This window comes from Amycolatopsis sp. NPDC049691, assembly GCF_040675005.1.
Taxonomy (GTDB): domain Bacteria; phylum Actinomycetota; class Actinomycetes; order Mycobacteriales; family Pseudonocardiaceae; genus Amycolatopsis.
In genome coordinates this window covers 1-222,984 of the sequence record NZ_JBFANX010000006.1, presented here as the reverse complement: position 1 = coordinate 222,984, position 222,984 = coordinate 1, and the positions used below count along the sequence as shown (strand labels likewise).

Sequence of the window (222,984 nt, the reverse complement as noted above, 5' to 3'; positions counted from 1 at the left end):
GCGTGCACCTGGACGAGCGCGATCCCGCTGGCCTTCGCGGCGCGCTTGACCGCCGGTTTCGCGGCGAGCGGCGGCTTGAGCAGCACCGCGGCGGCGCCCTGCTCGGCACTCTGCTTCACCAGCCGCGCGGCGTCTTCGGGCCCGGTGGTGGCGACGCCGAGCACGAGGTCGCCGGCGGCCACGGCGCCGCCCGGCTCGGCGATGACGACGTCGGCGACGGCGGGCGGGTCGTCGGGCACCTGGAGCGCGTGGAGCAGCGTCGGCCCCACCCGGTCGACCACGCTGCGCACCGAGACCACGAGGTCATTCTGGCCGAGAAACCGCTGGACGGCTCGGTAGGGTCGATCCGGTGAGCGACGCACGGCGGATCGTCGAATCCGGTTACGACAGCTCGGCGGAGCGGTACCTCGAGTGGAGCGCGCGGATCGCGGACGATCCCCGGTTGCGTTTCCTGGCCGAGCTGACCGGCCGCCTCGCCGACGGCGCGCAAGTGCTCGACCTCGGCTGCGGCGCGGGCGTGCCGTGCACGAAGCTGCTCGCCGAACGCCACGACGTCCTCGGCGTCGACCTCTCCGCCGCGCAGCTCGACCTCGCGCGGCGCAACGTCCCCGGGGCGCGGTTCCGGAAGGGCGACATGACCGAGGTGTCGTTCCCGGACGCGTGCTTCGACGCGGTGACGGCGTTCTACTCCGTGCTGCACGTCCCTCGCGAAGAGCAGGGTGCGCTCTTCACGAGCATCGCCGGTTGGCTGCGGCCCGGCGGCTGGTTCCTGGCCGCGCTGGGGTGCAGCGAAGCGAACGGCGTCGAGGACGACTGGCTCGGCACACCGATGTTCTTCAGCAGCCACGCCCCGACGGTGAACCGGCGCCTGCTCGAGGCGGCCGGGTTCACCCTCGTCGTCGACGAACCGGTGACGATGCACGAGCCGGAGGGCGCGGCCACCTTCCACTGGGTGCTCGGCCGGCGCTAACGCGACAGGACCGCGTCCAGGACCCGTCGCAGCTCGCCCGCCGGGTCGGCGACCGGCTCCTTCGCGCGCCACGCGACGATGCCGTCCGGACGCACCAGCGACGCGCCACCCGCCGAAAGGCCGTAGCGCTCGGCGATGTCGTCGAGCGCGTGGCAGTCGATGCCCGCTTCGGAAGCAGCCGGGGCCCAGGCCGACGCGTCGCCCGCGCAGAGCAGCACCCACGACCGCCCCAGCAGGTCCACAGTGGACGCCTGGCCGGGTGCCCGGAAGCCGGGGCGCCCGGTCGGCGCGTGGACGTCCTCGACGCGCGACCCGTCGTCCGGCTCCTCGGTCAGCACCGCCGTCGAGCGGTAGCGGAACCCGAGGACGGCGTTCAGCATGTCCTCCGGCTCGCCGATCCCGGAGACGTCGAGGTCCGGGTGCATGCGCTGCTTCATGTTGTGCAGCGACGTGTCGATGATCATCCGCGCGATCGGCTTCCGCTCGGCTTCGTAGGTGTCCAGCAGTGCGGGACCCGCTTCGCCGCGCAGCACCGCGGCGAGCTTCCACGCGATGTCCGCGCCGTCGCCGACCGCCGTGTTGCCGCCCTGGCCGCCGGTCGGCGGGGTCACCTTCGCCGCGTCGCCGACCAGGAACACCCGCCCGTCGCGGAACCGGTCGGCCAGCCGCGCGGCGATCTCCCACGAGCCGGTCCAGACGATCTCCGGCTCCAGGTCCGGCAGGTCGGTGGCCGCGCGGATCATCGAGACCAGCCGGTCGTGGGTGAAGTCCTCCGGGCTTTCCCCGCGCGAAGGGAAGTAGTCCGGCGCGAACACGTACCGGTTCGGGGTGTCGGTGTTGACCAGCCCGGCCGTGAAATCGCCGTGCTGCAGGTAGAACAGGTCCGTGACGCCGGCCTGGACGCGGTCGCCGAGGTCGGCGTCGAACACGACGCCGAGGCAGTGGCTCAGCGCGTCCAGGCCGGTGGTCCCGATGCCCAGCCGCGCCCGGATGCCGCTGCGGCCGCCGTCGGCGGCGACGACGTAGTCCGCGCGCACGACCGTCTCCTCGCCGGAGTCGCGGTGCCGCAGGGTCGCGGTGACGCCGTCGCCGTCCTGCACCAGGTCGGCGAGCTCGGTGCGGAACCGCACCCGCGCGCCCGCCTTCTCCGCGTGCGCCAGCAGGATCGGCTCGACGACGTCCTGCCCGGCCATCCCGGCCGGCATCGTCGTCGACGCCGAGACGTCGAATTCGCTCCCGTCCTCCATGAGCCGGTGCAGGACGCGGCCCGCCAGGCTGGTCGCGACGGTGATCCGCAGCCCCTGCGACGCCCGCGGGCTCACTTCGAGCACCTCACGGTCGATTCCTGCCCAGTGGAACAGCTCCATCGTCCGCCAGTTCTGCCCGGCGGCCCGCGAGTGGACCGACGTTCCGGCGTGTCGCTCGACGGTCAGCACGTCCACTCCCTCCCGCGCCAGGAACAGCGACGCCGACAGCCCGCCCAGCCCGGCCCCCACGACCAGCACCTGTACCCGCTCCATGATGACTTCCTCCCAGTCCGTGAATCTCCCTGTGTAAATATCTTAGACACAAAGAGATCTACTTGGCAAGAAGACCGCACTCCCAAGACGTGGGAACGGTTGGGTACTCCGTTCGGCCCAAGTAGCTTCGGACCACCAGACCCCTTGAGCCGCAAGGAGAACCGATGAGCGCGGACGACACCTCGGCGTGGTCCTTCGAGACCAGGCAGATCCACGCGGGCGCCGCGCCGGATCCGGCCACGGGCGCGCGGGCGACGCCGATCTACCAGACGACGTCGTACGTCTTCCGCGACAGCCAGCACGGCGCCGACCTGTTCAGCCTCGCCGAGCCCGGCAACATCTACACGCGGATCATGAACCCGACGCAGGACGTGCTGGAGCAGCGGGTCGCTTCGCTCGAAGGCGGCGTCGCGGCGCTCGCCTTCGCGTCCGGCTCGGCGGCGACCACGGCGGCGATCCTCAACCTCGCGGGCGCGGGCGACCACTTCGTCTCGAGCCAGTCGCTCTACGGCGGGACCTACAACCTCTTCCACTACACGCTGCCGAAGCTCGGCATCGAGGTGACGTTCATCGACGACCAGGACGACCTCGAGCAGTGGCGCGCCGCCGTCCGGCCGAACACGAAGTTCTTCTTCGCCGAGACGCTCGCCAACCCGGGCAGCAACGTCCTCGACATCCGCGGCGTCGCCGACACCGCGCACGAGGCCGGTGTCCCGCTGCTGGTGGACAACACGATCCCGACGCCGTACCTGGTGCGCCCGATCGAGCACGGCGCCGACGTCGTGATCCACTCGGCCACCAAGTACCTCGGCGGCCACGGCACGACGATCGCCGGCGTCCTGGTCGACGGCGGCACGTTCGACTTCGGCAAGGACCCGGGTCGCTTCCCGGGCTTCACCGAGCCGGACCCGAGCTACCACGGCCTCAAGTACTGGGAGGCCCTCGGCCCGGGCGCGTACGCGGCGAAGGCGCGCGTTCAGCTCCTGCGCGACACCGGCGCGGCGATCGCCCCGCTCAACAGCTTCCTGATCCTGCAGGGCATCGAGACGCTGTCGCTGCGCATCGAGCGGCACGTCCAGAACGCGCAGGCGCTCGCCGAGTGGCTGGAGCAGCGCGACGAGGTCGAAACGGTGTACTACGCCGGCCTGCCGTCGAGCCCGTTCCACGCGGCGGCGCAGAAGTACCTGCCGCGCGGCGCGGGCGCGGTCCTGTCGTTCGACCTGCGCGGCGGCGTCGAGGCGGGGCGGAAGTTCGTCGACGGCACCGAGCTGCACAGCCAGCTGGTGAACCTCGGCGACGTGCGCAGCCTGATCGTGCACCCGGCGTCGACCACCCACAGCCAGCTCGCGCCGCAGGAGCAGCTCGCCAGCGGCGTCACGCCGGGCCTGGTCCGGATCGCCGTCGGGTTGGAGGGGATCGAGGACCTCAAGGCCGACCTGGAAGCCGGATTCCGGGCGGCCAAGGCGGAACTGTGACCGTTACCGGCGCCTGGCGGGTCGGCGACCCGCCGGGCCGCCGGCGGTTCGTCACCGGCCCCGGCGCGCTCGCGCTGGAGGCCGGTGGCGTGCTGCCGTCCTTCACCTTGGCGTACGAGACGTGGGGGACGCTGAACTCCGACGCGTCCAACGCGGTCCTCGTCGAACACGCGCTGACCGGCGACAGCCACGCGGCCGGCCCGGTCCAGCCCGGGCATCCCAACGCGGGCTGGTGGGACGGGCTGATCGGGCCCGGGAAGGCGTTGGACACCGGCGAATTCTTCGTCGTGGTCCCGAACGTGCTCGGCGGGTGCCAGGGATCCACCGGGCCCTCGTCGGAGTTCGACGGCAAGCCGTGGGGCAGCCGGTTCCCGGTCGTGACGGTCCGGGACCAGGTGGCTTCGGAAGCCGTGCTGGCGGACGCGCTGGGCATCGACCGCTGGGCGGCCGTCGTCGGCGGGTCCATGGGCGGGATGCGCGCGCTCGAATGGGCGGTCTCGCTGCCTTCGCGAGTCGCGTCGGTCCTCGTGCTGGCGTCGACGGCGCGGGCGTCGGCCGAGCAGATCGCGTGGGCGGCCCCGCAGCTGCACGCGATCCGGTCGGATCCGCACTTCCACGGCGGCGACTACTACTCCGCGGCCGCCGGGCCGTCGCAAGGGCTCGGTATCGCGCGGCGGATCGCGCACGTCACCTACCGCAGCGAACCGGAGCTGGCCCAGCGGTTCGGCCGGACCTACCAGGGCGGCGAAGATCCGTTGCGGGGCGGGCGGTTCGCCGTCGAGTCCTATTTGGACCACCACGCGGACAAGCTGGCGCGGCGGTTCGACGCGAACAGCTACCTGGTGCTGACGGAGTCGATGAACACCCACGACGTGGGCCGCGACCGCGGCGGCGTGGCGGCGGCGCTGGGCCGGGTGACGGCCCGGACGGTGATCGGGGGCGTCGACAGCGACCGGCTCTACCCGCTCTACCAGTCGGCGGAGATCGCCGCGGGCATCCCCGGGGCGCCGGAGCCGTCGGTGGTTTCCTCGCCGTACGGCCACGATTCGTTCCTCATCGAGACCGGCCAGATCTCGGCGCTGGTGAAGGCTTTGCTGGGCTAGTACGTCCCCGGGCGTACGACCACAAGCCGTTCCCGGGCGGACGACCGCGCCCGCCCCGCCGCGGGATCGTGGCGCCATGCGGAAAACCTGGCTGGTGTTCGCCGTCGCGATCGGGTTCGGCGCGGTGCTCGGCTACCCGTACCTGGGTCTCGACATCGCCGACAGCCGGCTCGGCGTGCGCGACGGCGTCCAGTACTCGGTCCTGGTCGCGCACATCTTCACGGCCACCGTGGCGCTCGTGCTCGGCCCGCTGCAGTTCGTGCCGAAGGTGCGAGCGCGCAAGCGGCTCCACCGGACGCTCGGCCGGGTCTACCTCCTGGCCGGGGTGGTGCCGTCGGCGGTGGCCGCGATCCCGGTCGCGGTGTGGTCCGGCCGGCCGCTCACGCAGGTCAGCCTGACGCTCGCGGCGGTCCTGTGGCTGGTCACCGGCGGCCTCGCGTACCGGGCGGCCCGGCGGCGCGACTTCGCCGCCCACCGGGCGTGGATGCTGCGGAACTACGCGCTGACCTTCCTCGCCGTCACCTCGCGCGTGCTCGTTCCCGTGCTCCTGCTGGCCCAGGCCCCGTTCGGCGGCGTCGGCCCGGCGGGCGCGACCACGCTGATCCCCGTCGGCCAGACGCTCGGCTGGGTCGTCAACCTGGTCGTCGCCGAAGTCCTGATCCGTCAGCGGCCGGCGACACGTTCGCCCAGGCGCACCAAGCGGTTCGCGACCCGCCGCGACGCGCCCGCCGCGTAGTCGGCGAGGCGCTCGGCCGCGCGGTCGGACAGCTTCGCGACCCGCCACGCGACGTCGTCCGCGCGGTCGCCCGCTTCCTCGCCGGCGGTGGTGATCCGGTCGGCGAGCCTGCCGGTGCCCGCGGCGAGCAGATCCTTGAGTGCCATGGCTTCCCCTCCGCTAGAGCATTCCGGCGCGGCGCCACAGCACCGCGCTCGGACCGCCGATCAGGTCGTTCTCCCGCAGGAACCGGACGAGCTTCCGGGCCCCGAAGGCCAATGTCTCCCGCCGGTGCGGGCTGGTCCGCGCGGCGGCCACCGCGACGCCGGGGTCGATCCCCGCGCGCAGGTACTGCCGCGGCCGGGAAAGCAGGCGGGACATCAGCAACGCGCCGACGGCGACGACGATCCGCGCGAACTCCTTGCGCCACCAGGGCGCGTCCGCGAGCGAACGGACCAGGTCGTCGCGCGCGTACCGGACGTGCCGCGCCTCTTCGGTGACGTGGATGCGCATCACCGCGCGGACCACCGGCTGCACTGACTCGTCGTCGAGGTGTTCGCGCTGCAGCGCGTCGAAGATCTCTTCGCCGATCAGCGTCGCCACCCACATCGCCGGGCCGTGCAGGATCGCCGGGAGTGCCCGCGCGGACAGCTGCAGCCACCGGTTGTTGCGGTACGGCCGGCCGCCGACGCGCTCGATCAGCGTCGCGAACATCGTGGAGTGCCGGCACTCGTCGGCGACCTCGGTGAGCGCGTAGTGCACGTGCCGGGTCGTCGGGTCCTGGCGGTAGGACGCGCGCAGCAGCATCTGCATGAGGATCAGCTCGAACCAGATCCCGACGCTGACGGTGTTCACCAGCTCCTGGCGGGAAAGCTCGATCCGCTGCGCGCGGCTCAGCGTGTCCCACACCGGCGTGCCGTACAGGGAAACGAGCTTCTCCGGGATGAAGAACTGGTCGTCGTTCAGCGGCGCGGCCCAGTGGACGTCGACGTCGGGGTCGTAGGAGAGCCGGGCGCTCGAGCGGAGCAGCCGTTCGGCGGTGGCTTCGCGATCACCCATCCTGCCTCCCTGTGTCGTTTAACACTAGAACGCATGAAACAATCTCCGTCAAGATGTAAAGTCAGCCCATGCGCGATCTCCTGAAGCACGCGCTCGAAGCCGAACTGCCCGGCGACGAGACCGCGGAACGGATCATGGGCGCGGCGCTCACCCAGGCCGAGGACTTCGGGCTGCGCCGGTTCACCGTGGACGACGTCGCGCGCCGCGTCGGCCTCTCGCGGGTGACGATCTACCGGTACTTCCCGAAGAAGGACCAGCTGCTCGGCGCGCTGATCCAGCGGGAGATGAAGCGGTTCCTGACGAAGGTCGACGCCGTCGTCGAAGCGCAGGCGAGCCCGGAGGAGAAGCTCATCGAGGGGTTGAGCTTCTCCCTCGGGTACCTGCGGGGCCACCGGCTGCTCAACCGGCTGCTGCGCACCGAGCCGGAGCTGATCCTCCCGCACCTGACGGTCCAGGCGGGCGGCCTGTTCGCGGCGGCCCGGTCGCGGATCGCGGCGCACTTCCACGCGGAGATCGCGGCGGGCAGGCTCAGCCTGCCCGCCGAGGACGTCGACGGCATGGCCGAGCTGCTCATCCGGATCGTCGTGTCCCTCGTGCTGACCCAGGAAACCGTCCTGCCGGTGGACGACGAGGCCCAGCGCCGCCGGCTGGCCGAGCTGTACCTGGCGCCGATCGTCCGCTCGCTGCGCCCGTGACTCACCCCTGCCGGGTCGGCCGGATGGTGAGGTCGCCGATCTCGACGTCGTCGGGTTGCTCGATGGCGAACGCGATCGCGCGCGCCACGGCGTCGGGGCTGATGCCGAGGGCCGCCATCGCCTGCTGGGCCTGCTCGCGCTGCACGGGATCCTGGACGTAGTCGACCAGTTCGGTGCGCACGTACCCCGGCGAGATCGACGTCGTGCGCAGGACGCCGTCGGTGGACTCCTGCCGCAGCGCTTCCAGCAGTGTCCGCACCGCGTTCTTGGTCCCCGCGTAGACGGCCTGCGTCGGGACGATCTTCAGCCCCGACGTCGAGACCGTCGTGACGAAGTGGCCGCGGCCCTGCGCGCGGAACACCGGGAGCGCGGCGGCGATGCCGTGCAGGACGCCCCGGAGGTTGACGTCGATCATCGCGTCCCAGTCGTCGACGTCGAGCGCGCTCATCGGCGCGATCCGGGCGACGCCGGCGTTGGCCACCAGGACGTCGAGGCGGCCGAAGCGGTCGACGGCTCGCGTGACGAGCCGTTCGAGATCGGCCCGCCGGGTCACGTCGACGTCCAGCACTTCCGCGCGGCCGCCGTCGTCGCGGATCTTCCGCGCGAGCGCTTCCAGCCGGTCGGTGCGCCGGGCGCCCAGCACGACGGCCGCGCCCCGCGACGCCAGCTCCACGGCGGTCGCCTCGCCGATCCCGCTGCTCGCGCCCGTGATCGCGACGACCTTGTCCAGTCCGTTTGCCATGAGGTCCTCCGTTAAGCTGACAACTGTCCGGTTAAGCCTACCGGACAGTTGTCCACTTATTCAGGGAGAGTGCCGTGGCCGGTCGTGAGCGCCGTTCGGACGCCGTCGCCAACCGCGACCGGATCGTCGAGGCCGCGCGCGCGGAGCTGAGCGAGTCCAACGGTTCGACCGACGACCTGAAGCTGCACCGGGTCGCCAAGGCCGCGGGAGTCGGGCAGGGCACGCTCTACCGGCACTTCCCGACGCGCGAGCACCTGCTGGCGGAGGTGTACCGGGCCGAGCTGACCCAGCTCGTCGACACCGTGGCACCCCTGCTGGCCGAGCATTCCCCGCTCGATGCGCTGACCCGCTGGCTGGAGCGGCTGGTCGAGTACGCGCGCGTCAAACGCGGCGTGATGGCGGCGATCGAGGTGCCGGCGTGGCAGGACCTCTACTCCGGCCAGCACCACCGGCTCGACGAAGCGCTCGAAACGCTGCTGGACCGGGGAAAGGCCACCGGCGAGATCCGCGCCGGCATCGACGCGGCCGACGTCATCCTGCTCCTCGGAGCGCTTTCGCGGATCCCGGAAGCCGAATGGGACGAGCGGGCGCCGCGGATCGTGGCCGTGATCGTCGACGGCCTGCGCGCCTAGTCGGAGACGGCTTCCGAGATCCAGGGGGCCACCGGCAGGTCGCGGTCGAGGCATTCGACCGACAGCCGGATCGTCCAGCGCAGGGCCTGCAGCACCAGGCTGTCGACCTCGTCGGGCGCCGCGTTGGCGAGGGCGATCTCGACCTGCTCCTGCGCGGCCTCGGTGTTGCCGTGGACCTCCGCGAGCAGCGTGCGGACCGCGGTCCGCACCGGCGGGTCGGCCTGGTCGATCGAGACCTCTTCGCCGTCCTCGTCGAAGACCTGGACCTTCACCGGGGCGCTGCCGCCGTCGCCGAGGGTGGAGACCATCGCGCTGCACTCGCCGAACAGCAGCAGCATCAACGCCTTCGTCTCGTCCGCGCGGGCCTGCGGTTCGACGGCCGTCGGCGCGACCTCGACGAGGGCTTCGGCGTCGTCTCCGAGGCTCAACGCCGTCAGCGCGCGCTGAGCCTTCTCGACGAGCTCCTGCTCGTTCCAGTCCGCATCCACGTGCCCCATCAAACACCAGCGACGGCGGTCGTGGGGATACCTTGATCCGGGTCGGTCATCCGACCGCGCGGAGCGCACCCAGCGCGAGCCGGGCGAGCAGTTCGGCGAGTTCCGAGTCACCGAGATGGCGGTTGTACGGCGTCGAGTTGATCAGTCCGAACACAGCGTGCGCCGCCGATCGCGCCTGCCGTTCTCCCAGCCCCGGCATGGCTTCCCGGATCGCGCTGACCCACACCTCGACGTACTGGCGCTGCAACGCGCGGACCTGCTTGCGGTCGGCGTCGGTGAGGTTCGCGAGGTTGCGCTCCTGAACGGTGATCAACGCCGGGTGGTTGAGCGCGAAGCCGACGTGGAACGCCACGAGCCCGGTCAGCGTGTCGTCCGCCGAGCCGGGCCGGTTCGCCCACTGCGTGCCGCCGTCGAGCAGGTAGCGGCTGATCGAGTTCAGCATCTCGCCGAGGATCGCGTCCTTGCTGCGGAAGTGCCGGTAGAGCGCGGGCCCGGAGATCCCGACGGCGGCGCCGATGTCGTCGATGCCCACGCCGTGGAACCCGTGGTGGGCGAACAGCTCGGCGGCCGCGGCCAGGATCTGCTCGCGCCTGCTCGCCTTCTCGCCGTTCACGAGCGGAGTGGGGTTGGCCGCCATCCGGTCATAGTAGAGCGACAGGTTAGCGAGCGCTAACACCCCGGGGTGTCCGCTTCGCTCCGGGACCTCCGGGAGTGCGCGTCACCGTCCTGGGTGAACCTCTTGGCGTGTCGCGGATGTCCGGCCTGTCCGCCCCGTCGTCCCGGTGAAACTTCCCGTTAGCGAGCGCTAACCGTGTTCCCGTCTTCCGACGTGGGCCGAGTGGGTTACTTACAGGTAACTAGGGGTTCCTTGTGGGGCTTCCACCTGCTGTGATTTTCAGGTCGGTTCTGTCACAAAGGAGTGGCCCATGGGGGTTCCGATCCGTCTTTCGCGACGGTTTTTGCAGAGGTTGAGCACGGCTCTCGGGGCCGTCGTCCTGTCCACTCTCGGCGTCACGGGCCTCGCCCACGCCGCCGGGACCGTCTACGCCGCGCTCGGCGACTCCTACTCCTCGGGAGTCGGGGCCGGCAGCTACGGCAGTTCCGGGAGCTGTTACCGCAGCTCCAACGCCTACGGTCAGCTGTGGGCCAACGCCCACAGCGGCACGTCGTTCACCTTCCTCGCCTGCTCGGGCGCGAAGACCGGCGACGTCATCAACCAGGCCAATTCCATCCCCTCCAACGCGACCCTGGTCACGGTCACCGTGGGCGGCAACGACGCCGGCTTCAGCGACGTGATCCAGACCTGCACCCTCGGCAGCGACTCGGACTGCACCAACCGCGTCAACACCGCGAAGACCTACGTCAACAACACCCTGCCGCCGTTGCTGACCAACACCTACAACGCGATCAAGGCCAAGGCGCCCGGTGCGCGCCTCGTCGTCCTGTCCTACCCGCGCTTCTACACCGTGCCCGGCTCCTGCTGGGTCGGGCTCAGCGACACCAAGCGGACCGCGATCAACTCCGGGGCGGACACGCTCGCCTCGGTGATCCAGTCCCGCGCGGCGTCCGCGGGTGCGACGTTCGTCGACGTCCGGCCGTCGTTCGTCGGGCACAACATCTGCTCTTCGGTCGACGATTACCTGCACAGCCTGACCTGGCCGGTGATCGAGTCCTACCACCCGACGGTGGCCGGGCAGTCGGGCGGCTACTACGCCCCGCTGCGGGGCGCCATCGGCTAGCCGTTCCTCCCGCGGAGCGGAGGCCACCCCGGTTCGCCGGGGTGGCCTTTCCGTATTCCGACGCTGCCGCGTTCCGGCGACTGGACACCCACGTTAGCGGTCGCTAACATCGGGGCGGAGGTTAACGCCTGCTAACTTCGAGGGAGCCCATGGACACGCCGGTACTGGGGACTTCTGCTGCCCCGGACAGCGAGGCCTACGCCCGCAACGCCACATCCCACGCGGAGCTGGTCGAGGACCTCCGCAAACGCTTGTCCGCCGCCCGCCTCGGCGGGCCGGAGAAGTCGCGCGCGCGGCATGTCGAACGCGGCAAGCTGCTGCCGCGCGACCGCGTCGACACGCTGCTGGACCCCGGTTCGCCGTTCCTCGAGCTCTCGCCGCTGGCCGCGAACGGGCTGTACGACGACGAGGCGCCGTCCGCGGGCATCATCACCGGGATCGGCCGCGTCTCCGGCCGCGAGTGCGTGGTCGTCGCCAACGACGCCACCGTCAAGGGCGGCACGTACTACCCGATGACGGTGAAGAAGCACCTGCGCGCCCAGGAGGTCGCGCTGCACAACAACCTGCCGTGCGTCTACCTGGTGGACTCCGGCGGCGCATTCCTGCCCAGGCAGGACGAGGTCTTCCCGGATCGTGAGCACTTCGGCCGGATCTTCTACAACCAGGCGACGATGTCCGCGCGCGGCATCCCGCAGATCGCCGCGGTGCTCGGGTCGTGCACCGCCGGCGGCGCGTATGTCCCGGCGATGAGCGACGAAGCCGTGATCGTCCGGAACCAGGGCACGATCTTCCTCGGCGGCCCGCCGCTGGTGAAGGCCGCGACCGGCGAGGTCGTCACGGCCGAGGAGCTCGGCGGCGGCGACGTCCACTCGCGCCAGTCCGGCGTCACCGACCACCTGGCCGACGACGACGCCCACGCGCTGCGGATCGTCCGGCAGATCGTCTCGACGCTCGGGCCGCGCACCCCGCGGCCGTGGGACGTCCTGCCGACCGAGGAGCCCGCGGTCGACCCGGCCGAGCTGTATGGGGTCGTGCCGACCGACCCGCGCGTGCCGTACGACGTGCGCGAGGTGATCGCGCGGATCGTCGACGGCAGCCGGTTCGGCGAGTTCAAGAAGGAGTACGGCTCCACTCTCGTCACCGGCTTCGCCCGGATCCACGGCCACCCGGTGGGGATCGTCGCGAACAACGGCGTGCTGTTCGCCGAGTCCGCGATGAAGGGCGCGCACTTCATCGAGCTGTGCGACAAGCGCTCGATCCCGCTGCTGTTCCTGCAGAACATCACCGGGTTCATGGTCGGGCGCGCGTACGAGGCCGGCGGCATCGCCAAGCACGGCGCGAAGATGGTCACCGCGGTGGCCTGCGCGCGCGTACCGAAGTTAACGGTCGTTATCGGCGGCTCGTTCGGCGCCGGCAACTACTCGATGTGCGGCCGGGCGTACTCGCCGCGGTTCCTGTGGATGTGGCCGAACGCGCGGATCTCGGTGATGGGCGGTGAGCAGGCGGCGTCGGTGCTGTCGACGGTCCGCCGCGACTCCATCGAGGCCCGCGGCGGCGAGTGGTCCGCCGAGGACGAAGAGGCGTTCAAGGACCCGATCCGCGAGCAGTACGAGGCGCAGGGCAGCCCGTACTACTCGACGGCGCGGCTGTGGGACGACGGCGTGATCGACCCGGCGGACACCCGCACGGTGCTCGGCCTCGCGCTCTCGACCGCGGCCAACGCGCCCTTGGCCGATGTCAACTACGGCGTCTTCCGGATGTGAGGCAGATGTTCGACTCAGTGCTGGTCGCGAACCGCGGCGAGATCGCCGTCCGGGTCATCCGCACGCTGCGGGCGCTCGGCATCCGCGCGGTCGCGGTGTACAGCGACGCGGACGCCGACGCCCGGCACGTCCGGGAAGCGGACACGGCGATGCGCATCGGCCCGGCCGAAGCCGCTCGCAGCTACCTGTCCATTCCGGCCATCGTGGACGCCGCGGTGTCCTCGGGCGCGCAGGCCGTGCACCCGGGCTACGGCTTCCTGGCGGAGAACGCGGAGTTCGCCCGCGCCTGCGAGGCCGCCGGGCTGGTGTTCATCGGCCCGCCGGTCGCCGCGATCGACGCGATGGGCGACAAGATCCGCGCGAAGGCGACGGTGTCGAAGGCCGGCGTCCCGGTCGTGCCCGGGGCGTCCGATGTGGACATCCCGGACGGTGACTTCGCTTCGGCTGCTGCGAAAGTGGGGTACCCGCTGCTGCTCAAGCCGTCCGCCGGCGGTGGCGGCAAGGGCATGCGGCTGGTGCACGCCCCCGAGGAGCTGGACGCCGCGATCGAGTCGGCGCGGCGCGAGGCCAAGGGGTCGTTCGGGGACGACACGCTGCTGATGGAGCGGTTCGTCACGACGCCGCGGCACATCGAGATCCAGGTCATGGCCGACAAGCACGGCAACGTGATCCACCTCGGCGAGCGCGAGTGCAGCCTGCAGCGCCGGCACCAGAAGATCATCGAAGAGGCGCCGTCGGTGCTGCTCGACGACGTCACCCGCGAGAAGATGGGCTCGGCGGCCGCCGAAGCCGCGCGCTCGGTCGGGTACGTCGGCGCCGGCACCGTCGAGTTCATCATGTCCGCGAAGAACCCCGGCGAGTTCTTCTTCATGGAGATGAACACCCGGCTGCAGGTCGAGCACCCGGTCACCGAGCTGGTCACCGGTCTCGACCTCGTCGAGTGGCAGGTCCGCGTCGCAGCCGGGGAACACCTCTCCGTCAAACAGGAAGACGTCGTCCTCAACGGACACGCCGTCGAAGCGCGCGTGTACGCCGAGGACCCGGCGCGCGGGTTCATCCCGACCGGCGGGACGGTGCTGGCGGTGCACGAGCCGTCCGGCGACGGCGTCCGCGTCGACTCGTGGATGACGCGCGGCGCGGTGATCGGCTCGAACTACGACCCGATGCTGGCCAAGGTCATCGCCTGGGGCCCGGACCGCGCGGCCGCGCTGCACCGGCTCGACCGCGCGCTGGCCGACACGGCGCTGCTGGGCGTCGGCACCAACACGGCGTTCCTGCGGGGGCTGCTGGCCGACGACGACGTGCGCGCCGGGCGGCTCGACACCGAGCTGGTCGACCGTCGGCTGGCCGACCTGGTGTCGTCGGACGTGCCCGCGGAGTTCTTCGTCGCGGCCGCGCTGGACCGGTTCCTGGAGCTGCAGCCGTCCGGGTCCATTGTGGATCCGTGGGACGTGCCGGACGGCTGGCGGATGGGCGGCTCCGGCGGGGTCGTGTTCCGGCTGAAGTCCGGCGCCGCGCGGGCCGTGGTCCGGGTGCAGGGCACGCCGTCCGCGGCGACGGTGTTCGTCGACGACGCCGCGCCGGTCGAGGTCTCGGCCCGCCGCGACGGCGACGTCCTGGAGATCCGTCACGCCGGCGGGTTCCACCGCTACCGCCAGGCCTGCGGCCCCGACCGGACGGTCTGGCTCGCGCGTGACGGACTGAGCTTTCCCTTCGGGGAACAGGAGTTCGTGCTCTCCTCCCGCGGCGAGGCCGCCGGGGCCGGGCCGGTCACCAGCCCGATGCCGGGCACGGTGCTCGTCGTGAAGGTCGCCGCCGGCGACGTCGTGAAGGCCGGGACGCCGCTGCTGGTCGTCGAAGCGATGAAGATGGAGCACACGGTCACCGCGCCGATCGACGGCGTCGTCAGCGAACTCCCCGTCCGGGCCGGCCAACAGGTCGCCTTGGACGAAACCCTTGCCGTAGTCACGCCCCAAGAGGAGCAGCAGTGATCGACTTCCGCCTGGACGAGGAGTACGAGTCCCTTCGCAAGACCGTCGAGGACTTCGCGCACGCCGAGGTCGCACCGGTGATCGGCGAGCTGTACGAGAAGGAGGAGTTCCCGTACGCCATCGTCGCCAAGATGGGGGAGATGGGCCTGTTCGGCCTGCCGTTCCCCGAGGAGTTCGGCGGCATGGGCGGCGACTACTTCGCGCTGTGCCTGGCACTGGAGGAGCTCGCGCGGGTCGACTCGTCGGTCGCGATCACGCTGGAGGCCGGCGTTTCGCTCGGCGCGATGCCGATCTTCCGCTTCGGTTCCCAGGAGCAGAAGGAGAAGTGGCTGCCGTCGCTGTGCGAGGGCACGGCGCTGGGCGGCTTCGGCCTGACCGAGCCGGGTGGCGGCTCGGACGCGGGCGCGACCCGCACCCGGGCCACTTTGGACGGTGACGAGTGGGTCATCAACGGCAGCAAGGCGTTCATCACCAACTCGGGCACGGACATCACGCGGCTGGTCACGGTCACGGCGGTGACGGACGTGATGGAGAACGGCCGCAAGGAGATCTCGGCGATCATCGTCCCGTCGGGCACGCCGGGCTTCGAGGTGTCGCCGAAGTACTCGAAGGTCGGCTGGAACTGCTCCGACACGCACGAACTGTCCTTTTCGGACGTCCGCGTCCCGGCGGAGAACCTGGTCGGCACCCGGGGCCGCGGGTACGCCCAGTTCCTGTCCATCCTGGACGAAGGCCGCGTCGCGATCGCTGCGCTGTCGGTGGGCCTGGCGCAGGGCTGCGTCGACGAATGCCTGAAGTACGTGAAGGACCGCGTCGCGTTCGGCAAGCGGATCGGGGAGTACCAGGCGATCCAGTTCAAGATCGCCGACATGGAGGTCCGCACGCACACCGCGCGCCTGGCGTACTACCAGGCGGCGTCGAAGATGCTGCGCGGCGAGCCGTTCAAGAAGGAGGCGTCGATCGCGAAGCTGGTGGCGTCCAACGCGGCGATGGACAACGCCCGCGACGCGACCCAGATCTTCGGCGGGTACGGGTTCATGAACGAGTTCCCGGTGAGCCGCTTCTACCGCGACGCCAAGATCCTCGAGATCGGTGAGGGGACGAGCGAGGTACAGAAGATGCTGATTTCCCGGCACCTCGGCGTCGCCTGACGTCGCAAGAGGGGCACCTCCCGCGGGAGGTGCCCCTCTTCGCTACTGCGGCTGTTGCTGTTGCTCCTTCTTGTCTTCCTCGGCCCAGGCCGCTTCCGCCTGCATCTGGATGTCGGTCAGGCCGCGGTCGACCTGCACGATGTCCTTGCCCGCCCAGCCGACGAAGTTCTTCGAGCTCTTGGCGTCGGAGAGGGCTTTCAGCATCGGGTAGTAGTCCGGGTGCTTGGCCTTCAGCCAGTCGTCGACGAACTTCATCTTCTTGTAGCTGTCACCGAACTTGGTCTTCAGCCAGTCCTCGTGCTTCTTGATCGTCGAGATGTCGTGGTCGCTCAGGTGCGACTTCGGCGGCGTCGGTTTCGGCGGCTCCGGGGGCTTCGGCAGCGGCCGCGAGAAGTTGGGCGTGGTGCCGTCGCCGGGAGGCCGCGTGCTCGGGGTGGCGCCGCCACCGGGGCCGTCGTGGGTGATCGCCGTGCCCGGCGGGGGCAGCGGCCGCGAGAAGTTCGGGGTGGTGCCGTCGCCCGGCGGTCGCGTGCTGGGTGTGGCGCCACCACCAGGACGGTCGTGGGTGATCGCGGTGCCCGGCGGCGGCATCGGCGTCATCTCGTGCCCGGCGCTCGACGAGGAGCCCGGCTTGCCCTTGACCAGCTTCGACAGCCCGGTGAGCCGGGCCAGCGTGCGGCCGGCGTAGGCGACGACCTTGGCCAGCTTCGCCATCATCGCGGCGACCTGCACCGAGACGGTCGCGACGCACTTGGTCACCCCGACGGCGATCGACGCGCCGAAGGTGGGGATGGCGAGCGCGAGCGCGATCAGCATCGTGGAGATGATGTCGCCGAGGATCGTCGTGATGATGTCGCGCAGCAGCGAGCGGACCGCGCCGATCAGCGCCCCGGTGGTCTCGACCATGTAGCCGGCGACGTCGGCCGCCTTGGCGTTGGCGTCGATCCAGCCCTTCCGGTCGTCGATCGACTTCTTGAAGCTGTCGTAGCCCTTGCCCTGCCACTGGGTGATCGTCGACTTGAGGGTCTCGTCGAGCTCGGTGCCGGTGTTGCGCAGCGACTCGCCGATCTTGTGCAGCTCGTTGGCGACCTTCGTGACTTCCGAGGGGTTGCCCGCGACCTGGTCCAGCGGCCACTTCAGGAACGAGACGTGCTCGATCAGCCAGCCCAGGCCCGCCGCGATCAGCTTGGCCAGGGGGTCCATGACGAACGCGACGGTGTCGAGCGCCGCGCTGACGACGTTGATGCCCAGTTCCACGCTGACGGCCGCGAGGTCGCCGCCGTGCTCGGTCTGGACCTTGCCGATCGAGTCGCCGACCTGCTTCCAGCTGTCGAAGACGCCGGCGCCGGTCGTGGAGTTCGACGCCGTGATGGGAACGGTCACTTGCCCAGCTCCGTTTCGAAGGTGCTCAAACCCTGCGCCGTGTTCGAGTCGTGGGTCGCGTACGTTTCGGCGGCCTTCTTGACGTCGGTGGCGGACTTGCCGATGTCCCCGGCGAGCTTGCCGATCTCCCCGGTGATCGCGGCCATCGTGACCCGCGACGGCACCGCGAGCACCTGGGCGAGCAGGATGCCGAACGCGGCGTTGTCGAACCCGTTGGCGGCCTGCATCCGGTTCGCGGCGTCCTGCACCGCCGGTTGCGTGGTGCCCGACAGGAACTGGCTGAACTTCTGCAGCTCGGCCGGGTCGACCGAGAAACCTTCTCCGGAAACCACCGGTTCTCCTCCGTACTACCAGGGGTTGCTCTCGCCGTCGTCCTCCTCCGGCGCGGGCCGGGGACGACGGCGCGGCGGGCCGTGCTGCGGCGGGGGCGGCGGCTGCCGGCGCGGGGGCGCGGGCGGCCGGTCTTCGGCCTCCTGCTCCGGCATGAACACGTCGCTCTTGCCCGGGGGTGGTCCCGTGTCCGGTTCGGGGGCCGGCAGGAACTCGTCCAGGAGCTCGCGGGCGGCGGAACTCTCGCCGACCATGCCTTCGAACGCACTGGCGACCTGGGCCGAAACCTTCTGCTGCGCCTTGCCGATCAGCTGCAGCACCATGCCCGAGAGGGCGTGGGGTGGGCGCTCGTACGCGCGGGGGCCGAACCGCAGGTCCTGCAGCACGCCGCTCGGACCGACGGTCACCGAGACGGCCCCGTCCGGCGACTGCGCACTGGCGGTCGCGGAGCGGAGCGTTTCCTGTGCTGCCGCGGCTTTCGCCCGGATTTCTTCGAGTTCGACGGTGAACGCGGCCAACGGATCGCCCGGGGGCACTGACGGAGTCAATTCGTCCTCGTCGCGAGAGAGGTGGGGAACGGCGAAAGTCAATCAGCGCTCCTTGAAGCTCGGATGACGCGAAGCGAGCCGACGGCTGAACGCGGCGTGGATCGCCGAAGTCGGCCCGCGCGTACGCGCGGTGCGGTAAACAAGGGCATGGACAACACCGTCATCCGATCGGGTGACTCTGGGGACGTCGAAACGCTGCTGCGCTTCTTCGACGAGGCCGTCGAATGGCTCGTCGCGCGCGGCAGCTCGAAGCAGTGGGGGACCGAGCCGTGGAGCCGGGTCCCGAAGCGCGTCGAACGCGTCAAGGGGATGGCCGCGGACCCGGGGCTGCGCATCGCGGTGGTCGACGGCGAGCCGGTCGGCGCGCTGATCGTCTCCGAGGAGCACGACCCGCACGTCCCGCCGGTTGACGAGCGTGAACTGTACGTCCGGCTGCTCATCACGTCGCGGCGCTTCACCGGGCGGCACGTCGGCGGGCGGCTCATCGAGTACGCGCTCGACGAGGCACGCCGGCGCGGCATCGACCTCGTGCGCGTCGACTGCTGGGCCGGCGGCGACGGCGCCTTGCAGCGCTATTACGAGAGCCAGGGCTTCAGGCCGACCGTCCGGTTCCACGTCGACGAGTGGGTCGGGCAGGTCCTCGAGCAACGCGTGGGGTAGCGCGATCGCGAGCCACGGGTGACACTGTTGACACGTTGCCAACAGACGAAGGGGTCGCCATGGCGGAGCAGCTCGCGGGCAAGGTCGTCGTCATCACCGGCGGCGGGCAGGGGATCGGCGCGGCGACCGCGTCGGCGCTGTCCCGGCTGGGCGCGAAGGTGGTGATCGGCGATCTGGACCAGGTCCGGGCCGAGAAGACCGCGGGCGAGCTGGCCGCCGAGGCCCTCCCGCTGGACGTCACCGACATCCGCGGCTTCACGGAGTTCCTCGACGAGGTCGAACGCCGCCACGGCCGCATCGACGTGCTGATCAACAACGCCGGCATCATGCCGCTCGCGCGCCTGGAGGAAGAGAGCGACGCGACGACCCGGCGTCAGCTGGAGATCAACCTGCACGCCGTCATCCACGGGACGCGCGAAGCGATGAAGCGGATGCGGCCGCGGCGGTCCGGGCACATCGTCAACGTCGCTTCCTTCGCGGGCAAGGCGGGGTTTCCGGGCGCGGCGACGTACTGCGCGACGAAGCACGCCGTCGTCGGGCTGTCCGAGGCGGTGCACCTGGAGCTGCACGGGTCCGGTGTGCACGTTTCGTGCGTGCTGCCGGCGATCGTGCGGACGGAGCTGGCGAGCGGCCTCGGCGAGGCGAAGCTGTTCAAGTCCTCACGGCCGGAAGATGTGGCCCACGCCATCGTATCCACGCTGCGCAAGCCTCGTTTCGAGGTCTTCGTGCCCCGCTCGGTGGGCACTATGGGCAAGCTCACCCGGCTGCTCCCGCGCCGGGCCGGCGAGGCACTGGCGCGTGCTCTCAAGGCGGACCAGCTTTTGGCTTCAGCGGCCCATTCCCCGGCCCGCGCGGAGTACGAAGCGCGCGCGGCGGAGAGTGCGCCCGGGGCGTCCCAGGAGTAACTCGGACGGCCTAGCGACTGTCCGATTTGGACGTGGGCGGTGTTGAGTCCACCGGCCTGACCGGGCAAGATTGACCGGAAGTGCCCGGGGACGTCGCAGGAGGCTTTCGAAATGGTTTCACCGCCCGCACGATTGGCCGCGGCGGCGTCGAACGTGGTCGGCAAGGTGCTGCACGGCGGCGTCGCCGACCTGCGGCCGATGCCGCGGGTGCTGATCGACCAGGGCCCCAACCGCTCGGTGTACCGGATGACGCACAGCAGCCGTCCGGTGTCGGGGCCGCCGGTCCTGCTGGTGCCGCCGCTGGCCGCGCCGGCGATCTGCTTCGACCTGCGTCGCGGCTGCAGCCTGATCGAGCACCTGGTCGAGCGCGGCCGCAACGCCTACCTCGTCGACTACGGCATGGTGGCGTTCTCCGACCGCCGCCTGGGCATCGAGCACTGGATCGACGAGGTGCTGCCGCGGGCGATCCGGCGCGTGAGCGCGGACGCCGGCGGCCAGGACGTGCACCTGGTGTCGTGGTCACTGGGCGGGATCTTCTCGTTGCTGGTGAACGCCGACCAGCCGGACCTGCCGATCGCGTCGATCACGGCGATCGGTTCGCCGGTGGACTTCACGGCGATCCCGATCGTGGCGCCGTTCCGCCCGCTGGTCGATCTGACGAACGGCCACCTGCTGACCCCGATCTACCGCGCGTTCGGCGGCGCACCGTCCTATTTGGTCAGCCGCGTGTTCCGCGCGACGGGCATCAGCAAGGAGATCACGAAACCGATCGCGATCCTGTCGCACCTCGACGACCGCGACTACCTGGCCCAGATCGAGGCCGTCGACCACTTCATGAGCAACATGTACGCCTACCCCGGGCGGACGTTCGGCCAGCTGTACCACCGGTTGTTCCGCACGAACGACCTGGCGGAGGGCAAGGTGGACCTGAACGGCCGGATCATTTCGCTGTCGTCGGTGCGGGTCCCGACGCTGGTGGTGGCGGGCGAGAACGACACGATCGCGCCGCGGCCGTCGGTGGAGCGGGTGGTGGAGCTGCTGGACAAGGCCCCGGAGGTCCGGTTCAAGACGGCGCCGGGCGGTCACCTCGGTGTGCTGACCGGCCGCAAGGCCCGCGGGACGACGTGGCGCTACCTCGACGAGTTCCTCGACGACCAGCTCTCAGCCGACTAGGTCGATCTCGAACGGCTCGGCCGCGCTGTAGCGGACGTCGGCCCACACCGCGCCGGGCACGTCGTACCGCCGGTGCGACGTCAGTTTCGGGTCGTAGCCGGGGAGCTGCGCGGGGTTGTGGCCGACGCCCGCGTGGTCGGACCCCCACGCGAGGATGCCGCCCACCCACATCGGTTTCGCGGAGCCGTCCCCGCCCAGCCGCGGCCGGACGACGATCGCCGAGCCGGCGCTGCCGGACAGGTAGACGCGCACGGTGTGCTCACCGGCGTCCGGCGGGGTGACGGTGATGCGTTCGAGGATTTCGACGGTCTGTGGAGCGGTCACGGTCGGATTGGCGGCGCGCTCGCGCAGCCAGGCGGTGTCGATCCCGACGGGGTCGATCTTCCGGCCGGCGGGCAGGCACACGTCCTTGTGGCCGGCATAGCGTTCGAGGCCGCGCGACATGTAGCGCAGCAACGCGGCGACGAGCTTGGGGTAGGCGTCCAGCTGGGCTTCCGTCCAGCCGCCGGCGCCCGCGGATTCGGCTTCGATACCGAGGAATTCGTCGTTGACGTCCAGGAACCCGAGCCACCGCGAGGCCCCGGCGTGGTAGGCACACCCGGCGGCGACGACGTAGACGGTGCCGCTGCGCCCGAGCCCGAGGTTGCACAGCGGACCGGCGAGATCGGCCCGCCCGTTGGTGACGAGATCGAGCGAGGGGTAGTCCCCGGGCGCGGAGTCCGAGGTGGCGGTGTGGTGCCCGACAACGCCTTCGACAACGCGCATGCCACCGTGCCCCCGGGTCTGCCACCCGGGGACTTCGACAACGGGATAGCCGCTGCTCCGCGCGGCGTCGACGAGCCAGGGAACGTACAAGAGTCAGCCCTCCAGCCCGTCATAGGCCCCGGACTCGGCTTCGGAGTCGGGAGCATGCGGATCCGCGATGCGGGCATCGAGAGCGGCCCGGGCTTCGTCGAGGTCTTTCGGACCTCGCCGATCGGCGTCCCAGCCTTCGGAGTCCCACTGTTCGGGCGTTTTGATCGGGGCGGAGTCTTCGGGCTGGTGAACGATGAAGTCGGTCACGATCGGCCTCCCTGCACCCGAGGGTACCGGAGGCCGACCGTGAGTGAGTCACTTCAATTCGGCGCTGGTCTTTCCGAGAATCCGCCGAGCGACGATCAACTGCTGAATCTGCTGCGTCCCCTCGAAGATGTCGAGGATTTTGGCGTCCCGAGCCCACTTTTCGAGCAAAGACTCTTCGCTGTAAGCCCCGGTGAGCTCCACGCACTTCAGCGCGATCTCCACCACCGACCGCCCCGCCTTGGCCTTCGCCATTGACGCCTGCAGCGAATTCGGCTTGCGGTTGTCCGCCATCCACGCGGATTCCAGCGTCAGCAAGTACGCCGACTCGTAATCCGCTTCCAGGCGCAGGAACTCCGCCGCCGCCGCGTGTTGGTTGTTCGCCGGGCGGTCGTAGTCGATCTTGATTCCCGCGGAAGTGAGGATCTCGCGCGTCTCGTCCAAAGCCGCGCGGGCCACGCCGATCGCCATGGCCGCCACCAACGGGCGCGTGTTGTCGAACGTCTGCATGACGCCCGCGAAACCCTTGGCCGTGTCGATTTCCGGGCTGCCCAACAGGTTTTCGCGCGGCACCCGGCAGTTTTCGAAGCGCAGCACCGCCGTGTCCGAAGCGCGGATGCCGAGCTTGTGCTCGACGCGCACCACCTCGAAGCCCGGGGTGCCCTTCTCCACCACGAACGACTTGATCGCCGCGCGGCCCTTGGACTTGTCCAGCGTCGCCCACACGACCACCGCGTCCGCGCGCTCGCCCGACGTCACGAAGATCTTCTCGCCGTTCAACACGTAGTGGTCGCCGTCGAGACGAGCCGTCGTGCTGACCGCCGCCGAGTCCGAGCCGAACGACGGCTCGGTGATCGCCATCGCCGCCCACATGCCGGAGAAGCGCTCGAGCTGCTCGTCCGTCGCCACCGAACCGATCGCCGCGTTGCCGAGGCCCTGGCGCGGCATCGACAGCAGCAGGCCGACGTCGCCCCAGCACATCTCGATCGTGCCGAGGACCACGTTCAGGTTGGCGCCGTTGCGGTTTCCCTTGGCCGAATCGTCCTTGCCGGACCGGCGCACGCCCGCCGCGCCCGCGCCGCCCTCGCCGGAGGAGTTGAGCCCGTCCAGCAGCGCCGCGAACATGTCCAGCTCGCTGGGGTAGGTGTGCTCCGCGCGGTCGTACTTGCGCGAGATCGGCCGGAACACCTCGGCCGCGGCCTGGTACGCCTGGTTGATCAGCGCGCCGGCCTTCTTGGGAGCTTCCAAATTGATCATGAGTCAAAGCCCTTTCTAAAGAAGGACGGCGCCTTCCATGACGCCGATGGCACGCAGGTCGCGGTACCAGCGCTCGACCGGGTGCTCCTTGACGAACCCGTGCCCGCCGAGCAGCTGCACGCCCGCGCTGCCGATCTGCATGCCCTTGTCCGTGGCCAGTTTCCGGGCCAGCGCGACCTCCCGCGCGAAGGACTTGCCCTGCTCGGCCCGCGCCGCCGCGCGCAGCGTCACCAGGCGCAGGCCCTCCAGCTCGATCGCGATGTCCGCGACGGAGAACGCCACCGCCTGCCGGTGGCTGATCGGCTCGCCGAACGCCACCCGCTCGTTGACGTAGGGGACGACGTAGTCGAGGACGGCCTTCGCGGTGCCGGCGGCCAGCGCCGCCCAGCCCAGCCGCGAAAGCCGGACGAGGTCGGTGAAGACGTCGAGCTTGCCCCCGCCGAGCAGCGCGCCCGCGGGCAGGTTCACGTGCTCCAGGTGCAGCTTGCCGGTCGCGGCGCCGCGCAGGCCCATGGCCGGCTCGGCCTCGATGGTCACGCCCGCGGTCGACGACTCGACGAGGAACAGCGCCGGGCCGCGGCCTTCGAGGTCGGCCGACACGATGAACAGCTCCGCCTGCGCCGCGCGCGGGACCAGCGACTTCACGCCGTCGAGCTGGTAGCCCTTCGGGGTGCGGCGCGCCTTCGTCGCGGGCTTGAACGGGTCGTAGAGCGCTTTCTGCTCCTGCAGCGCCAGCGCCGCGGCCGGCACGTTCTCGCCGACGAAGGCGGGCAGGTAGTCGGCCTGCTGCTGCTCGTCGCCCCAGCTGACCAGTGCGGTGCTGACCGCGGACGGCGCGAGCACGGCCACGGCCAGGCCGAGGTCGCCGTGCGCGAGCGTTTCCGCGACGAGCGCGTTGGTGACGACCGAGCGTTCGGTGCCGACGCCGCCGAGCTCCTCGGGGATGCCGACCAGGCTGATGCCCAGCTCGGCGGCCCTGGTCAGCAGCCCTTCGGGCGCCTCCAGCTTGGCGTCGGCGTCCGCGGCGGCCGGGCGCAGCTGCTCGGCGGCGAACTCGGTGACCGTCTCGACGATGAGCTGCTGGTCCTCGGTCGGCGTGAGGTCGAACAGCCCGGTGTCGGCGGACGGCGCGAGCCGGGCGGGCTTGCCCAGCTTCTGCACCGACTTGAACGACCGGGTCGCCGCGCCGGCGACGCGGAAGCCGTTGCGCGTCCCCGCCGTGACCAGGCCTTCGATGGGCTTGCGCAGCCCGGCCCGATCGACGACCTTGCTCCCGGCCAGCCGGGTCAGCGCGGAAAGGCCCCAGCCCATCGCGTCCCGTTTCCTTGGCGCAGCCATGTGGCCCTCCATCCGTCACCTACTCGCCAGTAGGTTAACCGGTGGGCCGGGATCGCGCCAGTGTGGGCTCACTTACGGGCGTGCCGTGTGTACCTTTCTGCGCCACTCGGCGAACCGGAGTCGTTCGAAAGTGATGAGCCCGAGCACCACCGAGGCGGCGACCAGCAGCAACGCCGCGGCGGGCACGTGTTCCAGCAGCGGTGTCGCCGCGACCAGCAGCACGCCGACGACCAGCCGCTGGACGTTCCAGCTGCCGAGGTTGCGCTTGCGCAGCGCGCTCAGCGCGATCAGGTACACCGCGAGCCCGCCGGTCAGCGCCCAGATCGGGACGCCGTGCAGCGCTTCGCCCGGCGAGTGGTGTTCGGTGTCGGCGAGGTAGACGAACGCCTTCTTCAGGCCGAGCGCGACGAGCACGATGCCCGCGATCAGCGGCAGGTGCAGGAAGGTGTAGGTGTCGGTGGCGAGCTTCGTGCGTTCGGTACCGGTGGCCTGGGTCAGCCGGTGCTCGGAGACGCGCGCGACGACGTCGAAGTACGTCCACCACATCCCGGCGGCCAGCGCGAGCCCGCAGACGGCCGCCCCGGTGACCAGCCACGACATCGGCAGCGGCCCGATTCCGATGCCGATCGCGACGATCGACTCCCCGAGCGCGATGATCACGATGAGCCCGAACCGCTCGGCGAAGTGCGCGGGGGAGTTCAGCCGCCACCCTTCGGGGCCGGCGAGGTAGACGTTCAGGTAGTCGGCCAGCAGCGCGACGACCCACAGCCCCAGCTGCCACGGCCCGCTCAGCGCGGTGCTCACCCCGAGCAGCACGACGGACGGCAGCAGCCCGACGAACATCTTCAGCAGCACGCGCCGCAGGCCCGGGTCGTGCTTCGCCGCGCCCAGGTAGGCGACGAGGTGCAGCAGCCGCACGAGCGCGTAGCAAACGACGAAGAGAACGGGCGCGAACAACCCGCCGGGCCGGTCGACGAAGGCCTCGGGGATGGTCAGCGACACGAGGAACATCACGGCCATGGCCCCGAACATCGCGAGCCGGGCCACCCCGTGGTCGACGTGGATCGTGGTGCCGAGCCAGGCGTAGGAGCACCAGCACCACCACAGGACGGCGAGCATGACCAGGCCCTGCCCGACGCCCATCGGGCTCAGGTGGTCGGCCATCAGCTGGGTGGTCTGGGTGATGGCGTAGACGAAGACCAGGTCGAAGAAGAGCTCGATGGTGGAGACGCGGTGGTCCTCGTCCGCGGTCACCAGGTGCAGTCGTCTCGTGGGCACGCCGAATTATGGACGAAACAAGGACAAGGAGGACCGGTTTCGCGGTAACGCCGTGCGCGAACATGGCCGGGCGTGCATGGGTCTGGGACAATGAGCGACGGGACGGGGAGGTGTCGCGTGGATTCGCTTTCGGCTGCGCACCACAGGACGATCATGGCCGTCGACATCGCCGGTTACAACAACCCGGACCGGACTCTGGCCCACCTGCGCGAGGTGCACGAGGGGCTGTGGTCCGTGCTCAAGGGCAGCTTCGCCGAGACGGGCGTCCCGTGGGACGTCTGCTTCGTGGAGAACACCGGCGACGGCGCGATGATCCTGCTGCCACCGGAAATCGCGAAGGCGGACCTCGTCGCGCAGCTGCCCGAGCGCCTGCACGCCGAACTTCGCCGCTACAACGCGGTGCATTCCGAGCCGGCGCAGATCCGGCTGCGGGTGGCCCTGAACGCCGGCGAAGTGCAATGGGGTGGCCAGGGCGCGGTCGGCAAGGCCATCAGCGCCACGTTCCGCATCCTCGACGCCCCGGCGGCGAAAGCCGCGCAGAAGGCCACCGGCGCGGACCTGGCGCTGCTGGCGTCCGCGATGTTCTACGACGACGTCGTGGCGCAGGACCCGGCCGCCGCGCCCGGCGAGTACGCGCGGATCCCGGTGTCCGTCAAGGAAACCAGCACGATCGCGTGGCTGCGCCTCATGGGTGCTTCGGAAGCCCGCGCGGTGACCCCCGAACCGGCGCCCGACTTCACCGCGCTCATCGAAGCGCTGATGGACGTGCCGTGGGTGCGCAACAGCGACAGCCGGAGGCTGCTGCTGGAAATGTTCCCCCGCAGGGAAATCGCTTCGCAGGTCGCGTACCACCCGCAGGACCGGCTGCACGTGATCGCGCTGGCGAAGACGTGCCTTCGCTTCGAAGGCGGCCTCCAATGCCTGCTCGACGTGGTGCTGACGATCGACCCGCATTCTCCGGAGGTCACGCGGCTGGCCCAGCTGATCGCGCGGTGGCCGGACGACCACTGACGGGGATTCAGGCGATGCCGAGCACGGTGTGCAGCAACGTCGTCAGCTCCGCCTCGAAGTGCGGCCGCGCTGCCACTCGCCGGGTGCGGGCCAAGTCGTTAGCGATCGTCAACGCCGCGTGGACCGTGATCTTCGCTTCCCGTGGTGGCACCGACGGACGCACCGCCGACAGCAGCGTCACCCACTGGGCCACGTAGTCCCGCTGCACCCGCAGCAGGTCCGCCTTGTCGCGGTCCGGCATCGTCACGCGGTCCGCCGAGAACGACACCAGCAGCTCCGGTGTGTGCAGGATCGTGTGCACGTACGACGCCGCCAGGCGGCGCAGCGCGGACAGCTCGTCCGGGGCCTGCAGCGCCCGCTCGGCCGCCAAGGCCAGCCGGTCCGCCGCGCGGTGGCCGATCGCCACCATCAGCGCCGCCTTGCTCGGGAAGTGGCGGTACACGCTCGGGCCGGCGATGCCCGCCGCCGCTCCGATGTCCTCCATGCTCACATCGTGGAAGCCCCGCTGGGCGAACAGCGCCGTCGCCTCCGCCAGGACCTGCTCGCGGCGGGACGGCGTGCCGAGGCTCAGCACCGGCGACGGCGGCTCGGCCGACGGCTCCGGCAGTGTGGCGTTCAGCACAGCCAGCGCCAGCTCGACCAGCAGTCCGGCGAACCGGCGGCGCGCCACCGACGTGTGGTGCACGGACACGCTCCCGAACACCGACAAGGCCGCCCAGCAGAGCAGTTCGGCGTCCTCGGCCGGCAGGTCCGGGCGTCGGCTCAGCAGCGCCTTCGACCACGTCGTCAGCGCCAGCGTCGAGCGGCGGGCGATCTCGCGCTGGTCCTCCTTCGGGAGGTGACGTCCTTCCCAGCGCCACAACGCCGCGATCTCGCGCCGCTCGACCGCCTGCGTCGCGAGGCGGCCGAGGAGGGATTCGAGCTGGTCGGACGCGGGAACGGAGTCCGACAGCGCCTCCGCCGTCGCCGCCTCCAGGTCCTCGAAGCCGCTCAGGACGACGTACGCCAGGATCGCCTGCTTGTCCGCGAAGTGGCGGTAGAGCGCCGGCCCCGTGACGCCCGCCGCGTCCGCGATGTCCTTGATGCCGACCCCGGGGAAGCCGCGGGCGCGGAACAGCTCCGCCGCCACCGCGGCCAGCTGGGCCTTGCGGTCGCGGGGTCGCGCAGCGCGTACGGAGTCGGTCATCGTGAAAGAACGATAGCGGCTAACGGCACACCTGCAACCCATTGACACCATGGGGTTATCCGGAGATATGTTAATGGCCATTAGCCCTACTGGCCGGTACTATCGGCCACGGTACGAAGACGTCCCACACGCTCGCGAGGAGTTGTTCTGTGAGTAGCGAGGCCTACATCTACGAGGCGATCCGCACGCCTCGCGGCAAGAACAAGGGCGGTGCCCTGCACGGCACCAAGCCGGTCGACCTGGTGGTCGGCCTGATCGAAGAGCTCAAGGTCCGCCACCCGAACCTCGACCCGAAGGCGATCGACGACATCGTGCTCGGTGTCGTCTCGCCGGTCGGCGAGCAGGGCGCCGTGATCGCGCGCACCGCCGCGCTGAACGCGGGCCTGCCCGAGACCGTCGCGGGCGTGCAGCTCAACCGCTTCTGCGCCTCCGGCCTGGAAGCCACCAACACCGCCGCGCAGAAGGTCCGCTCCGGCTGGGACAACCTGATCATCGCCGGCGGCGTCGAGTCGATGTCGCGCGTGCCGATGGGCTCCGACGGCGGCGCGCTGTTCATGGACCCGGCCACGGCGTACGACAACTACATCGTCCCGCAGGGCACCGGCGCCGACCTGATCGCGACCATCGAGGGCTTCTCCCGCGAGGACGTCGACCGCTGGGCCGTCCGCTCGCAGGACCGCGCCGAGGCGGCCTGGTCCGGCGGTTACTTCGCCAAGTCCGTCGTCCCGGTCAAGGACATCAACGGCGTCACGGTCCTCGACCACGACGAGCACCGCCGTCCCGGCTCCACCGTCGAGGGCCTCGGCAAGCTCAAGCCCGCCTTCGCCGGCATCGGCGAGCTGGGCGGCTTCGACGCCGTCGCGCTGCAGAAGTACCACTCGGTCGAGAAGATCAACCACGTCCACACCGGCGGCAACTCCTCCGGCATCGTCGACGGCGCCGCGCTGGTGCTGGTCGGTTCCGAGCAGGTCGGCAAGACCTTCGGGCTGACCCCGCGCGCCCGGATCGTGGCGACCGCGTCGATCGGCTCCGAGCCGACGATCATGCTCACCGGTCCCACGCCGGCCACCGAGAAGGTCCTGAAGACCGCGGGCCTCAAGCCCGAGGACATCGACCTGTGGGAGCTCAACGAGGCGTTCGCCTCCGTCGTGCTCAAGTGGATCAAGGACCTGCACCTCGACGAGGAGAAGGTCAACGTCAACGGCGGCGCGATCGCCATGGGCCACCCGCTCGGCGCCACCGGCGCGATGCTGGTCGGCACCGTGGTCGACGAGCTGGAACGCCGCCAGGCGCGCCGCGCCCTGGTGACCCTGTGCATCGGCGGCGGCATGGGCGTCGCGACCATCATCGAGCGGGTGTGAGGACTCCAATGCCTGAAAGCAAGACCATCCGCTGGGAACAGGACGAAGACGGCATCGTCACCCTGACCCTGGACGACCCGAACCAGTCGGCGAACACGATGAACGCCGACTTCCGCGAGTCGCTCGGCGTCACCGTCGACCGCCTCGAAGCGGAGAAGGACAACATCACCGGCGTGGTGATCACGTCCGCGAAGAAGACGTTCTTCGCCGGCGGCGACCTGAACGACCTCATCCAGGCCAAGCCGGAGAACGCGGTCGAGCTGACCGAGGGCAGCACCCTGATGAAGGGGCAGATGCGCCGCATCGAGCAGCTCGGCAAGCCGGTCGTCGCGGCGATCAACGGCGCCGCGCTCGGCGGCGGCCTCGAGATCGCGCTGGCGACGCACCACCGCATCGCCGCCGACGTCAAGGGCAGCCAGATCGGCCTGCCCGAGGTGACGCTGGGCCTGCTGCCCGGCGGCGGTGGCGTCGTGCGCACCGTGCGGCTGCTCGGCATCCAGAGCGCGCTGCTGAACGTCCTGCTGCAGGGCCAGCGGCACCGCCCCGCCAAGGCGCTGGAGCTCGGTCTCGTGCACGAGCTCGTCGGCACGGTCGAGGAGCTCGTCCCCGCCGCGAAGGCGTGGATCAAGGCGAACCCCGAGGGCGGCGTGCAGCCGTGGGACGTCAAGGGCTACAAGATCCCGGGCGGCACCCCGTCGAACCCGAGCTTCGCGGCCAACCTGCCGGCGTTCCCGGCGAACCTGCGCAAGCAGATCAAGGGCGCGAACATGCCGGCGCCGCGGGCGATCCTGGCCGCCGCGATCGAGGGCGCGCAGGTCGACTTCGACACCGCGCAGCTGATCGAGACGCGCTACTTCATCCACCTCGCCACCGGCCAGGTCTCGAAGAACATGACGAAGGCGTTCTTCTTCGACCTGCAGACCATCAACTCGGGTGGCTCGCGGCCGGACGGCTTCGAGAAGTACACCGCCAAGAAGGTCGGCGTCATCGGCGCGGGCATGATGGGCGCCGCGATCGCGTACGTGTCGGCGAAGGCCGGCATCGACGTCGTCCTCAAGGACGTCTCGCAGGAGGCGGCCGAGAAGGGCAAGGGCTACGCGGTCAAGCTGGAGCAGAAGGCCCTCTCGCGCGGCAAGACCACGCAGGAGAAGTCGGACGCGCTGCTGGCGAAGATCAAGCCGACCGCCGACCCGGCCGACTTCGCGGGCGTCGACTTCGTCATCGAGGCCGTCTTCGAAAGCGTCGAGCTGAAGCACAAGGTGTTCGGCGAGATCGAGAGCATCGTCAACGCCGACGCGGTCCTGGGCTCCAACACCTCGACGCTGCCGATCACCACCCTCGCCGAGGGCGTGCAGCGCACCGAGGACTTCATCGGGATCCACTTCTTCTCGCCGGTCGACAAGATGCCGCTGGTCGAGATCATCTGCGGCGAGAAGACGTCGCCGGCGACGCTGGCCAAGGTCTTCGACTACACGCTGCAGATCAAGAAGACCCCGATCGTCGTCAACGACAGCCGCGGCTTCTTCACTTCGCGCGTGATCGGCACGTTCATCAACGAGGCCGTCGCCGCGCTGGGCGAGGGCGTCGAGCCGGCGTCGATCGAGCAGGCGGGTTCGCAGGCCGGCTACCCGGCGCCGCCGCTGCAGCTGATGGACGAGCTGACCCTGACGCTGCCGCGCAAGATCCGCCAGGAATCCCGCGAGGCGATCGAAGCCGCGGGCGGCACGTGGAAGGCGCACGCGTCGGAGGCCGTGATCGACCGGATGGTCGAGGAGTTCGACCGCAAGGGCCGCTCGACGGGCGCGGGCTTCTACGAGTACGACGCCGAGGGCAAGCGGGTCGGGCTGTGGCCGGGCCTGCGCGACGCGTTCAAGTCCGGCACGGCGCAGGTGCCGTTCGAGGACCTCAAGGAGCGGATGCTCTTCGCCGAGGCCCTCGAGACGGTGAAGTGCTTCGACGAAGGCGTGCTGACGTCGGTCGCGGACGCCAACATCGGCTCGATCTTCGGCATCGGCTTCCCGGCGTGGACCGGCGGTGTCATCCAGTACATCAACCAGTACGAGGGTGGCCTGCAGGGCTTCGTCGACCGGGCGCGTGAGCTCGCGGCCCGGTACGGCGACCACTTCGAGCCGCCTGCTTCGCTCGTGGAGAAGGCCGCCAAGGGCGAGATCTACGAATAGGCAGTAGCTCCGTGAAGGCCACCTCGAGTTCTTCGAGGTGGCCTTCACGGCTTTCAGAGCGTGACCGCCACCTCGGCGTGGCTGACGTGCTCGTCCCAGCGGCTCAACGCCCGCCGCGCGTCCTCCTCGAGGACGGCGTCTTCGTAGCTGTCGCCCGCGAAGCCGCGTACGGCGTCGAGGTCGCTGAAGAACGTGATCGAGGTGAACTCGACTTCGTCGCGCTCCGGGCGGCGCAGCAACCGGGCGCCGTGGAAGCCGGGCACGTGACGCAGGTGTTCCGCGACTTCGGTTTCGTAGTGCCGCTGGTAGTCGTCGGCCGTCGCGGCGGGCGCCCAGCCCCGCCAGGTACGCGCGATCATCCTCGGTTCCCCAATCCGTCGAGGGCCTCGACGGTACCCGCGGTCTCCGAGCGGAAGCTGTGCCCGAGCTCCGGGCCCAGGCCGAAGTAGTGGCGGAAGTTGTAGATCAGCGGGCTCCACGCCGCCGGGTCGACGTGCTCGGTGTCCGGGACCACCAGCTCCGGAGCCGCGTGCACGGTCAGGACCCGCGCCTCGACGATGTGAAACTCTCCGGCGGTGTCCGATTGCACCGCCGCCGCCCGCGCCTCCAGCTGCAGCGGGCATTCCGCGACGCGCGGCGGGCGCACGAGCCGCGACGGTTCCGGCGTCAGTCCCGCCGCCTCGAACTTCGCCTGCTCGTAGCGGAACCTCGGCTTGTTCGCCGGGACCGGCGTGCGGCCGGTCAGCGGGGCCAGGCGCTCCACCGCTTTCCACTGGCCAGGTCCGGGCAGGTTGATCACGACGTCCGGGCGGACGCGGAGGTTGTACGCGGTCTGGCCGTCGGCGGCGATGCCGAGCACGACCGTCCACCCGAGCGCCCACGCCGAGGACATCGGGGCCAGGTTCGGGCTGCCGTCGTCGTTCTCGGTGCTGAGCAGGACTACCGGCGTGCCGAAGTACAGGATGCGGGGCTTGATCTCCATGTCCCGAAACGTAGGTTCCGGAGCGTTCGCCGCGAGCCGAAGTGTCCGGCAGGTTGTCCGCTCGCGTTCGCCCAAAAGCCACCGACCGCGGGTTAATCTCCGCCCATGCGCCGTTCCCTCACGGTGGCGCTCGCCGCCGCCCTGGTCGCCTCGACGTTGACAACGATGTCAGCCGCTGCCGGCCTGAGTCCTGCCGACTTCGTCGATCCCCTTATCGGCTCCGCGGGGGACGGCAACACCTACCCCGGCGCCACCGCGCCCTTCGGCATGCTCGCCTGGAGCCCGACCAGCACCCACGGCGACCAGACGTCCACCGGCGCCGCCAACGGCTACCAGTACGACACCACCCGCGTCCGCGGCTTCGCGTTAACGCACGTTAACGGCGCCGGCTGCAACCCCGGCGCCGCCGGCGACGTGCCGATCCTGCCCTTCGCCGGCGACGTGACCTCGTCGCCGACCGCCGACACCACCGACGCCGTCTACGCGAGCAACTTCAGCCACGCCGACGAAGCCGCGACGCCCGGCCGCTACCGGCTCGGCCTGCAGAACGGCGTCACGACAGACGTCGCCGCCACCGAACGGACCGCGATCGGCACGCTGTCGTACCCGCAGGACAAGCCGGCCAGCCTGCTCTTCCGGACGTCGAACTCCCTCAACGGCAGCGAAGACGCCGAGACGCACATCGACGCGGCGAACCGGCGCGTGACCGGGTCCGTGCTCACCGGCGCCTTCTGCGGCCGCCGCGCGAACGGCGGCGTCAACAACCGAAAGTCCTACTACCGCCTGTACTTCACCGCGCGGTTCGACCAGCCCGTCACCGGCACCGGGACGTGGAAGGACGCGACGCTCCAGCCCGGCGGCACCGACCAGACCGGCGGCGAGGGCTACGCGACCGGCAAGGACCGGGCCGGACGCGGTTCCGGCGGTTACGTCACCTTCGCGCCCGGCAGCAAGGTGACCATGCGGATCGCCATTTCCTACGTCTCGCTCGAAGGCGCGGAACGCAACCTCCAGGCCGAGCAGCCGAAGAAGTCCACTGTGGACAGCGTGGCCGCCAGGACGAAGCAGGCCTGGAACACCGAACTCGACCGGGTGAACGTCAGCGGCGGCACCGCCACCCAGCGGATCACCTTCACGACCGCGCTCTACCACAGCCTGCAGCAGCCCAACCTCGTCAGCGACGTCGACGGCCAGTACCTCGGTATGGACCGGCAGCCGCACCGCGTCGAACGCGGGCAGGACGCGCAGTACTCCAACTTCTCCGGCTGGGACCAGTACCGCGCGCAGGTGCAGCTGCTGGCACTGGTCGAGCCGCGCGTCGCGGGGAACTTCGCGCAATCGCTGTACAACTACGCGAAGCAGAACGACGGGGTCTGGGACCGCTGGGTGCACGTCAACGGCGCGACGCACGTGATGACCGGCGACCCGTCGGCGGCGACGATCGCGACGTTCTACGCGATGGGCGTGCGCAACTTCGACTACAGCGGCGCGTTCGATTCACTGTATCGGCAGGCTACGGTGTCTCGGCCCGAAGGCCTGCAGGACGGCGGCTGTCCCGGACAGTGCGTCGGCCAGCGGCCCAACCTCGCGCAGTACCTGACGTCGCACTACGCGCCGAACGACGTCTGCCACTGCTGGGGTGGCGCCGCGGAGACGCTGGAAGACGCCGTCGCCGACTCCGCAATCGGACATTTCGCAGAGCTGCTGGGCCGCACGCGCGAAGCTGCGGAGCTGCGCGCACGCGGCGCGTACTGGCGGAATGTCTTCAACCCGGATACCGGCTACGCGCAGGCCCGCAATGTCGACGGCAGCTGGGTGACGCCGTTCGACCCGGCGAGCGACCGCGGCTTCGCGCAGGGCAGCGCGGCGGCCTACACCTGGATGGTCCCGCAGGATGTCTCCGGGCTCGCCGACGCGATGGGCGGCAAGGCCACCGCGGTCAGCCGGCTCGACGGCTTCTTCCACGACGCGAGCGGCAACTGGCAGCTGAAGGGCGGCGGCCCGCTCAAGTACGACCCGACGAACGAACCCGACATCCACGCCCCCTGGCTGTACGACGAGCTCGGGCAGCCGTGGAAGACGCAGGAGACCGTCCGGCAGCTGGTGTCGTCGGTGTACGGCACCGGCCCGTCCGGGCTGCCCGGCAACGACGACCTCGGCACGATGTCCGCCTGGTACGTCTTCGCCGCGCTCGGCATCTACCCGCGCACGCCGGGCTCGGGCGAGCTGCTGCTGTCGAGCCCGCTGTTCCCGGGCGCCGTGATCCGGCCGGCGGCGGGCGCGCCGATCCGGATCACGGCGTCGGGCAGCGGGAAGTACGTCCAGGACGTCCGCCGGGACGGCAGGCCGCAGCGCGACTGGAAGGTCGACGCGTCCTTCCTGCGCGGCGGGAGCCTGGACTTCCGCCTGTCCGAGACGCCGACGACCTGGGGGAGTTAGGGCTCCAGCGCGAGGTGCGGCAGGCGGCGGTCCAGCCACCGGGGCAGCCACCACGCCCGCGCGCCGAGCAGGCGCATGATCGCCGGCACGACCAGGCAGCGGATCACCAGCGCGTCCAACAGGACCGCGGTCGCCAGGCCGAGCCCGAACTGCGCCAGCATCCGTGACGGGTCGAGCAGGAACGCGCCGAACACCAGCACCATGATCGCGCCCGCCGCGGTGATCACCGCGCCGGTCGACGCGAGGCCTTCGCGCACCGCGAGGCGCGCGTCGCCGGTGCGGCGCCACTCCTCGTGCATGCGCGACACGAGGAACACCTCGTAGTCCATCGACAGCCCGAACACGATCGCGAAGATCATCACCGGCACGAACGCCTCGATCGGGCCGGGCTGCGCGCCGAACCAGCCGTCGCCGAACACGAGCGTCATGACGCCGAGCGAGGCGCCGATGCTCAGCAGGTTCAGCAACGCGGCCTTGAGCGGGATGAGGATCGACCGGAACACGACCATCAGCAGCAGCGCCGAAAGCCCGACGACGACCAGCACGAACAACGGCAGCCGGTCGGCGACGGCGTCGGCGAAGTCCGTCGCGGCCGCCACCGAGCCGCCGACCAGGTAGTGGCCGGGCAACGTCGGAAGGACGTCGGTCCGCAGGCGCGTCACCAGTTCCGCGGTCGCCGCGTCCTGCGGTGACGTCGTGGGGAATACGAGGACAGTCTGGTTAACTGGCGTTAACACGCGGGCGATCCCGGGCGTCGAAGCCAGTTTCTGCTGCAGCGCGCCGGTGTCGCCATCCTGGCTGACGATCGCGAGCGGACCGCTGAAGCCCGGTCCGAAGCCCTCGGCCAGCAGGTCGTACGCCCGCCGCGTCGTCGAACCGGCGGGGTCGGTGCCGGCGTCGGCGAACCCGAGCCGCATGCCCGCGGCCGGGATCGACAGCCCGACGAGGACGATCAGGCCGATCGCGAGCGGGGCCACCGGGCGCTTCTGGACGCCGTCGGCGAGCCGCCGCCACGTCCTGCCGTGCTCTCGCCGGGCGGCGTGCTTGCGGATGCCGCGTTCGAGCCGCTTGCCGAACAGCGACAGCAGCGCGGGCAGCAGCGTCACCGACGCGAGCATGGTCATCAGGACGGTGAGCGCGACGGCCAGCGCTACCCCGCGCAGCCCGCCGAGCCCGAGCGCGAGCAGGCCGAGCAGCGCGATGATCACCGTCGTCCCGGCGAAGAGCACCGAGCGCCCGGCGGTGTCGAGCGCACGCCGCGCGGCGGTGTCCCGGTCGTGGCCGGCGAGGAGCTCACCGCGGTAGCGGGAAAAGATGAGCAGCGCGTAGTCGACGCCGACGCCGAACCCGACCAGCATCATCAACGGCGAGGTGTAGCTCGCGATGTCGACGAAGTGCGAGACGACCGTGATCACACCGAGCGTGCTGCCGACGGCGAACACCGCGGTGAGCACCGGCAGCCCGGCGGCGAGCAGTGAGCGGAACAGGAACACGAGGATGACCAGCGCGGCCAGCAGCCCGACGCCTTCCGCGGGTCCGCCGCCGCCCGAGATCCGCTCGATCGGGTCGCCGGCCAGGGCTACTTCGAGCGGTCCGGACTGCTTCGCGACGTCGGCGAACTTCACGATGTCGTCGTACGGGAGGTCGGTCGAAGCCGCGTCGAAGGTGACGGTGGCGTAGCCGATCCGCCCGTCCGGCGAGAGCGTGTCGAACGGCCCGGTCACCGCGCGCACGTGCGGCTGCAATCGGACATTTCCCAGAGTGTTTTCGATCGCGGCGCGCTGCGCGGCGAGCCCGTCGTCCGCCTTGAACACGATCTGCGCGGACGCGCCGGACTGCGCGCTGCCCTTCAGCATGTCGACGACCTGCTGCGATTCGGTGCCGGGCAGCGAGTTGTCGTCGTGGAACGCGCTGCCGGTGAGGCGGGAGGTGAACGTGACGCCGATGAGGACCAGCGCCCAGAGTGCGACGGCGAGCCACCGGTGGCGCTGCGCCCAGCCGGCCAGTTTCGCCAGGGTTCCCCCGCCTGCGCGAGTGATGGTGTCCATGGTGGACAAGGATTCGCCGCGAAGGCACTACTCCGCGTCGCGCAGCGGAAGACACTTGCTGTGCTCCCGGCGGTGTCCCTTAAGGCGTTTCCCGTACCCCCGCGGGAGTACGGCTAGGGGGTGAGCCACCTCGGCGTCACCGCGCCGGACTCGTAGGCGAGGACGACGAGCTGCGCGCGGTCGCGCATGCCGGTCTTCGTCATGATGCGGCTGACGTGCGTCTTCGCCGTCGCGGGGCTGAGAGTCAGTTCGCGCGCGATCTCGTCGTTCGACAGTCCGGCCGCGACGAGGGAAAGCACTTCGCGTTCGCGGTCGGTGAGCCGGTCGAGCGCGGGGGCCGGCGCCGGCCGCGTGACGCGCGCGGCGAACTCCGAGATCAGCCGCCGGGTGATCGACGGCGCCAGCAGCGCGTCGCCGCGCGCGACCACGCGCACGGCGTGGATCAGCTCTTCGGGTTCGGTGTCCTTGACCAGGAACCCGCTCGCGCCCGCGCGCAGGGCGCCGTAGACGTCCTCGTCCAGGTCGAACGTGGTGAGGATGACGACCTTGGCGGTCACTTTCGGGTCTTCGAGGAGGTGCCTGGTCGCGGCCAGGCCGTCGAGCACCGGCATCCGGATGTCCATCAGCACGACGTCCGGGCGGTGGTCGTGCGCGGCCTGCAGGGCTTCGCGGCCGTCCGCGGCCTCGGCGACGACCTCGATGTCGTCCTCACCGTCCAAAATGGACCGGAAGCCGGCGCGGACCAGCCGCTGGTCGTCGACGAGCAGGACCCGGATCATCGGCCCATCATCGCACCGGCAACCGGGCGCGCACCCGGTAACCGCCGCCTTCGCGCGGCGCCGCGGTCAGCTCCCCGCCGAGCGCCCGCGCGCGTTCGGCCATGCCGCGGATCCCGGTGCCGGGCGGGGCGTCGCCGCCGCGGCCGTCGTCGTCGACCTGCACGGACAGCGCGTCGGCGCCGTACCCGAGCCGGACGACGACGGTCTTCGCGCCGGCGTGCTTCGCGACGTTCGTCAGCGCTTCCTGCACCACGCGGAACGCGGCGTGCTCGACGTCCGGCGGCAGGTCGCGGGCGACGCCGTCGATCTCGGTGCGCACGGTCAGCCCGGACGCGCCGACCGACTCGGCCAGTTCCGCCACCCGCGACAGGCTCGGCTCGGCCTGGCGGAGCATGCCGAGCGTCGCGCGCAACTCCTGAAGTGCGGTCTTGCTGGCGTCCTTGATGGTGCCGAGGGCCGCTTCGGCCTGCGCGGGATCACGCCGGTGCAGCGCGGCGCCGGCCTGGACGTTGATCAGGGACAGGTGGTGGCCGAGGATGTCGTGCACTTCGCGGGCGATGCGCAGGCGCTCGTCCGTGGCGCGGGCCCGGGCTTCGGCCTCCTTGGTGCGCTCGGCCTCGGCGCGGTAGTGCGCGACGGCACCACCGGCGACGAGCGCGACGAACCAGCCGGTCATCAGGAAGAACGCGAAGTTGTCGACGTGCCGGCCCGTCCGCGAACTGACCTCGCCGACGGCGACGCCGGCCATCGCGGCGACGACGAGCAGCGCGGCCCCGCGGATCCGCCCCGCGGCGGCGGCGTTGTAGAGCGCGTAGGCGAAGGCAAGCAGGACGAGACCGTCCGGATCGGTGAGCGGGTAGTAGAGGGCGCAGCAAACGAGCGTTAACCCGGCGACACTCAGCGGGAACTTGCGCCGTGCGAAGACGGCGGCGCAGCCGAGGACGGTGAGGACCCAGCCGATGACGGCGTGGTGCGCGGGTTTGGCGCCGTCGTTCAGGACGGCGAACAGCGAGCCGACGAGCACCGCGACGGTGACCGCGAGTTCGGGAGCCCAACGCCGCAACCAGGCCATGCGGCGAGTCTAGGCGCCGTAACAAACGCTTCCGGACGAGCGACTACGGCGGCATTGGTTCGGGTAGCTAAGGAGTCTCCGTGGGAAAGAAACTGGGGTGGATCCTGGCCGCAGGCCTGCTGGTCGCGGGCTGCGGCGTCGGTTCGGTGCCGGCGAAGGATCCGGGTGGCGTCGGCGTTCTGGAAGCACCGGCGACTTCGTACACAGCGCCGACGTACTCCGTGCCGAGTACGACCGCCACCTCCGAGGCGCCGGCACCCACGAGCGTGCCGGCGGCCACGACCGCGCCGACGCAGGCGCAGGCCGTCGTGCCGAAGGCGACCGCGGCCAAGCCCAAGACGGCGCCGAAGACCACCGCGCAGGCCGCGCCGAAGCCGGCCGAGTGCGGCGCCGACTACTACCGGAACTCGGACGGCAACTGCGTCCACCGGCCCAGCGACAACCCGTCCGGTGCCACGGCCCTCTGCAAGGACGGCACCTACAGCTACAGCCAGCACCGCTCCGGCACCTGCTCCGGCCACGGAGGTGTCCGCACCTGGCTGTGACGAGAGCACCAATCGAGCGGTAAACGCCCGGAGCGTAGGTACAGTGCATGAAGTTGCATGATGCGTACTAACTACACACCGGGGGTGTGCTGGTGTCCCGTCCCGGACGGTCCGGCCGCGCGATCGTCGTGGTGCTCGCCTCGTGCGGGCTGGTCGCGTCGTTCATGCAGACGCTGGTCGTGCCGCTCATCCCGGTGTTCCCGCGGCTGCTGAACGCCTCGGCGGCCGACGCGTCGTGGGTCGTCACCGTGACGCTGCTGGCCGCGTCCGTCAGCACACCGGTCAGCGGACGGCTCGGCGACCTCTACGGCAAGCGCCGGATGATCCTCGTCAGCCTCGGGCTGCTCATCGCCGGCTCGGTGGTGTCCGCGACGACGAGCGCGCTCGCGCTCCACATCCTCGGGCGCGGGCTGCAGGGCTGCGCGATGGGCGTAATCCCGCTCGGCATCAGCATCATGCGCGACGAGCTCCCGGCCGAACGTGTCGGCGGCGCGATCTCGCTGATGAGCGCCACGCTCGGCGTGGGCGGCGCGATCGGGCTGCCGGTCGCGGCGGTCGTCGCCGAGAACGCCGACTGGCACGTGCTGTTCTGGATGGCCGCCGGGCTCGGGCTCTTCTTCGCGCTGCTGATCGTCAAGTTCGTGCCGGAGTCGCCGCTGCGGACGCCCGCGCCGTTCGACTACTTCGGCGCGTTCGGGCTCGCCGCCGGCCTGGTCTGCCTGCTGCTGCCGGTGGTCAAGGGAGCCACGTGGGGCTGGACCAGCACGCCGACGCTGGGGTTCGCCGCGGCGGCCCTCGTCATCCTGCTCGCCTGGGGCGCCTACCAGCTGCGCCGGCGCGACCCGCTCGTCGACCTGCGCGTGTCCGCGCGCCGGCCGGTGCTGTTCACGAACCTGGCGTCGATCATGGTCGGGTTCTCGATGTACGCCATGGCGCTGTCCTTCCCGCAGCTGCTGCAGGCGCCCGCGTCGACCGGCTACGGCCTGGGCCAGACGATGGTCGAGTCGGGCCTCATCCTCGCCCCGAACGGCTTGGTGATGATGCTGCTTTCACCGGTGTCGGCTCGGCTCATCACGCGCTTCGGTCCGCGTCCGACGCTGATGAGCGGCGCGCTGGTGATCGCCGCCGGGTACGTGTTCGCGATCGTGCTGATGGACAACGCGGCCGAGCTGATCACGGCGTCGGTGATCATCGGCGCCGGCGTCGGGATCGCCTACGCGGCGATGCCGGCGCTGATCATGGGCTCGGTGCCGGTCACCGAAACGGCGTCCGCGAACGGCCTGAACTCCCTGATGCGCTCGGTCGGCACGGCCGTGTCGAGCGCGGTGATGGCGGCCATGCTGGCCCAGCTGACGATCACCGTCGGCGGGCTGACGGTGCCGTCGCTGCTCGGCTTCCGGGCGACGTTCGCCGTGGCGGCGTGCGCCGCGTTGGCCGGCGTGCTGCTGGCGGGTCTGGTGCCGAAGAAGCGGGTGGCGCCCGAACTCGTCGGTGTCTAGTTCTTGCGCGCCACCAGCGCGAGCCCGCCGCACTCGGCCGGGTTCTCCGGCACGTCCGCGGGGTCGTCCGGCCGCCACTGCGGGATGAAGACGACGCCCGGGTCGAGGATCTCGAAGCCGTCCACGAGCGCGCGCAGCTCGTCGGCCGTGCGCGGCGTCACCGGGTTGGCGCTCTTCTGGTACATCGCGACCGCGCGGGCGGTGCCGTCGCTCTGCTGCTCGGGAGTGGCCGACGAGATGGCCAGGTAGCTGCCGGGCGCGAGCGCGTCGCGGTAGGCGGCGATCAGCCGGCCCGGGTCGCGCTCGTCCGGGATGAAGTGCACGAACAGCGCCATCACGACCATCACCGGCTGGTCCAGGTCCAGCATCATCTCGGTGGTCTCGTGCTCGAGGACGTCGTCCGGGAACTCGGCGTCGGCGTGCACCATGGCCGCGTTCTCGTTGCCCTCCAGCACGATCTCGCTGTGCGCGACGGCGACCGGCTCGTTGTCGACGTAGACCACTCGCGCGGTCGGGTCGACCGCGTGGGCGATCTCGTGGACGTGCCCGACGGTCGGCATGCCGGAGCCGATGTCGAGGAACTGCCGGATCCCGTTGTCGAGCCCGAACCGGATGGCCCGGCGCAGCCACTGCCGGTTCAGCCGGGCGCGCTCCCGCGCGTTCGGCTGCGCGGCGAGCACCTGGTCGGCGAACATCCGGTCGACGGCGTAGTTGAGCTGACCGCCGAGGATGTAGTCGTACACGCGTGCGGGGTTCGGCTTGTCGAGGTCGATGCCACGCCGTGCGTACTCGTCTTCACTCATTCGCCGCTCCACGGTCCGGTGTGACGGCGAGGATAGCCGACGTGAGGAGTTCTCAGTTCTTGCGCGCCACCAGGGCGAGCTGGCTCGCCCGCTCCGGGTGCTCGCCGACCTCCGCGGGATCGTCCGGGCGCCACTCCGGCGTGAACACGATCCCCGGCGGCACCAGTTCGAACCCGTCCAGCAGGGCCCGCAGCTCCGCGCGCGAGCGCGCGACGACGTCGGTGCCGCTCTTCCGGTACAGCTCCGCCGCGCGGCGGACCTCCTCGCCCTGCCCCTCGAACGTGCCCGACGACAGCGCCAAGTAGCTGCCGGGCGCGAGCGCGTCCCGGTAGGTCGCGATCAGCCCGGCCGGGTCGCGCGAGTCCGGGATGAAGTGCACGAACGCGGCCATGATCAGCATGACCGGCTCGTCGAAGTCCAGCAGCCGCTCGGTCGTGGGGTGTTCGAGGACGTCCGCCGGGTACTCGGCGTCGGCCTGGACCATCGCCGCGTTGTCGTTGTTCTTCAGCACGATCTCGCTGTGCGCGACGGCGACCGGTTCGTTGTCGACGTAGACCACCCGCGCGGCCGGGTCGATCGCCTGGACGACCTCGTGCACGTGCCCGACGGTCGGCATGCCCGAGCCGATGTCCAGGAACTGGCGGATGCCCTGCTCGGCGCCGAACCGCACCGCCCGGCGCAGCCAGCGCCGGTTCAGCAGGGCCAGCTCCCTCGCCTCCGGGCGCACCTCGAGGATCTGCTCGGCGAACACCCGGTCGATGGCGTAGTTGAGCTTGCCGCCGATGAGGTAGTCGTACACGCGCGCCGCGTTCGGCTTGTCGAAGTCGATCCCGCGCTTCGCGTGGTCGTCGGTCATCGCCGTCCCCTCCGTCGGTGCGACAGAGAGGATAGCGCCGGCTACTCCTTGCGAGCGACCAGCGCCAGCCCGCCCGACTGCTCCGGCGGGTCTTCGAGCGGCCCGTCCGGGCGCCACTCCGGCGTGAACACGATCCCCGGCGGCAGGATCTCGAAGCCCTTCACCAGTGCGCGCAGCTCGTCGGGCGACCGCAGCGTCAGCGGCGTGCCGCTCTTCTCGTACAGCGCCACCGAACGCTGGGCCGCGATCAGCCCCGCCGGGTCCCGGGAGTCCGGGATGAAGTGCACGAACGCCGCCATGATCACCATCACCGGCTCGCTGAAGTCCAGCAGCGCCTCGGTGGTCGGGTGCTCCAGCACCTCGTCCGGGTACTCGGCGTCGGCTTGGACCATCGCCGCGTTGTCGTTGCCCTCCAGCACGATCTCGCTGTGCGCGACCGCGATCGGCTCGTTGTCGACGTAGACCACCCGCGACGCCGGGTCGATCGCCTGGACGACCTCGTGCACGTGCCCGACCGTCGGCATCCCCGAGCCGATGTCCAGGAACTGCCGGACCCCCTGCTCCGCCGCGAACCGCGCCGCGCGGCGCAGCCACGCCCGGTTGGTCAGCGCCATGTGCCGCGCGTTCGGCAGCACCTGCTGGATCTGCTCGGCGAACATCCGGTCGACGGCGTAGTTCAGCCGGCCGCCGATCATGTAGTCGTACACGCGCGCCGCGTTCGGCCGTTCGAGGTCGATGCCGCGCTTCGCGTGTTCGTCTTCGCTCATCCGCCGCTCCCGGGCTCGAGGTGTGCCCGGGAGAATAGTCCGGTTCAGAGCAGGGGCGGCACCGCGGCGTCGATGAGGTGCGGACCGGGTTCGGCGAAGGCCCGCTGCAGCTGCTCGGCCAGTTCTTCGGCCGTGGTCGCCCGCGTCGCCGGGACGCCCATACCCTCCGCGATCTTGACGAAGTCCATGTCCGGCCGCGAGAGGTCGAGCAGGTCGTTCGCCTTCGGGCCGCCCGACGCCGCGCCGACGCGCTGCAGCTCCATCCGCAGGATCGCGTACGCGCGGTTGTTGAGCAGCACCGTCGTGACGTTCAGGTTCTCCCGCGCCTGCGTCCACAGCGCCGAGATCGTGTACAGCGCGCTGCCGTCGGACTGCAGGTTCAGCACCGGCCGGTCCGGCGCGGCGACGGCCGCCCCGGTCGCCACCGGCATGCCGTAGCCGATCGCGCCGCCGGTCAGCGTGAGGACGTCGTGGCGCGGGGCGCCGGCCGTCGCGGCCGGCAGCAGCAGACCTGACGTGTTGGCCTCGTCGGCGATGATCGCGTTCTCCGGCAGCAGCGCGCCGATGACGTCGACCCAGTTCTGCGGGGTCAGCGGGCCACTCGGCAGCGCGGGCCGGGACGCCGGCGACAGCACCGGTTCGGTGTCCGCGGCGACGAGGTCGGCGACCTCGTTCAGCGCGCGCGTGACGTCCTGTCCGACGGACGCAAGCGTGTGCACCTGTGCGCCTTCGGGCACCAGGTCGCTGGGCTTGCCCGGGTAGGCGAAGAACGACACCGGCGCCTTCGTGCCCGCGACGACGACGTGCTTGATGCCGTCGAGCTGGTAGGTGACCTGTTCGGCGAGGTAGCCGAGCCGCTCGATCGCCGGCAGGCCCGCGCCGCGTTCCAGCCGGGCGGGGAACGTCTCGACGAACACCTTCGCACCGGTAGCGGTGGCGATCCGGCTGGCCGCGCGCAGCCCTTCCTCGCGGCACGCACCGCCGCCGATGAGCAGCGCCACCGGCTCGCCGGCGCCGAACACCGCGGCGACGTCCTTGACGGTGGTGGCGTCGATGGCCTGCGGCACGCGCGGCGGGACGGGCGCGCACGTCTCGCCGCCGTCGCCCCACGAAGCGTCCGCGGGCAGGATCAGCGTGGCGACGCGGCCGGGCGCGTCCTGCGACGCGGCGACCGCGGCGGCGGCGTCCGCACCGACGTCCTTCGTGTGCTCGGAGCGGCGCACCCAGCCTTCCAGCGAGCCCGCGACTGCCTCGATGTCCGACTCCAGCGGCGCGTCGTACTGCTTGTGGTAGGTCGCGTGGTCGCCGATGACGTTGACGATCGGCGTGTGCGCGCGGCGCGCGTTGTGCAGGTTCGCCAGGCCGTTGCCCAGGCCGGGGCCGAGGTGCAGCAGTGTCGCGGCGGGCTTGTCCGCGATGCGCGCGTACCCGTCGGCGGCACCGGTGACGACACCTTCGAACAGCGCGAGCACGCCCCGCATCTCCGGGACGGTGTCGAGCGCGGCGACGAAGTGCATCTCCGACGTGCCGGGGTTCGCGAAGCACACTTCGACGCCGGCGTCGACCAGCGTGCGGATCAGGGACTGGGCGCCGTTCATCTCGCTCATGCGCACGCCTCGCTGACGCTCGGCGCGGCCTGAGCGGCAAGCGCTGTGTTGAATGATTCGTTCGCAAGCTCACTCATGCGTTTCCTTCGGGGAAGAGAACGCCGGGGTTGAGGATCCCGGCGGGGTCGAAGCTCTGCTTGATCCGGCGCATCAGCTCGATCTTCGCCGGGTCTTCGAGTTCCTGGTGGTACTTCGCCTTGCTGCGGCCGAGGCCGTGCTCACCGGAGATCGCGCCGCCGAGTTCCATGGCGAACGCGAAGATGTCGGTTAACAGTCGTTCACGCCTGTCCGCGTCCTTGCAGAAGATCGCGAGGTGGACGTTGCCGTCGCCGGCGTGGCCGCAGCCGAGCGCGCCGCCGCCCGCGGCCATCGCGAGCTCCCGCGCCTTCGAGATGAACTGCGGCATGGCGGTCCGCGGCACGACGACGTCGATCACGTCGTCGGCGCCGGCCGCCTTCGCGGTCCAGAAGGCCTTCTCGCGGGCTTCGATCAGTTTGCGCGCCGCGCCGCCTTCGAGGACGTAGACGTCGGTCGCGCCGAGTTCGCCGAGCAGTTCGCCGACCGTCTCGATGTCTTCCTGCAGCCGTCCGCTCTCGCGGTTTTCCAGCGCGACGACCAGGTAGGCCTCGCTGGTCTCGCGGATCTTGTCCGGGACGCCGAGCTCGAGCTTCTCGTTGTAGACGATGGCCGCCATCGTCATGTTGTCGACGTACTCGAGGATGTGCGGCCGGAGCCCGCTGGAGACGATCGCCGGCACCGCCGCCATCACCTGGCCGAAGTCGCCGAACGGCGCGAGCACGGTGGCGCCGTGGGCGAGCCGCGGGTGCAGCTTGACGGTGATCTCGGTGGCCAGCGCGAGCGTGCCTTCGGAGCCGATGATCAGCTGCGTGAGGTCGTAGCCGGTGGAGATCTTCGACGTCTTGCCGCCGGTGCGGAGGATCTCGCCGGTCGGCAGCACGGCCTGCAGGCCGAGCACGTTGTTGCGGGTGACGCCGTACTTGACCGCGCGCATGCCGCCGGCGTTGGTGCCGACGTTCCCGCCGACGCTCGCGCTCAGCTCGCCGGGGTAGACGGTGTAGCTCAGCCCGGCTTCGGCGGTCTTGGCGTCGAGTTCGGCGAGTGTGACGCCGGGCTGCACGACGGCGACGTGGTTCCCGGTGTCGACTTCGAGGACGGCGTTCATCCGCTCGAAGGAGATGAGCAGCCCGTCTTCACGCGGTCGGGCGGCGCCGGACAGGCCGCTGCCGGAGCCTCGCGCGGTGACAGGCACGTTGTGTTCCGAAGCGGCCCTAAGCAGCTCCGCGACTTCTTCCGCGGTTGCCGGCTTCGCGACGTACGCCGGCTTCTGCGGCTCCGCGTTCAACGCTTCGTCGTGCGCGTAGTCCTCGGAGATCGCCTCGCCGGTCAGCAGGTTCTTGTCCCCGACGATCTCGGCCAGCCGTGCCGCCACGTCGCCCATCGACAGACTCTCCTCCGCGCCGTTGCTGTGGTTACCGCAGCGTAGTACGTACCGCCGGTACGCCGCCATGAAGGTTTTTCACATTCGGCTCAGACGGTCTCGAAGTTGGCCATCATGCCCATGTCCTCGTGCTCCGCGTTGTGGCAGTGGAACATGTACCGCCCGCGGTAGCCGTCGAACCGCGCGATCACCTCCACGGCCTCGCCCGGCCGCAGGTCGACCGTGTCCTTGAGGCCGCTGTCGAACGGCCCGGGCTCACGGCCGCCGCGGGAGAGCACCCGGAAGTGCACCAGGTGCAGGTGGATCGGGTGGTGCACGTCCGCGACGAACCGCCAGATCTCGACGTCGCCGAGCCGCGGCCGCGCGTCGATCCGGGACGGCGAGTACGGCTTCCCGCCGATCAGCCAGCCGTGTCGCCCGCCCGACGGCGCACCGCGGAAGGAGAACTCCCTGATCACTCCGGCCGATGTCCGATCGAGGGGTTCGATCGTGCTCAACCGCTCCGGGACGTGGCTGTCCTCGATGCCGCGGCGAGTTACGCGGAACCGCAGCACGTACGCGGTGCTGCCGGTGCCCGCCCGGTTAACGAGCGTTACCTCGGTGCCCACCGGGTAGTGACCGAAGTCGACGACGACGTCGTACCGCTCGGCCGGCGCGATCGGCAGGTGGTCGTGCCCGCGCGGCGCGTCGAGCAGGCCCTGGTCCGAACCGATCTGCGTGAAGGCCGGGCCGTCCGGCGGAGGCGGGTCGAGGGCGAGGTCGTAGCGGCGGGCATTGGACGCGTTGAGCAGGCGCAGCCGGTACCGGGTCGCGGACACCTCCGCCACCGGCCACGGCGCGCCGTTGACCAGGATGACGTCGCCGAACACGCCCGCGGCGTAGGGCTCCTCGACGCCGGGCACGGTGCTGAGCGTCGAGTCGAGGGACGGGTAGCGCATGGAGCCGTCCGCGGCGAACGCTCGGTCGGCGATCATCAGCGGCAGCTCGCGCTCGCCGCGCGGCAATGGCAACGCGTCCTCTTCGGCGTCCCGGACGAAGTGGAACCCGGCGAGCCCGCGGTGCACGGCCGGGCCGGTGAAGTCCATCCGGTGGTCGTGGTACCAGAGTGTCGACGCTCGCTGCTGCAACGGATACACGTAGTCGCGTACCCCCTGGGCGATCTTCGCGTCCGGGTCGAGCATTCCCGCGTGCGGCCGGTGTCCGCCGGCGGGGAGGACGAGATCGGTGGCGTAGCCGTCGGACTCCGGGGGCGTGCGGCCGCCGTGCAGGTGGACGACGGTCGGGACCGGGAGTTCGTTGCGGTGCCGGACGATCGCCGTCCGGCCGCTGCGGGACTCGATGGTCGGCCCGGGGAAAGTGCCCTGGTAGCCCCAGATCGGCGTCCGCAACCCGGGCAGGATCTCCGCGGTGGCGGCGCGCTGGACGATCTCGTACCGGTCCGCGTCCACGTCGCGGGAGAGCGGTGACAACACGGCCGGGATCGGCAGGGGGACCTGGAACGGCGGCGGCAGCGGCACCTCGCTGGTGAGCAGTTCCCCGGTGACCGCGGCCCGCCCGAGCAGCCTCGGCCCGGCGAGCCCGGCCGCCACGACGAAACCCGCGCCGCCGGCCAGGCCGAGGAACCGGCGCCGCGACAGCCCGCTCATCGCCAGATCGCGATCAGCACGACCACGGCCAGCGTCACCAGCGCGACGCCGAGCGGGACGTGCAGGTCGAGCGCCCCGGCCAGGCCGGCGAAGTACTGCGCGGTCTCGCCGGCGACCAGCAGCAGGCTCGCCCAGAACGGCCATCGCGGGCCACCGCGCCACCAGAGCAGCGCCGTCGCAACCAGCTGTGCCAGCCCGATCGAGAAGACGAGGTTCGCCCCGAACCGGTGCAGTGCCAGCATGGCGTAGTCGCCGGTCAGATAGGCGCCCGCGAAGACCGGCTGCCCGAAGATCGCGACGGCGTGCGCGGTGGCGATCCCGCGCGCGACACTCCTTGCTTTGCTCACCCGGTCGACGCTAGGGAGGTCGATCTATGCTGTCCAAGACCGAGTTTGCCATGGAATCATGACTCTGAGGCTATGAGATGGACCTGCTCCAGCTGCGCTACTTCCAAGCGGTGGCCCGCCGCGAGCACCTCAGCCAAGCCGCCGCCGAACTCCGGGTCGCGCAGCCGTCGTTGAGCCGCGCGATCGCCCGGCTCGAAGCCGATCTCGGCGTGCCGCTGTTCGACCGCGTGGGCCGCGGGCTGCGGCTCAACCGGTTCGGCGCCGGGTTCCTCCGCCGCGTCGACCGGGCGATGGCCGAGCTGGACGACGCCCGCCGCGAGCTGGCCGACTCCGCGGGGCTCGACCACGGCAGCGTCGCCGTCGCCGCGGAAACCCTGCTCACGCTCACCGGCGTGGTCACCGAGTTCCGCGCCGCGCACGCCGGCGTCGACATCCGGCTGTACCAGTCTTCGGCCACCGAGATGGCGAACCAGCTGCGCACCGGGGAGGTCGACCTCTGCTTCGCCTCCCAGCCGCTGCCCGGCGCGGACCTGCGGACGCGGGAGCTGCTGCGCGAGGAGGTGCTGCTCGCCGTGCCGGTCGGGCACCGGCTCGCCGGGCGGGAACGCGTGCGGATCGCCGACCTCGCGGGCGAACCGTTCGTCACCACCCGCCCCGGCTACTGGCCGCGCGAGCTGGCCGACCGGCTGTTCGCGGCGGCCGGCCTGCGTCCCGAGTACACCTGCGAGAGCGACGAGCCCGGCGCCACCGGCGACCTCATCGGCGCGGGCCTCGGGATCGGGCTGGTGCCCGCGTACTCCCGCGGCGCCACGCACATCCCGGGCGTCTGGCTGAACGTGGACGCGCCGGATTGTCACCGCACGCTGAACCTCGTCTGGCGCGCCGACGCGTACTTCTCCGTCGCGGCGCGGCGGCTGGCCGACTTCGCGGCCGAGTACTTCGCGTGACGACCCGGTTACCGATCAGGATTTAGCTCAGGCTAAATCTCTGGTGGGTGACCCCACGGCGGGTGAGGCTTCGCGGTATGACATCGACGTACACCTTCGAAGACGGCGTTTCCGTGCGACGGCTGGGTTTCGGCGCCATGCGGCTCACCGAGTGGGACCACGTCCGGGAGGGCGCCGCCGCGGTGGCCCGCCGCGCGGCCGAGCTCGGCGTGACGTTCTTCGACACCGCCGACGCCTACGACCTGGGCCTGAACGAGGAACTGCTGGCCGACGCGCTGCACCCGTACGAGGGGCTGTTCATCGCGACGAAATGCGGCCACGCGCGCCCGAGCCGGGGCGAGTGGGTGCCGCTCGGCCGGCCCGAATACCTGCGGCAGCAGGCGGAACTCTCGCTGCGGCGCCTGCGCGTCGAACGCCTCGACCTGCTGCAGCTGCACCGGATCGACCCGCAGGTCCCGCTCGCCGACCAGGTCGGCGCGCTCGCGCGGCTGCGGGACGAAGGCAAGGTCGCGCGGATCGGGTTGTCGGAAGTCGGCGTCGCGCAGCTGGCCGAAGCGCGGGCGATCGCGCCGATCGCGAGCGTCCAGAACCGGTACAACCTGACCGATCGCGCGTCCGAAGACGTCCTCGGCTATTGCGAGCGCGAAGGAATCGCGTTCGTGCCGTGGCTGCCGATCGCGCGCGGTGACCACGCGGCGGCGGGTGGGGTGCTCGGAAAGGTCGCGGCCGGCCTCGGTGCGACCCCCGCTCAGGTGTCCCTCGCCTGGTTGCTGCGGCGCTCGCCGGTCGTGGTTCCCATTCCCGGCACGTCGTCGCTCGCGCACCTCGAAGAAAACTGCGGAGCGGCCGGCGTGACGCTTTCCGACGACGATTTCGAGCGGTTGTCCGAGCTGGCGTGAAAACGGCCCGGCCGCGGTTTCCCGCGGCCGGGCGTCGAGGTCCGGCGGGCTCAGACGAGCCAGCCGAGAACGTGCGCCAGGTGCGCCAGCGCGCCGGTGATGATGTCGTGGCAGTAGTGGGCGTGCTGGGCGAACGTCTGCATGGAATGGCTCCTTGATGGTTCGAAAATGGTTTCCCTGGAGATGCTCTCGCGAGAGCGGAGTCAGGTTTTCACCGTGCTGGCGAACTGTCAAAGAGCCATTTCCGGATGACGGTGGCGCCGCGGAATCTTCCCATGCTAAACACGTAATCCCTTCGTGTTTGAGGCCGGGGTGCCCTCTTCGGCGGTCAGCCACTCTGGGTAGTAGGCGAGTCGATCATCACTGTCGGTAATTCCGAACTTGATCCGGCATCCCGGGTACGCGGGTAGCTCGATCCGGTGATCACCGGCCACGAAAGGTGATTCCCCGATTCTCACCCTTTCGGGTGGCCGCAGGCAGCGAAAAGGGGACGCCGGGTGCAGTGACCGCACCCGGCGTCCCCTTGGCAGGAAAGGGAATCAGGCCCGCGCGAACGAGAGCGTCTCGCCCTCGACACCCCGCAGCCAGAGGTCCTGCGCGGCCGCCGCCATCTCGGCCAGGCCCTCCTCGATCGTGGCGAACACGTTGCCGGGCACCCAGCCCGCGTCGCCGTTGATCAGCAGGTTGTTGCGCCCGTAGAAGATGGCGAGGTCGGTCGCGCCCTGGTCGCTGTGGGCCTCGCTCTCCTCGTCGTAGCCGTACGCGGGGTTGCCGATCTCCCACGCCTCGAACCCGAAGTACACGACGTCGCCGGGGATCGGCGTGATCGTCGGGTTCTCGCGGCCGGGCTTCGGCTCCGCGAAGGGCGGCACGAGCGTGTAGACCTCGTTGCGCGCGTACTTCGCGTGGTAGGCCGAGCCGCTCTGCGGCAGCGCGTCCCACACCGCCTTGCACGTCCGCGGAGCTTCGTCGTCGAGCAGCCGCGCGCGGCAGGAGACCCCGCGCTTGTCCAGGGTGATCGTGATGTAGCGGGCCATGCTCAGCTCCCCGTGACCGAAGCGACGACGTCTCCCCAGATGCGCAGCGCGTCGTCGACCTGCTCGGCGGTGACGACCAGCGGCGGCACCATCCGCACGACGTTCATGTACGGCCCGCAGGTGAGCAGCAGCAGGCCGTTCTTGGCCGCCGTCTGCTGCGCGGCCGCGGCCGTCGCGGCGTCAGGCTCGCCGTCGGCGGTGGTGAACTCCGAACCGACGAGCAGCCCGAGCCCGCGCACCTCGCCGATCGCCGGCGTCTTGTCCGCGATCACCCGCGCGCCTTCGAGCAGCTGGCGCCCGCGCTCGGCGGCGTTCTCGACCAGGTTCTCCTGCTGGATCACCTCGAGCGTCGCGATCGCCGCCGCGCACGAGACGGCGTTGCCGCCGTATGTGCCGCCCTGCGAGCCCGGGTACGCCTTCGCCATCAGCTCCTGCGAAGCGGCGATGCCGGACAGCGGGAGGCCGCTCGCCAGTCCCTTCGCGATGAGCACGATGTCGGGGGAGACGCCGAAGTGGTCGTGGCCCCAGAACTTGCCGGTGCGGCCGAAGCCGGTCTGGATCTCGTCGACGACGAGCAGGATGCCGTGCCGGTCCGCGCGTTCGCGCAGGCCCGCCATGAACTCGGTGTTCGCCGGGACGTATCCGCCTTCGCCGAGCACCGGCTCGACGAAGATCGCGGCGGTCTCGTTCGGCGCGCTGACGGTCTGGAACAGGAAGTCCAGCTCGCGCAGCGCGAACTTCGTCGCGGTCTGCTCGTCCCACCCGTAGTGGTAGGCATAGGGGAACGGCGCGACGTGCACGCCCGCCATCAGCGGGCCGATGCCGGCGCTGAACCGCGTCCCCGACGTCGTCATCGACGCCGCCGCGACGGTCCGGCCGTGGAAGCCGCCCTGCATGACGATGACGTTCGGGCGCTTCGTCGCCTGCCGCGAAAGCCGCAACGCCGCTTCGACGGCTTCGCTGCCCGAGTTCGCGTAGAAGAGCGAGTCGAGCCCGCTCGGCAGGACGTCGCCGAGCCGCTTCGTCAGCTCCAGCAGCGGCTTGTGCATCACCGTCGTGTACTGCCCGTGGACGAGCTTGCCGATCTGCTCCTGCGCCGCGCGCACGACGTGCGGGTGGCAGTGCCCGGTGCTCGTGACGCCGATGCCGGCGGTGAAGTCGAGGTGGCGTTTGCCGTCGACGTCGTAGAGGTAAACCCCTTCACCGTGGTCGACCACGACGGGCGTTGCCTGCTTGAGCAGCGGAGATAGCTGGGCCATGGCAGCGTGCTCCTAGGTCGGTTGAGCGGGTTGTCGATTGTTGACAATATCCATAGCATGGCCCTCGGGACAACACGTGAGGAGCAGTCGGGATGAGCGCGAGCACCGAGTCCGGCGTCGTCGACGCGGTCGGCAAGGAACTGTTCATCGGCGGCAAGTGGGTCGCCGCCCAGGACGGGAAGACGTTCCCGGTGGTCGACCCGGCCACGGGCAAGGAGCTGTGCCAGGTCGCCGACGCGTCGCCGGCGGACGGCGTCGCCGCGCTGGACGCCGCCGTCGCCGCGCAGGCGGACTTCGCGAAGATGGCGCCCCGCGAACGCGGCGAGATCCTGCGCCGGGCCTTCGAGCTGCTGATGAAGCGCCAGGAAGAGCTGGCCCTGCTGATGACGCTCGAAATGGGCAAGCCGCTCGCCGAGTCGAAGGGCGAGATCGCCTACGCCGCCGAGTTCTTCCGCTGGTTCGCCGAGGAGGCCGTCCGCATCGACGGCGGCTACGCGACCGCCCCGAACGGCGTGGGCCGGTTCCTCATCACCAAGCAACCGGTCGGCCCGACGTTGCTGATCACGCCGTGGAACTTCCCCATGGCGATGGGCACCCGCAAGATCGGCCCGGCGATCGCCGCGGGCTGCACGTCGGTGATCAAGCCCGCTGCGCAGACGCCGCTGTCGATGCTCGCGCTGGCCGGCATCCTCGCCGAGGCCGGGCTGCCCGAAGGCGTGCTCAACGTGATCACGACCAGCGACTCCGGCGGCGTGATGGAACCGCTGATCCGCGACGGCCGCGCCCGCAAGCTGTCGTTCACCGGCTCCACGGGCGTCGGCCGCAAGCTGCTCGAACAGTGCGCGGACAAGATCCTGCGGACGTCGATGGAGCTGGGTGGCAACGCGCCGTTCCTGGTCTTCGACGACGCCGACATGGACGCGGCGATCGACGGCGCGATGCAGGCCAAGATGCGCAACATCGGCGAGGCGTGCACCGCGGCGAACCGGTTCTACGTGCAGCGCGGCGTCATCGACGAGTTCGCGCGGCGGCTCACCGAGCGCATGCAAGCGCTGCCGATGGGCCGCGGCACGGAGAAGGACGTCGTCGTCGGCCCGCTGATCGACGACAAGGCCGTCGACAAGGTGACGGAGCTGGTCAAGGACGCCACCGACCGCGGCGCGAAGGTGCTCACCGGCGGCTCCGGCGTCGACGGTCCGGGGCACTTCTACCAGGCCACCGTGCTCACCGACGTCCCGCAGGAGGCTCGGCTGACGCACGAGGAGATCTTCGGGCCGGTCGCCCCGATCACGCCGTTCGACACCGAGGAAGAAGCGGTCGCGAAGGCCAACGACACGGAGTTCGGCTTGGTGTCCTACGTCTTCACCAGCGACCTCAAGCGCGCGTTGCGGGTTTCCGAAGCCTTGGAGGCCGGCATGATCGGGCTCAACCAGGGCATCGTGTCGAACCCGGCGGCGCCGTTCGGCGGGATCAAGGCGTCCGGCCTCGGCCGCGAAGGCGGGTCGGTCGGCATCGACGAGTTCCTCGAGACCAAGTACATCGCGGTGGCCCTGTGACGGCCTATCGCATCGCGAGCATCCCCGGCGACGGCATCGGCGTGGACGTCACGGTCGAGGCCCGCAAGGTCCTCGACCGGGCTGCCGCGCTCTTCGATTTCTCGCTGGAGTGGACGGAGTTCGACTGGAGCTGCGAAAGGTACGCGACGGCCGGCGCGATGATGCCGGACGACGGCGTCGCGCAGCTCTCGGCGTTCGACGGGATCCTGCTCGGCGCGGTCGGCTTCCCCGGCGTCCCGGACCACGTTTCCCTGTGGGGCCTGCTGATCCCGCTGCGGCGCGCGTTCCAGCAGTACGTCAACCTGCGCCCGGTGCGGCTGCTGCCGGGCACGACGTCCGTGCTGGCCGGGCGGAAGGCCGAGGAGCTGGAACTGGTCATCGTCCGTGAGAACTCCGAAGGCGAGTATTCCGCGATCGGTGGGCGGCACAACGCCGGCCGGCCGGACGAGTTCGTGCTGCAGGAGTCGGTTTTCACGCGCGTCGGCGTCGAACGGATCATCCGGTACGCCTTCGAACTGGCGCGGACGCGGACTTCGCGCGTCTGCTCCGCGACGAAGTCCAACGGGCTCATCCACTCCATGCCCTTCTGGGACGAGATCTTCGCCGAGGTCGCGGCCGAATACCCGGACGTCCACAGTGAACAGATGCACGTGGATGCCTTGGCGGCGCGGATGGTCCAGGCGCCGGACCGGCTCGACGTCGTCGTGGCGTCGAACCTCTTCGGCGACATCCTGAGCGACCTCGCGGCCGCGATCACCGGCGGGCTCGGCATGGCACCGTCCGGCAACATCAACCCATCGGGTGAACATCCGTCGATGTTCGAGGCGGTCCACGGGAGCGCTCCGGACATCGCGGGGCAGGGGATCGCGAACCCCGTGGCGCAGGTGCTGGCGGCCGCGATGCTGGTCGAGCACCTGGGGGAAACCGTTGCGGCGCAAGCGATCCGTACCGCGGTGGACCGGGTGCTCGACGAGGGCCGGGTGCGCACCCCCGACCTCGGCGGCACGGATACCACAGAACGCCTCGGCACGGCAGTGGCCGAAATGCTGGGCTGAGTTTTTGTCGGTGCCCTCCGGCACGGTGGTCGCGAACCCACCGAGGGGGAGGAGCCACCGATGTGCAATGCCTGCCAGAACCCGGACAGACCCGGTTACCTGCAACGGCTTCGCGACGGCGTCGCGGAGCGCGGCTGGATGGTGCAAGGAATCGAGAGCGACGGGTCGTACCCGCCATGGGCCTACACGATCGGCCTGAGCGGGTACGACCTGCCCGAGCTGGTCGTGACGGGCCTGCCGGTCGAGGCGGCCGCCAGGCTGCTCAACGACTCCGCTGCGCGGATTCTGGACAGCTCGCCACCCGCCGCGGGCGAACGCGTTTCGCTGCCGGGTGGCACGCTGATCGAGGTGGTCGCCCTGGCGGAGCCGTCGGTGCACCTGGTGTTCGCGGCCGACCTGTACGGCCCGGAAATCCGCGCGCTGCAACTGGTCTACACGGACGCCTGCGGCCGTTGGCCGTGGGCACCGGACTACCGCGACGGCCTTGGCGGCCAGCCGGTCCTGGGGGTGCGCCATGGCGCTTAGCTGCGGGTGCTCGCCGCCGTCCAACTGCTTCCCGCCGCCGCCCGGGCGGGCCGTCCACGTGCGCCTGCCGCCCGACTACTGGGACCGGGAACGAGAGCCTGAGCCTGAGCTGCCGCCCGATCCGGAGCCCGAACCCGAACCCGAGCCTGAGCCCGAGCCGACCGTCCAGGCGCCCGTGCCGCCCCGGCGGCGGCGGTGGCACGCGCCCGTTTACCGAGCACGTGCGTGGGCCGTCGAGTCGGGGCTGCCGGCGCTTCGCTCACGCGTTGCCCGGCACCGGCGGGGCGTGCCCGTCCCGGAGGCTCGTCCCCGGCGCGAGCCGCTGGACGGCGTCTTCCATGTGTGCCTCGAGAAGGCTCAGCGCCGTTTCCTCGTCCCCGTCGCGAAGCGCCTGGATGAGCTTTGTGTGTTCCTCCACGCGTTCCTCGACCCGTTGGTAGGTGCTCTGCAGCGCGGTGAGGCACATCCGGGTCTCGATGAGGAGCGTCCGGGCCATCCGGACGAGCCGCTTGCTGCCGGAAGCGTTGATGAGGGCCTCGTGGAACCTGAGGTCCGCGGTGGAAAGCGCCGTCGGGTCGTCTTCGCTGGCGGCCGTCGCCATTTCCGCGACGGTGTGCTCGAGGACGTCGGCGATCCGGTCGCGTTCCCCGCCGCGCAGCGCGCGGAGCATGGCGGCGCGTTCGATCGCCGAGCGAGCCGCGTAAATGTCGTACACGTCGCCGGGCTCGAGATCGATCACGAACAGCCCGCGGTGCCGCTCACTGCGGAGGAGGCCCTCCGAAACCAGGTGTTGCATCGCTTCCCGCAGCGGCCCCCGTGACACCTGGAACCGGGACGCCAGCTCGGTCTCGCCGAGCTGGGTCCCGGGCGGGAGGGCGCCGGTCATGATCGCGTCGCGCAGCTGACGCGCGATGACCGCGGCCGTCGACTCGCGGCTGACCGGCTCGATCTCGGGCAGCCTGCCCGGTGGCAGGGCCATGTCAGGCACTCCCGTCCGGCAGGTGCCGGAAGAGCGCGCCCAGCGAGCGGACGAGCCGGTGCTGCCCGGTCAGACGCAGGCCCTCCCACACCGTGACCTGGTTGGCGGTCAGCACGGGCTTCTTCAGCGCGGCTTCGATGGCGTTGATCTCGCCGAGGGTGCGCATGGCGGTGTCCGGCACCAGGACGGCGTCGGCGTCCGGGTGGTCGTGGCGCACGGCGAGGTCGACGACGGCCTCCGACGTCATGGCGCCGACTTCGGCGGCGGTGATGATGTCGGCGCTGGCCATCGCGACGACCTCGATGCCGCCGGCCTTGAGGAAGTCCACGAACAGCCGGGCGATGTCGTCCGGGTAGCTGGCCGCGACGGCGACCCGCTTGACGTCCAGGGCGCGCGCGGCGTGCACGAACGCGAAGGAGGTGCTGGAGGCCGGGACCCCGGCGACGGCGGCGAGGCGGTCGGCCTGGTCGCGCGCGCCGTCCCAGCCGTAGACGAAGCTGCCGCTGGTGCAGGCCCAGACGACCGCGCCCGGCTCGTGCTTCTTGAGCAGGGCGGCACCGTCGGCGAGCCTGCTTTCGCTGCCGAGGTCGAGCAGCTCGGCGACCGCGTGCTTGTCGGTGCCGTAGATGTGCTCGACCGCGAGCCGGATGTCGCCCTCGTCGGCGGCCGCGCCGCCGAGCAGCTGCTCGGCCAGCGGGTAGTCGTCTTCGGCCGCGTGGTCGGGGTAGATGAAACCGATGGTGGTCACAGATCCTCCGGAGGGACGCAAATTGTCGACAATCCTAGAGGGCTGGTCAAGGAATACCTTCACGACACGTCACGAAGCCACTTCCCGGGTCCGACGATGGGCAGGTTCATCCGGCGCAGGCACGCCCACATGGTCAGCTGGTTGGCCGTCAGCACCGGCTTGCCGAGTGCGGCTTCGAGCGGCTCGATCAGGTCGTACGTGGGCAGGTTGGTGCAGCTGACGAAGATCGCTTCGGCGTCGCCGTGGTCGGCGGCGAGGATGCGCTCGGCGATGGTGCGGTAGCTGACCTTCCAGATGCCGCCGCCCAGCCCGAGGTGGTCGCTGGCGACGGTCTCGACGTTCAGCTCGGCGAGGAAGTCGTGCAGCGCGCGGGTCAGGTCGGCGTCGTAGGGCGTCAGCACCGAGACGCGGCGGAGGTCGAGCTGGTGCAGCACCTCGGCCAGCGCGCCCGAGGTCGTGACGGCGTCTGGTGCGCCGGCGTCGCAGATCGCCTTGGTCAGCGAGCGCTCGTAGTCGACGCCGTTGACGAAGCTGCCCGACGTGCAGAGGTACGCGACGACCTCGGGCTCGACGTGCAGCACGTCGCGGGTCGCGCTGGCCAGGTGGTGGCTGTCGCTGACGAGGCGCGCCATCTCCATGCTGACCGGCACGGGCTCGTACGGCGTGCGCGCGAGATGAAGGGACACCTCCATCGGCACCCAGCGCCAGAGCTCACGCTCCAGCGCGAGGTCGAAGGGCGCGATCACCCCGATGCCGCGTTGCGCCAGCGGGCCGTCGAACGCCAGGAAGTCGAAATCCAAGGCTCAGCCTCCGGAATACGTCTGCACTTGATGACACGTCCGGTGCTCCGGGGGTCGTTCCTCGGATTGTTGACAATCATACGAGCCGCTTTTACCGTGTCAACGTGATCGCCTCGGAAAACCAGGAAGCTCCGGTCCTGGCGGTGCTCTGTGGCGAGCGCCGCCCACCGGACATGCGTGCTGTCGAATCCGGGGCGGTCGTGCGTTACACGGACGCGGCAGGCTTGGCCGACGCGTTGTCCGGAGCCGACGCGCTCTTCGTCTACGACTTCCTCTCCACGGCCGTCCCGGGTGCGTGGCACGCGGCCGATCGCCTGCGCTGGCTGCATATCGCGAGCGCGGGCGTCGACCCGGTGCTGTTCCCCGGGTTGGTGGAGAGCGACGTCGTCCTGACCAACTCGCGGGGTGTGTTCGACGACGCCATCGCGGAGTACGTGCTGGGCGTCGTGCTGGCCTTCGCGAAGGACTTCGCGCGGTCGCACGACCTGCAGCGCGAGGGTCGCTGGCTGCACCGCGAGAGCGAGCGGATCGCCGGGCGCGAGGTGGTGGTCGTCGGCACCGGGCCGATCGGCCGGGCCATCGCGCGGCTGCTGCGCGCGGCCGGCATGCGGGTGCGCGGCGCCGGGCGCCGCGAGCGCACGGGCGACCCGGACTTCGGCGTCGTGCACGAGTCCTCGCGGCTCGCGGAGTTCCTGCCGCACGCTGACTACGTCGTCGCCGTCGCGCCGCTGACCGAGCACACCAAGGGCATGTTCGACGCGCGCGCGTTCGCCGCGATGAAGCCGTCCGCGCGGTTCGTGAACGTGGGCCGCGGCGAGCTGGTCGTCACGTCCGACCTGGTCGCGGCGCTCGAAAGCAAGGCCATCGCCGGCGCCGCGCTCGACGTGTTCGACACCGAGCCGCTGCCGCCGGACAGCCCGCTGTGGACCATGCCGGACGTGCTGGTCTCGCCGCACATGTCCGGGGACTTCGTCGGCTGGCGGAACACGCTCGTCGAGGTGTTCACCGAGAACTTCCGCCGCTGGCAGGCTGGGGAGCCGCTGCGCAATGTCGTCGACAAGACGCTCGGCTACGTACCGTCGGGGAACCAGGGAGCCGGATGAACGACAGGATGCTGACCGCCAGCGAGCTCGTCGCCGCCTACGCGACCGGTGAGCTCTCACCGGTCGAGGCGACGCAGAACGCACTGCAGGCCATCGAAGCCCGCGACGGCGACTGCAACGCGTACTGCCTCGTCGACGCCGACCGCGCGCTGGAGCAGGCCAAGGCGTCGGAGGTCCGCTGGCGGGACGGCAACCCGATCGGCTGGCTCGACGGCGTGCCGTCCTCGATCAAGGACATGTTCCTGACGCAGGGGTGGCCGACCGTCCGGGGCTCGAAGAGCATCAGCCCGGACCAGCCGTGGGACGTCGACAGCCCCGTCGCCGCGCGGATGCGCGAGGCCGGCCTGGTGGTGCTGGGCAAGACGACCACGCCCGAGATCGCGTGGAAGGGCGTCACCGACAGTCCGTTGTGCGGCATCACGCGCAACCCCGCCGACCCGTCGAAGACGGCCGGCGGGTCGAGCGGCGGCAGCGCCGCGGCCGTCGCGGCGGGGATGGGCGAGCTGTCCGTCGGCACCGACGGCGGAGGTTCGGTGCGGATCCCGGCGTCGTTCTGCGGGATCGTCGGGATGAAGCCGACGCACGGCCGCATCCCGCTCTACCCGGCGAGCCCGTTCGGCCCGCTCTCGCACGCCGGCCCGATGGCGCGGTCGGTGGACGACACCGCGCTGCTGCTGGACGTCCTGTCGCTGCCCGACCACCGCGACCCGGCCGCGCTGGCGCCGCCGGTGGCGTCGTTCCGCGAGGCGGTCCGGCGGGACGTGCGCGGCCTGATCGCGGCGTACTCGCCGACGCTCGGATACGTCGACGTCGACCCGGAGGTGGCCGAGATCGTCGCGGCGGCGGTGCGCGCGCTGGGCGACGCGGGCCTGCACATCGAGGAGACCGACCCGGGCTTCGCCGACCCGAAGCCGGCCTTCGACATCCTGTGGTCGTCGGGCGCGGCGAAGCTGCTCGACACGTTCCCGCCGGGTTCCGAGGAACGGACGGACCCGGGCCTGCGCAGGGTCTGGGAGCTCGGCCGGAAGTGGAGCGCGAGCGACTACCTCGACGCGACCGCCGAGCGCGCCGCGCTGGGCATCCTCATGGGCGAGTTCCACACGCGCTACGACGTGCTGATCACGCCGACCGTCCCGATCCCCGCGTTCGAGGCGGGGTACGACGTGCCGCCGGGCAGCGGGCTGAGCGAGTGGCCGGAGTGGACGCCGTTCACGTACCCGTTCAACATGACGCAGCAGCCGGCGATCAGCGTCCCGGCCGGCCGCACGTCGGCGGGCTTGCCGGTGGGGCTGCAGATCATCGGGCCGCGGCATTCGGACGACCTCGTGCTCGCGGTGGCGAAGCTGCTGGAGGAAGTACGGCCCTGGGCGCCGGCCTGATCGCGCGTGAGGGGGAAGCCGGTGGCGAGAGAGAAGCCCGCGTGGGTCGCTGAACCCGGGCGTGCGTCAGCCGATGTCGTACTCGGCGAGTCCTCGGCGTCCGGCTTCCGTCAAGCGCAGCGCGCGTCCGCCCGGACGGCGGCGTAGCCACCCTTCGTCGAGCAACGCCGTCAGCAACGCGGTCCCCAAGGCGCCCGCGAGGTGCACGGTCCCGTGCGACCAGTCGAGACACGCGCGCACCGGCGGTCCGATGCCGCGCAGCTCCGTGATCCCGAGCGCCGTCAGCAGCGGGTGGTCGACGGTGCACACCGGGCCGGTCTCGCCGGGGGCGAGTTCGCCGACCACGCCGTCCTTGCGCAGCAGCGCCGCCAGCTCGATCCCGAGCCGGCCGGCCAGGTGCCCGTAGCACGCCCGGGCCCGCAGCAACGGTCCCGACGGCGGCTCGGGCTGGAGCCGGGACGGCAGCCGGGGCGGGGCGAGCGCCGCCAGCGCTTCCACGAGCTCGGCCACCTCCGGTCCCGCGAGGCGGTGCAACCGACGGCGGCCCGCGTCGGTCGCGACGACCAGGCCCGCGTCGCACAGGCGGCGCAAGTGCGTGCTAGCCGTGGAGGGTGCGACTCCGGCGACCGTGGCCAGCGCGCCGGCGGAATGCGCGTCGCCGTCCATCAGTCGCAGGAGCATCGCCGCCCGGGCCGGTTCGCCGATCGCCTGGGCGACCGCGGTGATGTCGGGCTCGGCGGCCATGCCGGCAGCCTAACCGTTCGCTCCGGATCGAAGGTTTTCTGTGGCACCCTGCGCCCATGACCAGCGACCGCTACTTCGAGGACTACGTCCCCGGCGTCACCCACGACTGCGGCAGCGTCGCGGTGACCGAGGCCGAAGTCCTCGACTTCGCCCGCCGCTACGACCCGCAGAGCTTCCACGTCGACGCCGCCGCCGCGGCGGCGGGACCCTTCGGCGGGCTGATCGCCAGCGGCTGGCACACCGCGAGCCTGATGATGCGGCTCTTCGCCGACCACTACCTGTCCGCCGCGTCCAGCTTGGGCAGCCCGGGCGTCGACGAGCTGCGCTGGCCGCGGCCGGTGCGCCCCGGGTCGGTGCTGCGGTTGCGGGCGACCGTCACCGAGGCCCGGCTCTCGCGGTCGAAGCCGGACCGGGGGCTGGTGCGCACGCGCGTCGAGCTTCTCGACGACGGCGACGACGTCGTCTTCAGCGCGAGCCTGCTGAACCTCATCCTGGTGCGCCCGGGCTGACCGGTGCGCGGCGGACGAGCCCGCGGATCTGCGGGTTGACCAGGACGACCGCCGTCGCGGCGACGACCAGGGCCGCCGCGCCGAGCAGCGTCGCCGACCGGCCCGCGTGCTCGGCCAGCGGGCCCGCGGCGATCTGCCCGAGCGGCATCGCGATGAACGAGCCCAGCATGTCGTAGGAGTAGACGCGGGCGAGCTTCTCCGGCGGCACGTTCTCCTGCAGCGAGACGTCCCACGCGACCGCGAACTGTTCGATCGCGACGCCCGACAGGAACATCGCGAACAGCAGCGGCAGCAGGTACGGCGTCTGGCCGAGGGCGAGCATCGGCAGGGCGTCGACCATCACCAGCGCGACGCCGACGAGCAGCATCCGCCGGGGCTGCCAGTGTGCGGCGACGACGCCGCCGAGCAGCGAGCCGGCGGTCTGGACCGCCAGCGCGAGGCCCCAGCCGGTGCGGCCGAACGTGTCGTCGGCGACCAGCGGGCCGATCACCAGCAGCGCGCCCGCGGTGACCGCGTTGACGATCATGAACTGCAGCACCACCAGCCACACCCAGGACCGGGCGCGGAACTCCCGCCAGCCCTCCGCGAGTTCGGAAAGCGGGCGGCTGCCGGGGATCCGCTCGCCGCGCGGCAGGTGGATGCGGCGGTAGGAGACGGCGGCCGCGAGGAACAGCACGGCGTTCCCGGCGAGCGCCCACCCGGAGCCGGCGAAGGCGACGAGGACCCCGGCGAGGCCGGCGCCGGCGATGCGGCCGGCGTTGGAGAGCAGCCGGACCAGCGCGTTCGCCTGGGCGAGCAGCGGCGCGGGCACGGTCAACGGCGTGAGCGACGCGGCGGCGGGCAGCGAGATGGCCGAGACGGCGCCGTTGACCAGGCTGAGCCCGATCAGCAGCGGGATCGAGGCGAATCCACAAAGGACACTGACGGCGATGGTGGCCTGTGTGAGCGCGGCCGCGGTCTCGGTGCCCTGCAGGATGACCGACCGCGGCAACCGGTCGGCGAGCATCCCGCCGAAGAGCACGAGCAGCACGTTGGCGATCGACCGCGCCCCGACGACGATCCCGAGGTCGACGGCCGACCCGGTCAGGTCGACGACGGCGAAGGCCAGCGCGAAGGGAGCGACGGCGTTGGCGAAGTCGGCGAACGTCCGCCCGGTGACGAGCGCGCGGAACCGGGGTTCGCGAAGCGGGGCGAGCAGCGACGTTCTCACCGGACGTCCGCCAGTTCGAACAGCGCCAGGCTCGCGCTGACCCGGACCGTTCCGGGGGTACGCGGTGGCTGCGCCGCCGCGTGGAGTTCGTGGCCCAGCTCCGAAGCCCTCTCCAGCACCCGCGCCCACACCTCCGGGTCCACCCACAGCTCCGCGTCCGTCAACGACGCTCGCCGGCCCGGAGCCCTCGACTCGGCGCGCCGCATCAGCTCGCTCGCGATCGCCTTGGTCAGCAGCTGCTCCTCGGCCGGGGAACGCGTGGTCAGCCGGCGGCCCGAGTCCGGGTCGTGGCGGTAGCGCTTCGCGCGGCCGCCGCGGATCGTCACCTCCTCCGCCACCTCCAGCAGGCCCGCTTCGTGCAGGCGGCGCACGTGGTAGCTGATGTTCGCCTGCGTGTCGTCCAGCTCGCGCGCCGCTTCGGCCGCGCTCAGGGCCGTTCCCGTCAGCAGCGACAGGATCCGCATCCGAAGCGGGTGCGCCAGGACGCGCAGGTTGTCGTGGGGCATGACCTCAGTCTGGCACGACCGTCAAAGAGTTATTTGGGGGTCTCGTTGGCCGGGAAGATCGCCCCAGTCGTCCGACGTCTGTGCTGTGCTGGAGGCATGCGTATGACGATCTTGGGCCGCAGCGGCCTGGAAGTGTCGAAGATCGCCTTCGGCACCTGGCAGCTCGGCGGCGACTGGGGCACGTTCGACGAGGACACCGCGATCGCGGCCATCCACCACGCCCGCGACCTCGGCGTGAACTTCTTCGACACCGCGCAGGCCTACGGCCGCGGCCGGTCGGAGGTGCTGCTGGGGCGTGCCCTCCGCAAGGCGGAAGACGTCGTCATCGCGACCAAGGGCGGCATCAACCCGCGCGCCGAACGGCCGCGCGACTCCCGCCGCGCCTGGCTCACCCAGGGGCTCGACCAGAGCCTGCGCAACCTGGCCGTCGACCACATCGACCTCTACCAGGTGCACTGGCCCGACCCGGACACACCGGCGGCGGAGGTCGCCGGCCTGCTGCGGGAGTTCGTCGACGCCGGGAAGGTCCGGCACGTCGGCGTCTCCAACTACACCGCGCGGCAGCTCGAAGACCTCGGCGTCGCCGAGACGCTCCAGCCGCCGTACCACCTGTTCCGCCGTGGCCTCGAGACCGACCCGCTGCCCTATGCCCGCGCGAACAACATCGGTGTCTTCGTGTACAGCCCGCTCGGCAGCGGCCTGCTCACCGGCGCGCTCACCCCGGACACGACGTTCGAACCCACCGACTGGCGGTCGAAGTCCAGCGCGTTCCAGGGCGACAACCTGCGCCGCAACCTCAAGATCGTCGACGACCTCAAGGCGTTCGCCGCGCACCGGGGTCTCGAAGTCGCTCAGCTCGCCATCGCCTGGACGCTCGCCCGGCCCGGGGTGCACGCCGCCATCGTCGGCGCGCGGAGGCCGAAGCACATCGAGGCGAGCATCGCCGCCGCCGACGTCGAGCTGACGTCGGATGACTTGGCCGAGATCGACCGGATCACCGCCGACGCCGTCGAGGTCGCCGGCGCCGCACCGGAGGGCATTGCCTAGAGCTCGTACGTGGTGCCGTCCGGTGGCAGCCGGGCGCCGGCGGCCAGGACGGCGGCGTGCTCGGGCGACGCCGGGTCCAGCACCGGGTTCGTGTTGTTGAGGTGCGTGAACGCCCAGCGCCGTCCGGCGATCCGGGGCAGGCTCGCGGTGATCGGCAGGTGCCCCATCGCGAGCTGGTCCGGTCCGCCGACGCCCGCCATCTCGTCCGGCGCGTAGAAGGTTCCGTCCAGCAGGACCAGCGAAGCGCCGTCCACGAAGGCGTCGAACCCGGGAGGCCAGCTCTTCAGGCACGGCGCGTAGACCAGGACACCGCCGGTCGCGAGGTCCGAGATCCGGTACGCGACGACCCACGGACCGTCCCCGGCGGCCGCGTACTTCGGCTTCTTGTCGCTCACCGGCAGCACGTCGACGCGCAGCCCGGGGAGGTCAGTGAGAGACGTCCAGCCGCCGTAGCCGTCGACGATCGCGCGAAACGGGGACAGTGCGCGCAGCACGGCGTCCGGTGCCGACACCGGGAGGCCGCCGGACTCGCGCAGCATCAGCAGCCCCAGCGTGTGGTCGAGTTCGGCGTCGGTGAGCAGCACCCCGCGCAGCGGGATCTCCCGCGGCCCGGGCCCGGCCCGCAACGCCGGCGTCCCGAGGATCTGGGCGCGGATGTCCGGCGAGCAGTTGAGCAGGTACCAGCCGTCGCCGTCCGCGCTGATCGCGACACAGTCCTGCGAGCGCGGCGGCAGCCCGGCCGTGCACAGCCGGCACGCGCAATTCCACTGCGGACACCCGCCGCCTGCCGCGGTGCCGAGCAGGATCACCTTCACCGGCGCATGACCAGGTCGGCGGCCGGAGGGCGGGACAACGCGAGGTCGACCAGCGAACGCCGAGGAGACCGCGAGCACACCGGGTCGGTCGCCGCCGCGTCGCCGGTGAGCAGGAACGCCTGGCAGCGGCAGCCGCCGAAGTCAAGCCCGCGGCGATCGCACGTGCGGCACGGTTCGGACATCCAGTCCTCGCCGCGGTAGGCGTTGAACGACTCGGACCGGTACCAGATCTCGGCCAGCGGCGTCTCCCGCACGGAGGAGAGCCGCAGCGTCGAAATCGCCGACGCCGCCGGGCACGGCAGCACCGTCCCGTCCGGCGCGATGGTCAGCTGCCGCGCGCCCCACCCGTACATGCACGGCTTCGGGTACGGCTCGTAGTAGTCGGCGACGACGTAGACGATCTCCATCGTGCCCCGCAAGCGCGAAACCGCCGCCCGCACCACCGGTTCCGCCGCGGCGAGCTGCTCGGGCGTCGGCATCAGCGCCGCGCGGTTGCGCAGCGCCCAGCCGTAGTACTGGGTGTTCGCCAGCTCGAGGCGGTCCGCGCCCATCCGCTCGGCCAGTTCGATGATCCCGGCGAGCTGGTCGTGGTTGCGGCGGTGCAGCACGACGTTCAGCGACAGCGGCAGCCCGGACGACTTCACCAGGGCGGCCGCGGCGAGCTTGTGGTCGAACGCTCGCGCGCCGGCCAGCAGGTCGGACCGCTCCCGCGTCGCGCCCTGTGCTGACAGCTGGACGTGCGCCAGCCCCCGCGAGACGAGGTCGTCGAGCCGGGCCGCGGTGAGCCCGAGCCCGGAGGTGACGAGGTTGACGTAGCACCCGAGCGAGCTCGCGTGCGCCACCAGCTCGGGCAGGTCCGGCCGGGCCAGCGGCTCGCCGCCGGACAGGTGCACCTGCAGCACGCCCAGTTCCCGCGCTTGCGAGAGCACCGAAATCCAGTCCGCCGTGGACAGTTCGGCGGCGCGCGAAACCAGCTCCACCGGGTTCGAGCAATAAGGACAGTGCAGCGGGCAGCGGTGGGTCAGCTCGGCCAGCAGCCCGAGCGGCGGTTTCACGTCCACGCGACGACCCGCCGTTCGCCCAGCCGGGCCAGCACGTCGAGGACGTCCTGCTCCCGCACCCCGCTGAAGCGGCTTTCCAACGCCGAGGCGATGTCGGTGACGGTCCGGACGCCGTCGCAGAGTTCGAGCACCGCCGCCGCGGTCGTGTTCGGGACCAGGACGCCCTCCGGGAACAGCAGCACGTGCGTCTCCCGCACGTGGTCGAAGGACAATCGGACACCGCGCCGGAGCTGCGGGACCGAGCCCACGGTGATCACCGCGCCGCCCGTTCGACCGCGTCCAGCATGGACCACAGGACGTCGCACTTGAACGACAGCGCGGCGATCGCCCGGTCCTGCTGCTCGCGCGTGACGCAGTGGCGGACCACGATGTCGAGCGTGTCCTTGCCTTCGCCGGAGACCTTGTCGATGCGGTTGGTGAAGTACGCGAGGTCCTCGCGCGCGATCCAGGGGTAGTTCGCGAGCATGTCCGCGACGCGCTGCTGCATCAGGTGCCCGGCGAACATCTCGGTGAGCCCGGACGCGACGGCCTCCCACCACGGCTTCGTCCGCGCGAACGTCACGTAGGCGTCGACGGCGAACCGGACCCCGGGAGCGACGTGCCGCTCGTCGAGCACCTCGTCCCGGTCCAGGCCGACCGCCTCGCACAACCGCAGCCACCGCTCGATCCCGCCGGTGCCGGCGTGCGGGCCGTCGTGGTAGACAATCCGGTCGAGCCACTGGCGCCGGATCTCCGGCAGCGGGCAGTTGCTGATGATCGCGGCGTCCTTCTGCGGCAGCCGGCACTGGTAGTACCAGCGGTTGGCCGCCCAGATCCGCAGCCCGTGCGCGTCGAGCTCGCCCGCGTGCAGCCGGTGGTGGAACGGATGCGTGCCCCAGTAACGGGTGGAAAGACCGCGCAGGGCCGCGATGAATGCGCTTTCCGCGAGCGGCTCGACGGGCACCGGTCAGTCCGCCATGCGGGCCGCGTAGGCGGTGACCTCCATGGGGGTTTCGTACTCGACGAAGTCGGGAGTCGTCCACACCTCAACGGATTCGGTCATTTCCTGCTCCTCTCCGGGACTGATCGCCGCCACCCTAGGAGCGGGCGGACGCGACTGACCAGCCAGTTCGGAAAGATTCCTTCCGATGGGGGAGCGAGCGTGTCGGTGAGCGGGTTACTTTACCGCGGCTTCGAGTTCCACCAAGGCCGTGTCGAGGTGTGTCAGGATCCGCTGCAGGTGCGGCACGCTCCGGCGGCAGCCCGTGACGCCGAAGTCGAGGTGGTCGCCGTTGCTGGTCAGCGTGATGTTCACGGCCTGGCCGTCGAGCAACACCGACGCCGGGTAGATGCCGTCGAGCTGCGCGCCGTTCCAGTACATCTGCTTGCGCGGCCCCGGCACGTTCGAGATCACCAGGTTGAACGGCGGCCGCGTGTTGTTGACGACGCCCGGGATCGGCGAGACGCCGAGCTGCGCGACGTTAACGGCCGATAACAGCAGCGTCTGCAACGGCGTCAGCTCCGAGAACAGCCGCTTGCCGTTGCGCATCGACTGGTGGATCGTGACGAGCCGCTTGCCCGCGTCCGGCAGGTCGGTGGCCAGGTTGCACAGCAGCGCCCCGATGTTGTTGCCCGCCGCTTCGCCCGGGTCGTTCTGCCGGCGCAGCGACACCGGCACCATCGCGATCAGCGGCGCGTCCGGCAGCGCGCGCTGCTCGATGAGGTAGTCCCGCAGCGCGCCCGAGCACATCGCGAGCACGACGTCGTTGCGCGACACCCCGGCCGCGGTCGCCACCTGCCGGACGCGGTCGAGCGACCACGACTGCGCCGCGAACCGCCGCGCGCCGCCGATCGGGACGTTGAGCATCGTGCGCGGTGCCTGTCCGGGCAGCGTTAACGTGTGTTCACCGAACGCTTCGCGCGCGACCTTCATCGCGGCCGGCGCCAGGCTCGCGAGCTGGTTGGCGGTCTTGCTCGCGGTCTGCAGGAACGACCGGGGCCGCTTGACGCGGCCTTCGCCCGCCTTGCGCCGGCTGCCCCACCACGGCGGGCAGTCCAGGTCCGCGGGGTCGTCCGAGAGCGTGCCCTGCAGCTGGCGCAGCGCCGAGACGCCGTCCATCAGCGCGTGGTGGACCTTGGTGTAGACGGCGAACCGGCCGTCCGCGAGCCCCTCGACGAGGTGCGTCTCCCAGAGCGGCCGGTGCCGGTCGAGCAGGGTGCTGTGCCAGCGGGACGTGAGCTCCAGCAGTTCGCGGATGCGGCCCGGCTGCGGCAGCGCCGAGTGCCGGAAGTGGTAGTCGAGCTCGAGGTCGGTCTCCGCGCGCCAGGCCACGTGCCCCATGGTGTTCACGGGGCGGGCCGGGCGGCGCCGGAAGACCGAGCGCATGTTGTCCGATTCGAGCAGGTTCTGGCGGATGTCCCGCAGGTACTCCGGCCCGGCGCCGTCCGGTTTCTTGAACAGCTGCAGGCCGCCCACGTGCATCGGATGCTCGCGCGTTTCGACGAGGAGGAACATCGAGTCGGTCACGGGCATCATCGCCATGGGACATCACCTTCCGCACTCGGCACGCCGACTCTACGCGCTCGGCGGCCGCCGGTGGATCACGTTCTACATTGGCGAGTATGACCGTCACCGGCGCCGGGGAAACGTCGTTGCCACCGATGGCCGAGTGCGTCGTGATCGGAGGCGGGGTGATCGGCGTGAGCTGCGCGTTCCACCTGGCGGAGGCCGGTGTCGACGTCCTCCTCCTGGACCGCGGCGGCCTGGGCGAGGGCTCGACGGCGAAGGCCGCGGGCGGCATCCGGTCGTCGTTCACCAGCCGCGTGAACGTCGAGCTGGGCCTGCGCGGGCTCGCCGCGTACAGCGTTTTCTCCGAGCGGTTCGGCGTGCAGATCGACTTTCGCCGCGACGGCTACCTGTACCTGCTCACCGACCAGGCGGACGTCGCCGCGATCGGACAGTGCGCGGAGCTGCAACGCGAGTACGGCGTCCGCAGCCACCTGCTCGATCCCGCGGAAGCGCGCGAGGTGCTGCCGATGCTCGAGACGGACGGGATCGTCGTCGCGCTGTGGTCGCCAGAGGATGCGAAGGCGACGCCGGACGCGGTCGTCCGCGGGTACGCGCGTGCGGCGCGGGCGTCCGGAGCGACGTTGCGCACCGGCGTCGAGGTCACCGGGATCGAGCGCGACGGCGACACGTTAACCGGCGTTAACACCTCGGCCGGGTTCGTCCGGACCGGCGCGGTCGTGTGCGCGGCGGGCGCGTGGTCCGGACGCGTCGGGGAGCTGGCCGGACTGGACCTCCCGGTGCGGCCGTTCCGGCGGCAGGTCGTGTTCACCGGCCCGGTGCCCGGGCTGCCGGAGCGCGTCCCCCTGGCCATCGAGCTGCCGTCGGCGTTCTACTTCCACCGCGAAGGCGCGGGCTTGGCGATGTCGTTCAGCGAGGACGACGGCTTCCCGGGGTTCGACACCCACTACGAAGCGGGCGAATGGCTGCCGCGGCTGGCCGAGCTCGCGGGCCGCCGCATCCCCGGCGTGCTCGACGCCGGCGTCCGGACGGCCTGGGCCGGCCTGTACGAAATGACGCCCGACCGCAACCAGATCATCGGGGAAAGCGTCCTGCTGTCGCGGTTCTTCTACGCGACCGGCTTCTCGGGGCACGGCTTCCAAATGGGGCCGGCCACCGGCGAGCTGATCCGGGACCTCTACCTGGGCAGACCGACGGCGGTGGACATCACCGGGCTGGACGTCCGGCGCTTCGGCCGCGCCGATACCGCACCGGTGGAGCGGCACATCGTCTAGGGGCTGATTGCCAGATCGTTCAACGATCTGGCAGTATCCGGGCCGTGGCTGTGAGTGGTGCTCGGGAGCTGGTGGACGCCCTTCAAGCGCTGGGGACGGAGATCGTTTTCGGCCTCCCGGGGGTGCACAACCTGCCGTTGTGGGAGGCGCTCTCCGAGACCCGCATCAAGCTCGTCGGGGTCCGCCACGAACAAACCGCGGGCTACGCCGCCGACGGCTACGCGCGCGCGACCGGCAAGCTCGGCGTCGCCCTCGTCACCACCGGCCCGGGTGCCGCGAACACCCTCGGCGCGGTCGGCGAGGCCATGGCGTCCGCGGCTCCCGTGCTGGTCATCGCCACCGACATCCCTTCGACGCTGCGGCGGCCCGGCGTCGTCCGCGGCGTGCTGCACGAGACGTCCGACCAGCAGGCGATGTTCGCGCCGGTGACCAAGGGCGGGTTCACCGTGCGCGCGGCCGACCAGATCGGCACCACCGTGCACCGCGCGGCCCGGCTCGCGCTGCAGCCGCAGAGCGGGCCCGTCTACTTCGGCGTGCCCACCGACTACCTGCGCGAGACGGTGCCGCACCGGCGGCCGCCCGCGCCGCACCGCAAGCCCGACGGCGACGTCCCCGACCTCGCGCGCGCCGAGGCCATGCTGTCCGACGCCGAGCACCCGCTGATCTGGGCGGGCGGCGGCGCGCTGCGGTCCGGCGCGGGGGACGCGATCGGCGCGCTCGCCGAAAAGATCGCCGCGCCGGTCATCACGACCTTCGGCGCCCGCGGCCTCCTCCCGCTGGACCACCCGTGCCTCGCGCCGAACCCGGTGCACACGCCGGAGGTCGGCGAGCTGTGGGACGAGGCCGACGTCGTGCTCGCCATCGGCACCGACTTCGACGGCCTGATGACGCAGAACTGGCGGATGCCGAAGCCGCGCAAGCTGATCGCGGTCAACGTCGACGCCGACGATGCCGCCAAGAACTACCCGCCCGACCTGACGCTGGTCGGCGACGCGCGCGGGATCGTCGAGCGGCTGCTGCCGAAGGAACGGCCGGGCCTGGACGACCTCACCCTGCGGCTGGCCGGCATCGGCCGCCGCGTGCGCCGGCGGATCCGCGACGAAGAGCCGCAGGCGTACGATTTGCTGTCCACTTTGGACGAAGTGCTGCCGACGGACGCCGTGCTGGTGTCGGACATGTGCGTCGCCGGGTACTGGGTCGGCGGCTTCCACCGGGTGCGGGCGCCGCGCAAGCTCGCCTACCCGATGGGCTGGGGCACGCTCGGCTACGGCTTCCCGGCGTCGCTCGGCGCCGCCGCGGCCGGCACCGGCCGGGCCATCTGCATCACCGGCGACGGCGGTTTTCTCTACGGCTGCGGCGATCTGGCGACGCTCGCGCAGGAACAGCTGCCGGTCACGGTCGTGCTCGTCGACGACGGCGGGTACGGCATGCTGCGCTACGACCAGGACCGCGAAGGCGTGCCGCGCCGCGGGGTCGACTGGGACAGCCCGGACTTCGTCGGTCTCGCGCGGTCCTTCGGCGTGCACGCGGACCGCGTGTCCGGCTTCGGGCGCGCGTTCCGGCGGCTGCTCGGCGAGTTCGTCGAGTCGGACGAGCCGAACGTCCTGGTCGTGAAGGCGAGGCTGAAGCCGCCGTTGAACACGTCGCCGCGGTGGTACCGGACATGAGGATCGGCGTCGACATCGGCGGCACGTTCACCGATCTCTGCGCGGTGGGCGAAAGCGGGATCGCCGCCGTCGGCAAGGTCCTGACCACGCACGACGAACCGGCCCGCGCGGTCGAGGAAGGCCTGGCCGCGCTGCTCGCGGACCTCGGCGCCGTCGAGCAGGTGGTGCACGGGACGACGCTGGTGACGAACGCGCTGATCGAGCGCACGGGCTCGCGGACCGCGCTGCTGGCCACGGCCGGCTTCCGGGACGTCCTCGAAATGCGCCGCGAACACCGTTACGAGCTCTACGACCTGCGCATCGAGCTGCCGGCCCCGCTCGTGCCCCGGCACCTGCGGTTCGACGTGCCGGAACGGATCCTCGCCGACGGGACCGTCCACACCGGACTCGACGAGGACTTCGTCGCGAAGCTCGGCCGGGAGCTGGCCGCACGCGGGATCGAGGCGGTCGCCGTCTGCTTCCTGCACGCGTTCACGAACCCGGCGCACGAACGGCGGGTCGCGGAGATCCTCGCCGCGGTGGCGCCCGCGCTCAGGGTGGCGCTGTCCTCCGACGTCGTCCCCGAAATCCGCGAGTTCGAGCGCGCGTCGACGACTGTGGCCAACGTGTACGTCCAGGACCTCACCGAGCGCTACCTGCGCGACCTCGAAACGCGGCTGCACCGGCTGGGGATCGGCCGCGCGCCGCACATCATGCTCTCCAACGGCGGACTGGCCACTGTGGACACCGCCGCGCGGCACCCGATCCGGATCCTCGAGTCCGGCCCGGCGGGTGGGGCGCTGGCGGCCGCGGAGCTGGGCCCGCCGGACCTGCTGGCCTTCGACATGGGCGGCACGACGGCGAAGCTGTGCCTGATCGCCGACGGCGCGCCGCTCGTGACGCACCAGTTCGAAGTGGACCGGAAGTACCGGCTGCTGCCGGGGTCCGGGCTGCCGGTGCGGGTACCGGTCACCGACATGATCGAGATCGGCGTCGGCGGCGGCTCGATCGCCCGGATCGACGCACTCGGCCTGCTGACCGTCGGCCCCGATTCGGCCGGCTCCGAGCCCGGGCCGGTCTGCTACGGCCGCGGCGGCACCGAGCCCACGGTGACCGACGCCGACCTCGTGCTCGGCTACCTCGACCCGGGCTACTTCCTGGGCGGCGTGATGCGCCTGGACGCCACCGCCGCGAGAGCGGCGCTCCGCGACAAGATCGCCGATCCGCTCGGGGTGAGCGTCGAAGAGGCCGCCTGGGGCATCCACACCAGCGTCAACGACGACATGGCCAACGCCGCCCGGGTGCACGCCGTCGAACGCGGCCACGACCCGGCGAAACTGCCGATGTACACCTTCGGCGGCGCGGGCCCGGTGCACGGCGTCGGCGTCGCGCGGGCACTCGGAGCGCCTTCGGTCGTCGCGCCGCCCGCCGCCGGGGTGCTGAGCGCGGCGGGGTTCCTCACCGCGCCACTGGCGTTCGACTTCGTCCGGTCGGCGCGCGCGGCCGTCCACGACCTCGCGTGGGACCAGGTCGACGCGCTGTTCGCCGAGATGGAAGCCGAGGGCGCGGCGCTGCTCGCGAAGTCCGGAGTGGACGAGGTGACGCACCGGCGCGTCGCCGAGATGCGCTACGCCGGGCAGGGCTACGAGATCCGCGTTCCGGTGCACGACGGTCCCTGGCCCGGCACGCTGATCGACGAGTTCACCCGGACCTACCGCGCGCTCTACCGGCGCACCGGGCCCGAGGTCGGGGTCGAGGTGCTGAACTGGCGGGTCGTGTCGAGCGGACCGAAACCCGAGGTCACCCTGCGCTTGGCCGCGGAGAAGACCCCGGGGGACGCGCGGAAGGGCACCCGGCGGGCCTGGTTCCCGGCGGCCGATGGATTTGTCGACACGGCCGTGTTCGACCGCTACCGCCTGGCCCCGGGTGAGCGCGTCGACGGACCGGCCATCGTGGAGGAACGCGAGTCCACTGTGGTCGTCCCGCCGGGCGCGCACTGCGTCGTCCGGGAGGACGCCGCGCTGGAGGTGACGGTGTGAAGGTCGATCCGATCGTCGTCGGGTTGTTCGGCAACCGTCTGCACTCGATCCTCGCCGAGCAGCAGAACGCGCTGGTCAACACGGCTTTCTCCGCCGTCGTCCGCGAATCGCTCGACCTGGCCTGCGCGGTGTTCGACTCGCGCGGCGAAATGATCGGCCAGTCCGTCGGCGGCACGCCCGGCCACATCAACGCGATGGCCACCGGCATGCACCACTTCGTCGCCGCGTACCCGCCGGAAACCCTCGAACCCGGCGACGTCCTGCTCACCAACGACCCGTGGCAGACGGCCGGGCAGATCAACGACATCACCGTCGCGACGCCGGTGTTCCGGCGCGGCCGGCTGGTCGCGTGGTTCGCGTCCTGCTGCCACGCCCCCGACATCGGCGGCCGGCTCGTGTCCGCCGAGGCCCACGAGGTCTTCGAAGAAGGGCTGCGGCTGCCGATCCTGAAGTTCCTGCGCGCGGGCGAGGTCAACGCCGACCTGGAACGGCTGATCCGGGCCAACGTGCGGACGCCGGAGGAGACCATCGGCGACTTGTACGCGCAGGTCACCGGCAACCAGGTGGGCGCGGCGAGCCTGGTGCGGCTGCTGGACGAGTTCGGCCTCGACACCCTCGACGACGTCGCCGCCGAAATCATGAACCGCTCCGAGAAGGCGCTGCGCGAGGCACTGCGGAAGCTGCCGGACGGCGTCTACACCAACGAAATCGCCACCGACGGCTTCGACGACGAAGAGATCGTCCTGCGCGTCACGGCCACTGTGGACGGTGACGAAATCCACCTGGACTTCGCGGGTTCGTCGCCGCAGAGCCGGCGCGGGATCAACGTCGTGCTGAACTACACGCGGGCGTACGCCTCGTTCGCGGTCAAGGCCGCGATCTCGCCGGAGGTGCCGCACAACGCCGGGTCGTTCCGGCCCGTGCGCGTCACCGCGCCCGAGGGCTCGGTGCTGAACTGCCTGCCGCCCGCGCCGGTCGCGTCCCGGCACCTCATCGGGCACTTCCTGCCGTCGCTGCTGATCGGCGCGCTGCCCGGCGCCGCGATCGCGCCGAGCGCGGACGCGCTGTGGATGACCATCTGGCGCGGCCCGGGGTTCATGCTCAACGTCTTCCAGACCGGCGGGATGGGTGCGCGCGCCGGCAAGGACGGCCTGAACACCACGGGATTCCCGAGTGGACTGCGCTCGACGCCGACCGAGGTGATCGAGACGATGGCGCCGCTGGTGCAGCACACGCGCGAGCTGCGCGTGGACTCCGGCGGCGCCGGACGGTGGCGCGGCGGCCTCGGACAGGTGACCACGATGGGTGCACTCGACGTGACTTCCTGGAGCGTCAACGGGAACGTCGACCGCGTGCGCGCCGCGGCGTCCGGCGTGGACGGTGGCCTGCCCGGCGCGGCCGGCCGCTTCGGCCTGCACGAAGGGCGCGACCTGCCCGCGAAAAGCCGGGTGACGCTGCCACCGGAGTCTATTGTGGACGTCACACTGCCCGGTGGCGGCGGCTACGGGCCACCGCGCGAACGGCCGGTGGGCGCGGTCCTCGCCGACGTCGTCGAGGGGTACGTCTCGGTGACGGCGGCGCGCGAGGTCTACGGCGTCGAGGTGCGCTACCACGGCGATCCCGCGGCGCTCGTCCGGCTGCCCGAGGACTACGCCGTGGACGAAGAGCAGACAGCACGACTGAGAGCGGGGAAGTGACATGGGTCGGTTGGCCGGCAAGGTGGCGGTCGTCTTCGGCGGCGCGCGGGGCATCGGCCTCGCCACGGTGAAGGAGTTCCTCGCCGAAGGTGCGACGGTGTTCGCTTCCGACATCCGCGAACCCGCGGAGTCCATAGCGGGCTACCGGCACTCCATAGTGGACGCCACGGACGAGGACGCCGTGGCGGCGTTCGTCGACGGCGTGCTTGCCGAGGCGGGCCGCATCGACGTGCTGTTCAACAACGTCGGCATCCACCTCGGCAAACCGCTCGCCGACACGACACTGGCCGAGTTCGACAACATCTTCGCGCTCAACGTCCGCGCCGCCTTCCTCGGCACCCGCGCCGTGCTGCCGCACATGATCGAGCAACGAGCCGGCAGCATCATCACGACGTCGTCGAATGGCGGCGTCATGGGCCGCCCCGGCGACCCCGTCTACAACGCCACGAAGCACGCGCTGGTCGGGCTGACCAAGTCGATCGCCGTCGCGCACGCGCACCAGGGCATCCGCGCCAACACGGTGAACCCCGGCGCGATCGACACCGACATGCTGCGCAGCACCCTGAACTCCCCGGAGGAGTTCGAAACCAAGCAGCACCAGCTGGTCGCGAGCACGCCGGCGGCGCGCGTCGGCGAAGCCTGGGAGGTCGCGAAAGCCGTTGTGTTCCTGGCCGGCGACGAGTCGCGGTTCATCAATGGCGTCGTGTTGCCGATCGACGGCGCGAAGGCCGCGGGCGCGATGCCGGGCAACCGCTACAGTCTCGACTTCGACCTCGGCGTCAGGTAGCGCCGTGTCCGTCGACGCCTCGGGGCTGGAGAGCGAGCGGCATCTGCTCGAGCGCAGCGGCACGGCCGAACGGGTCGCCGCGATCCTGCGTCAGTACATCACCGACGGCGTCTTCGCCCCCGGTGAACGGCTTTCGGAGCCGGTGATCAGCTCGGCGCTCGGTGTTTCGCGCAACACGCTGCGCGAGTCGTTCCAGCTGCTGGCCCACGAACGGCTGGCGGTGCACGAGCTGAACCGCGGCGTGTTCGTCCGCGAACTGACCACAGAGGACATCGAGGATCTGTACGTCGTCCGCCGGGCCACCGAATGCGGTGCGCTCCGGCGGGCGGCCGAGCTGTCCACTGTGGACTTGCGACCGGTCGAGCTCGCGCTGCGGGACGGCCGGGCGGCGGCCGCGGCCGAGGACTGGCCCGCGGTCGGCACCGCCAGCATCCACTTCCACCAGGCGCTCGCCGACCTCGCGGGCAGCGAGCGCATCTCCGCGACCATGCGCCAGGTGCTCGCCGAGACGCGGCTGTTCTTCGTCCTCAACGAGAACACGCGCGAGTTCTACGAGCCGTTCCTCGGCTGCCACGAGCGGATCCTGCGCGACCTGCGGGCCGGCCGGTTCGCGGCGGCCGAAGCCGCGCTGGACCGCTACCTCCGGGACGCCGAGGCCCGGCTGCTGGCGCTCAGCTCACCGGCGACGTAGGGAACGAGAAGCACGTACGGCCTGCGGTAGGTGGTGGCGCGGTACGTCCCGTCCGGACCGGGCGCCCAGCTGCGCCAGGCGATCGTGCGGACCACGGTGGACACGGCGAAACCGGGGGAGCCGGCCGCGGCGGGCGGTGCCGGAGCGAGCACCACCGCGGCCAGGGTCCACGCGAGTCCACGGAGCACGGCACCAGTCAACCCCGCGGCGGCCACCGGCCGGAAAGGATTCGAGCCGGTTCAAATCCGCCGCGGCGGCTGTTACCGTCGATCGGTGTTCACGCTGCGCGTCGACGCGGAGACGGTGGCCAGGACCCGCTTTTCGCCGTCGCTCGCGGCGGAGTCCCTGGCCTGGCTGAAGCTCGCCGCCGCTTCGGCGCGCCACGCCGTGTTCGGGGATCCCGGCCCGCTCGCCCGCGCCGCCCTCGCCCACCCCGACGTCGCGCTGCTCCTGGACCTGCTGCCGCGCCCCGGCGACGTCTACACGCCCGACCTGCTGACGCCGCAGCCCGGCACCGCCGCCCGCCACGGCGACCTGCTCGACGAGCAGCTGGCGCGGATCGAGGCGACGCCGCAGGACGAGCTCGAGGAGCAGGTGCTGGCCCACACGAGCGCGCACTGGAGCAGGCCGCTGCCGGACACCGCCCGCCGGGCCGCGGAGTCGGGGACCATGCCGCGGCGCCTGGCCAACGGGCTCGCGCGGTTCTGGCGCGACGCGCTGGCCGAGGGCTGGGCCGGCCTGCAGCCGGTCCTCGACCGGGACATCACCCACCGCGCGAAGACCGTCGCGAGCCACGGCGTCGGCGCGGTGCTCGGGACGCTGCACCCGGGCATCGGCTGGGCGGGCGACGCGATCACGCTCGCCGCGCCGTTCGACGGCGAGGTCGACGTCGCCGGCCGGGAGCTGGTCCTCGCGCCCGGCGTACTCAGCTGGCCGGGCAGCAGCGTGCAGGTCGACGTGCCGGGGCAGGTCGTGCTCGGCTATCCGGCGCACGGGATCGGGACGGGCGGGACGCCGCCGCCGGACCGGCTCGCGCCGGTGGTCGGGACGGCCCGGGCGGCGCTCCTGGCGGACCTGGCAACGGCGCGGTCGACGGCCGAGCTCGCCACGCGGACGGGGTACGCGCCGGGCACGGTCTCCTACCACCTCGGCGCGCTGCACCGCGCGGGTCTGGTCAGCCGGAGCCGGGACGGCCGGTTCGTGCTCTACCAGCGAACCCCGCGGGCAGTCGGCCTCCTGGACGGCGCGTGATAGGGAAAGGGGCATGATGCCTGCCGACCACGCCGGACTCCGCCCGCTGGACGGGATCAAGGTCGTCGACCTGTCCCGCATCCTCGCCGGGCCGTACTGCACGCAGTACCTGGGCGAGATGGGCGCGGACGTGGTGAAGGTCGAGCCGCCCGGGCACGGCGACGACACCCGCGGCTGGGGACCGCCGTTCGTCGGCGAGAGCGACGAGGCCGTGTACTACCTCGCGGCGAACCGGAACAAGCGCGGGATCGTGCTCGACCTCAAGAGCGACCGCGGCCGCGAGGCGCTGCGGCGGCTGGTTGCCGGCGCGGACGTGCTCGTCGAGAACTTCCGGCCGGGCACGCTGGAGAAGTGGGGCGTCGGGTACGACGTCCTGGCGGAGCTGAACCCGCGGCTGATCCACGTGTCGATCACCGGGTTCGGGCAGACGGGCCCGTACCGCGACCGCGCGGGCTACGACCTGGTGGCGCAGGCCCTCGGCGGCGTGATGTCGCTGACCGGCGAGCCGGACGGCGCCCCGGCGAAGGTCGGGCTGCCGGTCGCGGACCTGAACGCGGGCACGTGGGCGATCATCGCGGTGCTGATGGCGCTGCAGGCCCGCCACACGACCGGCCGCGGCCAGTACCTCGACGTGTCCCTTTTGGACAGCCAGCTGGCCTGGCACGTGTACGCCGCGGGCGCGACGTTCTACGACACCCCGCGGCCGCGCCGGATGGGTTCGGCGCACCCGAGCATCGTCCCGTACCAGGCGTACGCCGTGTCGGACGGCTGGCTGATCATCGCGGTGGGCAGCGAAAAGCTGTGGCAGGCGTTCTGCCGGGTGCTGGAGCTGGACATCGCCGCGGACCCGCGGTTCTCGTCGAACGCTCTCCGCGCGGCGCACCGCGAGGAGCTGAACGCACTGCTGGAGCCGGTCCTGCTGACCCGCACGGCGGCGGACTGGCTGAAGTCGTTCGACGCGGCGGGCATCCCGGCGGCCCCGATCAACGAGATCGACGACGTGTACGCGGACCCGTGGACGGCGGCGCGCGACCAGGTGGTCCGGCTGCCGCACCCGACGGTGGGAACGTACGTGGGGACGGGCTTCCCGGTGAAGGCATCGGACACCCCGGCGCGGCCGACGTCCGCCCCGCCGACGTTGGGTCAGCACACTTCGGAGGTGCTGGCGGAACTGGGGTACTCGGCGGAGGAGATCGCGGAGTTCCTGGACTGAACGGCAGGTCCGGCCAGGCGAACTGTGCACGATGGAGTGTTCGCGATCCCCGCCTCGCCCTGGTAGGGATGGGGGAAGGACTGAGGAGGACCGATGTCAGCACAACACGCCCTTTGGCACCCGTTCGCCGACATGGGCGCGGTCGCGAACGACCGGATGGTCATCACCCGCGGCGAAGGGTCCTACGTCTGGGACGACGCCGGCCGCCGGTACTTCGACGCCACCGCGTCGCTCTGGTACGCGAACTTCGGCCACGGCCGGCCCGAGATCACCGAGGCCGTCACCAAGCAGCTGCGGACGCTCGACTCGTACAACCTGTTCGGCTACAACGCGAACCAGCCGGCGATCGAGCTGGCCGACCGCGTCGCCGCACTGGCTCCGACGCCGGGCTCGAAGGTCTTCTTCGGCTCGGGTGGCGGGGACGTCATCGACACCGCCGTGAAGCTCGCGCGGGCGTACTTCGCGCAGACCGGGCGGCCGGAGAAGGTGCACGTCATCGGCCGGGCGCAGGGCTACCACGGCACGCACGGCTTCGGCACGGCCGTCGGCGGCATCCCGGCCAACGCGGCGGGCGTCGGGCCGCAGCCGCCGGAGTTCTCGCACGTCCCGTTCGACGACGCCGCGGCCCTGGAAGCCGAGATCGAACGGGTCGGCGCGGCCCGCGTCGCGGCGTTCTTCTGCGAGCCGGTGATCGGCGCGGGTGGCGTGCTGCTGCCGCCGGAGGGGTACCTCGAGGAGGTCGCGGCGATCTGCCGTCGGCACGACGTGCTGTTCGTCGCGGACTGCGTGATCGCGGCGTGGGGCCGGCTCGGGACGTGGTTCGGCATCGACCGCTGGGCGGTCGAACCGGACATGATCACGACGGCGAAGGGCATCACCGGCGGCACGATCCCGCTGGGCGCGCTGGTGGTGGCGCCGCGGGTGGCGGAACCGTTCTTCACGGGAGCGCCGGGAGCACCGATCTTCCGCCACGGCGCGACGTACGCGGGCCACCCGGTGGCGTGCGCGGCGGGCCTGGCGACGTTGGACATCTACGAGCGCGACGGCCTGATCCCCCGCGGCCGCGAGCTGGAGAAGCCCCTGGCCGACGCGGTGTCGGCGGCGAGCGGGCACCCGCTCGTGAAGGAGGTCCGGGCCGGCCTGGGCTTCCTCGCGGCGGTCGAGCTGACGGCGGAGGCCGTGGACGCCGACCCGGGAGCCCCGGTGAAGCTGCAGCGCGCGTGCCGCGACGAGGGCGTGATCGTGCGCAACCTCGGCCGGGGCATCGCGGTGTCGCCGCCGCTCGTGGCCGGGGACACGGAGCTGGACCTGCTGGCTTCCGCGCTGCCCAAGGCCCTGGACCGGCTGGCTGCCCAAAGCTGAAGCCGTGAGCGGCTCTTCCCTGTCTCGGAGAAGACAGGGAAGAGCCGCTCACGACGTCACGAAATGCAGAACTCGTTCCCCTCCGGATCGGCCATGGTCACCCAGCTGTGCGGCCCCTGCCGCCCGCGCCAGAGGAACGTCGCCCCGCGGGCCTTGAGCTTCTCCAGCGTCGCCTCGACGTTGTCCGCCCCCACCCAGACGTCGATGTGGAGCCGGTTCTTCACCGTCTTCGGCTCCGGGACCTCCTGGAACAGCACCCGCCTCGGCGGGCCGTCCGCCGGCGAGTCCGGGTGGCGGATCGCCGCTCCCGTTCGCCACACCAGAGATCCCTTGTACGTCCGGGTTTCCTCTTCCTTCGCGTACCCCTTCGCGATCATCTCGCGGACGAAGTCCTCATCCGTGGGTTCGACCGGCCAGCCGAGCGTCTCGGCCCACCAGTCGGCGAGCACGTGCGGGTCGGCCGTATCCACCACTACCTGGAAGTCATGCGCCATACGGGCACGTTAACGACCGAGTCCGACATTTTCCGGAGCATCGGGTCCTCGGGCACGACCGTGAAGCGCCACTTGTCGACGCCGCCGCCCATGATCTCGGCGTAGCGGCGGGCGCCGTCGGCGTTGGCGAACCGCACCTGCTGGCCGTTCGTCAGGTGGGTGATCTTGACCGCCATGACAACCTCCCGAAAGTTGTGGGCCGGCCCAGGAGCTTCCCCCTCCGAGGCCGGCGAGCACAGTAGAACACATGTTCGACCGCCCGCGCCACCGGATCCCCCGCGCAGGTGAGGACCACTCAGAGTGGCCGGATCATCGCCACGCGCGGCCAGGCGTCGAGCCCGCGGGCCGCCTCCGCGCGGCGGATCGCCCGCAGCCCGGCGCCGATCTCGGCGTCGGCCAGCACCCGGAACCGCAGCCGCTCGTAGTAGGGCGCGTTCCACGGCACGGCCGCGAACGTCGTGAGCGTCAGCGCCGGCAACCCGCGCGCGACGGCCCACTCGGCGAGCGTCTCGATCAGGGCCCGGCCGAGCCCGCGGCGCGCGTGCGAAGGCCGCACCGAGACCTGCTCGACGTGCGCGTGCCCGTCGACGACCTCCGCGACGAGGTAGGCCACCGGCCGGTCGTCGTCGTCCACGGCCACCCAGGCGCGGCCGTCGGCCTGGTACACCGCCAGCTCCGCCACCGAACCCGGGTCGTCGTCGGCGATCGCCGCCATGTCGACGGCGCGGAACAGGCCGCCCGCCTCGCGTTCGACGTCGATCAACGCGGGCAGGTCGTCGGGGCGCGCGAGCCGGATCACGACGACATTGGTACGCGCTCCGCCGGGATTCTCACAGCGAATAAGACGAAATCGTGCGCTCGATGCGGGTCGCGTACCCCTGCAGGGCGGTGATCGCGGTGCGCCGGGCCTCGTCGGTGATCCGCGCGGCCGGGCCGGCCATGGTCAGCACCGTCGGCCGCCGCCCGTAGGCGGTCACCGGCACCGAACACGCCCAGACGCCCTCGTCGATTTCCCCGGAGCTGACCGCGTACCGGTTCTCCATCGCGTGCTTGAGCTCGTCGCGCACGAAGGTGCCGCGCTGCTCGACGACCGGCGCCAGCCGCCGGTCGCGCTCGATCTCCGGCAGCAGGGCGAGCAGCATCTTGCCGGACGCGCCGAGCCCGAGCGGCAGCGAATGCCCCGGCTCGAAGGTGAACCGCATGGCCCGGTCGCACTCGACGCGGTCGGCGCACACGGCGGCGTCGCCGAACTGCTGGAAGAGCATCACCGTCTCGCCGAGTTCCCGCGCGGCTTCCTCCATCGACGGCTTCGCCAGCCGCACGAGGTCGTTCGCCAGCTGCGCGGCCCGTGCGAGCGGCATCACCTGGCTGGTCAGGTGGTAGTGCCCGGCCCGGCCCTCTTCGAGCAGCTGCAGCTCCTTGAGCAGCGCGACGTAGCGGTAGGTCGTCGCGACCGGGGTGCCGATCGTCGCGGCGAGCTCGGCCACGCTGGCTTCCCAGCGCCGTTCGGAAAAGGCGAGGAGCAGCTGGAGGACCTTGCGGGAACTGCTGGCACCGGGAGTCCGGCGCGGGGCGGTGGTGGTGGCGGAACCGTCGACGGCACTGACGGCAGGCGTCATCATGACCTCTCGGTGAGACAAAAACGACCATCGCTATCACACGCGGTGAATAAATTAGCACGGTGTGTTAATCGAAGGCCAGCATTGCGCCGACGGCCCGCCATTCGGGAAAAAACCGGATCAGAGCGTGAGGAACTCGCCCGGTTTCGTCACCACCGGTGACTCGACGTAGAGCCCGCGGTACTCGTCCTGGATCCCGGAGTTGTGCACCTGCAGCGCCAGCGGGCCGACGCGGCCGGCGGTCTTGTCCGTGAACCGCAGGACCTCGACGCCCTTGCAGGTCACCGCTGTTCCGGTGAGCGGGCAGCACGCCATCCGGGCGACGCCGGTGGTCATGTCCCCGATCAGCTCGCACTGCGCCCACTTCTTGATGTCGATGGAGGTGTGCGGCAGCTGCTGGAACAGTTTGCCGCCGCCGTCGTTGTGGCCCGGCCGGTAGTCCCAGTGCCCGCCGTTCGGCGGCTGGAACTGGATGGCGCTCAGCGCGTCGCGGATCGGGTCGGTGGTGCCCCAGATCAGCACGGTCGGTTTGTGATTGCCCTTGACCTGGCGGACATTGAATATCCACCGAAACGTGCCGACCTGCTGTTTGTTGTAGTACAACCAGCCGCGGGCCGTGCCATTGCCGTGGATGACGCCGTTCTTCGCCGACCAAAGACCGGTTTTCGACGACGTCCAGCCACCGAGGCCGGTGCCGTCGAACATCGAAACGAGGTTCGGGTCGCCGTAGGGGTTGTCGGCCGCCGCGGCCGGTACCGGGACCGAAGCCGCGACGATCCCCGCGGCCACCACACCAAGGAGCTTCCGGAACATCCCTGCCGTCCTCTCTCTAGTGCTGGTAGAGGGGTTCGGACGGCGGATTTTCACGTTAGGAGCCGCGCGGGTGGGCCGTCAACCGCGGTCCCGCTGACCGGTCAGGAACGGGGTCAGCAGGCCGGGAACGGCCCGGTCGGCGAGCGCGAGCCCGTCGGATTCGCCGACGTCGAGCACGCGGTAGTGGCCCTTGCCCGCCGCGACCGGCGCGATGATCGTGACCAGCCCGGCGCGCCGCTGGAAGTACGAGCGTTCGACGACGACGCCGGTCATCCCGTCGCAGCGGACCGCCGCGGTGCCGCGGTCCAGCGACCCCGAGCGCGTCACGAGGTACCGGCCGGTGAGCGCGTGCCCGAGACCGCGGTAGCGGTCCCAGCCGACGAGCGCGGCGAACGGCAGCAGCCCCAGCGCGGCCTGCCACGGCCAGTCCGGCAGGGCACCGAGCCAGGCCAGGCCGTAGAGCCCCGCCGCGAGCAGCAGCACGCCGACGACGGCCCGCGAGAGCCGCCGGTACAGCGCCCGGCGCGGATGGCGCGTCAACGGCGTCGCGGCGGGGTCCTCGCCGAGCACGTCCGCGACGACTTCGTGCGCTTTCGCCAGCGGTGCGGGCGGGAGCAGCAGGCCGCCGCTCTTGTCCGCGCCCTTGCCCTCGCGCAGGCCGCCGGCGATGGCGACGCAGCGCGCGCCGCCGGCCAGCCGCAGCGGCAGCGGTTCGCGGATCTCCACGCCGCGCAGGCGGTCCTCCTCGATCGACACCGAGCGCGTCGTGATCAGCCCGCGCCGGATGTGCAGCGTGCCGGCGGGTTCGCGGGTGAGCCGGAAGTTCCAGAACGACAGGACGTACCCGCCGATCGACAGCAGCGACACGAGCACCAGCAGCCCGGCGGCGGCGAGCACCAGGCTCACCCATGTCGGGGTGTCGGCGAAGTGCCCGACGACCGTCTGCACCAGCGAGAACTGGATCGGGTCGAAGTGCAGTTCGTGCGCGAAGTGGTAGACGGTGCCGACGGCGGCGCCGACCACGGCCAGCCCGGACAGCGTGAACGGCGCGTACCGCAGCCACTTCTTGTCGACGGCGGCCACCAGCTGTTCCGCCGGCGCGACGGCTTCTTCCGCCGCGGGCGCGGCCTTGCGGTGCAGCAGGAGCGTCCGCAGCCGCTGCGCTTCGGCGATCGTGACGGCGTCGAGGACGAGCTCGTCCTTGCCCGGCCCCTTGCCGTGCGAGTGGCGCCCGGTGCCGATCCGCGCGGCGGCCAGCGAGAACAGCCGGTGCTTCGGCTCGGACGTGACGTCGACCGTGCGGATCCGGTCGCGCGGGATGGCGCGCTGTTTGCGCAGCAGCAGCCCGGTGTGCCATTCGACCTGCGTCTCGGTGATCCGGTAGCGCGAGGTCAGCACGTGCGAGACGCCGGTGCACACGGCGATCACGGTGAAGACGAGGCCGATCCACTGCCACGGTTCGCCGTGGCCGAACAGCAGCGCGCCCAGGAGCACCGGCAGCGACCGCACCAGGTCCAGCACCGGCCGGATCAGCAGCATGCGCCGGTCGAGGCGGTGCCATGGCGCTTCCGGCGTCCCCTCGGCGGGCAACGTCACGACGGCCGCTGTGCCGGCTGCCGCCTCCGCGGGGGAGAGTGCGTCGGCGCCGCTCACGTCGCGTCTCCCCGCACGGCCTGGGTCGTCTTGGTCAGCTCGTCCGCCAGCGCGAGCGCGCGGTCGTGCGCCAGGCCCGAGATGCGCAGCGGGCCCGCCGCGGACGCCGTCGTCACGGTGATCTTCGCCAGCTTGAACAGCTGCTCGCCGGGGTCGCGCTCGATGTCGACGGTCTGGATCCGGGAGATCGGCGCGATCCGCCACTCCTGCTTCAGCCAGCCGGACTGCGTGTAGACGGCCTCGCCGGTGACCTCCCAGCGGTGCACGCGGTAGCGCCACTGCGGCATCACGATCAGGTGCAGCGGACCCACCACGCAGGCGACGACGAGCGCCACCGTGAGGAACGCCGGCGCGTCGTCGCTGGTCACCACGATGGCCGTGAGGATCCCGATGACGACGATCCAGGAGATCGACGCCATCGCCGTCCAGTAGCCGATGGCCCGGCGGCTGACCCGGTTAGCCGGCGGCCTCAGCCGCAGGGCCGCTGTGTTCGTGGTGTGTTCGCTCACGCCCTCAAGCGTGCCCGATCGGCGCCTTGCGCGCCCACGACAAGTGTCACGATGCCGATCCGGTCCGGGTTCGATCGCCAGCCGTTACGATCGGGCAACACCGTCGGAGGAATGGAAACGCCTTCGGGGTGTGTTGTGCTTGAAGGATTGATGTGTAGGCGAGCAGGAGGCACCGGTGGGACTCGATCCCGACGACCTGTACGAGGTGGACTCGGACGTCCCCGACCTGACCGGGGCGGTGCTGCTCCACCACTTCGAAGGGTTCATGGACGCCGGCTCGGCGGGCCGTCTCCTGGCCGAGCACCTGCTCGGCGGTGAGCACCGGGTGATCGCGCGCTTCGACGTCGACCGGCTCATCGACTACCGCTCGCGCCGGCCGACCATGACCTACGCCGTGGACCACTGGGAGGACTACGACGCGCCGGAACTGGTCGTCCACCTGCTGCACGACACGGACGGGACGCCGTTCCTGATGCTCTCGGGCCCGGAGCCCGACCACGACTGGGAGCGGTTCTGCCGCGCCGTGCGCAACCTGGTCGAACGCTGGGGCGTCCGGCTCACCGCCGGGTTCCACGGCATCCCGATGGGCGCGCCGCACACCCGCCCGCTCGGCGTCACCGCGCACGCCACCCGCAAGGACCTCGTCGGCGACCACCAGCCGCTGCCCAACCGGCTGCAGGTGCCGGGCAGCCTCGCCGCGCTGCTGGAGTACCGGCTCGGCGAGTGGGGCCACGACGCCGTCGGGTTCGCCGCGCACGTGCCGCACTACCTCGCGCAGTCGACGTACCCGGCGGCGTCGCTGATCGTGCTCGACGCGCTGAGCCGCTCGACCGGGCTGAGCCTGGCCGAGGGCGAGCTGCGCGCGGCGGCCGAGCTCGCCGACGCCGAGATCAACCGCCAGGTCGCGGAGTCCGACGAGATCGCCGACGTCGTCCGCGCCCTGGAACGGCAGTACGACACGTTCATCGAGGCTTCGGAGCGCGGATCGCTGCTGGCGGAATCGGTCGAGCACATGCCGACCGCGGAAGAGCTGGGCTCGCAGTTCGAGCGGTTCCTCGCGGAGCAGAACGGCGGCGACGGCCCCGAGCGCTGATCGAGAGATGGTGCGTGGTCGTGCGCCGGGCCGAGGTACCGTCCCGAGATGAACGACACGAAAAACCGTTCACCCGTAACGAAAACCGTGCGGCGCACGCTGGGTAGGCTGCTGAACCAGGCTGCCGCGAAAGTGCACGACCCGTACACCGATCAGCTGAACCGGATGGCCGCCGAGCTGCGCGAGGAGATCATCCGCCAGGGTGACCGAGTCCTCGATCGGGTGGTGGAGTTCGAGATCCGCAGCCGCCGGGACATCGTCTACGCCGGCGACCAGGACGCCGCTCTCGAAAGCAACGTCTTCGCCCGCGAGAACCTCGTCGGCGCCCGCCACTTCGGCAAGCCCAAGGAGACCCTCGAGTACGCGCTTTCCGTGGCGCCCCAAGGGGGAATGGCGCTGGAGTTCGGCGTGGCCTCCGGCAACACGCTGCGGACGATCGCCGGCGCGCGCGGTGGCCGGGAGGTCTACGGCTTCGACTCCTTCGACGGGCTGCCCGAAGCGTGGCTCAACGGCATGCCCGCCGGCGCCTTCGCCCGCGACGACCTGCCGGACGTCCCCGGCGCCGAGCTCGTCGTCGGCCTGTTCGCCGACAGCCTCCCCGGCTTCCTCGAAGACCACCGCGGCCACATCGACTTCCTGCACGTCGACGGCGATCTCTACAGCTCCGCCAAGACCGTGCTCGACCTCTGCGGGCCGCGGCTGCGCGCGGGCAGCATCGTGCACTTCGACGAGTTCTTCAACTTCCCCGGCTGGAAGCGGCACGAGTACCGCGCCTGGACGGAGTACGTCGAACGCACCGGCGTCGAGTTCGAGTACGTCGCCTACACCTACAGCGACAACCAGGTGACGGTGAAGATCACAAAGCCGTAGGCGGGCCGTCGGGGATTTCGCGCAGCTCCAGCGTGCCGACCTCGGCCCACGGGTGCCGTGACGCCACCTCCAGGGCCGTCGCGCGGTCCGCGCACTCGAGGATGTTGTAGCCGCCGACCTGCTCCTTCGTCTCGGCGAACGGGCCGTCGGTCAGCAGCACCCGGCCGTCGCGCACCCGGATCGTCTTCGCTTCGGCCGGCGGGCGCAGGCCCGTGCCGGCCTGTCGGACACCCCGGCGTTCCGCCTCGGCGGCCCATTCGTGGCAGCGGCGCGCCATTTCCGGGCCGGCCGCGGCGGCCGCGGACTCGTCACCGCACAGCAGGAGCAGGTATCGCACGGCGCCAGCATGCCACGCGGGTTCAGCCGTGGCAGCCCTCCTCGTTGAGCGGCCCGAACGACGGCAGGATCAGCCCGCACAGGTAGCCGTCGATGAACCGGCCGCTGCCCGCGATGTTGGTGCCGAGCCGGACCAGCGGCGCGAACCCGCGGATGCCGGCGGCGAGCGCGTCCTGGTTGCGCTGCAGCATCGACGTCAGCTGGTCGAGCTGGGTGAGCAGCGGGTCAAGCCGGCTGTCGTTGTCTTCGATCAGCCCGGACAGCTCGGCGGCGAGCCGCCGCGAGCCGTCGAGCAGGGAAGTGATCGCCTGTTCACGGTCGCTCACCTCGGACAGCAGCTGGTTGCCGTCGGTCAGGAGCCGTCGCACGGCGGCGTCGCGGTCGACGAGCGTCTGCGAGACGACCCTCGTGTTGCCCAGCAGAGTGGCGAGCTGGTGGTCGCGCGTCGCGAGCGTGTCCGACAGCCGGGACAGGCCGGTGAGCGCGGCGCGGACGCTCGGCGGCGTGTCCGCCAGCGTCGCCGACAGCGTGTCGAAGCTCTTCGCCAGCCGGGAAGTGTCGATCCGGTCCACAGTGGACGAAAGGCTGCCGAACGCCGCGAGGATGTCGTAGGGCACGGTCGTGCGCGACCGTGGGATCGGCTTGCCGGGGTCGAGCGTTCCTTCGCCTTGCGGGTCGAGCGCGAGGTACTTCTGGCCGAGGACGGTCTTCAGCCGGATCGCCGCGCCCGTCGCGTCACCGAGCCACGCGCCCTTGACCCGGAACGAAACCAGCACGCGGTCACCGCGCAGCTTGACGTCCGAGACCCGGCCGACTTCGACGCCGGCGATGCGGACGTCGTTGCCCTGGAACAGACCGGCCGCTTCGCTGAACTCCGCGGAGTAGGTCGTGCCGTCGCCGATCACCGGCAGGGAACGCGCGTTGAGCGCGGTCAGCACGCCGAGGGCCAGCACGGTCAGGCCGGCGATCGCCGTCCTGACCGGGACGTCGGCGGCCCGGCTTATTGACATGGCGTAAAGAGTGACGCACGCCACGCCGGGCCGCCAGCCGAGTCCCCCGAAGAGACGAAGATCGCCGGGTCACGCGGACGTCAGCGCGGGGTACTCACGATATTCCAGTGCGTTGGCCGCGCGGTCGGTCATCCAGGTGAACACCTTGCCGAACAGCCGCGTGCTCAGCATCCGGTAGGCGCGGTTGCGGCTGCGGATCTTCGCGGCGGTGCGCGGGGCGAGGAAGTTGCCGGAGCCCTTGCCGTTCTTCTGCCCGACCGTCGCCGGCTTGCGAAGGCGCTCCTCGTACTTCGCGAACGCCGTCACGTGGTCGCCGCCGGCCGCCGCGAGCTCACCCGCCAGCACCTGCGCGCCCATCATGGCGAGCCCGGTGCCGGACCCGCCGGGGCCGGCGCACCAGGCGGCGTCGCCGAGCAGCACGACCCGCCCCTTCGACCAGCGATCGAGGTGGATCTGGCTGATCGAGTCGACGTACAGGTCGTCGGTGCCCGGCAGTGCTTCCAGGAGCCGGGGCGTCTCCCAGCCGGTGTCGGCGAAGAGCTGCGAGACGAGCGCGCGCTGCTCGTCGGGGGTGCGGCGGCGGAACTCGACGCCGTCGGCGGCGAAGACCAGCGTGACGTGCAGCTTGTCCGGCAGCCGGTGGCTGCCCACGGTCAGGCCGCGGCCCGGCTCGTTGTACATCACGCTGGTGTGGTCGAGGCCGAGGTGGTTGGGCGCGGTGAACCCGGCGATGCCGAACCCGAGGTCGTGCCGGAAGCCGGACTCGGGCCCGAACGCGGCGGCCCGCACCCCGGAGTGCACGCCGTCGGCCCCGACGACGAGGTCGAACCTGCGCGGGGCGCCCCGGCGGAAGGTGACGTCGACGCCGTCCGCGGTCTCGGTGAGACCGGTGACGCGGTCGCCGAAGACGTATTCGGTGTAGTCCTTCGTGTGGTCGTAGAGGACGCGCGCGAGGTCGCCGCGGAGGATCTCGACCTCCCCGCTCCACGCGGCGCCGGGCACGGTGAGCAGGGGACGGGCGTCGGGGCCGAGCAGCGTCTGGTCGCCCATCGCGGTCTCGTACCGCCGGATGTCGTCGAGGACGCCCATGGCCCGCAGCAGCTTCACCTGTTCCCCGCGGAAGTCGACGGCCTGGCCGCCGGGCCGCAGCGCGGGCGCGGTCTCGACGACGGTCACGCGATAGCCGTAGCGGTGCAGCCAGTAGGCCGCGGACGGGCCGGCGATGCTGGCCCCGGACACGAGCACGGTCTTCATCGGGTTTCCTCTCGGTCGTGGTGACCCGAGACTGCGCGGCCGCGCTGACGGTCCGCGCACGATCCGCTGACCGTTCGGCCGGTGGTGTCCGGTTCGAATGGCTAGCATGGCGCGCGTGGACCGCTCCGCCGAAGACCGGATCCCGCAGGACGGCGAAGACGCCGCCGTCGAGGCGCGCATCCTGAACGCCGCCGCGCACATCGTCGCCGACGAGGGTTTCGGCAGGCTGAAGCTCGGGGCCGTCTGCGCCCGGTCCGGCTACGCGCGGTCGGTCATCTTCCAGCACTTCGGCGACAAGGACGGGCTCGGGCAGCGGCTGGTCGAGTACGCCGTCGAGGAGTTCACCAACGCCTACAGCGAGGCCGTCGCGGCGCGGACCGGCTCGGCCACCGCGACGCCGATGGACATGCTGCGCGCGCTGCTGGACATCATCTTCGAGCTGATCCGCACGATGCCGACGCTCAACCAGGCCTTCCTGGTGCTCTGGGGCGACGCGGCGGCGGAGTACTCGGCGCTGCGCGGCGCGCTGACCGAGGCCGACCGCCGGTTCCGCTTCGCCATCGCCCAGACGCTGGCCAGCGGCGTCGCGGACGGTTCGATCGCCGGGGTCCGCGACGCCGACGCGTACGCCTCGGCGCTGCTGGCCCAGCTGCGCGGCATCTCGATGCAGGCGCTGATCGACCCGGACGGCGTCGACCTGAGGGGCGTCCGCACCGAGCTCGAGCGCGGCATCGACCGCCTTTCGGCCGGCTTCCGCGGCAGCCTTTAGAGCGCGAAGACGATCCCCCGCAGCACGACGACGCCGATGAAGACGAGCGTGAAGGCGAGATCGAGCGAGATCCCGCCGATCCGCACCGGCCGCACGACCCGCCGGACGGGCCCGATGACCGGCTCGGTGGCCGAGTAGGCGAGACTCCGCGCCCGCCGCGCCCACGGCGGGCTGTCGGCGACCATCCCGACCCAGTCGAGCACCATCCGCGCGATGAGCACGAGCATGTAGACGGTCAGCGCGAAGCCGAGCAGCGTCCCTAGTGCACCCATGGTTCCTCCTCCGTCCCCCTGAGAACGCGCGGGCGGGGAGGAGAGTGCCAGTTCTGTCCGATTCACAGCATTTCACCAGGATCGGCCCAGCGGCGGATGGCGAACCGGCCGCCGGCGCGCTCGACCTCGACCGCGCCCGGCCCGCCGAAGTGCGCGGGGATGACGAGTTCGTGGTCGTCCGCGGCGCGTTCGAGCACGCTGAGCCGAGTGGCGGCGGCCTGCGCGGGGTCTTCGCAGAAGCAGCTGCTGTGCTGCGGTTCGAGGATCTGCACCGGGCTGTGCAGCAGGTCGCCGACGAACACGGCGCGGTCGTTGCCCGAGACCAGCCGCAGCACCGACGAGCCGGGGGTGTGGCCGGGCGCGGGCTCGAGGGTGAGGTTGCGGTCGATGCGGTGGGTCCCTTCCCATAGCACGGCTTTGCCCAGCACGGGGGCGATGCTGTCGGCGTAGACGAGCAAGCTGCCTTCGCGGCGCAGTTGTTCGTGCGCGGTGCGCGGGGCCGGCCGCCGGTGGGCGTTGCGCGGATCGAAGTACGTCCGGTCGGCGCGGGGGATCACGTAGGTGGCGTTCGGGAAGGTGGGCACCCAGTCGCCGTTGCGCAACAAGGTGTTCCAGCCGACGTGGTCGTAGTGGATGTGGGTGTTGACGACGACGTCGACGTCTTCGGGCCGGACGCCGGCCTCGGCGAGCCGGTCGAGGAAGGGCGTCGCCAGGTGGTCGAAGAGCGGGATCTGCGGGCGCTGCCGGTCGTTGCCGACGCCGGTGTCGACAAGGACGACCCGGCCTTCGCTGCGCAGCACCCAGGTCTGGACCGCGCCGACGTAGCCGTCGGTCTCGGCGTTCCAGTGGCCGGGCGCGAGCCAGTCGGCGTTGTCCCGCCAGAGTGCGGCCGGGCTGGGCACGATGGTCCGGGCGGGAGCGATCTCGCCCTGCCATTCGACCACCTTCACGACTTCGACGTCCCCGATGTGCATGCTTCCACCTTGACGCGCCTACTTGAGCTTTCCAATGCTTCGTTCACTCGTTCTGATACGCGACCGGCTCACGGTATGGTCGTCCGATGGACTTGCTGAGCGACGCGATCACGGCGGTGCGCATCGGACAGCCGACGTCGAACCGCCTGCGCGCGGCCGACGAGTGGTGCTACCGGTTCGCACCGTACGAGGGCGCGGGCTTCCACGTGCTGTTGCGCGGAAGCGGCTGGCTGATCACTGCCGGCGCCGCACCGGTGCGGCTGAGCGCGGGCGACGCGGTCCTGGTGCCGCACGGCAGCGAGCACACGCTGTCGTCCCGCCCGGACGGGTCAGGCGCGGTGCCGTTCGAAGCGGCGGAGGCGGACCCGGCCGGCCGCACGGAGTTCCTGTGCGGCAAGTACCGGCTGTCCCGGGCCCGCCGCCACCCGGTGCTGGCGGGCTTGCCGGAGGTGGTCCACATCCCGGCCCGCATCGGCGGCGAACTGAGAGCGGCGATCGACCTGCTCGCGACGGAGGTGACCACCCCACGCCCGGGCTCGGCGACGGCGCTGGCGGGGTTGCTGGACTTGCTGCTGGTCTACCTGCTGCGGGCATGGCTGGCGGAGAACCCCCGAAGCGGCTGGCCCCAGGCGTTGCGCGACCCCGCGATCGCGGCGGCACTCGAGGCGTTGCACGCGAATCCCGAGGCACCCTGGCGAATCGAAGACGTGGCCAACCGAGCGGGCCTGTCCCGGGCCACGCTGAACCGCCGTTTCACGACACTGACGGGGTACCCACCAATGGCGTACTTGACGTGGTGGCGCTTGACGACGGCGGCAAGGTTGTTGCAGGACACGGAGCTGCCACTGCCGTCGATCGCGGCGAAGGTGGGGTACGGCTCGCCATTCGCGTTCTCGCACGCGTTCAAACGCCAGTTCGGCGTCGCGCCGGGCAGCTACCGCACGGCCGCCGAAGGCTAGCGCCGGCAACCGAACGCTCGCGAATCAGTCGGCGCTCAGCCGGAACCGGGAAACGAGCGATTTCCAGGTGCCGGCCCCCATGAGGTCGAGATCGGCGCGCTGGGGGTTTTCCGCGAGCCAAGCCTCGACGGCGTCGGTCGCATCCAGGAGCTTCTGCGGCGTGGTAGCCGAGCGGGCCGGCAACGCGGCTTTCAACGGCCAGGTTCCGTCGGACGGCTCGGACGGCTCGGGGATCAACGAGTCCAGGAGGCACGGATGCGAAGTGGCCAGCGCGAGCAACACCGCCAGCTGGCCGTCCGCCGGGACCTCCCACCCCCTCGCCAGCCCCATGGACTTCGCGAGCAGGTAGGTGTTGACGAACCGCTTCACGGCCCGCGGGGTCGCGCCGATGAGCGCGACCGCATCCTCGACCTGCGTGATCTCCAGCGGGGTGACGGAGAGCCCGACTGCGCCCGGCCAGACCGGGTCCACCCGGCTCGAATGCGCGAACGACTCGACCAGGTGCCGGAACTCGTCCTGGTCGGCTTCCGGCACCTCGGCGCGCGAACGCGCGGTGGGAGCGTCCGTGTTGGTGGCTTCGTGCCGGAAGAGGTTCGGCTCCATCAACGTGCGCAACATCCGCCGTCGCGAAGATCCGCCGAGCGGCAGCACCCGGAAGGGAACCTGGAAGATCTTCTCGAGGTAGTCCTCGGGGCCGGCGTCCTTGCCCGTCAGCTGTTCGTAGTGGGCGCGCAGCGAGCTGGCCAGCCAATGCTCGTCCACGGCGACCACCACCACGAACAGCGGGAACGCCAGGAGCAGGTGGACCGCCTCGAGCACCTGGATCACGAGCTCGGTGGGGCAGCGGTCCAGGTCGTCGACGTACAACACGATCCGGTCGATCGCGTGCGTCTCTTCGACGGCTTCGGAGCCCGGATCGTGCTGCTGCCTCGCCACGAGCTGGGAGAGCCGTTCGAGGTCGCGCCGCACCAGCGCCGGGATGCCCAGGTGACGGCGGTAGTCCTCGGTGGCCAGCCGGTCGGCGAGGAACTCGCTCAGCACCCGGCGCGGGGTGGCCGCGGCGAGTTCCGCGTTGAGCTCGGCGACCTTCTCGGCCAGTTCGGCCTCTTGGGCGACGGCAGCGGCCAGCCGTACCTCGATGGTCGCCAGCTCGTCGGCGGCGGTCGCCACCTTTTCGTCGAGTTCACTCCGGCGCCGATCGGCTTCGGCGTCCAACCTCTCCTTCGCCGCGGCCACGGCTTTCGTCGCTTTCGCCACGAGATTGACCCCGAACTTCAGGTACATTGTCGCGGTGGCCATGAGGCCGCCGATCGCGCTGATCAGCGGCGAGACGTCGAACTTCTGCAACAGCCAGACCAAGAGCGGCGTGAACAGCACCATCCCGAGGAGGGCGAGGTTGTAGCGCCAGCCTTTGGCGCGAAGCGGGGCGAGGACCGTCCTGCCTTCGCTGAGGCTTTGCCTGGCCCGGTCGAGTTCGGCGGCCAGGGCCGCTCCCTCGTCGTCGATCGCGGTGAGGCCGGCTTTCGCCAGTGCCGCCTTGATCGGCTTGACCAGCTCTCGGGACAACCGAGTGCCGGTGAGCGGATTCCGCCGTTGCTCCTCCTCGAGCCGTTGCAGAGCCGCGGCGCGCTCCGACTCCTCCTGCTCCACGGTCTCGGCCGCGGCCTCGCGGTCGCGCTCGAGTTCCCGCCGGCGGTTGTCGGCAGCATGCCGTTCCGCGGCGGCCGTCTCGACGCGCTCGCTCCAGTACCGTTGCCGTTCGGCCAGGAGGTCGTCCGATTCGTCGCTCGTCCGGCGAAGGTTGCGGAACAGGTGCTCGAGCAGGCTCGCCCAGAGGTTGCCGCCCACGTACTGCCAGGCGTTGAACTCGATCTGGACGACGTGCTCGTGGAACTCCGTGGTCGAGCCGAGGCGTTGCTGGGCGCGGGTTTCCCGTGCCACGCGCTCGATGCGGTGCTGCAGGCCCCGCAGGAAGTAGCTCTTCCCGGAACCCCAGGCGCCGAACAACCCCACCGCGAGCGGCGGCACCAGCTGTTTGGAGGCGATGAGGTAGGCGAAGGCGTCGATCTCGCTCTGCACGCCGACGAGGTCCGTCTGCTGCTCGGCGAGCGGTGCCCGGTTGGCGTTCTGGTCGGGCAGGTAGGCCGGCAGCTGGATCCGCGGCTCCTGGCCCCGGAAGTTGACCCGCAGGAAGTCGGCGAACGAGGTGCGGCCGGCCAGGTACCGCGGGTAGGCGCGCGCGAGTGCCCCGACGTCGACCCCCTGGGCGGTGAGCTGCACCGCCACGTCGGAGTCACCGTGGAGGGTGATGCCGAAGAGATCCCGGAGCGAGATCAGTTCCTTCGAGCCCCGGTGCAGCTGGTGCAGGCCGGCCGCGACGGTGTCGTCCAGCGGGGGCAGCCCGGCGTCCGGGACGTTCTCCAGCGCGTTCGCCAGCTTTTCGGGCGTGACACGCGACATGCCGACCTGCGCGAGGACGGCGCCCGGCGCGATGCGGAAGTGGTCCAGCAGGATCCGGGCGGGGTTGCCGCGCAGATCGGCGAGCAGGATGCCGGCGACGAGTTCCCGGGTGCCGACGAGGGGGAGCTGAGTGGTGCCCCCGAGCCGCACCTGCGCGACGGCCAGCGCCCACCGCATGGCCAGCTTGGCCGGCGCGTCCAGGTCTTCCCAACGAACGTCTTCCGAATGCGCGGCGCTCAAGACAGCCTCCGGAGTTCGGGGACGTAGGCGGCGATCTCGTCGATTTCGTCGGCTTCGAAGCGGCAGAGGCCGGCAGTCCACCAGATGTCCGAGGGGGTGCCTTCCATCCGGAAGCTCCCGTCGGCCATGGTGGCGGCCCAGCCACCGGAGTCGGCGGTGAGGACCGACTGGAGCCGGCCGGTTTGGATGTCCCAGACCTCGATGGACCTTTTTATGCCGGTCACCATCAGTAGTTCGCCATCAGCCGAGGCGGTCAATTTCGACATGTAACCAGCGCGATGCTCGAGTGACATCAGTACCTGGCCGGAATCAAGGTCGATGACTTCGATGCTCCGGTTTGCCCCCATGGCCAGCCAGCTGCCATTCGGCGGGGTGGCCAGAGTCGTCGCCAAGGGCATGGTCGACTCGATCGTGTGGATGACTTCTCCGCTCAGTGGATCCCAGAGGACGGCAGTCGATTCTCGACCCACGGAGGCGATCCACCGCAGGTCGTCGGGCGCGGCCGACCACTGGGCTTGGATGGATTCGTTCTTCCATTTGTTCAGAACATTTCCGGTGGTGGTATCGACGCGAACGACCGTACCGGCTTCGCTGACCGATAAAATCCATTCGTTTCCCGGGTCGAAGAAGCAAGCAACAATGGGCGCATCATGGTTGAACAGGTGTCTCGCATCCCGCACGGCTGTGTCGTCGAATGTCAGCAGGCTCAGACTTCTTCTTCCCTCGACCACGGCGAGCATGCACCCATCGGGGGAAAGCGTGGTGCCGGTCGTCTTCACGTCCAATGGAAGTGCCCGCCCGGCAGGCCATCGTCCATCGAGGCTCCAGAGCCGGATGTTCCGGCCTATGAGGCTTTGCGTCTGCGCGGTAGCGAGCAGACGCCCGCGATGTGGATCCCACGTGCGAACGGTCGAGTCTGCTCCGACGACGCTGAACGCCGAGCTTTGCCGATGCGCGTGACCGCTCAAGGTCGCGTCCATCGATTCGAAGGAGAATCGCCGGAGGTCGAGCCGTGCCACATCGGAGAAATTCAGGGAGGCGAACTCTCCCGGGAAAACAATCCACCGGGCGTCCGGTGCTGCTGCCATGGCTCGTGCATGTACGGTCTCCGGCCAGCTCAGTCCGCCCTTTTTCCTGCCGTTGTCGTCCAAAAATGTGACGGTTCCTTCGGTGAGGACGGCCAGCCAGGCTGCGTTCGGCGCCGAAGTCATCGCCAGAACATTCTCCGGGCTGTGGTATTCCCAGCATGGTCTTCCCGACTCCACGTCCCACAACGTCAGATTCGTATCGGATGTGATGATGGCCAAATTGCGGTCATACGCGGCGGCGATAGCAGTTTCGCGGAATTTCGTGACAGCGGAATCTGCCTCGCCGAAGCGGAACTTGGAGAGCGATCGTCCGGTCAGGGGGTCCCAGATCTCCGCTATCCCGTCGGAGCCGACGACGGCGAGCCAGCCACCATCGGCGGCGACGGCCAAGGTCTTCGACCGCGGAGACCTGCCGTCCAGTGTGCGGATCAGCCGGCCGGTTCGCGGCTCCCAAATCCGAACGCCCGCATAGGCGGCGGTACCGGCCAGCCATCGTCCTTCAGGGTCGGCGGCCAGCTTCGCCCGCCCGTGGAGGCCGGTTATGGTCGTCAGCACTTCTCCGGTCTGCGGATTCCTGACCACGACCGAATCGGTGGTCGAGCTTGACGCCAACCAGGTGCCGTCGCGAGGGGCGACCAGCGCTGTGATCCTGGTCCGGTGGCCGGTCAACGTCCGCGTGATCTGCCCTGAATCGACCTCGAGAATCCGGATGGCGCCGTCGGAGCCACCCAGTGCGACGAGCGCGCCTTCCGCGAAGACCGCTATCTCACCGATCCGGAACTGATCACCGAATTCCGGAGCTGGCACGGCCCAGGGCAGCGCTGCCCCGTAGGTACTCGCTGCCGACAGCTGCTCCGGATCCACCTGGGCGCCGAGCAGAACCGCTCGATCGAACACCGCGCTGTCCAGTTTCGCTCCGCTGAGATTCGCGCCGAGCAGACGAGCTCCCCGGAAGTTCGCGCCGCGTAGATCCGCTCCGGAAAGGTCTACTCCGTCGAGCCGGGCCGCCGGCAACTGCGCGCCTCTCAAGTCGGCGCCGGCCAACGCGACCGGGAGGACCGCGCCGTCGAGGAGTGCCCCGGTGAGCCGCGCACCCGTCAGGTCTTGGCCGGTCAAGTCCTGGCCCCGGAGGTCCTGGCCCGTGTAGTCGGCTCGACCGCCGAGCCGGGTACCTGTGAGCCGGAGAACCAGCGCCGCGTTGGCCTTCGCTCGCGAGCCCGGCGCGTCTCCTTCCCGTGCCACTCGCGTCGCCCAATCGGCGAGCGGGGGTACCCCGACGAGGTCGCGGAGGAAGTTGGCCATCGGCACCGTCAGCGGGTTCTCGGCGAGCAGCTGATGTGCGCCGGCCGCGTCGCTCTCCAGCTTCACCCGTAGCTCGTCGGCGACGAACCATTCGAGCACCGACTGGTGGATGAACGCGAACTCGTCGTCGTCGCGGACCAGGACTGTGCCGGAGCCGATCACGTGTGTTGCTTCGCCGGGTTTGGTCTGCCACGCCGCGAGGTCGGTGATGCCTTCGGCGAACTCGCCGAGCTCGCTCAGCGGCACGCTCGCCCGGCCCGTGCGCCAGAGGAACACCGCGAGCTTGCGCAGTGCGCCGCGGCGCTGGTCCGCGCTCAACGGCTCGGCGCCACCCGGTGCGGACTGGCGGTGCTCTTCGTGCTTGAGCCAGTCGGTCAGGAGGGTCTCGTACAACCGGCCGGCGGTCATCGGTTCCGCCTCGGAGCCCGCCGAGATCAGGCGGGCCAGGCTGTCGCGGCGGCTCATGAGGAACGTCAGCATCCGCGGGTTCGACGTCAGCTCCGGCAGGTTGGGGACCGTCTCCAGATCGCGCAGGAACGTCTCGGCGTCCGCGTCGAGGATCTTGGTCACCAGGTCGCGGCGTTGGCCGCTGTCGAGGGGGAACAGCCGGAGGATGCGGGCGCCGGGCAGCTGCCGCGCGTCGCGGCCGAGCTCGTTGAGGACGTCCCGGTCGGTAGCGAAGTGCTGCGAGCGGCTGGTGACGACCACCTTCGCGACGCCTTCGGCCGCCTGCCGCAGGGTCTCGAAGTGCTGTTTCACCCGGTCGTAGGTGGGCCGCTGGGCCAGTTCGTCGAACCCGTCGAACAGCAGCACGATCCGGCCCTCGCGCAGGAGGTAGCGGAAGGAGGGCGCGTGGAACGACTCGCGGGGGTTGTGCCGCGCCATGTGCTGGGCGATCAGCTCGTCGAGCCGGCGCCCCTTCTCGAGGTCGCGCATCGTCACCAGGACCGGGATCCGGTCCGGCTGGGTGGCCAGTTCCCGGGTCAGGAATCGGATGAGGAACGTCTTCCCGGTGCCGAAATCGCCCAGAACCAGCACGAACCGTGGCTCTTCGGTGTCGAGCCAATCGAGAACTTGGGCGGCCGCATTGGCTTCGCCGGGTTCCTTGCCGAGCAGCGCCCACCTTTTGTCGACGTGTCGGTCCAGGGGGTACGCGGCGTCCTTGAGGAGGCGTTCGGTCTGTTCCCGCAGGTAGGACGAGTAGTTCCACAAAGTGTCCTGGTAACCGGTGAAGGAACGCAGCCTGATGCGGTGGTCGCGCGCGGCTTCGATGATCGCGTTGCCGGGCTGTTCCCCTCGGAAGACGAGATCCCGGGGCGAGCGCACTTCGTCGTGCTCGTCGAAGAACCGGGCGAACCGTGCCACGGTGTCCGCGTCGACGGGGCCGTCGTGCGTGCCGACGATGGCGTGCTCGGTGAAGTAGTTGTCCCCGTAGGAAACGCGGACGTAATTGATCGGGCACCCATCACGTTCGGTTTCTTCTTCACGGGCATCCGCGCCCGGATGATCTTGTTTCGCCCAGTACAGTCGGCAGACCTCGGCGACGCGCGTCAAAAGATCATCTATGCGGTCCTCGGCGTCCAAGATTTCCCCTCAACATCCGCAGATGCGGCGGAATGCTAGCAGCCTTCAACCGCGCGGTGCCGAAAACAAGTAACCGGCGAGTAGCAATTCCCGGAGCGGCGAATGCGCAATCTGTCGACCAACATCGAAACCGGCCACAGGAAGGGGTCTGGAGGCTCGGCCCCAGAGACAACAACGCCCGAGGTGAGGTCCGCGTGTTCCGCGGACACACCTCGGGCATCTCGGGTGCCCTCGGCAGGATTCGAACCTGCGACACCTGCCTCCGGAGGGCAGTGCTCTATCCCCTGAGCTACGAGGGCCCATCGCTGGGCGACTCCGAAAGCTTAGCGCATCCCCCGCACCCCCTGCGGGCAGGGCGCCACACACGCGAACTCCCTGGTCAACGGCCTGAAGTTGATCGGCTTGGCGGACCGTCGCTAGCGTGGGAAGCCCACCTGAAGGAGCCGAGATGGTCAAGCCGTTCCAGGTGTCTCTCGATGAGGCCGATGTCGCCGATCTGCGGGAGCGGCTTCGGCGGACTCGGTGGCCCGAGGCCGAGACCGTCGACGACTGGTCGCAGGGGGTTCCCCTTGCCTATGTTCGGGAGCTCTGCCGGGACTGGGCCGAAGAGTACGACTTCGGGTTCGCCGGGCGGCTCAACGCCTTTCCGCAGTTCCGGGCCGATGTCGACGGCGTTGGCCTGCACTTCGTGCACCTGCGGTCGCCCGAACCCGATGCCCTGCCGCTCGTGCTCACCCATGGGTGGCCCGGGTCCGTCACCGAGTTCCTCGATGTCTTCGGGCCGCTCAGTGATCCCGCGAAGTACGGCGGGGACCCCCGGGACGCCTTCCACGTCGTCGCTCCCTCCTTGCCCGGGTTCGGGTGGAGTGACAAGCCCGCCCTCAAGATCGCCCGGGTCGCCGAGCTCTTCGACCGCCTCATGCGGGACCTCGGCTACGACCGCTACGGCGCCCAGGGCGGCGACTGGGGTGCCGCCGTCACCAACGCCCTCGCGCGGTCCGGGCGGGTCGCCGGTGTGCACGTCAACTTCACTCCCGTGCGGATGACCCTGGACGATCCGACGCCGGAGGAGCGCCGGGCGCTCGCCGATCTCGAGGAGTTCCGGCGGACCGGGAGCGGGTACTCCGCGCAGCAGGGCACCCGGCCGCAGACGCTCGGCTACGGCCTCACCGACTCGCCCGCCGGGCAGGCCGCCTGGATCGCCGAGAAGTTCTGGGCCTGGACCGACAACAAGGGGCACCCGGAGGACGCCGTCGACCGGCAGAAGATCCTCGACGACATCTCCGTCTACTGGTTCACCGCGACGGCGGCCTCGTCGGCGCGGATGTACTGGGAGAACAACGATCGCGACTTGTCCACTGTGGACGTTCCGGCCGGGGTTTCGGTGTTCCCGCGGGAGATCGTGCGGCCGTCGCGGCGGCAGGCCGAGCAGCGCTACACCGATCTGCGGTGGTTCGAGGAGCTGCCCGTCGGCGGGCACTTCGCCGCGCTGGAGCAGCCCGAGCTGTTCGTCGAGCAGGTCCGCGGCTTCTTCCGGCTGGTGCGCTAGGCGATCCAGCCGGTCGTCAGGCGCTGCACGGCCGAGCCGTCGCGGTCGGCGAGCTTGAGCCCCGTGAACTCCTCGGCCTGCTTCGACGTCTGGATGCGGAACGCGGGTGCCTCGGCCGTCATCGCGTCGACGATCACTTCGGCGACCTCCTCGGCCGGCTGGGCGCCGTCGAACGACTTCGTGACGTTCGCGATGTAGTTCCGCAGCGACTCCGCGTAGGGGCCGGCGTCGGCGAACAGCCGCTCGCCGACGCCGATGTTGTTCACGAACTCCGTCGCGACCGCGCCCGGCTCGACGACGCAAACCGTGACACCCTGGGCCGCGGCGACCGGCGCGAGCGACTCCATCAGGCCTTCGACGGCGAACTTCGCCGCGCAGTACGCCTCGTTGAACGGCTGGCCGACCGCGCCGCCGATGCTGGTCACCGTGATCACGCGGCCGCCGCTCGCGCGCAGCGCCGGCAGGGCGGCCTTCGTGGCCTCGACGACCCCGAAGAAGTTGACCTCCATGGTTTCGCGCACCGCGGAGACCGGTTCCCGCTCGAGGGTGCCGACGTGACCCGCGCCGGCGTTGTTGACCAGCACGTCGAGCCGTCCGTAGTCGGCGAGGACGCCGTCGAACGCCGCGCGGACGGACGCGGGATCGGTCACGTCGAGGGGACGGATGTCCAGGTCGGCGCCGGTTTCGCGCAGGCGGTCCGCGCGGGCGGGGTCGCGCAGCGTCGCGACGGTCCGGAAGCCCGCGCGGGCGGCCCGGGCGGCGGTGGCGAGGCCGATCCCGGTGGACGTGCCGGTGATCAGGGCGACGCGGTCGTCGCTCATGCGAGGACCTCGCGGTGGGTTCGGCGGACGGTGGTCTGCGGCCAACCTAAGCGGTCGACGGCGAAGCGTGACAAGTCCGCCCGGTGGGAAACCCCTCCTGGTGGATTGGTGAGCGCCGTTCCGGGTAGTAGCTTTCGGACGGGTGAACTTAGGGTGCCCTCTATTGCACATATGCGCATCCGACTATATGTTGGCCCCGACGGCGAAGGACGGAGGCGGAATGGGACACGGCCACGGACACGGGCACACGGGCGCGCCGGCGAGCGCGTCGGGCCGGTACGTGCGGAGCCTCACCATCGCCCTCGGCATCGGTGCCGGCTTCATGGTGCTCGAGTTCGTCGTCGGCTTCACGACCGGCTCGCTGGCCCTGATCTCCGACGCCGCGCACATGTTCACCGACGTCCTCGGGGTCGGCATGGCGCTGACCGCGATCGTCCTCGCCCGGCGCAGCGGACCCACGGTCAGCCGCACCTTCGGGCTCTACCGCGCGGAGGTGCTGGCCGCGCTGGCCAACGCGGTCCTGCTGTTCGGCGTCGCGGGGTACGTCCTCGTCGAGGCCATCGGCCGGATCGGCGACCCGCCCGCGGTGCCCGGCCTGCCCGTGCTGCTGGCCGCGACGGCCGGCCTCGCGGCCAACATCGTCTCCTTCGCCGTCCTGCGATCGGGTGCGAAGGAGAGCCTGAACGTCCGGGGCGCCTACCTCGAGGTGCTGGCCGACCTGATCGGCTCGGTCGGCGTGCTGGTCAGCGGGGCCCTGACGCTGCTGACGGGGTGGCGCTACGCCGACCCGATCATCGGTGTCGCGATCGGGCTGTTCGTGCTGCCGCGCACGTGGACGCTCGCCCGCCGGGCGCTGCGCATCCTGTTCCAGCACGCGCCCCGGGGCGTCGACGTCGGGGCGATCAACGCCGAGCTGGCCGCGCTGCCGGGGGTCGCGGACGTGCACGACCTGCACGTCTGGACGCTGACGTCCGGCATGGAGGTGGCTTCGGCGCACCTGACGCTGGCACCGCCCGCGAAGCAGTCCGACGTGCTGACGGAGGCGCAGAACCTGCTCTCTTCGCGCTACGCGATCGAGCACGCGACGCTGCAGGTGGAAGCGCCGCAGTGCGCGCGCCGCTGCCAGGAGCTGTCCTGGTAGCTACGCCGGCAGCGGCTGGGCGCCGCGGCCCGAGAGCATCAGCTTGATCTGGTCCATCTCCGCGCCCTGCGAGGTCAGGATGCTCGTCACCAGCGCCTTCAACGCCGGCAGCGTCGAATGCGCCGCCGCGTACTGGGCCATCGACGTCCCGCCCTCGTGGTGGCGGAGCATCAGCTGCAGGAAGTAGACGTCGAACTCGCGCCCGGACAGCGAGCGCAGCTTCTTCAGCTCCGTGTCCGACGCCATGCCCGGCATCAGCGCGCCGCCCGCGGGGTTGACCGTCGACGGCGCCATCGACATGCCGTCGTGGCCCGCCATCGGTTCCGTCATCCACTTCATCGGCGCGCCGATCGCCTGCTCGGGCTGGTCCCACAGCATGAGCCAGCCCTTCATGCGGCCGACCTGCTCGAGCTGCGTGCGCTCGATGTCGAACGAGAGCTGCTTGATCTCCGGGTCGGTCGTGCGGTCGCGGGCGATGCCCGCCATCGTCACCGCCTGGAGGTGGTGCGTCGACATGTCCTGGGCGAAGCCGACCTCGACCGAGCCGGCGGCCGGGGTGGCCGCCGTGCCCGGGTCGTCGACGGCGCGGGTGAAGAACATCCCCGCCGTCGCGCCGATCAGCAGGACCGCCAGCAGCGTCCCGCCGATGATCACCCAGCGCGACCACGTCGGCTGCTCGGTGACCTCTTCGGTCTCGAGGTCGGCTTCGGCCATCACTTGGTCGGAGTGGGCGAAGCGGGAGCGGACGCCGGGGCGGAGGACGACGCCGGCATGCCGCCCTCACCCTGGGCGGACGTGCTGCCCTTGTAGTCCATCGGCTTCGCGTCCGGGCCCGGCTTCGACGCGTCGAACGGCGGCGGGTTGTCCGGGTCGAACTGGCCGGGGACGGCGTCGCAGGACGCGCCGACCTCGGGGTACACGCCGTTCGGGTTGCTCCGCAGCGCGGCGATGAACTCGTCGATCCGCGCGTCGTTGGCGTCGTCCAGCTTCAGCTGGTGGCCCCACGACTGCAGCGAGATCGGCTTGTCGAGGCCCGGGTAGGGCGACATCATCGTGAACGGCTTGTCCTTGACGCGGACGCTCAGCAGGTTGAGCGCGTCGCCGGAGACCTGCTGCGGGTTGTAGGCGATCCAGACGGCGCCGTGCTCGAGCGCGTGCACCATGTTCTCGGTGCGGACGGCGGTCGGGTAGACGATGCCGGTGCAGGTGGCCCACGTCTGGTCGTGCGGGCCGCCGAACGGCGGGGTCTTGTCGTAGGCCACGCGCTCGGTCGGGAGCACGTGCACGCTGCCGGTGTAGGTGGCCGTCACCACGCCCGGGATGCGCTTGGACGGGTCCGGGTCCTGCGCGCTCGGCGCGAACGACGCGGCGGCGGCCTCGCGGTCGGCCTGCTCACGCTTCGGCGCGGACTTCACCATGTAGTAGGTGATCACGGCGCCGAGCAGCGCGACGATCGCCACGACGGCGATGATCGTGCCCCACGGCGTGCCCTTCTTGCTCACGACGGAACCGCGGGCCGCCTTCACGGCCGACCCTTTTTTCTTGGTTGTCCGGTTCGCCATGGCTCCCGCGTTCTCCCTCTGGTGGCTGCGGACGGATTCCCGCCCGGGCCAGTGTAGAGACCGTGCGTCTGATCACCGTTAACGCCTCACACGGATGCCCGCCGTGACGTCACCGAGACCGATGAAAGCGTCCCACCTGGGCACACCTAGAATTCGGCAAGTGACTCCCGCCGCTCTCGCCGACCTGGTCCGCAGCTCCGCCGTGCAGGTACTGACCGCACGCGGCATCGACGACACCGTGCTGCCCGAGCAGGTGACCATCGAACGCCCGCGCAACCCCGACCACGGCGACTACGCGACGAACCTGGCGCTGCAGGTGGCCAAGAAGGCCGGGCTGAAGCCGCGCGAGTTCGCCGAAGCGCTCGCCGAGGCCGTCTCGGCGGACGACGGCGTCGCCTCGGCCGAGGTGGCGGGCCCCGGCTTCCTCAACTTCCGGCTCGCCGCCGCCGCGCAGGGCGACATCGTGCGCCAGGTCCTCGACGCCGGCGCCGCGTACGGCCGCGGCGACGCGCTGGCCGGCACCAAGATCAACCTCGAGTTCGTCTCGGCGAACCCGACCGGCCCGATCCACCTGGGCGGCACCCGCTGGGCCGCGGTCGGCGACGCGCTGGGCCGCGTGCTGGCCGCGCAGGGCGGCGACGTCACACGCGAGTACTACTTCAACGACGCCGGTGCCCAGATCGACCGGTTCGTCCGGTCGCTGATCGCCGCCGCGAAGGGCGAGCCCGCGCCGGAGGACGGCTACGCGGGCGGCTACATCAACGACATCGCCGCCAACGTCCTCAAGCAGGAGCCGAGCGCGCTGTCGCTGCCGGAGGAGCAGCGCCACGAGACGTTCCGCCGGATCGGCATCGAGCTGATGTTCGGCGAGATCAAGTCCAGCCTGCACGAGTTCGGCACCGACTTCGACGTCTACTTCCACGAGAACTCGCTGCACGAGTCGGGCGCGGTCGACGCGGCCGTCCAGGAGCTGAAGGACTCCGGGAACCTGTACTTCGAAGACGGCGCCTGGTGGCTCAAGTCGAAGGAGTACGGCGACGACAAGGACCGCGTCGTCATCAAGCAGGACGGCAACCCGGCCTACATCGCCGGCGACCTCGCCTACTTCAAGGACAAGCGCAACCGCGGCTTCGACCTGTGCATCTACATGCTCGGCGCGGACCACCACGGCTACATCGCCCGGCTCAAGGCCGCGGCCGCCGCGTTCGGCGACGACCCGGCGACGGTCGAGGTGCTGATCGGCCAGATGGTCAACCTGGTCAGCGACGGCAAGCCGGTCCGGATGTCCAAGCGCGCGGGCACCGTGATCACCATGGAGGACCTCGTCGAGGCCGTCGGCGTCGACCCGGCCCGCTACGAGCTGATCCGCTACTCCGTGGACTCCACTTTGGACGTCGACCTGGACCTGCTGCGCAAGCACTCCAACGACAACCCCGTCTACTACGTCCAGTACGCCCACGCGCGGCTGGCGTCCCTGCAGCGCAACGCGGCCGATCTCGGTCTGAAGTCCACTTCGGACGTCGACTTCGGACTGCTCACGCTGCCCGCCGAGGGCGACCTGATCCGCACGATCGGCGAGTTCCCGGAAACCGTGCGCCGCGCCGCCGAAATGCGGGAGCCGCACCGGATCGCGCGCTACCTCGAAGAACTCGCGGGCGCCTACCACAAGTTCTACACCGTGGGCCGCGTGCTGCCCCAGGGCGACGAAGAGGCGACCCCTCTGACGTACGCCCGGCTCGCGCTCTGCGAAGCCGCCCGCCAGGTGCTGGCGAACGGCCTCGCGCTCCTCGGTGTCTCCGCTCCGGAACGGATGTAAGAAATGGCGCACCCCGCGGGCCCCAGGCACGCCGACGTCTACCCCCACGCCGACACCTCCGGGCTCCAGCCGTCGGGGGCCGAGGAGCTCGACAAGCTCCCCGCGAAGGTGTGGCCCCGCAACACCTTCCGCGCCGCCGACGGCGTCGTGCGGATCGCCGGGGTCGACGTCCGCGAGCTCGCCGAGAAGCACGGCACGCCCCTGTTCGTGGTCGACGAGGCCGACTTCAAGTCCCGTTGCGCGGACTACGCCGAGGCGTTCGACGACCCGTCGCTGGTGCACTACGCGTCGAAGGCGTTCCTCTCCATCGAGGTCGCCCGCTGGGTGGCCGAGCAGGGACTGAGCCTCGACGTCTGCAGCGGCGGCGAGCTCGCCGTGGCGCAGCGCGCGGACTTCCCGGCCGAGCGGATCACCTTCCACGGCAACAACAAGTCGCCCGCGGAGCTGGAAGCCGCGGTCGTCGCCGGGGTCGGCACGGTCGTGCTCGACTCCTACTTCGAGATCGCCCGGCTGGCCGACATCGCCGCTCGCCACGACGTCGTGCAGCCGGTGCTCATCCGGGTCACCGTCGGCGTCGAGGCGCACACCCACGAGTTCATCGCCACCGCCCACGAGGACCAGAAGTTCGGCTTCTCCCTCGCGAGCGGCGACGCCGCCGAGGCGGTCCGCCGGGTGCTCAACGCGCGCTCGCTCAAGCTCGTCGGCCTGCACAGCCACATCGGCTCGCAGATCTTCGACGCCGACGGCTTCGAGGTCGCCGCCCGCCGCGTCGTCGGGCTGCTCGCCGACCTGGCCAAGGAGCACGGCCCCGAGCTGCTCGACCAGCTGAGCCTGGTCGACCTCGGCGGCGGCTTCGGCATCGCCTACACCGAGAAGGACAACCCGCCGCCGCCCGCGCAGATGATCACGCAGATCCGCGAGATCGTCCGCAAGGAGTGCGCGTACGCGGGCCTGCCGGTGCCGCGGATCGCCGGCGAGCCGGGCCGCGCGATCGCCGGGCCGGGCACGATCACGCTCTACGAGGTCGGCACCATCAAGGACGTCTCGCTCGGCGACGAGTCGGCGCGGCGGTACGTCAGCGTCGACGGCGGGATGAGCGACAACATCCGCACCGCGCTCTACGACGCCGTGTACGACGTCCGGGTGGTTTCCCGTTCCGCGGGCGACAACGAGCAGCCGGTGCAGGCCGTGTTGTCCCGGGTCGTGGGAAAACACTGTGAGTCCGGCGACATCGTCGTACGAGACTGCTGGCTGCCCGACACGCTGGCTCCCGGCGACCTGCTGGCGGTCGCGGCGACCGGCGCGTACTGCTACTCGATGGCGAGCACGTACAACCGGATGCCCCGCCCGGCCGTGGTCGCCGTGCGCAACGGCGGCTCCCGGCTGCTGCTGCGGCGCGAGACGACCGACGACATGCTGCGCCTGGAGGTCTGAACACAGTGGCTGCCCCAGAGGAACGCCGGGCCGTGCGCGTCGCCCTGCTCGGCTGCGGGACCGTCGGCGGTGAGGTCGCCCGGCTGCTCACCGAGCAGGCCGCCGAGCTCGCCGCGCGGGCGGGCACGCCGGTCGAGCTGGCCGGCATCGCCGTCCGCCGCCCGGACAAGCACCCCGAGCTGCCGCCGGAGCTGCTGACCGCCGACGCGGAGAAGCTCGTGACCAGCGACGACGTCGACGTCGTCGTCGAGCTGGTCGGCGGCATCGAGCCGGTGCGCGGCTGGCTGCTCGCCGCGCTGAAGGCCGGCAAGTCCGTCGTCACGGCGAACAAGGCCCTGCTGGCCGAGCACTCCGCCGACCTGTTCGAGGCGGCCGACGCCGCGGGCGCCGACCTCTACTTCGAGGCCGCGGTCGCCGGCGCCATCCCGCTGCTGCGCCCGCTGCGCGAATCCCTCGCGGGCGACCGGATCACGCGCGTGATGGGCATCGTCAACGGCACCACGAACTACATCCTGTCCGCGATGGACTCGACCGGCGCCGGTTACGCCGAGACCCTCGACGAGGCCAGCAGGCTCGGGTACGCCGAGGCCGACCCGACCGCCGACGTCGACGGCTACGACGCCGCGTCGAAGGCCGCGATCCTCGCCTCGCTGGCCTTCCACACCCGCGTGACCGCTTCGGACGTCCACCGCGAAGGCATCGCCGACGTCACCGCGGCCGACCTCGCCGCGGCCCGGATGCTCGGCCGCACGGTCAAGCTGCTGGCGATCTGCGAACGCGTCGCGGACGACGACGGCGTCGAGTCGGTCTCCGCCCGCGTGCACCCGGTGATGATCCCGCGCAGCCACCAGCTGGCCGGGGTCGGCGGCGCGTTCAACGCCGTCTACGTCGAGGCCGACGCCGCCGGCGAGCTGATGTTCTACGGCCAGGGCGCGGGCGGCGCGCCGACGGCGAGCGCGGTGCTCGGCGACCTCGTCGCGGTGGCCCGCAACCTCGTCGCCGGTGGCCGCGGCCCGCGCGAGTCCGCGCACGCGGCGCTGCCGGTGCGGCCGATGGGCCAGACGCCGACCCGTTACCACGTAAGCCTTTCCGTGGCCGACCGCGCCGGCGTGCTCGCCCAGGTGGCGCAGGCGTTCGCCGGGCACGGCGTGAGCATCGCGGCCGTGCGGCAGAGCGACGTCGGCGACCGCGCGAGCCTGGTCGTCGTGACGCACCAGGCCCCCGACGCGGCCCTGCAGTCCACTGTGGACGAGATCGCGAAGCTCGACGTCGTCCACGAAGTTGTCAGCGTGATGCGGGTGGAAGGCGAAGACCAGTGATCAGGCACCCCTGGCCGGGACTCATCGAGGCGTACCGGGACCGCGTCCCGGTCCCGGACGGGGCGCAGGTCGTCACGCTCGGGGAGGGCAACACGCCGCTGCTGCCCGCGCGGTACCTGTCGGAGCTGACCGGCTGCGACGTGCACCTCAAGGTCGAGGGCGCCAACCCGACCGGCTCGTTCAAGGACCGCGGGATGACCGTGGCCATCACGCACGCGCTCGCCAGCGGGCTCAAGGCGGTGATCTGCGCGTCGACCGGCAACACCTCCGCCTCGGCCGCCGCCTACGCCGCGCGCGCCGGGCTCACCTGCGCCGTGCTGGTGCCCCAGGGCAAGATCGCGCTGGGCAAGCTCGCCCAGGCCGTGCTGCACGGCGCGCGGATCCTGCAGGTCGACGGCAACTTCGACGACTGCCTCGAACTGGCCCGCAAGACCGCGGCCGACTACCCGGTGACCCTGGTCAACTCGGTCAACCCGGTGCGCATCGCCGGCCAGAAGACCGCCGCGTTCGAGATCTGCGACGTGCTCGGCGAAGCACCCGACATCCACTGCCTGCCGGTCGGCAACGCGGGCAACATCACCGCCTACTGGGCGGGGTATTCGGAGTACGCCGCCGACGGTGTGGTGAAGAACACGCCGCGGATGTTCGGCTTCCAGGCCGCGGGCGCGGCGCCGCTGGTGCACGGCGAGCCGGTGGCGGAGCCGGAGACGGTCGCGACGGCGATCCGGATCGGCAGCCCCGCGTCGTGGACGGCCGCGGTGAAGGCGAAGGACGCCTCCGACGGGCTCTTCGAAGCCATCACCGACGAGAAGATCCTCGAGGCGTACCGGCTGCTGGCCGGGCGCGAGGGCGTGTTCGTGGAGCCGGCGTCGGCCACCAGCGTGGCCGGCCTGCTCGCCACCGCCGCCGACGGCAGGCTCCCGAAGGGCTCCAGCGTGGTCTGCACGGTCACCGGGCACGGCCTGAAGGACCCGCAGACGGCCCTGGCCGGCAACGTCGAGGTCGAACCCCTCGCGGTGGACCCCTCGGCGGTCGCGGCGGCGCTGGACCTGCGGTGAGCGGCGGGTTCAAGGTCACCGTCCCGGCTTCGACGGCGAACCTCGGGCCGGGCTTCGACGCCTTCGGCATGGCTTTGGGCCTCTACGACGTCGTCGAGGTGCAGGTGACCGACGGCGGTCTCAAGGTCGAGGTGACCGACGCCGGCGCGGGCGGGGTCGAGGACGTCCCCACCGACGAGACCCACCTGGTCGTGCGCGCGATCCGCGAGACCTGCGCGTACCTCGGCGTCGAGCCGCCGGGCCTGCACCTGCGCTGCCACAACGCGATCCCGCACGCGCGCGGCCTCGGCTCGTCGGCCGCCGCGGTGGTGTCCGGTGTCGCCGCCGGGTACGCGCTCGCGGGCCGGAAACTCGACGAATCCGGCGCGCTGCAGCTCGCGGCGGGCTTCGAAGGCCACGCCGACAACGCCGCCGCGAGCCTGTTCGGCGGGTTCGTGCTGGCTTGGTGCGAAGGTGGTGAATTCCACGCCGAACGCCTCGCGCCGCACGCGGCGATCCGGCCGGTCGTGGCCGTCCCGGCCGTCCGCTCGGCCACCGCGACCACGCGCGGCCTGCTGCCGTCGACCGTCCCGCACGCCGACGCCGCGCACAACGCCGGCCGCGCCGCGCTCGCCGTGCACGCGCTGACGGCGAAGCCGGAGCTGCTCCTCGCGGCCACCGAAGACCGCCTGCACCAGCACTACCGCGCCCCGGCGTACCCGGCGAGCGGCGAGCTGGTGGCGACGCTGCGTGCACGGGGCGTGGCCGCCGCGGTGTCCGGCGCGGGTCCCACGGTGCTCGCGCTGACCACCACGGGAATACTCCCGCCGGGGGTCGACGTTGAAGGTTTCGACGTCTTCGAGCTGCCCGTGGATCTCGCGGGTGTGCAGGTTGCGGCTCAGTAAAGGCTGGGTCACGTGCCTGCCGTAGCGCCCGCCACGCGGGGGGTGGTTGTTGCACCCGGAACCGCCGCGGTCTACCCTCGGGGGCGTTCGATCACCGTGCGTTTCCGCACCCGATGCCGGTCCTCTGGGATCGCATCCTTCGTTGATCCGCCGAATCCGCACCGCCTGGCGAGCGGGGTAACGCGGATGAACGCAGGCGGGTTTCCGGTTTCGGCGGTGCCGAATTCCGTGTCCTCCGTTTGGAGGACGCAAACCCCTGTGGTGGAGGCGCTCCAGCTGTGTTCCGCACGGCCGAAGAGCTCATCTCGCGTATCGGGGGGCAGATACGCCGGTTCGCGATCAGAAGCGAGCGGCAGTCCGCTGATCCACCTGGAGGCGTGGATCGGTCAGGAAGGACATGTGTGAGCAACACCGATCTTTTGAGCGACGTGAGCGGCACGGCCGAGACGAACGGCACCGCCCCCGCTCCCAAGCGGACGGTCGGCGGGCTGACCGGTAAGACCGTCGCCGAGCTGCGTTCGCTGGCTGGGGAACTCGGCGTCGGCGAGACGACGGGCATGCGCAAGGGCGACCTGATCGCCGCGATCCGCGAGCGCCAGGGCAAGTCCCGCAAGCCGCGTGCGACGGCGGAGACGCTGCCGCTGGACGGCGTCGGCGAGCCGGTGAAGGCGTCGGCCCCGAAGGCCGAGCCCAAGGCCGAGGCGCCCGCCGCCCCGGTCGAGAGCAAGCCGGAGCCGAAGGCCGAGGCCGCCGCGCCTGCCGACGCCCAGCCGCAGGCCGAGCGCCCGCAGCAGGACAAGCAGGACGGCCAGCAGGGCCAGGACGGCCAGCCCGAGGAGGGCGGCCGCAGCCGCCGTCGCCGCGGCTCGAACCGCGCCGCCGGCTCGCCCGACGGCGAGCGCCAGCAGGGTGACCGGCAGCAGGGTGACCGTCAGCAGGGTGACCGGCAGCAGGGCGAGCGCCAGCAGGGTGACCGTCAGCAGGGCCAGGGTGGCGGCAACCGCGACCAGCAGCGCCAGGGCGGCGGCCGGGACGGCAACCGCCAGGACGGCAACCGCCAGCGCAACCAGCAGCAGGACGGCGGCAACCGCGGCGGCCAGGACAACCGCAACCAGCAGCCGGACGACGACGAGGAAGGCGGCCGCCGCGGCCGTCGCTTCCGCGACCGTCGCCGCCGCGGCAGCGGTGGTGGCCAGCGTGACGGCGGTTCGCCGGACACCGAGATCCGCGAGGACGACGTCCTGCTGCCCGTGGCGGGCATCCTGGACGTGCTCGACAACTACGCGTTCGTGCGGACTTCCGGCTACCTCGCCGGCCCGAACGACGTGTACGTCTCGCTGTCGCTGGTCCGCAAGTACGGCCTGCGCCGCGGTGACGCCATCACCGGTGTCGTGCGCCAGCCGCGCGAGGGCGAGCAGCAGCGGCAGAAGTTCAACCCGCTGGTGCGCGTCGACTCGATCAACGGCCTGGAGCCGGACGAGGCCAAGCGGCGTCCCGACTTCACCAAGCTGACCCCGCTGTACCCGAACGAGCGGCTGCGCCTCGAGACCGAGTCGCACAAGCTCACCACCCGCGTGATCGACCTGATCATGCCGGTCGGCAAGGGGCAGCGCGCCCTGATCGTGTCGCCGCCGAAGGCCGGTAAGACCACGATCATGCAGGACATCGCGAACGCGATCTCCACGAACAACCCCGAGTGCCACCTGATGGTCGTCCTGGTCGACGAGCGTCCGGAAGAGGTCACCGACATGCAGCGCTCGGTGAAGGGCGAGGTCATCGCCTCGACCTTCGACCGGCCGCCGTCGGACCACACCTCGGTCGCGGAGCTGTCGATCGAGCGGGCCAAGCGCCTGGTCGAGATGGGCCACGACGTCGTCGTGCTGCTCGACTCGATCACCCGCCTCGGCCGCGCGTACAACCTGGCGGCCCCGGCGTCCGGCCGGATCCTGTCCGGTGGTGTCGACTCGACCGCGCTGTACCCGCCGAAGCGGTTCCTCGGCGCGGCGCGCAACATCGAGAACGGCGGCTCGCTGACCATCTTCGCCACGGCGATGGTCGAGACCGGCTCGACGATGGACACGGTCATCTTCGAGGAGTTCAAGGGCACCGGTAACGCGGAGCTCAAGCTGGACCGGAAGATCGCCGAGCGCCGCGTGTTCCCGGCGGTCGACGTCAACCCGTCCGGTACCCGCAAGGACGAGCTCCTGCTGTCGCCGGACGAGCTGGCCGTGACCGTGAAGCTGAGCCGGGTGCTGCACGCGCTCGACTCGCAGCAGGCCATCGACCTGCTGATCTCGCGGCTGCGGAAGACGAAGACGAACGTCGAGTTCCTCATGCAGGTCTCGAAGACCGCCCTCGGCGGCGGCGAAGACGACTGAGCGTGCTCATCGGAGGCCTCCCCGCCGCGGGCGGGGAGGCCTCCGGCACGTTCGGAATAGCTGGTCAGCGGGGTGCGTTCCAGTACACGTCTGCCCGTCTGGCAGAATTACCCGCTGAAGTCCGGCGCCGGTTCACCCCGTGAACGACTGGGGACCCGGAGCCAACGAGAGAGGACACCATGAAGAGCGGTATTCACCCCGAGTACGTGGTCACCGAAGTGAACTGCGACTGCGGCAACAGCTTCACCACGCGCAGCACCAAGACCAGCGGCAACATCCACGTCGAGATCTGCTCGAACTGCCACCCGTTCTACACGGGCAAGCAGAAGATCATGGACACCGGTGGCCGGGTCGCGCGCTTCGAGGCTCGCTACGGCAAGCGCCAGAAGAAGGCCGACGCCAAGTAGCTTTTCCGACGACGCCCATCCGCCTGCGCGGGTGGGCGTCGTTTTTTGTCTTGTTCTTCCCGGGCTGAGAGGTGGCAGAGGTGGATTCGAGCTCACTCAAGGGGCTGCTCGCCGAACACGCGGAGCTGGAGCAGCAGCTGGCGGACCCGGCGGTGCACGCCGACCAGGCGCGCGCCCGCAAGCTCGGCCGCCGCTACGCCGAGCTGACGCCGGTGGTCCGCGCGGTCCACGAGCTCGACACCGCCCGCGACGACCTCGCGGCCGCCCGGGAGATGGCCGCGGAGGACGCGGAGTTCGCCGCGGAGGCCGACGAGCTGGCCGCGAAGATCCCCGAGCTGGAGTCGAAGCTCACCGAACTGCTGCTCCCGCGTGACCCGTACGACGGCTCCGACGTCGTGATGGAGATCAAGTCCGGCGAGGGCGGCGAGGAGTCGGCCCTGTTCGCCGGCGACCTGCTGCGGATGTACCTGCGCTACGCCGAGCGCCACGGCTGGAAGGCCGAGGTCCTCGACTCGGTCGACTCCGACCTGGGCGGCTTCAAGGACGTGACGCTGTCGATCAAGACGAAGTCGGCGGTCGTCGACGGCGTCTGGTCGCGGCTGAAGTTCGAGGGCGGCGTCCACCGCGTCCAGCGCGTGCCGGCGACGGAGTCACAGGGCCGGATCCACACGTCGGCGTCCGGGGTGCTCATCTACCCGGAGCCGGAAGAGGTCGAGGTCGAGATCGACCCGAACGACCTGCGCATCGACGTGTTCCGGTCGTCGGGCCCGGGCGGCCAGAGCGTCAACACGACCGACTCGGCGGTCCGGATCACGCACCTGCCGACGGGCATCGTGGTGTCGTGCCAGAACGAGAAGTCCCAGATCCAGAACCGCGCGCGGGCCCTGCAGGTGCTGCAGGCCCGGCTCCAGGCGATCGCGGAGGAAGAGGCGGCGGCGAAGGCGTCGGACGCGCGCAAGTCGCAGGTCCGCACGGTCGACCGGTCGGAGCGCATCCGGACCTACAACTTCCCGGAGAACCGCATCTCGGACCACCGGGTGAACTACAAGGCGTACAACCTGGACCAGGTCCTGGACGGCGACCTGGACGGCGTGCTGGACGCGCTGGCGACGGCCGACCGCGAGGAACGCCTGGCCGCCTCGGCGGGCTGAGCCGCCACCCGGTGGCCCAGCCCGGGAGGATCAGCCGCAGGCGACCGGGCCGGCCGAGCCGCGGAACTGGTTCACCGAGCCGCTGCCCAGCGACAGGCTGCCGGACACGTAGATGCACTTGCCGTCGGTGCCGGTGACCACCACGCCGCCCGCGTAGGTCGAGAACGTGCCCGAGTCGGTCACGTAGCTGGACTGGTCCGACCGGCGGATGCTGACCGACATCGAGTGCGACCCGGACATGTCGTCGTAGACCTTGGCGCAGTTGGTGCCGCCGTTCGCGCTGGAGTACCAGAGGTGCAGCGAGCCGGCCAGGTCCCCGAGGGAGTTCTTCAGGGACTTCGGGAACCCGGAGACCTCACTGCCCGGGCAGGTCGCCACCGTCGCCGCCTGGGCTTGGGTGACGGGCGCCACGACGACCCCCGCCACCACGACACCGGCGACGACGGCGAACTTCCGCACGAATGACCGCATCTTGCCTCCACAACCAGCGGTGCCCGGGCTGGTCCCGGACCACCGCCGTCCCCACGCCCCGGAGGCCGGAGCGGTTTAGCGGAGGGCCGGCTTCTCCGGCTCCCGGAAGGCGTCGAAGACCTCGGTCGGCTGGTCCACGTACGGAACCTCGTCCGGCTCGGGCTCGGGCTGGGCCGGCTTCGGGAACAGGCTGAGCACCGCGAACACGAACGCCAGGAACGTCGGGAACAGCGTCAGCAGCTGGTGCTTCACGCCCTCGACGCCCTCGCCGAGCGCGGACAGCCCGAACTGCCCCACCGCGAACAGCAGCAGGAAGAACACCACGATCCCGTACTCGCGCCGGCGGCGGCGGAACGCGCGCACGCCCGCCCAGCCGATCAGCAGCCAGAACGGCACCAGCACGAACAGCCCCAGCGGCGCCGCCAGCTTCGACAGCCCGGAGAACACCGGGACCCGGTACTCCTGCGCCATCTGCGGCAGCCCGGACGACTCCGCGAAGCTGCCCAGCCGGGACGGGCGCGCCGTCAGCGTGTCGACCGCTCCCTGCTGGAGGATCTGCAGCGTGCGCTGCGGGTGGCCCGCGTAGTAGCTCAGCACGTTGCGGCGGCTGATCTTGTCGCGGAAGCCGTTGTAGTCCGCGTCCGTCCACGGGTGCGCCGCCCACCAGCCCGTGCCGATGAACTTCTTCGCGGTCGGCGGCAGGCCGAGCGCCGCCAGGTCGGCGTCCGTGTCGTGCTTGCCGTCGACGATGCTGTCGAACACCACGTGGTACATGTTCGCTTCGCGGTACTCGGCGTTGGCCGGGTCGCCGTGGGACTGCACCGCCGCCGTTCCCGCGCCGACGACCACCAGCACGCCCAGCGGCAGCAGCCACCGCGCCCAGCCGCGCTTGCCGAGCGGCTTGAGCAGCGCCAGCGCCAGCACGAACAGCGGGATCAGCAGCAGCGTCTGCGACTTCGCGTTGATGCCGATCAGCGCGCCCCCGACCGTCAGCGCAGCGCCCCAGTACCGCGCCGCGCCCGTGCGGCTCATCAGCAGCAGGCCGCCGGCCGTCAGCAGCATCCCGACGAACCCGGCGCCTTCGCTCAGCACCGACGCGAAGTAGCCGAAGAACGCCGAGTCGGCCATCACGAGCAGCAGGAGCACCGCCGCGATGACGCGGTTGCGGCGGCTCAGGTCCAGGCCGAGCACCGTCGCCGCGACACCGGCCGCGACCAGCACGCACGTGATCGCGCCGAGCACCAGCAGGTTGAGCTCGGCCGACGAGCCCAGCACCTTGCCGAGCTTGCTCGCGAACCAGTCGAGCCAGGCCTGGCTCGAGATGTAGTCGCTCTTGCAGGCCGACCCCGGTCCGTAGCTGAAGTGCACGTAGAACTCGGACTTGAGCTCCGGGTGCCGGCCGCCGAGGTCGCACAGCAGGCGCCAGCCGTCGCCGTTGTCGGCCATGCCGACCGGCCGCGGCACGAGGAACCGGACCAGCAGGACGCCCAGGGAAAGGACGAAGACGCCCAAGCCGAAGCGCAGTTCACGGAATCGCACTCCGAAGAGGGTACGAGATCACGCAGAGTCGGCGGGCGCTGCACCGGGAACGGGCGAAACGGGCCGGTGCCGGAACACGACGTAGTGGTAGAGCAGGTAGTTCCAGAACAGCCCGACGACGATCGCCGCGCCCTTCGGAACCAACAGGTTGATGCCCGGGAACAGCCGCCCGACCAGCCAGATCACGAAGAACTGCACCACCCAGAGCCCGAAGGCCGTCACACCGAAGAACAGCAGCGCCTGTTTCCGGATGTCGCCGTCCTTCGCCCGGAACGTGAAGTTCCGGTTCAACGTGAACGACAGCAGCATTCCGGCCGTCGTCGAAATGAAGTTGGCGACGAACGTCGGGACGCCGAGCGTCGCGAGCAGCGCGTAGCCGAGCGCGTCGACCAAGGTGTTGCCGATGCCGACGATCCCGAAGCGGACCTGCGTGGCCGTGACGAACCTCATCGGGCGGCGCTCCGGTCGCCGGCGCCGGTCCGGACCGACGCCACCGTGTACAGCGGCCGGTTCTGGACCTGGGAGTACGTGCGGCCGATGTAGCTGCCGAGCACGCCGAGCATGATGATCTGGATGCCGCCGAGGAAGAACATCGCGATGGTGATGAACGCCCAGCCGGGCACCGCGGTCTCCGGCGCGAACAGCTTCACGCCGACGACGTAGAGCACGCCGAGGAAGCTCAGCAGCGAGATCAGGTACCCCATCCGCGTGATCATCCGCAGCGGGGTCGTCGAGAACCCGAGGATGCCGTCGGCGGCGAAGCGCAGCATCTTCGTCAGCGGGTAGCCGGTGACGCCCGCGTTGCGCTTGTCGCGGTCGAACAGCACCGCCGTCTGCCGGAACCCGACGTAGCTGACCAGCCCGCGCAGGAACCGGTCGCGCTCGCGGTACTTGCGCAGCTCGTCGACGACCTTGCGGTCGACCAGCCGGAAGTCGCCGGTGTTCTTCGGGATCTCGACGGCGGCCATCTTCTGCAGGAACCAGTAGAACGCGCTCGCGGTGAACCGCTTGAACGGCGAATCGCGGCGCGACCGGCGCTGCGCGTAGACGACCTCGTAGCCCTCTTCCCACTTCTCGAGCAGCTCGACGGCCACCCGCGGCGGGTCCTGCAGGTCGCTGTCCATGATGATCGCGGCGTCGGCGTCGACCAGGTCGAGCCCGGCGGTGACGGCCATCTGGTGGCCGAAGTTGCGGGACAGCTCGACGACCGTGACCCGCGCGTCGCGCGCCCCCAGCTCGGTGAGCCGGTCCAGGGACGCGTCGCGGCTGCCGTCGTCGACGTAGATGAAGCTGAAGTCGTACCGCCCGGCCAGGGGCGCGGTGACCTCGTCGACGGTGCGGTGCAGCAGGTCGATGTTCGCTTCCTCGTTGTAGATGGGGAAGATGAACGCGACCCGGCGGCGCGTGGTCGGCTCGGTCGGCACTGGCGCTCCCTGGTGGGTCGGCGTCTCGGGCATGGGCGACGCTCCGGCCAGGATATCCGCGCGGTGGCGGGCCGGAAGCGTCTCCGCGCGGATCCATTCTGGCGGTGACCCGTGTTTCGCGGCTGTTTGTCATGCGGGTGAGGGGACCTCGATACGCTGGACGGCGTGGGACCGGCGCGTGTCCTGACGGGGGAGTTCCGCCTGGTGTGCCAGGCTTGACGAGGTGAAGGACGACGAGTGAATCGGCAGCCGCTGCGCCTGGCCATCATCGAGGCCACCCGGATTCTCGAACGGGCGGGTGTCGAGTCGCCGCGGTTCGACGCCGAGGTGATCGCGGCGCACGTGCTGGGGGTCGACCGCGGGCGGCTGCCGATGGTGCCGCTGGTCGATCCGCCGGTCATCGAGGCCATCGGCCAGCTCGTCCAGCAGCGCGCGAAGCGGATCCCGCTGCAGTACCTGACGGGCTGGGCCGCGCTGGGGGAGATCACGGTCGCGGTCGGCGCGGGGGTGTTCGTCCCGCGGCCGGAGACCGAGCTGCTGCTCGAATGGGGCGTCAAGTTCCTGCAGGGGCGCGAGTTCCCGGTGGTGGTGGACCTGTGCACCGGCTCGGGAGCGCTGGCGCTGGCGGTGGCGCACGCCCGGCCGGACGCGGTGGTCTACGCGGTGGACGTCGACCCGCAGGCGCTGGCCTGGGCGCGCCACAACGCGGACGTCCACGCGGACGCGGGCAACACCCCGATCCGGCTGTACTCGGGCGACATCGCCGACCCGACGATGTTCGCCGAGCTGGACGGCCTGGTCGACCTGGTGCTGTGCAACCCGCCGTACGTCCCGGAGGGCACCCCGGTGCCGCCGGAGGTAGCGGAGCACGACCCGCCGCGCGCGGTGTTCGCGGAGGAGAGCGGCCTGGCGGTGATCCGCCACGCGATCGCGGCGGGGGCCCGGTTGCTGCGGCCGGGCGGGGGCTTGGCGATCGAGCACGACGACACGCACGGCTCGGCGGTGCCGGCGCTGGTGCGGGCCCGGCGGGTGCTGACGGGGGTCGAGGACCACGCGGACCTGACTGGGCGGGCCCGGTTCGTCACGGCTCGCCGGCTGGGCTGAGCGCGTGTCGGGGGACTTCATCGTCGATCCGCGGGGGAAGGCCGGTCTGGACTTCCTGGACTGGATGCCGTCGCGTGGTCTGCTGCGCAGGGTCCTGGACTTCGTCGCCGACCGTGTCGAGGACGCGGAGCTGGCCGCGGACCTGCGGGAGTTCGTCGCCGGCGGCTACGGGTTCTTCGCGCTGGGGGGTTACTCCGCCGAGCAAGGCGCGGAGATCATGAAGGTGATCAGGGAGTCGTTGCCCGCCGCGGCCTGGGAGTGGTTTCCGGACGACGAAGGCGGCCGGGCGGTGCTCGCGGAGCTGGTGGAGATGGTCGAGGAAGCCGAGGCGGCGCCCGACGCGGACTGAGCGGCCGGCCACCCGGGAGTGGGGAGGGGCCCGCCCCGGCGGCGGGCCCCTCCCGCACTAGAAGCCGAACGCCGTGCAGCTCGCCGTCGCCGTCTTCGACGGGTCGCTCACCGACGTCGCCGTCAGCTTCACCCGGGCCGCCAGGTCACCGCCCTGGTCCCGCTTCGCGTACGCCGGCACCTTCACGTGCCCGCCGAACTTCGCCGTCGCCAGCTCGTTCGGCAGCCGGACCTCCCAGCCGCGGGCGTCCGTCGACACGCTCAGCCGATACGTGTCCGTGTCGTACGGTGCCTGCGCGCCCCGGGCCGACCCCGTGTTGAGCAGGCCGAAGTCGCAGGTCGCGAGGCCGCCGCGGGCGAACGCCGGCAGTGCCGGGGTGACCGCCGCGCCGCGGGCCTGGCTGCCGGAGCCGTCCAGCGAGGCCACCGTCACCGTGTACGAGAGCACGCCGTGGCGGTCGCGGGCCAGGTCGGTGATCAGGAAGCGCAGCCGGTTCGCCTCGTCCGTGTACTCGTACGGGCTCGCCGCCTCCGTGCCCGCCTTGAACAGCGCGTCGTTGAGCTGGCGGTAGTCACCGACGGTGATTTTCACCGGCGTGCCGTCCGGCTTGGTGTAGTCGGTGATCCCGATGTCCTGCGGGTTGGCGTCGATCACCCAGTCGAAGGGCGCGTTGTCCTTGTTCTTCGTCTTGGTGATCAGGACGCCGGAGTCCGGGGCGAACGAGTCCGCGCCCATCCGGTCGACGACCTCGACCGTGTAGTTGTCGTAGCCGCCGCCGTCGCAGAACGGGTCCTTCGCCCGGTCGCACTTCGGCGCCTTGTCGCCGCCCGTCAGCTTGATGTTCAGCCCGGTGAAGGCCCCCGGCTGCGCGTCGGTCTCGCGCGCGGTGATGCGTGCCGACACCGGACCGGTCTTCGCCAGCTCGTTGCGGTCGAGCTGCAGGACGTCCGCGGGGTCGACGATGCCGAGCTTCAGCTTGTTGCGCAGCTGGTGCTGAGCCCCCATCGAGCTGCCCTGGGTCGCCGGGATCTGCCAGCGCGTGTGCGGGCCGCCCGGTCCGTTGAACGTCCCGCGCGAGAGCATGTCCCACGGCCCGCTGTAGCTGCGGGACGGCGGCACCCCGAACGGGTTGTTGTAGTTGTCGCCGATGCCCAGGATGTGGCTGAACTCGTGGGCGTAGGTGGACTGGCCCGAGCTTTCGGCCTGCACCGAGCTGCCGTCCTGGGCGTTCGGCCAGATGCTGGCGGCCGACGCCCACGACGTCCACGGCACGTACCGCGTCGCCGCGTAGTTGGGCAGGTCGTGGTTCGGCGGTCCGAACGCGTCCGGCACGTTCTCCTTGGTGCCGAACTTCATTTCGCCGAACTCCTGCCAGGTCGAGCTCTCGTCCTGGCCGGCGGAGAGGTAGAAGACGAAGTCGAACTGGTTCGCGGTGTCGCCGACGTCGGCGCGCCACGCGTCACCGGCGTCCTTGCGGATGTCGCGGGCGCAGTTCGCGCCGGGCGGGCACGCGCTCGGCTGGAACTCCATGCCGTACTCGTAGGACTTCCCGGGCATCCGGTACGGCCCGAACGCGGTCAGCTGCACGCCGAAGCGGCCGCCGGAGTCCTCCATCCAGTACTCGTTGATCGTGTGCCCGTTGTTGAGCGCTTCGGGCTTGTTGAGGAAGTCCTGGTAGTACTGCGCGACGCCGGCCCGCGGGATGTTCGCGGCGGCGGGGCCGGGGTTGCCGAAGATCGTGGAGTTCGCCGGCTTCGTGACGACGAAGTCCTGGTCCGGGTAGTCGGCGAGGACGACGGCGCCCTTGAACGTGCGCTGGGTCGGCTTCAGGGAGGGATCGGCCCAGTTCGTGCCGGGCACCTTGCGGTAGTCGGACCAGGTCATGTGGTCCTGGTTCTCCCAGTGCGCGGCGTCGATCGGGGCGGGCCAGCCACGGGTGAGCGGCTCGGCGGCGGCGGTGCCGGCACCGAGCCCGCCGAAGACGGTGACCGCGGCGAGCAGGGCGAGCGCTTTCGGGGTTCTGGGGCGCATCTGCGGCTCCTTCACTGGGAACCCACGGGGGTGGTGGTTCCCGAAGATCGACCGTATTGAGCCCCGCTGTCGCGGTTCTGCCTCGCGGCGAGGTTTACCCGCTTGCCCCACGACGAAAGTCTGGCCGGTTTGTCAGTCCGGCGCCGGGGCGGCGCTGTGGACAAGCCCGGTTCGCGGGCACTGCGGGGGCCCGGAATTGTCGGTGGTCGCCGGTAGCGTGGAAGACGGGGGCGCCCCCGGCCGGCGTGGTCATGAGCCGGCCGGTTCTGCTCGGCCCGATGCAACCGGCGACGGTGACCGGCGGCCTGCGGCGACCCAGCCGCCGAGTGTGGCCCTCGCGCGGTGATGCCGGGGCGTCCCGCACCGGGCGCTGTGGGCAACTCCGGTCGTGCGTGCCGGAAGCGCCGGAAAGTGTCGGTGGTCGCCGGTAGCGTGGAAGACGGGGGCCCCCGTCGGCGGCTGGGCGGCCGATCCCGGCGGCCACGCCCGCCGACCGACCCCGCGGGCCGACCCCGCCAGACACCCCCCGCCGGCCAACCCCGGCCGATCCCGCGAGCCACCCGCCCGCACCGCCGCGAGGTCGGCACCGCCGTGCCGCCCCGGCCCGGCGGCGGCACCCGGCGGGCTCGGCGAACCGCACCGCCGCGGGTTCCCGCCGCCCGGGCCCGGCCGGTGTGACGCGGCGAACGCCCCCTCCGGCGGCGGGACTACTCTTGGCCACCATGAGCGTGGTCTACGACTGCAGCAAGCGGGAGTCCCGTGCCGACGGACTGGCGGCGGCCGCGGGTGCGGTGCGGTCGAGCAGGCTGGTCGTCCTGCCGACCGACACGGTCTACGGCATCGGTGCCGATGCCTTCGACGCCGGCGCCGTGCAAGCCCTTCTGCGCGCGAAGAACCGCGGCCCGGACATGCCCGTCGGCGTGCTCGTCGGGTCCTGGTCCACTGTGGACGGCCTCGTGCTCGGCGTGCCCCCGCAGGCTCGTGCGCTCATCGAAGCCTTCTGGCCGGGCGATCTGTCCATCGTGCTCCCGCACGCGCCGAGTCTGCAGTGGAACCTCGGCGACGCCCGTGGCACCGTCATGCTGCGGATGCCGCTGCACCCGGTCGCCCTCGAACTGCTGCGCGACGTCGGCCCGATGGCCGTCTCGAGCGCGAACGTCTCCGGCCGGCCGCCGGCCAGCACCGCGCAGGAGGCGCAGGAACAGCTCGGCGACTCGGTCGCGGTCTACCTCGACGGCGGGTCGAGCGGCGAGCCGGTTGCGTCGAGCATCGTGGACCTCACCGGCACCGAGCCGGTGGTGCTGCGCGAGGGCGCGGTGAGCAAGGACGCCATCGCGGAGGTGCTCGGTGTACCCGCGGAATCGTTGGCGTGAAGCCGGATCAAGGCGCCGGAAGCGGCACGATACCGTGTCGCGGGTGACCCCGACCCCGCGAGCGTGACGCACCCGTGCCGCCCACATCCGGTCTTCTCCCCATCCGGGAATACATCCTCGTCGCGCTGACCGCGACGGCCGTGACCTACCTGCTCACCGGCGTCGTGCGCCGGATCGCGATCCGCGTCGGCGCGATCGCCAACCCGCGGGCGCGCGACGTCCACGTCGCCCCGATCCCGCGGATGGGCGGGGTCGGCATCTACCTCGGCGTCGCCGGCGCGATGGGCCTCGCCCACCAGCTGCCCGCGCTGTCGCACGGCTTCGACGCCTCGTTCGACTCGGTCGGCGTGCTGCTCGCCGCCGGGGTCATCTCGCTCATCGGCGCGCTCGACGACCGGTTCGAGCTCGACGCGTGGACGAAGCTGGCCGGGCAGGTCATGTGCGCCGGGATCCTGGTCATCTTCGGCGTGCAGTGGGTGTCGTTCTGGGTGCCGTGGGGCGGTCAGGGCGATTCGTTCGGCTCGGTGCTGGTGCTGGACAAGAACCAGGGCGCGCTGCTCACCGTCGTGATGGTCGTGGTGATGGTCAACGCGATGAACTTCGTCGACGGCCTCGACGGGCTCGCCGGCGGCCTCGGCTTCATCGCCGCGGCGGCGACGTGCGCGTTCTCCCTCGGCCTGCTCGACAGCTCCGGCGGCGACGTCGGCACCTACCCGCCGGCGCTGATCGCGGCCACGCTCGCCGGCGCGTGTCTGGGCTTCCTGCCGTACAACTTCCAGCCCGCGAAGATCTTCATGGGCGACTCCGGGTCGATGATGATCGGCCTGATGCTCGCGGGCGCGACGACCTCGGCGTCCGGGCGCGTGCCGTACCCGCAGTTCAGCGGCAAGGACGCGATCGCGCTGCTTTCCCCGCTGGTGGTCGTGGCGGCGGTGCTGTTCGTGCCGCTGCTGGACCTGATCATGGCGGTCGTGCGCCGCACGCGCCGCGGCGAAAGCCCGTTCGCGGCCGACAAGATGCACCTGCACCACCGCCTGCTGGAGATCGGCCACTCCCAGCGCCGCGCGGTCCTGCTCATCTACTTGTGGGCGGGGATCCTCGCGTTCGGCGCGGTCTCGGTGACGCTCTTCGACGACGCCGCGGCGCTCTGGATCATCGGCGCCGGGCTCGTGTTCGCGGTGGTGGTCTCGATCGTCCCGCGGCTGCGCTCGCGCAACCAGCCCGGGACCTGACCGGCCGGGTTCTCTACACTCGGTGGCTGAACCGAGCAGGGAGCCAGCTGTGAGCGAGACCGAAACCGAAGCGCAGGAGAACCCGCACGCCAAGGTGGTGCTGCAGGCCGCCCGCGCGATGACGAAGGCTTCGCTGCTCGTCACCCCGCCCGCGGTGCTGATCTGCATCGTGCTCTTCAGCGTCCTCAACGGGATGCCCGGCTTCCTCGGCTCGCTCGTCGGTGCGGTGCTCGCGATGCTCGCGTCGCTGTCGACGCTGGGCCTGATGCGCTTCAGCGCGGGCCAGGACCCGATGTTCGTCATGGTCATCGCGCTCGGCGGGTACGTCGTGAAGGTCGTCCTGCTGTTCGGCGCGCTGACGTTGCTGAAGGGCGTCACCGCGCTGCACCCGATGTCGCTCGGCATCACCATGATCGTCGCCATCCTGGTGGCCGCCGCGGCCGAGTTCGCCGCCTTCCGCAAGACCAAGATCCCGACGATCATCCCCTCCTGAGCCTCCCGGCGCCCGTCCGTTTTGCCGCGGACTTCCGTTACTCCCCGTGCATCGCGCTGCGGCCGCCCGAGTGTGACCGGCGTCACGAAAGTGCGCCTTCGTGCGGCCATCGGAATGGCGCCGGGACCTGCCGCCTGCGCCGTTGCCGGACGGGTCCCGCCCGGTCCCGGACCTGGGTCCCGGATCGACCCGGGACTTAGGTCCTGGGCTGATCGGTGGGTATGGAGTACGCGTGTACGGCACTGATTGACCTGCTGGTATGGTCCGCGTCAAGGGTGGCGGCCTCGGCCGCGCACTCCCTAAGACGAACCGCGATCAGCAGTGTGGCGACCGTGTAGTTCCGCCTCTTCCGCCGCTGGTCCGAAGTAGACCGCAGGGCAGTGTTCACGCGAGACAACCCCGTGTGCAGAACGTGAAGGCGTGTTCTGCGGACCGTGGGGTAGCCGCCTCCGACGTCCCGATACGTATCGGGTACGTTAAGTCCAGATCGTGACGATTCCCCCGGCGGAGTGAACGCCGGCCGGGAGAACCGGAAGGAGCCCAGTGGGCGCGCTGGTTTTGGCCGAGGGTGCGGTATTCGCGCCGCCCGGCGCCGAAAGCTTCGAGTTGCCGCCGTTGTTCGGCTCGGTCACCAAGCCGATGCTGCTCGTCGTGCTTTCGGTGGTCATCATCGCGACGTACTTCCTGCTGGCGACCCGCAAGCTCAAGGTCGTTCCGAGCAAGGGGCAGTTCGTCGCCGAGTCGATCTACGACTTCAGCCGCAACAACATCGCGCGCGAGCAGATCGGTTCGAAGGACTTCAAGTCGTTCGTGCCCCTCGTTTTCGCCCTGTTCACCTTCGTGCTGGTGAACAACCTCTACGGGATCATCCCCGTCCTGCAGTTCCCGACCATGGCGCGCTTCGGCTTCCCGGTCGCCCTGTCGGTCCTCGTCGTGTACCCGGTCTACCACTTCGTCGGGTTCAAGCGGCACGGTTTCGCCGGCTACTTCAAGAAGGAACTCGCCCCGCCGGGCGTTCCCAAGGCGGTGCTGCCGCTCTTCTCGCTGATCGAGTTCGCGGAAAAGTTCTTCCTCAACCCGCTGACGCTCGCCATCCGTGTTTTCGCCGCCATGTTCGCGGGTCACCTGATCCTGGCGGTGTTCACCCTCGGCGGCACCTTCCTGCTGACCGAGACGTCGAGCTGGGCGCTGAAGCCGGTCTCGCTGGTGGCGTGGATCTTCGCCATCGGGATGACCTTCCTCGAGGCCTTCATCCAGGTGCTGCAGGCCTACATCTTCGCCCTGCTGTCGGCTGGGTACATCGGCGCCGCGCTGGCGTCGGAGCACTGAGAACACAAGCCCCCGATCCACGCGAGCGCGTGGACCGAAGTGAAGGGAAATGCACGTGAGCAACATCGTTCTGGCCCAGGCCGCCGAGCAGGCTGTCAACATCAACCCCGGCCTCGCCGCGATCGGCTACGGCCTGGGCGCGATCGGCCCGGGCATCGGTGTGGGTCTGATCTTCGCCGCCGTCATCAACGGCACCGCGCGTCAGCCGGAGGCGCAGGGCAAGCTGCAGGGCATCGGCTTCTCGACCTTCGTTCTGACCGAGGTGCTCGCCCTGATCGGCATCGTCATCTACTTCATCGCCTCCGCCGCCTGAGTCTCGGCTCATCGCTTAAGGAGACGCCGTGCTGAACAGTGCCATCCTCCTCGCCGCAGAGGAAAAAGCGCACAACCCGATCATCCCCGACATCTCGGAGCTGATCCTCGGCATCGTCGCCTTCCTCATCCTGCTGTTCATCCTCAAGAAGTACGTCGTCCCTCGCTTCGAGGCCGCGTACGAAGAGCGTGCGCAGAAGATCGAGGGTGGCATCGAGAAGGCCGAGAAGGCCCAGGCCGAAGCCGAAGAAGCGCTGGCCAAGTACAAGGCCCAGCTGCAGGAAGCCCGGTCCGAAGCCGCGAAGATCCGCGACGACGCGCGGCTCGAAGCCGAGCAGATCAAGGCGGAGCTGCGGGCCGAGGCGGAGGCCGAGTCCCAGCGCATCGTCGCCCAGGGCCAGGCCCAGCTGCAGGCCCAGAAGGCGCAGATCATCGCGGAGCTGCGGGCCGACATGGGCCGCAACGCCGTCGAGCTGGCCAGCCGGATCGTCGGCGAGTCGCTCGAGGACGAGGCGCGCCGCCGCGGCACCGTCGACCGGTTCCTCGCGGAGCTGGAGTCCGCCGGTGCCTCCAACGGAGCGGGGAAGTAGCCAGAAATGACGCTGCATGCTGCGAGCCGTGAAGCGCTCGGCCTCGCCGAGGAACGCCTCGGCGAGGTTCTGGCCGACGCGGGAGCCGATGCTGCCACGGTCGGCGACGAGCTGCTCTCGGTCGTCGACCTGCTGGACCGGGAGATCGGCCTGCGCCGGGCGGTGAGCGACGCTTCGACGACGCCGGAGGTGCGCACCGAGCTGGTGCGCCGGCTGTTCGACGGCAAGCTGTCCGAACCGGCCCTGAAGGTGCTCGACGCCGTGGCGGGCAGCCGCTGGTCCAGCCCCCGTGAGCTGACCGACGGGCTCGAGGAGCTCGGCCGCTCGGCACTGCTCACCGCGGCCGAGAAGACCGGCAACGTCGACACCGTCGAATCCCAGCTGTTCCAGGTCGCGCGGATCGTGGCCGGCGCCCCGGAACTGGAGGCCGCGCTCTCCGACCTGGCCGGTCCCGCCGACGCCAAGCGCGCACTGGTGCGCGGGCTGTTCGCCGACAAGGTGGACGTGGTCACCGAGACCCTCGTCGAGCAGGTCGTGCGCCGGGCCAAGGGCCGCGGCGTCGGCATCGGGCTCGACAAGCTGGTCAAGCTGGCCGCGGAACGCCGTGAGCGCTCGGTCGCCTACGTGACCAGCGCGAACGCCCTGACCGACGAGCAGACCGCCCAGCTGGGCGCGAAGCTCGACGCCCTCTACGGGCGGCCGATCGCGCTGCACGTCGAGATCGACCCCCGGCTCGGCGGCGGCCTCGTCGTCCGCGTCGGCGACGAGGTCATCGACGGGAGCGCGGCGGGGCAGCTGGCGGCGCTGCGCAGGCGGCTGGCCCGGGCATAGCCCCCGGTCACACAAGACTTTGCATACTGGCAAGAACGAAGCGAGAGCGGGAAAGACATGGCCGAGCTGACGATCTCCTCGGATGAGATCCGTAGCGCGATCGAGAACTACGTCTCGAGTTACGCCCCGGACGTGAGCCGGGAAGAAGTTGGCATCGTGGTGGACGCCGGTGACGGCATCGCCCACGTCGAGGGCCTGCCCTCGGCCATGGCCAACGAGCTGCTCGAGTTCCCCGGCGGCGTCCTCGGCGTCGCGCTGAACCTGGACGCGCGCTCCATCGGTGCCGCGATCCTCGGTGACTTCGAAAGCATCGAGGAGGGCCAGCAGGTCAAGCGCACCGGCCAGGTCCTGTCGGTGCCGGTCGGCGACGGCTACCTCGGCCGCGTCGTCAACCCGCTGGGCCAGGCGATCGACGGCCTCGGCGACATCGAGACCACCGACCGCCGCGCGCTGGAGCTGAAGGCCGCCTCGGTGGTCGAGCGCCAGCCGGTGTCGGAGCCGCTGCAGACCGGCATCACCGCCATCGACGCGATGACCCCGATCGGCCGTGGCCAGCGCCAGCTGATCATCGGTGACCGCAAGACGGGCAAGACCGCCGTCGCCGTGGACACGATCATCAACCAGAAGGCCAACTGGGAGACCGGCGACCCGCAGAAGCAGGTCCGCTGCATCTACGTCGCGGTCGGCCAGAAGGGCTCCACGATCGCCGCCGTGAAGAAGTCCCTCGAGGACGCCGGCGCGCTGGAGTACACCACCATCGTCGCGGCCCCCGCGTCCGACTCGGCCGGCTTCAAGTGGATCGCGCCGTACACCGGCTCGGCCATCGGCCAGCACTGGATGTACGAGGGCAAGCACGTCCTCATCGTGTTCGACGACCTGACCAAGCAGGCCGACGCCTACCGCGCGATCTCGCTGCTGCTGCGCCGCCCGCCGGGCCGCGAGGCGTTCCCCGGCGACGTCTTCTACTTGCACTCCCGCCTGCTGGAGCGCTGCGCGAAGCTGTCGGACGAGCTGGGCGCCGGCTCGCTGACCGGTCTCCCGATCATCGAGACCAAGGCGAACGACGTGTCGGCCTACATCCCGACGAACGTCATCTCGATCACCGACGGCCAGTGCTTCTTCCAGTCGGACCTGTTCAACGCCGGCCAGCGCCCGGCCATCGACGTGGGTATCTCGGTGTCCCGCGTGGGTGGTGCCGCGCAGGTCAAGGCGATGAAGGACGTCGCGGGCTCGCTCCGGATCGACCTGTCGCAGTACCGCGAGCTGGAGGCCTTCGCGGCCTTCGCCTCCGACCTCGACGACGCCTCCAAGGCGCAGCTCGAGCGCGGTGCCCGGCTGTACGAGGTGCTCAAGCAGCCGCAGTACTCGCCGATCCCGGTCGAGGAGCAGGTCCTCACGGTGTACCTGGGCACGAACGGGCACTACGACTCGGTCCCGACCGAGGACGTCCGCCGGTTCAACCACGAGTTCATCGACTCGGCCCGCCGCAAGCACGCCGACCTCATCAAGAGCATCCGCGAGACCGGCAAGTTCCCGCAGGAGACCCGCGAGGCCGTCGTCGAAGCGGTGAACGAGTTCAAGAAGGAGTTCACCACGTCCGAGGGCAAGCCCCTGGTCGAGGCGGACGCCGACGCGATGGACGCCGACAAGGTCGGGCACGAGACCGTCAAGGTCAACAAGCCCGCCCCGAAGAAGTGAGCTGATAGCTCATGGCCGCACAACTCCGGGAACTCCGGTCGCGCATCAAGGCGACCAAGTCGATCGGCAAGATCACCAAGGCGATGGAGCTCATCGCCACCGCGCGCATCACCAAGGCGCGGGCGAAGGTCGCCGCTTCCCGGCCGTACGCGGACGAGATCACCAAGGTGCTCTCGGCGCTGGCCGGTGCGGCGGCCAACCTCGACCACCCCATGCTGGTCGAGCGCCCGAACCCGAAGCGGGCCGCCGTCCTGGTCGTGACCAGTGACAAGGGCCAGTGCGGTGGCTACAACTCCAACGTGCTGCGCGCGACCGAAGAGCTGCTCGCCCTCCTGCGTTCGGAGGGCAAGGAGCCCGAGGTCTACGTCACCGGCAACAAGGGCCTGAACTACTACCGGTTCCGCGACCGCCCGGTCGTGAACAGCTGGACGGGCTTCTCCGACCAGCCGGCCTACACCGACGCCGTCGCGGCCGGTGACGCCCTGGTCGAGTCGTTCATGCTCGGCGCCGACGACGAGCACGGCAACGCCGACGGCATCACGGGTGTCGACGAGATCCACATCGTCTACACCGAGTTCGTGTCGATGCTGACCCAGCGGCCGGTCGCCAAGCGCGTCGCGCCGCTCGAGGTCGAGTACACCGACGGCGAGGAGGAGCAGCAGAAGCCCGCGGGCGAGCTGCTCCCCAGCTACGAGTTCGAGCCGAGTGCCGACACGCTGCTGGACGCCCTGCTGCCGAAGTACATCAACACGCGGCTCTACGCGGCGCTGCTCGAGTCGGCGGCGTCCGAGCTGGCCGCCCGCCGGACGGCGATGAAGGCCGCGTCGGACAACGCGAACGAGCTGGTGGGCAACCTGACGCGGGAGATGAACCAGGCCCGCCAGGCGCAGATCACCCAGGAGATCTCCGAAATCGTCGGTGGCGCGAACGCGCTCACCGCAGCAGGAAGTGATGATTGATGACCAGTACTGAAGCCCCGCGCGCCAAGGGGCGCATCGTCTCGGTGACCGGGCCGGTCGTCGACGTCGAGTTCCCGCGCGGTTCCGTTCCCGACCAGTTCAACGCGCTCAAGGTCGAAATCGAGTTCGAGCAGCTGCGCAAGACCGTCACCCTCGAGGTCGCCTCCCACCTGGGCGACAACCTCGTCCGCACCATCTCGCTCCAGCCGCAGGACGGCCTGGTCCGGGGCGCCGAGGTCACCGACACCGGCAAGCCGATCACCGTGCCGGTGGGCGACAAGGTCAAGGGCCACGTCTACAACGCGCTCGGCGAGTGCCTCGACGAGCCCGGCTACGGCGACGACCTCGAGCGCTGGGGCATCCACCGCAACCCGCCGTCCTTCGACCAGCTCGAGGGCAAGACGGAGATGCTGGAGACCGGCCTGAAGGTCGTCGACCTGCTCACCCCGTACGTCCAGGGTGGCAAGATCGGCCTGTTCGGCGGTGCCGGCGTCGGCAAGACGGTGCTCATCAAGGAGATGATCACCCGTGTCGCCCGGAACTTCGGTGGTACCTCGGTGTTCGCCGGCGTCGGCGAGCGCACCCGTGAGGGCAACGACCTCTTCCTGGAGATGTCCGAGGACGGCGTCATCAACGACACCGCCCTCGTCTTCGGCCAGATGGACGAGCCGCCGGGCACGCGCATGCGCGTCGCGCTGTCGGCGCTGACCATGGCGGAGTACTTCCGCGACGTCCAGAACCAGGACGTGCTGCTGTTCATCGACAACATCTTCCGGTTCACCCAGGCCGGCTCCGAGGTGTCGACCCTGCTGGGCCGCATGCCTTCGGCCGTGGGTTACCAGCCGACGCTGGCCGACGAGATGGGGCAGCTGCAGGAGCGGATCACCTCGACCCGGGGTCGTTCGATCACCTCGATGCAGGCGATCTACGTCCCCGCGGACGACTACACCGACCCGGCCCCGGCCGCGACGTTCGCCCACCTGGACGCCACCACCGAGCTCTCCCGGTCGGTGTTCCAGAAGGGCATCTTCCCGGCGGTGGACCCGCTGGCGTCGACGTCGACGATCCTCGACCCGGCCATCGTCGGTGAGGACCACTACCGCGTCGCCTCCGAGGTCATCCGGATCCTGCAGAAGTACAAGGAGCTGCAGGACATCATCGCGATCCTCGGTATGGACGAGCTGTCGGAAGAGGACAAGCTGACCGTTCAGCGCGCGCGCCGCATCGAGCGGTTCCTGTCGCAGAACATGCTGGTCGCCGAGGCGTTCACGCAGATCCCGGGCTCGACGGTGCCGCTGTCGGAGACCATCGAGTCGTTCGACCGCATCACCAAGGGTGACTTCGACCACTACCCGGAGCAGGCGTTCCTGGGTATCGGTGGCCTCGAGGACCTCGAGAAGAAGTACAAGGAAATCACCAAGAAGTGACGTCCTGAGCGCGGCGGGGGCAGTGTCCACTATGGACTCGGGCCCCCGCCGTTCTCATAGCAGGAGACAGACCTATTACACTCGGTGGCAACACCCCGAGTTAAGGAGTGCTACGTGGCCGAGATGTCCGTGGAGCTGGTGGCCGTCGAGCGCCGTCTCTGGTCGGGTACCGCCACTTTCGTGGTGGCGCAGACCACCGAGGGCGAGATCGGCATCATGGCCGGCCACGAACCCGTGCTCGGGCAGCTCGTCGAGGGTGGCGTGGTCAAGGTGACGACCACCGACGGCGAGACGATCTGCGCGGCCGTGCACGGCGGCTTCCTCTCCGTGACCGGCACCGGCGTGAGCATCCTCGCCGAGAGCGCCGAGCTGTCCGACGAAATCGACGTCGACGCCGCGAAGGCGGCACTGAGCGCCGACGACGAGACCGAGCGGACGAGGGCCACGGCCCAGCTCCGCGCGGCAGGCAAGTCGGTCTGAGCGCGAGACGGGCAGGAGCCGGGCCGTGAAGATCACCGTGGTCGTAGTCGGGCTCCTGATCGTGCTCGCCGTGCTGGCCGCCTGGTACGGCCAGCGGTGGATCCGGATGCGCCGCGGCGGGGGCGTGAGCGTCGCGCTGCGGTGGCGTCCGGACAACGCGCGGTCCAGCTGGCACCTGGGGCTGGGCCGCTACGAGGGCGACGAGTTCGTCTGGTACCGGGTGTGGAGCCTGCGGACCGGCCCCGACCGCGTCTTCCAGCGCGAAAGCATGCAGATCGCCGACCGGCGCGACCCGTCCGGGACCGAGGCCTACGCCGTTCCCGAGGGCTCGACCGTGCTGCGCTGCGAGTCCGAGACCCAGGAGGCGATCGAGATCGCCATGGGGCCGGGCGCGCTGACCGGGTTCCTCTCCTGGCTCGAATCCGCCCCGCCCGGGCGGCGCCTCCCGCGCGCTTCCTGACTCTGTCTCAAACTGGGACAGCCACGGCCGCCGGTTTGGCCTACGGTTGAGCGCATGATCTTCATCGTGGTCAAGTTCCCGGTCAAGCCCGAGCACGCCGAAGACTGGCCGGACATCGTCGCCGACTACACCCGGAACACCCGCGCCGAAGCCGGCAACCGGTTCTTCGAGTGGTCCCGCAGCCTCGATGACAAGAACACCTACGTGCTGGTCGAAGGCTTCGAGGGCCAGGACGCCGCGGTCGCGCACGTCGGCTCCGACCACTTCAAGTGGGCGGTCGAGAACCTCGGTGCCTACATCAGCGCCACCCCGCAGATCATCAACGTCCAGGACGCCTCCGACTGGGGCCCGATGGCCGAGATCCAGCCGCACTAAACTCGAGGGGTGACCCTCGTCGAGATCCCCGGCTCCAAGTCCGTCACCGCCCGCGGCCTGTTCCTGGCCGCCGCCGCGCACGGCACCACGACCCTCGGCCGTCCGCTGCACTCGGACGACACCGAGGGCTTCGCCGAGGGCCTGGTCAAGCTCGGCTACCGCATCGACCGGCAGCCGGGCGCGTGGACCATCGAGGGCCGCCCGTCCGGGCCCGGAGTCGCCGAAGCGGACGTCTTCTGCCGCGACGGCGCGACGACGGCCCGGTTCCTGCCCGCGCTGGCCGCGGCCGGCACCGGGACGTTCCACTTCGACGCCTCCGACCAGATGCGCCGCCGCCCGCTCGGGCCGCTGACCGACGCCCTGCAGGAGCTGGGCGTCGACCTGACCTTCCACGGCGAGCCGGGGCACCACCCGGTGACCGTGCGCGCGAACGGCGTCAAGGGCGGCTCGCTGACCCTCGACGCGGGGCTGTCGTCGCAGTTCCTGACGGCGTTGCTGCTGCTCGGGCCGCTGACCGCGGAGGGCCTGCGGATCACGGTGACCGACCTGGTGTCGGTGCCGTACGTCGAGATCACCCTCGAGATGATGCGCCGGTTCGGCGTCGACGTCCGCCGTGAGGGCCAGACGTTCGTGGTGCCGCCGCAGCCGTACCGGGCGTGCGAGTACCCGGTGGAGCCGGACGCGTCGACGGCCAGCTACTTCCTCGCCGCGGCGGCCGTCACCGGCCGCACGGTGACCATCCCGGGCCTCGGTTCGTCGGCCCTGCAGGGTGACGTGAAGTTCGCCGACGTGCTGCGCGAGATGGGCGCGCACGTGGAGCTGGCTCCCGATTCGGTGACGGTCGCGGGCCCGTCCGAAGGCCTGCGTGGCGTCACGGTCAACATGCGAGACATCTCCGACACGGTCCCGACGCTGGCGGCGATCGCCCCCTTCGCGTCCGGGCCGGTGCGCATCGAGGACGTCTACAACACGCGCATCAAGGAGTGCGACCGGCTCGACGCGTGCGAGGAGAACCTGCGCGCGCTGGGCATCGAGGTGGAGACGGGCCGCGACTGGATCGAGATCCAGCCGGGCACGCCTACGGGGGCCCTGGTCAAGTGCCGCCGCGACCACCGGATCGCGATGGCGTTCAGCATCACGGGCCTGCGCACCCCGGGCATTACGCTGGACGACCCGGAGTGCGTGAAGAAGACGTTCCCGGGCTTCCACCAGGCGCTGGGGTCGCTGCGGGAGAGCTGGGGGATCTAGGCGGGCTGGCCGCCCGGCTGCCAGAGCACGTCACCCTCGGGGTTGGCCAGCCGGGCGAGGATGAACAGCAGGTCCGACAGCCGGTTCAGGTACTTGAGCGCCACCGGGTTCGTCGTCTCCGGCTCCGCTTCGTACAGCTCCCACGCGGACCGCTCGGCCCGGCGGGACACCGTCCGCGCCTGGTGCAGGAAGGCCGCGCCCGGCGTGCCGCCCGGTAGGATGAACGACGTCAGCTTCGGCAGCCGCTCGTTGAAGTCGTCGCACCAGCCTTCGAGCCGCTCGACGTACTTCTCGGTGATCCGCAGCGGCGGGTACGGCGGGTCGTCGGAGATCGGCAGGCAGAGGTCCGCGCCGACGTCGAAAAGATCGTTCTGCACCGCACGCAGGACATCCGCGATTTCGCCGGGCAGCTGCCCGACCGCGATCGCCAGGCCCAGCACGGAGTTCGTCTCGTCGGTGTCCGCGTACGCGCCCAGCCGCGGGGACGTCTTGGACACGCGGGACCCGTCGCCGAGCGCGGTCGTGCCGTTGTCGCCGACCTTCGTGTAGACGCGGTTGATGCGAACGACCATGAACCCACCATAGCGGCCCCCGCCCGGGCCGAATCCGGGCGAGAGGGCATGATTGGCGGCCATGAGCGAGCACTTCGACGTGCATGGCGGAGCCCGGCTGGTCGGCGAGGTCGACGTGGTCGGCGCCAAGAACAGCGTGCTGAAGCTGATGGCCGCGGCCCTCCTCGCGGAGGGCACCACGACCATCACGAACTGCCCGCAGATCCTGGACGTCCCGCTGATGGGCGACGTGCTGCGGAGCGTCGGCTGCGAGGTCGTCATCGAGGGCGACACCGCCACCATCACGACGCCGGCCGAGCTGTCGCACCGCGCGGACTCGGCCGCGATGGGCAAGCTGCGCGCGTCCGTGTGCGTGCTGGGCCCGCTGGTCGGGCGGCTGAAGCAGGCCGTCGTGGCGCTGCCGGGCGGCGACGCGATCGGCTCGCGCCCGCTGGACATGCACCAGAACGGCCTGCGCAAGCTGGGCGCGACGAGCACGATCGAGCACGGCTGCGTCGTCGCGAAGGCCGAGACGCTGGTCGGCGCGCAGATCTGGCTGGACTTCCCGAGCGTCGGCGCGACCGAGAACATCCTGATGGCGGCCGTGCTGGCCGAAGGCACCACGGTCATCGACAACTGCGCGCGCGAGCCCGAGATCGTCGACATCTGCACGATGCTCACCGAGATGGGCGCGAAGATCGAGGGCGCCGGGACGTCGACGCTGACCGTGCACGGCGTGGAGCAGCTGCACCCGACCACCCACAGCGTGATCGGCGACCGGATCGTCGGCGCGACCTGGGCGTTCGCCGCCTCGATGACCCGCGGCGACATCACCGTCCGCGGGGTCAACCCGCACCACCTCGACCTGGTGCTGAACAAGCTGCAGCTGGCCGGCGCCGAGGTGGAGACCTACGACGACAAGGGCTTCCGCGTGGTCCAGCCGGAGCGCCCGAAAGCGGTCGACTGGGTGACGCTGCCGTACCCCGGCTTCGCGACCGACCTGCAGCCGTTCGCGGTGGCGCTGTCTGCGGTGTCCGAAGGCACGTCGATGATCACGGAGAACGTCTACGAGGCACGCTTCCGGTTCATCGAGGAGATGGTCCGGCTGTCCGGGGACGCGCGGACCGACGGGCACCACGCGGTGGTGCGTGGGGTCGAGACGCTGTCGAGCGCGCCGGTCTGGGCGTCCGACATCCGCGCGGGTGCCGGCCTGGTGCTGGCCGGCCTGTGCGCGGACGGCGTCACCGAGGTCTGGGACGTCTTCCACATCGACCGCGGCTACCCGCACTTCGTGGAGAACCTGAACCGGCTGGGCGCGAACATCAAGCGCGTCACCGGCGACCCCGAGCGGAAGTGAGTCAGGCCCCCTGCGCGCCCAGCGCGCGCAGGGCCAGCTCCACCAGCCGATCCACGTAGTCCGGCTCCGCTTCCGCCCGGCGGACCACCAGGCGCCAGTAGATCGGCGCGGCCAGGACGTCGAGGGCCATCTCCAGGTCGAGGTCCTCGGGCAGCTCGCCGCGCGCGATCGCGCGGCGCAGCATCACCTCGCCGGCCTCGCGCCGGAGCCCGCCGATGTTCTCGCGCGTGCTACGCGTGCGGTCGGGATTGCGCGCGTCCTCCGCGACCAGGTCCGGCAGGATCCGTGAGAACAGCGGGTGCGTCAGCCAGTCGATCAGCGCGTGCATCGTTTCGCGGAGGTCGCCGCGCAGCGACCCGGTGTCGACGACGGCCGCGCGGGTCACGCTGAACTCCGTGACCACCGCGGCGATCATTTCGTCCTTCGACTTCCAGCGCCGGTAGAGCGCGCTCTTGCCGACGCCGGCGCGTTTCGCGACCGCTTCCATGGACAGCCGCCCGTAGCCCTGTTCGGCGAGCTCGTGCAGGACCGCGTCGGTGATCGCCTGCGTGACCTCGGGCTGGAGGACCGCGGCGCCGGTCGGGGTGCGTGCCATGCGCCGCAGTCTAGCGGGTGGACGAGACGGTACCGTCCCGACTATATTGACGTCGGGACGGTACCGTCTCGTCCAAACGTTGAAGGAGGCTCCGATGGGACTGCGAGACCTCGTCGATCACGGGATCGACCTGCTGCTCGAGCACGACATGGCCGGGTTCGCCGGACTGTGGGCCGAGGATGGCGTCCTGGAGTTCCCGTTCGCCGGCCCGGGCTACCCGAAGCGCGTCGAAGGGCGCGAAGCGATCACCGAATACCTGCGCGACTACCCGAACCTGCTGGACGTCCGCGAGGTCGTCGCCAAGACGGTGCACGAAACGACCGACCCGGCCGTGGTCGTCGCCGAATTGACCGTCGCCGGGGTCGTGGTGGCCACGGGCAAGCCGTACGAACTGTCGTACATCGCCGTGATCACCGTCGAGGACGGTTTCATCCGCCACTACCGCGACTACTGGAGCCCGCTCGCCGCGGCGGAGGTCCTCGGCGGCGCCGACGAGCTGACGGCGGCCTTCGGTGGGTGACGTCCTGGTGCTCGGCGGCACCGGCACCACGGGAAGCCGGGTCGTCACCGGCCTGCGGGCCGCGGGGTTCACGGCGCGGGCGGCCACGCGCAAGCCGGGTGAGCCCGGCCAGGTCCGGTTCGACTGGGCCGACCGGTCGACGCACGCGGCCGCGCTGCGCGGGGTGTCTGCGGTCTACCTGCTGCCGCCGATCGGCGAGGTCGCGCCGGCCGGGCTCGTCGAGCCGTTCCTGGACGACGCGCTCGCGGCCGGTGCCCGCCGGGTCGTGCTGCTCAGCTCGTCGGCCGTCACGGCGGACACCCCCGGGCTCGGCGACCTGCAGCGGCTGGTGCGCGCGGCGCCGGAGTGGGCCGTGCTGAGGCCGTCCTGGTTCATGCAGAACTTCACCGGGGAGCACCTGGTCGCCCAGGGCGTGCGGGACGGCGAGATCGTCACGGCCACCGGCGACGCCCGGGTCGCGTTCGTCGACGCGGGCGACATCGCGGCGGTCGCCGTCCGCGCGCTGACCGACCCCGAACCGCACAACACCGAACACGTCCTGACCGGGCCGTCGGCGCTGAGCTACGCCGAAGCCGCGGCCGTCATCGCCGCACGCACCCACCGTCCGGTGCGCCACCGCGCGGTGAGCACCGCCGAGTTCGCCGCTCGCCTGACCGCGTCCGGGATTCCGACGGAGTTCGCGGCGGTGCTCGCCGCGCTCGACGAGGACATCCGGCACGGCGCCGAAGACCGCGTCACCACGGCCGTCGAAGAGGTCACCGGCCGGCCCGCCCGCTCGTTCGAAACCTTCGTGGAAGAGGAAATCCGATGAAGCAGATCCTGTTCGAAGAAGACCCGCAGTTCTGGTTCGAGACGCTGCGCCTGTTCGGCCACGCGACCTACGGCGGTTCGGACTTCGGCGAGGTGCTCGCCGCCGCGTCGACCGTGACGGCCGGCGACTACGACGGCTGGCACGACGCCTACCGCGCCCTGGCCGACCGGTTGTACGCCGAAGCGGCTGACGCCGGCCCGGTCACCGCGCGGGATCTGCTGCTGCGCGCGTCGACCTACTACTTCTCGGCGGAGTTCTTCCTGCACGGCGACCCGGCGGACCCGCGCATCGCGTCGGCGTACGACCGCAGTGTCGAGTGCTTCCGGCGCGCGGGGGTCGCGGAACCGATCGAAATCCCTTACGAGGGAACGGTTTTGCGTGGGTACTTCTACCGCGCGCCGGGCGACGGGCCGAAGCCGCTGCTGCTGATCCACAGCGGCTTCGACGGCAGCGCCGAGGAGTGCCACTTCATGGGCGCCGCGGCGGGTGCTTCGCACGGTTACCACGTGCTGACGTTCGACGGTCCCGGCCAGCCGAGCGCGATCCGCCGCGAGAAGCTCGTGTTCCGGCCGGACTGGGAGCACGTCGTGACGCCGGTGGTGGACTTCGCGCTGGGGCTCGACGGGGTCGACCCGGCGCGGATCGCCTTGCTGGGCATCAGTTTGGGTGGCGTGCTGGCCCCGCGCGCGGCGGCGTTCGAGCACCGCTTGGCGGCGGTGGTCGCGGTCGACGGCGTGTACGACGCGGGGTCGGCGGTGACGCGGATGCTGCCGTGGCCGCGCGAGGAGATCGTCCGCCGGGCGCGGGCCGCGGAGGACGCGGAGTTCGACGCGATCCTCGCCGCGGGCCGCGAAGCCAACTCGACGCTGCGCTGGGCGTGCGACCACGGCCGGTACGTGCTGGGCGCGTCGACGGACCGCGAGTTCGTCGCGAAGTACCTGGAGTACACCCTGGAAGGCGGCATCGCGGAGAAGATCGAGTGCCCGACGCTGGTGTGCGAAGCGGCGGACGACCTGTTCTTCGCCGGGGAGACGGAAACCGAGCCGCGGCGGCTGTACGACCACCTGAAGGCACCGAAGACGCTGATGACGTTCACGGCGGAGGAGGGCGCGGACGCGCACTGCCACGTCGGCGCCCAGCGGCTCGCGACCGGCCGGATCTACGAATGGCTGGACCGGACGCTTTAGCCTTCGAAGACGAGTGCCGCCCCGAAGCCGAACAGCGCGGTACCGGTGACGCCGTCGAGGGCGCGGCGAACCCGGCGCCGCAGCAGCCAGGCCCGGATGCGGTGCACCCCGGCGACGATGACGAGCTGCCAGAGCGTGGCGAGCACCCCGACCGTGCCGGCGAGCACCAGCGCCTCGGCGATCGTCGAGCCGGGGGTGAGGAACTGCGGCAGCATCGACAGGTAGAAGACGAGGACCTTCGGGTTGGTGAGGTTGCAGAGGAAGCCTTCACGCCACCGCCGGCCACTGCCGGACCTGGTTTCTTCGAGGGCCGGGTAGTCCCCGCGTTTCGCGGCGATGAGGGCTTTGACGCCGAGGTACCCGAGGTAGGCGGCGCCGGCCCAGCGAAGGGCGAGGAAGACGGGTTCGGAACGCACGATGACGGCACTGAGCCCGAGCGCGGCGGCGAGGCCTTGGACGAGGTTTCCGCTGCCGATGCCGAGCGCGGTCAGCACTCCGCCGCGCCGGCCGCCGGCGAGCGAGTTCTTGAGCACCAGGGCGGTATCCGGCCCCGGCACGATGAGCACGAGCACGACGAAGAGCACGTAAGCGCTGTAGGTTCCCCAGGTCATCGTTCCAGGTTAGGACTCCAGGGCGAGCGCCGTGCCGAATCCCAGAAGCGCCATGCCGGTCGCGCCGTCCATGGCGCGGCGGACGCGGCGGCGCTCCAGCCACCCGCGGACCCGGTGCACGAACAGCAACAGCAGCACCTGCCACACCACGCCGAGCGCCGCGACCGTGTAGGCCAGCAGCAGCGAGTCGGCGAACGTCGACGCCGGCGTGAGGAACTGCGGCAGCACCGACAGGTACAGCACGATCACCTTGGGGTTGGTGATGTTCGACAGGAACCCCTCGCGGAACCGGCGGCCCCGGCCGCCGCGGGCGCGGCGGGCGTCGTCGAGGGCTTCGTAGTTCCCGCGCCAAGCCCCGCGCAGGGCCTGGATCCCCAGGAACACCAGGTAGGCCGCGCCCAGCCACTTCACGGTCTCGAACAACGGCTGGTAGCGGGTGATCACCGCGCCCAGCCCGAGCGCGACCGCCGTGCCCTGCAGGAAGTTCGCCACGCTGATGCCCGCGCACGCCCAGCCGCCGCCGCGGGCGCCGCCCGTCAGCGCGTTCTTCAGGACGACCATCGTGTCCGGGCCCGGCATCATCGCCAGGAACGCCATCATCCCGGCGAACCCCAGGTAGGTGCTCCACGTCATCAGGACTCCAGGGCGAGGGCGGCGCCGAACCCGAGCAGCGCGGTGCCGGTGACGCCGTCCAGCGTACGGCGGACCCGGCGGCGGCCCAGCCACTCGCGCACGCGGTGCACGAACAGCAGCAGCACCAGCAGCCACAGCCCGCCGAGCACGGCGACGGTGTAGGCCAGCACGAGCGAGTCGCCGACCGTCGACGACGGCGTCAGGAACTGCGGCAGCACCGACAGGTACAGCACCAGCACCTTCGGGTTCGTGACGTTGGAGAGGAACCCCTCGCGGAACCGCCGGAACCCGCCGCCGCGGCGGCGCTGCGCCTGGCCGACGACGTCGTAGTTGCCGCGGAACGCGCCGCGCAGCGCCTGGAACCCGAGGAAGCAGAGGTAGGCCGCACCGGCCCACTTGAGCGCGAGGAACACCGGCTGCGACCGCGCGATCAGCACGCCGAGCCCGAGCGCGGCGGCGCTGCCCTGGACGGCGTTGCCGGCGAAGATGCCCAGCGAGGCGAGCAGCCCGCCGCGGAACCCGCCCGACAGCGCGTTCTTCAGCATCACCATCGTGTCCGGACCGGGCGCGAGCACGATCAGGACGACGATGACCAGGTAACTCCCGTAAGCACTCCACGTCACGGCTGTCCACGCTAATCGACGGATCTCGGTCCGGTCTCGCGGATTTCCGTCACACCGTTCGCCGCGTACGTTGGGTGCGTGTACCGGGGGGAACTGCGGCTCGAAGACGGCGAAAACCTGCTCTGGCAGTGTTCGCCGCGCCCCGAGCCGGCCGAGGAGCGCAACAGGGCCGTGCTGGTGGCGCTGACCGTCGGCTGGGTCCTCGCGATCGTCGTGTTCGTGAGCCTCGGGCAGTCGACGTTCGGCGCGGTCCTCGCGGTGCTCGGCATCGTGTCGGCGGGCTGGTCGGAGTATTCGCGGCGCCAGGGCGCGGACCTGGTCGAGTACTTCGTCACCGACCGGCGGATCGTCGTCGACAGCGACGAGGAGGGCCGGTTCGGCCGGCTCGAGTACCGCATCGGCCGGCTGGCGGAGCCGGAGCTGCAGCGGCATGCCGACGGCACCGGCACCATCACCTTCGCGGGCGGCCCCACACTTCGCGCGATCGACCACGCACAGAGGGTGTACGAGCACCTACAGCGCGCTCGGAACTCGGCGGGAGAGGCCCCGGCGGAGTAGTGTTCGGCCATGTCAGCAGGGGAAATCGAGCTTCTGCCCGGTGAGCGCGTGCTCTGGGCGGGAGAACCGGTCCAGCGCCCGTTCTACGTCGCCGCGGACGGGGTGATCGCCCCTGCCGGACTCATCCTCGCCGTTGCCGCCCTGTGGTTCCTGCTCGCGAAGCAGCCGAGCGGGGGCGCCATGGCCGGAGCGGTCGTCGTGCTGGTGATCGGGTGCTACGGCGCCGTCGGCCGGTCCGCCGTGCGGTACCTGGCGCTCGGCCGCACGACCTACGCGGTGACCGACAGCCGGATCATCGCGCGCTCGGGCTTGTTCCGGCAGAAGGAACGCTCGAGCGAGCTGGCGGGACTGGCGGAGCCGGTGCTCAAGCCGGGCCCGTCCCGCACGGGCACCCTGTCCTTCGCCGGGCCGGGAACCGTGACGCTGATGGGCATCGGCGAGTCCAAGCGCGTCCGCGACCTGCTCGTCAAGGCGATCGAGGAGGCCAAGTCCCGCCAGGCGCCGCCGGAAGCGGCCTGAGGGCAACCGCCATGGCCAGCCGAAGCGTCACCCCGGCAACGAGCGCTGGGGAGGTCGCGGTGGAAGAGCCGGTCATCGTCCTGCAGCCGGGTGAGCGGCTGCTGTGGTCGGGGCGCCCGCGACGGGTCGTACCGACGGGTTTCGAGTGGTACCGCCTCCTCTTCGGCTCGGTCCTGGTGTCGGTGGCGTTCGCCGCGCTCGGCTCCACCTTCGTCATCCCGGCGGCCCTCGGGTTCGCTGTCGTCTGGGGGCCGGTGCTCTGGCGGCTGTGGACGACGCATCGCGCGGTGTACGCGGTGACCGACCAGCGGGTCGTCGTGGCCGACCGCATCTCGGGCCACACCCGCAAGTGGCTGGACCTGACCACCCCGGCGGTCACCTCCCTCCGCGGCGACGGCCTCGGCACGCTCACCTTCCACCCCCTGCCCGAGACCGTGGACATCCTCGGCTTCGGCTTGCCGAAGCGGAACCAGCCGCTCCCGATCGCGCTGTTCGCCGTGCCGGAGGCCGACCGGCTCCGCGAGCTGATCGCGCAGGCACAGGCCGTGGACTGAGTCACCCGGACGTGTCCGATTGCACTGCCCCGCGAAGTTACCGGTCGGTACACTCGACGAAACGTCCACCGCCGGAGGTGCCCAGTGCCGTACCCAACGGACCGCGAGCGAGACCGACCGTGGGTGATGCGTACGTACGCGGGGCACTCCTCCGCGGCCGCGTCGAACGAGCTCTACCGGCGCAATCTCGCGAAGGGCCAGACCGGGCTTTCGGTCGCCTTCGACCTGCCCACCCAGACCGGCTACGACCCCGACCACCAGCTCTCGCGCGGTGAGGTCGGCAAGGTCGGCGTGCCCGTGTCGCACATCGGCGACATGCGACGGCTCTTCGACGGCATCCCGCTCGCCGAGGCCAACACGTCGATGACGATCAACGCGCCCGCCATGTGGCTGCTCGCGCTGTACGTCTCCGTGGCCCGCGAGCAGGCCGAAGCCGAAGGCCGGGACGTCGACGAAGTCCTCGCGAAGCTCACCGGCACCACGCAGAACGACATCATCAAGGAATACCTGTCCCGCGGGACCTACATCTTCCCGCCGGGGCCGAGCCTGCGGCTGATCACCGACATGATCGCGTGGACCGTGCACCACGTGCCGAAGTGGAACCCGATCAACATCTGCAGCTACCACCTGCAGGAAGCCGGCGCGACGCCGACGCAGGAGGTCGCCTACGCGCTCTGCACCGCGATCGCCGTGCTCGACGCCGTCCGCGACTCCGGGCAGGTGGACGCGGCCGACATGGCCAAGGTCGTTGCGCGGATCTCGTTCTTCGTCAACGCCGGGGTCCGGTTCGTCGAGGAGATGTCCAAGATGCGCGCGTTCACCGCGCTCTGGGACGAGCTGACGCGCGACCGTTACGGCGTAACGGATCCGAAGGCGCGGCGGCTGCGCTACGGCGTCCAGGTCAACTCGCTCGGGCTCACCGAAGCCCAGCCGGAGAACAACGTCCAGCGGATCGTGCTGGAGATGCTCGCGGTGTCGCTGTCCCGCGGTGCCCGCGCCCGCGCGATCCAGCTGCCCGCCTGGAACGAGGCGCTCGGCCTGCCCCGGCCGTGGGACCAGCAGTGGGCGCTGCGGATGCAGCAGGTGCTCGCGTTCGAGACGGACCTGCTGGAGTACGAGGACATCTTCGACGGCTCGCACGTCATCCAGGCCAAGGTCGACGAGATCATGGCCGGCGCGCGCGAGGAGATCGCGCGCGTGCAGGACCTCGGCGGCGCGGTCGCCGCCGTCGAGAGCGGCTACATGAAGTCGCAGCTCGTCGCGTCGCTCGCCGAGTACCGCCGCGGGATGGAGAACGGCGAGCGGATCCTGGTCGGGGTCAACAAGTTCGAGACGACCGAGCCGTCGCCACTGCAGGCCGAGGGCGCGAAGGCGATCGAGACGATCGACCCCGCGGTCGAGAAGGCCGCCGTCACGGCGATCGAGGAGTGGCGCACCCAGCGCGACAACGAGGCCGTCGAGCGTTCCCTGACCGCGCTGAAAGAACGGGCGCGGACAACGGAAAACCTCTTCGAGGCCACTGTGGACTGTGCGCGGGCCGGCGTGACCACCGGCGAGTGGGCCGGCGCGCTGCGCGAGGTGTTCGGCGAATACCGGGCGCCCACCGGGGTTTCCGCGGCCGCCGCGGGCGGCGGTGACCCGCAGCTCGAGCGGGTGCGCGAACGTGTCCGCGCCACCGAAGCCGAACTCGGCGAACGGCTGCGCATCCTCGTCGGCAAGCCGGGGCTCGACGGCCACTCCAACGGCGCAGAGCAGGTCGCCGTCCGGGCGCGCGACGTCGGCTTCGAGGTCGTCTACCAGGGCATCCGGCTGACCCCCGAGCAGATCGTCGCGGCCGCGGTGCAGGAAGGCGTGCACGTCGTCGGGCTCTCGGTGCTGTCCGGCTCGCACCTGGAGGTCGTCCCGCACGTCGTCGACGGCCTGCGCGCCGCGGGCGCCGGTGACGTGCCGGTGATCGTCGGCGGGATCATCCCGCCGGACGACGCCGCGCTCCTGACCGAACGCGGCATCGCCCGGGTGTTCACGCCCAAGGACTACGAGCTGACCGAGATCATGGACGGCATCGTTTCGCTGGTCCGGGAGCGCAACGGGCTCAGCTGAGCCCGGCCAGGACGTCCTTTGTGGACTTCACGGTGGCGAACTGGTTCGCCAGGTTCGCCGCCGTGACGCGGTACAGCTCGTCCGCGGTCACCTCCGGGAGGTCGAACGTGAACGTGGCGTCGAGGGCGAAAGTGACGTCGTAGCCGAGGTTCCCGCCCATCCGCGCGGTGGTTTCGCAGCAGAAGTTCGTCTGGATTCCCGCCACGACGATGCTCGTGATGCCACGCTTGCGCAGCCACGCGTCGAGGTCGACGTCGCCGAGGAACGCCGAGTTCACCTTCTTGCCGAACACGAGGTCCGGCCGGGCGCCGTCGAGCTCCGGCTTGAAGTCGTTGCCCGGTTGACCGGGCCGCAGCGGCGAATCCGGCTTCGCCGAGTCGTGGTGCACGAGCACGACGGGCAGCCGCCGCTCCTGCCACGCGTCGAGCAGCGCCTTCATGTTGGCTTCGGCGCCGGGGTTGTTGCGCGGCCCCCAGAAGCCCGCCTCGTCGAACCCGCGCTGGACGTCGATCAGGATGAGTGCTGTTTCGGTCATGGCGTCGAGTTTCGCGACCTTTCCGCGTGCAGGGGAGTGGCAGAAGACGCGCGATGCGGTACTTTTCTGCCATGCGCACGATCGGCGTTCTGCTGCTGCCGGGCACCCGGATGTTCGACCTCGCGGTGATCGGCGAGGTCTGGGGCCAGGACCGCACCGACAGCGGGATCGGCCCGTTCACCGTGCGGTTGTGCAGCCCGGGCGGGGCGCGCACCGCCGTGGCGCCGTTCGGTGACGTCGCGGCCACGCACGGGCTCGCCGGGCTCGACGGCTGCGACCTCGTGCTGGCACCGGGCCGCGACGACCCGCTCGCGCCGGTGCCGGCCGCCGCCGTCACCGCCCTGCGCCGGGCCCACCGGGACGGGCGCACGGTCGCGGGGCTGTGCTCCGGCGCGTTCACGCTGGCCGCCGCCGGTCTCCTCGACGGCCGCCCGGCGACGACGCACTGGCGCGACTTCGACGCCCTCACCCGCGTCGCGCCGCAGGCGGACCTGCAGCGCGACGTGCTCTACACCGACGACGGCGGCGTCCTGACGTCCGCCGGCGTCGTCGGCGGCCTCGATCTGTGCCTCTACCTGGTTCGCCGCGACCACGGCGCGGAGGTCGCCGCTCGGCTCGCCCGGCGCTTGGTGATGCCGCCGGCACGCGAGGGCGGGCAGCGGCAGTACGTCGACAGCCCGCTGCCCTCCGCGGCCCAGCCGGGTTTGTCGTCCACAATGGACTGGGCGCTGGCGCGGCTCGGTGACGGCATCGGCGTCGAGGACCTCGTCGGGCACGCGCGGATGAGCGAACGGACGTTCCACCGCGAGTTCGCCGCGGCCACCGGCGTGACGCCGGGCCGCTGGCTGCGCGTCCAGCGCGTCCGCCTCGCGCAGCAGCTCTTGGAGACGACGTCCCTGCCGGTCGACCGCGTGGCGGAGCGGTCCGGGCTGGGAACCGCGGCGAACCTGCGCCGCCGGATGCACGCCGAGGTCGGCGTCGGCCCGGACAGCTATCGGCGCACATTCCGGTCCGGAGGGGCTACGGTCGGGGAATGTACGAGCACCTTCTGATGAGCCGGGACGGCGACACCGTCACGATCACGATGAACCGGCCGGAGCGGCGCAACTCGCTGTCCGCGGACCACCTCGCCGAACTGCTCTCCGCGTTCCACACGGCGGGGACGTCCGACGCGACCGGCGTCGTGCTGGCCGGCGCGGGACCGGTGTTCTCCGCGGGGCACGACTTCGGCGACGTGGCCAAGCGCGACCTGATGGGCGTGCGCGAGCTGCTGACCTTGTGCACCGACCTGATGAAGACCATGCAGTCGATCCCGCAGGTGGTCATCGCGCGGGTGCACGGCCTGGCCACCGCGGCGGGCTGTCAGCTCGTGGCGTCGTGCGACCTGGCCGTGGCCGCCGAGTCGGCGGGCTTCGCGCTGCCGGGCGGCAAGGGTGGCTGGTTCTGCCACACGCCGGCGGTGCCGGTGGCGCGTTCGATCGGCCGCAAGCGGCTGATGGAGCTGGCGCTGACCGGGGACGTCATCGACGCGGCGACCGCGCTCGACTGGGGCCTGGTCAACCGGGTGGTGCCCGACGAACAGCTCGACGACGCCGTCGGGGACCTGCTGTCGCGGGCGACGCGCGGGAGCCGGGCCAGCAAGGCGATGGGCAAGGTGACGCTCTACGCCCAGCTAGACCGCCCCGAAGCCGACGCGTACGCGATCGCGCTGGAGGTCATGGCGTCGGCGTCGCAGCTGCCCGGCGCCCGCGAAGGCATGGCGGCGTTCCTGGAGAAGCGCAAGCCCTCCTGGCCCGACTGAGCGTCGCTTCCACGTGAAAGCGACGCTTCTCGCTGTCCGCTCGCCGTACCATACGGTATGGTATGGCCATGGCGGGGAAACGGGACTGGCTGGACGCGGGGTTGGTGCTGCTGGCGGAGCAGGGCGCGCCCTCGGTCACCATCGAGCGGCTGACCGAGCGGCTCGGCCTCTCGAAGGGCTCCTTCTACCACCACTTCAAGGGCATGAGCGGCTTCCGCACGGCCCTGCTGGCGCACTTCGAGACCGAGCGCACGACCCGGTTCATGGAGCAGGCCGACGCCGCGCCGGACGACCGCCTCGGCGCGCTGCTGAAGCTCGTCCTCGCGCCGGGACCCGGCCTCGGGCTGGAGATCGCCGTCCGGGCGTGGGCGCTGCAGGACGCCGAGGCGAGGGCGGTCCAGGAGCGCGTCGACCGGACGCGCGTCGCCTACCTGACCGAGGTCAGCGGCGACGCCGGCCTGGCGCAGGCGCTGTACCTGATCGTCGTCGGCGCCGGGCAGGTCGTGCCGCCGCTGTCCGGCCGGCAGCTCAAGAACGCGTTGGAACTCGTACTGGGGAGACGGACATGACCGAACCTTTCGCCGACGGCGCGGACTACGTCGAATTCAAGGAGGTCGAGAGCGAGAACAGCCTGCGCGAGTTCGTCGCGGGCGTGTTCGGCTGGTCGCCGGCCTGGGTGAAGGCCCTGTTCGGCGTCCGGTACCTGCTCGCCAAGGCGCTGCGGCTGGAGACCGCGTCCGTGCCGCGCACGGGCCGCCTCCGGCCCGAGGACGTCGGGTTCGCGCCGGGCGACCGGGTCGCGTTCTTCACCGTCCGGGCCGGCGACCCCGAGCGCTACCTCGTCGCCGGTGTCGACGACAGTCACCTGACCGGGTACCTCACGGCCGAAGCGATCCCGGGCGGGTTCCGGCTCGGCACGCTAGTGCACTTCCACAACCGCGTCGGCCCGGCCTACTTCGCCCTGATCAAGCCGTTCCACCACCTGGTGATCCGGGGGATGCTCAAGGCCGGTGCCGCTCGGCCAGCATGAGCTGCGCCCACGCGGCGATCGACTGCGCGTCGGTGATCTCGCCGGCCAGGATCATCTTCTCGAGGTCCGCGCGGGAGAACCACGCGCTGCGCATGTCCTGCTCCTCGTGCTCGCGTTCGGGCTCGCCCTCGGTGATGTCGGTGGCGAGGAACGCCCAGCCGCGCTGGCTGCTCATCCCGGCGGCGACGTCCAGCTTGCCGAGCAGGGTCATCGTGCCGGCGCGCAGGCCCGTCTCCTCGCGCAGCTCGCGCGCGGCGAGTTCGGCGGGCGGCACGTCGGCGAGGTCGGGCGCGGTGCCCTGCGGGAACTCCCAGCGCCGTTCGCCCAGCGGGTAGCGGAACTGCTCGACCAGCCGGAACCGGTCGCCGTCCTGGGCGATGACCAGTGCGTAGTCCGGCTTGTCGATGACGCCGTAGATGCCGGCCGAGCCATCCGCACGGCGGATGTCGTCCTCGCGCACGGTCATCCAGTTGTTCCGGTACACCTCGCGGGACGCGACACGCTGAATGGGGTCCACGCGCCCAGTATCACCGACCCTGTCCTACCCTCCTCGGGTGCGTCTCGTGATCGCGCGGTGCCAGGTCGACTACGCCGGCCGGCTCACCGCCCACCTGCCGATGGCCACCCGCCTGCTGCTCGTGAAGTCCGACGGCTCGGTGTCGGTCCACTCCGACGACCGTGCGTACAAGCCGTTGAACTGGATGAGCCCGCCCTGCTGGCTGATCGAGGACGGCAAGCTCTGGATCGTCGAGAACAAGCAGGGCGAAAAGCTGGTGATCTCCATCGAGGAGGTCTTCCACGACTACTCGCAGGCACTGGGGGCGGAGCCGGGCCTGCAGAAGGACGGCGTGGAGGCGCACCTGCAGGAGCTGCTGGCCGAGCACATCAAGACCCTGGGCGACGGCTACACGCTGGTCCGCCGCGAGTTCCCGACGGCGATCGGCCCGGTCGACATCATGGCCCGCGACGCGGACGGCCGTTCGGTGGCGGTGGAGATCAAGCGCCGAGGCGAGATCGACGGCGTCGAGCAGCTGACGCGGTACCTGGAGCTGCTGAACCGCGACCCGCTGCTGGCACCGGTCCAGGGGGTGTTCGCGGCCCAGATCATCAAACCGCAGGCGCGAACGCTGGCGGAGGACCGGGGAATCCGCTGCTTGACGCTGGACTACGACGAGCTGCGCGGCATCGAGTCCGACGAGTTCCGGCTGTTCTGACGTGGAGCCCGGTCGGTACGTCCACTACAAGGGCGGGGAGTACGAGGTCCTCGGGGTGGCTCGCCACAGCGAGACCGAAGAGCGGCTGGTGGTGTATCGGGCGCTGTACGGTTCGCGGGGGTTGTGGGTGCGTCCGGAGGCGATGTTCGCGGAGACGGTGGAGACGGCTTCCGGTCCGGTACCCCGGTTCCGGCGGGTGTCGGGCTGAGGTCACAGCAGTTCGACGGTCGCGCCCGCGTCTTCGAGCCTTTCCCGAGCGGCTTCGGCCTCCGCCACCGGCACCTGCTCCAGCAGGATCGATGGGGTGCCGGTCACCAGTTCCTTGGCATCGATCAGGCCGATGCCCCGCACGAGGTGCCGGACCGCCCGCACGACTTCCACCTGACGGCCGCCCGCGTCGAGCAGTGCGACGTCGAATCGCTCCTCGCTGCTCCACGCTCGGCTTTCCGTGCTGTGGGCCGCGGTGGGGTGCGCGCTGAGGTGGTTCAGCCGGTCGGCGAACTCCCGTGCCACGTCCGCGGCGTCCGGATGCTTGCGGAGGCTGACCGCTCGTTCGAGTCTCGTCCCCGGCCCCTCGATGACGAGGTTCGCCTCGGTGTCGTACTGCTCCTTCTTGACTGCCAGCGCGAGGATTCCGAGGAACAGCACCCTGGGGACCGTGACGCGTCCGGTCCGGGAACTCCGGATCTCGACCCGCGCGGACAATCCCGTCAAGGGATGGCGAAGGGCCCGGTCGCCGGCGCCTTCGAGGACCGCGTTTTCCGTCAGCCGCAGGCCTCCGAAGATCGCGATGACGCCGTCCGCCAGGTCCTCATGCGCTGTTGTGGCGGAGCGCATGAGCTGCCAGCCCGCGGCGCCGGCGAGGATCGCCGCGAGGAGCAGGACAACGGCCCACGATGACATCGGCTCTCCTCTCGGTGGCGCTGCCGGGTGGCTGCGATGCACAGGAGTCGCCCGGCCCCGCCTGGCTGTTACTGAAACACCGATACCGAATCGATGCCTGATTCCGGTATCTCGTTTCCCCGTCGATTACTCCGCAAGGAAATCGTTGACCCGATCGGTCGGCGGGACGTTATCCAGCCCATTCTTACCTGGCTTTATGCGCTGTTCGGGTGAGTTCCGGATCCTTTCCCGCCGTCGGGTGGCACACTTATTTCCGAGGGGTTCCGCCGGTGCGTCCGGCGTGGCCGGAGGGTGGTGTGCTCGGCCGTCTTTCTTTGTCGTGCCCAGGTTTCAGTCCGCCTTCGAGCTCGTTGTGCGCCACTTCTTCCGGCCGGTGTGCGCGCTTTTCGCCTGCACGGAGGAGGAAGTCATGCGTTATCGCCCACTCGGTTCCGATCCCGCCGATCCGCGGCTGGGGCGGTTCGTTCCGGACGACTGGCGGCACGTCGAACGGTATCCGCTGACCGCGCTGTCCGAGGCCGACCGGCCCACCCGGGCGCCCGTCGTCATCGGGGTCAACTGGTACTCCGCCTTCGACGCGCCGGAGCAGGACAAGGCCTCCGGTGAGTTCTTCATCGCCAAGGCCGGCGTCAAGAAGCTCGGCCGGATCCGCGGTGGGCACTGCGTCTGCCTCGAACCGGGTGGCACGCCGGACACCGACGCCTGGTACGCGTTCTACGACCAGGGCAAGGAAGGCGCTGCGTCGGCTTCGGGTGGTCGCGCTGCATGTCGCTCTTCAACGGCAGCGAGTACACCGCCCGCTGGCTCTGGGACGCGGCCAAGAAGCGGGACGAATGGCCCGAAACCAACCCCGGCGACGACAACGGCACGTCGGTCCGGGCCGCCGCCGAGGTGCTCAAGGAAGCCGGGCACGTCCTCTGGGACGAGTCGTACCAGAACGACGACTGGCAGGCGCGCGAGAAGTACGTTCCCGAGGCCAAGCAGGGCATCAAGGCCTTCCGCTGGGCCAAGTCGGTCGACGACGTGCACTCCGTCCTGGCCAACCCGCGGGCCGACGAGCTCGGCGCCGTGCCGCTGCTCAACTCGTGGGGCCCGGGCTACCCGCACCGCACCTACCTGCCCGACGACGTGCTCGCCAAGCTGATCGACGAAGAGGGCGAGATCGGGGTCCCGACCGACCGCTGACCCCTGCTCGAAAGAGGGCGCGTTTCCCCAGGTCACGGCCTGGGGGACGCGCCCTCTGACCATTTTGGACACGTCAGCGTGCCGACCCTGAATCCATGCAGTACTGTCCGGATCCGACAGGACAGTGGTGATTCCTGTGGGTTGTTGTCCAGTTTGAAAAGAGGTGGGTCGGGTGCTCGTCCTAGCCGATGCGAACCTGCGACTCGACGCGAGCGCGATCGACTACATCGAGTTGGCGTTCTACTTCGTCCTCGTGCTCGGCATCGGGTACCTGGCGCGCCGGCAGGTCTCCAGCAGTCTCGACTTCTTCCTGTCGGGCCGGTCGCTGCCCGCCTGGGTCACCGGCCTGGCGTTCATCTCGGCGAACCTCGGCGCGGTCGAGGTCATGGGCATGTCGGCCAACGGCGCCCAGTACGGCCTGCCGACCGTCCACTACTTCTGGATCGGCGCGATCCCGGCGATGCTGTTCCTCGGCATCGTGATGATGCCGTTCTACTACGGCTCCAAGGTCCGCAGCGTCCCCGAGTTCATGCGCCGCCGCTTCGGCAAGCCCGCGCACCTGGTCAACGGCATCAGCTTCGCCGCGGCCCAGATCCTGATCGCGGGCGCGAACCTGTTCCTGCTGGCCAGCGTGGTGAACCTGCTGCTCGGCTGGCCGCTGTGGGTGTCGATCATCGTCGCCGCCGCGATCGTGCTCTCCTACACCGCGCTCGGCGGCCTCTCCGCGGCGATCTACAACGAGGTGCTGCAGTTCTTCGTGATCGTCATCGCGCTGGTGCCGCTGACGATCATCGGCCTGGTCAAGGTCGGCGGCTGGCAGGGCCTGGTGGACAAGGTGACCAACAGCCCGGGCGGCACCGCACAGCTGCACTCCTGGCCGGGTGACAACCTCACCGGCTTCGGCAACAACCTCCTCTCGATCCTCGGCATCGTGTTCGGTCTGGGCTTCGTGCTGTCGTTCGGCTACTGGACGACGAACTTCGTCGAGGTCCAGCGCGCGATGGCGTCCAAGAGCATGTCCGCGGCGCGCCGCACGCCGATCATCGGCGCCTTCCCGAAGATGCTCGTGCCGTTCATCGTGATCATCCCCGGCATGATCGCCGCGGTCAGCGTGTCCGAGTACGTCAAGGACAAGCAGATCCTGCTCGACGGCGGCAAGGCGCCCAGCGGCGTCACGTTCAACAACGCGCTCCTGCTGCTGATGCGCGACCTGCTCCCGAACGGCATGCTCGGCATCGCGATCGCCGGCCTGCTCGCCTCCTTCATGGCGGGCATGGCGGCCAACCTGAGCTCGTTCAACACCGTCTTCACCTACGACATCTGGCAGACCTACATCCAGAAGGACCGGCCGGACGGCTACTACCTGCGCCTCGGCCGCGTGGTGACGTCGGTCGGCACGATCCTCGCCATCGGCACCGCGTTCATCGCGTCGAACTCCGGGAACATCCTGAACTACCTGCAGGACCTGTTCTCCTTCTTCAACGCGCCGCTGTTCGCGACGTTCATCCTCGGCATGTTCTGGAAGCGGATGACCCCGCACGCCGGCTGGAGCGGCCTGGTGCTCGGCACCGCGTCCGCGATCACGGTGTGGGGCCTGTCGCAGGCGGGTGTGCTCGGGCTCAAGGGCCAGGGAACCAGCTTCGTCGCCGCCGGGACCGCGTTCGTGGTCGACATCGTGGTGAGCGTGGTGGTGTCGCTCGCGACCCGGCCGAAGCCGGACGAAGAGCTGGTCGGTCTCGTCTACTCGCTGACCCCGAAGGAAACGCGCAAGCACGACGACACCGGCGAGAACGCGGGCTGGTACCGCAAGCCGGGCCTGCTCGCGGGCATCGTGCTCATCCTGACCATCGCCCTCAACGCGATCTTCTGAGGAGGCCGCAATGGCTACCGAGTCCGGAGCGCGGCCGCACAAGGCCGGCGCCTTCGACATCCGGCTGATCATCGCCCTGCTGATCGGCGTGTACGGGATCATCCTGACGATCATGGGCATCGGCTTCACCTCCGACGAGGAGATCGCCAAGGCCGCCGGCGTCAACATCAACCTCTGGGCCGGCATCGGCATGCTGGTCGTGGCCGCGCTGTTCGTCATCTGGGCCAAGGTCCGGCCGCTGGTCGTGCCCGCCGCGCCCGAGAGCGACGACACACCCGCGGCCAAGGCCGAATAGCCGGGTTGTCCGGACACGGGCGCGAGGTTCCCGCTACCGTGCACCGCGTGCTCCCTGACGTTCGGCGCCGCCGTCTCCCGAAGCTGTTCCTGCTGGTCACCGCCCTCGCGCTGCCGCTGACCGCGTGCGGGCAGGACCTCGGCAAGTCCAACTTCGCGCGGACGACGGTGCCCGCGGCGGCCGGGACCGGGCAGACCTCCGACGGTCCGATCACCGACGCCGCCGTGGCGGCGGACGTGCTGCGCACGATCAAGCCGTGCCAGTTCCTGACCAAGGAGGCCCTCGCCCCGCTGGGGCTCGGCACGGTCGAGGAGGACCCGTCGCCGTCGTCGATCGCCTTCGACCGGTGCGCCGGCAAGGTGAAGGACCCCGGCGGCAAGGAGATGCGGCTCGACTTCGAGATCGGCAACACCCTGCTGCCGCACGCGGACAAGACGACCGGTCAGGTGGGCGGGTTGCCGCTGCGCGTGAACAAGACCGACGAGACCAGCTGCACGGTCGCGGCGATGACGGCGCTCAACCCGGACCTGGCCATGACGCTGTCGGTCACCTACCCCGGCGACCCGTGCCGTCCCGGCCAGACGGTGCTCGAAGCCGTGGTCCAGAAGATCCACAACGGGCCGGAGAAGTACTCGACGCCGTCGGGCACCCTGGTGACCGCCGACCCGTGCACGGTGGTCGACTCCGCGGCGGTGGCCCCCGCCGTGCCGTCGCCGAAGTCCGCGCCGACCGGCCTGCACTCCTGCGACTGGAAGAGCAACGGCACCGACCCGACCATCACCGTCGAGTTCGTCCGCGGCCTCCCGCCCCTCGAAGGCGACGGCTATTCCAAGGTGGACCTCGGTGGCGGCGTCACCGGCTTCCAGAAGAAGGGGACGGCGAGCTCGTCGGAGTGCGAGGTCGAGTGGCAGCACCGGCCGTGGCAGGGCGAGGACGTCGAGCTGGCCCAAGTGGACTACCGCAGCTACGCCGCCCAAGCGGACGCCGACGATCCGTGCGGCAAGGCGGTCGCCGTCGCGAAGAACGTCGTCACGAAACTGCCCAAACCCTGATCTGGCGGCCGGCCGCGCGGCGAGGTAGGAAGGGGACACCCCACCCGCCGATGCGCCGGAGGCTGCCGTGAAGAAGATCATCAACGATCCGGCGAACGTCGTCGCGGAGTCGCTGCGTGGCCTCGCCGCCGCGCACGCCGACATCCTCCGCGTCCAGTCCGATCCCGACGTCGTGGTGCGCGCCGACGCGCCGGTCGCGGGCAAGGTCGCCGTGATCTCCGGCGGCGGGTCCGGGCACGAGCCGCTGCACGGCGGGTTCGTCGGCCCGGGCATGCTCGCCGCCGCGGTACCCGGGGCGGTGTTCACCTCGCCGACGCCGGACGCCGTGCAGGCCGCCGTCACCGCGACCACCGGCGACGCGGGCGCCCTGCTCATCGTCAAGAACTACACCGGCGACGTGCTGAACTTCGAGACGGCCGCCGAGCTGGCCGCCGCCGAGGGCCTCGAGGTGCGCAGCGTCGTGATCGACGACGACGTGGCGGTCAAGGACTCGACCTACACCGCGGGCCGCCGCGGGGTCGGCGGCACGGTGCTGCTCGAGAAGATCACCGGCGCGGCCGCCGAGCGCGGCGATTCCCTCGACGCCGTGACCGCGCTGGCGCAGAAGGTGATCGGCCAGGTGCGCTCGATCGGCGTCGCGCTGACCGCGCCGACCGTGCCGCACGCCGGCACCCCCAGCTTCGACCTCGGCGACGGCGAGATCGAGTTCGGCATCGGCATCCACGGCGAGCCCGGCCGCGAGCGGATCCCGCTCGAACCGGCCGACGCGCTGGTGGCGCGGCTGGTCGAGGCGGTCGTCACGGACTTGCCGTTCGAGTCCGGCGACCGGGTGCTGCTGTTCACCAACTCGATGGGCGGCACCCCGCTCGTCGAGCTCTACCTCGCGCACGGCATCGCCGAGCGGCTGCTGGCCGAGCGTGGGATCGTGGTCGAACGCCGGCTGGTGGGCCCGTACATCACCAGCCTCGAGATGCAGGGGATGAGTCTGACGTTGCTCAAGCTGGACGACGAGCTGACCGAGCTCTGGGACGCACCCGTCAACACCGCGGCGCTGCGGTGGGGGCTCTGATGACCTGCAAGGCCGACGGGGTCGCGGCCGCCGTCCGCGCCGCCGCGGCGGTGGTCGCCGAGCACCGCGCCGAGCTGATCGACCTCGACCGCGCGATCGGCGACGGCGACCACGGCGAGAACATGAACCGCGGGTTCACCGCCGTCGTCGCGGGGCTCGATTCCGCTGTTCCGGACACGCCCGGCGGGGTGCTGAAACTCGTCGCGACGACGTTGATCTCCAAGGTCGGCGGGGCCGCGGGTCCGTTGTACGGCACGGCTTTCCTGCGTGCCTCGGTCAAGCTCGGCACCGCCGAAGACCTCGACGTCGCGGGCCTGCTCGACGCGTTGCGCGCCGCGCTCGAAGGCGTCCAGGCCCGCGGCAAGGCCGTGGGCGGCGACGCGACCATGGTCGACGCCCTGATCCCGGCGGTGTCGGCCGCGGAGAAGGCGGCAGGCGACGGCGGCGACATCGCCGCGGTGCTGACGGCGGCGGCCGACGCGGCCGACCGCGGCGCGGAGTCCACAGTGGACCTGGTACCGCGCAAGGGCCGCGCGTCCTACCTCGGGGAGCGCGCAGTCGGGCACCTGGACCCGGGCGCGCGGTCGTCGGCGCTGCTACTGCGTGCCTTCGCGGAGGCCGCCCGGTGAGCGTCGGCATCGTGCTCGTCTCACACAGCTCGAAGCTCGCGGAGGGCCTGGCCGAGCTGGCTGCCCAGATGGCGCCGGACGTCACCATCCGGCCGGCGGGCGGCCTCTCCGACGGCTCGATCGGCACGGACTACGACGAGGTCGTCGCCGCCACCCAGCGCGCCGACTCCGGCGACGGCGTCGTGCTGCTCTACGACCTCGGCAGCGCGCAGATGACCGCCGAGCTGGCCGTCGAATCGCTGGCCGACCCCTCGACCGCGGTCGTCGCGGACGGCCCGCTGGTCGAAGGCGCGATCGCGGCGGCGGTCGCGGCGCAGTCGGGCAAGGACCGCAAGGCGGTCGCGGAGGCCGCCGCGGCGGCCGGGCTGCCCGAGGACCTGGCGCCGGCCGAACCCGCCGCCGGTGGCGGCGACGAGGTCGAGCTGGTGCTGCACAACGAGGTCGGGCTGCACGCGCGCCCGGCCGCGGTGCTGGTGCGCGCGCTGAGCGCGTTCGACGCCGAGGTCACCGTCTCCCTCGGCGAGCAGGAGGCCGACGGGCACAGCGTGCTGGCGCTGATGTCGCTCGGCGCCCGCCAGGGCGACCGGATCCGCGTGCGGGCGCGCGGGCCGCAGGCAGCCGCCGCGCTGGACAAGGCGAAAGAGCTGGTGGAGGCCAATTTCGGCGAGTGATCCCGGGTCGCCGACCGGGTGACGTCCGCGGTTCTGACTCGATTCCGTCTGGGCTTCGGGTGGTGCCGTGTGGCAGAGTCAGGGGCCAATTACCAGCGAGTAACATCTCTGGAGGCCTCGATGGCGCGGGACATCTCGACGGTCGGAGTGGTCGGCCTGGGCACGATGGGGGCCGGCATCGCCGAAGTGCTCGCGCGCAGCGGGCTCGACGTCGTCACGGTCGAGCTCGACGAGGCCGGCGTCGCCCGCGGCCGCGGGCACATCGAGCACTCCACCGAGCGCGCGCTGTCCGGCGGCAAGCTGGACGCCGCCGGCCGGGAGGCGCTGCTGGGCCGGATCCGGTACGGCACCTCGCTGTCGGATCTGTCCGAAGTGGACCTGGTGGTCGAGGCGATCCCGGAAAGCCTGGGGCTGAAGGCCGACGTCTTCGCCGAGCTGGACAAGATCACCCGGCCCGAGGTGGTCTTCGCGTCCAACACGTCGTCGCTGTCGATCACCGAGATCGGCGTGCACACCGCCCGCCCGGGCAAGGTCGTCGGGATGCACTTCTTCAACCCGGCGCCGGTGCAGAAGCTCGTCGAGATCGTCAAGACGGTGGTGACCGAGCCGGAGGTGGTCACCGAGGTGGTGGCGTTCGCCGAGCGGCTCGGCAAGGTGCCGGTGGTGATCGGCGACCGGGCCGGGTTCATCGCGAACGCGCTGCTGTTCGGCTACCTCAACCACGCGGTGCGGATGTACGAGCAGCGCTACGCGACGCGCGAGGACCTCGACGCGGCGATGCGCTTCGGCTGCGGCTACCCGATGGGGCCGCTGGCGCTGCTCGACCTGATCGGGCTGGACACCGCGTACGAAATCCTCGACACGATGTACCACCAGTCCCGCAACCGGCTGCACGCGCCGGCGCCGCTGCTCAAGCAGATGATCACGGCGAACCTGCTCGGCCGCAAGACCGGCCGCGGCTTCTACACCTACGACGCACCGGATTCGCCCAACGTCGTCGCCGCCGACGTCGCGTCCACTGTGGACGTCTCGGCGGCGCGCCCGGTGGCCCGGGTCGGGGTGGTCGGCACCGGCACGATGGCGACCGGCATCGCCGAGGTGTTCGCCAAGCGCGGCCTCGACGTCGTGCTGCGCGCCCGGAGCCTGGAGAAGGCGCAGGCGTCGGTGGCCCGCGTCAAGAAGTCGCTCGACAAGGCTGTGGTCAAGGGAAAACTGTCCGAAGAGGACGCCGCTGCGGCCTTGGCGCGGATCACCCCGGTCACCGACTTCGAGGCGCTGGCCGACGTCGACCTGGTCGTCGAGGCGGTGGCCGAGGAGCTTCCGGTGAAGCAGGCGGTGTTCGCGGCGCTCGACGAGGTCGTCCGCCCGGGTGCGGTCCTGGCGACGACGACGTCTTCGCTGCCGGTGATCGAGTGCGCGGCGGCGACGTCCCGGCCCGCCGACGTGATCGGCCTCCACTTCTTCAACCCGGCCCCGGTGATGAAGCTGGTGGAGGTGGTCTCGACGATCGCGACGGCCCCGGACGTCGTCGCGACGGCGAGCGCGGTGTGCAAGGCGGTGGGCAAGCACGCGGTCCACTGTGGAGACCGCGCGGGCTTCATCGTCAACGCGCTGCTGTTCCCGTACCTGAACGACGCGGTGAAGATGCTGGAGGCCCACTACGCGGGCGCGGACGACATCGACACGGCCATGAAGGTGGGCTGCGGCCTGCCGATGGGCCCGTTCGAACTGCTGGACGTCGTCGGGCTGGACGTGTCGCTGGCCATCCAGCGCACGCTGTACAACGAGTTCCGCGAGGAGGGCTTCGCGCCGGCGCCACTGCTGGAGCACCTCGTGACGGCCGGGCGGCTGGGCCGGAAGACCGGGAAGGGCTTCAAGGACTACTGATCAGCGCTCGGCGACCTCGCCGAGGACCGGTTTCACGTCCAGGACCGGCGTGCCGTCGATCGCTTCCAGGCCGGTCACCGTCAGCACGCCGGTCTCCACCGCCGCCACCGTCACCGTGTGGAGGCCGATCGGGTTCGGGCGGTCCGGGGAGCGCGTCGAGAACACCCCTTCCCGCGGGCGGCCCGGGTCGCTGCGCGGGTGGACCGCCAGGGCCTCCCGGTCGGCTTCGTGCAGCCACGTCAGCAGGACCAGGCGGTCGCCGGGGCGGAGGTCGGCCGCCGCCGGGTGGTACTTCTCGGCGAACACCACCCGGGCCGGTGGGGCGCCCTCGTCGGCCTGCCTCGGGGCCGTCGCGCGGTCCCTCAACGACGACTCGATGCGCGCCACCGGGTGCACCTCGTAGCTCGTCACCTGTAGTAGCCCTCGACCGGCACGCGGGCCTCCTCGAACAACGCCGGGCCTTCCGTCCGGTAGCCCCACGTCACCGGCGGGCGCAGCGTGAGGAACTGCTCGGTCGACAGCGCGTAGACGACGCGGCCGAGCCCGGACCGCTCGATCGCGCCGGTGCACATCCCGCACGGCTGCGTGCTCGTGAACATCGTGGTCGCCGCCGCGGTTTCCGGGTCCAGGTTCCGCGCCGCCCAGCGGGCGAGCTTCAGCTCCGGGTGGGCCGTGATGTCGTTGTCGGTCAACGACGTGTTGCGGTCCTCGGCGAGGACGTTGCCCTCGGCGTCGGCCAGCAGCGAGCCGAACGGCGGGTTGCCGTGTTCCTCGCGCGCCTCGCGGGCGAGCTCGATCGCGCGGCGCAGCAGGGCTTCTTCGGTGTCCTTCACCGGTTCTCCTTCCAGGACGCGGCGATCGCCGCGAGGTCCCGCCAAGCGACCTCCGGGTGGAGGGTCTCGGCGGGGTCCGCATCGAACGGGTCGAGCACGACGGTGTCCGCGCCCAGCGCCCGCAGCTGCGCCAGGTCGTCGAGGATCTGCTCGAGCGTTCCTTCCCCGGCGCGCCGCTCCGGCCCGGTCACCGGCGTTCCGGTCACCCGCAACAGGATCCGCGGCGCGAACGCCGGCACCGGCCGGTCGCCGGCCAGGGTTTTCAAGCGCGCCAAGCCATCCCGGAACCCGGACAGCGTCATCCGCAGCGGGTGCCACGCGTCGCCGAGTTCGACCGCGCGGCGCAGCCCGGCGTCGCTGTGCCCGCCGAGCCACAACGGGATCGGGCCGGCGCGGTAGTCGTCGTGGTCGGCCCACGCCGCGCGGATCGCCCGCAGGTACTCGCTCGTGAGCTTCCCGCGCTGCTCGAACGGCACGCCCAGCGCGGCGAACTCCTGCTTCGCCCAGCCGATGCCGGCGCCGAGCACCAGCCGGCCGCCGCTGAGCGCGTCGAGGTTCGCCGCCATCCGGGCCACCAGCAGGGGATGCCGGTACGGCACGACCAGCACGGTGGTGCCGAGCCGCACCCGGTCGGTGACGCCCGCGAGCCACGACAGCGTCGTGAACGGCTCGTAGAACGGCGCCGGGTACTGGCCGGCGACGTCGGGCGTGATCGCGACGTGGTCGGACACCATCAGCAGGTCGAAGCCGAGGCCTTCCACCGTCCGCGCCCACGCGCGCAGCACGCCGGGATCCGTGCCGGGCCCGAAGTTGGGGACGTTCACGCCGATCTTCACCCGGAAAAGCTATCGAGGGGGAAGCCGTGATCGGAAGGGAAGGATCACGGCGTTCGGCGGCTTCGGCCGTGGATCTCGCGGTACATTCGCCGGATGACCGAGAGTCTCGATCCGACGGACTGGGCCATCCTGGTCGAGCTCCAGCAGGACGCCCGGCTGCCGCTCACCGAGCTCGGCCGCCGGGTGAACCTCAGCGCGTCGGCCACCACCGAACGGCTGCGGCGGCTCGAGGCGACGGGCGTGATCACCGGCTACCGCGCCGAGGTCGACCTCGGCAAGGTCGGCTACCCGGTGCTGGCCGTCGTCCGGCTCAAGTACCCCGGCAGCCGGCACGAGGCACTGCACAAGCTGCTCGGCGAGCGCTTCGAGATCCTCGAATGCCTGCGCACCACCGGCGACGACTGCTACACGCTCAAGGTCGCCGCGGCCTCGATGGCCCACCTCGAGCACACGATGGACGAGCTGGCCCAGTTCGGCAGCACGACCACGAACGTCGTCTACAGCCAGACCCTGCCCTACCGCGGACCGCGGGAGCCCACCCGTGACCTCGACGCCTGAGCGCATCGTCGTCTACGGCGTGACCGGCTCGGGCAAGTCGACGCTCGCGGCCCGGATCGCCGAGCGCGCCGGCCTGCCGTACGTCTCGGCCGACGACGTCGGCTGGCAGCCCGGCTGGGTCCCGACGCCCGACGACGAGCAGCGCCGCCGGATCGCCGAGGTGTGCGCGGGGGAGCGCTGGGTCCTCGACGCCGTCTACGGCAAGTGGCGGGACATCGTCCTGCCCCGCACCCAGCTGATCGTGGGACTCGACTACCCCCGCTGGCTTTCGCTGGGCCGCCTGGTGCGCCGGACCGTCGTGCGCTCGGTGACCCGGGAGCGGATCTGCAACGGCAACGTCGAGTCGTTCCGGCAGATGTTCTCCGCGGACTCGATCATCCGCTGGCACTTCGTGTCGTTCGCGCGGAAGCGGGCGACCATCCGGGCCTGGGCCGCCGCGTCACCGGGTCCGGAGGTCGTCCGGCTGACGTCGCCGCGCGAGACCCGCCGCTGGCTCGCGACGCTCTGAGGTCAGGCGCCCGGCGGCAGCAGCGGGCCGCCGCTCCAGTGCTGGAAGACGAGGTTCGTGTGCACGCGAGCGACCTCGTCCCGCGCGGTCAGCTCGTCGAGGACCAGGCGCTGCAGCTCGCCGGCGGAGCTGGTCGCGACGTGCGCGAGGAAGTCGTCCGGCCCGGTCAGGTGGTAGACCGCGCGCACCTCGGGCAGCGACAGCAGGTGCTCGACGAACGGGTCGACCAGCGGCCGCCGGTGCGGCCGGACCTGGACGAACAGGAACGCCTCCAGCGGACGCCCCAGCTTCGCCGCGTCGACCGACGCGTGCTGCCCGGTGATCACGCCGGTGTCCCGCAGCCGGGCCACGCGGTCCAGGCACGTCGACGGCGCGATGCCGACCGCGGCCGCCAGGTCCTTGTTGGTGATCCGGGCATCGTTCTGGAGCAGGCGCAGAATCTCGAGATCGACCGGGCTCAGTTCGACGGAATCGGGCATCGCCGAATGATATCCGAGACTGTTGCCTGGGATCCGGTGAAAGCTCGACCATGCTGGCATGACTTCCTCGCTGCGCACCCGCGCCGTCCACGCCGGCCGTGACGACCTCACGGACCTCGGCGTGCACGCCGCTCCGCTGGACCTGTCGACGACGTACCCGTCCCGGGACAGTGCCGCCGAAGCCGCCCGGATCGACGCCTTCGCCGCCGGCGGCGAGCTCGACGGACCGCCGATCTACGGCCGGGTGGGCAACCCGACCGTCGAGCGGTTCGAGCGAGCCCTGGCGGAGCTGGAGGGCTTCGAACACGGCGTGGCGTTCGCCAGCGGCATGGCCGCCGTCTCGGCCTGCCTGCTTTCCGCGGTGGCGCAGGGAAAACGGCACGTCGTCGCCGTGCGCCCGCTGTACGGCTGCAGCGACCACCTGCTCGAGTCCGGGCTGCTCGGCACCGAGGTCACCTGGACCGCGCCCGGCGGGGTCGCCGCCGCGCTGCGGCCGGACACCGGGCTGGTGTTCGTCGAGACGCCGGCGAACCCGACCCTCGCCGAGGCCGACATCGCCGCGCTGGCCGCCGCCTGCGGAGACGTGCCCTTGCTGGTGGACAACACGTTCGCGACCCCGGTGCTCCAGCGCCCGGGCCGCCACGGGGCGCGGATCGTGCTGCACAGTGCGACGAAGTTCCTCGGCGGCCACGGCGACGTGATGGGCGGGATCGTCGCGTGTGGTGCCGCGGAAGCCGCGCGGCTGCGCCAGATCCGCTTCGCCACCGGCGGCGTGCTGCACCCGCTCGCCGGATACCTGTTGCTGCGCGGGCTTTCCACGCTGCCGCTGCGCGTGAACGCGGCGTCGGCCACCGCGGCGACGCTGGCCGAGCGGCTCGGCGGCCACCCGGCCGTGACCTCGGTCCACTACCCGCGGATCGGCGGCCCGCTGGTGGCGTTCGAGGTCGACGGCGACCCGCACGCCCTGATCGGCGCCGTCCGGCTGATCACGCCGGCCGTGAGCCTCGGCAGCGTCGACACGCTGATCCAGCACCCGGGGTCGATCAGCCACCGGATCGTCGACGAGGGCGACCGGCACGACGCCGGCGTCTCCGACCAGCTGATCCGGCTTTCCGCCGGGCTGGAGGACGTCGAGGATCTGTGGGCCGATCTGGAGCAGGCGCTGAAGGCGGTCTAGCCGCAGCAGCCGCCGCCACAGCAGCCACCGCCGCCACCGGCCGGGACCGCGGGTCCGCTCGCGGCCCCGGTGAGGGCGACGGTGGTGAGCAGCTTGACGGTGTCGGTGTGGCCCTCCGGGCAGGCCGCCGGCGCGCCGGATTCGCTCATCGGGCGCAGGAGCTCGAAGGTCTCGGTGCACTCACGGCAGCGGTAGGCGTAGGTCGGCATACCGCGATTATCGCCGGGAAGACCTTGGTGCGACAGACCCGGGTCTTCGGGTTGCGTTGTCGGCCGAGGCGCGGGAGTGAGCCGGGCCGCGGAATCGCCGGAGTGCCGTGCTCGCGGTCTTGCACGCCGCCGAGAGCCGGGGTGCGGCCTCCGTGCCGGACGCCGAGTTGTGGCTTCCTCCGCGCGAGGCGGCGGAAGCACATCAGCCGCTGGGAGGGCTTCCAGGACCGCTCGGCGGTGACCCGGCGGCGCCGCTCGGCCGTCGGGGCCTTGCGGTGGGAAGCTGGGCGCGTGCAGCCGCCTTCGCTCGCCGATGTTCCCCACCTCGGCCAGGTCGTCCCGTCCCTGCTCGCCGCGCTCGGGGTGCCGGGCTGCGGGAACACCCTCGCCCTGCCGGAGGCGCGCAGCGCCGGCGTGCTGCTCGTCGACGGGCTCGGCCGGGAGCTGCTCGCCGAGCACGCCGCCGACGCTCCGGTGCTGACCGAGCTGGCGCGGGAGTCGTTGCGCGTCGGGTTCCCGTCCACGACCGCGGCGGGCGTGGCCGCGATCGGTACCGGGCTCGCGTCCGGTGAGCACGGCATGGTCGGCTACACGTTCGAGATGCCCGGCACGGGCGTGCTGAACGCGTTGCGCTGGTGCAGCCACGAAGACGGCAGCGACCTCCGCGGCGCCCTTCCGCCCCGCGAAGTGCAGCCACTGCAGACGACGTTCGAGCGGGCCGCTTCGGCGGGCATCGACGCGGCCGTGGTGTCGTCCGCCAAGTTCCGCGACACGGCGTTGACCCTGGCCACCCAGGGCGGTGCGCAGTACGCCGGGGTGCACGCGCTGGGCGACCTCGCCGCGCGGACGTTGTCCATGCTCGACGGGCGCGCGTTCTGCTACGCCTACCACAGCGAGCTGGACCTGCTCGGGCACGTGTACGGCCCCGGCTCGGCCGCGTGGCGGATGCAGCTGCGGCAGATCGACCGGCTCGTCGAGTCCCTTGTGGACGGTCTGCCGGCCGGCGCCCTGCTCGCCGTGGTGGCCGACCACGGGATGGTGACCGTCGACGACAAGCTCGACCTCGAGGACGTACCCGAGCTCCTGGAAGGTGTCCGGACGTTCGGGGGCGAGGTGCGCGCCCGGCACGTCTACACCGAACCGGGCGCGGCCGCGGACGTCCTCGCGGCCTGGCGCGAGGTGCTGGGCGAGCGGGCGTGGGTGCGCTCGCGGGAGGAGGCCGTCGCCGAAGGGTGGTTCGGCCACACGGTCAGCGACCGGGTGCTGCCGCGCATCGGCGACGTCGTCGCGGCGGCCCGGGACCGGTTCGGCATGGTGCGGGGGCTCGCCGAGGCCGTCGAGACGTCGCTGATCGGGCAGCACGGGTCGCTCACCACCGCCGAACAACTGGTTCCGCTCGCCCTCGCCCAGGGCTGAGGGTTTCCGGGAACTTTCCCGGGCGGGGCCCCGACCTGTCCACTGCGTACCCGAGTGACGGGAGTGGGCGGAATGGGCGGGCTGGACGGGATCGGGGTCGTCGGGGCCGGTGGCGAGGGACGGGCCGTCGCGGCGTACCTCGCCTCGCGGGGACTGGCGGTGCACCTCTGCACGCGGAACCTCGAGGAGGTGCGGGAGATCGCGCGCCGGCGGGAGATCGTCGCGAGCGGGGTGCTCGGAGGGCGGTTCCCGCTGCGGGAGGTGACCGGCGACCCCGCCTCGCTGGCCGGGCGGGCCGTGGTGCTGGTCGCCACGGTGACCACCGCCTACCCGGAGGTCGCTGCTCGGCTCGCCCCGCACCTAGGCGCCGGGCAGGTCGTGGTGCTCTTCTCCGGCAAGCTGTGCGGGAGCGTCGAATTCGCGCACGCGCTCGCGGCCGCCGGGGCACCCGAGGTCGACGTCGTCGAGACCGACGCGCTGTTCGCCGCGCGGCCGTCCGGCACCGACGGCGTGACGGTGCTGGGTACCAAGGGCTGGAACCTGATCTCGGGCAGCACGCCGGCCGCGGTCGGACGGCACGCCGGGCTGCTGCGGGAGTGGTTCCCGATGCTGGAGGTCGCGCGCAACCCCGTCGAACGCGGCCTGCACGACTTCGGCGCGGTCGCGCACGTGCCGATCGCGCTCGCCAACCTCGGCACCATCGACCGCGCGGAGGAGCTGCTCTTCTACGTCGACGGCGTTTCCGCCCGGACGGTCGCGTTGCTGGAGCGGACGGAGGCGGAGTTCGCGCTGGTCGCGCGGGCCTACGGCGCGCGGCTGATGCCGATGACCGAGGTGCTCGACCGGTACTACGGATGCCCGGCGACGACGCTGCTGGACGCGCTGCGGACGGTGGAGCCGTACCGGACGATCGCCGCGCCGACCAGCCTCGACCACCGGTTCCTGACCGAGGACATCCGCTCGACGCTGGTGCCGCTGCAGGCGCTCGCGCGGTGCGCCGGGGTGGCGACGCCGGTGGTGGACGCGGCGATCACGATCATGTCCGTGCTCGGCGGGGAGGACTTCCGGCGGACGGGGCGGACACTGGCCCGGCTCGGGTGGGAGGGGCTCGGGTACGAGGGGATCGTGCGCCGGTTGGGGGTTGGCCGCGGGGCGGTGGACCGGGCGGCTTGAGTCCTCGCGTGGTGAGGGATGCTGGGCCGGGGAACCGCGGCTGCGATGGGGGCCGGCACTGATGGGGCTGGCCGCGAGGTGGCGGCCCGCGTGGTTACGGGTGCGTACCGCGGCTACGACGGGACCCGGGCACCGATCGGGCTGGCCGCGAGGGGGGCGGCCCGCGTGGTGACGAGATCCGGCACCGAGCCGCCGGCTGTCCGCCCAGGCGGGTTTGAGGCCCCGCACGGTGAAGAGAGCCGCACCGGGCCCGGGATTGAGCCGCGGAGCCCAGGCCGCCCACCTCCCCGGCCCCGCCGGAAGCCACGCGGGCCTGGGCGATCCCCTTCAGCCCCCGCCGTTTACCGTGGGCCGCGTGCCTCGACGGAACCGTCCCGGCCGCCGTTCGGACGGTGGGCCGCCCGAACGCGAACTTGGTGCCGCCACCGGGTGGGCCCGCGCCGAGTCCGGCAGCGATGGGGACTGGCTCGTGCGGACCGTGCCCGGGGCCCAGGCCGGCAAGACCTACCGGTGCCCCGGCTGCGACCACGAGATCCGGCCCGGCACGCCGCACGTCGTCGTCTGGCCCGCCGACGAGACCGGCTCCGTCGCCGACCGGCGGCACTGGCACCGGGCCTGCTGGGACGCCCGGGCCCGGCGCCGGCCGAACCGCCGCCGCTGAACACTCTGGAGTTGTCAAACACCGCCCGGCTCAGCGCCGGTAGTGGCGCGAGTACGCGCCGTCGTACATCTCCTCCGTGTACTCCGTGAAGCCCAGCCGCTCCGCCACCCGCAGCGACGGCTTGTTCTCCACGCTGACGCTCGCCAGCACCGGCAGCGACGGCAGGTCGCGGGCGCACCACTCCAGCACCGCCAGCCCGGCCTCCACCGCGTACCCCTTGCCCCACGCCGACGGCCGGAACCGGTAGCCGAGGTTCAGCACCTTCTCGCCGTGGAACTCCCGCAGCCGCACCCCGCACATGCCCAGCACCTCGGTGCCCCCGCGTTCGAGCACCGCGGGATAGCCGAAGCCGTGCTCGGCCCAGTGCGCTAGCCAGTCCGAGAACATCGCCGACGCGCGCGGGACGTCGGGCGGGTCGGGGTGGAAGCGGTTGGTGCGCGGGTCGGTGTGGATGTCGACCATCGCCTGCCGGTCCGCCTCGTGGAGCGGACGCAGCAGCAGCCGGTCGGTTTCGATGTCGGTGAACACATCGGCGAAGCTAGCGCGGGGGTCCGACAAAATGGCCCGCATGACCGAACTGCCGCTGGTCCTCCTCCACGCCTTCCCCCTGGACGCCCGCATGTGGAACGCGGTGCGCGAGCCCCTCGCTTCACACCTTCGGGTGATCACTCCGGACCAGCGCGGGCTCGGCCGCTCGCCGCTGCCGGAGTCCGATCGCGAACCGAGCCTCGAAGACGCCGCGCGCGACGTCGTCGCCCTGCTCGACCGCCTGGAACTGGACCGCGTCGTGCTCGGCGGCTGCTCGATGGGCGGCTACCTCGCGATGGCGGTGCTGCGGCTGGCGCCCGAGCGGGTCGGCGGGCTCGTGCTCATCGACACCAAGGCGACGCCCGACACGCCCGAGGCCGCGCAAAGCCGGCTGGACGTCGCCAGGCGCGTCGAAGACGAAGGCACCAAGGGCTGGCTCGCGGAGGCCAACCTGCCGAACCTGCTGGCCGAATCCACCCGCGCGACGCGGCCCGACGTCGTCGAAACCGTCCGGGAGATCATCGAATCGCAGCCGCCCGCCGGCATTTCGTGGACGGCGCTCGCGCTGCGGACGCGGCCCGATTCGGTCGAGCTGCTGCGCGAGTCGGGGGTCCCCGCTCTGGTCGTCGTCGGCGAAGAGGACCCGATCACCCCGGTGGCGGCGGCGAGCGCCATGGTCGAGGTGCTGGCCGGGGCGACCCTCGTGGTGCTCCCGGGCGCCGGGCACCTGACGCCGCTGGAGGACCCGGCGGGCGTGACCGAGGCGATCCTCTCCTGGTATCCGGCGACTCACGAGAAGTAGGCGTCGAGCGCGGCGCGGGCTTCCGGCAGCCGGTGGGGGAACCGCCGCGCGATCATGAAGCGCCACACCACGGCGTAAAGCTCGCGCAACCGCGTGAAGAAGCGAAGCGCGTCCTCGTCGGCTTCGCCCGGGTACGCGGCGAGGTACTCGGGGCCGCCCTGGCGGGCGAGGACGGCGAGGTCCCAGGCGAGCGGCCCACGCCAGGTGTCCTCGAAGTCCAGCCAGCACGGCCCGGCGGGAGTGGCGATCAGGTTGCCGGGGTGCGCGTCGCCGTGCAGCGGCTGCCCGGCGGCGTCCGGCAGCGTCGCGGCCAGCCGGGCCGCCTCGGCGGGCAGCCGGGGGTCCAGCTCGTGCCGGCCGAAGATGCGTTCGAGGTCGTCCAGCGGGCCGCGCCGGGGCAGGTCGCCGGGGTACTCGCGCAGCGCCGCGTGCACCTCGGCGAGCGAGCGCGCGACGACGTCCGGTGCGTACCGGTGGTCCGGATCGTGCGGCGTGTGGTGCCAGAGCGTGACCGGCAGGCCGTCCGCGAAATGGGGCCCGGCCGGGGGATCCGCGGCCGGTGAGACGACGAGCACACCACGCTCGGTGAGGAACCGCGACACCGCCAGGTCCCGTTCCTGCCAGGCCGGACCGGGCCGCGCCAGGCGGGTCGTCCCCGGCACCCGCGCGACCAGCGGACCCAGCCTCACCAGCACGTTCGAGCGTTCGTGGAGCACCTCGGGCGCGTGCTCGCGCAGGCCGAGCCGGGAGGTCACGGTCAGTGCCGCGCGAACCGCGGCCCGCGTGTATTCGTCGGCCACGGCCCGATCTTGCCAGCCGGTGCGCGCGACTGTCGGTAGCGAGGGCTACGATCCCCCTGACCGCCGGAACGCAGGCCCCGCCCGCGCCCGGCGGCCGGACGATGACCACCACAAGGTTTCAGTGTTGGAGGCAGGAGTGACGGCCGTAGCCCCCAAGCCGATCGCGACGCGCCCGTATCCCGCGCGCGAGTCGGTCAAGGGTTCGTACCTGCTGCGGTTGTTCCGCACGACGGACCACAAGCAGATCGGGATCATGTACCTGGTCACGTCGTTCGCCTTCTTCATGGCGGGCGGCGCGATGGCCATGCTCATCCGCACCGAGCTGGCGCGCCCCGGTCAGCAGTTCCTGTCGCAGGAGCAGTACAACCAGCTGTTCACCATGCACGGCACGGTGATGCTGCTGCTGTACGCGACCCCGATCCTCTTCGGCTTCGCGAACTTCGTGCTCCCGCTGCAGATCGGCTCGCCGGACGTCGCGTTCCCGCGGCTGAACGCGTTCTCGTACTGGCTGTACCTCTTCGGCGGCCTGATCGTGCTGTCCGGCTTCCTGACCCCGGGTGGCGCCGCCGACTTCGGCTGGTTCGCCTACACCCCGCTGTCGGACGCGATCCACTCGCCGGGCGTCGGCGCGGACCTGTGGATCTCCGGCCTGGTGGTCTCCGGTCTCGGCACCATCCTCGGCGCGGTCAACATGGTCACCACCGTGGTCTGCCTCCGCGCGCCCGGCATGACGATGTACCGGATGCCGATCTTCACCTGGAACATCCTGGTGACGTCGATCCTGATCCTGCTCGCCTTCCCGATCCTGACCGCGGCCCTGATGGGCCTGCTGGCGGACCGGCACCTCGGGGCGCACGTGTTCGACCCCGAAAACGGCGGCGTGATCCTCTGGCAGCACCTGTTCTGGTTCTTCGGCCACCCCGAGGTGTACATCGTCGCGCTGCCGTTCTTCGGCATCGTGTCGGAGATCTTCCCGGTGTTCAGCCGCAAGCCGCTGTTCGGCTACAAGAGCCTGGTCTGGGCGACGCTGGCGATCGCGGCCCTGTCGGTCGCGGTGTGGGCGCACCACATGTACGCCACCGGCGCCGTGCTGCTGCCGTTCTTCTCCTTCATGACGTTCCTGATCGCCGTCCCGACCGGCATCAAGTTCTTCAACTGGATCGGCACGATGTGGAAGGGCCAGCTGTCCTTCGAGACACCGATGATCTTCTCGATGGGCTTCATCGTCACGTTCCTCTTCGGCGGCCTGACCGGCATCATGCTGGCCGCGCCGGCGATCGACTTCCACGTGTCGGACAGCTACTTCGTCGTCGCGCACTTCCACTACGTGCTCTACGGCACGATCGTGTTCGCCACCTTCGCCGGCATCTACTTCTGGTTCCCGAAGATCACCGGCCGGATGATGGACGAGAAGCTCGGCAAGTGGCACTTCTGGACGACGTTCATCGGCTTCCACGGCACGTTCCTCGTCCAGCACTGGCTGGGCGCCGAGGGCATGCCGCGCCGGTACGCGGACTACCTGACCAGCGACGGCTTCACCACGCTGAACACGATCTCCACGATCGGCGCGTACATCCTCGGTGCCTCGACGCTGCCGTTCCTGTGGAACGTCTTCAAGAGCTACCGGTACGGCGAGATCGTCACGGTGGACGACCCGTGGGGCTACGGCAACTCGCTGGAGTGGGCGACGTCCTGCCCGCCGCCGCGGCACAACTTCACCGAGCTGCCCCGGATCCGCTCCGAGCGGCCCGCGTTCGAGCTGCACTACCCGCACATGATCGAGCGCATCCACAACGAGGGCGAGATCGGCTTCTTCGGCAAGCAGAAGCTCAACAGCCACGCGGCGCCGTCGCAGCTGCTCACCGAAGCGGTGATCCCGGGTGACCACTCGAGCGACAACGCCAGCGAGCAGGGCGACGACAAGTAACACCCTGAACGAGTGAGAGCGCGTGCCCGGCTTTTGTGAAGCCGGGCACGCGCTCTACTTATGTTCGAGCCCGGACCGGCAGACTGATCGTGCAGCGTTGCCGAACGAGGGATGACCAGTGACCCAGACCCCCGTCCTGATCACGACGACCGGCCCCGACAAGCCGGGTGTCTCGTCCGTGCTGTTCGCCGTGCTGACCCGCCACGACGTCGACGTGCTCGACGTCGAGCAGGTCGTCATCCGCGGGCAGCTCGTGCTCGGCGTGCTCGCCGGGGTGTACCGCGACCCGGAGGGCCTTCAGGAGTCCGTCGAGCAGGCGATGGCGTCGGTCGGGATGCAGGTCGACGTCAAGATCGGCTCGGCGATCGGGGACGACCCGTTCGCGCTCGGCCGCCGCGACTCCTCCCACGTGCTGGTCGTGCTGGGCCGCCCGGTCACCGCGCGGGGCTTCTCGGAGGTCGCGCGGCGGCTGGCGTCGCTCGGCGCCAACATCGACGCGATCCGTAGCGTCGCCGACTACCCGGTGACCGGCCTCGAGCTGTACGTCTCGGTCGACCAGGACACCCCCGAGGCCGACGCCGCCCTGCGGTCCGAACTCGCCGACGCGGCGGTCGAGGCGGGGATCGACATCGCCGTCGAGCGGGCCGGGATCACGCGCCGGGCGAAGCGGCTGGTCGTCTTCGACGTCGACTCCACGCTCATCCAGGGCGAGGTCATCGAGATGCTGGGCGCGCACGCCGGCGTCGAACCGGAGATCCGCGAGATCACCGAAGCCGCCATGCGCGGTGAGCTGAACTTCACCGAGTCGCTGGAGCGCCGGGTCGCGCTGCTGGAGGGCCTCCCCGCCACGGCGATCGACGAGGTCGCCGCGTCGATCGAGCTGACCCCCGGCGCCCGCACGACGATCCGCACGCTCAAGCGGATGGGGTTCAGGACCGGCGTGGTGTCCGGCGGGTTCACGCAGGTCATCGGCGGGCTGGTGGAAGAGCTGGGCCTGGACTTCGCGGCGGCGAACGAGCTCGAGATCGTCGACGGCAAGCTCACCGGGCGTGTGGTCGGCGAGGTCGTCGACCGCGCGGGCAAGGCGAAGGTGCTTCGCCGCTTCGCCGGCGAGTACGACATCCCGCTCGAGCAGTGCGTCGCGGTCGGGGACGGCGCCAACGACATCGACATGCTCTCGGCGGCCGGCATGGGCGTCGCGTTCAACGCCAAGCCCGCGCTGCGCGAGGTGGCCGACACCGCGCTGTCGCACCCGTACCTCGACGCCGTGCTGTTCGTGCTCGGCCTCACCCGCGGCGAGGTCGAAGCGGCCGACGCCGCCGACGGGCTCGAGCTGATGCGTCCGTGAGCAGCGTTCTCGACCCCCTGGGCGTCCGCTACGCCTACTGGCTCGGGCTCCCGGCCGAAGACACGTCGGACACCTCGGACGAGCTGCCGGAGGAAGTCCGGGCGATGCCGGTCATCCTGCGCATCGAACGCGCCGAGCCGCCCGGCCGCACGCCGCTGCTGGAGGCCGCCGCGGCCGCCGCGCTGGCGGTCTGCCTCGACGAGCGTTCGGCGCCCGGCGGCGAGTGGGCCGAGCCGATGCACGCGTGGCTCGACAACCGGATCCGCAAGGTCGCCCGGCGGGCGCGGGGCGCGCACTGGGCGGCCGTGCAGGGCCTGCCGGGCATCACCGTCGAGATCGACGGCGCCGAGGCGCGGGCGCTGGTGCCGGGCCTGGTCGCCGAGGCGCCCAAGGAGGTCTCGCGGCTGCAGATCTCGGGCAGCGAGCTGCCGCCGGACGAGCCGGGCCCGGTGCCCGACGGGGTCCCGCTGCTCCTGCTCAACCCGCACACCCCGATGACGGTCGGCAAGGCCGCCGCGCAGGTCGGGCACGCCACGATGATCCTCGCCGCCCTGCTGGACGACGGGCAGCGCGCCGCCTGGGCCGCGCGGGGCTACCGGACCGCGGTGCGGCAGGCGAGCGTCGCGCGGTGGAAGGAACTGCACCCCGGCGACGACCCCGAGGGCGCGTGGCGGCGCGACCGCGTCGTCGCCGTGCGGGACGCCGGGTTCACCGAGGTCGACCCGGGCACCATCACGGTTCTCGCGCAGTGGGAGCCGGAACAAGGGGCTTCCTGAGCCGGTTGGAGCGGGCATGGGACTGGAAGTACAGCGCGACGGACAGCATTCCTTCGTCGGCCGCAACGACCGCGGCGCGGAGGTGCGGCTGGGCCGCAACGGCGCCGAAGGGGCGTTCTCACCCGCGGAACTGCTGCAGATCGCGGCCGCGGGCTGCAGCGCGGTGACGGCCGAAGAACTCGTCACGCGGCGGGTCGGGGAAGACGCGAAGTTCCGCGTGACCGTCAGCGCCGATCGCCGGGAAGGCGCTTCGGAACTGGACGCCGTGCACGTCGCGTTCGATGTCGACGTGTCGACTTTGGCGGCGGATCAGCGGGAAGCGCTGGCCGGCGCCGTCGACCGCGCGATCGAGCGGCTGTGCACGGTGAGCCGGACCCTCAAGAAGGGGATCCCGGTGACGGAGGAGTTCCCGGTCGCCTAGTTCTCGCTGGACTCCCAGACGACGTAGGCCTGGTCGGCGTCGGTCGTCATGGCCTCGATGAACTTCTCGTTGTCGAACCCGGGCAGGGCCTGCAGCCGCTCGATCAGCGCGTCCGCCGCCGGGTCGCCGCTCGGCACCGCCGTGCCCTTGCCGTCGGTGCCCACCAGCATGAAGAAGACGTCTTCGTTCCAGGGGCCGTCGGGGATGACGCGGACCATCACCGACGACAGGCCTGCCCACGTGACGGCCTCTTCGCTGCCGTCCGCGAGCCGCCGCCGCACGCCGGTGTCGTCGACACTGACGGTCCGGGACTGTGCGCTGGACGAATCCTGGGTCAACCGGTGCTCCCTTGCTGCGTCGGTGGGTTCACCGTACCGGGCGGGGCCGCGCACCGCGTCACGCGGGCGCGGCTGCGTCCAGCCGGCGCAACGCGTCGCGCGCCACCTTCGGGTCCATCGTCGGCCAGAACGGTGGCAGCGAAGCACGGAGGAATCCGCCGTAGCGGGCGTTCGCCAGCCGCGAATCCAGCACCGCGACCACCCCGCGGTCGGTGACCGAGCGGTGCAGCCGCCCGGTGCCCTGCGCCAGCAGCAGCGCCGCGTGCGTGGCCGCGACGGTGAGGAACCCGTTGCCGCCGCGGGCTTCCACCGCGCGTTGCCGCGCCGACGACACCGGGTCGTCCGGGCGCGGGAACGGGATCCGGTCGACCACCACGAGCTGCAGCGACGGACCGGGCACGTCCACGCCCTGCCAGAGGGACAGCGTGCCGAACAGGCACGTGCGGACGTCCTCGGAGAACTTCTGGACCAGCAGCGAAGTCGCGTCCTCGCCCTGGCAGAGGATCGGGAAGTCCAGCCGCTCGCGCATCTCCTCGGCCGCCTGCTTGGCCGCCCGCATCGAGGAGAACAGCCCGAGCGTGCGCCCGCCCGCGGCCTCGATCAGCTCGGCCAGTTCGTCCATTGTGGACGACGCGAGGCCGTCGCGGCCCGGTGGCGGCAGGTGCTTGGCCAGGTAGAGGATGCCGTTGCGCTTGTGGTCGAACGGCGAGCCGACGTCCAGGCCGGTCCACTTCGGGCCCGAGTCGTCCTTCGGGGCCTCCTTCTCGGTGGCCGCGCCGGGCGCCTGCTCGACGCGGGCCGCGCCCGGCGGGAGACCCCACTGGCGCGCCATCGTGTCGAACGTGCCGCCCAGGGTCAGCGTCGCCGAGGTCAGGATCGTCGTGTGCAGGTTGAAGACGCGCTCGCGCAGCAGCCCGGCGACGCCGAGCGGCGCGACCTTCAGCGCCGGCGACCGCGGGTTCGAGGAGTACTTGTCGCCGGAGAGCCAGACGACGTCGCGCTGGTGCGCCTGGTCGTCGTCGAACGCTTCCAGGAGCCGGACCGCGGTGTCGTGCACCTCGTCGAGCAGCGAGCGCGCCAGCTTGCGCGCGGTGGCGCCCTCGACGTCCTCCTTGCGGTCGGAGCCCAGGGCCGTGATGCACGCGTGCGCGGCGTCGCGGATCGCCGGGATCGCGCCCTTCAGCGGCCGGGGCAGCTCGTCCATCCGGCCCGGGGGCAGGTCGTCGACGATCAGCGCCAGCCCGTCACCGGCCTCGAGGAGGCTGTCGGCGACGTCGGCGTCGATCAGCTTGCCGCAGCGGCGCGCGGCCGACGCGCACATCGCGCTGGTCAGCTCGCCGGTGGCGACCGAGGTGACGCGGTCGACGAGGTCGTGCGCCTCGTCGATGATCACCACGTCGTGGTCCGGCAGGACCTGGTAGCCCTGCAGGGCGTCGATCGCCAGCAGCGCGTGGTTGGTGACGATGATGTCGGCGCGGCCGGCCTCGGCGCGGGCCTTCTCGGCGAAGCAGTCCGTTCCGATCGGGCAGCGAGAAGCGCCGAGACATTCCTTCGCCGTCACCGACACCTGGCGCCACGCCTGGTCGGAGACACCGGGGACCAGCTCGTCGCGGTCGCCGGTTTCGGTGTCCGACGACCACTCCCGCAGCCGCGTGACCTCCTTGCCCAGCCGCGACACCGCGAACGGGTCGAAGAGCTGCGCGTCCTCCGGCTCGTCCGGCGCGCCGTAGTCCAGGCGGTGCAGGCACATGTAGTTGCGGCGGCCCTTGAGGATCGCGAAGGTCGGTTCGCGGCCCAGCGGCTTCTTCAGCGCCTTCGCCAGGCGGGGCAGGTCGCGGTCGACGAGCTGGCGCTGCAGCGCGATCGTCGCCGTCGAGACGACGACGGTGGCTTCCTTCTCGACGGCGTGGCGGATCGCGGGGACGAGGTAGGCCAGGGACTTGCCGGTGCCGGTACCCGCCTGCACGGCCAAGTGCTCACCGGTGCGGATGGCGCGGCCGACGGCCTGGGCCATCTCGACCTGCCCTGGGCGTTCGGCACCGCCCACGGACTCCACCGCGTGGGTCAGGAGTTCGAGGACGCCGGGGAAATCGGTTCGGGCGGGCACAGCGACACACATTAGCCGCCGGGGCCGACAGGATCGGTGATCCGTCGCGAACGGGCCACTCGCGCCGTCGCCCCGGGAACGCCGAAGGGGACCTCACCGGCGTGAGGTCCCCTTCGGCGGGCGGTCAGTCTTCGGTGCGGCCCGAGACCAGCTTCCAGGTCAGCGGCAGCAGACCGGCGGCGACGACGATCTTGATCGCGTCCCCGACCAGGAACGGCGTGACGCCCTTGGCGAACGCGGTGGACAGGTCGAACCCGGTCGAGGCCATCAGCCACGGCACGCCGAAGGCGTAGATCACCAGGTTGCCGAGCACCATCGTGCCCGCGGTGCGCACCGGCGTCCGGTCGCCGCCCCGGCCGGCGAGCGCGCCCACCAGCGCGCCGGCGAAGACGAAGCCGACGATGTAGCCGGCGCTCGCGCCGGACAGGCCCGCGGTGCCGTGCTGGAACCACGGCACACCGACCGCCCCGACGAGCAGGTACACCAGCATCGACGCGGCACCGCGCGACATGCCGAGCGACGCGCCGACGAGCAGCGCGGCGAACGTCTGGCCGGTCATCGGCACCGGGCTGCCGGGCACCGGGATCGTCAGCTGCGCGGCGGCGCCGGTGAGCACGGCGCCGCCGGCGACCAGCGCGATGTCCCGGACGAGGGAACCGGGCACGAGGTCGGCCAGCACGGGCCGCTTGGCGGCGAAGGACAGCGAAGACACGAAACCTCCCAGGGTGGGACACAGGCGACGATCGAGGTTAACGCTCGTTACCCCCGGCGCAGCCCCTTAAGTTGCGTTCCTCACCGGCCACCCGTCCGGGTGGACCCGATCAGGGGCAGCGGCCGGCCTGCCGATGACGAAGTGGGTAACTACGAACTGTCACGGAACCGAGGAGGCCGCGGAATGCGAATCGCCAGGAAGAGGACACTCCGGTTGCTGGCGGTGACGACGCTGGCCACTCCGCTCCTGGTCGCGGCGGCGCCGGCCACGTCCACCGGATGGGCGTCTTCCGGCTCGCTGGACGTGACCGTCGACAACGAGCACGTCGTCACCGGTGAGCTGGCGAAGTGCACCGTCGACGGCCCCTACAGCGCCCGGACGGCGGGGGGTGCGACCGGCGACGTAGCGGTGTTCGGCATCGGCGAGAGCGGCTGCGGCCGCTCGGGCGCGGTGTCGATCGCGCAGGCGACCGGGCACCGGTTCACGGCGACGGTGCTCAAGCGCTACGGCGGACCGGTCATCACGGTGCGCACCTTTTCGGCGAAGTGCGCCACGACCGAGACCGGCAGCGGCGGCGAGGTCTCGATCGGCGAGGTCGAGGGGATCACCGTGCCCGCGCAGATCCCGCCGAACGACCGGATCGTCATCCCCGGCGGGCCCGCGGGCACGGCGCTGGCGACGGTGGTCCTCAACGAGACGGTGACGCCCCAGCCGCCGGACGGCAGCCTGGTCACGCACGCGGTGCACATCGAGCTGTTCCCGCAGGGCGGCCCGGCGAGCGGCGACATCTACCTGGGCACGGCCGCCTGCGACCCGTTCGGGAAGAAGTAGCTAGGCGGTCTTGAAGCGAGCGGCCGCCGCGACGAACTCGCCCGCCCGGGCCGCCAGGTCCGGGAGGCTGCCGCTCGGCGACAGCGCGTCGCCCAGCAACGGGGTCGCCGCGGCCACCGCGATCGCGCCCGCGCGCAGGTAGCCCTCGACGTCGGACAGGTGGACCCCGCCCGTCGGGACCAGCGGGACGTCCGGGAGCGGGGCCCGGACCGCGCGCAGGTAGGCGATGCCGCCCACCGCCGCCACCGGGAACACCTTCACCGCCGCCGCGCCGAGGCGCCACGCCTGGTCGATCTCCGTCGGCGTCAGCGCGCCGCAGACCACCGGGGTGTCCAGCTCGGCCGCGCGCTCGAGGACCGCCGGGTTGACCGTCGGCGTGATCAGGTACGCCGCGCCCGCGTCGACCGCGATGTCCACATCGGACGGTTCGCGGACGCTGCCCGCGCCGATCAGCGCGTCTTCGCCGAGCGCGAGCCGCAGCGCGGTGATGGCCGCGGGCGCGCCAGGCGTCGTCAGCGTCGCTTCGAGCAGGCGGACGCCCGCCGCGTGCAGCACCATCGCCGCGTCGGCGAACCGGGACGCGTCGGCGGCCCGCAGGATCGCGACGAGCCGGTGTTCGGCCAGCAGTGCCTGCAGGTCCTTCACGCGACGTGCGCCGTTCCGGTGTGCGCGACGCCGGCTTCGGCGAAGTCCCGCAGGGTGCTCTCGACCGACGCGCGCGCGATCCCGGCCGTGTGGTCGAGCAGCACCCGCACGCCGAAGCCGGCCCGGGCCGCGTCGAGTGCCGTCGCGCGCACGCAGTAGTCCGTGGCGATGCCGACGATGTCGACGTCGGTCACGTCGTGCTCGCGCAGCCACGCCTCCAGGGACTTGCCGTCCCGTGACGCGCCTTCGAAGCCCGAGTAGGCCGCGCTGTACTCGCCCTTGGAGAACACCTCGCCGATCGGGACGACGTCGAGGGCCGGGTGGAAGGACGCGCCCGGCGTGCCGGCCACGCAGTGCGGCGGCCAGCTCTCCTTGAAGTCCGGCGTCGCGCTGAAGTGGGCACCCGGGTCGATGTGGTAGTCACGGGTGGCCACCACGTGCGAATAGCCGCCGGTCGCGCTCAGCGCGGAGATCGTCTCCGCGGCCGCCGCGCCGCCCGCGACGGCCAACGAACCCCCTTCGCAGAAGTCGTTCTGCACGTCCACCACGATCAGCGCGGTTCCCATGGCCGGACTCCGTTCAGACGAAGAGTGTCGGGATGGCGGGCTCGCCGTGCGAAAGCTTGAGGCCTTCCCACGGCAGGCTGACCAGGCCGCGGCGCAACCGCTGCCTCGCGTCGTCGAGCGTAGGCAGGTCTTCTACCGCGCGCCCGCCGCGGATCAGGGGAATCTGCAGCGGCCGGTCGTTCTCCTGCGCCTCGGGCGCGGCGCCGGCGGTCGTCCAGACGACCTCTTCGACCGCCGTGCCGGTGCCGCGGTGGCGCCGCAGCGCGGACTTGCGCCCGCCGCGGGACTCCTTGTGGGCACTGCGCTTGGCGACCGGCTTGCCGTCCACCTCGACCAGCTTGTAGACCATCCCGGCGGTCGGCGCGCCGGACCCGGTGACCACCGACGTCCCGACGCCGTACGCGTCGACGGGCTCCGCGCGCAGCGCCGCGATGGCGTGCTCGTCGAGGTCGCCGGACACGACGATCCGGGTGTCCTTCGCCCCGAGGGAGTCCAGCTGCTCGCGGGCGCGGCGGGCGAGCGGCCCGACGTCACCCGAGTCGATCCGGATCGCGCCGAGCTCCGGCCCGGCGACGCGGACCGCGGTCTCGATGCCGGCGGTGATGTCGTAGGTGTCGACGAGCAGCGTCGTGTCCGGGCCCATCTTCTCGACCTGCGCGCGGAACGCGGCCTCCTCGCTGTCGTGCAGCAGCATGAAGGCGTGCGCGACGGTGCCGCGCGTCGGGATGCCGTAGCGGCGGCCGGCTTCCAGGTTCGAAGTGGTCGCGAAACCGGCCAGGTAGGCGGCGCGCGCGGCCGCGACGGCGGCGTACTCGTGCGTGCGGCGCCCGCCCATCTCGATGATCGGGCGGCCGTGCGCGGCGCCGGACATCCGGGCCGCGGCGGACGCGATGGCGCTGTCGTGGTTGAGGATCGACAGCACCAGCGTCTCCAGCAGCACGCACTCGCCGAACGAGCCGGTGACGGTCAGCAGCGGCGAGCCCGGGAAGTACAGCTCGCCCTCGGGGTAGCCGTCGACGTCACCCGAGAACTCGTAGTCGGCGAGCCAGGACAGCGTCGCGTCGTCGACGACCGCGGTGGCCTCCAGCTGCGCCAGCTCGGCGTCGGTGAAGCGGAAGTCCGCGATCGCGTCGAGGACGCGGGCGGTACCCGCGACGACGCCGTAGCGGCGCCCGTCCGGCAGGCGCCGGGCGAACACCTCGAACACGCAGGGCCGCGCGTGCGTCCCGTCGGCGAGCGCGCTGCCCAGCATGGTCAGCTCGTAGTGGTCGGTGAGCAGCGCAGTGCTGGCCGTCGCCGGCTCCGGTGAACCCATGGGGTAAGCCTATTCACCCACATGGCCGGACCTGGCGCGGCGTACCCCGTGCGCCCCGTGACACCATGGGGTGCATGTCCACGCCTGTCGCATCCGAACAGACGCAGGTCGAACCGGCCGGTGCGGAAGTCGCCGAGTCGGACACCCCCTGGCGGACCGTGGTCTGGAACGACCCGGTGAACCTCATGTCGTACGTGACGTACGTCTTCCAGAAGCTGTTCGGCTACAGCCGCGACCACGCCACCAAGCTGATGCTGGACGTGCACCACAAGGGCAAGGCGATCGTGTCGTCCGGCAGCAAGGAAAAGGTGGAGACGGACGTGGCGAAGCTCCACGCGGCGGGCCTGTGGGCGACCATGGAGCAGCCCTCGTGAACGGGTGGCGGCGCAAGGGCGCGGTGATCCACGCGGGCTTCGAGCAGCAGGAGGCGGCCGTGCTGCGCGGGCTGGTCAGCCAGCTCGAGGACATGCTGACCGCGCGCGCCGAGGAGGCCCCGCAGGACGAGCTCGCCGAGCTGACCGGCATCCGGATCGGCCCCACCGAGTCCCCGGACGACCCCGTGCTGTCGCGGCTGCTCCCGGACTTCCACAAGCTCGACCCGGACAACCCGTCGCGGGAGGACATCGACTCGGCCGCGGCGATGCGCTCGCTGCACGAGCCGGAGCTGCTGGACGTCAAGGTCGGCGTCGCGAAGATCGTGCTCGACACGCTGCCGCGCGACGGCGGCCACGTCCGGCTGACCGAGGAGCAGGCCGACGCGTGGCTGGGCGCGCTCAACGACGTCCGGCTGGCGCTGGGCACCGCGCTCGACGTCACCGAGGACATGCCCGACGAGCTGCCCGAGGACGACCCGCGGGCGCCGCACCTCGGCGTCTACCACTGGCTGACGTGGGTGCAGGAGACGCTGATCCAGGCGCTGACCGGATGATCACCGACGTGCCGGGTGTCCTCGTCGGGCACCACGAGCGGGTCGGCGACGGCTGGGCGACCGGGACGACGGTCGTCCTGGTCCCGGACGGCGCCGTCGGCGCCGTCGACCAGCGCGGCGGCGCGCCCGGAACGCGGGAGACCAACCTGCTGGAGCCGGAGAACCTGGTGCAGCGGGTCAACGCGGTGTGCCTGTCGGGCGGTTCGGCGTACGGCCTCGCGGCGGCGGACGGCGTGATGAGGTGGCTTTCCGAGCGGAACCTGGGCTTCCCGGTCGGCGCGAAGCCGCACGAGGTCGTGCCGATCGTGCCCGCGGCCGTGCTGTTCGACCTGCCGCGCAGCGAGTGGGGCAACCGGCCCGACGCGTCCTTCGGGTACGCGGCTTGCGAAGCGGCTTCGGGCTCTTTCGCGCTGGGCACGGTCGGTGCCGGTGCCGGCGCGGCCGTGGGGTCGTTGAAGGGCGGGATCGGGTCCGCGAGCGAGGTCGTCGGCGAGTACACCGTGGGCGCACTGGCGGCGGTCAACGCGGCCGGCGAGGCCGTGGACCTGACGACCGGCCGAGCCTACGCGGCCGACCACGGCGACTTCGGCGTGACGTGGCCTTCGCGGGCCGCTGACCTGCCATCGCGGCGGACCGACCTGAACACGACGATCGGCGTGGTGGCGGTGGACGCGGCGCTGTCCAAGGCCGAGGCGCGGCGGCTCGCGGTCGCGGCCCAGGACGGGCTGGCGCGCGCGGTGCGCCCGGCGCACACGATGTTCGACGGCGACACGGTGTTCGCGCTGGCCACGGGCGCGCGCGAGCTGCCGGACGCGACCGGCCCGTTCGGCGCGGCGGCCCGCCCGGTGGCATTGGACGCGCTGTGCTCGGCGGCCGCGCGGGTGTTCGCGCGGGCGATGGTGCACGGCCTTCTGGCGGCGACCACCGCGGGCGGGGTGCCGGCGTACCGGGACGTCTGGCCGGAGGCCTTCGCGTAACGCTCGCGTGCCGCGCTCGGATCATCCCCGCGTGCGGAGCGAGGAAAAGTGGGTCGTCCGGATCCACAACGACGACGTGAACAGCTTCTCCGGCGTGACCCTGGTGCTCGAAGAGCTCCTCGGCTGGCCGGTCGGCGCCTGCTGGGCGACCGCCGAGCGGATCCACGCGACCGGCTCGGCCGAGCTCGAACCCCCGGTGACGGCGCCGGAGGCGGAAAACACTGTCGCGGCGCTGCAGATCCGCGGCCTGCGCGCGACGCTGAGGTGCGTCGGATGACCGACTTCGCGCACGTCACCGGGCTCGCCGGCCGGGTCCGGCTCGTGCTGGCGCCGAACACGGCCGCGGTGCTGCACCACACGCTGACCGGCGTCGCGGCGCGGCTGGCCGGCTCGGACCGCCGGGCCGGGGTGCCCGGCCGCAGGCTGTTCCCCGACGCCTACGGCTCCCGCCGGCTCAGCGCGGGCTTCCGGGACCGGCACGGCGCCGCGATGCGCGCGGAGGTGGCCGCGGCGTTCTCCCGGGTGCTCGCGACGTGGGACGGCGGGACCGAGCTCGATCTCGACCTGGCGGGCGCCCGCGACCTGCGGCTCGCGCTGGCCCACGCCCAGACGGCCAGCCTGCGGCAGCCGCGGTGGAAGGCCGCGGGCACCGGGCCGTTCGCCGCGCGGTGGGGCGAAGAGCGGACCGCCGTCTGGCTGCAGGACCTGGAAAGCCACGTCGCGACGGCCGCGCTGGCCAGGGGCGAGGTGCCGGTCTTCCTGGAGCTGTGACCCGGGGTCAAAGGTCCGGCAGCGGGTCCGGCGGCAGGTCGTGGGCGCCTTCGAGGTTCGCCGCGCGGACGGCGCTCACGTACTCCTCGTCGATCTCCAGGTGCAGCCGGGCGAAGGTCAGCACCGGGCCCAGCGACGGGTGGACCTCGACCGGCCCGATCTCGGTGCGCCGGGGGACCCGGTCGTAGACCGCCTTCGGGGTGTAGCGGCGGAACCGGCCGCCGTAGAGCACCGTGATGGCGCGGTCGGTGACCACGATGAAGAACGCGGCCCGGGTGCGGACGCCGTCGACGTAGAGCGAGATGCCCGGGATGAGGTACTGGATCACCTCGCCGTCTTCCAGGAACTCGCGGCAGCGTTCGCGGGCGTGCGCGGGCATCGGCATGCCTCGATTGTCCTGGTGAGCGCAATATCTCATCATCTGGACACGGTTTGTCCACCACCTAAGATGGCGGTGTGCTCCGGATCCGCCGTGACCTCGTCGACGAGATCGTCGCCCACGCCCGTCGTGACCACCCCGACGAGGCGTGCGGCGTGATCGCCGGGCCCGAGGGGTCCGATTCGCCCGAACGGTTCATCCCCATGCTGAACGCCGCGCGGTCGCCGACGTTCTACGAGTTCGACTCGGGTGACCTGCTGAAGCTCTACCGCGAGATGGACGCGAACGACGAGGTGCCCGTGGTCATCTACCACTCGCACACCGCGACCGAGGCCTACCCGTCGCGGACCGACGCGAACATCGCGGCCGAGCCGGACGCGCACTACGTGCTCGTCTCCACCCGCGACCCCGAAGTGCACGAGTTCCGGTCGTACCGGATCGTGGACGCCGAGATCACCGAGGAGCCGGTCGAGATCATCGACTGACGACCGGAATAAAGCGCCGCGCCGAGTGCGTCTGCGTCTAGGAAACCACCGGAGGTAAGAACCCATGGCCGTGACCGTCTCCATCCCGACGATCCTGCGCACCCACACCGGCGGCGAGAAGTCCGTCGAGGCGAAGGGCGCGACCGTCCTCGAGGTCATCGACGACGTCGAGGCCCGGCACGCCGGCATCAAGGCGCGCCTGGTCAAGGAGGAGAAGCTGCACCGCTTCATCAACGTCTACGTCAACGACGAGGACGTGCGCTTCGCCGGCGGGCTCGAGGCCGAGGTCAAGGACGGCGACACCCTGACCATCCTCCCCGCCGTGGCCGGTGGCTGATCGATGGCTCGCTTCGAGTCCCTGCTCGACGCGCTCGGCGGCACCCCGCTGGTCGGGCTGCCCCGGCTCTCGCCCACGCACGACGTGCGCCTGTGGGCGAAGCTGGAGGACCGCAACCCGACCGGCTCGATCAAGGACCGGCCCGCGCTGGCCATGATCGAAGCCGCCGAGCGTGAAGGCAAGCTCCGGCGCGGCTCCACGATCCTGGAGCCGACGTCGGGCAACACCGGCATCTCGCTGGCCATGGCCGCCAAGCTCAAGGGCTACGGCCTGGTCTGCGTGATGCCGGAGAACACCTCGACCGAGCGCAAGCAGCTGCTGCAGGCCTACGGCGCGCGGATCGTGTTCTCGCCGGCCGCGGGCGGCTCGAACGAGGCCGTCCGGCGGGCGAAGGAGCTGGCCGAGGCGAACCCGGACTGGGTGATGCTCTACCAGTACGGCAACCCGGCCAACGCCGACGCGCACTACCGCGGCACCGGGCCCGAACTGCTGAAGGACCTGCCGACGCTGACGCACTTCGTCGGCGGCCTCGGCACGACCGGCACGCTGGTCGGCGTCGGGCGCTACCTGCACGAGGCGAAGCCGGACGTCCAGGTGATCGCGGCCGAGCCCCGCTACGGCGAGCTGGTGTACGGCCTGCGCAACCTCGACGAGGGGTTCGTGCCGGAGCTGTACGACGCTTCGGTGCTCAACGGCCGGTACTCCGTGGGCGCTTACGACGCTTTGCGGCGCACTCGCGAGCTGCTGGAGCACGAAGGCATCTTCGCGGGCATCTCGACGGGCGCGGTGCTGCACGCGGCGCTGGCGGTGGCCGAGAAGGCCGCGGCCCGCGGCGAGCAGGCGGACGTGGCTTTCGTCGTCGCGGACGCGGGGTGGAAGTACCTGTCGACGGGGGCTTACGCGGGGTCGCTCGACGAGGCCGCCGAGCGGCTCGACGGGCAGCTCTGGGCCTGAGTCACTCGGCTTTCCAGAGCTCGGGGAGGGCGAAGTCGACGCCGTCGGCCTCGGCCAGCCGCTCGAAGGTCGCCATCGTCGCTGCCATGTTCGTCGAACAGCTTCGGCAGCAGCTTCAGCGGCTTGGACAGCGGCCGCCAGAAAGCGTCCCAGTGGATCGGGCGGACCTTGCGCGGCCCGAGCGCGCCGACGGTCTCCCGCCAGTACCGCTCCCGCCACTGCTCGGTCTGCTTCCCCGCCGCGCCGATGCCCAGGTAGACGACGTCCGCCGAATGGCGGGCCAGTGCGCCGGGCACGAAGTTCGCCGACGCGTGGACCAGGACGCTGCCCGCCGCGTGCGTGAGGTGGAACGAGTAGCACCGCCCGGTCTTGAACGCCTTCGCCCTGGCCGGCAACCGGACCGGCTCGGTGATCTCGCCGGGCACCCGGTCGCCGTCGCTGTGCACGGCCTCGATCGGCGTCACGGTGAAGGCGCCGAATTCGACGGGCTTGCCCGGCACCAGTTCCTCGAACGGCCGGTCGGCGAGGCCATAGCCCTCCTGGACCTGCCGGGTCGAGGGTGAGCCGGCCAGCGTGGCGCCGGTCAGCTCGGCGACGACCGGTGCGTCGAGGACGTGGTCGACGTGGGAGTGCGCGACCAGGACGGCGTCCAGCTCGGTGACCCCGAGGCGCCGCAGGGCGTCGTCGATCCGGCCGCGGTCGGGCGCCACCCGCGTCGCCATCCTGACCAGGGACGGCCGCGAGAAGAAGCCGTCGACCAGGACCGCCGAGGTGCCGTCGGTGACCAGGACGTTCGAAACCCCGGCGAAAGCCGTGCGCAGTTCGGGCATGCTGACCATCATGAAGGTCATCGGGTTGCTGGGCGGAATGAGCTGGGAATCGTCGATCGAGTACTACCGGCTCGTCAACGAACGCGTGAAGTCCCTGCTCGGTGGCTTCCACTCCGCGCACACCGTGCTCTACTCCGTCGACTTCGCCGCGATCGAGGCCATGCAGGCCGAAGGGCGCTGGGACGACGCCGGTGCCGAGCTGAACCGCGCCGCCCGCGCGCTGGAAGCGGCCGGGGCCGACTTCGTCGTCCTCTGCACCAACACCATGCACAAGGTCGCCGACCGGCTCACCGACGGCCTCGGCATCCCGCTGCTGCACCTCGGCGACGCCACCGCCGCGGCCATCGGCGCCGCCGGGATCCGGCGGGCCGGGCTGCTCGGCACCGGGTTCACCATGGGGCAGCCGTTCTACAGCGACCGGCTCGCCGCGCACGGTCTCGACGTCCTCGTGCCCGCCGAGGCCGACCGCGACCTCGTGCACCGGATCATCTACGACGAGCTCGTGCTCGGCGTCGTGAAGCCCGAGTCGCGCGAGGCGTACCGCGGGGTGATCGCGCGGCTCGTCGAGGCGGGCGCCGAGGGCATCGTCTACGGCTGCACCGAGATCGAACTGCTCGTCGGGCCGGACGACGCGCCCGTGCCGACCTTCCCCACCACCCGCCTGCACGCCGACGCCGCCGTCGACTTCGCGCTGGGCAAGGCGCCGCTGCCGCCGGCTCCGGTCAAACGCTGACCACCGGCCCTCCCGAGTGGGCCTCGTGCTGGGCCACGACCCGCCGCCACAGCCGTGCTCGTTCCTCGTCCGTGAACAGGTCCGGGGTGACGCCGAAGACGTCCGCGGCGGCCGTCCACCACTCCGACGGCGACTCGATGAACTCCTTCGCGCCGTGACGGTTCAACGTGCGCGCCCGCAGTGTGTCGACGCCCGCCGCGTCCCGGCGTTGCAGCACGCACACCCGGACGAACCCGGACTCCGGCGAGGTCGACAGCCACGCGTGCTTCTCGGCGAAGTCGGCCATCTCCGCCGTGCCCGGTGCGAAGTCGAAGCCGGCGAAGCTGCCCGACGGGTCGTGGTCGAACCGCCAGCCGCCCGGCGCCACCTCCGACGGCCGCAGCCGGTAGGTGTGCGGGCCCTGCGGGTAGGTGCCTTCCCGTAGGGGGAGCGGCTGGTGGATGCCGTCGCCCAGCCCCGCGTCCACCAGCCAGGTCGTCTCCGGGTCGTCCGGCAGGCCGGCGACGGTCAGCGCCAGGTGGTTGCGGTCGACGTTCGGCGCGTCGCCCGGACCGCCCTGCACCCCGCCGAGGTGGCGGGTGACCTGGTAGCCGAGCTCGTGCAGCAGCGCCGAAAAGGCGCCGTTGAGGTGGTAGCAGTACCCGCCGCGGCCACGCAGGATCCGCGCCAGCGACGCCGACGGCTCCAGCGGCGTCGGCCGCCCCAGCTGGACTTCCAGCGCCTCGTACGGCACACGCTCGACCTGCGCCGCGTGCAGCCGCCGCAGCGCGGCCACGCTCGGCGGCTCCGCCTCCAGGCCGAGCCGGTCCAGGTACCCGTTCACGTCGAAGTTCCCCATGCCTCCAGACGCTAGCGGCTACCACCGACAGAAAGCCGGGATCAGGGATTTCACCCGACGTGGACGCGACAGGACCGACGTACCGTCGACCACGTGAGCACCTTGAACCCCGCCCCGGAAACCGACGCCGCCAAGCGCGTGCTGCCGCCGAAACCCAAGGCGGCCGCGCTCGTGGCGCTCTCCTTCACCCTGCTGCTCTACCTGGTCGAGCTGGCGGACGTGATCCTGCCCGGCGACCTCGATCAGGGCGGCATCCACTCGCGGGCCCTCTCCGGTCTCGACGGCGTGGTGTTCGCGCCGCTGCTGCACGCCGGGTGGTCGCACCTGTTCGCGAACACCGTGCCGGTGCTCGTGTTCTCCTTCCTCGCGATGGCCGCCGGGATCGGCCGGTTCGCGCTGGTCACGGCCATCATCTGGGTGGTGTCCGGGCTCGGGGTGTGGCTGGTCGGCCCGGCGAACGGGGTCACCGTCGGCGCGTCCGGACTCGCTTTCGGCTGGCTCGCCTACCTGCTGGTCCGCGGCATCTTCAACCGCGCGGCCGGCCAGATCCTGGTCGCCGTCGTCCTGCTCGGCGTGTGGAGCGGCATGCTCGCCGGGCTGCTGCCGGGCAACCCGGGCGTTTCCTGGCAGGGACACGTCTTCGGCGCGCTGGCCGGCGTCCTCGCGGCGTGGCTGACCGGCCGCACCGGCAAGTCCCGCAAAGCCGGGCCCGCGGCCCCGGGTAACCTCGAAGGGTGACATCTTCGCCCGCGGACGCCCCGATCGGCGTGTTCGATTCCGGCGTCGGCGGGCTGACGGTGGCGAGGGCGCTGCTGGAGCAGCTGCCCGCCGAGCAGCTCCGGTACGTCGGTGACACGGCGCGCAACCCGTACGGGCCGCTGCCCATCGCCACCGCGCGCAGCTACGCGCTGGAGGCGCTCGACGAGATCGTCGAAAGCGGCGTGAAAGCCCTGGTCATCGCCTGCAACACGGCGTCGGCGGCCTGCCTGCGCGACGCCCGCGAGCGCTACGACGTGCCGGTCATCGAGGTGGTCCTCCCGGCCGCGCGCCGCGCGGTCGTGGCCACCCACACCGGCCGGGTCGGCGTGATCGGCACCGAAGGCACCGTCCGCTCGCGCGCCTACGAGGACGCGTTCGCCGCCGCGCCGGGCATCACGCTCACCAGCGTCGCCTGTCCGCGGTTCGTCGACTTCGTCGAGCGCGGCATCACCTCCGGCCGGCAGGTGCTCGGGCTCGCGCAGGGCTACCTCCAGCCGCTGCTCGACGCCCAGGTCGACACGCTCGTGCTCGGCTGCACGCACTACCCGCTCCTGCAGGGCGTGCTGCAGATCGTGATGGGCCAGGAGGTCACCCTGGTGTCGAGCGCGGAGGAGACGGCCAAGGACGTCGTCCGCGTGCTCACCGAGCGGGACCTGCTGACGACCCGGGAGACCCCGCCGCGGCACGAGTTCCTGGCCACCGGCTCGGCCGAGCCGTTCACCCGGCTCGCCGCGCGGTTCATGGGGTTCGCCCCGGGTGTCCTCGCTCCCACCACCGCGTGATCGGGCCCTCGGGCGCTTAGGGTGTCGACGTGCGACTGACCATCCTCGGGTGCTCCGGCAGCATCCCCGGGCCGAACACCGCGGCGTCCGGCTACCTGGTCGAGGCCGAGGGCTTCCTGCTCGGCCTCGAACTCGGCAACGGCACGCTGGCGCAGCTGCAGGCCGTGGCCGACCCGTTCGACCTGGACGCCCTGGTGCTCACGCACCTGCACCCCGACCACTGCGCCGACGTCAGCGCGCTCACCGTCCTGCGGCGCTACCACCCGGCGCCGCCGTACCCGGCGCGCCCGCGCCTGCTGCCGCTCTACGCGCCGCCGGACGCGCCGGTCCGGCTCGCGAACGCGTACGCGCCCAACGAGACCGAGCGGGCCGTCACGGACCTCTCCGACGTCTACGCCTTCCACCCGCTGCGGCCGGAGCCGTTCCGGATCGGGCCGTTCGAGGTCGTCGCGGTCGAGGTCGACCACCCGACCCCGGCGTACGGCCTGCGCATCTCCTACGGCGGCCGGATCCTGGCGTTCACCGGCGACACCGGCCCGTGCACGGCGCTGAACGAGCTCGCCGACGGCGTCGACCTGCTGCTCGCCGAGGCGTCCTGGACGGATTCGGCGGAACGCCCGGCCGGGGTGCACCTGTCGGGCAAGCAGGCCGGTGAGCTGGCGCGCGACGCCGCGGTCGGACGGCTGCTGCTGACGCACATCGCGCCGTGGACGGACGCCGGCGCGGTCCTGGCGGAGGCCTCGGCGGAGTTCCCGGGTGCCGAGGTCGTCAAGCAGGGTGCCGTATACGACGTCTGAGCGGGCGGTCCTAGAGTGCTCCCCGTGGCTCGCAAAGATGGCAGGAACGACGACCAGCTCCGGGACATCAAGATCACCCGGGGGTTCCAGCAGTGGCCGGCGGGGTCGGTCCTGATCGAATTCGGGAACACGCGCGTGCTGTGCGCGGCGAGCGTCACCGAAGGGGTGCCGCGCTGGCGGGCCGGGTCGGGGCTGGGGTGGGTGACCGCCGAGTACGCGATGCTGCCGTCGGCGACCAACACCCGCGGCGACCGCGAGTCGGTCAAGGGCCGGATCGGCGGGCGCACGCACGAGATCTCGCGGCTGATCGGCCGTTCGCTGCGGGCCTGCATCGACCTGGCGGCGCTGGGCGAGAACACGATCGTCATCGACTGCGACGTCATCCAGGCCGACGGCGGCACCCGCACGGCCGCGGTGACCGGCGGCTACGTGGCGCTGGCGGACGCGATCACGTGGCTGGGCGCGGCGAACCGGCTCAACGACCCGCAGCCGCTGTCGTCCTCGGTGGCGGCGGTGAGCGTCGGCGTGGTCGACGGCCGCGTGCGGCTCGACCTGCCGTACGAAGAGGACTCGCGCGCCGAGGTCGACATGAACGTGGTGGCGACGGACGCGGGCACGCTGATCGAGGTCCAGGGCACCGGCGAGGGAGCGACGTTCGCGCGGTCCACTTTGGACACGATGCTGGACATGGCGCTCGCGGGGTGTGCGGAGCTGACCCGGTTGCAGAACGAGGCGCTGGCCCTGCCGTACCCGGGCGAGCTGCCGGAACCGCGTCCGGACAAGAAGAAGGGCTCGAAGTGACGAAGCTGCTGCTGGCGACGCGCAACGAGAAGAAGCTGGGCGAGCTGCGGCGGATCCTCGCCGCCGAGGGCATCGCGGGGATCGAGGTCCTCGGTCTCGCGGACGTCCCGGCGTTTCCCGAGGCGCCGGAAACCGCACCGGACTTCGAGGGCAACGCGGTGGCGAAGGCCCGCGACGCGGTGGCGGCGTGCGGGCTACCCGCGATCGCCGACGACTCGGGTATCGCGGTCGACGCGTTGAACGGCATGCCGGGTGTGTTGTCGGCGCGGTGGTCGGGTGGCCACGGCGACGACGACGCGAACCTGGACCTGCTCCTGGGCCAGCTGCGGGACGTGCCGGACGAGCGCCGTGGGGCGCAGTTCGTGTGTGCGGCGGCTCTGGTGTTGACGTCGGGCGAGGAGACGGTGGTCCGCGGCGAGTGGCGCGGGTCCTTGGTCCGCGCGCGGCGGGGGGCGAACGGGTTCGGGTACGACCCGATCTTCGTGCCGGACGGGGAGTCGCGGACGTCGGCGGAGATGGAGCCGGCGGAGAAGGACGCGGTTTCCCACCGGGGCAGGGCGTTGCGGGCCCTGCTCCCGGCGTTGCGGGAACTCGCGGATGGTTAGTCGACGATCAGCTTGACGCCGGGGCCGAGCTCTTCGGCTCCGATGGGTGGCGTTCCGCTGACTTGTATCGCGATGTCGTGGCCCGCCAGGGGGCTCAGGTCGACCGGGTGTCCGGTGCCTACGAGGACGAGATTGCCCAACGTGTGCAGGCTGCTGAACGCCCGAAGGTCCAGTTCGGCCGGTCCCGCCAGGGTTAACGTCTTGAGGGGAAGTCTCGCGAGCTCATGTGAGTCTTCAAGCTGTACACGGTTAAGATACAGGTGTTCGGCTTGTGGGAAGGTGGCCGCGATCGCGCCGCCGTCGATTCCTTTTCTGCCAATACTTTCGTACAAGCTGACATTTGTGACTTTGGAAAGTGCGGTATTGCCGGTCAAGGTGCGTTGAGAAACCTCCCAGAGGCGAATGCGAGTCAGTTTGTTCAGGCTTGCCAAGGCGTCAATTCCATCAAGACGTTCGAGATGATCAAGGTACAATTCTTGCAGCTGAGTTAGCTCACCGACGGCGTTAAGGCTTCGCCATGGAGTTGATCGAAAGAAGGTTGCGCTCTGTAAAAGAGGTAAGTCGTGCAGGCTTTTAATGTTCGTGTAACGCTGTGCAAAATAGAGCGATATTTCGGTAAGCTCGTTGTGTCTTGCCAGAGGGGAGACATCCACGGTTCGGTCGACGGGGAAATGCGTGGAGAGCGCTCGAAGGTGCGGCAATTGTTCGAAGATTTCAAGATCATCCTGCTTGTCGGCGGATGACAGTTCGACGGAAAGCCTCTTCAGGTTCTTTAGGCGTCTGACATGGGGTAGAAGATGAGATGAATCCACCGAGATCTCGCCGTCGCTCAAAGGTGATTCGCTCATCACCTCAGTGGCGAACCTTTCCGGATCGAAGTATTGCCAGGCTTGGCTCAGCTGGTCCTGCACTTGTGGACGACCGTCTTGAGCGTAGCTTCGCAATAGCGTCAACGCGTCCTCTCCTGCTGTCAACGCTGCGGCTCGCACGGACGCGGCGGCCGATGCCTCGGTGAGTCCATGCAGGGTCGGCGGCAAGTAGCGCAAAACGCGATGCCCGATCGAGGCCAGCGACTGCGTCTCTCGAATGCTTCGCGGTGGCACCAATTGTCCTCGGATGACCCTCTCGACACGAGCAATAACGTCTGGCGCCGCGTTACTCACCGTCTCGAGGCAAGCCGCCGCCAGCAGTCTCAGGTGTCGCGCATGGCGGGGTTCTCGGTCGGCCCGATCCAGCAGTTCGGTCAAGAGGGCCCCTGCTTGATGGTGTTTTGCATGACCGCATGCCATCACGATCGTTTCCCACCAGGTGTCCAAGTGGGCCCGCTCAACCAGAGTGTCGAGATAGTCTTGCTCGGTCGCTTCATTTGCGGCGAGATACTCTTGAAATGTTCTGTGAATAAAGTCGACTCGGTCGCGAACTGGTTCTCGCAGTACACCGCTGCGCTCAAGCAGATGCTCGAGTACCTCCTCCGATGTGTGGTCGACGTGTGGCAACGATGGCAACCGCCGGGCGAGGTGTTCGCGGACACGATCCTTGGGCAGCTCGACCTTCGACGCCAGTGACAGCCGCCACGCCAAGTCGCCCAACAGGATCTGCTTCTGCCCCTCCGTCAGGATCACGCCGATCTTGCGCTCGGTATCGCGCAGATGCAGTAGCATCGACAGAGCTTTACGGTACAGATCCATCCGGTCGCGGGGGAGTTCCGACCGGTGGGCCAGGTTCAGTGCACAAAGCATCGCGCACAACAGCGGGCTTGCTGCGAGGGTCCGGAGGTGAGGGCGGCTGTCCAGCTGATTGAGCAGGCGTCGCTGCACTGCGGGGAGATCGATGTCCACGCGGACGGTTCCGCCGCTGGCCGCAGCCTTGTGCCATCGGGCCACCAGTGCCTCGATATCGTCGGCGCTCATCGGCTCAAGCAGGACGGAATCGAAGCCTTCTTCGGCCAGCCAGCCCTGATCTGCCGCTGCTTTCCGCGACGTGACGACGAACAAGGTGTCTTCGAAGGTGAGCGATAGCTCCCGCAGCCAAGCCTTGACCTCACGGCGGTGGGTGCTGCCGACCTCGTCGACGCCGTCGACGAGAACCATCCCTCGTCCTGCCGCCAGTACCCGGCGAGCCCAGCCTGCCGGAGGGCTGAGCATCGGCTTGACGTGCCGGACGAGTTCCTCTGGGTGGGGCAGCGGCTCCGTGGCGAACCTGCGCAGCCGGATGGGAAATGGCACCCGGCCGTTCCAGGCAGCAAGTTTTCCGGTGAACCCGTTCCGGGCAGCGGTGACCGCCAGCCAGTCCAACAAGGTGGTCTTGCCCGAGCCAGCTTCGCCACGGACCAAGACTCGGGTCGTTTCGCCGAGTGCGGCCTCGACGCGCATGTTCGCGCTCATCGACCGGCTGTGACGTTTCTCGAACCACAGCTGGTCCGCGTAGCGGTCTGCGCGCCGAGGTCTGCCTTCCGGAGAGACGCTCAGGCTTAAGTAGGCGACCGTCAACGGCAATGCCGGCTGGTCGTCCATGGTCAGGCCGAGTAGCTCCAGCCGGTCGAGGTCGCGGGCGAGTATTCCCAGGTAGGTCGACTCGAACTCGGCGTCGTGGTCAGCGCCCTCAAGAGCTGCCAAGCTCGTCTTGGGTATACGGGCGAGCAACTCCTCCAGCTGGTCGCTCTGCTTGCTCAGCCGACCCAGCAACTCCGCCAGCGCGCGCGGCTGGAACGACGGCAGGTGCCTGACCACCTGCACCAAGTGCCGGCACGCCTGGTCCAGCGCCAGTTCGTACAGCGCAGCCGCCTTCGGCGCCAGGTGTCGTGAAGCCGCCAGGTCGGGTAACGAACCGCGGATCTGCCGGGCCAACTGCTCGGGATCCGCGTCCGCCGACAGCAAGGCTTCGTCAGACAGGTCCGCCTTGGTCAGCGCGTCTTCGACCGCCAGGAAAGCGGCGTCGATCTCGTTCTGCGGCAACGTAGAAAAGCGATCGGCGAGGACCTGCTCCAGCTGCTCGGCCACCTGCGTGCCGATATTCTGGACCAGGTTCTCCAGCTTGCGCCGCTCCAGCGGCCCTTTCAGTTCACCCGCCGCCAGGTCGACCAGATCAGCGGATCGCGCGACGCCGGCCTTCCGGCGACTCAGCCACGACTTCGCCGCGGATGACGCAATCTGTCCACCGAGCTTCAGCGCCGGTGCTTCCAAGCCCGTCAAACCGTCCTCCCACCCTCAGACCGCCGGATGTTTCCTGGCGGACCGAGGGAGGACAAGCCTGCAAGCGGGTGGAAGTCAGGAAGCCAGGCCGAGGTCCCGGATCAGCTTCGCCACGTGGCCGGTCGCGCGGACGTTGTAGAACGCGTTCGCGATCTTGCCCTCGGGGTCCACCACGAACGTCGACCGGATCACGCCCAGGTACGTCTTTCCGTAGTTCTTCTTCTCACCGAACGCTCCCCAAGCGGAGATGACCGTCTTCTCCGGGTCGCCCAGCAACGGGAACGTCAGGTTCTCGTTCGCGGCGAACTTCGCCAGCTTTGCCTGCGGGTCCGGCGAAATGCCGATGACCTGGTAGCCCGCGTCGTTCAGCTCGGCGAGGTTGTCGCGGAAGTCGCACGCCTGCTTGGTGCAGCCCGGGGTGCTCGCCGCCGGGTAGAAGTACACGACGACGGACTTGCCGCGGTAGTCGCGCAGCGAAACGTCCTTGCCCTCGCTGTCGGGCAGGGTGAAGTCCGGGGCTTCGTCGCCGGGGGAAAGTCGCTCGGTCATGGGACCGAGCCTAACGTCAGGCGGGGCCGCAGTAGGTGACCGCGGCGGGCTCCGTCGCGCTCGGGCGGATCTGCAGCCGCAGCTGGGCCGGCTCCTGCGGGACCGCGAACGCCAGCGTGACGTGCACCGAGCGGCCCGGCGGCACGTCCTTGCCCGCGTCCGCGATGCCGGTGAACCCCTGCGTCGTGTCCACGACCTGCTTGACCGGGGCGCCCGACGAGGTCGCGGTGACCGTGAGGCCCGAGAGCTTGTACGTCGTCGCGCCGTCGTTCGTCAGCTCGACGTCGAACGCCGCGCCGCGGGGGCTGCGCGGGTACGCCGACACGCTGGGCTGGAACGACTTGGGCGAGCCGACCGAGATGGTGAGGCCGCTGGCGAACCGGTGGTCGGCGCCGAACTTGAGGTCGTTGCCCGCCTGCGAAGCCGACGCTCCCGCGCCCGCCGGCGAACCCGCGCCCATGGCCGCGGTGCCGTCCTGCGCCGAAGGGACCCCGCACGCCACCGCCAGGGAAAGCAGTCCTGTGGTGAACATGATCTTGCACGTGCGCGCGAGCGCCATCGCGGGTACTCCAGTCGGCGGGTCGGGGTGCCGTTCGGCAACGGGGCGTGCCGGGCGAACCCGCTCCACTCTGGCCGTGATCGCGCGGGGTTACGAGGAAACACAGGGGGTTGTCGCGCACCTGGTGCCGCCCCGTGGCCAATCCGTGACCGGAACGGCACGGGTGGTGACAATCACCACCGACATGCCACTTAAACCGCGAGCGCGAACAGCAGGATGAAGATCGCCACGCCGGCCACCCACGCGGCCATCAGCCAGCCGAAATCGCGGACCGGGTCGACCGCGCGGCTCTCCTCGCCGGGCACGTAGACGCCGCGTTCCTCGAACCAGTCGGCCCAGCGGGTGAACCAGCTCAACGGGTTGCGCGACGACATGCTTCACCTCCGGGCACCGGTTTCCCCGTCACAGTACGGGTTCGGCCGGGCACACCGTAAGGCACCGGACCGGTCACCGCCGGTAACGTCGATGTGCCACGGCCGAGTGAAGCTCGGCATCGCTCGTGTAGCAGCTCAGACGACGCCGTTGCGCTGCAGGATCGACACCGCGCGGACGGTCGCGTACCCGCGCCATTCGAGTTCCGCGGCGGGCGAATAGTTCGCGAAGTCGACGCGCCAGCCGCCGTCGTCCTGCTGCTGCCCGGCGAGCCGCCGCAGCTCCGCGTCGACGACGGAGTCCGCGAACAACGCGCGGGCCGGGCGGTCCGGCAATGGCGCGAAGTCCAGCGCCCGCAGGGTTTCCCCCTCGGCACCGCCGGCCACCGGGACCAGTCCGTCGGGGGAGACGTACGCGGCGAGCCGGTCCAGCAGCGGGGCCGCCTCGGCGTGGAAGTCGTGCGCCGCGTCCACCATGCCGACGGCGAACGACAGCGCGATCGCGTGCGGTGCTTCGGAAAGCCCGCGGATCTCGCGGAAGCAGTATTCGGTCGCCGCGGCGAGCCACGGGTGCTCGCGCACCGCGCGGTCGTGGCGGGCGACGCGCAGGGCGACGCCGGCGGCGAACGCCGTGCTCTGCAGTGTCGCCTCCTTCGGGTCGGCGTGGACCCAGAAGGGCGCGCAGCCCGCCGGGTCGGCGACGGGCAGGGCGAAGGGCAGGCCGCCGTCCGGGGTCGACACCGAGGCCAGCCAGTCGCAGAGCGCGGCGGCGTGCGGGGTGGTGTCCGGGCCGAGCTCTTCGAAGACCTCGAAGGCGTGCAGCGCGCCGCCGGGCTGGCTTTCGGGCGCCCGCAGGTCGGGCTCGAGGCCCCAGCCGTAGCCCCCGTCGGGGTTGCGGTAGCCGTCGACGGCGGCCAGCACGGCGTCGGCGTGGGTTTCGCCGCGAAGCAGCTCGAAGCGGCGTCGGTCGAGGAGTCGGGCGTGCGTCGCCATGAACGACGCCGCCGCGGAAAGGTTCACAGCCATGCGCTCAGCGTCGCACCGGGGCGGGCGCGGGTCTTGAACGGATCGGACGTCAGGGCAGCTGCGGCCCCGGGGCGGCCGCCGCGCGCAGCCGGGCCGCGTCCTGGCCGGGCGGGGCGCCGAAGAGGCGGCGGTATTCGCGGTTGAACTGCGACGGGCTGTCGTAGCCGACGAGGTGCCCGGCGCCGGCGACGTCACCGGCATCGGCGAGCAGCAGCGAACGGGCCTCCTGGAGGCGGATGCGTTTCTGGAACTGCAGCGGGCTCATCGCCGTGACCGCGCGGAAGTGCCGGTGGAACGCCGACGGGCTCAGCCCGCTCAGCTTCGCGAGCTCGTCGATCCGCATCGGTTCGGCGAAGTTCTCGCGGATCCACTTGATCGCGCGGCCGACGTGGGCCAGCCCGCTGTCGGCCAGGCCGATCTGGCGGAGCAGGCCGCCTTGCGGGCCGGTCAGCAGCCGCCAGAGGATTTCCCGTTCGATCAGCGGGGCGAGCACGGGCGCGTCGGCGGGGTGGTCGAGCAGCCGCACCAGCCGGACGACGGCGTCGAGCAGCTCGGGGCTCGCGTCCCCGGTCGCGATCGGCGACGGCGGCGGGGTGCGGGGGAACCGGCCCGGCGGGGCTTCGAGCAGCAGCGGGGCGATGGCCGCGGGCCGCAGTTCCAGGCCGACGCCCAGCGCCGGCGTCTCCGGCGTCGCGCCGACGAAGTGGCCGGTCACCGGCAGGTCGGCGCCGACCAGCAGGTACTGCCCGGCGCGGTACTCGTGCACCTGCTCGCCGAGCAGCAGCCGCTTGCCGCCCTGGGCCATGACCACCAGGAGCGGCTCGGCCAGCGAGTGGTGCGGCTCGCTGGTGTCCACTTCGGACAGCAGCAGGCCGGGGACGGAAGTGCGCAGGTCGGCGCGCGTGGGCGGCGACGAGGTGGCGCAGCTCGGTCAGCACTTCGCCAGGGAAGCACGCCTGCTTGCTCAGGACAACCCAGGTTGCGCGGATCGTGCAAGAACCCGCGTGGATCGATCTACCGCTGAGCTGGTCGTTCGCGGTTTTCTGGGGGTGTCAATCCGACACCGGAGGAGAGTTCCATGCCACTCGACCACTACGTCACCCTCGGCCGGTCCGGGCTGCGCGTCAGCCCGTTCGCGCTCGGCGCGATGACCTTCGGCGAGGACCCCGGCGGCGCCGGCTGCAGCGTCGAGGAGTCCGAGAAGATCCTCGCGACCTACCTCGACCTCGGCGGGAACTTCGTCGACACGGCCAACTTCTACACGAACGGCCACTCCGAGAAGATCCTGGGTGACTTCTTCGCCGCGCGTCCCGGCCTGCGCTCGCGGGTGGTGCTGGCGTCGAAGTTCTTCGGCAACATGTTCCCGGGCGACCCCAACGGCGGCGGCGCGGGGCGCGCGTCGATCATCGCCCAGCTCGACGAGTCGCTGCGGCGGCTGCGGACCGACCACCTCGACCTGTACTGGCTGCACAACTGGGACCGGCACACGCCGATCGAGGAGACGCTGCGGACCCTCGACGACCTGGTGCGGGCGGGCAAGATCCGGTACGTCGGCTTCTCGAACACCCCGGCGTGGGTGACGGCGCAGGCCCAGACGACCGCGCTGCTGCGGGGCTGGACGCCGCTGATCGCGCTGCAGGTCGAGTACTCGCTGCTGGCGCGGACGGTGGAGGGGGAGCTGGCGCCGTTCGCGCTCGACCAGGGCATCGCGCTGACGCCGTGGAGCCCGCTGAAGAACGGTTTCCTGTCGGGCAAGTACCGGCGCGGCTCGGCGGCGCCGGATTCGGCCCGCGCGGCGTTCGTGGGTGGTCCCTCGCCGGCCGAGTACGTCGTGATCGACGAGGTGGCCGCGATCGCTTCGGCGCTGGAGACGACGTCGGCGGCGGTTTCCCTGGCGTGGCTGCGGGCGCGGCCGGGCACGGTGGTCCCGATCGTCGGCGCGCGGCGGCTGGAGCACCTGACGGGCAACCTGGCGGGTCTGGAGGTCACGCTCCCGGCGGCGGACTTGGCCCGCCTGGACGAGGTTTCCGCGCCGACGTTGGATTACCCGGCCCCGATGCACGGCGCCCAGCGGGCGATGCTGCAGTTCGCGGGCGCGACGGTCGACGGCGAACCGTCCACTGTGTACCCGCCGCTGCTGGAGAGCGACGTGCGCTACTGACCGCGGAAGGTGCGCCGGTAGGTGTCCGGGGGCACTCCCACCGTCCGGTTGAAGTGCCGCCGCAACGTCGTCGCCGTGCCCATCCCCACCGAGGCCGCGATCGTCTCCACCGGGGAATCGGTGTTCTCCAGCAGTTCCTGTGCCCGCCGGATCCGCTGGGTCAGCAGCCACCGCAGCGGCGTCGTGCCGGTCGCCGCGTGGAAGTGGCGGGTCAGGTGCCTCGTGCTCACCTTGGCCTGGCGGGCCAGGTCCTCGACCGTCAGCGGCTGGTCGAGGCGCGCCGTGATCCACGGGAGCAGTGCCGCGAGCGGGTGGTCGTCGCGGGCCGGGACCGGCGTCGCGACGTACTGGGCCTGGCCGCCCGCGCGGTGCGGGGGGACGACCAGGCGGCGGGCGACCGCGTTGGCGGCCGCCGGGCCGTGGTCGGCGCGGACCAGGTGCAGGCACAGGTCCATCGCCGCCGCCTTGCCCGCCGAGGTCAGCACGCTGCCGTTGTCGACGTACAGCACGTCCGGGTCCACCGTCACCCGCGGGAACCGGGCGGCGAGGACGTCGGTGTGCGCCCAGTGCGTCGTCGCGCGGAGGCCGTCGAGCAGGCCGGCCGCGGCGAGCACGAACGCGCCCGTGCAGAGGGAGGCCACCCGCGCGCCGGCCGCGTGGGCCGCCCGCACCGCGGCGATCAGGTCGGCGGGCGGGTCCGCGTCGACGTCGGCCCAGCCGGGGACGAGTACCGTGCCCGCGCGCGCCAGCCTGCCGAGGTCGTCGTCGGGCTCGAGCAGGAAGCGGCCGACGCGGACCGGCGCCGCGCCGCAGACGGCGAAGTCGTACCGCGGGTCGTCGCCGAACACCTCGGACGCGATCGTCAGCTCGAACGACAGCATCCCGTCGGTGGCGGCCAGCGCGACAGCGTGCATGTCCGAAAGTGTACGCAGCACGTCGTTCCGGACACTGTCGCGAGCGGAACGCCGTCGCGAGGATGGCCGCATGACTTCGGTTCTGGTTTACGGCGCTTATGGACACACCGGCCGCTTCGTGGTGGCCGAGCTGCGCGCACGCGGCTTCACGCCGGTCCTTTCCGGGCGCGACGCGGCGAAGCTCCCGGGCGGGCGGCCGGCGTCGGTCGACGACCCGGCGTCGCTCGACCGCGCGCTGGCGGGGGTCGCCGCGGTGATCAACTGCGCCGGCCCGTTCGCGGTGACCGCGCGCCCGGTGGTCGAGGCGGCGGCGCGGGCCGGTGTGCCGTACGTGGACGTCGCGGCGGAGATCGAGGCGAACCTCGACACGTTCGCGCTGGACGTCGGCTCGGTGGTGGTGCCCGCGATGGCGTTCTTCGGCGGCTTGGCCGATCTGCTGGCGACGGCGGCGATGGGCGACTGGCCGGCGGCCGACCGGATCGACGTGGCGTACGGCCTGAGCGGCTGGCACCCGACGCCGGGCACGCTCGCGGCGGGCCGGGTGTCGCGGGAACGCCGTGGGGGCAGGCGCATCCGGTTCGCGGGCGGCAGGCTGGAGCACCGCGAGGACGCGCTGCCGTCGCTGGAGTGGACGTTCCCCGAGCCGCTGGGGACCAGGCGGGTGCTGGGCGAGTTCTCGATGGCGGACATCGTGACGATCCCGCGGCACCTGAAGGTCACCGACGTCACCAGCTACATGACGGCCGACGCGGCGGAGGGCCTGGCGGCGGCGCACGAGCGCGACGCGGCGGAGACGTTCGTGGTGGACGTGGTGGTCCGCGCGGGTGGGGAGGAGCGCCGGGCCGTCGCGCGCGGCGAGGACATCTACGCGGTCAGCGCACCGCTGGCGGTCGAGGCGGTGGAGCGGGTCCTGAGTGGACGGACGAAGGCGACGGGTGTGGCGTCGGCGGGCGAGATGTTCGACGCGGCCGACTTCCTGCGGGCGCTGGCGCCGCACATCGTGGTCGAGTTCAGCTGAGCTCGGCGCCGCGGTAGCTGCCCGGGGTGGTGGCGTACTCGCGCCGGAAGGCTTTGGCGAAGGCGAAGGCCGACCCGTAGCCGACGGCGGCGGCGACTTGCGCGATCGGCCGGTCGGACTCGCGGAGCAGCCGGGCGGCGGTGGTCAGCCGCCAGCGCGTGAGGTAGGTGAGCGGCGGTTCGCCGACCATCGAGGTGAACCGCCGGGCGAAGGCGGCCCGCGAGAGCCCGGCGGCGGCGCCGAGCTGTTCGACGGTCCACGCGCGGGCGGGGTCGCCGTGGATGGCGGCCAGGGCCCGCGCGGTGACGGGGTCGGCGAGGGCTCCCGACCAGCCGGGAGCGCCGGCGGTCTCACTGAGCCAGGCCCGCAGCATGTAGACGAGCAGGGCATCGACGAGGGAGGGCGCGACGACGGCGGCCCCGGGAGGGTGCGCGGCGAGTTCGTCGCCGAGAAGCTGGACCATCGCTCGCAGGCCGGGGTGCCGGCCGGGCTCGGCGGGCAGGTGCAGCACTTCGGGGAGGTCCCGCAGGAGCGGGTGCGGCCGGTGCCGGCGCAGCCGGTAGGCACCGCAGACGACGGTCGCCCGGGCACCGGGACCGGGGAGCGAGACGCGCCCGAAGGGGGTGGCCGGGGAAGGCCGCGTGGGCCGGAAATCGGTCAAGGGCGTGCCGGGTGCCGAGGTCATGGCGTGCGGAACCCCACGACCGAGCAGAACGACGTCGCCGGGCCCGAGTTCGACCGGCTCGAAGGCGGCGGCACCGGGCAGCGGAGTGAGCCAGGAGGTGCCTTGCAGGACGACGTGGAAGGCGGCCCCGGTGATGTGCTCGAAGCGCAGTCCCCAGGGAGCGTGCGCCTCGGTGTGGGCGGCAACCGGGGTGCCGGCCCGCAGGGCGGCGAGAACGTCGGCGAGTACATCCATCAGTCCACCATAGCGAGACGTTCGGACAAGGCAACGAGCGTTTGAGCCATTCACCGTCTCGCAGGCGGGCTCTAACTTGAAGCAATGACGGTGTGGATCGAAGGTGCGACGGGCAAGGCGGGCAAGCGAGTGGTCGAGGCGCTGACGAGGGCGGGTGTCCCGGTCCGGGCGGCCAGCCGCCACCCGGGCGAACCGAGCGGTTTGGTGACACCGGTGAGGTTCGACTGGTACGACGAGCGGACGTGGGCGCCGGCGCTCGGCAACGCGAAGGCGGTGTTCCTCAAGGGGCTGGACAGCGACGACGACGCGGCGTCGATCGTGGCGAGGTTCCTCGCGGAGGCGGGAGCGGTGACGAGGGTGGTCCTGATGTCGGCGGTGGGGGTGGACAAGACACCGCCCGGCGCACCCCGCCGGGCGGTGGAGCTGGCGGTGGAGAACTCGGGCAAGAGCTGGACGATCTTGCGTCCCAGCTGGTTCTTGCAGAACTTCGACGAGGACGAGTGGGTCTTCGCGAGGGCGTTGCGGGAGGCGAACGAGCTGTACGCGGGCAGCGGAACCAGCAGGGTGGGGTTCACGGACACGAGAGACCTGGCGGAGGCGGCGGCCAGGGTCCTGACGGAGAAGGGCCACGAAGGCCGCGGCTACACGATCACGGGGCCCGAGCAGCTGACGTTCGCGGAGATGGCAGAGCTGCTGGCCAAGACATCGGGCCGGCCCATCCACCACGTGGACGCAACACCGGAGGAGCACCGCGAGCACTTCGCGAAGTCGGGCCGCCCCGAGGCATGGGTGAACCACATGCTGCACCTGTTCAGGCTGGTGAGGGCGGGGGTGTTCGCACCGGTAACGGACGACTTCGAGCGCCTGACGGGGAAGAAGCCCCGAACGCCAAGGGAGTACGCGGAGGAAATCTGGCAGCCGCAAACCCAAAGCTGACAACGACGAAGAGCGGGGCCCGGGGCGAAGCCCCGAAAGGGGTCCGGGGCGAAGCCCCGGGGAGAGAGGGTCCGGGGCGAAGCCTCCGGAAGGGACCAGGGGCGAAGCCCCAGGGAGGGCAGGGGCGAAGCCTCGGCAGGGTCCGGGGCGAAGCCTCGGGAAGGGGCCGGGGCGAAGCCCCAGGAGAGGGGTCCGGGGCGAAGCCCCGGGAAGGGGGTCCGGGGGCGAAGCCCGCCGGGCGGGGTCTGGGGGTTGCACCCCCAGAGGAGACGACGAAGTGAAGCCCGACGAAGACGCGAAGCGTCGAAGGAGGAAGCGAAACGTGGGCCCGGAGAGATTCGAACTCTCACTGGCATGGACCTAAACCATGTGCCTCTGCCGATTGGGCTACGGGCCCGCTGCGGTTGGCAGCGTAGCGTGCGGCGTGGCCGGTGTGGTGGTTGCGGGGCGGTCGTCTAAGTTGGGTGCGGTAGTTGTTGCGGCGAGGAGGACATGTGGCTCGCGATCCGGAGACGATCGAGCGTGAGATCGAGCAGGCGAGGACCGCTTTGGCGGCGACGCTTGATCAGCTGACCGTCAAGGCCGACCCGAAGAAGCTCGCTGATGCGGCGCAGCGTGGGGTGCGTGCGAAGCTGGACAACCCGAAGGTGAAGTACCCGTTGATCGGTGGCGGGATCCTCGTGTTGGTCCTGTTGGTGCGCAAGCTGCTGAAGTAGGGCCTCTCAGGCGCGGGCCTGCTCGGCTTTCTTCTCGGCGGCGGGTTCGGTGGCCGGCTTGCTTTCCTCGACCGCTTTGGGGAGCTGTTTGCTCGGGGGGAGTGCCGGCTTCTTTTCGGCGGCGGCCTGTTTGGGGACGCTGCCGGGTGGCGGGACCTCGAGCGGGGGGAGCTTGGGGAGGGTCAGCCGGGCTGTCATGTAGGTCTGGGTGAACTCGAACGCGCTGCCGTTGAGGAGGTGGACGACGGTGGTCTTGCCGTCGCCGCCGAGTTCCTCGACGAGCTGGTCGGCGCGGTCGCGTGCGGCGATGATGCCGGGTGCTCGCGCGGTGAGTTCCTTGCCTCGGCCGCTGACCGTGATCTTCCAGTCGGCGTCTTCCTGGGTGTACGTCGCCGTGATCGTTTCCACCATCTGCCTCACGCCCCTCTCCCTCTCCAGCATGCTTGACACAACCGTGACGCGGCTACCGCATTCCCATGACGCGGTACTCGCGCCCCCTCTTCGGTTGTAAAAATCCAGCATCACTTTCTACCGTGTCTTGGATACCGTAGAGCAACTCTGTGTCACAGGACACGACAGCGCTGAGTAACGACCGAATGGCCTAATGCACTTGCAAACTACCGTGCACGGTGCTGGAGGCCGCTCCACAGCACGTCCATGGCGTATTCGGTGGCGAGTTCGGGGCTCACTTCGTCGTGTCGCTCGCACCAGATCGCGAGCCGTTCGCAGGCTCCGACCACGAATTCCGCGGCCGCTTCGGCTCGGAGGTCGTCGCCGCTGTCGAAGTGGCCGCTCATCAGGGCGGCGATGAGGTCGGTCTGCTGGCGGCGGGTTTCCTCGACCTCGTCGGCGGCCGGCGTGCCGATGAGGGCCATCTCGTGGCGCAGGAGCGACCAGGCTTGGCGGCGCTCGCGAATGAAGACGAAGAAGGCGAGGAGGCCGCGGCGCAGGGCGTCCTCGGCGGTGGCCGCGCCGACCGTGGCCTGCTCGGTGACTTCGCGCAGGATCGCGCGGGACTCGCGGATGCAGGCCAGGAGCAGGCCTTCCTTCGAGTTGAAGTACTCGTAGAGCATCGGCTTGGAGACGCCGACGAGTTCGGCGATCTCGTCCATGGACGCCGCCGCGTAGCCGCGTGCCGCGAAGACCTCTTCGGCGACCTCGATCATCTGGCGCATCCGGTCGGCCCGGGGCATGCGCTTGCGCTTGGCGGTGGTCACGGGTGAGACTCTACCGGTAGTAACCTACTCTGAGTAAGCTGGACGACGAGTAACAGGCAACCGGGAGGCGCGATGGGCAACCGCACGGAGACCGGGGTCGTCATCGTCGGGACCGGGTTCTCCGGTCTCGGCATGGCGATCCAGCTGCGCAAAGAGGGGCGTGACGACTTCGTCATCCTCGAAAAGGCGCACGACGTCGGTGGCACGTGGCGGGACAACAGCTACCCCGGGTGCGCGTGCGACATCCCGTCGCACATGTACTCGTTCTCCTTCGAGCAGAACCCGGACTGGTCGCGGGCGTACTCGCCGCAGCCGGAGATCTGGCGGTACATGCGCGAGGTGGCCGACAAGCACGACCTGCGCCGGTTCATCCGCTTCGGCCAGGAGATGACCGGCGCCCGCTGGGACGCCGAGGAGAACCGCTGGCACGTCGCCACGAGGGGCGGCGACGAGTTTGTGGGCAACGCGCTGGTCGCCGGGGTCGGCGCCCTGCACCTGCCGATGATCCCGGAGCTGCCCGGCATCGAGAGGTTCGAAGGCCCGGCCTACCACTCCGCGCGGTGGCGCCACGACGTCGACCTGAAGGGCAAGAAGGTCGCCGTGATCGGCACCGGCGCCAGCGCGGTCCAGTTCGTGCCGAAGATCGCGCCCGAGGTCGACGAGCTGACGCTGTTCCAGCGCACGCCGCCGTGGATCATGCCGAAGGCCGACCACGAGATGTCCGGGCGCACCCGCGCGCTGTTCAAGGCGTTCCCGCCGGCCCAGCGCGCCTACCGCAACCTGCTGTACTGGATGCTCGAAGCGCGCGCGATCGGCTTCAACGGCCAGTCGTGGGTGATGAAGCTGGGGCAGCGGCTGGCCAAGCGCAACATCGACCGCGCGATCACCGACCCGGCGCTGCGGCGCAAGGTCACCCCGGACTACACCATGGGCTGCAAGCGCGTGCTCATCTCCAACGACTACTACCCGGCGCTGGCGCGGGACAACGTCGACGTCGTGACCGAGGGCGTGCGCGAGGTCCGGGAGCACAGCGTCGTCGACGCCGCCGGGGTCGAGCACGAGGCCGACGTGATCATCTACGGCACCGGCTTCCACGTCACCGATGCCTTCGACGACCTGGAGATCGTCGGCCGCGACGGGCGCAACCTCGGCAAGGAGTGGGCGACCGAGGGGATGCGGACGCACCTCGGGATCACCGTCGCCGGCTTCCCGAACCTGTTCTTCCTGCTCGGCCCGAACACCGGGCTCGGGCACAACTCCGTCGTCTTCATGATCGAGGCCCAGATCTCCTACGTCGCCGAGGCGCTGCGGCTGGCTCGCGGCAAGGCCATCGAACCCAGGCCCGAGGTGCAGGAGCGGTTCAACACGGCGATCCAGCGCAAGCTCGCGAAGGGCATCTGGACGCGCGGCGGCTGCAAGAGCTGGTACCTGGACGCGAAGGGCGTCAACCGGACGATCTGGCCGGGCTTCACCTGGCGGTACTGGCTGGACACGCGCAAGGTGCGGCGCGAGGACTTCCTGGTCGGCTGACGCTCGTGAGTGTTCAGGGCGGTTAGAACCGCCCCGAACACTCACGACCGGCGGGATCAGCGGGAGGCGTAGCGGCGCAGGCGCGCGATCAGGTCCACGGTCGGCAGCCGGCACAGCTCGGCCATGCGCTCCAGCGCCGGCAGGTCGAGCGCGACCTCGCCGGCCCCGTGCTCGCCGGCCTGGTGCAGCCGGTCCTCGGCCCAGCGGCGCAGCGGCAGCAGGTCGTCGGAGGCGTCGGCGACGACCTTGCGCAGGTCGACGCGGACCCGGCCGGGCTCGTCGACGAACACCCGGCGGTGCACCTTGGCCAGCAGGTCCTGGGGCAGCTCGTCCATCGCGACGCACAGCTCGACCAGCCGCACCACGGAGCACTGTCTGGTGCCCAGTTCGTAGGTGGCCAGCGTCTGCAGCGAAATTTCGCTCTGCAGGTGCTGGTTCAGCTCCTTGCGCGTCCAACCGCGGCTGCGCCTGAGCTTGCGGAGCTCGTCTCCGAGAATCCGCTGATACTCCTCAGCGTCGATCAGCACATCAATGTCCCCTGCCGTGCTCTCCCGCGGCACTCGCACGGTGGTGACAAGTTTCCCGTGCAGGTGCACCCTCACGTGTATGTAAGTGCGCAGGAGCCCGGCCCTTACGCGATTTCGGGCATGTCTTTGATACCGATTGCGCGAGTTAGGCCGAACGGGTTAACGGCGGGGAAGCCGGTGTGCAACTTGCAGTTTGCAGACTACGGAGAACGCTGTGAAGACGCTGTTTCCGCCGTCTTCAGTTGACGCAGGGAACGCCTTCGGCCGTGATCGGCTTGTCCTCGTCGGCGACCGGCGGGGGAGCCGCGGCCTGTGACGTCGCGCCCGTGGCGGCCCCGGACCCGGCGCTCGCACCCGCGTTCGTGCCCTCGTAGTCGGCGCCCAGGAACACCATCACGTGTCCCGATTGGACGCTCTTGTCCTCTTGGATCGTCGGCGAACCGCCGAGGGCGTCGGCGACGGCCTGGCCCTTGTCCTTGCCGCCCTTGGGCACCCAGATCACCGTGGTCTTGCGTGCGGTCGCGTTCGCCGTGTCGCCGGAGGTGAAGCCCTTCGCCTCCAGGGTCTTGGCGACGCTCGCGGCCAGGCCGGTCTTGCCGGAGGCGTTGCGCACGTCGACCGTGGTCGCCTTGTTCGCGGGGTCGGCCTGCTGCGCCGGCGGGGTCGTGGCGCCCGGCTGCGGCCCGGCGAGACCCTGCACGAACTGCTTCACCTCGGCCGGGTCGACCTGGATCGCGACGCCGTCCTCGGGCGTCTTGTACTCGACGTTCTTCACCGGGATCGTGCGGAACTCGAGCTGGCCGCCGGTCAGGCCCTTCATCTGCTGGGCGAACCCGAAGATGTCCCAGTTCTGGTTGAGCACCACCGACTTCTTGATGGCGTCGATCAGGTCGGACAGCTTCGACGGGTTGGTCAGCGTGCCCGCCGAGAGCACCTTGCGCGCCATGCCCGCCATGAACACCTGCTGGCGGACGACCCGGTCGAGGTCGCCGTTGGGCAGGCCGTGGCGCTGCCGGACGAACTCCAGCGCCTGCACGCCGGAGATCGTGTGCTGGCCCTTGGTGAAGTCCGCGCCGGAGTACTGGTCCTTGACGTTGTTGTTGAGGCAGACGTCGACGCCGCCGATGGCCTTGGTGATGTCGCTGAAGCCGAGCAGGTTGACCGCGGCGTAGTTGTCGATGGTCGACCCGGTGAGCTTCTCGACGGTCGCGATGAGCTCCTTCGCCCCGGCCTGGTTGGCCTTGACGTCGAGTTCCTTCGGGTCGGTGACGCCCTGCTTCTGCAGGTCCTTGCGCGCCGCGAGCATCGCGCGGGCGTAGGCCGAGTTGATCTTGTGCTTGCCGTAGCCGCCGGGGATGTCGACGTAGGTGTCGCGGGGCAGCGAGATCGCGACGGCCTTGCTGCCGTCGTTCGGGATGTGCACGAAGATCAGCGAGTCGGTGTTCAGCTCGCCGTCGGAGTCGCCGGCGCGCAGCTCGTCGAGCACCTCGCGCGAGAGCGGGTTGCCCTGGGCGTCGGTGCGGCTGTCCAGGCCGACCAGGAGGATGTCGCGGGCGCCGTCGGCGGGCTTGTCGCCGCCACCGCCGTCGCTGATCACGTTCGCGTAGTTCAGCCCGTTCACCAGGCCCTGCATGGCCGCCCACGCGTACCCGGTCAGGCCCATCACCAGCAAGGACACGACCGCCAGCGCGATCTTCGCGCCGCGGAAGGAGTTGCGGCGGGCGCGCGGGGCGGGCTTGGGCTGGGGCCGGCGGGCCGGCGGAGCGCTCCGGCGCGCGTCCACCGGGTCACGGCGGGGCGCGGGGCGGCGGGGCGGCGGGGTGCGCCGGCCTGGCTCGTCCTGCCAGGGCCGGGCGGGGCGGCGGTCGCCTTGCCCGTTCCGAGGCGGGTGATCCACGCGGGCGCCTCCTCACTGCTTCGATCCGGTGGTCCTGGGGTTGGGACGCATGGTGCCCTCACCTGGTTGCCGTAGCGTTACACATCCCCCGGTGAATGTGGCACGCACCACCCAGTTTCCCGCATTCGAGCCGGTTACGCCTGGTCAGGACGCCGCGTTCGCCGCCCGGCGGGCCGGCAGCAGGGTGCCCGCCGCCGCGAGCAGGGCGAACCCGGCGGTCGCCGCGTGGAGCGTGACGCCGAGGAGCTCGGACGTGCCGCTGCCGTCGGCGAACAGCAGCGAGGGCGCGCAGGCGAGCGCCGTGGCGAGCCAGGTGCCGGTCGCCGCGCCGGCCCCGAGCCGGATCGTGTGCAGCAGGAACACCCCGAGCAGCAGGTGCACCAGGCTCTGGATCGGGTCGAGCCGCAGGCCGAGCAGGTCGGCGTCGGCGGCCACCCCGCCGAAGCGGGTCAGCGCGAACCCGAACACGCCGAGCGTCGCGTAGCCGATGCCGAACGCGGCCGCGGCCCGGGTCAGGACGACCGTCCGGCGGCCCGGCAGCTCGGCCGCGCGGGGCCGCCGGCCGCCGTGGGCGTGCCGCTCGAACCACCAGAAGACGAGCGTCGCGGGCACCGCGAGCAGCCCGACCGCGACCAGCGTGCGCGGCCGCACCAGCCAGCTCAGGCCGTCGGCGATCCGGCCGGGCAGGTAGACGACGGCGACGAGCAGCAGCATCCCGGCGAGGAACGCCAGGTAGAGGCTCATCGGCGCGCGCAGGACGAACCGGCAGGCGGCGGCGACGCGCGGCCGGTCGCCGAGCCGGGTCAGCGGGCCTGCCACGAGCCCGAGCACACCGAGCTGGACCAGGCCGAGCAGCAGCACGCCCCACGGCGGGGCCGACAACGCGGCCGGGGCGCCCGGGCTGCCGAGCAGGACGGGTGGCCCGCCGCGCAGGACACTTGCCACGGCCAGGCCGGCGACCCCGGTGGCGGCGGCCGCGGCGAGCAGCCGTCGCGACGGGCGGACGCCGTCGGCGTGCGCGAAGGCGAGCTGCTGGGCGAGGAGGGCGAGGGCGAACGTCGCCGCGAAGCGGGGCAGGGGCGAGCCGGTCGCGTCGGCGGCCAGTTCGCCGCCGACGACCAGCGCGAGCAACCCGGCCGCGGCGCTCACCGGCGCGCGGCGGTGCAGGGCCAGCAGCGGCGGCGCGCAGACGATCGTCAACAGGTACACGCCGAGCAGCCAGAGCGGGTGCAGCGCGATCCGCATGACCGTCGCCGTCGTCCCGGCCGGGATGCCGAGGAGCTCGAGCGCGAGCGGCGTCAGGAGCGCGACGACGGCGAAGATCAACGCCGGCCGCAGGAGCGGGCTCGCGCGTTCGGCCAGGAAGTGGCGGTAGCCGCCGCCGTGGTCCTGTTCGGCGCGCCAGCCCGCCGCGTTGGCGTGGCCGCCGGCGAAGAAGATCAGCGGGGCCAGCTGGGCGAGCCAGGTCAGCGGCCAGAGGGACGACTCGGACGCGCCCGCCCAGTCCGCGAGCGCCGTCACCGACTCGCCGACGAGCAGCAGGACGACCCCGCCCGCGCCGAGCAGCGCCCACCGGCTGACCTCGGCGGGAGCCGGGGCCGGCGCCGGCACCCGCGGCTCGCGGCGGGCGCGCAGCCAGCCGCGCAGCCGGAACACCAGCAGGCAGGCGATCACGAGCACGCCGGCGACCATCGGCCCGATCGGATCGCCGACCGGCGGGCCCCAGCGCTGGTGCCACGAGTTGACGACCAGGCCCGCCGAGTAGAGCGTCGCGACGAGCCGGCAGGTGCCCGCCGAGTTCATCGGGTTGAGGTCGCAGGCGTGGTGCATGTCGTGGGACAGCTGGTTGTCGAGCGCTTCGCGGACCTCGGGGCCGAGCGGGTGGCCCTTGCGGTCGGCGTAGCGCAGCAGGTCGTAGCCGAGGTCGTGCGCCTTGCACGGGACGGCGTAGTCCCACTTCGTGTTGTCGTCGCCCCACGGCGTCGAGCAGCCGCCGTCGGTGTGCACGGCGCGGACGGTGCCGTCTCGGGCCGGCATCGCGCCGGGCGTGACGCCGCTGAGCGCGGTGAAGTCCTTCGGCAGCCGCGCGAGCGCGTCCGGGTGCGGGCCGGGGTGGACGAGGGCCTCGATGGCGTTCTGCGCGGCCAGGACGTCGCCGGTGGGCGGGCCCTGGTCCGGCGGCGCGGGCGGGCGCGAGGCGATCAGGCCGTACGCGAAGACGACCAGCAGGACCAGCAGCAGCCAGCCGGACGTCGACCAGGGTCGGCGGACACGCGGCGGCTGGGTCGCTGGCATGGTCCCAGGGTGCCAGCCCCCTCCGGACGGCGACACGGGGATAACCCCCGGGATCGCGTTGCCCGATCGGGTGGCGCGCCGGGCTGCCCCTTCTTACGTTCCGCGACCGGCCCGGACCCGCGAGAATGACGGACGGGGGTGCGGCGACCAGGAGGGCGTGCGGTGGGCTCGCTTGTGGTGCCCGTGGAGAACACGGTGTGCGCGTTGCGCCGGCTCGCTCCCGGTGCGGCGTTGCGCTCGCCGTCCTCCCCGGACCTGCGGGTGCTGGCGCGGGCGTTGCGTTCGTGTTCGCCGGCGGAGCTGGCGTCCGCCCGGCCGGGGCCGGTGGTGCGGGCGGTGCTGGCCGCGCAGGCGCGGGCGCTCGACCGCGCGATGACGGGGCTGTTCGGCTCGGACGCGCCGGAGGCGGCGCGGCTGGTCCGGGCGGCCCGGTTCAGCGGGCGCGGCTCCCGGCTGTCGCGGGTCCGGACGGAACCCGGCCTGCGGACGGCGGCACTGGGCTGGGCAACGGCGACGGGAGCGCGCCTGCTGGCCGACTCGCTGCGCGGCGTGCCGCTGGTCCCGGACGCTTCGGACGGCCGGTTCGCGGCGGAGCTGGCGGTGGCCGAACTGCTGCCGCGGGCGGAGGGCGGCGGGAAGGCCCTGGTGGTCGACGGCCGCGCGGGCTTTCTCGAGGCCCGGTCGGTGCTGGTGGGGGCGAGCGGGTTCCGGGTCGACATCCGCGCGGACCCGCCGGTGGAGCTGACGGGCGACGGTCCGGCGCTCGCGGTGCGGGCGCTGTGGTGGAACGGCCTCGGCCGGGTGACCGACGACCTGGGGCACGAGTACCTGATCCTGCGCAAGGACCCGGAGGGCACCGGGGTGGTGCGCCACTGGTGCCACCCGCGCCCGGCGCCGGGGGCGAAGGTGCTGCGGCTGGAGTCGGCGGGGTACCGGGGCGAGAGCCTGCGGCTGGAGTCGGCGGTGGCCCAGGGGACGTCGGCCGAGGTGCTGGTGAAGCGCGAACTGACGGTCCGGCTGGCGCGGGCTCGGCCGGCCTCGTGAGTGATCAGGGCGGCTCTAACCGCCCGGACCACTCACGACCGGTCGGGCGGGGAGCCGGTGGGGAGCCCGCCGCCCGGGGTGTCGGGGGCGAAACACACCTGGTCGCGGCCGTTCTCCTTGGCCAGGTACACCGCCGCGTCCGCGGACTGCAGCAGCCGCTCCAGCGTGTCTCCGTGGCGGGGGTGGCGGGCCACCCCGATCGAGGTCGTCCGGTCGGCGATCGTGGCCGGATCGCCGCGCTTGTCCGTTGTCACGATATGCAACTTGGCAATCGCAACACGTATGCGTTCCGCCGCGTCCCACGTCGACTCTTCGTCGATGTCGGGGAGCAGAATGAGGAATTCCTCACCCCCGAAACGGCCGACCAAGTCGCTCGGTCTCGTCACTTCGTCGAGGGTTTGCGCAACCGTGCGGAGCACGTCGTCGCCCGCCGGATGTCCATAGGTGTCGTTAATCCACTTGAAGTGGTCGAGATCGACCATCAGCAGTGCCAGTTGATCACCCGATCGAGCGGTGCGTTCCAGTGCCCGCTCGGCCGACTCCGACCAGCCGCGCATGTTGAGAATCCCGGTTTTCGGGTCTGTCCGGACGTCGTTCTGGAGCTGGTCGAGTTCCGCGAGCCGATTGAAGACCACGGTGACCACGGCCATCACCGCCACCATCGGCGGGACGGCGTCGAGCAGGATCGCGGTCACCGCGCCCAGGCCGATGGTGATCGCTTCGAGCATGTTGTCGGCCGGGCTGCCCAGTACGTTACGGACGCTGCGCCCCGCGGGCGATCCGAGCAGCAGGACCCCGCCCACGTACACGATCTGGATCGCCTCGTAGATGGCGCCGGTGACGACGATGGTGCCGAACTCGCGCAGGAAGCCGCCCCAGCCCGCGGTGCCCAGCAGGTGCGGTCCCAGCGCCGTGTACGTCAGGTGCGCGAGCGTGCCGGCGAGGCCGTGGGTAATGGACGAGAAAACGAAGTTGTGCGCCGGGCGGCGCGCGATGAACCAGTGCTGCGCTCGGATCACGGCGATGACGGAAAGCGTCAGCGGCACCGGCAGTATCATCGCCGCGGAAAACGTCCAGACGGCGGTGAGGTCGATCAGCACCGTATTCGCCCGGTTTCGTCGCCGCTCTTCCTGGCGCTGCGTCAGCTGAATGTGCACGGTGGCCCCCGCCGCCAGGATCGCGAAATTGATCCAGTCGTTTCCGGACGGAATCGGCGAGCGGGCGAACGCGACGACGAGAATGGCGGCCGCGACGGCTTCGGCCACGAGCATGAATGCGACCTGTGCCGGGCGGCGGCGCCACAGCGCCCAGTTGCGCGGGCGGTAGGCGTGGCCGGTTCGGACGGTCGCGAGTGGATCACCCGTCGTGGTCGCGGTCCCGTCCGTGGTCACGCCCTGTTCCGCCGCGGTTCCCCGCTGCGTCGGCTCCGCCGCGGCCGGCTCGTCCGGCGCGCCCGGGCCGCCGTCCGGTCCTGGATGCAATTGGTCACCTCCTTTCCAGCCTAGTCGCCGTCTTGAGTAATCTCATCGGTACCTGGCAGAGTGTTCACGCATTCCGCAGCCGGGTACCATCCCACAGCAACGGACTCGCCAAGGCCCCGGAGGAACTGCCGGGAACGCGGCGCGAAAATTCCCGCGAGACTGTCCCCGCATGGAGGTGTCCCCCATGAGCAACCGCGACTGGTGAACCATCCGCGAATTGTCGCCCGTGAAGTCCGCGAATGCCATTCATGATCTTGGCAGCACAGAGAGGTGGCACCCGATGGCCAACCGTGACTGGTGATCCGTCCCGCTCATGACGGCCGCGGTTCCGGTTCGGCGCCGCCGACGCGGCGCCAGGACAACGCGACCGGCACCGCCAGCAGCAGCCCCACCGCCCCCGCGAGCGCGATCGTCGTGTCCGCGGACCCGATCCACTGGGCCACGAGCCCGCCGATGCCGACGCCCACACCCTGGGCGACCCGCAGCCCCGTCCGGTAGAGCCCGCCGGCGCTGCCCCGGATGTCGTTGGGCACCCACGTGATGAACGTGGCCGACACCGTGATGACATACGCGCCCGTCGCGCCGGCCAGCGCGAGCAGGACCAGCGCGGCCGCGAGGTTCGGCCGCAGCGCGAACGCCGCGAGCGCGGCCAGCGGCAGCGCGGCCAGCACCCCCAGCAGCCGGCGCCGGTGCTCCGTCGAGACGAACCGCGACAGCAGGAACGTCCCGACGACGAAGCCGAGCGGATCGGCCGCCAGCAGCCAGCCCACCGCCTGATCGCCCGCGCCCAGCTGTGCGGCGAGCGGCGCGGCGAGGCCCTCCGGGATCACCGCGAGGCCGACGAGCCACGACAGGTAGAGCAGCACCCGGAGCCGTTCGTCGCCGAAAACCTGCCGGACGGCGCCGAACCACGGGGCGGCGCCGTCCCCCGCGGCCGGTCGCCGCAGCACCGCCAGCCGCACGACGACGGCGGCGACCAGGAACGTCAGCGCGTCGATCGCCAGCGCCCACGACGTGCCGATGCCGGTCACCAGCAGGCCGCCGGCGGCGAGGCCGGCCAGCATCGCGGTGTTGTTCGTGATCCCGCGCAGGTCCTGGCTCTGCAGGTAGACGTCGTCGTCGCCGAAGATCTCGCGGCCGAGCGCGTTCTGCGCCGCGTTGCCCGGCGCGTTCGCCAGCCGGGCGAAGACGAAGAGGACGAACAGCCAGCCCATCGGCATCCCGGGCAGGGCCATCAGCCCGATCAGCACCGCCTGGGCGAGCGAGCCGGTCACCAGCACCGCCCGCCGCGGGAACCGGTCGGCGAGCTGGGACAACCCGAGCCCGCCGGCGAGCGCGGGCAGGAACGTCAGCGCGTAGACGACGGCGGAGAGCAGCGGCGACCCGGTCCGGTCGAAGATGAGGATGGCCAGCGCGACGATGGTGAGCTGGTCGCCGAGCATCGACTGCGTTTCGGCGAACCACAGCGCGCGGAACTCGCGGTTGGCCAGTACGGCCCGGAGCCGGGGAGTCGCGCGCGTCGTCACCTCGTAACCACCGTCCCCCGATCGAGTGAATGGATCGTCCGCATTGTGCCTCGTGTGTGACGACCCCGTCCGGGGGAGTCACACTCGTCCTCCCGGAAGCACTAACAGTATGCCGCCGATTACGCGCCGGTGTCCCCGGAACGCGCGCCTCCGCTCCCTTCGGAGCCGATCGGGTTACGCCCCCCTCGGGGACCGGTGATTGGCCGTGACCGGCGCGCGGGTACCTCCGGGCTGATCGAACCGGATTCGCTCGGCGCAGGGCGGCGGCCGCTCGTCGTCGCGACGATGCCCCACTGGACCGAACGGGCCAAGACTGGACAGCAGAGCCGGCCGGGGTGGACGGACCGCGCCAATGGCGGCGCGCCGCAGAGCGGGGAGACGACGATGGACGGGTTGATGCAGGGCAAGGCGGTCGTGGTGACCGGCGCCGGCCGTGGTCTGGGCGAAGCGTTCGCGGTGCACGTCGCGCGGGCGGGCGGGGCGGTGGTCGTCAACGACGTCGACGCCGAGCTGGCCGAGCGCACGGCGGAGAACATCCGCGCGCACGGCGGCCGCGCCGTGGCCAGCGGGCACAGCGTGGCCGAGGCCGGGGAGGCGCAGGAGATCGTCGACCTCTGCGTCAAGGAGTTCGGCGGGATCGACGGGCTGGTGAACAACGCCGGCCTGAACTACGAGGCGCTGCCCTGGGAGGACGACGCCGAGCAGGCCCGCGAGCTCGTCGCGGTCAACGTCATGGGCGTGGTGAACACCGGCCTGGCCGCGATCAAGGCGATGGTCGACGCCGGCACCGGCGGCTCGATCGTCAACATCTCCTCGGGCGCGTCGCTCGGGCAGCGCAAGCTCGGCGTGTACGCGGCGAGTAAGGGCGCGGTCGCGTCGCTGACCTACTCCTGGGCGCTCGACCTCGAAGAGCAGGGCATCCGTGTCAACGCCGTCTGCCCGCTCGCGCACACGCGGATGGTGTGGAAGTCCGAACGCTCGCTGCGCGCGTGCCCGCCGGACCGCACGCCGGCCCGGATCGCGCCGGTCGTGCTGTTCCTGCTCGGCGACGGTTCGCACGGCATCACCGGCCAGATGATCCGGTGCAACGGCCCGCAGCTGCACGTCATGGGCCAGCCGTTCCTCAAGCAGCCGATCCTCGAGCGCCCGGTGTGGGACACCGAGACGGTGCAGAAGGCGTTCGACGAGGTCTTCTCCGCCCACCTGGAGAACTACGGCCTGGAAAAGCGCGTCCCGCCGCGGCTGCGCAAGTGGACGGAGTCGACCTCGCCCCGGACCGCCTAGGACCCCGCGGCCGGCTCGGGGTCGCGGGCCGCCGCGTACAGGGCTTCGATGTCGGCCGCGTAGCGGTCGTTGATGACCCGGCGCTTGAGCTTGAGCGTCGGGGTCAGCTCGCCGGACTCGGGCGTCCACGCCTTCGGGAGCACGTGGTAGCGCTTGATCTGCTCGATCCGGGCCAGCCTGCTGTTCGCCGACTCGACCGCGCGCTCCAGCTCGGCCCGCACGGCCGGGTGGTCGGCGAGCTCTTCGGGGGCCGCCTCGACGCCGTTCGCCGCGGCCCAGCCCGGGGCGATCTCGTCGTCGAGCACGATCAGCGCCGTCACGTACGGCCGGTCGTCGCCGATCGCGACCGCCTGGCCGATCAGCGGGTGCTCCTTGAGCAGGCCCTCGACGCGGGTCGGGGCGATGTTCTTGCCGCTCGAGGTGATGATCAGTTCCTTCTTGCGGTCGGTGATCGTCACGAAGCCGTCTTCGTCGACCGTGCCGATGTCGCCGGTGGCGTACCAGCCGTCGGCGTCGGTGGCGTCCTTGATCGTCCCGTCCTCCTGCAGGTAGCCGAGGAAGACGATCGGGCCGCGGACCAGCAGCTCGCCGTCTTCGGCGACCTTCACCTCGACGTCGGCGAGGGGCTTGCCCACCGTCCCGGCCCGGAAGTCCGAGCCGGAGTTCGACGTCGCCGCGCCGGTCGTCTCCGACAGGCCCCAGACCTCGCAGATCTCGACGCCGAGCCCGGCCAGGAAGTAGATGATCTCCACCGGCAGGGCGGCCGCGCCGCTGGAAGCGACGAGCACCTTGTCGAGCCCGAGCAGCGCGCGGATCGGGGCGAGCACCGCCTCGTCGGTCCGCCGGATCTTCTCGGCCAGCTCCTCGGGCACCGGCTGCCCGGCGCTGCGCAGCTTGTAACCCTGCTGCAGCAGCTCGTTCGCCTGCAGGAGCGCGGTGCGCTTGTCCTCGGGCACGCCGCCGAGCATGTTCTTCAGCCCGGCGACCATCTTCTCCCACACGCGCGGGACGCCGAAGAAGCTCTCCGGGTGCACCTGGCCGAGCGCCCCGACGACGCCGGAAGGGTCGGCGAGCGTGTGCACGTGCCCGGCCCACACGATCGGCAGGTAGATCGACAGCTCCCGCTCGGCGATGTGCGCGAGCGGGAGGTAGGCGATGTTCGACGCGTGCATCGGCGGGTGGTGCAGCTCGGTCACCGCGTACGCCTGGTGGATCGCGTTGCGGTGCGACAGCACTACGCCCTTGGGGTCGCCGGTGGTGCCGGAGGTGTAGATCATCGACAGCGGGTCGTCCGGCTTGATCTCCTGCCACGACCGGTCGAATGCGTCGGGGTCGGCGGCAAGCGCTTCCCGGCCCGCGGCGCGCACGTCGGCGAACGAGTGGAAGCGGTCGTCGCCCTCGGGGATCGCGGCCGCGTCCAGCACGACGATGTGGCGCAGGGCCGGGAGGTCGTCGAGCACCTGCCGCCAGCGCGCCAGCTCGTTCTCCCCGCCGAGCACGACGACCGGCGCCGCGCTGTGCCGCGCGACGAACCGGATCTGGTCCGGGCTGAGGGTGGCGTAGGCGGTGCACGGGATCGCGGCCAGGTGCGTCGCGGCGAGGTCGGCGATGATGTGGTCCGGGCAGCCGGGGGCCATGATCAGCATCCGGTCGCCGGCGGCGAGCCCGAGCCCGGCGAGGCCGCACGAGACCTCGGCGATCGCGGTGCGGAACTCCAGCCAGCTGAGCGTCGGCTTGCCTTCGATGTCGAGCGAGGTGATCGCCGGCAGGTCCGGGTAGTCGACCGCGTTGCGGTGCAGCAGCCGCGGGATCGTCAGGCCTTCGGTCTGCTCGGCGACGGACGGGGTGGTCAACGCTGGCCTCCTCGGTGCTGAAGATGGCCCACACTGTATTGGCTCCCCGGCCGGGTGGATAGAGAATCGCGGCCACGCCAAACGTCCCCTTCACACCGGCTCTCGCGGTGAGCTCCCCACGACTGTCCACAGTGCACACGGGCGCCGGCGCGCGAACTCCGGTTCAATGGAGGAGGACTTCTAGGGGGAAGCGATGACGCGGTCGGCCCGGAAACTGCTCGAAGAGATCCAGTCGGAACTCGCGCCGCGCGACGCGGACAACCGGCTCGTCCCGCTGATCACCGCCGGCCGCGCGCCGCGCGCGGTGTTCGCCGCGCTCGCCGCGGAGGAGAAGCGGATCACGCTGAGCGACTGGCGCAGTTTCCACGCGCTGGCCGCCCGCGCCGACGAACCGAACGCGCGCACGTTCTTCGGCGGTCTCGCGCCGGGGGAGCAGCAGGCGAACGGGATGCTCGACGCGTTGATCGAGGCGGCTGGTCCGGACCACGGGAAGGAACGGCCGCGCGCGGGCTGCCAGGCCTACCCCGCGTACGTCGCGTGGCTCGCGCTGAACGGCGAGTCGTCGGCGACCGCGGCGGGGATCTTCGCGAACTTCGCCGCCTTCGGCCGGTACTGCCGGGACGTCGCCGCGGGCATGCGCCGGCACTACGGCTTCGGCGACGACGAGTGCGCCTTCTTCGACTTCTTCGCTGCGGACGTTCCGGAAATTGAGGAACAAGCGCTCGCCGCGATCCAGGCGGGGATCGACGCGCACCGGCTCGACGAACGCGAAGCCCATCTCTACGCGCGGTTGTTCCAGAGCTACGAACTGCAGTTCTGGAACACCCTCGCCGACGAGTTCCCGGGCTGACGGCCGCGGAACCGGTTCCAGGCCCCGGGCGGGCGCCACGCGCCGTGGCCGATCCGTCGCGTATGCGGAATAGCGGGAATTCGGGCTCGCCGTCCGGGGAATCCGCGGTGGTGGTGGCGAATGCCGCGCAATTCCGCTTCGCGGAGACCGCGAACCCCGGACGAAGGAGCGGGCACCGGCCGCCGTGCCGCGCTCGTGACGTTTCTCACCGAACCATCCGGCCGTTCCGTACGTAGCGGATCCCGGCGGGACCCTTGGGTCGATCGCACCAGTGAAGAGCCTGCACCCAAGGGACGGAACGGAAGTCGTGCTGGGACGAACGTCACGACTTTCGGTGGTGGACTTTCCAAGCGCAGGCAGCAAGTGTGGACGGGTCACCGTTCCAAGATCACGTTCTCGCCACGGACTTGACGCGCCCTGAGCGGCTGCATACCGTCGTCGCGGGCGAAGCAGACCACGGTGATGTTGATCCGGCTGGTCGGAATCCGGGTGTTGACCACCTCGGGCGACCCGAAACCATGTACTGCCGGAAGGAAAACGGACCCAGGTGAAGCAGATTTCTCTTCGACGCAACCGGGGATCCTCGATTCGGAAGCGCGTGCTCACGATCGCGCTCATCCCCAGTGTGGCCCTGCTGCTCGTCGGCGTGGCCCTCGCGGGCTACCTCATCTACGACGCGGTCACCGCGCGCGACTACACGACCAAGATCCGGAACTCGGAAGCCCCGGCGATCCCGTTCTTCGCCGCGCTCCAGCAGGAGCGCCAGGCGACGCTGAGCCTGCTGGCCGGCCAGGGCAACCAGCGCGCCGTGCTCGCGGCCGTCCGGCCGAAGGTCGACGCGACCGCCGCGAAGGAGATCGAGAACCTCCGCGACAACTTCGCCGACTACGACGGGACGCCGCCGAGCGTCCAGAAGAACATCGCCACGTTCTTCGGGCTGTTCCAGCAGCTGCCGCAGACCCGCCAGGCGGTCGACAGCGGCCAGATGCAGATGCTGCAGGCGTTCGGCTACTACAACAAGATCATCGACCAGTTCACCGACGGTGTCGCGGGGCTGGCGCAGAACGCCCGCGGCGCGCAGAACGCGTTCGACCGGCTGACCGCCATTCCGCTGTTCACCGCGGCGGACGAGATGCAGCGCAGTGACGCGCTCGCCGCGGCCGGGCTGGCCGCCGGCGGCCTCGGCAACGACGAGTTCCGCACCTACGTCGGCCAGGTCGGTGCCTACCACGCGCAGCTCGACGCGTCGGCGCCGAAGATGATCCCCGAGGTCAAGGCGAAGTACGACCAGCTGCTGGCCAGCCAGCCGTGGCAGACGGTCACCCAGGTGGAAACCGCTTTCCTGCGCGGTGACCTGTCGAAGCTGCCGGTGGCGCAGGACCAGTGGCGCACCGCCGCCCGCCAGGTCGGCGACGCCCTGATGGGCATCTTCGTGGCGCAGAGCTCGAACGCGAGCGCGGCCGCCATCGACGATGCCGACTCGACGTTCACCGAGTCGCTCATCGCCGGCGTGATCGCCGTCCTGTTCGCGGTCTTCGTGGTGTTCGTCGCCGTCCGGCTGTCGAACCGGCTCATCGGCCGCCTGCACCGGCTGCGCGAGGACACCCTCGACGCGGCCGAGGTCCGGTTGCCCGAGCTGGTCGCCCGCGTGCAGGCGGGCGAGCCCGTCGACCTCGAAGAGGGCGGCCACTTCCTCGACCACGGCACCGACGAGATCGGCCAGGTCGCCGACGCGTTCAACAAGGCGCAGCAGACCGCCATCGCGGCCGCCATCGACGAGGCGAAGACCAAGGAGGGCACCAAGACGGTGTTCCTCAACATCGCCCACCGCAGCCAGGTCATCGTGCACCGGCAGCTCAAGGTGCTCGACCAGGCCGAGCGCAAGCAGGAGGACCCGGAGCAGCTGGACACGCTGTTCCAGCTGGACCACCTCTCCACCCGCGCCCGCCGCAACGCCGAGAACCTGATCATCCTCGGTGGCGGGCAGCCGGGCCGGCAGTGGCGCAACCCGGTCGGGCTGGCCGAGCTGGTCCGCGGCGCGTCCGCCGAGACCGAGGACTTCGCGCGGGTCAAGACGGCGGCGCTGCCGCAGATCGCCATCCGCGGCCCGGTCGTGGGCGACCTCGTGCACTTGCTGGCCGAGCTGATCGACAACGCGACGTCGTTCTCGCCGCCGCAGTCGCGGGTCGAGGTGCGCGGCAACGTGGTCGGCAAGGGCGTCGTGATCGAGGTCGAGGACCAGGGCCTCGGGCTCGAGCCGGACCAGACCGAAGAGATCAACGCGATGCTGGCCGATCCGCCGGACTTCGGGATCATGGCCCTGTCCGACGAACCGCGCCTCGGCCTGTTCGTGGTCGCGCGGCTGGCCGCCCGCCACGGCATCCAGGTGCACCTGCGCGAGTCGGCCTACGGCGGCACCCGGGCCATCGTGCTGGTGCGCACCGATCTGCTCGCCCCGCTCGCCGAGTCCGAGCCGGAGCAGCCGATCACCCCGCCGAAGCCGGAGCTCGTCCCGAACCCGGTCGAGCCGGAGCCGGTCAACGACGAGGTCGCCCCGCTGCGGCGGCCGGTCCGCCGCCCGGCGCGGCACCGCACCGAGCCGCCGGCCCCGCCCGCCCCGGTGACCCAGCCCGAGCCGGTCGTGCCGCCAGAAAGGAAT

At 71.0% G+C, this 222,984-nt stretch carries 227 protein-coding genes, 2 tRNA genes and 2 pseudogenes (1 of these 231 only partly in view); 124 read left to right on the top strand and 107 right to left on the bottom strand.

All coding sequences use genetic code 11. From position 1 onward, the window contains the following. On the bottom strand, positions 1 to 299 hold the 5' portion of the coding sequence (locus AB0J40_RS16185; protein ID WP_364453109.1) for a helix-turn-helix domain-containing protein. 1,249 nt of this gene lie to the left of the window's left edge; 299 of the gene's 1,548 nt are visible here — the first part of the coding sequence; the start codon lies at positions 297 to 299; its stop codon lies off the left edge, out of view. Positions 300 to 349: 50 nt separating this feature from the next. On the opposite strand from AB0J40_RS16185, the gene AB0J40_RS16180 reads away from it, so the two are divergent. Next, the gene (locus tag AB0J40_RS16180; RefSeq protein WP_364453106.1) at positions 350 to 970 is read left to right on the top strand and encodes a class I SAM-dependent methyltransferase; all 621 of its coding nucleotides are present in this window, start codon (positions 350 to 352) and stop codon (positions 968 to 970) included. Here AB0J40_RS16180 and rdmE read toward each other — a convergent pair. Then, a complete protein-coding gene (gene rdmE / locus AB0J40_RS16175) occupies positions 967 to 2,490 on the bottom strand; it encodes an aklavinone 12-hydroxylase RdmE (protein ID WP_364453103.1) in 1,524 nt (507 codons plus the stop codon). The genes AB0J40_RS16180 and rdmE overlap by 4 nt on opposite strands. 164 nt (positions 2,491 to 2,654) lie before the next feature. Here rdmE and AB0J40_RS16170 point away from each other — a divergent pair, with 164 nt between their 5' ends. The 3 genes from AB0J40_RS16170 to AB0J40_RS16160 all read left to right on the top strand — a co-directional run bounded on the left by AB0J40_RS16170 (position 2,655) and on the right by AB0J40_RS16160 (position 5,804). Continuing rightward, positions 2,655 to 3,965, top strand: coding sequence for a bifunctional o-acetylhomoserine/o-acetylserine sulfhydrylase (locus tag AB0J40_RS16170; protein ID WP_364453101.1), 1,311 nt, complete (start codon positions 2,655 to 2,657; stop codon positions 3,963 to 3,965). Further along, positions 3,962 to 5,068 (top strand): homoserine O-acetyltransferase, encoded by a 1,107-nt coding sequence (locus AB0J40_RS16165; RefSeq protein ID WP_364453098.1) that lies wholly within the window; start codon positions 3,962 to 3,964, stop codon positions 5,066 to 5,068. Before AB0J40_RS16170 ends, AB0J40_RS16165 begins: the two co-directional genes overlap by 4 nt. A gap of 76 nt (positions 5,069 to 5,144) precedes the next feature. Next, on the top strand, positions 5,145 to 5,804 hold the full coding sequence (locus AB0J40_RS16160) for a DUF2306 domain-containing protein (protein WP_364453095.1): 660 nt from the start codon (positions 5,145 to 5,147) through the stop codon (positions 5,802 to 5,804). Here AB0J40_RS16160 and AB0J40_RS16155 read toward each other — a convergent pair. Continuing rightward, entirely contained in the window at positions 5,732 to 5,950 is a 219-nt protein-coding gene (locus AB0J40_RS16155; protein WP_364453092.1) for a hypothetical protein, read from the bottom strand. The genes AB0J40_RS16160 and AB0J40_RS16155 overlap by 73 nt on opposite strands. Before the next feature lie 13 nt (positions 5,951 to 5,963). Continuing rightward, positions 5,964 to 6,842, bottom strand: coding sequence for a diiron oxygenase (locus tag AB0J40_RS16150; protein WP_364453089.1), 879 nt, complete (start codon positions 6,840 to 6,842; stop codon positions 5,964 to 5,966). 68 nt (positions 6,843 to 6,910) lie between these two features. On the opposite strand from AB0J40_RS16150, the gene AB0J40_RS16145 reads away from it, so the two are divergent. Continuing rightward, on the top strand, positions 6,911 to 7,537 hold the full coding sequence (locus AB0J40_RS16145; protein WP_364453087.1) for a TetR/AcrR family transcriptional regulator: 627 nt from the start codon (positions 6,911 to 6,913) through the stop codon (positions 7,535 to 7,537). Between the two features lies 1 nt (position 7,538). Here the strand turns inward: AB0J40_RS16145 and AB0J40_RS16140 are convergent, their stop codons facing one another. Further along, entirely contained in the window at positions 7,539 to 8,279 is a 741-nt protein-coding gene (locus AB0J40_RS16140) for an SDR family oxidoreductase (protein WP_364453084.1), read from the bottom strand. Positions 8,280 to 8,353: 74 nt separating this feature from the next. On the opposite strand from AB0J40_RS16140, the gene AB0J40_RS16135 reads away from it, so the two are divergent. Next, positions 8,354 to 8,911, top strand: a complete 558-nt coding sequence (locus tag AB0J40_RS16135) for a TetR/AcrR family transcriptional regulator (protein ID WP_364453082.1) — start codon at positions 8,354 to 8,356, stop codon at positions 8,909 to 8,911. Here the strand turns inward: AB0J40_RS16135 and AB0J40_RS16130 are convergent. Then, complete coding sequence (locus AB0J40_RS16130; protein ID WP_086670478.1) at positions 8,908 to 9,408, bottom strand: hypothetical protein; 501 nt, start codon at positions 9,406 to 9,408, stop codon at positions 8,908 to 8,910. The genes AB0J40_RS16135 and AB0J40_RS16130 overlap by 4 nt on opposite strands. A gap of 46 nt (positions 9,409 to 9,454) precedes the next feature. Continuing rightward, entirely contained in the window at positions 9,455 to 10,045 is a 591-nt protein-coding gene (locus AB0J40_RS16125) for a TetR/AcrR family transcriptional regulator (RefSeq protein ID WP_364453079.1), read from the bottom strand. Positions 10,046 to 10,376: 331 nt separating this feature from the next. Between AB0J40_RS16125 and AB0J40_RS16120 the strand changes: the two genes are divergently transcribed. From AB0J40_RS16120 to AB0J40_RS16105, 4 genes are all read left to right on the top strand, one after another. After that, positions 10,377 to 11,147: an SGNH/GDSL hydrolase family protein gene (locus AB0J40_RS16120; RefSeq protein WP_364453077.1), complete on the top strand. Its 771-nt coding sequence runs from the start codon at positions 10,377 to 10,379 to the stop codon at positions 11,145 to 11,147. Positions 11,148 to 11,296: 149 nt separating this feature from the next. After that, positions 11,297 to 12,910: a carboxyl transferase domain-containing protein gene (locus AB0J40_RS16115; RefSeq protein ID WP_364453075.1), complete on the top strand. Its 1,614-nt coding sequence runs from the start codon at positions 11,297 to 11,299 to the stop codon at positions 12,908 to 12,910. A gap of 5 nt (positions 12,911 to 12,915) precedes the next feature. Next, positions 12,916 to 14,901 carry an acetyl-CoA carboxylase biotin carboxylase subunit gene (locus tag AB0J40_RS16110; protein WP_364453073.1) on the top strand — a complete coding sequence of 662 codons (1,986 nt, stop codon included), beginning with the start codon at positions 12,916 to 12,918 and terminating at the stop codon, positions 14,899 to 14,901. Continuing rightward, positions 14,898 to 16,052, top strand: a complete 1,155-nt coding sequence (locus tag AB0J40_RS16105) for an acyl-CoA dehydrogenase family protein (RefSeq protein WP_364453070.1) — start codon at positions 14,898 to 14,900, stop codon at positions 16,050 to 16,052. The genes AB0J40_RS16110 and AB0J40_RS16105 overlap by 4 nt, the downstream gene beginning before the upstream one ends. Before the next feature lie 42 nt (positions 16,053 to 16,094). Here AB0J40_RS16105 and AB0J40_RS16100 read toward each other — a convergent pair whose 3' ends face one another. The 3 genes from AB0J40_RS16100 to AB0J40_RS16090 are packed head-to-tail and all read right to left on the bottom strand — an operon-like array spanning position 16,095 to position 18,301. Then, a complete protein-coding gene (locus AB0J40_RS16100; RefSeq protein ID WP_364453068.1) occupies positions 16,095 to 17,435 on the bottom strand; it encodes a hypothetical protein in 1,341 nt (446 codons plus the stop codon). Continuing rightward, entirely contained in the window at positions 17,432 to 17,767 is a 336-nt protein-coding gene (locus AB0J40_RS16095; RefSeq protein WP_364453066.1) for a hypothetical protein, read from the bottom strand. The genes AB0J40_RS16100 and AB0J40_RS16095 overlap by 4 nt, the downstream gene beginning before the upstream one ends. A gap of 15 nt (positions 17,768 to 17,782) precedes the next feature. Next, the gene (locus tag AB0J40_RS16090) at positions 17,783 to 18,301 is read right to left on the bottom strand and encodes a YbaB/EbfC family nucleoid-associated protein (protein WP_364453064.1); all 519 of its coding nucleotides are present in this window, start codon (positions 18,299 to 18,301) and stop codon (positions 17,783 to 17,785) included. 159 nt (positions 18,302 to 18,460) lie between these two features. Here AB0J40_RS16090 and AB0J40_RS16085 point away from each other — a divergent pair, with 159 nt between their 5' ends. The 3 genes from AB0J40_RS16085 to AB0J40_RS16075 all read left to right on the top strand — a co-directional run bounded on the left by AB0J40_RS16085 (position 18,461) and on the right by AB0J40_RS16075 (position 21,051). After that, a complete protein-coding gene (locus tag AB0J40_RS16085; protein WP_364453062.1) occupies positions 18,461 to 18,973 on the top strand; it encodes a GNAT family N-acetyltransferase in 513 nt (170 codons plus the stop codon). Positions 18,974 to 19,032: 59 nt separating this feature from the next. Further along, positions 19,033 to 19,878: an SDR family oxidoreductase gene (locus AB0J40_RS16080; protein ID WP_364453059.1), complete on the top strand. Its 846-nt coding sequence runs from the start codon at positions 19,033 to 19,035 to the stop codon at positions 19,876 to 19,878. Positions 19,879 to 19,989: 111 nt separating this feature from the next. Then, entirely contained in the window at positions 19,990 to 21,051 is a 1,062-nt protein-coding gene (locus AB0J40_RS16075; RefSeq protein WP_364453056.1) for an alpha/beta fold hydrolase, read from the top strand. Here the strand turns inward: AB0J40_RS16075 and AB0J40_RS16070 are convergent. The 5 genes from AB0J40_RS16070 to AB0J40_RS16050 all read right to left on the bottom strand — a co-directional run bounded on the left by AB0J40_RS16070 (position 21,040) and on the right by AB0J40_RS16050 (position 25,983). Then, the gene (locus tag AB0J40_RS16070) at positions 21,040 to 21,816 is read right to left on the bottom strand and encodes an N-acetylmuramoyl-L-alanine amidase (protein ID WP_364453053.1); all 777 of its coding nucleotides are present in this window, start codon (positions 21,814 to 21,816) and stop codon (positions 21,040 to 21,042) included. The two genes, AB0J40_RS16075 and AB0J40_RS16070, sit on opposite strands and share 12 nt — an antisense overlap. A 93-nt stretch (positions 21,817 to 21,909) precedes the next feature. Next, positions 21,910 to 22,113 (bottom strand): hypothetical protein, encoded by a 204-nt coding sequence (locus tag AB0J40_RS16065; RefSeq protein ID WP_364453051.1) that lies wholly within the window; start codon positions 22,111 to 22,113, stop codon positions 21,910 to 21,912. A gap of 48 nt (positions 22,114 to 22,161) precedes the next feature. Then, positions 22,162 to 23,367 carry an acyl-CoA dehydrogenase family protein gene (locus AB0J40_RS16060; RefSeq protein WP_364453048.1) on the bottom strand — a complete coding sequence of 402 codons (1,206 nt, stop codon included), beginning with the start codon at positions 23,365 to 23,367 and terminating at the stop codon, positions 22,162 to 22,164. Between the two features lie 15 nt (positions 23,368 to 23,382). Further along, positions 23,383 to 24,678: an acyl-CoA dehydrogenase family protein gene (locus AB0J40_RS16055; protein WP_364453679.1), complete on the bottom strand. Its 1,296-nt coding sequence runs from the start codon at positions 24,676 to 24,678 to the stop codon at positions 23,383 to 23,385. Between the two features lie 99 nt (positions 24,679 to 24,777). Further along, positions 24,778 to 25,983 (bottom strand): low temperature requirement protein A, encoded by a 1,206-nt coding sequence (locus AB0J40_RS16050; protein WP_364453047.1) that lies wholly within the window; start codon positions 25,981 to 25,983, stop codon positions 24,778 to 24,780. 153 nt (positions 25,984 to 26,136) lie between these two features. On the opposite strand from AB0J40_RS16050, the gene AB0J40_RS16045 reads away from it, so the two are divergent. Next, entirely contained in the window at positions 26,137 to 26,994 is an 858-nt protein-coding gene (locus AB0J40_RS16045) for a hypothetical protein (protein WP_364453044.1), read from the top strand. Between the two features lie 7 nt (positions 26,995 to 27,001). Here AB0J40_RS16045 and AB0J40_RS16040 read toward each other — a convergent pair whose 3' ends face one another. Further along, on the bottom strand, positions 27,002 to 28,180 hold the full coding sequence (locus AB0J40_RS16040; protein WP_364453041.1) for a TetR/AcrR family transcriptional regulator: 1,179 nt from the start codon (positions 28,178 to 28,180) through the stop codon (positions 27,002 to 27,004). 149 nt (positions 28,181 to 28,329) lie between these two features. Between AB0J40_RS16040 and AB0J40_RS16035 the strand changes: the two genes are divergently transcribed. Then, positions 28,330 to 29,541, top strand: a complete 1,212-nt coding sequence (locus tag AB0J40_RS16035; protein WP_364453038.1) for an acetyl-CoA C-acetyltransferase — start codon at positions 28,330 to 28,332, stop codon at positions 29,539 to 29,541. Between the two features lie 8 nt (positions 29,542 to 29,549). Beyond that, positions 29,550 to 31,721 (top strand): 3-hydroxyacyl-CoA dehydrogenase NAD-binding domain-containing protein, encoded by a 2,172-nt coding sequence (locus AB0J40_RS16030; protein ID WP_364453035.1) that lies wholly within the window; start codon positions 29,550 to 29,552, stop codon positions 31,719 to 31,721. 53 nt (positions 31,722 to 31,774) lie between these two features. Here the strand turns inward: AB0J40_RS16030 and AB0J40_RS16025 are convergent, their stop codons facing one another. Further along, positions 31,775 to 32,080, bottom strand: coding sequence for an antibiotic biosynthesis monooxygenase (locus tag AB0J40_RS16025; RefSeq protein WP_364453033.1), 306 nt, complete (start codon positions 32,078 to 32,080; stop codon positions 31,775 to 31,777). Beyond that, complete coding sequence (locus AB0J40_RS16020) at positions 32,077 to 32,703, bottom strand: flavin reductase family protein (protein WP_364453030.1); 627 nt, start codon at positions 32,701 to 32,703, stop codon at positions 32,077 to 32,079. The genes AB0J40_RS16025 and AB0J40_RS16020 overlap by 4 nt, the downstream gene beginning before the upstream one ends. A 105-nt stretch (positions 32,704 to 32,808) precedes the next feature. On the opposite strand from AB0J40_RS16020, the gene AB0J40_RS16015 reads away from it, so the two are divergent. After that, positions 32,809 to 35,142, top strand: coding sequence for a GH92 family glycosyl hydrolase (locus AB0J40_RS16015; protein WP_364453027.1), 2,334 nt, complete (start codon positions 32,809 to 32,811; stop codon positions 35,140 to 35,142). On the opposite strand, the gene AB0J40_RS16010 is transcribed toward AB0J40_RS16015, so the two are convergent. The 3 genes from AB0J40_RS16010 to AB0J40_RS16000 all read right to left on the bottom strand — a co-directional run bounded on the left by AB0J40_RS16010 (position 35,139) and on the right by AB0J40_RS16000 (position 39,041). After that, positions 35,139 to 37,190, bottom strand: a complete 2,052-nt coding sequence (locus AB0J40_RS16010; protein WP_364453024.1) for an MMPL family transporter — start codon at positions 37,188 to 37,190, stop codon at positions 35,139 to 35,141. The genes AB0J40_RS16015 and AB0J40_RS16010 overlap by 4 nt on opposite strands. Positions 37,191 to 37,303: 113 nt before the next feature. Beyond that, positions 37,304 to 37,969, bottom strand: coding sequence for a response regulator transcription factor (locus tag AB0J40_RS16005; protein ID WP_364453022.1), 666 nt, complete (start codon positions 37,967 to 37,969; stop codon positions 37,304 to 37,306). 7 nt (positions 37,970 to 37,976) lie between these two features. Further along, positions 37,977 to 39,041 (bottom strand): sensor histidine kinase, encoded by a 1,065-nt coding sequence (locus tag AB0J40_RS16000; RefSeq protein WP_364453019.1) that lies wholly within the window; start codon positions 39,039 to 39,041, stop codon positions 37,977 to 37,979. An 80-nt stretch (positions 39,042 to 39,121) separates the two neighbouring features. Here AB0J40_RS16000 and AB0J40_RS15995 point away from each other — a divergent pair, with 80 nt between their 5' ends. Further along, positions 39,122 to 39,586, top strand: coding sequence for a DUF3761 domain-containing protein (locus AB0J40_RS15995; protein WP_364453016.1), 465 nt, complete (start codon positions 39,122 to 39,124; stop codon positions 39,584 to 39,586). A gap of 86 nt (positions 39,587 to 39,672) precedes the next feature. Then, positions 39,673 to 41,085 (top strand): MFS transporter, encoded by a 1,413-nt coding sequence (locus tag AB0J40_RS15990; protein ID WP_364453013.1) that lies wholly within the window; start codon positions 39,673 to 39,675, stop codon positions 41,083 to 41,085. On the opposite strand, the gene AB0J40_RS15985 is transcribed toward AB0J40_RS15990, so the two are convergent. From AB0J40_RS15985 to AB0J40_RS15955, 7 genes are all read right to left on the bottom strand, one after another. After that, positions 41,082 to 41,888 (bottom strand): SAM-dependent methyltransferase, encoded by an 807-nt coding sequence (locus AB0J40_RS15985; RefSeq protein WP_364453010.1) that lies wholly within the window; start codon positions 41,886 to 41,888, stop codon positions 41,082 to 41,084. The two genes, AB0J40_RS15990 and AB0J40_RS15985, sit on opposite strands and share 4 nt — an antisense overlap. Before the next feature lie 52 nt (positions 41,889 to 41,940). Further along, complete coding sequence (locus tag AB0J40_RS15980) at positions 41,941 to 42,744, bottom strand: SAM-dependent methyltransferase (protein WP_364453007.1); 804 nt, start codon at positions 42,742 to 42,744, stop codon at positions 41,941 to 41,943. Between the two features lie 41 nt (positions 42,745 to 42,785). Further along, positions 42,786 to 43,511, bottom strand: coding sequence for an SAM-dependent methyltransferase (locus AB0J40_RS15975; RefSeq protein WP_364453004.1), 726 nt, complete (start codon positions 43,509 to 43,511; stop codon positions 42,786 to 42,788). Positions 43,512 to 43,555: 44 nt separating this feature from the next. Next, positions 43,556 to 45,109: an acetolactate synthase large subunit gene (locus AB0J40_RS15970; protein WP_364453676.1), complete on the bottom strand. Its 1,554-nt coding sequence runs from the start codon at positions 45,107 to 45,109 to the stop codon at positions 43,556 to 43,558. A gap of 82 nt (positions 45,110 to 45,191) precedes the next feature. Continuing rightward, positions 45,192 to 46,577 carry an FAD-binding oxidoreductase gene (locus tag AB0J40_RS15965; RefSeq protein ID WP_364453001.1) on the bottom strand — a complete coding sequence of 462 codons (1,386 nt, stop codon included), beginning with the start codon at positions 46,575 to 46,577 and terminating at the stop codon, positions 45,192 to 45,194. 89 nt (positions 46,578 to 46,666) lie between these two features. Beyond that, entirely contained in the window at positions 46,667 to 48,223 is a 1,557-nt protein-coding gene (locus AB0J40_RS15960; protein WP_364452998.1) for a multicopper oxidase family protein, read from the bottom strand. Further along, positions 48,220 to 48,570 carry a hypothetical protein gene (locus AB0J40_RS15955; RefSeq protein WP_364452995.1) on the bottom strand — a complete coding sequence of 117 codons (351 nt, stop codon included), beginning with the start codon at positions 48,568 to 48,570 and terminating at the stop codon, positions 48,220 to 48,222. The genes AB0J40_RS15960 and AB0J40_RS15955 overlap by 4 nt, the downstream gene beginning before the upstream one ends. A 77-nt stretch (positions 48,571 to 48,647) precedes the next feature. Between AB0J40_RS15955 and AB0J40_RS15950 the strand changes: the two genes are divergently transcribed. Next, positions 48,648 to 49,517 (top strand): LysR family transcriptional regulator, encoded by an 870-nt coding sequence (locus AB0J40_RS15950; protein WP_364452993.1) that lies wholly within the window; start codon positions 48,648 to 48,650, stop codon positions 49,515 to 49,517. Positions 49,518 to 49,594: 77 nt separating this feature from the next. Continuing rightward, positions 49,595 to 50,416 (top strand): aldo/keto reductase, encoded by an 822-nt coding sequence (locus tag AB0J40_RS15945; protein ID WP_364452990.1) that lies wholly within the window; start codon positions 49,595 to 49,597, stop codon positions 50,414 to 50,416. Positions 50,417 to 50,955: 539 nt separating this feature from the next. Here AB0J40_RS15945 and AB0J40_RS15940 read toward each other — a convergent pair. Further along, positions 50,956 to 51,453, bottom strand: a complete 498-nt coding sequence (locus AB0J40_RS15940; RefSeq protein WP_364452987.1) for a DUF3830 family protein — start codon at positions 51,451 to 51,453, stop codon at positions 50,956 to 50,958. A 2-nt stretch (positions 51,454 to 51,455) separates the two neighbouring features. Then, on the bottom strand, positions 51,456 to 52,712 hold the full coding sequence (locus AB0J40_RS15935; RefSeq protein WP_364452985.1) for an aminotransferase class III-fold pyridoxal phosphate-dependent enzyme: 1,257 nt from the start codon (positions 52,710 to 52,712) through the stop codon (positions 51,456 to 51,458). Positions 52,713 to 52,804: 92 nt separating this feature from the next. On the opposite strand from AB0J40_RS15935, the gene AB0J40_RS15930 reads away from it, so the two are divergent. Genes AB0J40_RS15930 through AB0J40_RS15920 form a run of 3 tightly spaced genes read left to right on the top strand, consistent with a single transcriptional unit; the run spans position 52,805 to position 55,848 of the window. Next, positions 52,805 to 54,268 carry an NAD-dependent succinate-semialdehyde dehydrogenase gene (locus tag AB0J40_RS15930; protein WP_364452982.1) on the top strand — a complete coding sequence of 488 codons (1,464 nt, stop codon included), beginning with the start codon at positions 52,805 to 52,807 and terminating at the stop codon, positions 54,266 to 54,268. Then, on the top strand, positions 54,265 to 55,323 hold the full coding sequence (locus AB0J40_RS15925) for a tartrate dehydrogenase (protein WP_364452980.1): 1,059 nt from the start codon (positions 54,265 to 54,267) through the stop codon (positions 55,321 to 55,323). The genes AB0J40_RS15930 and AB0J40_RS15925 overlap by 4 nt, the downstream gene beginning before the upstream one ends. Before the next feature lie 60 nt (positions 55,324 to 55,383). Continuing rightward, positions 55,384 to 55,848, top strand: a complete 465-nt coding sequence (locus AB0J40_RS15920) for a DUF4262 domain-containing protein (protein ID WP_364452977.1) — start codon at positions 55,384 to 55,386, stop codon at positions 55,846 to 55,848. Positions 55,849 to 56,107: 259 nt separating this feature from the next. Here the strand turns inward: AB0J40_RS15920 and AB0J40_RS15915 are convergent, their stop codons facing one another. The 3 genes from AB0J40_RS15915 to AB0J40_RS15905 are packed head-to-tail and all read right to left on the bottom strand — an operon-like array spanning position 56,108 to position 58,375. Next, the gene (locus AB0J40_RS15915; protein WP_364452975.1) at positions 56,108 to 56,827 is read right to left on the bottom strand and encodes a GntR family transcriptional regulator; all 720 of its coding nucleotides are present in this window, start codon (positions 56,825 to 56,827) and stop codon (positions 56,108 to 56,110) included. A 1-nt stretch (position 56,828) separates the two neighbouring features. Further along, positions 56,829 to 57,575 (bottom strand): maleate cis-trans isomerase, encoded by a 747-nt coding sequence (locus AB0J40_RS15910; protein WP_364452972.1) that lies wholly within the window; start codon positions 57,573 to 57,575, stop codon positions 56,829 to 56,831. Positions 57,576 to 57,634: 59 nt separating this feature from the next. Continuing rightward, entirely contained in the window at positions 57,635 to 58,375 is a 741-nt protein-coding gene (locus AB0J40_RS15905) for an Asp/Glu/hydantoin racemase (protein ID WP_364452969.1), read from the bottom strand. 104 nt (positions 58,376 to 58,479) lie between these two features. On the opposite strand from AB0J40_RS15905, the gene AB0J40_RS15900 reads away from it, so the two are divergent. Continuing rightward, positions 58,480 to 59,478, top strand: a complete 999-nt coding sequence (locus AB0J40_RS15900; protein ID WP_364452966.1) for a D-2-hydroxyacid dehydrogenase — start codon at positions 58,480 to 58,482, stop codon at positions 59,476 to 59,478. Beyond that, the gene (locus AB0J40_RS15895) at positions 59,475 to 60,857 is read left to right on the top strand and encodes an amidase (protein ID WP_364452964.1); all 1,383 of its coding nucleotides are present in this window, start codon (positions 59,475 to 59,477) and stop codon (positions 60,855 to 60,857) included. The genes AB0J40_RS15900 and AB0J40_RS15895 overlap by 4 nt, the downstream gene beginning before the upstream one ends. 66 nt (positions 60,858 to 60,923) lie before the next feature. Here AB0J40_RS15895 and AB0J40_RS15890 read toward each other — a convergent pair whose 3' ends face one another. Continuing rightward, on the bottom strand, positions 60,924 to 61,601 hold the full coding sequence (locus AB0J40_RS15890; protein ID WP_364452961.1) for a helix-turn-helix transcriptional regulator: 678 nt from the start codon (positions 61,599 to 61,601) through the stop codon (positions 60,924 to 60,926). A 56-nt stretch (positions 61,602 to 61,657) separates the two neighbouring features. On the opposite strand from AB0J40_RS15890, the gene AB0J40_RS15885 reads away from it, so the two are divergent. Next, entirely contained in the window at positions 61,658 to 62,110 is a 453-nt protein-coding gene (locus tag AB0J40_RS15885) for a MaoC family dehydratase (protein ID WP_364452959.1), read from the top strand. On the opposite strand, the gene AB0J40_RS15880 is transcribed toward AB0J40_RS15885, so the two are convergent. Further along, positions 62,088 to 63,320 carry an MFS transporter gene (locus tag AB0J40_RS15880; protein WP_364452956.1) on the bottom strand — a complete coding sequence of 411 codons (1,233 nt, stop codon included), beginning with the start codon at positions 63,318 to 63,320 and terminating at the stop codon, positions 62,088 to 62,090. The two genes, AB0J40_RS15885 and AB0J40_RS15880, sit on opposite strands and share 23 nt — an antisense overlap. Then, positions 63,317 to 63,826 carry a helix-turn-helix domain-containing protein gene (locus tag AB0J40_RS15875; RefSeq protein ID WP_364452953.1) on the bottom strand — a complete coding sequence of 170 codons (510 nt, stop codon included), beginning with the start codon at positions 63,824 to 63,826 and terminating at the stop codon, positions 63,317 to 63,319. The genes AB0J40_RS15880 and AB0J40_RS15875 overlap by 4 nt, the downstream gene beginning before the upstream one ends. 102 nt (positions 63,827 to 63,928) lie before the next feature. Here AB0J40_RS15875 and AB0J40_RS15870 point away from each other — a divergent pair, with 102 nt between their 5' ends. After that, on the top strand, positions 63,929 to 64,873 hold the full coding sequence (locus tag AB0J40_RS15870) for an aldo/keto reductase (protein ID WP_364452951.1): 945 nt from the start codon (positions 63,929 to 63,931) through the stop codon (positions 64,871 to 64,873). On the opposite strand, the gene pqqB is transcribed toward AB0J40_RS15870, so the two are convergent. From pqqB to AB0J40_RS15840, 6 genes are all read right to left on the bottom strand, one after another. After that, entirely contained in the window at positions 64,870 to 65,688 is an 819-nt protein-coding gene (gene pqqB / locus AB0J40_RS15865) for a pyrroloquinoline quinone biosynthesis protein PqqB (protein WP_364452949.1), read from the bottom strand. The genes AB0J40_RS15870 and pqqB overlap by 4 nt on opposite strands. Next, the gene (gene pqqE / locus AB0J40_RS15860) at positions 65,685 to 66,749 is read right to left on the bottom strand and encodes a pyrroloquinoline quinone biosynthesis protein PqqE (RefSeq protein ID WP_364452946.1); all 1,065 of its coding nucleotides are present in this window, start codon (positions 66,747 to 66,749) and stop codon (positions 65,685 to 65,687) included. Before pqqE ends, pqqB begins: the two co-directional genes overlap by 4 nt. Then, entirely contained in the window at positions 66,740 to 67,006 is a 267-nt protein-coding gene (gene pqqD / locus AB0J40_RS15855) for a pyrroloquinoline quinone biosynthesis peptide chaperone PqqD (RefSeq protein ID WP_364452944.1), read from the bottom strand. Before pqqD ends, pqqE begins: the two co-directional genes overlap by 10 nt. Beyond that, on the bottom strand, positions 67,003 to 67,692 hold the full coding sequence (pqqC, locus tag AB0J40_RS15850) for a pyrroloquinoline-quinone synthase PqqC (RefSeq protein WP_364452941.1): 690 nt from the start codon (positions 67,690 to 67,692) through the stop codon (positions 67,003 to 67,005). Before pqqC ends, pqqD begins: the two co-directional genes overlap by 4 nt. 3 nt (positions 67,693 to 67,695) lie before the next feature. Continuing rightward, positions 67,696 to 67,791, bottom strand: a complete 96-nt coding sequence (pqqA, locus tag AB0J40_RS15845; RefSeq protein ID WP_086670354.1) for a pyrroloquinoline quinone precursor peptide PqqA — start codon at positions 67,789 to 67,791, stop codon at positions 67,696 to 67,698. 114 nt (positions 67,792 to 67,905) lie between these two features. After that, positions 67,906 to 69,270 (bottom strand): wax ester/triacylglycerol synthase family O-acyltransferase, encoded by a 1,365-nt coding sequence (locus AB0J40_RS15840; RefSeq protein ID WP_364452938.1) that lies wholly within the window; start codon positions 69,268 to 69,270, stop codon positions 67,906 to 67,908. Between the two features lie 80 nt (positions 69,271 to 69,350). On the opposite strand from AB0J40_RS15840, the gene AB0J40_RS15835 reads away from it, so the two are divergent. The 6 genes from AB0J40_RS15835 to AB0J40_RS15810 are packed head-to-tail and all read left to right on the top strand — an operon-like array spanning position 69,351 to position 77,389. Beyond that, positions 69,351 to 70,529: an FAD-binding oxidoreductase gene (locus AB0J40_RS15835; RefSeq protein WP_364452935.1), complete on the top strand. Its 1,179-nt coding sequence runs from the start codon at positions 69,351 to 69,353 to the stop codon at positions 70,527 to 70,529. A gap of 44 nt (positions 70,530 to 70,573) precedes the next feature. Then, positions 70,574 to 72,196 (top strand): thiamine pyrophosphate-binding protein, encoded by a 1,623-nt coding sequence (locus AB0J40_RS15830; RefSeq protein WP_364452932.1) that lies wholly within the window; start codon positions 70,574 to 70,576, stop codon positions 72,194 to 72,196. Beyond that, on the top strand, positions 72,193 to 74,214 hold the full coding sequence (locus AB0J40_RS15825) for a hydantoinase/oxoprolinase family protein (RefSeq protein ID WP_364452929.1): 2,022 nt from the start codon (positions 72,193 to 72,195) through the stop codon (positions 74,212 to 74,214). The genes AB0J40_RS15830 and AB0J40_RS15825 overlap by 4 nt, the downstream gene beginning before the upstream one ends. Beyond that, a complete protein-coding gene (locus AB0J40_RS15820) occupies positions 74,211 to 75,911 on the top strand; it encodes a hydantoinase B/oxoprolinase family protein (RefSeq protein ID WP_364452927.1) in 1,701 nt (566 codons plus the stop codon). Before AB0J40_RS15825 ends, AB0J40_RS15820 begins: the two co-directional genes overlap by 4 nt. Position 75,912: 1 nt before the next feature. After that, positions 75,913 to 76,698, top strand: a complete 786-nt coding sequence (locus AB0J40_RS15815; protein ID WP_364452924.1) for an SDR family oxidoreductase — start codon at positions 75,913 to 75,915, stop codon at positions 76,696 to 76,698. Positions 76,699 to 76,702: 4 nt separating this feature from the next. Then, entirely contained in the window at positions 76,703 to 77,389 is a 687-nt protein-coding gene (locus tag AB0J40_RS15810; RefSeq protein ID WP_364452922.1) for a GntR family transcriptional regulator, read from the top strand. Here AB0J40_RS15810 and AB0J40_RS15805 read toward each other — a convergent pair. Beyond that, complete coding sequence (locus AB0J40_RS15805; protein WP_364452919.1) at positions 77,335 to 77,577, bottom strand: hypothetical protein; 243 nt, start codon at positions 77,575 to 77,577, stop codon at positions 77,335 to 77,337. The two genes, AB0J40_RS15810 and AB0J40_RS15805, sit on opposite strands and share 55 nt — an antisense overlap. Before the next feature lie 85 nt (positions 77,578 to 77,662). Here AB0J40_RS15805 and AB0J40_RS15800 point away from each other — a divergent pair, with 85 nt between their 5' ends. From AB0J40_RS15800 to AB0J40_RS15790, 3 genes are all read left to right on the top strand, one after another. Beyond that, positions 77,663 to 78,640, top strand: coding sequence for a helix-turn-helix domain-containing protein (locus tag AB0J40_RS15800; protein ID WP_364452916.1), 978 nt, complete (start codon positions 77,663 to 77,665; stop codon positions 78,638 to 78,640). Between the two features lie 13 nt (positions 78,641 to 78,653). Beyond that, on the top strand, positions 78,654 to 79,853 hold the full coding sequence (locus tag AB0J40_RS15795; RefSeq protein ID WP_364452914.1) for a CoA transferase: 1,200 nt from the start codon (positions 78,654 to 78,656) through the stop codon (positions 79,851 to 79,853). Positions 79,854 to 79,946: 93 nt separating this feature from the next. After that, positions 79,947 to 81,215, top strand: coding sequence for an aspartate aminotransferase family protein (locus AB0J40_RS15790; protein WP_364452912.1), 1,269 nt, complete (start codon positions 79,947 to 79,949; stop codon positions 81,213 to 81,215). Between the two features lie 56 nt (positions 81,216 to 81,271). On the opposite strand, the gene AB0J40_RS15785 is transcribed toward AB0J40_RS15790, so the two are convergent. From AB0J40_RS15785 to AB0J40_RS15755, 7 genes are all read right to left on the bottom strand, one after another. Beyond that, positions 81,272 to 81,709, bottom strand: coding sequence for a VOC family protein (locus AB0J40_RS15785; RefSeq protein WP_364452909.1), 438 nt, complete (start codon positions 81,707 to 81,709; stop codon positions 81,272 to 81,274). Next, entirely contained in the window at positions 81,688 to 81,885 is a 198-nt protein-coding gene (locus tag AB0J40_RS15780; protein WP_004561810.1) for a hypothetical protein, read from the bottom strand. Before AB0J40_RS15780 ends, AB0J40_RS15785 begins: the two co-directional genes overlap by 22 nt. Before the next feature lie 119 nt (positions 81,886 to 82,004). After that, positions 82,005 to 82,508 carry a GNAT family N-acetyltransferase gene (locus AB0J40_RS15775; RefSeq protein ID WP_364452907.1) on the bottom strand — a complete coding sequence of 168 codons (504 nt, stop codon included), beginning with the start codon at positions 82,506 to 82,508 and terminating at the stop codon, positions 82,005 to 82,007. 31 nt (positions 82,509 to 82,539) lie between these two features. Beyond that, the gene (locus tag AB0J40_RS15770) at positions 82,540 to 83,328 is read right to left on the bottom strand and encodes an IclR family transcriptional regulator C-terminal domain-containing protein (RefSeq protein WP_364453673.1); all 789 of its coding nucleotides are present in this window, start codon (positions 83,326 to 83,328) and stop codon (positions 82,540 to 82,542) included. 120 nt (positions 83,329 to 83,448) lie between these two features. Beyond that, positions 83,449 to 84,141, bottom strand: coding sequence for a family 16 glycoside hydrolase (locus tag AB0J40_RS15765; protein ID WP_364452905.1), 693 nt, complete (start codon positions 84,139 to 84,141; stop codon positions 83,449 to 83,451). A 78-nt stretch (positions 84,142 to 84,219) separates the two neighbouring features. Next, on the bottom strand, positions 84,220 to 85,680 hold the full coding sequence (locus tag AB0J40_RS15760) for a PH domain-containing protein (RefSeq protein ID WP_364453671.1): 1,461 nt from the start codon (positions 85,678 to 85,680) through the stop codon (positions 84,220 to 84,222). Positions 85,681 to 85,790: 110 nt separating this feature from the next. After that, positions 85,791 to 86,303 carry a PH domain-containing protein gene (locus tag AB0J40_RS15755; protein ID WP_364452903.1) on the bottom strand — a complete coding sequence of 171 codons (513 nt, stop codon included), beginning with the start codon at positions 86,301 to 86,303 and terminating at the stop codon, positions 85,791 to 85,793. Between the two features lie 175 nt (positions 86,304 to 86,478). Here AB0J40_RS15755 and AB0J40_RS15750 point away from each other — a divergent pair, with 175 nt between their 5' ends. Next, on the top strand, positions 86,479 to 87,396 hold the full coding sequence (locus AB0J40_RS15750; RefSeq protein WP_364452900.1) for a PAC2 family protein: 918 nt from the start codon (positions 86,479 to 86,481) through the stop codon (positions 87,394 to 87,396). Positions 87,397 to 87,444: 48 nt separating this feature from the next. After that, the gene (locus AB0J40_RS15745; protein ID WP_364452898.1) at positions 87,445 to 88,266 is read left to right on the top strand and encodes a class I SAM-dependent methyltransferase; all 822 of its coding nucleotides are present in this window, start codon (positions 87,445 to 87,447) and stop codon (positions 88,264 to 88,266) included. Here the strand turns inward: AB0J40_RS15745 and AB0J40_RS15740 are convergent. From AB0J40_RS15740 to AB0J40_RS15730, 3 genes are all read right to left on the bottom strand, one after another. Next, positions 88,253 to 88,603, bottom strand: a complete 351-nt coding sequence (locus AB0J40_RS15740) for a YciI family protein (protein ID WP_364452895.1) — start codon at positions 88,601 to 88,603, stop codon at positions 88,253 to 88,255. The two genes, AB0J40_RS15745 and AB0J40_RS15740, sit on opposite strands and share 14 nt — an antisense overlap. Positions 88,604 to 88,625: 22 nt before the next feature. Beyond that, positions 88,626 to 89,612 carry an MCE family protein gene (locus AB0J40_RS15735; RefSeq protein WP_364452892.1) on the bottom strand — a complete coding sequence of 329 codons (987 nt, stop codon included), beginning with the start codon at positions 89,610 to 89,612 and terminating at the stop codon, positions 88,626 to 88,628. 69 nt (positions 89,613 to 89,681) lie between these two features. Beyond that, entirely contained in the window at positions 89,682 to 90,866 is a 1,185-nt protein-coding gene (locus AB0J40_RS15730; RefSeq protein ID WP_364452891.1) for an FAD-dependent monooxygenase, read from the bottom strand. 106 nt (positions 90,867 to 90,972) lie between these two features. Between AB0J40_RS15730 and AB0J40_RS15725 the strand changes: the two genes are divergently transcribed. After that, on the top strand, positions 90,973 to 91,635 hold the full coding sequence (locus tag AB0J40_RS15725; protein WP_364452888.1) for a TetR/AcrR family transcriptional regulator: 663 nt from the start codon (positions 90,973 to 90,975) through the stop codon (positions 91,633 to 91,635). Here the strand turns inward: AB0J40_RS15725 and AB0J40_RS15720 are convergent. Beyond that, positions 91,632 to 91,907 (bottom strand): YggT family protein, encoded by a 276-nt coding sequence (locus AB0J40_RS15720; RefSeq protein ID WP_364452886.1) that lies wholly within the window; start codon positions 91,905 to 91,907, stop codon positions 91,632 to 91,634. The two genes, AB0J40_RS15725 and AB0J40_RS15720, sit on opposite strands and share 4 nt — an antisense overlap. A 62-nt stretch (positions 91,908 to 91,969) precedes the next feature. Then, the gene (locus tag AB0J40_RS15715; protein ID WP_364452883.1) at positions 91,970 to 92,881 is read right to left on the bottom strand and encodes an MBL fold metallo-hydrolase; all 912 of its coding nucleotides are present in this window, start codon (positions 92,879 to 92,881) and stop codon (positions 91,970 to 91,972) included. Between the two features lie 86 nt (positions 92,882 to 92,967). Between AB0J40_RS15715 and AB0J40_RS15710 the strand changes: the two genes are divergently transcribed. Then, positions 92,968 to 93,840 carry an AraC family transcriptional regulator gene (locus AB0J40_RS15710; protein WP_364452880.1) on the top strand — a complete coding sequence of 291 codons (873 nt, stop codon included), beginning with the start codon at positions 92,968 to 92,970 and terminating at the stop codon, positions 93,838 to 93,840. 24 nt (positions 93,841 to 93,864) lie between these two features. Here the strand turns inward: AB0J40_RS15710 and AB0J40_RS15705 are convergent, their stop codons facing one another. The 3 genes from AB0J40_RS15705 to AB0J40_RS15695 all read right to left on the bottom strand — a co-directional run bounded on the left by AB0J40_RS15705 (position 93,865) and on the right by AB0J40_RS15695 (position 100,813). After that, complete coding sequence (locus tag AB0J40_RS15705) at positions 93,865 to 96,540, bottom strand: P-loop NTPase fold protein (protein ID WP_364452878.1); 2,676 nt, start codon at positions 96,538 to 96,540, stop codon at positions 93,865 to 93,867. Beyond that, positions 96,537 to 100,514, bottom strand: a complete 3,978-nt coding sequence (locus AB0J40_RS15700; protein ID WP_364452875.1) for a pentapeptide repeat-containing protein — start codon at positions 100,512 to 100,514, stop codon at positions 96,537 to 96,539. Before AB0J40_RS15700 ends, AB0J40_RS15705 begins: the two co-directional genes overlap by 4 nt. A 226-nt stretch (positions 100,515 to 100,740) precedes the next feature. Further along, positions 100,741 to 100,813, bottom strand: a tRNA-Arg gene (locus AB0J40_RS15695). A gap of 149 nt (positions 100,814 to 100,962) precedes the next feature. On the opposite strand from AB0J40_RS15695, the gene AB0J40_RS15690 reads away from it, so the two are divergent. After that, complete coding sequence (locus tag AB0J40_RS15690) at positions 100,963 to 102,063, top strand: epoxide hydrolase family protein (RefSeq protein WP_364452872.1); 1,101 nt, start codon at positions 100,963 to 100,965, stop codon at positions 102,061 to 102,063. Here the strand turns inward: AB0J40_RS15690 and AB0J40_RS15685 are convergent. Beyond that, positions 102,060 to 102,884, bottom strand: a complete 825-nt coding sequence (locus tag AB0J40_RS15685; protein ID WP_364452870.1) for an SDR family oxidoreductase — start codon at positions 102,882 to 102,884, stop codon at positions 102,060 to 102,062. The two genes, AB0J40_RS15690 and AB0J40_RS15685, sit on opposite strands and share 4 nt — an antisense overlap. Before the next feature lie 220 nt (positions 102,885 to 103,104). Between AB0J40_RS15685 and AB0J40_RS15680 the strand changes: the two genes are divergently transcribed. Continuing rightward, positions 103,105 to 104,025: a cation diffusion facilitator family transporter gene (locus tag AB0J40_RS15680; RefSeq protein ID WP_364452867.1), complete on the top strand. Its 921-nt coding sequence runs from the start codon at positions 103,105 to 103,107 to the stop codon at positions 104,023 to 104,025. Here AB0J40_RS15680 and AB0J40_RS15675 read toward each other — a convergent pair whose 3' ends face one another. After that, entirely contained in the window at positions 104,026 to 104,739 is a 714-nt protein-coding gene (locus AB0J40_RS15675; RefSeq protein WP_364452864.1) for a DUF305 domain-containing protein, read from the bottom strand. Then, on the bottom strand, positions 104,739 to 105,551 hold the full coding sequence (locus AB0J40_RS15670) for a DUF3105 domain-containing protein (RefSeq protein ID WP_364452861.1): 813 nt from the start codon (positions 105,549 to 105,551) through the stop codon (positions 104,739 to 104,741). Before AB0J40_RS15670 ends, AB0J40_RS15675 begins: the two co-directional genes overlap by 1 nt. 196 nt (positions 105,552 to 105,747) lie before the next feature. Here AB0J40_RS15670 and argS point away from each other — a divergent pair, with 196 nt between their 5' ends. The 8 genes from argS (at position 105,748) to prfA (ending at position 116,034) form a co-directional block, all read left to right on the top strand. Further along, positions 105,748 to 107,403, top strand: coding sequence for an arginine--tRNA ligase (gene argS / locus AB0J40_RS15665; protein WP_364452858.1), 1,656 nt, complete (start codon positions 105,748 to 105,750; stop codon positions 107,401 to 107,403). A 3-nt stretch (positions 107,404 to 107,406) separates the two neighbouring features. Beyond that, positions 107,407 to 108,837 (top strand): diaminopimelate decarboxylase, encoded by a 1,431-nt coding sequence (lysA, locus tag AB0J40_RS15660; RefSeq protein WP_364452856.1) that lies wholly within the window; start codon positions 107,407 to 107,409, stop codon positions 108,835 to 108,837. Further along, positions 108,834 to 110,156 (top strand): homoserine dehydrogenase, encoded by a 1,323-nt coding sequence (locus AB0J40_RS15655; protein ID WP_364453668.1) that lies wholly within the window; start codon positions 108,834 to 108,836, stop codon positions 110,154 to 110,156. The genes lysA and AB0J40_RS15655 overlap by 4 nt, the downstream gene beginning before the upstream one ends. Beyond that, complete coding sequence (gene thrC, locus AB0J40_RS15650; RefSeq protein ID WP_364452853.1) at positions 110,153 to 111,214, top strand: threonine synthase; 1,062 nt, start codon at positions 110,153 to 110,155, stop codon at positions 111,212 to 111,214. The genes AB0J40_RS15655 and thrC overlap by 4 nt, the downstream gene beginning before the upstream one ends. Next, the gene (thrB, locus tag AB0J40_RS15645; RefSeq protein WP_364452850.1) at positions 111,211 to 112,098 is read left to right on the top strand and encodes a homoserine kinase; all 888 of its coding nucleotides are present in this window, start codon (positions 111,211 to 111,213) and stop codon (positions 112,096 to 112,098) included. Before thrC ends, thrB begins: the two co-directional genes overlap by 4 nt. Positions 112,099 to 112,499: 401 nt before the next feature. Continuing rightward, positions 112,500 to 114,476 carry a transcription termination factor Rho gene (rho, locus tag AB0J40_RS15640; protein ID WP_364452847.1) on the top strand — a complete coding sequence of 659 codons (1,977 nt, stop codon included), beginning with the start codon at positions 112,500 to 112,502 and terminating at the stop codon, positions 114,474 to 114,476. Positions 114,477 to 114,655: 179 nt separating this feature from the next. Further along, positions 114,656 to 114,883 (top strand): 50S ribosomal protein L31, encoded by a 228-nt coding sequence (gene rpmE / locus AB0J40_RS15635; RefSeq protein WP_176175187.1) that lies wholly within the window; start codon positions 114,656 to 114,658, stop codon positions 114,881 to 114,883. A gap of 80 nt (positions 114,884 to 114,963) precedes the next feature. After that, on the top strand, positions 114,964 to 116,034 hold the full coding sequence (gene prfA, locus AB0J40_RS15630; protein ID WP_364452844.1) for a peptide chain release factor 1: 1,071 nt from the start codon (positions 114,964 to 114,966) through the stop codon (positions 116,032 to 116,034). Positions 116,035 to 116,064: 30 nt separating this feature from the next. Here the strand turns inward: prfA and AB0J40_RS15625 are convergent, their stop codons facing one another. The 4 genes from AB0J40_RS15625 to AB0J40_RS15610 form a co-directional block, all read right to left on the bottom strand. After that, complete coding sequence (locus tag AB0J40_RS15625; RefSeq protein ID WP_364452841.1) at positions 116,065 to 116,505, bottom strand: hypothetical protein; 441 nt, start codon at positions 116,503 to 116,505, stop codon at positions 116,065 to 116,067. 75 nt (positions 116,506 to 116,580) lie between these two features. Continuing rightward, on the bottom strand, positions 116,581 to 118,044 hold the full coding sequence (locus AB0J40_RS15620; protein WP_364452839.1) for a hypothetical protein: 1,464 nt from the start codon (positions 118,042 to 118,044) through the stop codon (positions 116,581 to 116,583). Positions 118,045 to 118,062: 18 nt separating this feature from the next. After that, complete coding sequence (locus AB0J40_RS15615; protein ID WP_364452837.1) at positions 118,063 to 118,494, bottom strand: GtrA family protein; 432 nt, start codon at positions 118,492 to 118,494, stop codon at positions 118,063 to 118,065. Then, entirely contained in the window at positions 118,491 to 119,468 is a 978-nt protein-coding gene (locus AB0J40_RS15610) for a glycosyltransferase family 2 protein (RefSeq protein WP_364452834.1), read from the bottom strand. The genes AB0J40_RS15615 and AB0J40_RS15610 overlap by 4 nt, the downstream gene beginning before the upstream one ends. Before the next feature lie 237 nt (positions 119,469 to 119,705). Between AB0J40_RS15610 and prmC the strand changes: the two genes are divergently transcribed. Next, positions 119,706 to 120,572, top strand: a complete 867-nt coding sequence (prmC, locus tag AB0J40_RS15605; RefSeq protein WP_364452832.1) for a peptide chain release factor N(5)-glutamine methyltransferase — start codon at positions 119,706 to 119,708, stop codon at positions 120,570 to 120,572. Positions 120,573 to 120,576: 4 nt separating this feature from the next. Beyond that, positions 120,577 to 120,921: a hypothetical protein gene (locus AB0J40_RS15600; protein ID WP_364452831.1), complete on the top strand. Its 345-nt coding sequence runs from the start codon at positions 120,577 to 120,579 to the stop codon at positions 120,919 to 120,921. A 57-nt stretch (positions 120,922 to 120,978) separates the two neighbouring features. On the opposite strand, the gene AB0J40_RS15595 is transcribed toward AB0J40_RS15600, so the two are convergent. After that, positions 120,979 to 122,952 (bottom strand): M6 family metalloprotease domain-containing protein, encoded by a 1,974-nt coding sequence (locus AB0J40_RS15595; RefSeq protein WP_364452829.1) that lies wholly within the window; start codon positions 122,950 to 122,952, stop codon positions 120,979 to 120,981. A 722-nt stretch (positions 122,953 to 123,674) separates the two neighbouring features. Here AB0J40_RS15595 and AB0J40_RS15590 point away from each other — a divergent pair. From AB0J40_RS15590 to aroA, 14 genes are all read left to right on the top strand, one after another. Then, a complete protein-coding gene (locus AB0J40_RS15590; RefSeq protein WP_364452827.1) occupies positions 123,675 to 124,325 on the top strand; it encodes an L-threonylcarbamoyladenylate synthase in 651 nt (216 codons plus the stop codon). 74 nt (positions 124,326 to 124,399) lie between these two features. Further along, entirely contained in the window at positions 124,400 to 125,557 is a 1,158-nt protein-coding gene (locus AB0J40_RS15585; protein WP_364452824.1) for an MraY family glycosyltransferase, read from the top strand. Positions 125,558 to 125,606: 49 nt separating this feature from the next. After that, entirely contained in the window at positions 125,607 to 126,050 is a 444-nt protein-coding gene (locus AB0J40_RS15580) for a hypothetical protein (protein WP_364452822.1), read from the top strand. 543 nt (positions 126,051 to 126,593) lie between these two features. Continuing rightward, entirely contained in the window at positions 126,594 to 127,379 is a 786-nt protein-coding gene (gene atpB / locus AB0J40_RS15575; protein ID WP_247019135.1) for a F0F1 ATP synthase subunit A, read from the top strand. 55 nt (positions 127,380 to 127,434) lie between these two features. Then, positions 127,435 to 127,692 carry an ATP F0F1 synthase subunit C gene (locus AB0J40_RS15570; RefSeq protein WP_026468506.1) on the top strand — a complete coding sequence of 86 codons (258 nt, stop codon included), beginning with the start codon at positions 127,435 to 127,437 and terminating at the stop codon, positions 127,690 to 127,692. A 28-nt stretch (positions 127,693 to 127,720) separates the two neighbouring features. Then, a complete protein-coding gene (locus AB0J40_RS15565; RefSeq protein ID WP_364452820.1) occupies positions 127,721 to 128,281 on the top strand; it encodes a F0F1 ATP synthase subunit B in 561 nt (186 codons plus the stop codon). A 6-nt stretch (positions 128,282 to 128,287) separates the two neighbouring features. Further along, on the top strand, positions 128,288 to 129,112 hold the full coding sequence (locus AB0J40_RS15560; protein WP_364452819.1) for a F0F1 ATP synthase subunit delta: 825 nt from the start codon (positions 128,288 to 128,290) through the stop codon (positions 129,110 to 129,112). 57 nt (positions 129,113 to 129,169) lie between these two features. Beyond that, entirely contained in the window at positions 129,170 to 130,810 is a 1,641-nt protein-coding gene (gene atpA, locus AB0J40_RS15555; RefSeq protein ID WP_364452816.1) for a F0F1 ATP synthase subunit alpha, read from the top strand. An 11-nt stretch (positions 130,811 to 130,821) separates the two neighbouring features. Further along, the gene (locus tag AB0J40_RS15550) at positions 130,822 to 131,769 is read left to right on the top strand and encodes a F0F1 ATP synthase subunit gamma (protein ID WP_364452813.1); all 948 of its coding nucleotides are present in this window, start codon (positions 130,822 to 130,824) and stop codon (positions 131,767 to 131,769) included. Beyond that, entirely contained in the window at positions 131,769 to 133,196 is a 1,428-nt protein-coding gene (atpD, locus tag AB0J40_RS15545) for a F0F1 ATP synthase subunit beta (protein ID WP_364452811.1), read from the top strand. Before AB0J40_RS15550 ends, atpD begins: the two co-directional genes overlap by 1 nt. A gap of 114 nt (positions 133,197 to 133,310) precedes the next feature. Next, on the top strand, positions 133,311 to 133,676 hold the full coding sequence (locus AB0J40_RS15540) for a F0F1 ATP synthase subunit epsilon (protein ID WP_364452809.1): 366 nt from the start codon (positions 133,311 to 133,313) through the stop codon (positions 133,674 to 133,676). A 25-nt stretch (positions 133,677 to 133,701) separates the two neighbouring features. Then, entirely contained in the window at positions 133,702 to 134,136 is a 435-nt protein-coding gene (locus AB0J40_RS15535; RefSeq protein WP_364452807.1) for a DUF2550 domain-containing protein, read from the top strand. A gap of 54 nt (positions 134,137 to 134,190) precedes the next feature. Further along, positions 134,191 to 134,511: a putative quinol monooxygenase gene (locus AB0J40_RS15530; RefSeq protein WP_364452806.1), complete on the top strand. Its 321-nt coding sequence runs from the start codon at positions 134,191 to 134,193 to the stop codon at positions 134,509 to 134,511. A 9-nt stretch (positions 134,512 to 134,520) separates the two neighbouring features. Next, entirely contained in the window at positions 134,521 to 135,759 is a 1,239-nt protein-coding gene (gene aroA / locus AB0J40_RS15525; RefSeq protein ID WP_364452804.1) for a 3-phosphoshikimate 1-carboxyvinyltransferase, read from the top strand. Here the strand turns inward: aroA and AB0J40_RS15520 are convergent. Then, a complete protein-coding gene (locus AB0J40_RS15520) occupies positions 135,756 to 136,331 on the bottom strand; it encodes a cob(I)yrinic acid a,c-diamide adenosyltransferase (RefSeq protein ID WP_364452801.1) in 576 nt (191 codons plus the stop codon). The genes aroA and AB0J40_RS15520 overlap by 4 nt on opposite strands. A 61-nt stretch (positions 136,332 to 136,392) precedes the next feature. On the opposite strand from AB0J40_RS15520, the gene murA reads away from it, so the two are divergent. Continuing rightward, on the top strand, positions 136,393 to 137,667 hold the full coding sequence (gene murA / locus AB0J40_RS15515; RefSeq protein ID WP_364452798.1) for a UDP-N-acetylglucosamine 1-carboxyvinyltransferase: 1,275 nt from the start codon (positions 136,393 to 136,395) through the stop codon (positions 137,665 to 137,667). A gap of 1 nt (position 137,668) precedes the next feature. Here the strand turns inward: murA and AB0J40_RS15510 are convergent, their stop codons facing one another. Continuing rightward, on the bottom strand, positions 137,669 to 138,262 hold the full coding sequence (locus AB0J40_RS15510; RefSeq protein WP_364452795.1) for a TetR/AcrR family transcriptional regulator: 594 nt from the start codon (positions 138,260 to 138,262) through the stop codon (positions 137,669 to 137,671). Positions 138,263 to 138,362: 100 nt separating this feature from the next. Between AB0J40_RS15510 and AB0J40_RS15505 the strand changes: the two genes are divergently transcribed. Genes AB0J40_RS15505 through AB0J40_RS15495 form a run of 3 tightly spaced genes read left to right on the top strand, consistent with a single transcriptional unit; the run spans position 138,363 to position 140,780 of the window. Then, on the top strand, positions 138,363 to 138,782 hold the full coding sequence (locus tag AB0J40_RS15505; RefSeq protein WP_364453665.1) for a nuclear transport factor 2 family protein: 420 nt from the start codon (positions 138,363 to 138,365) through the stop codon (positions 138,780 to 138,782). After that, a complete protein-coding gene (locus AB0J40_RS15500; protein WP_364452793.1) occupies positions 138,775 to 139,593 on the top strand; it encodes an ergot alkaloid biosynthesis protein in 819 nt (272 codons plus the stop codon). The genes AB0J40_RS15505 and AB0J40_RS15500 overlap by 8 nt, the downstream gene beginning before the upstream one ends. Then, the gene (locus AB0J40_RS15495) at positions 139,590 to 140,780 is read left to right on the top strand and encodes an alpha/beta fold hydrolase (RefSeq protein ID WP_364452790.1); all 1,191 of its coding nucleotides are present in this window, start codon (positions 139,590 to 139,592) and stop codon (positions 140,778 to 140,780) included. The genes AB0J40_RS15500 and AB0J40_RS15495 overlap by 4 nt, the downstream gene beginning before the upstream one ends. On the opposite strand, the gene AB0J40_RS15490 is transcribed toward AB0J40_RS15495, so the two are convergent. Genes AB0J40_RS15490 through AB0J40_RS15480 form a run of 3 tightly spaced genes read right to left on the bottom strand, consistent with a single transcriptional unit; the run spans position 140,777 to position 142,647 of the window. Continuing rightward, on the bottom strand, positions 140,777 to 141,391 hold the full coding sequence (locus AB0J40_RS15490) for a LysE family translocator (RefSeq protein WP_364452788.1): 615 nt from the start codon (positions 141,389 to 141,391) through the stop codon (positions 140,777 to 140,779). The genes AB0J40_RS15495 and AB0J40_RS15490 overlap by 4 nt on opposite strands. Before the next feature lie 9 nt (positions 141,392 to 141,400). Then, on the bottom strand, positions 141,401 to 142,024 hold the full coding sequence (locus tag AB0J40_RS15485; RefSeq protein ID WP_364452785.1) for a LysE family translocator: 624 nt from the start codon (positions 142,022 to 142,024) through the stop codon (positions 141,401 to 141,403). Next, a complete protein-coding gene (locus AB0J40_RS15480; protein WP_364452783.1) occupies positions 142,024 to 142,647 on the bottom strand; it encodes a LysE family translocator in 624 nt (207 codons plus the stop codon). Before AB0J40_RS15480 ends, AB0J40_RS15485 begins: the two co-directional genes overlap by 1 nt. A gap of 78 nt (positions 142,648 to 142,725) precedes the next feature. On the opposite strand from AB0J40_RS15480, the gene AB0J40_RS15475 reads away from it, so the two are divergent. From AB0J40_RS15475 to AB0J40_RS15460, 4 genes are all read left to right on the top strand, one after another. Beyond that, complete coding sequence (locus tag AB0J40_RS15475; RefSeq protein WP_364452781.1) at positions 142,726 to 143,205, top strand: hypothetical protein; 480 nt, start codon at positions 142,726 to 142,728, stop codon at positions 143,203 to 143,205. 9 nt (positions 143,206 to 143,214) lie between these two features. Beyond that, positions 143,215 to 143,724, top strand: a complete 510-nt coding sequence (locus AB0J40_RS15470) for a PH domain-containing protein (RefSeq protein ID WP_364452778.1) — start codon at positions 143,215 to 143,217, stop codon at positions 143,722 to 143,724. A 59-nt stretch (positions 143,725 to 143,783) separates the two neighbouring features. After that, entirely contained in the window at positions 143,784 to 144,278 is a 495-nt protein-coding gene (locus AB0J40_RS15465; RefSeq protein WP_364452776.1) for a hypothetical protein, read from the top strand. Positions 144,279 to 144,362: 84 nt separating this feature from the next. After that, entirely contained in the window at positions 144,363 to 146,378 is a 2,016-nt protein-coding gene (locus tag AB0J40_RS15460; RefSeq protein ID WP_364452773.1) for a protein meaA, read from the top strand. Here the strand turns inward: AB0J40_RS15460 and AB0J40_RS15455 are convergent. Further along, positions 146,371 to 146,913, bottom strand: a complete 543-nt coding sequence (locus AB0J40_RS15455; protein WP_364452771.1) for a cysteine hydrolase family protein — start codon at positions 146,911 to 146,913, stop codon at positions 146,371 to 146,373. The genes AB0J40_RS15460 and AB0J40_RS15455 overlap by 8 nt on opposite strands. A 71-nt stretch (positions 146,914 to 146,984) precedes the next feature. On the opposite strand from AB0J40_RS15455, the gene AB0J40_RS15450 reads away from it, so the two are divergent. From AB0J40_RS15450 to AB0J40_RS15435, 4 genes are all read left to right on the top strand, one after another. Next, positions 146,985 to 147,965 (top strand): helix-turn-helix domain-containing protein, encoded by a 981-nt coding sequence (locus tag AB0J40_RS15450; RefSeq protein ID WP_364452769.1) that lies wholly within the window; start codon positions 146,985 to 146,987, stop codon positions 147,963 to 147,965. Beyond that, positions 147,947 to 148,714, top strand: a complete 768-nt coding sequence (locus AB0J40_RS15445; protein ID WP_364452766.1) for an enoyl-CoA hydratase-related protein — start codon at positions 147,947 to 147,949, stop codon at positions 148,712 to 148,714. Before AB0J40_RS15450 ends, AB0J40_RS15445 begins: the two co-directional genes overlap by 19 nt. A gap of 68 nt (positions 148,715 to 148,782) precedes the next feature. Further along, a complete protein-coding gene (locus AB0J40_RS15440) occupies positions 148,783 to 149,283 on the top strand; it encodes a TetR/AcrR family transcriptional regulator (RefSeq protein WP_364452764.1) in 501 nt (166 codons plus the stop codon). After that, positions 149,280 to 149,744, top strand: a complete 465-nt coding sequence (locus AB0J40_RS15435) for a DUF2867 domain-containing protein (RefSeq protein ID WP_364452761.1) — start codon at positions 149,280 to 149,282, stop codon at positions 149,742 to 149,744. Before AB0J40_RS15440 ends, AB0J40_RS15435 begins: the two co-directional genes overlap by 4 nt. Here AB0J40_RS15435 and AB0J40_RS15430 read toward each other — a convergent pair. Next, positions 149,716 to 150,261 (bottom strand): NUDIX hydrolase, encoded by a 546-nt coding sequence (locus AB0J40_RS15430; RefSeq protein ID WP_364452760.1) that lies wholly within the window; start codon positions 150,259 to 150,261, stop codon positions 149,716 to 149,718. The genes AB0J40_RS15435 and AB0J40_RS15430 overlap by 29 nt on opposite strands. A gap of 37 nt (positions 150,262 to 150,298) precedes the next feature. Here AB0J40_RS15430 and nucS point away from each other — a divergent pair, with 37 nt between their 5' ends. Together nucS and AB0J40_RS15420 are read left to right on the top strand one after the other, a co-directional pair. Then, complete coding sequence (nucS, locus tag AB0J40_RS15425) at positions 150,299 to 150,958, top strand: endonuclease NucS (RefSeq protein ID WP_285985896.1); 660 nt, start codon at positions 150,299 to 150,301, stop codon at positions 150,956 to 150,958. A gap of 1 nt (position 150,959) precedes the next feature. After that, a complete protein-coding gene (locus AB0J40_RS15420; RefSeq protein ID WP_364452757.1) occupies positions 150,960 to 151,166 on the top strand; it encodes a DUF1653 domain-containing protein in 207 nt (68 codons plus the stop codon). Between the two features lie 2 nt (positions 151,167 to 151,168). Here the strand turns inward: AB0J40_RS15420 and AB0J40_RS15415 are convergent, their stop codons facing one another. Next, a complete protein-coding gene (locus AB0J40_RS15415; RefSeq protein WP_364452755.1) occupies positions 151,169 to 151,861 on the bottom strand; it encodes a ribosomal protein L7/L12 in 693 nt (230 codons plus the stop codon). Between the two features lie 409 nt (positions 151,862 to 152,270). Here AB0J40_RS15415 and AB0J40_RS15410 point away from each other — a divergent pair. From AB0J40_RS15410 to AB0J40_RS15375, 8 genes and pseudogenes are all read left to right on the top strand, one after another. Beyond that, positions 152,271 to 153,046: pseudogene (locus AB0J40_RS15410) on the top strand (hypothetical protein). A 172-nt stretch (positions 153,047 to 153,218) separates the two neighbouring features. Continuing rightward, on the top strand, positions 153,219 to 154,916 hold the full coding sequence (locus tag AB0J40_RS15405; RefSeq protein WP_364452752.1) for a sodium:solute symporter family protein: 1,698 nt from the start codon (positions 153,219 to 153,221) through the stop codon (positions 154,914 to 154,916). 10 nt (positions 154,917 to 154,926) lie between these two features. Continuing rightward, the gene (locus AB0J40_RS15400; RefSeq protein ID WP_364452750.1) at positions 154,927 to 155,211 is read left to right on the top strand and encodes a hypothetical protein; all 285 of its coding nucleotides are present in this window, start codon (positions 154,927 to 154,929) and stop codon (positions 155,209 to 155,211) included. 47 nt (positions 155,212 to 155,258) lie between these two features. Continuing rightward, a complete protein-coding gene (locus AB0J40_RS15395) occupies positions 155,259 to 156,263 on the top strand; it encodes a DUF3558 domain-containing protein (RefSeq protein WP_364452748.1) in 1,005 nt (334 codons plus the stop codon). A 67-nt stretch (positions 156,264 to 156,330) separates the two neighbouring features. Continuing rightward, positions 156,331 to 157,332: a dihydroxyacetone kinase subunit DhaK gene (gene dhaK, locus AB0J40_RS15390; protein ID WP_364452745.1), complete on the top strand. Its 1,002-nt coding sequence runs from the start codon at positions 156,331 to 156,333 to the stop codon at positions 157,330 to 157,332. Then, entirely contained in the window at positions 157,332 to 157,961 is a 630-nt protein-coding gene (gene dhaL / locus AB0J40_RS15385; protein ID WP_364452743.1) for a dihydroxyacetone kinase subunit DhaL, read from the top strand. Before dhaK ends, dhaL begins: the two co-directional genes overlap by 1 nt. Next, the gene (gene dhaM, locus AB0J40_RS15380; protein WP_364452740.1) at positions 157,958 to 158,632 is read left to right on the top strand and encodes a dihydroxyacetone kinase phosphoryl donor subunit DhaM; all 675 of its coding nucleotides are present in this window, start codon (positions 157,958 to 157,960) and stop codon (positions 158,630 to 158,632) included. The genes dhaL and dhaM overlap by 4 nt, the downstream gene beginning before the upstream one ends. Positions 158,633 to 158,752: 120 nt before the next feature. Beyond that, positions 158,753 to 160,519, top strand: coding sequence for a 3-hydroxybutyryl-CoA dehydrogenase (locus AB0J40_RS15375; RefSeq protein ID WP_364452737.1), 1,767 nt, complete (start codon positions 158,753 to 158,755; stop codon positions 160,517 to 160,519). On the opposite strand, the gene tsaA is transcribed toward AB0J40_RS15375, so the two are convergent. Genes tsaA through AB0J40_RS15360 form a run of 3 tightly spaced genes read right to left on the bottom strand, consistent with a single transcriptional unit; the run spans position 160,520 to position 162,188 of the window. Next, positions 160,520 to 160,930: a tRNA (N6-threonylcarbamoyladenosine(37)-N6)-methyltransferase TrmO gene (tsaA, locus tag AB0J40_RS15370; protein ID WP_364452736.1), complete on the bottom strand. Its 411-nt coding sequence runs from the start codon at positions 160,928 to 160,930 to the stop codon at positions 160,520 to 160,522. Beyond that, positions 160,927 to 161,352, bottom strand: a complete 426-nt coding sequence (locus tag AB0J40_RS15365; protein ID WP_364452733.1) for a nucleoside deaminase — start codon at positions 161,350 to 161,352, stop codon at positions 160,927 to 160,929. Before AB0J40_RS15365 ends, tsaA begins: the two co-directional genes overlap by 4 nt. Then, on the bottom strand, positions 161,349 to 162,188 hold the full coding sequence (locus AB0J40_RS15360; protein WP_364452731.1) for an LLM class flavin-dependent oxidoreductase: 840 nt from the start codon (positions 162,186 to 162,188) through the stop codon (positions 161,349 to 161,351). Before AB0J40_RS15360 ends, AB0J40_RS15365 begins: the two co-directional genes overlap by 4 nt. Before the next feature lie 93 nt (positions 162,189 to 162,281). Between AB0J40_RS15360 and AB0J40_RS15355 the strand changes: the two genes are divergently transcribed. Both AB0J40_RS15355 and AB0J40_RS15350 read left to right on the top strand, forming a co-directional pair. After that, positions 162,282 to 162,746, top strand: a complete 465-nt coding sequence (locus tag AB0J40_RS15355; RefSeq protein WP_364452729.1) for an Lrp/AsnC family transcriptional regulator — start codon at positions 162,282 to 162,284, stop codon at positions 162,744 to 162,746. Next, complete coding sequence (locus AB0J40_RS15350; RefSeq protein WP_364452727.1) at positions 162,730 to 163,254, top strand: adenylate kinase; 525 nt, start codon at positions 162,730 to 162,732, stop codon at positions 163,252 to 163,254. The genes AB0J40_RS15355 and AB0J40_RS15350 overlap by 17 nt, the downstream gene beginning before the upstream one ends. Positions 163,255 to 163,256: 2 nt before the next feature. On the opposite strand, the gene AB0J40_RS15345 is transcribed toward AB0J40_RS15350, so the two are convergent. Beyond that, on the bottom strand, positions 163,257 to 163,733 hold the full coding sequence (locus AB0J40_RS15345) for an Lrp/AsnC family transcriptional regulator (RefSeq protein WP_364452725.1): 477 nt from the start codon (positions 163,731 to 163,733) through the stop codon (positions 163,257 to 163,259). A 58-nt stretch (positions 163,734 to 163,791) separates the two neighbouring features. On the opposite strand from AB0J40_RS15345, the gene AB0J40_RS15340 reads away from it, so the two are divergent. Continuing rightward, on the top strand, positions 163,792 to 164,910 hold the full coding sequence (locus AB0J40_RS15340; protein WP_364452723.1) for a PLP-dependent transferase: 1,119 nt from the start codon (positions 163,792 to 163,794) through the stop codon (positions 164,908 to 164,910). Here the strand turns inward: AB0J40_RS15340 and AB0J40_RS15335 are convergent. Further along, positions 164,907 to 165,119: a zinc ribbon domain-containing protein gene (locus tag AB0J40_RS15335; protein WP_286002422.1), complete on the bottom strand. Its 213-nt coding sequence runs from the start codon at positions 165,117 to 165,119 to the stop codon at positions 164,907 to 164,909. The genes AB0J40_RS15340 and AB0J40_RS15335 overlap by 4 nt on opposite strands. A gap of 291 nt (positions 165,120 to 165,410) precedes the next feature. Here AB0J40_RS15335 and AB0J40_RS15330 point away from each other — a divergent pair, with 291 nt between their 5' ends. From AB0J40_RS15330 to AB0J40_RS15320, 3 genes are all read left to right on the top strand, one after another. Further along, positions 165,411 to 166,535, top strand: coding sequence for a nucleotide pyrophosphatase/phosphodiesterase family protein (locus tag AB0J40_RS15330; protein ID WP_364452720.1), 1,125 nt, complete (start codon positions 165,411 to 165,413; stop codon positions 166,533 to 166,535). Between the two features lie 72 nt (positions 166,536 to 166,607). After that, positions 166,608 to 167,708 carry an NAD/NADP octopine/nopaline dehydrogenase family protein gene (locus AB0J40_RS15325; protein ID WP_364452717.1) on the top strand — a complete coding sequence of 367 codons (1,101 nt, stop codon included), beginning with the start codon at positions 166,608 to 166,610 and terminating at the stop codon, positions 167,706 to 167,708. 355 nt (positions 167,709 to 168,063) lie between these two features. Further along, entirely contained in the window at positions 168,064 to 168,369 is a 306-nt protein-coding gene (locus AB0J40_RS15320) for a hypothetical protein (protein ID WP_364452714.1), read from the top strand. Positions 168,370 to 168,399: 30 nt separating this feature from the next. Here AB0J40_RS15320 and AB0J40_RS15315 read toward each other — a convergent pair whose 3' ends face one another. Beyond that, on the bottom strand, positions 168,400 to 168,939 hold the full coding sequence (locus AB0J40_RS15315; RefSeq protein WP_364452711.1) for a GNAT family N-acetyltransferase: 540 nt from the start codon (positions 168,937 to 168,939) through the stop codon (positions 168,400 to 168,402). Between AB0J40_RS15315 and AB0J40_RS15310 the strand changes: the two genes are divergently transcribed. Further along, positions 168,938 to 169,699: an alpha/beta hydrolase gene (locus AB0J40_RS15310; RefSeq protein ID WP_364452709.1), complete on the top strand. Its 762-nt coding sequence runs from the start codon at positions 168,938 to 168,940 to the stop codon at positions 169,697 to 169,699. The two genes, AB0J40_RS15315 and AB0J40_RS15310, sit on opposite strands and share 2 nt — an antisense overlap. Here AB0J40_RS15310 and AB0J40_RS15305 read toward each other — a convergent pair. Beyond that, positions 169,687 to 170,499, bottom strand: a complete 813-nt coding sequence (locus AB0J40_RS15305; RefSeq protein ID WP_364452706.1) for a phosphotransferase — start codon at positions 170,497 to 170,499, stop codon at positions 169,687 to 169,689. The genes AB0J40_RS15310 and AB0J40_RS15305 overlap by 13 nt on opposite strands. Positions 170,500 to 170,635: 136 nt before the next feature. Between AB0J40_RS15305 and ctaD the strand changes: the two genes are divergently transcribed. The 4 genes from ctaD (at position 170,636) to AB0J40_RS15285 (ending at position 174,971) form a co-directional block, all read left to right on the top strand. Further along, complete coding sequence (gene ctaD, locus AB0J40_RS15300; protein ID WP_364452703.1) at positions 170,636 to 172,426, top strand: cytochrome c oxidase subunit I; 1,791 nt, start codon at positions 170,636 to 170,638, stop codon at positions 172,424 to 172,426. A gap of 118 nt (positions 172,427 to 172,544) precedes the next feature. Then, positions 172,545 to 173,774 (top strand): phosphoserine phosphatase SerB, encoded by a 1,230-nt coding sequence (gene serB, locus AB0J40_RS15295; protein ID WP_364452700.1) that lies wholly within the window; start codon positions 172,545 to 172,547, stop codon positions 173,772 to 173,774. After that, positions 173,771 to 174,550 (top strand): peptidyl-tRNA hydrolase, encoded by a 780-nt coding sequence (locus tag AB0J40_RS15290; protein ID WP_364452697.1) that lies wholly within the window; start codon positions 173,771 to 173,773, stop codon positions 174,548 to 174,550. Before serB ends, AB0J40_RS15290 begins: the two co-directional genes overlap by 4 nt. 16 nt (positions 174,551 to 174,566) lie before the next feature. Next, complete coding sequence (locus tag AB0J40_RS15285; protein ID WP_364452694.1) at positions 174,567 to 174,971, top strand: OsmC family protein; 405 nt, start codon at positions 174,567 to 174,569, stop codon at positions 174,969 to 174,971. Here the strand turns inward: AB0J40_RS15285 and AB0J40_RS15280 are convergent. The 3 genes from AB0J40_RS15280 to AB0J40_RS15270 all read right to left on the bottom strand — a co-directional run bounded on the left by AB0J40_RS15280 (position 174,968) and on the right by AB0J40_RS15270 (position 178,128). After that, a complete protein-coding gene (locus AB0J40_RS15280) occupies positions 174,968 to 175,309 on the bottom strand; it encodes a hypothetical protein (RefSeq protein ID WP_086672538.1) in 342 nt (113 codons plus the stop codon). The genes AB0J40_RS15285 and AB0J40_RS15280 overlap by 4 nt on opposite strands. 58 nt (positions 175,310 to 175,367) lie before the next feature. Continuing rightward, positions 175,368 to 177,416, bottom strand: a complete 2,049-nt coding sequence (locus AB0J40_RS15275) for an ATP-dependent DNA helicase (RefSeq protein WP_364452691.1) — start codon at positions 177,414 to 177,416, stop codon at positions 175,368 to 175,370. Positions 177,417 to 177,540: 124 nt separating this feature from the next. Next, positions 177,541 to 178,128, bottom strand: a complete 588-nt coding sequence (locus AB0J40_RS15270; protein WP_364452688.1) for a biotin transporter BioY — start codon at positions 178,126 to 178,128, stop codon at positions 177,541 to 177,543. A 213-nt stretch (positions 178,129 to 178,341) separates the two neighbouring features. Between AB0J40_RS15270 and AB0J40_RS15265 the strand changes: the two genes are divergently transcribed. Next, positions 178,342 to 178,959: a choice-of-anchor P family protein gene (locus AB0J40_RS15265; protein ID WP_364453662.1), complete on the top strand. Its 618-nt coding sequence runs from the start codon at positions 178,342 to 178,344 to the stop codon at positions 178,957 to 178,959. On the opposite strand, the gene AB0J40_RS15260 is transcribed toward AB0J40_RS15265, so the two are convergent. The 3 genes from AB0J40_RS15260 to AB0J40_RS15250 are packed head-to-tail and all read right to left on the bottom strand — an operon-like array spanning position 178,960 to position 181,485. Further along, positions 178,960 to 179,604, bottom strand: a complete 645-nt coding sequence (locus AB0J40_RS15260) for a bifunctional 4-hydroxy-2-oxoglutarate aldolase/2-dehydro-3-deoxy-phosphogluconate aldolase (protein WP_364452686.1) — start codon at positions 179,602 to 179,604, stop codon at positions 178,960 to 178,962. Next, positions 179,601 to 180,170 carry an isochorismatase family protein gene (locus tag AB0J40_RS15255; RefSeq protein ID WP_364452685.1) on the bottom strand — a complete coding sequence of 190 codons (570 nt, stop codon included), beginning with the start codon at positions 180,168 to 180,170 and terminating at the stop codon, positions 179,601 to 179,603. Before AB0J40_RS15255 ends, AB0J40_RS15260 begins: the two co-directional genes overlap by 4 nt. A 13-nt stretch (positions 180,171 to 180,183) precedes the next feature. Next, positions 180,184 to 181,485 carry a nicotinate phosphoribosyltransferase gene (locus AB0J40_RS15250; protein WP_364452682.1) on the bottom strand — a complete coding sequence of 434 codons (1,302 nt, stop codon included), beginning with the start codon at positions 181,483 to 181,485 and terminating at the stop codon, positions 180,184 to 180,186. 74 nt (positions 181,486 to 181,559) lie between these two features. Between AB0J40_RS15250 and clpS the strand changes: the two genes are divergently transcribed. Genes clpS through AB0J40_RS15225 form a run of 5 tightly spaced genes read left to right on the top strand, consistent with a single transcriptional unit; the run spans position 181,560 to position 184,161 of the window. Beyond that, entirely contained in the window at positions 181,560 to 181,859 is a 300-nt protein-coding gene (gene clpS, locus AB0J40_RS15245; RefSeq protein WP_004560461.1) for an ATP-dependent Clp protease adapter ClpS, read from the top strand. Further along, positions 181,856 to 182,413 carry a DUF2017 domain-containing protein gene (locus AB0J40_RS15240; RefSeq protein ID WP_364452680.1) on the top strand — a complete coding sequence of 186 codons (558 nt, stop codon included), beginning with the start codon at positions 181,856 to 181,858 and terminating at the stop codon, positions 182,411 to 182,413. Before clpS ends, AB0J40_RS15240 begins: the two co-directional genes overlap by 4 nt. Then, a complete protein-coding gene (locus AB0J40_RS15235) occupies positions 182,410 to 183,390 on the top strand; it encodes a P1 family peptidase (RefSeq protein ID WP_364452678.1) in 981 nt (326 codons plus the stop codon). The genes AB0J40_RS15240 and AB0J40_RS15235 overlap by 4 nt, the downstream gene beginning before the upstream one ends. A gap of 31 nt (positions 183,391 to 183,421) precedes the next feature. Next, positions 183,422 to 183,667: an ATP-dependent Clp protease adaptor ClpS gene (locus AB0J40_RS15230; protein ID WP_364452675.1), complete on the top strand. Its 246-nt coding sequence runs from the start codon at positions 183,422 to 183,424 to the stop codon at positions 183,665 to 183,667. Then, complete coding sequence (locus AB0J40_RS15225) at positions 183,664 to 184,161, top strand: hypothetical protein (protein ID WP_364452672.1); 498 nt, start codon at positions 183,664 to 183,666, stop codon at positions 184,159 to 184,161. The genes AB0J40_RS15230 and AB0J40_RS15225 overlap by 4 nt, the downstream gene beginning before the upstream one ends. Positions 184,162 to 184,168: 7 nt before the next feature. On the opposite strand, the gene AB0J40_RS15220 is transcribed toward AB0J40_RS15225, so the two are convergent. Continuing rightward, positions 184,169 to 184,546: a hypothetical protein gene (locus AB0J40_RS15220; protein ID WP_364452669.1), complete on the bottom strand. Its 378-nt coding sequence runs from the start codon at positions 184,544 to 184,546 to the stop codon at positions 184,169 to 184,171. A gap of 71 nt (positions 184,547 to 184,617) precedes the next feature. On the opposite strand from AB0J40_RS15220, the gene AB0J40_RS15215 reads away from it, so the two are divergent. The 3 genes from AB0J40_RS15215 to AB0J40_RS15205 all read left to right on the top strand — a co-directional run bounded on the left by AB0J40_RS15215 (position 184,618) and on the right by AB0J40_RS15205 (position 186,316). Next, positions 184,618 to 185,025 carry a M67 family metallopeptidase gene (locus AB0J40_RS15215; RefSeq protein WP_364452666.1) on the top strand — a complete coding sequence of 136 codons (408 nt, stop codon included), beginning with the start codon at positions 184,618 to 184,620 and terminating at the stop codon, positions 185,023 to 185,025. 64 nt (positions 185,026 to 185,089) lie between these two features. After that, positions 185,090 to 185,362: a MoaD/ThiS family protein gene (locus AB0J40_RS15210; protein ID WP_004559268.1), complete on the top strand. Its 273-nt coding sequence runs from the start codon at positions 185,090 to 185,092 to the stop codon at positions 185,360 to 185,362. A 3-nt stretch (positions 185,363 to 185,365) separates the two neighbouring features. Next, positions 185,366 to 186,316, top strand: a complete 951-nt coding sequence (locus AB0J40_RS15205) for a cysteine synthase (RefSeq protein ID WP_364452664.1) — start codon at positions 185,366 to 185,368, stop codon at positions 186,314 to 186,316. Here the strand turns inward: AB0J40_RS15205 and AB0J40_RS15200 are convergent. Further along, a complete protein-coding gene (locus AB0J40_RS15200; RefSeq protein WP_364452662.1) occupies positions 186,259 to 187,146 on the bottom strand; it encodes an MBL fold metallo-hydrolase in 888 nt (295 codons plus the stop codon). The two genes, AB0J40_RS15205 and AB0J40_RS15200, sit on opposite strands and share 58 nt — an antisense overlap. A gap of 10 nt (positions 187,147 to 187,156) precedes the next feature. Here AB0J40_RS15200 and AB0J40_RS15195 point away from each other — a divergent pair, with 10 nt between their 5' ends. After that, entirely contained in the window at positions 187,157 to 187,879 is a 723-nt protein-coding gene (locus AB0J40_RS15195; RefSeq protein WP_364453659.1) for an aspartate/glutamate racemase family protein, read from the top strand. On the opposite strand, the gene AB0J40_RS15190 is transcribed toward AB0J40_RS15195, so the two are convergent. After that, positions 187,869 to 188,717, bottom strand: a complete 849-nt coding sequence (locus tag AB0J40_RS15190; protein WP_364452659.1) for an arylamine N-acetyltransferase — start codon at positions 188,715 to 188,717, stop codon at positions 187,869 to 187,871. The two genes, AB0J40_RS15195 and AB0J40_RS15190, sit on opposite strands and share 11 nt — an antisense overlap. Positions 188,718 to 188,810: 93 nt before the next feature. Between AB0J40_RS15190 and AB0J40_RS15185 the strand changes: the two genes are divergently transcribed. The 5 genes from AB0J40_RS15185 to rdgB are packed head-to-tail and all read left to right on the top strand — an operon-like array spanning position 188,811 to position 192,461. Further along, positions 188,811 to 189,455 carry a rhomboid family intramembrane serine protease gene (locus tag AB0J40_RS15185; protein WP_364452656.1) on the top strand — a complete coding sequence of 215 codons (645 nt, stop codon included), beginning with the start codon at positions 188,811 to 188,813 and terminating at the stop codon, positions 189,453 to 189,455. Further along, positions 189,452 to 190,258 (top strand): glutamate racemase, encoded by an 807-nt coding sequence (murI, locus tag AB0J40_RS15180; RefSeq protein WP_364452653.1) that lies wholly within the window; start codon positions 189,452 to 189,454, stop codon positions 190,256 to 190,258. Before AB0J40_RS15185 ends, murI begins: the two co-directional genes overlap by 4 nt. Positions 190,259 to 190,287: 29 nt before the next feature. Next, positions 190,288 to 191,055, top strand: coding sequence for an MBL fold metallo-hydrolase (locus AB0J40_RS15175; RefSeq protein WP_364452651.1), 768 nt, complete (start codon positions 190,288 to 190,290; stop codon positions 191,053 to 191,055). A 24-nt stretch (positions 191,056 to 191,079) separates the two neighbouring features. Continuing rightward, complete coding sequence (gene rph, locus AB0J40_RS15170; RefSeq protein ID WP_093948149.1) at positions 191,080 to 191,856, top strand: ribonuclease PH; 777 nt, start codon at positions 191,080 to 191,082, stop codon at positions 191,854 to 191,856. Continuing rightward, positions 191,853 to 192,461 (top strand): RdgB/HAM1 family non-canonical purine NTP pyrophosphatase, encoded by a 609-nt coding sequence (gene rdgB, locus AB0J40_RS15165; RefSeq protein WP_364452648.1) that lies wholly within the window; start codon positions 191,853 to 191,855, stop codon positions 192,459 to 192,461. Before rph ends, rdgB begins: the two co-directional genes overlap by 4 nt. On the opposite strand, the gene AB0J40_RS15160 is transcribed toward rdgB, so the two are convergent. The 6 genes and pseudogenes from AB0J40_RS15160 to AB0J40_RS15135 form a co-directional block, all read right to left on the bottom strand. Beyond that, positions 192,458 to 195,652, bottom strand: a complete 3,195-nt coding sequence (locus tag AB0J40_RS15160; RefSeq protein ID WP_364452646.1) for an NACHT domain-containing protein — start codon at positions 195,650 to 195,652, stop codon at positions 192,458 to 192,460. The genes rdgB and AB0J40_RS15160 overlap by 4 nt on opposite strands. Before the next feature lie 75 nt (positions 195,653 to 195,727). Continuing rightward, positions 195,728 to 196,201: a thioredoxin-dependent thiol peroxidase gene (bcp, locus tag AB0J40_RS15155; protein WP_364452644.1), complete on the bottom strand. Its 474-nt coding sequence runs from the start codon at positions 196,199 to 196,201 to the stop codon at positions 195,728 to 195,730. 16 nt (positions 196,202 to 196,217) lie between these two features. Further along, positions 196,218 to 196,760 carry a hypothetical protein gene (locus AB0J40_RS15150; protein WP_364452641.1) on the bottom strand — a complete coding sequence of 181 codons (543 nt, stop codon included), beginning with the start codon at positions 196,758 to 196,760 and terminating at the stop codon, positions 196,218 to 196,220. Between the two features lie 191 nt (positions 196,761 to 196,951). Beyond that, entirely contained in the window at positions 196,952 to 197,134 is a 183-nt protein-coding gene (locus AB0J40_RS15145) for a hypothetical protein (RefSeq protein ID WP_364452639.1), read from the bottom strand. A gap of 135 nt (positions 197,135 to 197,269) precedes the next feature. Further along, positions 197,270 to 198,157, bottom strand: a complete 888-nt coding sequence (locus tag AB0J40_RS15140; protein ID WP_364452636.1) for a hypothetical protein — start codon at positions 198,155 to 198,157, stop codon at positions 197,270 to 197,272. Between the two features lie 49 nt (positions 198,158 to 198,206). Then, positions 198,207 to 199,095 (bottom strand): annotated as a pseudogene (locus tag AB0J40_RS15135) (AraC family transcriptional regulator). Between the two features lie 140 nt (positions 199,096 to 199,235). Between AB0J40_RS15135 and AB0J40_RS15130 the strand changes: the two are divergent. Continuing rightward, positions 199,236 to 200,318 carry an aldo/keto reductase gene (locus AB0J40_RS15130; protein WP_364452635.1) on the top strand — a complete coding sequence of 361 codons (1,083 nt, stop codon included), beginning with the start codon at positions 199,236 to 199,238 and terminating at the stop codon, positions 200,316 to 200,318. On the opposite strand, the gene AB0J40_RS15125 is transcribed toward AB0J40_RS15130, so the two are convergent. Continuing rightward, positions 200,312 to 201,232 carry a helix-turn-helix domain-containing protein gene (locus tag AB0J40_RS15125; RefSeq protein WP_364452632.1) on the bottom strand — a complete coding sequence of 307 codons (921 nt, stop codon included), beginning with the start codon at positions 201,230 to 201,232 and terminating at the stop codon, positions 200,312 to 200,314. The two genes, AB0J40_RS15130 and AB0J40_RS15125, sit on opposite strands and share 7 nt — an antisense overlap. Positions 201,233 to 201,302: 70 nt before the next feature. On the opposite strand from AB0J40_RS15125, the gene AB0J40_RS15120 reads away from it, so the two are divergent. Then, positions 201,303 to 202,250, top strand: coding sequence for a saccharopine dehydrogenase NADP-binding domain-containing protein (locus AB0J40_RS15120; protein WP_364452631.1), 948 nt, complete (start codon positions 201,303 to 201,305; stop codon positions 202,248 to 202,250). Here the strand turns inward: AB0J40_RS15120 and AB0J40_RS15115 are convergent. Further along, the gene (locus AB0J40_RS15115) at positions 202,243 to 203,169 is read right to left on the bottom strand and encodes an AraC family transcriptional regulator (protein WP_364452628.1); all 927 of its coding nucleotides are present in this window, start codon (positions 203,167 to 203,169) and stop codon (positions 202,243 to 202,245) included. The two genes, AB0J40_RS15120 and AB0J40_RS15115, sit on opposite strands and share 8 nt — an antisense overlap. An 84-nt stretch (positions 203,170 to 203,253) precedes the next feature. Here AB0J40_RS15115 and AB0J40_RS15110 point away from each other — a divergent pair, with 84 nt between their 5' ends. Next, entirely contained in the window at positions 203,254 to 204,105 is an 852-nt protein-coding gene (locus tag AB0J40_RS15110) for an NAD(P)H-binding protein (RefSeq protein WP_364452625.1), read from the top strand. Between the two features lie 323 nt (positions 204,106 to 204,428). Here AB0J40_RS15110 and AB0J40_RS15105 read toward each other — a convergent pair. Next, positions 204,429 to 204,502, bottom strand: a tRNA-Leu gene (locus tag AB0J40_RS15105). A 97-nt stretch (positions 204,503 to 204,599) separates the two neighbouring features. On the opposite strand from AB0J40_RS15105, the gene AB0J40_RS15100 reads away from it, so the two are divergent. Next, on the top strand, positions 204,600 to 204,821 hold the full coding sequence (locus tag AB0J40_RS15100) for a DUF3618 domain-containing protein (protein ID WP_364452623.1): 222 nt from the start codon (positions 204,600 to 204,602) through the stop codon (positions 204,819 to 204,821). A gap of 6 nt (positions 204,822 to 204,827) precedes the next feature. Here AB0J40_RS15100 and AB0J40_RS15095 read toward each other — a convergent pair whose 3' ends face one another. After that, on the bottom strand, positions 204,828 to 205,232 hold the full coding sequence (locus tag AB0J40_RS15095) for a hypothetical protein (protein ID WP_364453656.1): 405 nt from the start codon (positions 205,230 to 205,232) through the stop codon (positions 204,828 to 204,830). Between the two features lie 206 nt (positions 205,233 to 205,438). Beyond that, positions 205,439 to 205,996, bottom strand: a complete 558-nt coding sequence (locus tag AB0J40_RS15090; RefSeq protein ID WP_364453653.1) for a helix-turn-helix domain-containing protein — start codon at positions 205,994 to 205,996, stop codon at positions 205,439 to 205,441. A 114-nt stretch (positions 205,997 to 206,110) separates the two neighbouring features. Between AB0J40_RS15090 and AB0J40_RS15085 the strand changes: the two genes are divergently transcribed. Next, positions 206,111 to 207,568: an NAD(P)/FAD-dependent oxidoreductase gene (locus AB0J40_RS15085; RefSeq protein ID WP_364452620.1), complete on the top strand. Its 1,458-nt coding sequence runs from the start codon at positions 206,111 to 206,113 to the stop codon at positions 207,566 to 207,568. Between the two features lie 56 nt (positions 207,569 to 207,624). On the opposite strand, the gene AB0J40_RS15080 is transcribed toward AB0J40_RS15085, so the two are convergent. The 3 genes from AB0J40_RS15080 to AB0J40_RS15070 all read right to left on the bottom strand — a co-directional run bounded on the left by AB0J40_RS15080 (position 207,625) and on the right by AB0J40_RS15070 (position 212,287). Next, positions 207,625 to 208,095 (bottom strand): helix-turn-helix domain-containing protein, encoded by a 471-nt coding sequence (locus AB0J40_RS15080; RefSeq protein ID WP_364452618.1) that lies wholly within the window; start codon positions 208,093 to 208,095, stop codon positions 207,625 to 207,627. 238 nt (positions 208,096 to 208,333) lie between these two features. Continuing rightward, positions 208,334 to 209,758, bottom strand: coding sequence for an LCP family protein (locus AB0J40_RS15075; protein WP_364453650.1), 1,425 nt, complete (start codon positions 209,756 to 209,758; stop codon positions 208,334 to 208,336). Positions 209,759 to 210,136: 378 nt separating this feature from the next. Further along, positions 210,137 to 212,287: a phospholipase A2 gene (locus AB0J40_RS15070; RefSeq protein WP_364452616.1), complete on the bottom strand. Its 2,151-nt coding sequence runs from the start codon at positions 212,285 to 212,287 to the stop codon at positions 210,137 to 210,139. A gap of 162 nt (positions 212,288 to 212,449) precedes the next feature. Between AB0J40_RS15070 and AB0J40_RS15065 the strand changes: the two genes are divergently transcribed. Further along, positions 212,450 to 213,331, top strand: coding sequence for a hypothetical protein (locus AB0J40_RS15065; protein ID WP_364452613.1), 882 nt, complete (start codon positions 212,450 to 212,452; stop codon positions 213,329 to 213,331). Positions 213,332 to 213,363: 32 nt separating this feature from the next. On the opposite strand, the gene AB0J40_RS15060 is transcribed toward AB0J40_RS15065, so the two are convergent. Together AB0J40_RS15060 and AB0J40_RS15055 are read right to left on the bottom strand one after the other, a co-directional pair. Beyond that, the gene (locus AB0J40_RS15060) at positions 213,364 to 214,812 is read right to left on the bottom strand and encodes a GGDEF domain-containing protein (protein WP_364452610.1); all 1,449 of its coding nucleotides are present in this window, start codon (positions 214,810 to 214,812) and stop codon (positions 213,364 to 213,366) included. 311 nt (positions 214,813 to 215,123) lie between these two features. Further along, a complete protein-coding gene (locus AB0J40_RS15055; protein ID WP_364452608.1) occupies positions 215,124 to 216,338 on the bottom strand; it encodes an MFS transporter in 1,215 nt (404 codons plus the stop codon). 384 nt (positions 216,339 to 216,722) lie between these two features. Between AB0J40_RS15055 and AB0J40_RS15050 the strand changes: the two genes are divergently transcribed. Next, positions 216,723 to 217,622 (top strand): SDR family oxidoreductase, encoded by a 900-nt coding sequence (locus AB0J40_RS15050; RefSeq protein WP_364452607.1) that lies wholly within the window; start codon positions 216,723 to 216,725, stop codon positions 217,620 to 217,622. On the opposite strand, the gene AB0J40_RS15045 is transcribed toward AB0J40_RS15050, so the two are convergent. Then, the gene (locus tag AB0J40_RS15045; RefSeq protein ID WP_364452604.1) at positions 217,619 to 219,475 is read right to left on the bottom strand and encodes an AMP-binding protein; all 1,857 of its coding nucleotides are present in this window, start codon (positions 219,473 to 219,475) and stop codon (positions 217,619 to 217,621) included. The two genes, AB0J40_RS15050 and AB0J40_RS15045, sit on opposite strands and share 4 nt — an antisense overlap. A 193-nt stretch (positions 219,476 to 219,668) precedes the next feature. Between AB0J40_RS15045 and AB0J40_RS15040 the strand changes: the two genes are divergently transcribed. Then, positions 219,669 to 220,325, top strand: coding sequence for a transcriptional regulator (locus AB0J40_RS15040; protein ID WP_364452602.1), 657 nt, complete (start codon positions 219,669 to 219,671; stop codon positions 220,323 to 220,325). 598 nt (positions 220,326 to 220,923) lie between these two features. Then, positions 220,924 to 222,984 (top strand): nitrate- and nitrite sensing domain-containing protein (locus AB0J40_RS15035; protein WP_364452599.1); only part of this gene is annotated, 2,061 nt, incomplete at its 3' end.

Coding starts and splice junctions, on each gene's coding strand:
- lysA (WP_364452856.1), top strand. CDS start 107,407: ATGGCGCACCCCGCGGGCCCCAGGCACGCCGACGTCTACCCCCACGCC.
- AB0J40_RS15325 (WP_364452717.1), top strand. CDS start 166,608: ATGGGCGGGCTGGACGGGATCGGGGTCGTCGGGGCCGGTGGCGAGGGA.
- AB0J40_RS15235 (WP_364452678.1), top strand. CDS start 182,410: ATGATCACCGACGTGCCGGGTGTCCTCGTCGGGCACCACGAGCGGGTC.
- AB0J40_RS15560 (WP_364452819.1), top strand. CDS start 128,288: ATGACGCTGCATGCTGCGAGCCGTGAAGCGCTCGGCCTCGCCGAGGAA.
- AB0J40_RS15495 (WP_364452790.1), top strand. CDS start 139,590: ATGAAGCAGATCCTGTTCGAAGAAGACCCGCAGTTCTGGTTCGAGACG.
- AB0J40_RS15780 (WP_004561810.1), bottom strand. CDS start 81,885: ATGGCGGTCAAGATCACCCACCTGACGAACGGCCAGCAGGTGCGGTTC.
- AB0J40_RS15625 (WP_364452841.1), bottom strand. CDS start 116,505: ATGCGGTCATTCGTGCGGAAGTTCGCCGTCGTCGCCGGTGTCGTGGTG.
- AB0J40_RS16085 (WP_364453062.1), top strand. CDS start 18,461: ATGGACAACACCGTCATCCGATCGGGTGACTCTGGGGACGTCGAAACG.
- AB0J40_RS15440 (WP_364452764.1), top strand. CDS start 148,783: ATGGCGGGGAAACGGGACTGGCTGGACGCGGGGTTGGTGCTGCTGGCG.
- AB0J40_RS15040 (WP_364452602.1), top strand. CDS start 219,669: ATGACGCGGTCGGCCCGGAAACTGCTCGAAGAGATCCAGTCGGAACTC.
- AB0J40_RS15765 (WP_364452905.1), bottom strand. CDS start 84,141: ATGTTCCGGAAGCTCCTTGGTGTGGTGGCCGCGGGGATCGTCGCGGCT.
- AB0J40_RS15490 (WP_364452788.1), bottom strand. CDS start 141,391: ATGACCTGGGGAACCTACAGCGCTTACGTGCTCTTCGTCGTGCTCGTG.
- atpA (WP_364452816.1), top strand. CDS start 129,170: ATGGCCGAGCTGACGATCTCCTCGGATGAGATCCGTAGCGCGATCGAG.
- AB0J40_RS15355 (WP_364452729.1), top strand. CDS start 162,282: ATGACCGAGAGTCTCGATCCGACGGACTGGGCCATCCTGGTCGAGCTC.
- AB0J40_RS15825 (WP_364452929.1), top strand. CDS start 72,193: ATGAGGATCGGCGTCGACATCGGCGGCACGTTCACCGATCTCTGCGCG.
- AB0J40_RS15840 (WP_364452938.1), bottom strand. CDS start 69,270: ATGGCGATGATGCCCGTGACCGACTCGATGTTCCTCCTCGTCGAAACG.
- AB0J40_RS15130 (WP_364452635.1), top strand. CDS start 199,236: ATGCCACTCGACCACTACGTCACCCTCGGCCGGTCCGGGCTGCGCGTC.
- AB0J40_RS16045 (WP_364453044.1), top strand. CDS start 26,137: ATGGCCGTCGACATCGCCGGTTACAACAACCCGGACCGGACTCTGGCC.
- AB0J40_RS15870 (WP_364452951.1), top strand. CDS start 63,929: ATGACGATCTTGGGCCGCAGCGGCCTGGAAGTGTCGAAGATCGCCTTC.
- AB0J40_RS16015 (WP_364453027.1), top strand. CDS start 32,809: ATGCGCCGTTCCCTCACGGTGGCGCTCGCCGCCGCCCTGGTCGCCTCG.
- AB0J40_RS15590 (WP_364452827.1), top strand. CDS start 123,675: ATGAGCGTGGTCTACGACTGCAGCAAGCGGGAGTCCCGTGCCGACGGA.
- AB0J40_RS15715 (WP_364452883.1), bottom strand. CDS start 92,881: ATGCACATCGGGGACGTCGAAGTCGTGAAGGTGGTCGAATGGCAGGGC.
- AB0J40_RS15770 (WP_364453673.1), bottom strand. CDS start 83,328: ATGACGCCTGCCGTCAGTGCCGTCGACGGTTCCGCCACCACCACCGCC.
- AB0J40_RS15930 (WP_364452982.1), top strand. CDS start 52,805: ATGAGCGCGAGCACCGAGTCCGGCGTCGTCGACGCGGTCGGCAAGGAA.
- AB0J40_RS15110 (WP_364452625.1), top strand. CDS start 203,254: ATGACGGTGTGGATCGAAGGTGCGACGGGCAAGGCGGGCAAGCGAGTG.
- AB0J40_RS15735 (WP_364452892.1), bottom strand. CDS start 89,612: ATGTCAATAAGCCGGGCCGCCGACGTCCCGGTCAGGACGGCGATCGCC.
- AB0J40_RS15890 (WP_364452961.1), bottom strand. CDS start 61,601: ATGGCCGCCGAGCCCGACATCACCGCGGTCGCCCAGGCGATCGGCGAA.
- AB0J40_RS15250 (WP_364452682.1), bottom strand. CDS start 181,485: ATGGGTTCACCGGAGCCGGCGACGGCCAGCACTGCGCTGCTCACCGAC.
- AB0J40_RS15220 (WP_364452669.1), bottom strand. CDS start 184,546: ATGCCGATGCCCGCGCACGCCCGCGAACGCTGCCGCGAGTTCCTGGAA.
- AB0J40_RS15940 (WP_364452987.1), bottom strand. CDS start 51,453: ATGGCCCGCTACATCACGATCACCCTGGACAAGCGCGGGGTCTCCTGC.
- AB0J40_RS16020 (WP_364453030.1), bottom strand. CDS start 32,703: ATGGAGATCAAGCCCCGCATCCTGTACTTCGGCACGCCGGTAGTCCTG.
- AB0J40_RS15920 (WP_364452977.1), top strand. CDS start 55,384: ATGTGCAATGCCTGCCAGAACCCGGACAGACCCGGTTACCTGCAACGG.
- AB0J40_RS16160 (WP_364453095.1), top strand. CDS start 5,145: ATGCGGAAAACCTGGCTGGTGTTCGCCGTCGCGATCGGGTTCGGCGCG.
- AB0J40_RS15445 (WP_364452766.1), top strand. CDS start 147,947: ATGTACGAGCACCTTCTGATGAGCCGGGACGGCGACACCGTCACGATC.
- AB0J40_RS15725 (WP_364452888.1), top strand. CDS start 90,973: ATGGCGCGCGTGGACCGCTCCGCCGAAGACCGGATCCCGCAGGACGGC.
- AB0J40_RS15730 (WP_364452891.1), bottom strand. CDS start 90,866: ATGAAGACCGTGCTCGTGTCCGGGGCCAGCATCGCCGGCCCGTCCGCG.
- AB0J40_RS15210 (WP_004559268.1), top strand. CDS start 185,090: ATGGCCGTGACCGTCTCCATCCCGACGATCCTGCGCACCCACACCGGC.
- AB0J40_RS15975 (WP_364453004.1), bottom strand. CDS start 43,511: ATGAGCGAAGACGAACACGCGAAGCGCGGCATCGACCTCGAACGGCCG.
- AB0J40_RS16155 (WP_364453092.1), bottom strand. CDS start 5,950: ATGGCACTCAAGGATCTGCTCGCCGCGGGCACCGGCAGGCTCGCCGAC.
- AB0J40_RS15415 (WP_364452755.1), bottom strand. CDS start 151,861: ATGTCATCGTGGGCCGTTGTCCTGCTCCTCGCGGCGATCCTCGCCGGC.
- AB0J40_RS15675 (WP_364452864.1), bottom strand. CDS start 104,739: ATGGCCGAAGCCGACCTCGAGACCGAAGAGGTCACCGAGCAGCCGACG.
- AB0J40_RS15720 (WP_364452886.1), bottom strand. CDS start 91,907: ATGGGTGCACTAGGGACGCTGCTCGGCTTCGCGCTGACCGTCTACATG.
- AB0J40_RS16080 (WP_364453059.1), top strand. CDS start 19,033: ATGGCGGAGCAGCTCGCGGGCAAGGTCGTCGTCATCACCGGCGGCGGG.
- AB0J40_RS16055 (WP_364453679.1), bottom strand. CDS start 24,678: ATGGGCTGGGGCCTTTCCGCGCTGACCCGGCTGGCCGGGAGCAAGGTC.
- AB0J40_RS16070 (WP_364453053.1), bottom strand. CDS start 21,816: ATGCGCGTTGTCGAAGGCGTTGTCGGGCACCACACCGCCACCTCGGAC.
- murA (WP_364452798.1), top strand. CDS start 136,393: ATGAGCGAGCACTTCGACGTGCATGGCGGAGCCCGGCTGGTCGGCGAG.
- AB0J40_RS15225 (WP_364452672.1), top strand. CDS start 183,664: ATGACCGACTTCGCGCACGTCACCGGGCTCGCCGGCCGGGTCCGGCTC.
- AB0J40_RS15090 (WP_364453653.1), bottom strand. CDS start 205,996: ATGCGCCAGATGATCGAGGTCGCCGAAGAGGTCTTCGCGGCACGCGGC.
- AB0J40_RS15455 (WP_364452771.1), bottom strand. CDS start 146,913: ATGACCGAAACAGCACTCATCCTGATCGACGTCCAGCGCGGGTTCGAC.
- bcp (WP_364452644.1), bottom strand. CDS start 196,201: ATGACCGAGCGACTTTCCCCCGGCGACGAAGCCCCGGACTTCACCCTG.
- AB0J40_RS15760 (WP_364453671.1), bottom strand. CDS start 85,680: ATGCTGCTGATCCGGCCGGTGCTGGACCTGGTGCGGTCGCTGCCGGTG.
- AB0J40_RS16040 (WP_364453041.1), bottom strand. CDS start 28,180: ATGACCGACTCCGTACGCGCTGCGCGACCCCGCGACCGCAAGGCCCAG.
- AB0J40_RS16025 (WP_364453033.1), bottom strand. CDS start 32,080: ATGATCGCGCGTACCTGGCGGGGCTGGGCGCCCGCCGCGACGGCCGAC.
- AB0J40_RS15980 (WP_364453007.1), bottom strand. CDS start 42,744: ATGACCGACGACCACGCGAAGCGCGGGATCGACTTCGACAAGCCGAAC.
- AB0J40_RS15685 (WP_364452870.1), bottom strand. CDS start 102,884: ATGAGCGACGACCGCGTCGCCCTGATCACCGGCACGTCCACCGGGATC.
- AB0J40_RS15960 (WP_364452998.1), bottom strand. CDS start 48,223: ATGAGCGGGCTGTCGCGGCGCCGGTTCCTCGGCCTGGCCGGCGGCGCG.
- AB0J40_RS15935 (WP_364452985.1), bottom strand. CDS start 52,712: ATGGCCCAGCTATCTCCGCTGCTCAAGCAGGCAACGCCCGTCGTGGTC.
- AB0J40_RS15985 (WP_364453010.1), bottom strand. CDS start 41,888: ATGAGTGAAGACGAGTACGCACGGCGTGGCATCGACCTCGACAAGCCG.
- AB0J40_RS15315 (WP_364452711.1), bottom strand. CDS start 168,939: ATGCGGGCCATTTTGTCGGACCCCCGCGCTAGCTTCGCCGATGTGTTC.
- AB0J40_RS15530 (WP_364452806.1), top strand. CDS start 134,191: ATGATCTTCATCGTGGTCAAGTTCCCGGTCAAGCCCGAGCACGCCGAA.
- AB0J40_RS15145 (WP_364452639.1), bottom strand. CDS start 197,134: ATGTCGTCGCGCAACCCGTTGAGCTGGTTCACCCGCTGGGCCGACTGG.
- rpmE (WP_176175187.1), top strand. CDS start 114,656: ATGAAGAGCGGTATTCACCCCGAGTACGTGGTCACCGAAGTGAACTGC.
- AB0J40_RS15950 (WP_364452993.1), top strand. CDS start 48,648: ATGGACCTGCTCCAGCTGCGCTACTTCCAAGCGGTGGCCCGCCGCGAG.
- AB0J40_RS15200 (WP_364452662.1), bottom strand. CDS start 187,146: ATGCCCGAACTGCGCACGGCTTTCGCCGGGGTTTCGAACGTCCTGGTC.
- AB0J40_RS15115 (WP_364452628.1), bottom strand. CDS start 203,169: ATGGATGTACTCGCCGACGTTCTCGCCGCCCTGCGGGCCGGCACCCCG.
- AB0J40_RS15965 (WP_364453001.1), bottom strand. CDS start 46,577: ATGGGCGACGTGGCGGCACGGCTGGCCGAGATCGTCGGGGACAAGAAC.
- AB0J40_RS15520 (WP_364452801.1), bottom strand. CDS start 136,331: ATGGTCGTTCGCATCAACCGCGTCTACACGAAGGTCGGCGACAACGGC.
- AB0J40_RS15335 (WP_286002422.1), bottom strand. CDS start 165,119: ATGCCGACCTACGCCTACCGCTGCCGTGAGTGCACCGAGACCTTCGAG.
- AB0J40_RS15085 (WP_364452620.1), top strand. CDS start 206,111: ATGGGCAACCGCACGGAGACCGGGGTCGTCATCGTCGGGACCGGGTTC.
- AB0J40_RS15550 (WP_364452813.1), top strand. CDS start 130,822: ATGGCCGCACAACTCCGGGAACTCCGGTCGCGCATCAAGGCGACCAAG.
- AB0J40_RS15095 (WP_364453656.1), bottom strand. CDS start 205,232: ATGGTGGAAACGATCACGGCGACGTACACCCAGGAAGACGCCGACTGG.
- AB0J40_RS15150 (WP_364452641.1), bottom strand. CDS start 196,760: ATGGCGCTCGCGCGCACGTGCAAGATCATGTTCACCACAGGACTGCTT.
- AB0J40_RS15915 (WP_364452975.1), bottom strand. CDS start 56,827: ATGGCCCTGCCACCGGGCAGGCTGCCCGAGATCGAGCCGGTCAGCCGC.
- AB0J40_RS16075 (WP_364453056.1), top strand. CDS start 19,990: ATGGTTTCACCGCCCGCACGATTGGCCGCGGCGGCGTCGAACGTGGTC.
- AB0J40_RS15790 (WP_364452912.1), top strand. CDS start 79,947: ATGTCAGCACAACACGCCCTTTGGCACCCGTTCGCCGACATGGGCGCG.
- AB0J40_RS15125 (WP_364452632.1), bottom strand. CDS start 201,232: ATGCACGCTGTCGCGCTGGCCGCCACCGACGGGATGCTGTCGTTCGAG.
- clpS (WP_004560461.1), top strand. CDS start 181,560: ATGTCCACGCCTGTCGCATCCGAACAGACGCAGGTCGAACCGGCCGGT.
- AB0J40_RS16110 (WP_364453073.1), top strand. CDS start 12,916: ATGTTCGACTCAGTGCTGGTCGCGAACCGCGGCGAGATCGCCGTCCGG.
- AB0J40_RS15400 (WP_364452750.1), top strand. CDS start 154,927: ATGGCTACCGAGTCCGGAGCGCGGCCGCACAAGGCCGGCGCCTTCGAC.
- AB0J40_RS16140 (WP_364453084.1), bottom strand. CDS start 8,279: ATGGCAAACGGACTGGACAAGGTCGTCGCGATCACGGGCGCGAGCAGC.
- AB0J40_RS16060 (WP_364453048.1), bottom strand. CDS start 23,367: ATGATCAATTTGGAAGCTCCCAAGAAGGCCGGCGCGCTGATCAACCAG.
- AB0J40_RS15285 (WP_364452694.1), top strand. CDS start 174,567: ATGGGACTGGAAGTACAGCGCGACGGACAGCATTCCTTCGTCGGCCGC.
- AB0J40_RS15745 (WP_364452898.1), top strand. CDS start 87,445: ATGAACGACACGAAAAACCGTTCACCCGTAACGAAAACCGTGCGGCGC.
- AB0J40_RS16170 (WP_364453101.1), top strand. CDS start 2,655: ATGAGCGCGGACGACACCTCGGCGTGGTCCTTCGAGACCAGGCAGATC.
- AB0J40_RS15345 (WP_364452725.1), bottom strand. CDS start 163,733: ATGCCCGATTCCGTCGAACTGAGCCCGGTCGATCTCGAGATTCTGCGC.
- AB0J40_RS16145 (WP_364453087.1), top strand. CDS start 6,911: ATGCGCGATCTCCTGAAGCACGCGCTCGAAGCCGAACTGCCCGGCGAC.
- AB0J40_RS16150 (WP_364453089.1), bottom strand. CDS start 6,842: ATGGGTGATCGCGAAGCCACCGCCGAACGGCTGCTCCGCTCGAGCGCC.
- AB0J40_RS15875 (WP_364452953.1), bottom strand. CDS start 63,826: ATGCCCCACGACAACCTGCGCGTCCTGGCGCACCCGCTTCGGATGCGG.
- AB0J40_RS16010 (WP_364453024.1), bottom strand. CDS start 37,190: ATGGACACCATCACTCGCGCAGGCGGGGGAACCCTGGCGAAACTGGCC.
- AB0J40_RS15205 (WP_364452664.1), top strand. CDS start 185,366: ATGGCTCGCTTCGAGTCCCTGCTCGACGCGCTCGGCGGCACCCCGCTG.
- AB0J40_RS15050 (WP_364452607.1), top strand. CDS start 216,723: ATGGACGGGTTGATGCAGGGCAAGGCGGTCGTGGTGACCGGCGCCGGC.
- AB0J40_RS16125 (WP_364453079.1), bottom strand. CDS start 10,045: ATGGCGGCCAACCCCACTCCGCTCGTGAACGGCGAGAAGGCGAGCAGG.
- AB0J40_RS15450 (WP_364452769.1), top strand. CDS start 146,985: ATGCGCACGATCGGCGTTCTGCTGCTGCCGGGCACCCGGATGTTCGAC.
- rdmE (WP_364453103.1), bottom strand. CDS start 2,490: ATGGAGCGGGTACAGGTGCTGGTCGTGGGGGCCGGGCTGGGCGGGCTG.
- AB0J40_RS16030 (WP_364453035.1), top strand. CDS start 29,550: ATGCCTGAAAGCAAGACCATCCGCTGGGAACAGGACGAAGACGGCATC.
- AB0J40_RS15485 (WP_364452785.1), bottom strand. CDS start 142,024: ATGACGTGGAGCACCTACCTGGGGTTCGCCGGGATGATGGCGTTCCTG.
- AB0J40_RS15070 (WP_364452616.1), bottom strand. CDS start 212,287: ATGCCAGCGACCCAGCCGCCGCGTGTCCGCCGACCCTGGTCGACGTCC.
- atpD (WP_364452811.1), top strand. CDS start 131,769: ATGACCAGTACTGAAGCCCCGCGCGCCAAGGGGCGCATCGTCTCGGTG.
- AB0J40_RS15075 (WP_364453650.1), bottom strand. CDS start 209,758: ATGGGCCTGACCGGGTACGCGTGGGCGGCCATGCAGGGCCTGGTGAAC.
- dhaL (WP_364452743.1), top strand. CDS start 157,332: ATGACCTGCAAGGCCGACGGGGTCGCGGCCGCCGTCCGCGCCGCCGCG.
- AB0J40_RS15595 (WP_364452829.1), bottom strand. CDS start 122,952: ATGCGCCCCAGAACCCCGAAAGCGCTCGCCCTGCTCGCCGCGGTCACC.
- AB0J40_RS15310 (WP_364452709.1), top strand. CDS start 168,938: ATGACCGAACTGCCGCTGGTCCTCCTCCACGCCTTCCCCCTGGACGCC.
- AB0J40_RS15895 (WP_364452964.1), top strand. CDS start 59,475: ATGAACGACAGGATGCTGACCGCCAGCGAGCTCGTCGCCGCCTACGCG.
- AB0J40_RS15510 (WP_364452795.1), bottom strand. CDS start 138,262: ATGGCACGCACCCCGACCGGCGCCGCGGTCCTCCAGCCCGAGGTCACG.
- AB0J40_RS16130 (WP_086670478.1), bottom strand. CDS start 9,408: ATGGGGCACGTGGATGCGGACTGGAACGAGCAGGAGCTCGTCGAGAAG.
- AB0J40_RS16000 (WP_364453019.1), bottom strand. CDS start 39,041: ATGGCCTGGTTGCGGCGTTGGGCTCCCGAACTCGCGGTCACCGTCGCG.
- AB0J40_RS16115 (WP_364453075.1), top strand. CDS start 11,297: ATGGACACGCCGGTACTGGGGACTTCTGCTGCCCCGGACAGCGAGGCC.
- AB0J40_RS15795 (WP_364452914.1), top strand. CDS start 78,654: ATGATGCCTGCCGACCACGCCGGACTCCGCCCGCTGGACGGGATCAAG.
- AB0J40_RS16005 (WP_364453022.1), bottom strand. CDS start 37,969: ATGATCCGGGTCCTGCTCGTCGACGACCAGCGGCTGGTCCGCGCCGGC.
- AB0J40_RS15785 (WP_364452909.1), bottom strand. CDS start 81,709: ATGGCGCATGACTTCCAGGTAGTGGTGGATACGGCCGACCCGCACGTG.
- AB0J40_RS15885 (WP_364452959.1), top strand. CDS start 61,658: ATGACCAGCGACCGCTACTTCGAGGACTACGTCCCCGGCGTCACCCAC.
- AB0J40_RS15945 (WP_364452990.1), top strand. CDS start 49,595: ATGACATCGACGTACACCTTCGAAGACGGCGTTTCCGTGCGACGGCTG.
- AB0J40_RS15120 (WP_364452631.1), top strand. CDS start 201,303: ATGACTTCGGTTCTGGTTTACGGCGCTTATGGACACACCGGCCGCTTC.
- AB0J40_RS15690 (WP_364452872.1), top strand. CDS start 100,963: ATGGTCAAGCCGTTCCAGGTGTCTCTCGATGAGGCCGATGTCGCCGAT.
- AB0J40_RS15190 (WP_364452659.1), bottom strand. CDS start 188,717: ATGGGGAACTTCGACGTGAACGGGTACCTGGACCGGCTCGGCCTGGAG.
- AB0J40_RS15615 (WP_364452837.1), bottom strand. CDS start 118,494: ATGAGGTTCGTCACGGCCACGCAGGTCCGCTTCGGGATCGTCGGCATC.
- pqqA (WP_086670354.1), bottom strand. CDS start 67,791: ATGACCGAATCCGTTGAGGTGTGGACGACTCCCGACTTCGTCGAGTAC.
- AB0J40_RS15255 (WP_364452685.1), bottom strand. CDS start 180,170: ATGGGAACCGCGCTGATCGTGGTGGACGTGCAGAACGACTTCTGCGAA.
- AB0J40_RS15680 (WP_364452867.1), top strand. CDS start 103,105: ATGGGACACGGCCACGGACACGGGCACACGGGCGCGCCGGCGAGCGCG.
- AB0J40_RS15835 (WP_364452935.1), top strand. CDS start 69,351: ATGACCGTCACCGGCGCCGGGGAAACGTCGTTGCCACCGATGGCCGAG.
- AB0J40_RS15970 (WP_364453676.1), bottom strand. CDS start 45,109: ATGAACGGCGCCCAGTCCCTGATCCGCACGCTGGTCGACGCCGGCGTC.
- AB0J40_RS15195 (WP_364453659.1), top strand. CDS start 187,157: ATGAAGGTCATCGGGTTGCTGGGCGGAATGAGCTGGGAATCGTCGATC.
- AB0J40_RS15710 (WP_364452880.1), top strand. CDS start 92,968: ATGGACTTGCTGAGCGACGCGATCACGGCGGTGCGCATCGGACAGCCG.
- AB0J40_RS15470 (WP_364452778.1), top strand. CDS start 143,215: ATGTCAGCAGGGGAAATCGAGCTTCTGCCCGGTGAGCGCGTGCTCTGG.
- AB0J40_RS15815 (WP_364452924.1), top strand. CDS start 75,913: ATGGGTCGGTTGGCCGGCAAGGTGGCGGTCGTCTTCGGCGGCGCGCGG.
- AB0J40_RS15340 (WP_364452723.1), top strand. CDS start 163,792: ATGACTTCCTCGCTGCGCACCCGCGCCGTCCACGCCGGCCGTGACGAC.
- AB0J40_RS15435 (WP_364452761.1), top strand. CDS start 149,280: ATGACCGAACCTTTCGCCGACGGCGCGGACTACGTCGAATTCAAGGAG.
- AB0J40_RS15375 (WP_364452737.1), top strand. CDS start 158,753: ATGGCGCGGGACATCTCGACGGTCGGAGTGGTCGGCCTGGGCACGATG.
- AB0J40_RS15140 (WP_364452636.1), bottom strand. CDS start 198,157: ATGGCTGTGAACCTTTCCGCGGCGGCGTCGTTCATGGCGACGCACGCC.